Origin of the sequence: Luteimonas granuli, assembly GCF_007795095.1 — a bacterium.
GTDB lineage: Bacteria > Pseudomonadota > Gammaproteobacteria > Xanthomonadales > Xanthomonadaceae > Luteimonas > Luteimonas granuli.
The window spans coordinates 398,063-628,748 of record NZ_CP042218.1; the positions used below are offsets into that span (position 1 = coordinate 398,063).

The 230,686-nt window shown below is 70.0% G+C and carries 184 protein-coding genes, 9 tRNA genes and 12 pseudogenes (2 of these 205 cut by a window edge); 69 read left to right on the forward strand and 136 right to left on the reverse strand.

Annotated features, from left to right (window positions below; translation table 11 throughout):
* Both FPZ22_RS01795 and FPZ22_RS01800 read left to right on the forward strand, forming a co-directional pair.
* Positions 1-459, forward strand: the 3' portion of a protein-coding gene (locus tag FPZ22_RS01795; protein WP_168199012.1) for a M13 family metallopeptidase. Its footprint begins 1,614 nt before the window's first position; 459 of the gene's 2,073 nt are visible here — the last part of the coding sequence; its start codon lies beyond the left edge, outside the window; its stop codon occupies positions 457-459.
* Positions 460-642: 183 nt separating this feature from the next.
* Positions 643-2,652, forward strand: a complete 2,010-nt coding sequence (locus FPZ22_RS01800; protein WP_144889721.1) for a M13 family metallopeptidase — start codon at positions 643-645, stop codon at positions 2,650-2,652.
* 45 nt (positions 2,653-2,697) lie between these two features.
* On the opposite strand, the gene FPZ22_RS01805 is transcribed toward FPZ22_RS01800, so the two are convergent.
* Positions 2,698-3,366: a rhomboid family intramembrane serine protease gene (locus tag FPZ22_RS01805; RefSeq protein ID WP_144889723.1), complete on the reverse strand. Its 669-nt coding sequence runs from the start codon at positions 3,364-3,366 to the stop codon at positions 2,698-2,700.
* Positions 3,367-3,425: 59 nt separating this feature from the next.
* Entirely contained in the window at positions 3,426-3,758 is a 333-nt protein-coding gene (locus FPZ22_RS01810; protein WP_144889725.1) for an MGMT family protein, read from the reverse strand.
* A gap of 44 nt (positions 3,759-3,802) precedes the next feature.
* Here FPZ22_RS01810 and FPZ22_RS01815 point away from each other — a divergent pair, with 44 nt between their 5' ends.
* Positions 3,803-4,213 carry a hypothetical protein gene (locus FPZ22_RS01815; protein ID WP_144889727.1) on the forward strand — a complete coding sequence of 137 codons (411 nt, stop codon included), beginning with the start codon at positions 3,803-3,805 and terminating at the stop codon, positions 4,211-4,213.
* Positions 4,214-4,294: 81 nt separating this feature from the next.
* Here FPZ22_RS01815 and FPZ22_RS01820 read toward each other — a convergent pair whose 3' ends face one another.
* Both FPZ22_RS01820 and FPZ22_RS01825 read right to left on the reverse strand, forming a co-directional pair.
* Positions 4,295-5,422, reverse strand: a complete 1,128-nt coding sequence (locus tag FPZ22_RS01820) for an inorganic phosphate transporter (protein ID WP_144889729.1) — start codon at positions 5,420-5,422, stop codon at positions 4,295-4,297.
* A 10-nt stretch (positions 5,423-5,432) separates the two neighbouring features.
* Positions 5,433-6,059 (reverse strand): DUF47 domain-containing protein, encoded by a 627-nt coding sequence (locus FPZ22_RS01825; protein ID WP_144889731.1) that lies wholly within the window; start codon positions 6,057-6,059, stop codon positions 5,433-5,435.
* Between the two features lie 284 nt (positions 6,060-6,343).
* Between FPZ22_RS01825 and FPZ22_RS01830 the strand changes: the two genes are divergently transcribed.
* A complete protein-coding gene (locus FPZ22_RS01830) occupies positions 6,344-7,654 on the forward strand; it encodes a hemolysin family protein (protein WP_144889733.1) in 1,311 nt (436 codons plus the stop codon).
* The gene (locus FPZ22_RS01835) at positions 7,647-8,279 is read left to right on the forward strand and encodes an exopolysaccharide biosynthesis protein (protein WP_144889735.1); all 633 of its coding nucleotides are present in this window, start codon (positions 7,647-7,649) and stop codon (positions 8,277-8,279) included. Before FPZ22_RS01830 ends, FPZ22_RS01835 begins: the two co-directional genes overlap by 8 nt.
* A 17-nt stretch (positions 8,280-8,296) precedes the next feature.
* Here the strand turns inward: FPZ22_RS01835 and FPZ22_RS14355 are convergent.
* The 4 genes and pseudogenes from FPZ22_RS14355 to FPZ22_RS01850 form a co-directional block, all read right to left on the reverse strand.
* Positions 8,297-9,037: pseudogene (locus tag FPZ22_RS14355) on the reverse strand (putative bifunctional diguanylate cyclase/phosphodiesterase); the annotation flags it as partial.
* 123 nt (positions 9,038-9,160) lie between these two features.
* Positions 9,161-10,426, reverse strand: a pseudogene (locus FPZ22_RS14360) (diguanylate cyclase domain-containing protein); the annotation flags it as partial.
* Positions 10,423-11,340: a phosphate/phosphite/phosphonate ABC transporter substrate-binding protein gene (locus FPZ22_RS01845; RefSeq protein ID WP_144889740.1), complete on the reverse strand. Its 918-nt coding sequence runs from the start codon at positions 11,338-11,340 to the stop codon at positions 10,423-10,425. The pseudogene FPZ22_RS14360 and the gene FPZ22_RS01845, both read right to left, overlap by 4 nt.
* A 71-nt stretch (positions 11,341-11,411) precedes the next feature.
* Positions 11,412-12,203 (reverse strand): RNA methyltransferase, encoded by a 792-nt coding sequence (locus tag FPZ22_RS01850; protein WP_144889742.1) that lies wholly within the window; start codon positions 12,201-12,203, stop codon positions 11,412-11,414.
* An 87-nt stretch (positions 12,204-12,290) separates the two neighbouring features.
* Between FPZ22_RS01850 and FPZ22_RS01855 the strand changes: the two genes are divergently transcribed.
* A complete protein-coding gene (locus FPZ22_RS01855; RefSeq protein WP_144889744.1) occupies positions 12,291-13,115 on the forward strand; it encodes an inositol monophosphatase family protein in 825 nt (274 codons plus the stop codon).
* Positions 13,116-13,851: 736 nt separating this feature from the next.
* On the opposite strand, the pseudogene secF reads toward FPZ22_RS01855, so the two are convergent.
* The 9 genes and pseudogenes from secF to FPZ22_RS01900 all read right to left on the reverse strand — a co-directional run bounded on the left by secF (position 13,852) and on the right by FPZ22_RS01900 (position 23,788).
* Positions 13,852-14,816 (reverse strand): annotated as a pseudogene (gene secF, locus FPZ22_RS01860) (protein translocase subunit SecF).
* A gap of 16 nt (positions 14,817-14,832) precedes the next feature.
* Positions 14,833-16,698 (reverse strand): protein translocase subunit SecD, encoded by a 1,866-nt coding sequence (gene secD, locus FPZ22_RS01865; RefSeq protein WP_144889746.1) that lies wholly within the window; start codon positions 16,696-16,698, stop codon positions 14,833-14,835.
* A 103-nt stretch (positions 16,699-16,801) separates the two neighbouring features.
* Complete coding sequence (gene yajC / locus FPZ22_RS01870; RefSeq protein ID WP_144889749.1) at positions 16,802-17,140, reverse strand: preprotein translocase subunit YajC; 339 nt, start codon at positions 17,138-17,140, stop codon at positions 16,802-16,804.
* Positions 17,141-17,250: 110 nt separating this feature from the next.
* Positions 17,251-18,384: a tRNA guanosine(34) transglycosylase Tgt gene (gene tgt / locus FPZ22_RS01875; RefSeq protein WP_144889751.1), complete on the reverse strand. Its 1,134-nt coding sequence runs from the start codon at positions 18,382-18,384 to the stop codon at positions 17,251-17,253.
* A gap of 13 nt (positions 18,385-18,397) precedes the next feature.
* Positions 18,398-19,411 carry an ABC transporter ATP-binding protein gene (locus FPZ22_RS01880; RefSeq protein ID WP_210412688.1) on the reverse strand — a complete coding sequence of 338 codons (1,014 nt, stop codon included), beginning with the start codon at positions 19,409-19,411 and terminating at the stop codon, positions 18,398-18,400.
* Entirely contained in the window at positions 19,408-21,153 is a 1,746-nt protein-coding gene (locus FPZ22_RS01885) for an ABC transporter permease (protein WP_210412689.1), read from the reverse strand. Before FPZ22_RS01885 ends, FPZ22_RS01880 begins: the two co-directional genes overlap by 4 nt.
* A gap of 4 nt (positions 21,154-21,157) precedes the next feature.
* Positions 21,158-22,246, reverse strand: a complete 1,089-nt coding sequence (locus tag FPZ22_RS01890; RefSeq protein WP_210412690.1) for a Fe(3+) ABC transporter substrate-binding protein — start codon at positions 22,244-22,246, stop codon at positions 21,158-21,160.
* Positions 22,247-22,318: 72 nt separating this feature from the next.
* Positions 22,319-23,350, reverse strand: a complete 1,032-nt coding sequence (gene queA / locus FPZ22_RS01895) for a tRNA preQ1(34) S-adenosylmethionine ribosyltransferase-isomerase QueA (protein WP_144889753.1) — start codon at positions 23,348-23,350, stop codon at positions 22,319-22,321.
* Between the two features lie 6 nt (positions 23,351-23,356).
* Positions 23,357-23,788 (reverse strand): Lrp/AsnC family transcriptional regulator, encoded by a 432-nt coding sequence (locus tag FPZ22_RS01900; RefSeq protein WP_144889755.1) that lies wholly within the window; start codon positions 23,786-23,788, stop codon positions 23,357-23,359.
* 136 nt (positions 23,789-23,924) lie between these two features.
* Between FPZ22_RS01900 and FPZ22_RS01905 the strand changes: the two genes are divergently transcribed.
* Both FPZ22_RS01905 and upp read left to right on the forward strand, forming a co-directional pair.
* Positions 23,925-25,421 (forward strand): aminotransferase class III-fold pyridoxal phosphate-dependent enzyme, encoded by a 1,497-nt coding sequence (locus tag FPZ22_RS01905; RefSeq protein ID WP_144889757.1) that lies wholly within the window; start codon positions 23,925-23,927, stop codon positions 25,419-25,421.
* Between the two features lie 5 nt (positions 25,422-25,426).
* On the forward strand, positions 25,427-26,056 hold the full coding sequence (gene upp, locus FPZ22_RS01910) for a uracil phosphoribosyltransferase (RefSeq protein ID WP_144889759.1): 630 nt from the start codon (positions 25,427-25,429) through the stop codon (positions 26,054-26,056).
* A 79-nt stretch (positions 26,057-26,135) separates the two neighbouring features.
* On the opposite strand, the gene FPZ22_RS01915 is transcribed toward upp, so the two are convergent.
* From FPZ22_RS01915 to rsmD, 6 genes are all read right to left on the reverse strand, one after another.
* Positions 26,136-27,050 carry an MBL fold metallo-hydrolase gene (locus FPZ22_RS01915; RefSeq protein ID WP_144889761.1) on the reverse strand — a complete coding sequence of 305 codons (915 nt, stop codon included), beginning with the start codon at positions 27,048-27,050 and terminating at the stop codon, positions 26,136-26,138.
* Between the two features lie 14 nt (positions 27,051-27,064).
* Positions 27,065-28,834: a gamma-glutamyltransferase gene (ggt, locus tag FPZ22_RS01920; RefSeq protein WP_246120969.1), complete on the reverse strand. Its 1,770-nt coding sequence runs from the start codon at positions 28,832-28,834 to the stop codon at positions 27,065-27,067.
* A 2-nt stretch (positions 28,835-28,836) separates the two neighbouring features.
* Positions 28,837-29,091 carry a YfhL family 4Fe-4S dicluster ferredoxin gene (locus FPZ22_RS01925; RefSeq protein ID WP_144889765.1) on the reverse strand — a complete coding sequence of 85 codons (255 nt, stop codon included), beginning with the start codon at positions 29,089-29,091 and terminating at the stop codon, positions 28,837-28,839.
* A gap of 78 nt (positions 29,092-29,169) precedes the next feature.
* Complete coding sequence (locus FPZ22_RS01930; RefSeq protein WP_144889768.1) at positions 29,170-29,667, reverse strand: hypothetical protein; 498 nt, start codon at positions 29,665-29,667, stop codon at positions 29,170-29,172.
* A gap of 39 nt (positions 29,668-29,706) precedes the next feature.
* On the reverse strand, positions 29,707-30,210 hold the full coding sequence (gene coaD / locus FPZ22_RS01935) for a pantetheine-phosphate adenylyltransferase (RefSeq protein ID WP_144889770.1): 504 nt from the start codon (positions 30,208-30,210) through the stop codon (positions 29,707-29,709).
* A gap of 115 nt (positions 30,211-30,325) precedes the next feature.
* Complete coding sequence (gene rsmD / locus FPZ22_RS01940; RefSeq protein ID WP_144889772.1) at positions 30,326-30,916, reverse strand: 16S rRNA (guanine(966)-N(2))-methyltransferase RsmD; 591 nt, start codon at positions 30,914-30,916, stop codon at positions 30,326-30,328.
* A gap of 68 nt (positions 30,917-30,984) precedes the next feature.
* Here rsmD and ftsY point away from each other — a divergent pair, with 68 nt between their 5' ends.
* The 4 genes and pseudogenes from ftsY (at position 30,985) to FPZ22_RS01960 (ending at position 34,860) form a co-directional block, all read left to right on the forward strand.
* Positions 30,985-32,196, forward strand: a complete 1,212-nt coding sequence (gene ftsY / locus FPZ22_RS01945) for a signal recognition particle-docking protein FtsY (RefSeq protein WP_144889774.1) — start codon at positions 30,985-30,987, stop codon at positions 32,194-32,196.
* The gene (locus tag FPZ22_RS01950; RefSeq protein WP_144889775.1) at positions 32,193-33,473 is read left to right on the forward strand and encodes an AsmA family protein; all 1,281 of its coding nucleotides are present in this window, start codon (positions 32,193-32,195) and stop codon (positions 33,471-33,473) included. Before ftsY ends, FPZ22_RS01950 begins: the two co-directional genes overlap by 4 nt.
* A pseudogene (mutY, locus tag FPZ22_RS01955) lies at positions 33,470-34,513 on the forward strand (A/G-specific adenine glycosylase); the annotation flags it as partial. The gene FPZ22_RS01950 and the pseudogene mutY, both read left to right, overlap by 4 nt.
* 71 nt (positions 34,514-34,584) lie before the next feature.
* Positions 34,585-34,860 (forward strand): oxidative damage protection protein, encoded by a 276-nt coding sequence (locus FPZ22_RS01960; protein ID WP_144889779.1) that lies wholly within the window; start codon positions 34,585-34,587, stop codon positions 34,858-34,860.
* Here the strand turns inward: FPZ22_RS01960 and FPZ22_RS01965 are convergent.
* Positions 34,836-35,294, reverse strand: coding sequence for a DUF6491 family protein (locus tag FPZ22_RS01965; protein WP_144889781.1), 459 nt, complete (start codon positions 35,292-35,294; stop codon positions 34,836-34,838). The two genes, FPZ22_RS01960 and FPZ22_RS01965, sit on opposite strands and share 25 nt — an antisense overlap.
* 152 nt (positions 35,295-35,446) lie before the next feature.
* Here FPZ22_RS01965 and FPZ22_RS01970 point away from each other — a divergent pair.
* Together FPZ22_RS01970 and FPZ22_RS01975 are read left to right on the forward strand one after the other, a co-directional pair.
* Positions 35,447-35,522, forward strand: a tRNA-Phe gene (locus FPZ22_RS01970).
* A gap of 328 nt (positions 35,523-35,850) precedes the next feature.
* Positions 35,851-36,576, forward strand: coding sequence for a TIGR02391 family protein (locus tag FPZ22_RS01975; RefSeq protein ID WP_144889783.1), 726 nt, complete (start codon positions 35,851-35,853; stop codon positions 36,574-36,576).
* Here the strand turns inward: FPZ22_RS01975 and FPZ22_RS01980 are convergent.
* The 5 genes from FPZ22_RS01980 to FPZ22_RS02000 form a co-directional block, all read right to left on the reverse strand.
* Positions 36,573-36,767, reverse strand: a complete 195-nt coding sequence (locus FPZ22_RS01980) for a hypothetical protein (RefSeq protein ID WP_144889785.1) — start codon at positions 36,765-36,767, stop codon at positions 36,573-36,575. The genes FPZ22_RS01975 and FPZ22_RS01980 overlap by 4 nt on opposite strands.
* Before the next feature lie 138 nt (positions 36,768-36,905).
* The gene (locus FPZ22_RS01985; RefSeq protein WP_144889787.1) at positions 36,906-37,094 is read right to left on the reverse strand and encodes a hypothetical protein; all 189 of its coding nucleotides are present in this window, start codon (positions 37,092-37,094) and stop codon (positions 36,906-36,908) included.
* A 75-nt stretch (positions 37,095-37,169) separates the two neighbouring features.
* On the reverse strand, positions 37,170-37,919 hold the full coding sequence (locus FPZ22_RS01990) for a DUF1828 domain-containing protein (protein ID WP_144889789.1): 750 nt from the start codon (positions 37,917-37,919) through the stop codon (positions 37,170-37,172).
* A 5-nt stretch (positions 37,920-37,924) separates the two neighbouring features.
* A complete protein-coding gene (locus FPZ22_RS01995; RefSeq protein ID WP_144889791.1) occupies positions 37,925-38,410 on the reverse strand; it encodes a hypothetical protein in 486 nt (161 codons plus the stop codon).
* Between the two features lie 520 nt (positions 38,411-38,930).
* Positions 38,931-40,319, reverse strand: a complete 1,389-nt coding sequence (locus FPZ22_RS02000; RefSeq protein ID WP_144889793.1) for a S8 family serine peptidase — start codon at positions 40,317-40,319, stop codon at positions 38,931-38,933.
* 125 nt (positions 40,320-40,444) lie between these two features.
* Here FPZ22_RS02000 and FPZ22_RS02005 point away from each other — a divergent pair, with 125 nt between their 5' ends.
* Positions 40,445-41,728, forward strand: coding sequence for a DUF445 domain-containing protein (locus FPZ22_RS02005; protein ID WP_168198899.1), 1,284 nt, complete (start codon positions 40,445-40,447; stop codon positions 41,726-41,728).
* 4 nt (positions 41,729-41,732) lie between these two features.
* Here FPZ22_RS02005 and FPZ22_RS02010 read toward each other — a convergent pair whose 3' ends face one another.
* The 4 genes from FPZ22_RS02010 to ku form a co-directional block, all read right to left on the reverse strand.
* Positions 41,733-41,912 (reverse strand): hypothetical protein, encoded by a 180-nt coding sequence (locus FPZ22_RS02010; RefSeq protein WP_144889797.1) that lies wholly within the window; start codon positions 41,910-41,912, stop codon positions 41,733-41,735.
* Positions 41,913-41,937: 25 nt separating this feature from the next.
* A complete protein-coding gene (locus FPZ22_RS02015; RefSeq protein WP_144889800.1) occupies positions 41,938-43,008 on the reverse strand; it encodes an SDR family oxidoreductase in 1,071 nt (356 codons plus the stop codon).
* 81 nt (positions 43,009-43,089) lie between these two features.
* Positions 43,090-45,540, reverse strand: a complete 2,451-nt coding sequence (gene ligD, locus FPZ22_RS02020; protein ID WP_144889802.1) for a DNA ligase D — start codon at positions 45,538-45,540, stop codon at positions 43,090-43,092.
* 12 nt (positions 45,541-45,552) lie between these two features.
* Positions 45,553-46,554 (reverse strand): non-homologous end joining protein Ku, encoded by a 1,002-nt coding sequence (gene ku / locus FPZ22_RS02025; protein ID WP_144889804.1) that lies wholly within the window; start codon positions 46,552-46,554, stop codon positions 45,553-45,555.
* 154 nt (positions 46,555-46,708) lie between these two features.
* On the opposite strand from ku, the gene FPZ22_RS02030 reads away from it, so the two are divergent.
* Positions 46,709-46,783, forward strand: a tRNA-Val gene (locus FPZ22_RS02030).
* Between the two features lie 83 nt (positions 46,784-46,866).
* On the opposite strand, the gene FPZ22_RS02035 is transcribed toward FPZ22_RS02030, so the two are convergent.
* The 11 genes from FPZ22_RS02035 to FPZ22_RS02085 form a co-directional block, all read right to left on the reverse strand.
* Entirely contained in the window at positions 46,867-47,259 is a 393-nt protein-coding gene (locus tag FPZ22_RS02035; RefSeq protein WP_144889805.1) for a hypothetical protein, read from the reverse strand.
* A 73-nt stretch (positions 47,260-47,332) separates the two neighbouring features.
* A complete protein-coding gene (locus FPZ22_RS02040) occupies positions 47,333-50,476 on the reverse strand; it encodes an efflux RND transporter permease subunit (RefSeq protein ID WP_144889807.1) in 3,144 nt (1,047 codons plus the stop codon).
* A 22-nt stretch (positions 50,477-50,498) separates the two neighbouring features.
* Complete coding sequence (locus FPZ22_RS02045) at positions 50,499-51,662, reverse strand: efflux RND transporter periplasmic adaptor subunit (protein WP_144889810.1); 1,164 nt, start codon at positions 51,660-51,662, stop codon at positions 50,499-50,501.
* Positions 51,659-52,225, reverse strand: a complete 567-nt coding sequence (locus FPZ22_RS02050) for a hypothetical protein (protein ID WP_144889812.1) — start codon at positions 52,223-52,225, stop codon at positions 51,659-51,661. The genes FPZ22_RS02045 and FPZ22_RS02050 overlap by 4 nt, the downstream gene beginning before the upstream one ends.
* A complete protein-coding gene (locus tag FPZ22_RS02055; RefSeq protein WP_210412691.1) occupies positions 52,222-53,457 on the reverse strand; it encodes a TolC family protein in 1,236 nt (411 codons plus the stop codon). The genes FPZ22_RS02050 and FPZ22_RS02055 overlap by 4 nt, the downstream gene beginning before the upstream one ends.
* A gap of 203 nt (positions 53,458-53,660) precedes the next feature.
* Entirely contained in the window at positions 53,661-54,500 is an 840-nt protein-coding gene (locus FPZ22_RS02060; RefSeq protein ID WP_144889816.1) for a hypothetical protein, read from the reverse strand.
* Positions 54,501-54,672: 172 nt separating this feature from the next.
* Complete coding sequence (locus FPZ22_RS02065) at positions 54,673-55,353, reverse strand: cupin domain-containing protein (protein WP_168198900.1); 681 nt, start codon at positions 55,351-55,353, stop codon at positions 54,673-54,675.
* 170 nt (positions 55,354-55,523) lie between these two features.
* The gene (locus tag FPZ22_RS02070; RefSeq protein ID WP_210412692.1) at positions 55,524-58,307 is read right to left on the reverse strand and encodes a TonB-dependent receptor plug domain-containing protein; all 2,784 of its coding nucleotides are present in this window, start codon (positions 58,305-58,307) and stop codon (positions 55,524-55,526) included.
* A 256-nt stretch (positions 58,308-58,563) separates the two neighbouring features.
* Positions 58,564-59,235 carry a hypothetical protein gene (locus FPZ22_RS02075; protein ID WP_144889820.1) on the reverse strand — a complete coding sequence of 224 codons (672 nt, stop codon included), beginning with the start codon at positions 59,233-59,235 and terminating at the stop codon, positions 58,564-58,566.
* An 81-nt stretch (positions 59,236-59,316) separates the two neighbouring features.
* Positions 59,317-60,039, reverse strand: a complete 723-nt coding sequence (gene hutC / locus FPZ22_RS02080; RefSeq protein ID WP_210412693.1) for a histidine utilization transcriptional repressor HutC — start codon at positions 60,037-60,039, stop codon at positions 59,317-59,319.
* A 79-nt stretch (positions 60,040-60,118) separates the two neighbouring features.
* Entirely contained in the window at positions 60,119-61,492 is a 1,374-nt protein-coding gene (locus tag FPZ22_RS02085) for a formimidoylglutamate deiminase (protein WP_246120859.1), read from the reverse strand.
* Positions 61,493-61,596: 104 nt separating this feature from the next.
* Here FPZ22_RS02085 and hutH point away from each other — a divergent pair.
* The 3 genes and pseudogenes from hutH to FPZ22_RS13510 form a co-directional block, all read left to right on the forward strand.
* Positions 61,597-63,120 (forward strand): annotated as a pseudogene (hutH, locus tag FPZ22_RS02090) (histidine ammonia-lyase); the annotation flags it as partial.
* A gap of 106 nt (positions 63,121-63,226) precedes the next feature.
* Entirely contained in the window at positions 63,227-64,894 is a 1,668-nt protein-coding gene (hutU, locus tag FPZ22_RS02095; RefSeq protein WP_144889826.1) for a urocanate hydratase, read from the forward strand.
* A gap of 148 nt (positions 64,895-65,042) precedes the next feature.
* A complete protein-coding gene (locus FPZ22_RS13510) occupies positions 65,043-65,183 on the forward strand; it encodes a hypothetical protein (RefSeq protein WP_168198901.1) in 141 nt (46 codons plus the stop codon).
* Between the two features lie 45 nt (positions 65,184-65,228).
* Here FPZ22_RS13510 and FPZ22_RS02100 read toward each other — a convergent pair whose 3' ends face one another.
* The 6 genes from FPZ22_RS02100 to FPZ22_RS02120 form a co-directional block, all read right to left on the reverse strand.
* Positions 65,229-66,452 (reverse strand): EAL domain-containing response regulator, encoded by a 1,224-nt coding sequence (locus FPZ22_RS02100; protein WP_144889828.1) that lies wholly within the window; start codon positions 66,450-66,452, stop codon positions 65,229-65,231.
* Positions 66,449-66,850, reverse strand: a complete 402-nt coding sequence (locus FPZ22_RS02105) for an Hpt domain-containing protein (RefSeq protein WP_168198902.1) — start codon at positions 66,848-66,850, stop codon at positions 66,449-66,451. The genes FPZ22_RS02100 and FPZ22_RS02105 overlap by 4 nt, the downstream gene beginning before the upstream one ends.
* Before the next feature lie 128 nt (positions 66,851-66,978).
* Entirely contained in the window at positions 66,979-67,167 is a 189-nt protein-coding gene (locus tag FPZ22_RS13905; protein ID WP_246120861.1) for an FXYD domain-containing ion transport regulator, read from the reverse strand.
* 26 nt (positions 67,168-67,193) lie between these two features.
* Entirely contained in the window at positions 67,194-68,579 is a 1,386-nt protein-coding gene (locus FPZ22_RS02110; RefSeq protein WP_246120863.1) for a serine hydrolase domain-containing protein, read from the reverse strand.
* Between the two features lie 74 nt (positions 68,580-68,653).
* Positions 68,654-71,671 (reverse strand): TonB-dependent receptor, encoded by a 3,018-nt coding sequence (locus FPZ22_RS02115; RefSeq protein ID WP_144889832.1) that lies wholly within the window; start codon positions 71,669-71,671, stop codon positions 68,654-68,656.
* Between the two features lie 52 nt (positions 71,672-71,723).
* On the reverse strand, positions 71,724-73,220 hold the full coding sequence (locus FPZ22_RS02120; RefSeq protein WP_144889834.1) for a transglutaminase-like domain-containing protein: 1,497 nt from the start codon (positions 73,218-73,220) through the stop codon (positions 71,724-71,726).
* Between the two features lie 190 nt (positions 73,221-73,410).
* On the opposite strand from FPZ22_RS02120, the gene FPZ22_RS02125 reads away from it, so the two are divergent.
* The 4 genes from FPZ22_RS02125 (at position 73,411) to FPZ22_RS02140 (ending at position 78,129) form a co-directional block, all read left to right on the forward strand.
* A complete protein-coding gene (locus FPZ22_RS02125) occupies positions 73,411-74,802 on the forward strand; it encodes a C40 family peptidase (protein ID WP_144889836.1) in 1,392 nt (463 codons plus the stop codon).
* A 16-nt stretch (positions 74,803-74,818) separates the two neighbouring features.
* Positions 74,819-75,922, forward strand: a complete 1,104-nt coding sequence (locus FPZ22_RS02130) for a dipeptide epimerase (protein ID WP_144889838.1) — start codon at positions 74,819-74,821, stop codon at positions 75,920-75,922.
* 6 nt (positions 75,923-75,928) lie between these two features.
* Complete coding sequence (locus FPZ22_RS02135) at positions 75,929-76,768, forward strand: MurR/RpiR family transcriptional regulator (protein ID WP_144889840.1); 840 nt, start codon at positions 75,929-75,931, stop codon at positions 76,766-76,768.
* 137 nt (positions 76,769-76,905) lie between these two features.
* On the forward strand, positions 76,906-78,129 hold the full coding sequence (locus FPZ22_RS02140; protein ID WP_246120865.1) for a dicarboxylate/amino acid:cation symporter: 1,224 nt from the start codon (positions 76,906-76,908) through the stop codon (positions 78,127-78,129).
* A 9-nt stretch (positions 78,130-78,138) separates the two neighbouring features.
* Here FPZ22_RS02140 and FPZ22_RS02145 read toward each other — a convergent pair.
* The 3 genes from FPZ22_RS02145 to FPZ22_RS02155 all read right to left on the reverse strand — a co-directional run bounded on the left by FPZ22_RS02145 (position 78,139) and on the right by FPZ22_RS02155 (position 79,450).
* Positions 78,139-78,224, reverse strand: a tRNA-Leu gene (locus FPZ22_RS02145).
* Positions 78,225-78,319: 95 nt separating this feature from the next.
* Positions 78,320-78,406: transfer RNA gene (locus FPZ22_RS02150), tRNA-Leu, on the reverse strand.
* Between the two features lie 33 nt (positions 78,407-78,439).
* The gene (locus tag FPZ22_RS02155; protein WP_144889844.1) at positions 78,440-79,450 is read right to left on the reverse strand and encodes an NAD-dependent epimerase; all 1,011 of its coding nucleotides are present in this window, start codon (positions 79,448-79,450) and stop codon (positions 78,440-78,442) included.
* Positions 79,451-79,566: 116 nt separating this feature from the next.
* Between FPZ22_RS02155 and FPZ22_RS02160 the strand changes: the two genes are divergently transcribed.
* A complete protein-coding gene (locus FPZ22_RS02160; RefSeq protein WP_144889846.1) occupies positions 79,567-79,803 on the forward strand; it encodes a hypothetical protein in 237 nt (78 codons plus the stop codon).
* Positions 79,804-79,852: 49 nt separating this feature from the next.
* On the opposite strand, the gene FPZ22_RS02165 is transcribed toward FPZ22_RS02160, so the two are convergent.
* The 25 genes and pseudogenes from FPZ22_RS02165 to FPZ22_RS02280 all read right to left on the reverse strand — a co-directional run bounded on the left by FPZ22_RS02165 (position 79,853) and on the right by FPZ22_RS02280 (position 102,278).
* The gene (locus tag FPZ22_RS02165) at positions 79,853-80,467 is read right to left on the reverse strand and encodes a DNA-3-methyladenine glycosylase (protein ID WP_144889848.1); all 615 of its coding nucleotides are present in this window, start codon (positions 80,465-80,467) and stop codon (positions 79,853-79,855) included.
* A gap of 295 nt (positions 80,468-80,762) precedes the next feature.
* The gene (locus tag FPZ22_RS13515) at positions 80,763-81,296 is read right to left on the reverse strand and encodes an outer membrane beta-barrel protein (protein WP_168198903.1); all 534 of its coding nucleotides are present in this window, start codon (positions 81,294-81,296) and stop codon (positions 80,763-80,765) included.
* A gap of 658 nt (positions 81,297-81,954) precedes the next feature.
* Positions 81,955-82,536, reverse strand: coding sequence for a DUF488 domain-containing protein (locus FPZ22_RS02175; protein ID WP_144889852.1), 582 nt, complete (start codon positions 82,534-82,536; stop codon positions 81,955-81,957).
* A gap of 5 nt (positions 82,537-82,541) precedes the next feature.
* Positions 82,542-83,825, reverse strand: a complete 1,284-nt coding sequence (tviB, locus tag FPZ22_RS02180; RefSeq protein WP_144889854.1) for a Vi polysaccharide biosynthesis UDP-N-acetylglucosamine C-6 dehydrogenase TviB — start codon at positions 83,823-83,825, stop codon at positions 82,542-82,544.
* Positions 83,826-83,989: 164 nt separating this feature from the next.
* A tRNA-Cys gene (locus FPZ22_RS02185) sits at positions 83,990-84,063 on the reverse strand.
* A 47-nt stretch (positions 84,064-84,110) separates the two neighbouring features.
* Positions 84,111-84,186, reverse strand: a tRNA-Gly gene (locus FPZ22_RS02190).
* A 36-nt stretch (positions 84,187-84,222) separates the two neighbouring features.
* Positions 84,223-84,831 carry a CDP-diacylglycerol--glycerol-3-phosphate 3-phosphatidyltransferase gene (pgsA, locus tag FPZ22_RS02195; RefSeq protein WP_144889855.1) on the reverse strand — a complete coding sequence of 203 codons (609 nt, stop codon included), beginning with the start codon at positions 84,829-84,831 and terminating at the stop codon, positions 84,223-84,225.
* Positions 84,828-86,747 carry an excinuclease ABC subunit UvrC gene (gene uvrC / locus FPZ22_RS02200; RefSeq protein WP_144889857.1) on the reverse strand — a complete coding sequence of 640 codons (1,920 nt, stop codon included), beginning with the start codon at positions 86,745-86,747 and terminating at the stop codon, positions 84,828-84,830. Before uvrC ends, pgsA begins: the two co-directional genes overlap by 4 nt.
* Positions 86,744-88,174 (reverse strand): redoxin family protein, encoded by a 1,431-nt coding sequence (locus tag FPZ22_RS02205; RefSeq protein ID WP_144889859.1) that lies wholly within the window; start codon positions 88,172-88,174, stop codon positions 86,744-86,746. Before FPZ22_RS02205 ends, uvrC begins: the two co-directional genes overlap by 4 nt.
* Positions 88,175-88,211: 37 nt before the next feature.
* A complete protein-coding gene (kdsB, locus tag FPZ22_RS02210) occupies positions 88,212-88,991 on the reverse strand; it encodes a 3-deoxy-manno-octulosonate cytidylyltransferase (protein WP_144889861.1) in 780 nt (259 codons plus the stop codon).
* Between the two features lie 56 nt (positions 88,992-89,047).
* A complete protein-coding gene (gene lpxK / locus FPZ22_RS02215; protein ID WP_144889863.1) occupies positions 89,048-90,064 on the reverse strand; it encodes a tetraacyldisaccharide 4'-kinase in 1,017 nt (338 codons plus the stop codon).
* Positions 90,061-91,826: pseudogene (gene msbA / locus FPZ22_RS02220) on the reverse strand (lipid A export permease/ATP-binding protein MsbA). Before msbA ends, lpxK begins: the two are co-directional and overlap by 4 nt.
* Positions 91,823-92,269 (reverse strand): ExbD/TolR family protein, encoded by a 447-nt coding sequence (locus FPZ22_RS02225; protein ID WP_144889864.1) that lies wholly within the window; start codon positions 92,267-92,269, stop codon positions 91,823-91,825. The pseudogene msbA and the gene FPZ22_RS02225 overlap by 4 nt, the downstream one beginning before the upstream one ends.
* A gap of 7 nt (positions 92,270-92,276) precedes the next feature.
* A complete protein-coding gene (locus FPZ22_RS13910; protein WP_246120867.1) occupies positions 92,277-92,948 on the reverse strand; it encodes a MotA/TolQ/ExbB proton channel family protein in 672 nt (223 codons plus the stop codon).
* Positions 92,842-95,362: pseudogene (locus FPZ22_RS02230) on the reverse strand (DNA internalization-related competence protein ComEC/Rec2); the annotation flags it as partial. The pseudogene FPZ22_RS02230 and the gene FPZ22_RS13910, both read right to left, overlap by 107 nt.
* A gap of 111 nt (positions 95,363-95,473) precedes the next feature.
* Positions 95,474-96,241 (reverse strand): lipoprotein-releasing ABC transporter ATP-binding protein LolD, encoded by a 768-nt coding sequence (gene lolD / locus FPZ22_RS02235; RefSeq protein WP_144889868.1) that lies wholly within the window; start codon positions 96,239-96,241, stop codon positions 95,474-95,476.
* Positions 96,234-97,475: a lipoprotein-releasing ABC transporter permease subunit gene (locus FPZ22_RS02240; protein WP_144889870.1), complete on the reverse strand. Its 1,242-nt coding sequence runs from the start codon at positions 97,473-97,475 to the stop codon at positions 96,234-96,236. Before FPZ22_RS02240 ends, lolD begins: the two co-directional genes overlap by 8 nt.
* Positions 97,476-97,499: 24 nt before the next feature.
* Entirely contained in the window at positions 97,500-97,952 is a 453-nt protein-coding gene (locus FPZ22_RS02245) for a hypothetical protein (RefSeq protein ID WP_144889873.1), read from the reverse strand.
* A complete protein-coding gene (locus FPZ22_RS02250; RefSeq protein WP_144893852.1) occupies positions 97,900-98,097 on the reverse strand; it encodes an FAD assembly factor SdhE in 198 nt (65 codons plus the stop codon). The genes FPZ22_RS02245 and FPZ22_RS02250 overlap by 53 nt, the downstream gene beginning before the upstream one ends.
* A gap of 56 nt (positions 98,098-98,153) precedes the next feature.
* Positions 98,154-98,573 carry an MAPEG family protein gene (locus FPZ22_RS02255; RefSeq protein WP_144889875.1) on the reverse strand — a complete coding sequence of 140 codons (420 nt, stop codon included), beginning with the start codon at positions 98,571-98,573 and terminating at the stop codon, positions 98,154-98,156.
* Positions 98,574-98,622: 49 nt separating this feature from the next.
* Positions 98,623-99,414: a succinate dehydrogenase iron-sulfur subunit gene (locus tag FPZ22_RS02260; RefSeq protein ID WP_144889877.1), complete on the reverse strand. Its 792-nt coding sequence runs from the start codon at positions 99,412-99,414 to the stop codon at positions 98,623-98,625.
* Positions 99,415-99,426: 12 nt separating this feature from the next.
* Entirely contained in the window at positions 99,427-101,217 is a 1,791-nt protein-coding gene (gene sdhA / locus FPZ22_RS02265) for a succinate dehydrogenase flavoprotein subunit (protein ID WP_144889879.1), read from the reverse strand.
* Between the two features lie 13 nt (positions 101,218-101,230).
* Positions 101,231-101,638, reverse strand: a complete 408-nt coding sequence (gene sdhD / locus FPZ22_RS02270) for a succinate dehydrogenase, hydrophobic membrane anchor protein (RefSeq protein WP_246120869.1) — start codon at positions 101,636-101,638, stop codon at positions 101,231-101,233.
* Positions 101,635-102,024, reverse strand: a complete 390-nt coding sequence (gene sdhC / locus FPZ22_RS02275) for a succinate dehydrogenase, cytochrome b556 subunit (protein ID WP_144889881.1) — start codon at positions 102,022-102,024, stop codon at positions 101,635-101,637. The genes sdhD and sdhC overlap by 4 nt, the downstream gene beginning before the upstream one ends.
* Positions 102,025-102,110: 86 nt before the next feature.
* The gene (locus tag FPZ22_RS02280; RefSeq protein ID WP_246120878.1) at positions 102,111-102,278 is read right to left on the reverse strand and encodes a DUF1674 domain-containing protein; all 168 of its coding nucleotides are present in this window, start codon (positions 102,276-102,278) and stop codon (positions 102,111-102,113) included.
* 29 nt (positions 102,279-102,307) lie between these two features.
* On the opposite strand from FPZ22_RS02280, the gene ygfZ reads away from it, so the two are divergent.
* Positions 102,308-103,201, forward strand: coding sequence for a CAF17-like 4Fe-4S cluster assembly/insertion protein YgfZ (ygfZ, locus tag FPZ22_RS02285; protein WP_246120880.1), 894 nt, complete (start codon positions 102,308-102,310; stop codon positions 103,199-103,201).
* 81 nt (positions 103,202-103,282) lie between these two features.
* Here ygfZ and FPZ22_RS02290 read toward each other — a convergent pair whose 3' ends face one another.
* From FPZ22_RS02290 to FPZ22_RS02305, 4 genes are all read right to left on the reverse strand, one after another.
* Positions 103,283-105,553: a thiamine pyrophosphate-dependent enzyme gene (locus tag FPZ22_RS02290; RefSeq protein ID WP_144889883.1), complete on the reverse strand. Its 2,271-nt coding sequence runs from the start codon at positions 105,551-105,553 to the stop codon at positions 103,283-103,285.
* Between the two features lie 38 nt (positions 105,554-105,591).
* Complete coding sequence (locus FPZ22_RS02295; protein WP_144889885.1) at positions 105,592-106,143, reverse strand: GNAT family N-acetyltransferase; 552 nt, start codon at positions 106,141-106,143, stop codon at positions 105,592-105,594.
* Positions 106,144-106,202: 59 nt separating this feature from the next.
* A complete protein-coding gene (locus FPZ22_RS02300) occupies positions 106,203-107,372 on the reverse strand; it encodes an acyl-CoA dehydrogenase family protein (protein ID WP_144889887.1) in 1,170 nt (389 codons plus the stop codon).
* Positions 107,373-108,048: 676 nt separating this feature from the next.
* Positions 108,049-108,846, reverse strand: coding sequence for a glycine zipper 2TM domain-containing protein (locus FPZ22_RS02305; RefSeq protein WP_144889889.1), 798 nt, complete (start codon positions 108,844-108,846; stop codon positions 108,049-108,051).
* 179 nt (positions 108,847-109,025) lie between these two features.
* On the opposite strand from FPZ22_RS02305, the gene FPZ22_RS02310 reads away from it, so the two are divergent.
* Together FPZ22_RS02310 and FPZ22_RS02315 are read left to right on the forward strand one after the other, a co-directional pair.
* Complete coding sequence (locus FPZ22_RS02310; RefSeq protein ID WP_144889891.1) at positions 109,026-109,256, forward strand: DUF6116 family protein; 231 nt, start codon at positions 109,026-109,028, stop codon at positions 109,254-109,256.
* A gap of 4 nt (positions 109,257-109,260) precedes the next feature.
* Positions 109,261-110,073, forward strand: a complete 813-nt coding sequence (locus FPZ22_RS02315; RefSeq protein ID WP_210412694.1) for a TatD family hydrolase — start codon at positions 109,261-109,263, stop codon at positions 110,071-110,073.
* Between the two features lie 56 nt (positions 110,074-110,129).
* On the opposite strand, the gene FPZ22_RS02320 is transcribed toward FPZ22_RS02315, so the two are convergent.
* Positions 110,130-110,966: a tRNA threonylcarbamoyladenosine dehydratase gene (locus tag FPZ22_RS02320; RefSeq protein ID WP_144889893.1), complete on the reverse strand. Its 837-nt coding sequence runs from the start codon at positions 110,964-110,966 to the stop codon at positions 110,130-110,132.
* A 60-nt stretch (positions 110,967-111,026) separates the two neighbouring features.
* On the opposite strand from FPZ22_RS02320, the gene FPZ22_RS02325 reads away from it, so the two are divergent.
* The 5 genes from FPZ22_RS02325 (at position 111,027) to FPZ22_RS02345 (ending at position 115,286) form a co-directional block, all read left to right on the forward strand.
* On the forward strand, positions 111,027-111,515 hold the full coding sequence (locus FPZ22_RS02325; RefSeq protein ID WP_144889895.1) for a hypothetical protein: 489 nt from the start codon (positions 111,027-111,029) through the stop codon (positions 111,513-111,515).
* Between the two features lie 163 nt (positions 111,516-111,678).
* Entirely contained in the window at positions 111,679-112,167 is a 489-nt protein-coding gene (locus FPZ22_RS02330) for a glycine zipper 2TM domain-containing protein (protein WP_144889897.1), read from the forward strand.
* A gap of 77 nt (positions 112,168-112,244) precedes the next feature.
* Positions 112,245-112,730, forward strand: coding sequence for a DUF456 domain-containing protein (locus tag FPZ22_RS02335; RefSeq protein WP_144889899.1), 486 nt, complete (start codon positions 112,245-112,247; stop codon positions 112,728-112,730).
* Positions 112,731-112,785: 55 nt separating this feature from the next.
* Positions 112,786-113,895, forward strand: a complete 1,110-nt coding sequence (locus FPZ22_RS02340; RefSeq protein ID WP_144889901.1) for a phospholipase A — start codon at positions 112,786-112,788, stop codon at positions 113,893-113,895.
* A gap of 125 nt (positions 113,896-114,020) precedes the next feature.
* Positions 114,021-115,286: a phospholipase D-like domain-containing protein gene (locus tag FPZ22_RS02345; RefSeq protein WP_144893860.1), complete on the forward strand. Its 1,266-nt coding sequence runs from the start codon at positions 114,021-114,023 to the stop codon at positions 115,284-115,286.
* Positions 115,287-115,736: 450 nt separating this feature from the next.
* Here the strand turns inward: FPZ22_RS02345 and FPZ22_RS02350 are convergent, their stop codons facing one another.
* A complete protein-coding gene (locus tag FPZ22_RS02350; protein WP_168199014.1) occupies positions 115,737-117,263 on the reverse strand; it encodes a fumarate hydratase in 1,527 nt (508 codons plus the stop codon).
* Between the two features lie 93 nt (positions 117,264-117,356).
* Here FPZ22_RS02350 and FPZ22_RS02355 point away from each other — a divergent pair, with 93 nt between their 5' ends.
* The 7 genes from FPZ22_RS02355 to FPZ22_RS02385 all read left to right on the forward strand — a co-directional run bounded on the left by FPZ22_RS02355 (position 117,357) and on the right by FPZ22_RS02385 (position 125,094).
* A complete protein-coding gene (locus FPZ22_RS02355; protein ID WP_144889905.1) occupies positions 117,357-117,947 on the forward strand; it encodes an RNA polymerase sigma factor in 591 nt (196 codons plus the stop codon).
* Positions 117,944-118,540, forward strand: coding sequence for a hypothetical protein (locus FPZ22_RS02360; RefSeq protein WP_144889906.1), 597 nt, complete (start codon positions 117,944-117,946; stop codon positions 118,538-118,540). The genes FPZ22_RS02355 and FPZ22_RS02360 overlap by 4 nt, the downstream gene beginning before the upstream one ends.
* Before the next feature lie 16 nt (positions 118,541-118,556).
* Positions 118,557-119,438 (forward strand): DUF4097 family beta strand repeat-containing protein, encoded by an 882-nt coding sequence (locus tag FPZ22_RS02365; RefSeq protein ID WP_144889907.1) that lies wholly within the window; start codon positions 118,557-118,559, stop codon positions 119,436-119,438.
* 62 nt (positions 119,439-119,500) lie between these two features.
* Positions 119,501-121,393 carry an ABC transporter ATP-binding protein gene (locus FPZ22_RS02370; protein ID WP_144889908.1) on the forward strand — a complete coding sequence of 631 codons (1,893 nt, stop codon included), beginning with the start codon at positions 119,501-119,503 and terminating at the stop codon, positions 121,391-121,393.
* 64 nt (positions 121,394-121,457) lie between these two features.
* Positions 121,458-122,267, forward strand: a complete 810-nt coding sequence (locus tag FPZ22_RS02375) for a ferredoxin--NADP reductase (RefSeq protein WP_144889909.1) — start codon at positions 121,458-121,460, stop codon at positions 122,265-122,267.
* A gap of 74 nt (positions 122,268-122,341) precedes the next feature.
* Complete coding sequence (locus FPZ22_RS02380; RefSeq protein ID WP_144889910.1) at positions 122,342-122,764, forward strand: universal stress protein; 423 nt, start codon at positions 122,342-122,344, stop codon at positions 122,762-122,764.
* 110 nt (positions 122,765-122,874) lie between these two features.
* Positions 122,875-125,094, forward strand: coding sequence for a M3 family metallopeptidase (locus tag FPZ22_RS02385; RefSeq protein WP_144889911.1), 2,220 nt, complete (start codon positions 122,875-122,877; stop codon positions 125,092-125,094).
* Positions 125,095-125,154: 60 nt separating this feature from the next.
* On the opposite strand, the gene cfa is transcribed toward FPZ22_RS02385, so the two are convergent.
* The 6 genes from cfa to FPZ22_RS02415 all read right to left on the reverse strand — a co-directional run bounded on the left by cfa (position 125,155) and on the right by FPZ22_RS02415 (position 129,868).
* Positions 125,155-126,285, reverse strand: coding sequence for a cyclopropane fatty acyl phospholipid synthase (gene cfa, locus FPZ22_RS02390; protein ID WP_144889912.1), 1,131 nt, complete (start codon positions 126,283-126,285; stop codon positions 125,155-125,157).
* A 73-nt stretch (positions 126,286-126,358) separates the two neighbouring features.
* Positions 126,359-127,222 carry a DUF3298 and DUF4163 domain-containing protein gene (locus FPZ22_RS02395; protein WP_144889913.1) on the reverse strand — a complete coding sequence of 288 codons (864 nt, stop codon included), beginning with the start codon at positions 127,220-127,222 and terminating at the stop codon, positions 126,359-126,361.
* A gap of 317 nt (positions 127,223-127,539) precedes the next feature.
* On the reverse strand, positions 127,540-127,749 hold the full coding sequence (locus tag FPZ22_RS02400) for a cold-shock protein (protein ID WP_132999490.1): 210 nt from the start codon (positions 127,747-127,749) through the stop codon (positions 127,540-127,542).
* A gap of 264 nt (positions 127,750-128,013) precedes the next feature.
* Positions 128,014-128,727, reverse strand: coding sequence for a pseudouridine synthase (locus FPZ22_RS02405; RefSeq protein ID WP_144889914.1), 714 nt, complete (start codon positions 128,725-128,727; stop codon positions 128,014-128,016).
* Positions 128,728-128,797: 70 nt separating this feature from the next.
* Positions 128,798-129,076: a GNAT family N-acetyltransferase gene (locus FPZ22_RS02410; protein ID WP_144889915.1), complete on the reverse strand. Its 279-nt coding sequence runs from the start codon at positions 129,074-129,076 to the stop codon at positions 128,798-128,800.
* A 12-nt stretch (positions 129,077-129,088) separates the two neighbouring features.
* Positions 129,089-129,868, reverse strand: a complete 780-nt coding sequence (locus tag FPZ22_RS02415) for a hypothetical protein (RefSeq protein ID WP_144889917.1) — start codon at positions 129,866-129,868, stop codon at positions 129,089-129,091.
* Between the two features lie 219 nt (positions 129,869-130,087).
* Between FPZ22_RS02415 and FPZ22_RS02420 the strand changes: the two genes are divergently transcribed.
* Positions 130,088-130,270: a hypothetical protein gene (locus FPZ22_RS02420; protein ID WP_144889919.1), complete on the forward strand. Its 183-nt coding sequence runs from the start codon at positions 130,088-130,090 to the stop codon at positions 130,268-130,270.
* A 2-nt stretch (positions 130,271-130,272) separates the two neighbouring features.
* Here the strand turns inward: FPZ22_RS02420 and FPZ22_RS02425 are convergent, their stop codons facing one another.
* Both FPZ22_RS02425 and FPZ22_RS02430 read right to left on the reverse strand, forming a co-directional pair.
* Positions 130,273-130,875, reverse strand: a complete 603-nt coding sequence (locus FPZ22_RS02425) for a rhomboid family intramembrane serine protease (protein ID WP_210412695.1) — start codon at positions 130,873-130,875, stop codon at positions 130,273-130,275.
* Between the two features lie 11 nt (positions 130,876-130,886).
* Positions 130,887-132,527: a POT-type proton-dependent oligopeptide transporter gene (locus tag FPZ22_RS02430; protein WP_144889920.1), complete on the reverse strand. Its 1,641-nt coding sequence runs from the start codon at positions 132,525-132,527 to the stop codon at positions 130,887-130,889.
* A gap of 135 nt (positions 132,528-132,662) precedes the next feature.
* Here FPZ22_RS02430 and FPZ22_RS02435 point away from each other — a divergent pair, with 135 nt between their 5' ends.
* A complete protein-coding gene (locus FPZ22_RS02435; protein ID WP_144889922.1) occupies positions 132,663-134,507 on the forward strand; it encodes a M14 family metallopeptidase in 1,845 nt (614 codons plus the stop codon).
* Positions 134,508-134,528: 21 nt separating this feature from the next.
* On the opposite strand, the gene FPZ22_RS02440 is transcribed toward FPZ22_RS02435, so the two are convergent.
* From FPZ22_RS02440 to FPZ22_RS02455, 4 genes are read right to left on the reverse strand one after another with little or no spacing between them, the layout of a single operon-like run.
* Positions 134,529-135,626, reverse strand: a complete 1,098-nt coding sequence (locus FPZ22_RS02440; protein ID WP_144889924.1) for a diguanylate cyclase — start codon at positions 135,624-135,626, stop codon at positions 134,529-134,531.
* On the reverse strand, positions 135,617-137,653 hold the full coding sequence (locus tag FPZ22_RS02445) for an ATP-binding cassette domain-containing protein (RefSeq protein ID WP_425463011.1): 2,037 nt from the start codon (positions 137,651-137,653) through the stop codon (positions 135,617-135,619). Before FPZ22_RS02445 ends, FPZ22_RS02440 begins: the two co-directional genes overlap by 10 nt.
* A gap of 38 nt (positions 137,654-137,691) precedes the next feature.
* Positions 137,692-139,299: a protein adenylyltransferase SelO gene (locus FPZ22_RS02450; protein WP_144889926.1), complete on the reverse strand. Its 1,608-nt coding sequence runs from the start codon at positions 139,297-139,299 to the stop codon at positions 137,692-137,694.
* A gap of 40 nt (positions 139,300-139,339) precedes the next feature.
* Entirely contained in the window at positions 139,340-140,845 is a 1,506-nt protein-coding gene (locus FPZ22_RS02455) for a transglycosylase SLT domain-containing protein (protein WP_144889928.1), read from the reverse strand.
* A gap of 140 nt (positions 140,846-140,985) precedes the next feature.
* Here FPZ22_RS02455 and FPZ22_RS02460 point away from each other — a divergent pair, with 140 nt between their 5' ends.
* Together FPZ22_RS02460 and greB are read left to right on the forward strand one after the other, a co-directional pair.
* Complete coding sequence (locus FPZ22_RS02460; protein WP_144889930.1) at positions 140,986-142,512, forward strand: helicase HerA-like domain-containing protein; 1,527 nt, start codon at positions 140,986-140,988, stop codon at positions 142,510-142,512.
* Positions 142,513-142,524: 12 nt separating this feature from the next.
* Complete coding sequence (greB, locus tag FPZ22_RS02465) at positions 142,525-143,031, forward strand: transcription elongation factor GreB (protein ID WP_144889932.1); 507 nt, start codon at positions 142,525-142,527, stop codon at positions 143,029-143,031.
* Here the strand turns inward: greB and rimO are convergent.
* A pseudogene (gene rimO, locus FPZ22_RS02470) lies at positions 143,016-144,392 on the reverse strand (30S ribosomal protein S12 methylthiotransferase RimO); the annotation flags it as partial. The gene greB and the pseudogene rimO overlap by 16 nt on opposite strands.
* 162 nt (positions 144,393-144,554) lie before the next feature.
* Here rimO and FPZ22_RS02475 point away from each other — a divergent pair.
* A complete protein-coding gene (locus FPZ22_RS02475) occupies positions 144,555-145,262 on the forward strand; it encodes a dienelactone hydrolase family protein (protein WP_144889936.1) in 708 nt (235 codons plus the stop codon).
* A 13-nt stretch (positions 145,263-145,275) separates the two neighbouring features.
* Positions 145,276-145,710, forward strand: a complete 435-nt coding sequence (locus FPZ22_RS02480; RefSeq protein WP_144889938.1) for an HIT family protein — start codon at positions 145,276-145,278, stop codon at positions 145,708-145,710.
* Positions 145,711-145,758: 48 nt separating this feature from the next.
* On the opposite strand, the gene dcd is transcribed toward FPZ22_RS02480, so the two are convergent.
* A complete protein-coding gene (dcd, locus tag FPZ22_RS02485; RefSeq protein ID WP_144889940.1) occupies positions 145,759-146,346 on the reverse strand; it encodes a dCTP deaminase in 588 nt (195 codons plus the stop codon).
* Positions 146,347-146,446: 100 nt separating this feature from the next.
* Positions 146,447-147,325 (reverse strand): iron-sulfur cluster carrier protein ApbC, encoded by an 879-nt coding sequence (gene apbC, locus FPZ22_RS02490; protein ID WP_144889942.1) that lies wholly within the window; start codon positions 147,323-147,325, stop codon positions 146,447-146,449.
* Between the two features lie 215 nt (positions 147,326-147,540).
* Here apbC and FPZ22_RS02495 point away from each other — a divergent pair, with 215 nt between their 5' ends.
* The 4 genes from FPZ22_RS02495 to rnfB all read left to right on the forward strand — a co-directional run bounded on the left by FPZ22_RS02495 (position 147,541) and on the right by rnfB (position 154,196).
* Complete coding sequence (locus tag FPZ22_RS02495) at positions 147,541-150,390, forward strand: TonB-dependent receptor plug domain-containing protein (RefSeq protein WP_246120885.1); 2,850 nt, start codon at positions 147,541-147,543, stop codon at positions 150,388-150,390.
* 653 nt (positions 150,391-151,043) lie between these two features.
* Positions 151,044-151,469 carry a DUF2147 domain-containing protein gene (locus FPZ22_RS02500; protein ID WP_144889944.1) on the forward strand — a complete coding sequence of 142 codons (426 nt, stop codon included), beginning with the start codon at positions 151,044-151,046 and terminating at the stop codon, positions 151,467-151,469.
* Between the two features lie 155 nt (positions 151,470-151,624).
* Positions 151,625-153,721 carry a methionine--tRNA ligase gene (metG, locus tag FPZ22_RS02505; RefSeq protein ID WP_144889946.1) on the forward strand — a complete coding sequence of 699 codons (2,097 nt, stop codon included), beginning with the start codon at positions 151,625-151,627 and terminating at the stop codon, positions 153,719-153,721.
* A gap of 7 nt (positions 153,722-153,728) precedes the next feature.
* Entirely contained in the window at positions 153,729-154,196 is a 468-nt protein-coding gene (gene rnfB, locus FPZ22_RS02510; RefSeq protein ID WP_144889948.1) for an Rnf electron transport complex subunit RnfB, read from the forward strand.
* Here the strand turns inward: rnfB and FPZ22_RS02515 are convergent.
* The 6 genes and pseudogenes from FPZ22_RS02515 to FPZ22_RS02540 form a co-directional block, all read right to left on the reverse strand.
* Complete coding sequence (locus FPZ22_RS02515) at positions 154,154-155,170, reverse strand: TraB/GumN family protein (RefSeq protein WP_246120887.1); 1,017 nt, start codon at positions 155,168-155,170, stop codon at positions 154,154-154,156. The genes rnfB and FPZ22_RS02515 overlap by 43 nt on opposite strands.
* Positions 155,171-155,188: 18 nt before the next feature.
* Positions 155,189-156,139, reverse strand: coding sequence for a DUF1684 domain-containing protein (locus FPZ22_RS02520; protein ID WP_144889950.1), 951 nt, complete (start codon positions 156,137-156,139; stop codon positions 155,189-155,191).
* Positions 156,140-158,016 (reverse strand): annotated as a pseudogene (mutL, locus tag FPZ22_RS02525) (DNA mismatch repair endonuclease MutL). It lies immediately after the preceding gene.
* A 73-nt stretch (positions 158,017-158,089) separates the two neighbouring features.
* Positions 158,090-159,636 (reverse strand): annotated as a pseudogene (locus tag FPZ22_RS14210) (N-acetylmuramoyl-L-alanine amidase).
* An 88-nt stretch (positions 159,637-159,724) separates the two neighbouring features.
* A complete protein-coding gene (gene tsaE, locus FPZ22_RS02535; protein ID WP_144889952.1) occupies positions 159,725-160,243 on the reverse strand; it encodes a tRNA (adenosine(37)-N6)-threonylcarbamoyltransferase complex ATPase subunit type 1 TsaE in 519 nt (172 codons plus the stop codon).
* Positions 160,240-161,742: an NAD(P)H-hydrate dehydratase gene (locus FPZ22_RS02540; protein WP_144889955.1), complete on the reverse strand. Its 1,503-nt coding sequence runs from the start codon at positions 161,740-161,742 to the stop codon at positions 160,240-160,242. Before FPZ22_RS02540 ends, tsaE begins: the two co-directional genes overlap by 4 nt.
* Positions 161,743-161,768: 26 nt before the next feature.
* Between FPZ22_RS02540 and queG the strand changes: the two are divergent.
* Positions 161,769-162,879 (forward strand): annotated as a pseudogene (queG, locus tag FPZ22_RS02545) (tRNA epoxyqueuosine(34) reductase QueG).
* A 6-nt stretch (positions 162,880-162,885) separates the two neighbouring features.
* On the opposite strand, the gene pgi reads toward queG, so the two are convergent.
* The 6 genes from pgi to pcnB all read right to left on the reverse strand — a co-directional run bounded on the left by pgi (position 162,886) and on the right by pcnB (position 168,492).
* Positions 162,886-164,400 carry a glucose-6-phosphate isomerase gene (gene pgi, locus FPZ22_RS02550; RefSeq protein ID WP_144889957.1) on the reverse strand — a complete coding sequence of 505 codons (1,515 nt, stop codon included), beginning with the start codon at positions 164,398-164,400 and terminating at the stop codon, positions 162,886-162,888.
* Between the two features lie 4 nt (positions 164,401-164,404).
* Entirely contained in the window at positions 164,405-164,785 is a 381-nt protein-coding gene (gene panD / locus FPZ22_RS02555) for an aspartate 1-decarboxylase (RefSeq protein ID WP_144889959.1), read from the reverse strand.
* A 121-nt stretch (positions 164,786-164,906) separates the two neighbouring features.
* Positions 164,907-165,809, reverse strand: a complete 903-nt coding sequence (panC, locus tag FPZ22_RS02560; protein ID WP_144889961.1) for a pantoate--beta-alanine ligase — start codon at positions 165,807-165,809, stop codon at positions 164,907-164,909.
* A complete protein-coding gene (panB, locus tag FPZ22_RS02565) occupies positions 165,806-166,621 on the reverse strand; it encodes a 3-methyl-2-oxobutanoate hydroxymethyltransferase (protein WP_144889963.1) in 816 nt (271 codons plus the stop codon). Before panB ends, panC begins: the two co-directional genes overlap by 4 nt.
* Before the next feature lie 63 nt (positions 166,622-166,684).
* Positions 166,685-167,179, reverse strand: a complete 495-nt coding sequence (folK, locus tag FPZ22_RS02570; RefSeq protein ID WP_144889965.1) for a 2-amino-4-hydroxy-6-hydroxymethyldihydropteridine diphosphokinase — start codon at positions 167,177-167,179, stop codon at positions 166,685-166,687.
* A complete protein-coding gene (gene pcnB / locus FPZ22_RS02575; RefSeq protein WP_144889967.1) occupies positions 167,176-168,492 on the reverse strand; it encodes a polynucleotide adenylyltransferase PcnB in 1,317 nt (438 codons plus the stop codon). Before pcnB ends, folK begins: the two co-directional genes overlap by 4 nt.
* A gap of 135 nt (positions 168,493-168,627) precedes the next feature.
* Here pcnB and FPZ22_RS02580 point away from each other — a divergent pair.
* A tRNA-Glu gene (locus tag FPZ22_RS02580) sits at positions 168,628-168,703 on the forward strand.
* A gap of 117 nt (positions 168,704-168,820) precedes the next feature.
* Positions 168,821-169,144 carry a ferredoxin FdxA gene (gene fdxA / locus FPZ22_RS02585; protein WP_144889970.1) on the forward strand — a complete coding sequence of 108 codons (324 nt, stop codon included), beginning with the start codon at positions 168,821-168,823 and terminating at the stop codon, positions 169,142-169,144.
* Positions 169,145-169,495: 351 nt separating this feature from the next.
* Here fdxA and FPZ22_RS02590 read toward each other — a convergent pair whose 3' ends face one another.
* Together FPZ22_RS02590 and dapA are read right to left on the reverse strand one after the other, a co-directional pair.
* Complete coding sequence (locus FPZ22_RS02590) at positions 169,496-170,017, reverse strand: hypothetical protein (protein ID WP_168198906.1); 522 nt, start codon at positions 170,015-170,017, stop codon at positions 169,496-169,498.
* Positions 170,018-170,039: 22 nt separating this feature from the next.
* Complete coding sequence (dapA, locus tag FPZ22_RS02595) at positions 170,040-170,951, reverse strand: 4-hydroxy-tetrahydrodipicolinate synthase (RefSeq protein WP_144889972.1); 912 nt, start codon at positions 170,949-170,951, stop codon at positions 170,040-170,042.
* A 194-nt stretch (positions 170,952-171,145) separates the two neighbouring features.
* Between dapA and FPZ22_RS02600 the strand changes: the two genes are divergently transcribed.
* The 3 genes from FPZ22_RS02600 (at position 171,146) to FPZ22_RS02610 (ending at position 173,733) form a co-directional block, all read left to right on the forward strand.
* On the forward strand, positions 171,146-171,709 hold the full coding sequence (locus FPZ22_RS02600) for a glycine cleavage system transcriptional repressor (protein ID WP_144889974.1): 564 nt from the start codon (positions 171,146-171,148) through the stop codon (positions 171,707-171,709).
* Positions 171,710-171,725: 16 nt separating this feature from the next.
* Complete coding sequence (locus FPZ22_RS02605) at positions 171,726-172,205, forward strand: peroxiredoxin (RefSeq protein ID WP_144889976.1); 480 nt, start codon at positions 171,726-171,728, stop codon at positions 172,203-172,205.
* 121 nt (positions 172,206-172,326) lie between these two features.
* On the forward strand, positions 172,327-173,733 hold the full coding sequence (locus tag FPZ22_RS02610) for a PhoH family protein (RefSeq protein ID WP_144889978.1): 1,407 nt from the start codon (positions 172,327-172,329) through the stop codon (positions 173,731-173,733).
* A gap of 30 nt (positions 173,734-173,763) precedes the next feature.
* Here FPZ22_RS02610 and FPZ22_RS02615 read toward each other — a convergent pair whose 3' ends face one another.
* Complete coding sequence (locus FPZ22_RS02615) at positions 173,764-175,431, reverse strand: SulP family inorganic anion transporter (protein WP_144889980.1); 1,668 nt, start codon at positions 175,429-175,431, stop codon at positions 173,764-173,766.
* A gap of 69 nt (positions 175,432-175,500) precedes the next feature.
* Between FPZ22_RS02615 and thiD the strand changes: the two genes are divergently transcribed.
* Together thiD and FPZ22_RS02625 are read left to right on the forward strand one after the other, a co-directional pair.
* Entirely contained in the window at positions 175,501-176,304 is an 804-nt protein-coding gene (gene thiD / locus FPZ22_RS02620; RefSeq protein WP_144889982.1) for a bifunctional hydroxymethylpyrimidine kinase/phosphomethylpyrimidine kinase, read from the forward strand.
* Positions 176,301-177,158, forward strand: coding sequence for an alpha/beta hydrolase family protein (locus tag FPZ22_RS02625; protein ID WP_144889984.1), 858 nt, complete (start codon positions 176,301-176,303; stop codon positions 177,156-177,158). The genes thiD and FPZ22_RS02625 overlap by 4 nt, the downstream gene beginning before the upstream one ends.
* On the opposite strand, the gene galE is transcribed toward FPZ22_RS02625, so the two are convergent.
* Positions 177,148-178,173 (reverse strand): UDP-glucose 4-epimerase GalE, encoded by a 1,026-nt coding sequence (galE, locus tag FPZ22_RS02630; protein ID WP_144889986.1) that lies wholly within the window; start codon positions 178,171-178,173, stop codon positions 177,148-177,150. The two genes, FPZ22_RS02625 and galE, sit on opposite strands and share 11 nt — an antisense overlap.
* 99 nt (positions 178,174-178,272) lie before the next feature.
* On the opposite strand from galE, the gene FPZ22_RS02635 reads away from it, so the two are divergent.
* From FPZ22_RS02635 to FPZ22_RS02675, 9 genes are all read left to right on the forward strand, one after another.
* Positions 178,273-178,893 carry an XrtA/PEP-CTERM system exopolysaccharide export protein gene (locus tag FPZ22_RS02635; protein WP_144889988.1) on the forward strand — a complete coding sequence of 207 codons (621 nt, stop codon included), beginning with the start codon at positions 178,273-178,275 and terminating at the stop codon, positions 178,891-178,893.
* An 8-nt stretch (positions 178,894-178,901) separates the two neighbouring features.
* A complete protein-coding gene (locus FPZ22_RS02640; protein WP_144889990.1) occupies positions 178,902-180,434 on the forward strand; it encodes a hypothetical protein in 1,533 nt (510 codons plus the stop codon).
* Between the two features lie 8 nt (positions 180,435-180,442).
* On the forward strand, positions 180,443-181,207 hold the full coding sequence (locus FPZ22_RS02645) for a P-loop NTPase family protein (protein ID WP_144889992.1): 765 nt from the start codon (positions 180,443-180,445) through the stop codon (positions 181,205-181,207).
* Positions 181,204-182,538, forward strand: a complete 1,335-nt coding sequence (locus tag FPZ22_RS02650; RefSeq protein ID WP_144889994.1) for a porin family protein — start codon at positions 181,204-181,206, stop codon at positions 182,536-182,538. The genes FPZ22_RS02645 and FPZ22_RS02650 overlap by 4 nt, the downstream gene beginning before the upstream one ends.
* A gap of 60 nt (positions 182,539-182,598) precedes the next feature.
* A complete protein-coding gene (locus FPZ22_RS02655; RefSeq protein ID WP_144889996.1) occupies positions 182,599-183,924 on the forward strand; it encodes a glycosyltransferase family 4 protein in 1,326 nt (441 codons plus the stop codon).
* A complete protein-coding gene (locus tag FPZ22_RS02660) occupies positions 183,914-185,089 on the forward strand; it encodes a glycosyltransferase (RefSeq protein ID WP_144889998.1) in 1,176 nt (391 codons plus the stop codon). The genes FPZ22_RS02655 and FPZ22_RS02660 overlap by 11 nt, the downstream gene beginning before the upstream one ends.
* Positions 185,090-185,100: 11 nt before the next feature.
* Positions 185,101-186,423, forward strand: a complete 1,323-nt coding sequence (locus FPZ22_RS02665) for an O-antigen ligase family protein (protein WP_144890000.1) — start codon at positions 185,101-185,103, stop codon at positions 186,421-186,423.
* Positions 186,420-187,898: a hypothetical protein gene (locus tag FPZ22_RS02670; RefSeq protein ID WP_144890002.1), complete on the forward strand. Its 1,479-nt coding sequence runs from the start codon at positions 186,420-186,422 to the stop codon at positions 187,896-187,898. Before FPZ22_RS02665 ends, FPZ22_RS02670 begins: the two co-directional genes overlap by 4 nt.
* A gap of 142 nt (positions 187,899-188,040) precedes the next feature.
* Positions 188,041-188,553, forward strand: a complete 513-nt coding sequence (locus tag FPZ22_RS02675; RefSeq protein WP_210412696.1) for a serine O-acetyltransferase — start codon at positions 188,041-188,043, stop codon at positions 188,551-188,553.
* A gap of 24 nt (positions 188,554-188,577) precedes the next feature.
* Here FPZ22_RS02675 and FPZ22_RS02680 read toward each other — a convergent pair whose 3' ends face one another.
* Positions 188,578-189,957, reverse strand: a complete 1,380-nt coding sequence (locus FPZ22_RS02680; RefSeq protein WP_168198908.1) for a phenylacetate--CoA ligase family protein — start codon at positions 189,955-189,957, stop codon at positions 188,578-188,580.
* 53 nt (positions 189,958-190,010) lie between these two features.
* Complete coding sequence (locus tag FPZ22_RS02685) at positions 190,011-191,147, reverse strand: glycosyltransferase family 2 protein (RefSeq protein WP_246120975.1); 1,137 nt, start codon at positions 191,145-191,147, stop codon at positions 190,011-190,013.
* Between the two features lie 164 nt (positions 191,148-191,311).
* Between FPZ22_RS02685 and FPZ22_RS02690 the strand changes: the two genes are divergently transcribed.
* Positions 191,312-192,259, forward strand: coding sequence for a methyltransferase domain-containing protein (locus FPZ22_RS02690; RefSeq protein WP_144890008.1), 948 nt, complete (start codon positions 191,312-191,314; stop codon positions 192,257-192,259).
* Between the two features lie 454 nt (positions 192,260-192,713).
* Positions 192,714-194,492 carry a choice-of-anchor Q domain-containing protein gene (locus FPZ22_RS02695; protein WP_144890010.1) on the forward strand — a complete coding sequence of 593 codons (1,779 nt, stop codon included), beginning with the start codon at positions 192,714-192,716 and terminating at the stop codon, positions 194,490-194,492.
* 80 nt (positions 194,493-194,572) lie between these two features.
* On the opposite strand, the gene FPZ22_RS02700 is transcribed toward FPZ22_RS02695, so the two are convergent.
* From FPZ22_RS02700 to FPZ22_RS02785, 19 genes and pseudogenes are all read right to left on the reverse strand, one after another.
* Entirely contained in the window at positions 194,573-196,039 is a 1,467-nt protein-coding gene (locus tag FPZ22_RS02700) for an oligosaccharide flippase family protein (protein ID WP_168198910.1), read from the reverse strand.
* A 319-nt stretch (positions 196,040-196,358) separates the two neighbouring features.
* Positions 196,359-197,882, reverse strand: a pseudogene (locus FPZ22_RS14365) (glucosamine inositolphosphorylceramide transferase family protein); the annotation flags it as partial.
* Complete coding sequence (locus tag FPZ22_RS02705; protein WP_144890015.1) at positions 197,846-198,688, reverse strand: alpha/beta fold hydrolase; 843 nt, start codon at positions 198,686-198,688, stop codon at positions 197,846-197,848. The gene FPZ22_RS02705 and the pseudogene FPZ22_RS14365, both read right to left, overlap by 37 nt.
* Complete coding sequence (locus tag FPZ22_RS02710; protein WP_144890017.1) at positions 198,685-199,542, reverse strand: alpha/beta hydrolase family protein; 858 nt, start codon at positions 199,540-199,542, stop codon at positions 198,685-198,687. Before FPZ22_RS02710 ends, FPZ22_RS02705 begins: the two co-directional genes overlap by 4 nt.
* The gene (locus FPZ22_RS02715) at positions 199,539-203,009 is read right to left on the reverse strand and encodes a non-ribosomal peptide synthetase (RefSeq protein ID WP_246120977.1); all 3,471 of its coding nucleotides are present in this window, start codon (positions 203,007-203,009) and stop codon (positions 199,539-199,541) included. The genes FPZ22_RS02710 and FPZ22_RS02715 overlap by 4 nt, the downstream gene beginning before the upstream one ends.
* Positions 202,922-211,003 (reverse strand): non-ribosomal peptide synthetase/type I polyketide synthase, encoded by an 8,082-nt coding sequence (locus tag FPZ22_RS13915; protein WP_246120898.1) that lies wholly within the window; start codon positions 211,001-211,003, stop codon positions 202,922-202,924. The genes FPZ22_RS02715 and FPZ22_RS13915 overlap by 88 nt, the downstream gene beginning before the upstream one ends.
* Positions 211,000-216,510, reverse strand: coding sequence for a hybrid non-ribosomal peptide synthetase/type I polyketide synthase (locus FPZ22_RS02725; RefSeq protein WP_168198911.1), 5,511 nt, complete (start codon positions 216,508-216,510; stop codon positions 211,000-211,002). Before FPZ22_RS02725 ends, FPZ22_RS13915 begins: the two co-directional genes overlap by 4 nt.
* A 227-nt stretch (positions 216,511-216,737) precedes the next feature.
* Complete coding sequence (locus FPZ22_RS02730) at positions 216,738-217,616, reverse strand: TIGR03013 family XrtA/PEP-CTERM system glycosyltransferase (protein ID WP_281287424.1); 879 nt, start codon at positions 217,614-217,616, stop codon at positions 216,738-216,740.
* Between the two features lie 574 nt (positions 217,617-218,190).
* Positions 218,191-218,940, reverse strand: coding sequence for a 4'-phosphopantetheinyl transferase family protein (locus tag FPZ22_RS02735; protein WP_168198912.1), 750 nt, complete (start codon positions 218,938-218,940; stop codon positions 218,191-218,193).
* Between the two features lie 205 nt (positions 218,941-219,145).
* Positions 219,146-219,222, reverse strand: a tRNA-Arg gene (locus FPZ22_RS02740).
* Positions 219,223-219,286: 64 nt separating this feature from the next.
* Positions 219,287-219,379 (reverse strand) — tRNA-Ser (locus tag FPZ22_RS02745).
* 72 nt (positions 219,380-219,451) lie between these two features.
* Positions 219,452-219,664: a carbon storage regulator CsrA gene (gene csrA, locus FPZ22_RS02750; RefSeq protein ID WP_144893871.1), complete on the reverse strand. Its 213-nt coding sequence runs from the start codon at positions 219,662-219,664 to the stop codon at positions 219,452-219,454.
* A gap of 135 nt (positions 219,665-219,799) precedes the next feature.
* On the reverse strand, positions 219,800-222,499 hold the full coding sequence (alaS, locus tag FPZ22_RS02755; protein WP_144890029.1) for an alanine--tRNA ligase: 2,700 nt from the start codon (positions 222,497-222,499) through the stop codon (positions 219,800-219,802).
* 135 nt (positions 222,500-222,634) lie between these two features.
* Positions 222,635-223,069: a regulatory protein RecX gene (locus FPZ22_RS02760; RefSeq protein WP_246120900.1), complete on the reverse strand. Its 435-nt coding sequence runs from the start codon at positions 223,067-223,069 to the stop codon at positions 222,635-222,637.
* Positions 223,070-223,197: 128 nt separating this feature from the next.
* Positions 223,198-224,301, reverse strand: coding sequence for a recombinase RecA (recA, locus tag FPZ22_RS02765; RefSeq protein ID WP_144890033.1), 1,104 nt, complete (start codon positions 224,299-224,301; stop codon positions 223,198-223,200).
* Between the two features lie 217 nt (positions 224,302-224,518).
* Complete coding sequence (lexA, locus tag FPZ22_RS02770) at positions 224,519-225,163, reverse strand: transcriptional repressor LexA (RefSeq protein WP_144890036.1); 645 nt, start codon at positions 225,161-225,163, stop codon at positions 224,519-224,521.
* Positions 225,164-225,210: 47 nt separating this feature from the next.
* A complete protein-coding gene (locus tag FPZ22_RS02775; RefSeq protein ID WP_144893873.1) occupies positions 225,211-226,893 on the reverse strand; it encodes an ABC1 kinase family protein in 1,683 nt (560 codons plus the stop codon).
* Positions 226,894-226,909: 16 nt separating this feature from the next.
* Entirely contained in the window at positions 226,910-227,404 is a 495-nt protein-coding gene (locus FPZ22_RS02780) for a CinA family protein (protein WP_144890039.1), read from the reverse strand.
* 127 nt (positions 227,405-227,531) lie between these two features.
* Positions 227,532-230,126 (reverse strand): TonB-dependent receptor, encoded by a 2,595-nt coding sequence (locus tag FPZ22_RS02785; RefSeq protein ID WP_144890042.1) that lies wholly within the window; start codon positions 230,124-230,126, stop codon positions 227,532-227,534.
* A gap of 309 nt (positions 230,127-230,435) precedes the next feature.
* Here FPZ22_RS02785 and FPZ22_RS02790 point away from each other — a divergent pair, with 309 nt between their 5' ends.
* Positions 230,436-230,686 carry the start of a diguanylate cyclase gene (locus FPZ22_RS02790; RefSeq protein WP_425463030.1) on the forward strand. The gene runs 1,162 nt beyond the window's last position, so only the first 251 of its 1,413 coding nucleotides appear in the window; the start codon lies at positions 230,436-230,438; its stop codon lies beyond the right edge, outside the window.

A 230,686-nucleotide genomic window follows, 5' to 3' on the forward strand; every position in this document is an offset into this window, starting at 1 on the left:
CGTTTCGACGCCAGCGGCAAGTTCCAGAACTGGTGGACCGAGGCCGACGCCAAGGGCTTCATGGCGCGGACCGACAAGCTGGTGCAGCAGTTCAACGCCTACGAGGCGGCCCCCGGCCTGCACGTCAACGGCAAGCTGACGCTCGGCGAGAACATCGCCGACCTCGGCGGCCTGGCCACGGCCTACGACGCGATGAGGAAGGCGACCGAGGGCAGCGAGGATCCGATGATCGAGGGCCTGACCCGCGACCAGCGCTTCTTCGCCAACTGGGCCACGGTGTGGCGCCGCAATTTCACCGACGAGGAGCTGAAGGTGCGCATCGCCACCGACCCGCATGCGCCTGCCAACTTCCGGGCCATCGGTGCACCCTCGAACCTGCCGGCCTTCGCCGCGGCGTACCAGTGCACGCCGGGCGATGCGATGGTGCGCGATGCCGGGGCGCGGGTCGTCATCTGGTAGGCGACGCGCGGAACTGCCTGCGGAAGGCCCGGCACGCGCCGGGCCTTTCCGTTTCCGGGGCCGCATGCAGGTCCGATTGCGCGACCAGCGTCGCGGTTCACCGCGGACGTCTTCGGCGTCCACGGCCACGCGCCGCCCCCCTTGCTAGACTCGCCCGGCCGTTCCGCCCGGATCCCCCTGCGCATGTCCAAGCACGCCCCCCTCCTCCTCGCCCTCGCCGCCACCCTCGCCCTCGGTCTGGCATCCCCCGATGCCGACGCCCAGCGCCGCGCGCGCGCGCCGGCGAAGCCGCAAGGCCCGACCGCCTGCGGCGATTTCGACGCTTACGCCAACCGGGCCTGGTTCGCCGCCCACCCGGTGCCTGCGACCGGCGCGGTGTCCGCGCTGGGCCTGCTGCAGGCACGGGTCCTGGAACAGCAGCGCGAGCTGCTGTCCACCGCCATGGATGCACCGCAGAACGACATCCAGCGGCTGCTCGGCGACTTCTGGGCCAGCGGCCTGGACGAGGCCGCTGTCGAGGCCGACGGCGCCAGCCCGATCACGCCCCTGCTCGACCGCATCAACGGGATCAAGCGCGCCCGCGACATCCCGCCCGCCGTGGCGGCCCTGCACCAGGTGGGGATACCGGTGCTGTTCAACTTCAGCGCCGACCTCGATCTCGCCGACCTCGACCGCCACATCGGCTACTTCGCCCAGGGCGGCACCGGCCTGCCCGACCCGGCCTACTACACCCGCGAGGACGCCGACGCGCGCGCCCTGCTCGGCCTGTACAACGGCTACGTGCGCAGCATCCTGGCGCTGACCGGCACGGCCGAAGCCGACCTCGCCGCCGAGTCGCAGATGGTCATCGACCTGGAAACCCGCATCGCGCGCGCGTCTCGCCCGGTGGCCTCGCTGCGCGATCCACGCCAGAACTACGCCCTGGTGCCCACCGAGGGCCTGGGCAAGACGTACAAGCGCTTGCAGCTCACCGAATTCCTGGCCGCCCAGGGCGTGAAGGACAACAGCGTCTCGATCGCCAACCCGGAGCTGTTCGCCACCCTCGACGCCCTGGTCGGCAGCCTCAAGCCGGCGCAGTGGAAGACCTACCTGCGCTTCCACGTCGGCGACGCGATGGCGCCCTGGCTGTCCAGCGGCTTCCGCGACGCCGCCTTCGCCTTCCGCGGCCGCGTGCTCCGCGGCGAGTCCGAGCATCCCGCGCGCGAGCAGCTGGTGCTGCAGGCGATCAACCATGCCGCAGGCCAGATGGTCGCGCGCGAGTACGTGGCCCGCTACCTGCCAGCGGCCACCCGCAGCCGCGCCGAGGCCGTGGCCGACGAGGTCCGCGGCGCCCTGTTGCGCGCGGTGGAAGGCGCGCCGTGGATGGACGACGCCACACGGGCCGAGGCCGTGGCCAAGCTCGGGACCCTGGGGATCGAGATCGGGGCGCCGGCGCGAGAGATCGACTACAGCGTGCAGCCCATGGGTCGCGGCAGCTTCGGGGGCAACATGCTGATCGCCTCCACCTGGCACCACCGCGAGGAGATGCGGCGGATCGGCCGCGGCAACGCCCAGCGCCGCTGGCCGGTGCGGCCGCAGGACCCGGCGCTGGCCTACGATGCCGCCCACAACCGCCTGCTGGTGTCGGCCGCGGTGCTGCAACCGCCGGTGCTGGACATGGCACTCGACGGCGCAGCGCATTACGGCGCCTTCGGCGCCCTGGTCGCGCACGAGCTCGGCCATGCCGTGGATGCCAGGGGGCGCCATGTCGACGCCCGCGGCGAGATCCGCGACTGGTGGACCCCGGGAACCGCGGCTGCCTGGAGCGACCGGCTCGGTGCCCTGGCCGCGCAGTACGGCAGCTACGACTACCCGGGGCTCGCGGGGCGCAAGCTCGACGCCAGCCTGACCGGCGGCGAGAACGCCGCCGACGTCGCCGCGGTGGAGATCGCCTGGGATGCTTTCGGCCAGGCCATGCCCGAGGTCGGCGAGGACGGGCGCAAGGCCTTCTTCAACGCCTGGGCCGGCATCTGGGCGGAACAGGTGTCTCCAGCCACGGCCGAACTGCGCGCGGGCATCGCTCCGCAGGCGCCGGGCAAGTGGCGCATCAACGGCCCGCTGTCGAACCTTCCGGCCTTCGGCGAGACCTGGGGCTGCAAGGCCGGCAATGCCATGGTCCGCAAGGACGGCGAACGCGCCGCCATCTGGCGCTGAACCGGCCGGACTGCCGCAGCCCGGCCGACGCGGCGGGACGCCGCCTCAGAAGCGCCGCACCTGCGGCCCGCCTGGCCGCCGCCGCCCGCCGAAGGGCGGCTGGCCGCGCCAGTAGCGGATCAGCAACCAGCCGAACAGCATGCCGCCCAGGTGCGCGAAGTGGGCCACGCCGGACTGCGTGCCGGTGATGCCGAGGAACAGCTCGATCGCGCCGTAGACCACCACCAGGGTCCGCGCCTTCATCGGGATCGGCGGGATCAGCAGCATCACCCGCTGGTGCGGGAACAGCATGCCGTACGCCAGCAGGAGGCCGAACACGCCGCCCGAGGCCCCCACGGTGGGGTACGGCATGCCGCCCTGGGCCACGGTCCAGCTGACGACGCCGAGCTGGCACAGCCCGGCGCCCGCCACGCAGACCAGGAAATAGGTCAGGAAGCGCTTCTGGCCCCAGGTGTACTCGAGCTGCGCGCCGAACATCACCAGCGCCAGCATGTTGAACAGCAGATGCGCGAGGTTGCCGTGCAGGAAGCCGTAGGTGAGCAGCTGCCACGGCCAGAACCCGGGCACGCCGGCCGCCTTCATGTATGCGTCCACCCCGGGTGCCCACAGCATCAGCGGGGCGAAGGCCGCGCTTCCCAGCACGCTCTGGAGCAGGAAGACGACGGCGTTGGCGATCAGCAGCCCCTTGGTGACGGGCGGGAGGTTGTTGAACATTGCGGGTCCTTGCGCGTGCGACGCAATGATAGCGCCTGCGTCGTCGTCGCCCGTCGTCGTCAGCGCGGTCCCCAGACCTCCGCGTCCAGCGTGCGCGCGGCCCGCGCGGCCTGGACACGGCCGTCCACCAGTGCCACACCTTCGGCGCGCAGCCGCCGCGCCTGCTCCTCCCGGGACGCCGAGCCTGGTGGGAACGCGATCCGGCCATCGCTGCGCAGCACGCGGTGCCAGGGCAGCGCCGGATCCTCGCTGATGGCCAGCAGGCGAGCCACCCAGCGCGCCCTGCCGGGCAGGCCTGCGCGACGCGCGATCTCTCCGTAGCCGGCGACTTCGCCGCGCGGGATCGCGCGGACCGCTGCCAGGATGCGCGCTTGCGGGTCGGACTTCGCCATTGCGCTAGGATATCCGCCACCGTCCGCCTGCGCGGGAGGCCCCCATGCAGAATTTCGAACAGGTCCGCTGCCATCTCGCGAGCAACGGCTTCCGGACCACGGTCAACGAGGCCTTCGTGGTCGGGGTCGAACTGAGCCTCGACGGCGGGCGCCGCCACCAGTCGATCTTCCTGTCCGAACTCCACGACGACGACAGGCGCTGCTACCTGCGGGTGAGCACCGCGGTCGCCCCGATCACCGGCGTCGACGCGCGCCGCGCCCTGGCCTTCAACTGGAACAGCCGCGTGGGATATCTTGCCGTCGGCCTGCTCGACGACGTGCCCTACCTGCAGCTGTGCGAGAACCGTCCCTACGACAGCCTGGACGCGGCCGAGCTCGGTCGCCTGGTGCTGGAGATCGGCGGCATGGGCGACCGCCTGGAACGCATGCTCGGCGCGGAGGGCGACCTCCTCTGACCCCGATGCTGCAGCACCGGCCGCAGCCGCGATGCAATTGATGGAGGACCCGGTCTCGGCTTCGGCCGCTCCTGCGGGTTCTTACAGCCAGCCCAGCCAGCCGAACAGCCGATACAGGCCCCAGGCGATCATTCCGGACATCGGAATCGTCAGGATCCAGGCGCCGATCATCTTCTCCACCACGGTCCACTTGATGGCGTTGAGGCGCTTGGCCGTGCCCACGCCCATGATCGCCGACGAGATGTTGTGCGTCGTCGACACCGGGATGCCCAGCGACGACGCCGCCAGGATCACCGAGGCGGCGCTGGTCTCGGCCGCGAAGCCGTGGATGGGGTGCAGCTTCACCAGCTTGTGGCCCAGGGTCTTGATGATCCGCCAACCGCCGGCGGCGGTGCCCGCGGCCATGACCAGGGCGCAGGTGATCTTGATCCAGGTGTCGATGTCGCCGTCGGCCAGCGCGCCCTCGGACGGGTGCAGGAAGGCCAGCCAGCCCGGCAGCGCATCGAGCGTCCCGGCCGACTGCGCGCTCACCAGCGCCAGGGCGATGATGCCCATGGTCTTCTGCGCGTCGTTCATGCCGTGGGCGAAGCCCATGCCCGCGGCGCTGACGATCTGCGCCTTGCCGAAGAAGCCGTTGACCCAGCGCGGCCGCGCGATGCGCGCCAGCCGACCGCCGCTGCGCGCCATCATCGAGATCGCGAAGAACAGCACGCCCATCATCAGGAAGCCGGCGGCGAAGCCCAGGACGGGCGAACTGACCATCGGCACGATCACCTTCCACAGCACGCCGGCGCTGCGGTAGACCGGCTCCGCCGGCTGGGACCAGATGATCGAGTCCCAGTTGTTGCTGGTGGCGGCCAGCGCGGCGCCGATCAGGCCGCCGATCAACGCGTGCGAGGACGAGGACGGCAGGCCGAACCACCAGGTGATCAGGTTCCAGGTGATGCCGCCCAGCAGCGCGCAGAGGATCAGCTGCGAGCCGACCTCGACCACGCCGGCGTCGATCAGGCCCGAGGCGATGGTCTTCGCCACCGCCGTGCCCGCCAGCGCTCCGACAAGGTTCATGCCCGCGGCCAGGCCCACGGCCTGCATCGGCGACAGCACCTTGGTCGCCACCACCGTGGCGATGGAGTTCGCGGTGTCGTGGAAGCCGTTGATGTATTCGAAGGTCAGGGCCACCAGGATGACCACCAGCACCAGGGTGAGCATGGCGCCGGCCTCAGCTGTTCTTGAGCACGATTTCGTAGGCCACCACGCCGGCCTCGCGGCAGCGGTCGATGGCCTTCTCGAGGATCTCGAAGAATTCCTTGAGCAGGAACATCTGCTGGGCGTCCAGCCTGCCGGAATAGATGTCGCGATAGAGCTCCAGCATCAGCCGGTCGGCCTCGTTCTCGATGGTGCGCAGTTGGTCGTTGAGCGCCTTCATCGGCTCGAGCTTCAGATGGCGCAGCTGCTTCACCATCTTCACCACCACCCCGGCGGCCTGCTCGAGCATTGCCGCGCGCGGCGCGAAGTCGATGTGCTCCAGGTGGCGGGTGGCCAGTGCGTAGCGGTCGGCGAATTTCTCGATCTGCTTGGGGATCTTGTACAGCGCCGAGCCCAGGGCTTCGATGTCCTCGCGCTCGATCGGCGTGATGAAGCTGTCCACCAGCGCCTGGCTGATCTTGTTCGAGGCCTCGCGCTCGCGCAGGCGCGCCAGCTTGAAGGCGTCCAGCGCCGGCTGCCGGTCGGCCTCGCGCAGCATCTGGTGGAGCGCGGTGGCGGCATCCAGCGCCGCCTGCGCGGCTTCCTCCAGCAGCGTGTAGAACTGCTTGCCCTGGCCGAACATGGTCTGCAACGAGAACATCGGGTCACCCCGCCGTCTCGGAATGGACGGCCGAAGGCGCGGATTATGACTGGCTTGTGACAGTCTCCGCCATCCGCAGGAGCGCATGGTTCCCGCAACCAGGACCACTTCCGGTGCCGGGAGGCGCGATCCGGCGGTCGGAACGGACCTGCTATGATCTTTCGCCGCGCCCGACGCGCCGTTTCCCCCATGGACGACGACCCGAGTACCACCCCTCGCGCCATGCGAGGACATGACACCCGCTCCGACGCCCCCGGGAGCCTCCGGCCGGGAGGGCCGGGCCGATGATCGAACTGATCCTGATCGTGCTGGCGCTGATCGCGTGCAACGCCTTCTTCGCGCTGTCCGAGATGTCGGTCGTGACCTCGCGCAAGGGCAAGCTCAAGCAGATGGCCGACGGCCATCGCAGCGCGCGCAGGGCGCTGGAGCTGGCCGAGCACCCCGAACGCTTCCTGTCCACGGTCCAGGTGGGCATCACCCTGGTCGGCATCCTGACCGGCATGCTGGGCGGCGACGCCATCGGTTCCATGATCGAATCCTGGCTCGCGCCCCGGCTGCCCCTGCTCGGGGACTACGCCGGGCTGGTCGGAAAGACCGTCGCCGTCGGCCTGATCACCTACTTCACCATCGTGCTCGGCGAGCTGGTGCCGAAGCGCCTGGCCCTGCTGGCGCCCGAGCGCCTGGCGTCGCTGGTGGCGACACCGATGCACTGGCTGTCGCACATCGCGACCCCGGTGGTCTGGCTGCTCAGCGCCTCGGTGCGCGGACTGATGCGCCTGCTGCGACTGGACGGCACTCAGGCGGCGCAGGTGACCGAAGAGGAAATCCGACTGCTGGTGAGCGAAAGCCACGAGCAGGGCGTGATCGACGCCGACGAACGCAACATGATGAACCGGGTGCTGCATCTGGGCGACCGCGACGCGCACAGCCTGATGACGCCGCGCACCCGCATCGCCTGGCTGGACGCGGCCGAGACGCTGGAGGACAACCTCGCGACCATGCGCGAGACCCCGTTCTCGCGCTATCCGGTGTACCGCGGCAGCGACGACGAGGTGATCGGCATCCTCGAGGTGAAATCGCTGATCGATCGCTTCCAGGCCGGCGAGTTCGACCTGTTCGAGCATCTGCGCGAGCCGCTGTTCGTGTCCGAGTCGACGCCGGCGCTGAAGCTGGTCGAGATCCTGCGCGAGGAGCAGCAGTCGCTGGCCCTGGTGGTCGACGAGTACGGCGACGTCACCGGCATCATCAGCGTCAACGACGTCCTCGAGGCCGTGATCGGCCGCACCTCCAGCGGCGAAGGCGCCGACGCGCATCCGCTGGTGGTCGAGCGCGACGACGGCTCGCTGCTGGTCGACGGCGCCCTTGGCGTGGATTCGCTGCGCGAGCTGTTCAACGGCAGGCCCCTGCCCCATGCCGACGAACACGACTACAACACCGCCGCCGGCATGATCATCGCCCACTTCGGCCGCATCCCCGCCGTGGGCGAGCATTTCGAGTGGGCGGGGTGGCGCATCGAGGTGGTCGACCTCGATGGACCGCGCATCGACAAGCTGCTGCTGCAGCGCGTCGTCGGCGACCCGCCGGGCGATGGCTGAGCACGCTCGACGGCATCGCCCGCGGGCGAGCGCGCGCGCACTGCTGGCGGCGCTGGCGGCGGGCCCCGCGGACGACGTCGTCACCCTTCGCTCTGTGATGGAGGGCCTGGGCGGCAGCCTGTTCGGAATGCTGCTGTTCATCGCCACCCTGCCCGCCTTCCTGCCGATTCCCGGAGTGGCCGGCGCGCTCAGCGGTCCGCTGGTGAGCGTGATCGGCGTGCAGCTGCTGCTGTGCATGCGCAGACCCTGGCTGCCGCGCGTGATCGCCGACCGGGGTCCGAAGCGCGGTACTCTCGCGCGCTTCGAGCATCGGGTCTCGCCGTGGCTGAAGCGGCTGGAACGGGTGGTCCGCCCACGCCTCGGCGGACTGATCGACCATCCGGCCGCGACCATGGTCACCGGCCTGCTGCTGTTCCTGCTCGGCGTGCTGCTGGCGCTGCCCATCCCGTTCACCAACTACGTGTTCGGCCTGCTGCTGCTCGCATACGCCCTGGCGCTGCTGGAGCGCGACGGCGCGCTCATGCTCCTCGCCTGGGTGGCCGGCCTGGCTGCGATCGCCGCCTTCGGCACCGCCGGTGGCACTCTGGGGGCCCTGGCGCTGGACTGGTTCCTTCCCGGGCGCTGAGGACCGGACCTCCGTCCTCAGGCCAGCAGGCCGCGGAAGTCGTGCCCGTTCATGGGATAGCCCAGCCAATAGCCCTGGGCGAGGTCGCAGCCACGTTCGCGCAGCACGTCGTACTGGCCTTCCTTCTCCACGCCCTCGGCGACCACGGTGATGCCCAGCGAATGCGCCATGGCGATGATCGCCGTGGTCAGCGCCAGGTCGTCCGGGTCGCGCAGGACGTCGGCGATGAAGCTGCGGTCGATCTTGACGCCATCCACGGGCACCCTGCGGAGATGGCTGAGGCCCGAGAAGCCGGTGCCGAAATCGTCCAGCCAGACCTTGATGCCGGCGTCGCGCAGGCGCGCCAGCAGGCCGCTCACCCGCTGCTCGTCGCCGATCACCGCGGTCTCGGTCAGCTCGATGTGCAGCCCGTCGGCGGGGAGGCCGGTCTGCGCAAGCACCTGCTCCACCTGGATGGCGAGGTCGCCGCTGCGCAGCTGCCGCGGCGACACGTTCACCGAGACGAACAGGTCGTTGCCCGGGAAATCGCTCCTCCACTCCACCGCGTCCATGCAGGCCGCGCGCAGCACCTGCGGACCGATGGTCTCGATCAGGCCGCTCTGCTCCGCGACATCGATGAACACGGACGGCGCCACCGCCCCGTACTCCGGGTGGTGCCAGCGCAGCAGCGCCTCGGCGCCGACCAGGCGCCTGTCCTCCAGGCGGTATATCGGCTGGTAGGCGAGGCTGAGCTCGCCGCGCTCCCATGCGCCACGCAGGTCCTGTTCCATGCGCACCCGGCGCTCCACCGCCTGGTCCATCGCGCGGCTGTAGAAGCGGTGGCAGTTCTTGCCGGCCACCTTGGCCTGGTACATGGCGATGTCGCCGTTCTTCAGAAGCATCGTCGCGCCGGCGGCGTCGTCCGGAAACACGGTGATGCCGATCGAAGTGCCGAGGAAGACCTGGCGGCCGTCGATCACGATCGGCCGGCCGAGCTCGGCCACAAGGGTCTCGGCGAGGTGGGCCGCATCGTCTCGGATGCCTCCCTGACCGCCGGAGAAGGACTCCACCAGGATGACGAACTCGTCGCCGCCGAATCGTGCCAGCAGCGACCTTTCGCCCCCCAGGCGATCGACCGTCTCGCGGATGCGGCTCGCGAACTGCACCAGGACCTCATCACCGGCGTCATGGCCGAGGGTGTCGTTGACGCGCTTGAAGTCGTCGATGTCGGCGAACAGCAGCGCCAGCTGGCGGCCTGCGCCGTGCAGCTCCATCAGCCTGCGGTCGAGCTCCTCGCGGAACGCGAGCCGGTTCGCCAGCCCGGTGAGTGCGTCGGTATAGGCCATGCGCCGCATGTCGCGGTCCTGGCGGAGGATGCTTTCGCGCATCCGGCCGAAGGCACGCGTCAGGTCGCCGACCTCGTCGCGGCGGCCGGTGTCGGGCAGCGGGGCGGCGAAGTCGCCGGCCTCGATCGCGCGCGTGGCGTCGGCGAGCCGTCGCACGGGCCGTACGAGGCCCCGCTGGACCAGCACACCCAGTCCGATGGCCAGCAGCAACAGCCCGACCATGGCGGCCATGATCCAGCCGGCGTGGCGCCGGCCGGTGGCGCTCAGCCGCTCGTCCATCCCGGCGGCGGCGCGCTGCTCGTCGGCGGCGACTGCCGCCAGCGAATAGCCGAGCCGAAGGCCGCCCAGGCGCACGTCGCCGATGTACAGCGGCACCGCGACGTCGAGCAGGTCCTCGCTCACCTGGATGTGCGGCCCGCGGGCGGTGATCACTTCGAACGCCATCGGGTCATCCATCACCTGCCCGTAGCTGCGGATGTCGCGCGAACCGTCGTGGATCACCGCGCCGTCGTTGTCGAAGACCACGGCATAGACCACGTCGGGCTGCTTGAGCACGGCGCGCAGCAGGACCCCGATCTCGTCCAGGTCGAAGTAGTACAGCGGATTGACCAGGTCACTCGCGACCTGCACTGTCGCCGCCTCCGAGCGTTCGGCCATGCGATCGAAGGCCAGGGCGTGCATCGATTGCCTGCCCAGCACCAGCACGTCGTCGCGCATCGCCTCCTGACGGTGCAGGACCACCACCACCACCGCCACCACCGCGAGCAGGGCCAGCGCCAGGGCGATCAGGAATCGGCCGTACAGGCTCGTGCCCAGCTTCATTCGATCACCGCGCCGACGCGGGCGACGCCGGCCCTGAGCGTGTCCAGCGCGCCCGCGGTCTCCGCATCCACCGGAAGGAAGCGCGTGGTGCCGAAGAAGCGTTGCAGGGCCTCGCTGGCATCGGGATCGTTGTTGGCCTCGGCCAGCACTTCCCGCAGCCTGGTGGCGATCGCATCCGGCAGGTCGCCGCGCACCATCTCCAGCGCGCGCGGGTAGTCTCCGGTGGCATGGACGGCGACGAGGTCGCGGCGGTAGCTCTCGGGCATGCGCTGCACGCTGTCCCAGTCCAGGTTGCTGAGCGCACCGGCATCGACCAGCCCCTTGTGCACCCAGGTGGAGATGTTGAACTCGGAGCGCGCGAACAGGTAGCCCACCGAATCCCCCGCGGGGCGGTCGAACGGCGAGAGCAGGATCTCCATCTTCAGACCGCGTTCGATCAGCGTCATCGCCGGCACGAAGTAGGCGCTGGTGGATGTCGGATTCTGGAAGGCGATGCTGCGCCCGCGCAGATCGTCCAGGCCCTCGATGCCGCTGTCGCGGCGGGTGATGAAGACGGTGTGGTAGGAGCCTACGCCGCTGCGCTCCGTGAGCAGCAGCGGGCGGGCACCGGCGCGGGTCTGCAGGGCCATCGCGCTGCCGGCGGTCTCGGTCACCCAGTCGACCCGGCCGCGGCGCAGATAGCTCTCCATCTGCCTGAGGTCGCGGGCCATCAGCACCCTGCCCTCGCGGATTCCGACGTCGCCCATGCGCTGGACGACATAGTCCAGCAGGGGCTTGAGCTGGTCGTAGTGCGCGGCCGGGTCGTCGCTGATCCGGCCCAGCACCAGCACACCGGGCTCGGTGGCGGCGGCAGGCACGCAGAGGGCGAACGAGGCTGCCAACGCGACCAGCAGCTGGCGGAGGCGGCGGAGCATCTGAGGGTCGACCCGGTCTGCCGGCGGAAGATGGTGCAGCCTAGCGGAAAAACCCGCGTGTTGGCATCCATTCAGCCGGCGTGGCCGCCATCGCCGGGAACACCTCCCGGCTGCGCCAGGCGCGCCATGCGCTGCGCGTCGGCGAGCACCCCGCGCAGCAGCCGCACCTCCCGCTCGTCCAGACCGCAACGCAGGAAGATCCGACGCAGCTTGCGCAGCGCCGACTCGGGCGCGCGACCCTTGTGGAAGTCGATCGCGTCCAGGGTGTCGCCGAGCTGGGCGAAGAAGCCCTCGAGCTGGGCATGGCTGGCCGGTGGCTCGCGATGGCCGTCGCCGCCCCCGGTGGGCAGGCTGGCGCGCTCCAGCGCGGCGATCCGCAGTTCGTAGGCCAGGACCTGCACCGCCGCGGCCAGGTTCAACGAGCTGTAGACCGGATTGGCCGGGATGTGGACCGCCGCGTGGCAGAGCTGCAGCTCGTCGTTCTCGAGACCGGTACGCTCGCGCCCGAACACCAGCGCCACCGGTGCCGAGGGACCGGCCGCGTCCAGCAGCCGCGCGGCACCGGCGCGGGGCGCCAGCTCTTCCAGCTGCACGCGGCGGCTGCGGGCGGTGCACCCGAGCACCAGTGCGCAGTCGGCCACGGCCTCGGCGAGGGTTGCGGTGATGGTCGCGGCGGCGAGCACGTCGTCGGCTCCCGCCGCCATCGCCGCGGCGTCCGCATGCGGGAACCGTTCCGGTGCGACGAGCACGAGGCGCTCCAGCCCCATGGTCTTGAGCGCGCGCGCGGCCGCGCCGATGTTGCCCGGATGCTGGGTGCCGACGAGGACGATGCGGACTTCGCCCGCTGGCTGTGCGGTGTTCATGGGCGCGAATGGTAAACTGCGCGGCGGCCCCGAGCCGCCTGCTCTTTCTCCCTGCCGTCCCCCTCCCCACGCCGGAGCCCGCCTGCGATGCAACAACCTGCCGTCAACATCATGGTCAAGGCGGCCCGCGCCGGCGGCAACATCCTGCTGCGGCACATGCACAGGCTCGACGCGATCAACGTCGTCGAGAAGGACCGCATGGACTACGCCAGTGAAGTCGACCGGCTGGCCGAGGTGGCGGTGGTCAAGGAGCTGCGCCGCGCCTATCCGGAGTACGCCGTCCTCGGCGAGGAATATGGCGAGCAGAAGGGCAGCAAGGGCGCCAGCCGCTACACCTGGGTCATCGACCCGCTCGACGGCACCAGCAACTATCTGCGCGGCTTCCCGCACTGGTGCGTCTCGATCGCGCTGTGCGAAGGCCCGGAGCCGCTGCACGGCGTGATCTTCGACCCGCTGCGCAACGAGCTCTTCACCGCGAGCCGCGGCGCCGGCGCCCAGCTCAACGAGAAGCGCATCCGCGTGGCCGAGCGCAAGGACCTGGCCGGCGCCACCATCGCCACCGGCTTCCACCCGCGGGAGCGCGCCCGTACGGCGGCGCAGTTCGACTGCCTGCGCCAGGTGCTGTCGGTGGCCGAGGACATGCGCCGCAGCGGCTCGGCCGCCCTCGACCTGGCCTACGTCGCCGCCGGCCGCATCGACGGCTATTTCGAGGCCGGCGTGCAGGCCTGGGACATCGCCGCCGGCATGCTGATGGTGCGCGAGGCCGGCGGCAAGGTCAGCGACTACAAGGGCGCCGCCATCGGTCCGGTGCACGTGGCCATGCAGAGCCGGCAGATCGTGGCCGGCAACCTGCGCGTCTCGGAGGCGCTGCAGAAGAACATCGTCGCCTCGGGCTACGCCGCGGCGTACTGAGGTCCGCGACTGCCGGGTGAGCACACCCCCCTGTGCCCGGGGCGGCCAGCGAGAACCCCAACGGAGCGGCTCGGATGCGGCCCAACCACGATCCGCGTGCCGACCACCGTCCCTGAGCCCGAAAGAAACAAAAAAGTTCTTCTCCCGATCGAGGGGACGCTCCGTTCGAGTCCGGGTCGGCCGCCACTGGCGCTCCGGTGAAGTCCGGGCCGCCCGCCGCTCCGGTGAGGCCCGGGCCGCCCGCCACGGAAGCAGGGGGGATGCCCAGCCGGATTCTCCGCGTCCTGCTCCCAGATCCGGCCGCCGGCCATCCATGGCCGGCTCTGGGCATCCCCCCTGCATCCGCGGCGGGCACGACCTTTCGTGCGGTCTGGAAGAGGGCACGTCGACGTCCACGTCAAAACGGAGGGCGTCATGCCGGGAGCATCCCGCCCGGCTCCGCCGCTTTTGATCTTCCGTCCCGAAGCCGCAGAACGCCGGAGCCCGTCCCGCGTACAGGGGGTGTGCGGACAGCCGGCCATGGATGGCCGGCGGCCGGCCGATGGGAGCAGGACGCGGAGACGGCCGGGGAGCACACCCCCTGTGCGCGGGACGGGCGGCGCGGACCCCAACGAAGCGGCTTCAAGGCGTCAGTGCACCAAGAGGAACAGCGCTCCAAATGCACGCCATCGCCCCCGGAGTCTGGAGAAGAACAAAAAAAACCCCGCCGAAGCGGGGTTTTTCCGTATCCGCCAGCTCAGGGCCTGCGGGCGAGTTCGGCGTCGTCGCGGGCTCTCGGCAGCAGGTCCTGCTTGGTGACCTTGAGGAAGCCCATGGTCAGCAACGGGCAGGCCACGAAGATCGAAGACAGAGTGCCGATCACGATGCCGGCCATCATCGACAGCGACATGCCCTCCAGCGAGCCCCCCCGTAGAGGAACAGCGCCAGCACGGTCAGGAAGGCCACCACCGAGGTGATGATGGTGCGCGACAGGGTCTGGTTGATCGAGGCGTTGAGCACCTCCATCGGCGGCGCGCGCATGCTGCGGAAGTTCTCGCGGACACGATCGAAGACCACGATGGTGTCGTTGATCGAGAAGCCCATCACCGACAGCAGGCCGGCAAGTACGGTCAGGTCGAACTCCTGGCCGCTGATCGCGAACCAGCCGGCCACGATCAGCACATCGTTGAGCGTGGTGACGATTGCCGCGACCGCGAACTTCCATTCGAAGCGGAAGCCGATGTAGATCAGGAAGCCCACGACCACGAACAGGACCGCGTACAGGCCGTTCCAGGCCAGGTCGCGGCCGACCTGCGGGCCGACGAAGGCGCTGCTCTGGATGGTGGCGGCGTTGCCCTCCAGGGATGCCGCCGCCAGCACTTCCGCCGCGGTGCGCGCGGTGGCGTCGGCGCTGGTCTCGCCGTCGCGCGGCTGCAGCCGCACCAGCAGGTCGCTGCCGCTGCCGAAGGTCTGGACCTGGGCGCCGGGATAGCCGGCGTCGGCCAGGCGTTCGCGCACACCGTCGACGTCGGCCGGCTGCTCGAAACGCAGCTCGACCACAGTGCCGCCAGTGAAGTCCAGCGCGTAGTTGAAGCCCTTTCCGGCGATCGCGACGAGGGTGGCGACGGTCAGCAGCGCGAACACCGCCACCGAAACCCAGCGCAGGCGCATGAAGTCGATGTTCGGCGTCGCCGGGATCAGGCGCAGGGGAAAGATGTTCATGTGTCGTGTGCCCGCGTCAGATGGCCAGGGTCTTGAGCTTGCGCTTGCCGCCGTAGACCAGGGTGGCGATGCCGCGCGAGACGGTCACCGCGGTGAACACCGAAGTCATGATGCCGATCACCATGGTCACCGCGAAGCCCTTCAAGGGGCCGGTGCCGAAGGCGAACAGCGCGATGCCGGCCAGCAGCGCGGTCATGTTGGAGTCGAAGATCGTGCCCGAGGCCTTGTCGTAGCCGTTGGCGATCGCCCCCCGTGCCGGCATGCCATCGCGCAGCTCCTCGCGGATGCGTTCGTTGATCAGCACGTTGGCGTCCACCGACATGCCGATCGACAATGCGAGGCCCGCGAAGCCCGGCAGCGACATGGTGGCGCCGAACAGGCTCATGATCGCGACCACCATCAGCAGGTTGAGCAGCAGCGCCATGCAGGTGAACAGGCCGAACATGCGGTAGTAGATGCCGAAGAACATCAGGGTGAACACGAAGGCATAGAGCACCGCCGTGGTGCCACGCTCGACGTTCTCCTTGCCGAGGCTCGGTCCCACGATGCGCTCCTCGATGAAATCCATCGGCGCGGCCAGCGAACCCGAACGCAGCAGGCGTGCCAGGCCGTCGGCCTCGGACTTCTCCAAGCCGGTGGTCTGGAAGTTCTTTCCGAACACGCCGTTGATGTTGGCGACCGAGATCACCTCTTCCTTGATCCGGAAGCTGCGGACTTCCTCGCCCGCGGCGTTGGTGGTGACCTGCGGGATGCGCTCGATGTAGACCACGGCCATCGGCTTGCCGACGCTGACCGAAGTGAAGTCGAACATGCGCTGGCCGCCGACGTTGTTGAGCGTCACGCTGACCGCGGGCATGCCGTTCTCGTCGAGCGTGGACTGTGCGGCCACCATCTGCTCGCCCGAGGCGATCACCCGCTTGGAGAGCAGCACCGGGATCGGGCGGCCGTCGATGCCCGTGCGGCGCTGGTAGTACACGCGCGCCTCCGGCGGGACGTTGCCGGTGGCCGCCGCGTCATAGGGATCGCCGTCCACCACCGCGCGGTATTCCAGGGTGGCGGTGGCGCCGATCATGCGCTTGGCCTCGGCGGTGTCCTGGACGCCGGGGAGCTGCACCACCACGCGGTCGCTGCCCTGCCGGGTGATCACCGGTTCGCCGACGCCGACCTCGTCCACGCGGTTGCGCAGGGTGTTGATGTTCTGCTCGATGGCGTCCGCGGAGATCTGGTTGAGTTCGGCCTCGGGCACGCGGATGGTGATGCGGCTGCCCACGGCCTCGCGCAGCAGGGTCGGCTGGGCGACGGCCAGCAGCGACATCGCGCGGTCGGCGTCGGCCGCGTCGGCCAGCTGGGCCACGGTGGTGCCCACGGCGTTGCGCTCCACCGAGTCGTAGCGGATGCGGTTGTCGCGAAGCACCTGGCGGACTTCGTCGGCGTAGGCGTCCAGACGCTTGTCGAGCGCCGCCTTCTGGTCGACCTGGAGCACGAAATGCACGCCGCCCTGCAGGTCGAGGCCGAGCAGCATGGGCTTCGCCCCGAACCAGGACAGCCAGTCGGGCACGGTGGATGCGAGGTTGAGCGCGACCACGTAGTCCTCGCCCAGCGCCGGGCGCAGCGCGTCGGCGGCCCGGGTCTGGTCGTCGAGGTCGAGCAGGCGGACCATGCGCTCGCCGTCCTCGGAGGTGTCGATGGCCTTCGGGGTGACGCCGGCCTCGGCCAGCGCCGCTTCGATCCTGCCGTCGAGCTCCACGCCGGTGGCGGCGCCACGATTGGCGGTGATCTGCACCGAGGGGTCCTGTGGATAGATGTTGGGCAGCGCGTACAGCGCGCTCAACAGCACCACGATCAGGATGACGACGTACTTCCAGCGGGGAAATTCGAGCATGGTCGGTTCTTGCGCGAGGTCGTCCCGCGGGCGGGAGTGACAGGTTCGGAGGCGGCGCGGCGACCCGCCGGCGCGAACGCCGGTGGTGCGCGGGCAGCCGGCGTCAGGCGTTCTTCAGGGAGCCCTTGGGCAGCACGTTCCCCACCGCGTTCTTCTGCACCCGGATCTCGACGTTGTCCGCGATCTCGACGGTGACGAAGCTGTCTCCCACGCGGCGCACGACGCCGGCGATGCCGCCGCTGGTGATGACCTCGTCGCCGACGGCCAGCTTCTCGACCATGGCGCGATGGTCCTTGGCGCGCTTCATCTGCGGGCGGATCATCAGGAAATACATGATCAGCAGCAGGATCACGGGGAAGGCGAGCGTGGACAGCATGCTCGGGGCCTGCGGGGCGGCGGCCTGGGCGTAGGCGGGAGCGATGAGGAGGTCGAGCAGGCTCATTGACGGTCGTCCGGTGCGGAAATCAGCGGAACATTATGCCACGGCCCTGCAAGGGCCGGGATCCGGGCCGCAGGAGCGGCTGCAGCCGCTCCTGCGGGAATCCGCACGGGTCAGCCCTGCGGGCCTTGCCGTGCCTCCAGGAAGGACCGCCGGAAACCGTCAAAGGTTCCCGCGGCGATCGCGTCGCGCATCCCCGCCATGAGCGTCTGGTAGTACCAGAGGTTGTGCAGGGTGCCCAGGATCGGCCCCAGCATCTCGTTGCAGCGGTCGAGGTGGCGCAGGTAGGCGCGGCTGTAGCCACCGGCGCAGGCCGGACAGCCGCAGCCCTCCTCGATCGGCCGCAGGTCGCGCTCGTACTTCGCGTTGCGGATGCGCACCGTGCCGAAGGAGGTGAAGTAGTGGCCGTTGCGCGCGTTCCGGGTCGGCATCACGCAGTCGAACATGTCCACGCCGCGGGCGACGCCGTCGACCAGGTCCTCCGGCCGGCCCACGCCCATCAGGTAGCGCGGTCGGTCCGTGGGCAGCTGCGGGCACGTGTGTTCGAGCATGGCGTTGCGCTCGGCCTCGGTCTCGCCCACGGCCAGGCCGCCGATGGCGTAGCCGTCGAAGCCGATCGCCTGCAGGCCTTCGGCCGATCGCGTGCGCAGGTCGCGGTGCACCCCGCCCTGGACGATGCCGAACAGCGCCGCGTCGTTGCCCTCGTGCGCGCGCTTCGAGCGCTCGGCCCAGCGCAGCGACAGCTCCATCGAGCGCTCGATCTCCCGCGGATCGACCGGCTGGCCATCCTTCCGCACGGGCGGGCACTCGTCGAAGATCATCACGACGTCCGAGCCCAGCACCTTCTGGATGTGCATCGACTCTTCGGGGCCGAGGAAGACCTTCGAGCCGTCGGTGGGCGCGGCGAAGGTCACGCCGGCCTCGGTGATCTTCCGCCGGTGCGCCAGCGAGAACACCTGGAAGCCGCCGGAGTCGGTGAGGATCGGCCCGTCCCAGCGCGTGAAGCCGTGCAGGCCGCCATGGGCCTCGATGACCTCCAGCCCCGGACGCAGGTACAGATGGAAGGTGTTGCCGAGGATGATCTCGGCGCCCAGGTCGCGCACCTGTGCGGGCAGCACGCCCTTGACCGTGCCATAGGTGCCCACCGGCATGAATGCCGGCGTCTCCACCGTGCCGCGGGGAAAGGTCAGCCGGCCGCGGCGTGCGGCGCCGTCGGTGGCGGACAGTTCGAAGTGCATCCGGGACATCTGGGCGTTCCGTTCAGTCGAAGGCGACAAGGGCATCGTCGGCCAGGCGCAGGCGCAGGGGCGCGCCCGGCGCCAGGCCGCGCACCGCCGGAAGGTCGGCATCGTCGAGATCGATCTCGACCACCGCGCCTCCGCCCAGACGCAGGCCCAGCACGTGACCGGGGCCGCGGAACGCCAGCGCCACCAGCTCGGCCTCCACCGGCCCCAGGGGATCGGGGCGCAGCGCGTGCGGCCGCAGGAGCACGTCGCCCCCGCGCCCCAGGCCCACAGCGGCCGCCGTCACCAGGGTGCCGCGCCCGATGAAGCCGGCCACGAAGCGGTCCACCGGACGCCGGTACAGCGCTTCGGCGCAGTCCCACTGCAGGATGCGGCCGCCGTCCATCACGCCGATCCGGTCGGCCATGGTGAAGGCCTCGGCCTGGTCGTGGGTCACCATCAGCACGGTCGCGCCCGAGGCTTTCAGCAGCGCGCGCAGCTCGGCCGCCAGCTGCTGGCGGGTGTCGGTATCGAGGTTGGAAAAGGGCTCGTCGAGCAGCAGCAGGGCCGGGTCCGGTGCCAGTGCGCGCGCCAGCGCCACGCGCTGCTGCTGGCCGCCGGACAGTTCGTGCGGGTAGGCGCCGCCGCGCGCGCCCAACCCTACCAGGTCGAGCATTTCCGCCACTCGCGCCCGCCGCGCCTCGCGCGCCAGCCCGCGCAGTCCGAAACCGACGTTGTCCGCGGCATCCATGTGCGGGAACAGCGCGTAGTCCTGGAACATCATGCCCACGCTGCGCTTCTCGGGCGGCAGCGACAGGCCCGCCGCCGCCACGCGCCGGCCCTGCACGTCGATGCTGCCGGCCAGGACCGGTTCGAAGCCGGCGACCGCACGCAGCACCGTGGTCTTGCCGCAGCCCGAGGCACCGAGCAGGCAGCCGATCTCGCCCGCGGCCAGGGTCAGCGACAGATCGTCCACCACCACCAGGGTGCCGCCGCCAGGCGCGGGGTAGCCGACGCGGATGCCTGCGATATCCAGCAGCGCCTCGCTCACGCCATCTTCTCCCGTCCATAGCGCACGCCGGTGCGCGCCAGCAGCACCACCGGCAGCAGGCCGACGGCGACGATCAGCATCGCCGCCACCGCGCCTTCCTCATAGGTCCCGCGCGATGCCTCGGCATACAGCCAGGTCGCGAGGGTCTCGAAATTCAGCGGCCGCAGCAGCAGGGTCGCCGGCAGTTCCTTCATCGCGTCCACGAACACCAGCAGCGCGGCCGCGGCCAGCGCCGGCCGCAGCAGCGGGAGATGCACCCGTCGCAGCGCCGCGCCCGGCGCGTGACCCAGGCTGGACGCGGCCTGGTCGAGGCTCGGCGGGATGCGCGCGAGGCCGGCCTCGATGCCGCCGGCGGCGATGGCCAGGAAGCGCGCCGCATAGGCCAGCACCAGTGCGGCCGCCGAACCCATCAACAGCATCCGGGGCTCGAACCCGAAGCCGCGGAGCAGCGCGTTGCCGCCGTGGTCGAACCAGGCCAGCGGCAACAGCACGCCGATGGCCAGCACCGTGCCCGGCACCGCATAGCCGAGGCTGCCGGCGCGCAGGGCCAGCAGCGCGCCGCCGGTGCGCCGGCGCCCCTGCGCCAGGCGCATCGACCATCCCAGCACCAGGCCGGCGGCGAGCGTGACCACGGTGGCGGCCAGGGCGACGCCCACCGTGTTGCGTACGCTCGACAGCAGCTGCAGCGAAACACCGGACGAGCCGATGCGCCGCGCCGCCTCCCAAGCGAGGTAGCCGGCCGGGAGCACGAAGCCCACCAGCACCGGGAAGGCGCCCAGTGCGCATGCCAGCGCCGCCGCGCCGCCGCGCAGCCGTTGGGGACGCATCGGCCGCGGCCGTTCGCCCACCGCATAGCGCTGTCGCCGACGCGCGTGGCGTTCCAGCGCCAGCAGCAGGACCACGATCGCCAGCATCGCCAGCGCGATCTGCGCCGCGCCCGGCAGGTCCGAGCGCGTCACCCATGTGGTGTAGACGGCCACGGTCAGCGTCTGCACGCCGAGGAACTCGGAGGCGCCGATGTCGTTGAGCACTTCCATCAGGGCCAGCGCCGTGCCGACGGCGATCGCCGGCCGCGCCAGCGGCAGGGCCACGCGCCGGAACACCTGCACCGGCGGGGTGCCCAGCGTTCGCGCCGCCTCCAGCAGCCCTGCGGCCTGGGTCATGAACATCGCGCGGGTGGTCAGATAGACGTAGGGATAGAGCACGAAGCCCAGCAGCACGATGCAGCCGGCCAGGCCGCGGATGTCGGGCAGGCGGAAGTCGCGCGGGCTGTCGTAACCCAGCAGCGCCCGCACCACGCCCTGCACCGGCCCCAGCGGGTGGAGCAGGTCGAGGTAGGCGAAGGCGACGATGTAGGTCGGCACCGCCAGCGGCAACAGCAGCGCCCAGGCCAGGATGCGCCGGCCGGGGAAGTCGTACGCCGTCACCAGCCACGCCGCGCCGGTGCCGATCGACACCACCAGCGCGCCGACCCCGACCAGGAGCGCCAGGGTGTTGCGCGCGGCTCCGGGCAGGACGTAGCGGGCGACATGGCTCCAGAGTCCGTCCTGCCCACCCTGCAGGGCGGTCCAGGCCAGCGAGGCCAGCGGCAGCAGCACCAGCGCCGCGATCGCCGCCGCCGCCCATTGCCACGGGCCTTCGGGCAGCAGGCGGCGCAGGCCGCGGCCGGAAGCGCCGCGGACCACCGGGTGCATCACACCCGCGGAGATTCCAGCCGCCGCCATCGGTATGCCGTCGGTCACCGCGTCAGTTGTCGAAGCCGACCTTGTCGACCAGCTCGCTTGCCGTGCGGCGGTTCGCGACCACCTCGGTCAGCGGCAGCGGATCGACCTCGAGCGGACCGAAGCTCGCGACCACCGGATCGAGTTCGACGCCGGCCTTCACCGGATATTCGTAGTTGGCGCGCGCATACAGGCTCTGTGCCGCATCGGAGACCAGGTATTCCATCAGCGCCACGGCGTTGTCGCGGTTCGGCGCGTGGCGGGCCAGGGCGGCGGCGCTGATGTTGACGTGGGTCCCGCCGCCCTCGACGTCGAAGGTGGGCCGGATGACCTTGATCGCCTCGCCCCACCGGCGCTGCTCGGATCCCGGCTCGGCGTTCTTCATCTGGCCGACGTAGTAGGCGTTGGCGATGCCGATGTCGCAGATGCCGGCGAGGATGTCGCGGGCAACGTCGCGGTCGCCGCCGGCGGCCTTGCGCGCGAGGTTGGCCTTGACGCCGCGCAGCCAGGTTTCCGTGGCTTCGACGCCATGGTGGGCCACCATCGCCGCGAACAGGCTGGTGTTGTACGGGTGCTGTCCGGAGCGGATGCAGACCCTGCCCTTCCACTGCGGGTCGGCCAGGTCCTCATAGTGGAAGGACTCGAGGTCGAGGTCCTTGTCCGCGTACAGCACACGGTCGCGCAGCGACATCGCGAACCACTGGCCGTCGGCGCCGCGGAGGTGCGCCGGGATCGCCGCCTCCAGCACTTCGGATTTCAGCGGCCGGGTGTGCCCGGCCTCGACCAGGTCGAGCATGTTGCCGGTGTCGACCACCATCAGCACGTCCGCCACCGAACGCTCGCCCTCGGCGCCCAGGCGCTCGAGCAGGCCGTCCTTCAGCAGGACCGTATTGACCTTGATGCCCGAGCTGGCGGTGAAGGCGTCGAGCAGCGGCTGGACCAGGGCGGGCTCTCGTGTCGTGTAGAGGTTCACTTCGCCGCCGGCCGTGGGGGCAGCGGAGGAACCGCCGGAAGTCGCCGTCGGCGCCGGCGCGCTGCCGCCGCAGGCGACGAGCAGGATGCCTGCGCAGGCGGGAACGAGCATGGCGCGGATTGCGCGGAAACCGGTCTTCACGGGCATCTCCTGTGGCGTTCCACGGCCGGATGGCCCTGGCTTCAAATGAGAATGATACTCGACCACTTCGACTCACGGATGCGCGGTCAGCAACATCGCGTCCCCGTAGGAGAAGAACCGGTAGCGCTCGCGGACGGCGTGGGCATAGGCCGCCAGCACCCGTTCGCGCCCGGCGAAGGCCGAGACCAGCATCAGGAGGGTGGACTCGGGCAGGTGGAAGTTGGTGAGCAGCAGGTCGGCCGACGTGATCCGGTACCCCGGCACGATGAAGATCGAGGTCTCGCCCGCGAAGGGATGCAGCTCGCCCTCGACCGTCGCCGACTCCATCGCCCGCACCACGGTGGTGCCGACCGCGACCACCCTGCCCCCGGCCGCACGCGTGCGCCGCACCTTCTGCACCAGCGCCGTGCCGACGTCGATCCATTCGCTGTGCATGCGGTGCTCGCGGACATCGTCCACGCGCATCGGCTGGAAGGTGCCGGCACCCACGTGCAGGGTCACGTGCCCGAAGTCCACCCCCCGATCGCGCAGGGCATCCAGCAGCGGCTGGTCGAAGTGCAGGCCGGCGGTCGGCGCCGCCACCGCACCGGACGCGCGAGCGAACACGGTCTGATAGCGCTCGGCATCGTCGCTGCCAGGCTCGCGCTGGATGTAGGGCGGCAGCGGCATGCGCCCGGCCGTGGCGAGCCAGGATTCGAGCGGACCGCCGACGTGGAAGCGCAGATGATGGAAGCTGCCGTCGCGACCGATCACTTCGGCCACGCCGCCTGCGTCGAGCTCGATCACGGAGCCGGACTTCGGCGTCTTGCTCGCACCCACCTGCGCGCGCGCCTCCTCGCCGGGAAGCAAGCGCTCGATCAGGATCTCGACCCGTCCGCCGCTGCCCCGCTTCCGCCCGAACAGTCGCGCCGGGATCACCCGGGTGTCGTTGAACACCAGCAGGTCGCCGGGATCCAGGAACCCGGGCAGGTCGCGGACGTACCGGTCATCGAGGCTGGCGCCGCCCCGCGGCACGACCAGCATGCGGCTGGCCGAGCGCTCGGCCAGCGGCGCCTGGGCGATCAGTTCCCGCGGCAGGTCGAAACTGAAATCGGACTTCTTCAAGGAGCCTCAGCGCTGGAACTTGGTCGAGAGCAGCAGGGTCGAGGTGGTCCGCTCCACGCCGTCGAGCGCGCCGATGCGGTCGGTCAGCGCATCCATGTCTCCGATGGAGGGCACCACTGCCATCGCCACCAGGTCCCAGGAGCCGTTGACCGAATGCAGGGCGCGCACGCCCGGCATCTGCCGCAGGGCCTCGACCACGGCGGGCGACTGCTTCGGGAACACGGTGATCATGACCAGCGCGCGGATCCGCTCGCGCTCATGCTCGTCGTTGACGCGCACGGTGTAGCCGGCGATCACGCCGCTGCGCTCCAGTCGCTCGATCCGGCTCTGCACCGTGGTCCGCGACAGCTGCAGCCGGCGCGCGATGGACGCAGTGGGCGCCCGCGCGTCCTCGCGCAGCAGCGACAGCAGGGCTTCGTCGGCGGGGCTCAGCGTCATGCGCGGATTCTATCGTCGATCTGCCGAAATATGCAGGGTTTAAGTGCAAATCGTACCTACCAAGCGACGAACGCCTCCCGCTACGATAGGGAATCGCCCGGGCCATCCGGCCTGCAGACGCACAGGAGCAACCGCCATGACCACCAACCCGACCGCCGCCCTTGCCCCGCTCCGCGCCCGCAAGGGGCAGCGCCGGACCCCGGGCCTGGACGACGCCACCGTCGCCCGCTTCGCGGCCAGCCACCCGGAACTGGTCGAAGCGATCGCGGCCGCCGCCGCCGAGTTCGCGCGCATCGAATCCGGCGCCTCCGACCTGCTCGACCTCGACGAGGACGACCAGATCCGGGCCGTGCAGGCCGGCTACGTGAATTTCTACCCGCAGGACGGCGTCAATCCCTACGTCGCCCTCGCCGCCCGCGGTCCCTGGATCGTGACCCTCAAGGGCGCCGTGGTCTACGACACCGGCGGCTACGGCATGCTCGGCTTCGGCCACACGCCCGCCCCGGTCCTCGAGGCGATGGCGAAGCCGCAGGCGATGGCCAACGTCATGACCCCGAGTCTTTCGCAGCTGCGGCTCGATCGCGCCCTGCGCGCGGAGATCGGCCATACCCGCGGCGGCTGCCCCTACGCCGCCTTCATGTGCCTCAATTCCGGCTCGGAGTCGGTTTCGCTGGCCGCGCGCATCGCCGATACGAATGCCAAGACCATGACCGACGCCGGTGCGCGCCACGCGGGTCGCAGCGTCAAGCGCCTGGTGGTCAAGGGCGCCTTCCACGGCCGCACCGAAGCCCCGGCGCTGTATTCCAACTCCACCCGCAAGGCCTACGAGAACGCGCTGGCCAGCTACCGTCGCGAGGAAAGCGTGCTGGTGGTCGCTCCCTACGACCTCGACGCCCTCAAGCAGGCGTTCGCCGACGCCGACGCCAAGGGCTGGTTCATCGAGGCGATGTTCCTCGAGCCGGTCATGGGCGAAGGCGACCCCGGCCGCAGCGTCCCGCCGGAGTTCTATGCCGCCGCGCGTGAACTGACGAAGGCCCATGGCTCGCTGCTGCTCGTCGACTCCATCCAGGCCGGCCTGCGCGCCACCGGCAGCCTGTCGATCGTCGACTACCCGGGCTTCGAGGGGCAGGAGGCGCCGGACATGGAAACCTACTCCAAGGCGCTCAACGCCGGCCAGTACCCGCTGTCCGTGCTGGCGGTGAACGAACGCGCCGCCGGCATCTACAAGCGCGGCACCTATGGCAACACCATGACCGCGAACCCGCGCGCGGCCGACGTCGGTGTGGCGGTGCTGGGCATGGTCACGCCGGAAGTGCGCGCGAACATCCGCGGGCGCGGCCGGCAGGCGATCGAAAAGCTCGAGGCGCTCAGGGCGGAACTGGGCGGGCTGATCACGAAGGTCCAGGGCACGGGCCTGCTGTTCTCCTGCGAGCTGGCCCCGGGCTTCAAGGGCTACGGTGCGGGCTCGACCGAGGAGTGGCTGCGCGAGCGCGGCCTGGGCGTGATCCACGGCGGCGAAAACTCGCTGCGCTTCACCCCGCGCTTCGAGATGGACGAAGACGAGCTGGACCTGGTCGTATCGATGGTGAAGCGCGCGCTGCTGGAGGGGCCGCGGGTGAAGGCCGCGGCCTGAGACCCATGAATATCGTCGAAGTCCGCCACCCGCTGGTGCAGCACAAACTCGGCCTGATGCGCCGCGCCGACAACAGCACCAAGACCTTCCGCGAACTGGCCGCCGAGGTCGCGGCGCTGCTGACCTACGAGGCCACGGCCGACCTCGAGTGCGAGGACGCCGAGATCGAAGGCTGGGCCGGCCCCGTCCGGGTGCGCCGGATCAAGGGCCGCAAGATCACCCTGGTCCCGGTGCTGCGCGCCGGCCTGGGCATGCTCCCGGGAGTGCTGGACATGATCCCGGCGGCCAAGGTCGGCGTGGTCGGAATCCGCCGTGACGAGGCCACGCTCGAGGCGCTGACGTACTACGAGAACCTCGTCGACGACCTGGCCGACCGCACCGCCCTGGTGCTGGACCCGATGCTCGCCACCGGCGGGACCCTGATCGCCACGATCGACATGCTCAAGCGCGCCGGCTGCACGCGGATCAGGGGCCTGTTCCTGGTAGCGGCGCCCGAGGGGCTGCGGGCGCTGGAGGCGCGGCATCCGGACGTCGATGTCTACGTCGCGTCGATCGACGAACGCCTCAACGAGGTCGGCTACATCCTGCCCGGCCTGGGCGACGCCGGAGACAAGATCTTCGGTACCCGCGGCTGAGCATCCGCCGGCGCCGCCGGCCCAGTCCAGGAACTGCTGCGGCCTCGACAGACACGGGCGCGCGCAGCTGCAGCTGCTTCTACAGGTGTTCGCCGGGCGACAGGCCGGGGGCCAGCGGCCGGGCCTGCAGTCGGGCGACATGGTGCGTGCCGGTGAACCGCCCGCGGTCGTCGTGCTCGACCCTCGCCAGGGCGCAGTCCGGGTCATGCGTGAAGAAGAGATGCACCCCGCGCGCCAGCTTGTCCTCCAGGAACGCCTGCTTCTCGTCGATCAGGGTCTCCGCGCAACGGTCGTAGCCCATGGTGATCGGCACGTGCACCCAGGGCAGCCCCGGGACGAGGTCGGCGCAGAACACCACGCCGCCGTGGTGACCGTCATCGCGCAGCTCCGGCCCGAGGATCTCGGCCAGCATCATCCCCGGCGTGTGGCCGTGGCTCCAGTGGAAACGCACCGCGTCGCCCAGCGCCGGCGTGCGTTCGCCGTCGACCAGTTCCACGCGGCCGCTGGCCTCGAGCAGCGGCAGCAGCTCCGGGATGTAGCTGGCGCGGTCGCGCGGATGCGGGTCGCGCGCACGCTCCCACTGCTCGCGGCCGATCACGAAGGTGGCATTGGGGAACAGCAGCTCCGCCGCCTTGCCCTCCTCCCAGGCCGACAGCAGGCCGCCGGCGTGGTCGAAGTGGAGGTGGCTGAGCACCACCACGTCGATGTCCTCATGGCCGAAGCCGGCTTCCCGCAGCGAATCCAGCAGCACGTGGCCGTCCCCGCCGACGGCATAGCGTTCGCGCAGCTTCGGCTCGAAGAAGGCACCGATGCCGGTCTCGAACAGCACCGTGCGACCGTTCAGGGGAGTCGCCAGCAGCGCCCGCGTGGCCAGCGGAATGCGGTTGGCCTCGTCGGGCCGCATCCACTTCGACCACATCGCCCGCGGCGCGTTGCCGAACATCGAGCCGCCGTCGAGACGCTGGGTGTTGCCTTCGATCGACCAGAGCTTCATGTCCGGGACTCCTGCTATCTGCCGGCGCGGACTTCCGCGGTGCCGACCGGGTTGCGGGGGTCGGTGCCGCCCTCCAGCCGGTCGTTGGCGATGTCCCAGGCCACGGTCTGGAAGTTGCCCCAGGCATCGCTGGAGCGGCGGCCCTGGGCCGCCTCGTCCTCCGGCCGCACCACCGTGTGGCCCATCGCCCTCAGCGCCTGCGCGGTGGCGACGTCGAACGTGCCGGCCTCGGCCTCGATGACGTCGGGCATCCACTGGTGATGATAGCGCGGCAGCGCCGCCACGTCGGCCGCCGACAGCCCGGCGTCGTAGCCGAGCACGCCCAGCAGCACCATGGTGATGATGCGGCTGCCGCCGGGCGTCCCGAGCACGGCCACCTTCTCCGGCGAGACCATGAAGGTGGGCGTCATCGAGCTCAGCATGCGCTTGCCGGGCTCCGGCGCGTTGGCGTCGTAGCCCATCACGCCGAAGGCGTTGGGCGTGCCCGGCTTGAGCGCGAAGTCGTCCATTTCGTTGTTCAGCAGCACGCCGGTGCCCGGCGCCACCAGGCCCGAGCCGTAGAGCAGGTTCACCGTCTGCGTGCCGCCGACGCGGTTGCCTTCGGCGTCGATGATCGAGAAGTGCGTCGTCTCCTCGTCCTCCAGCGGCGTGGGCGCGCCGGACAGCAGTTCGCTGGGCGTGGCGCGCTGCGGATGGATCGTGGCCCGCAGCCCGGCCGCGTAGTCGGGGCTGGAGAGCAGGCGCTGCGGCACGTGCACGAAATCGGGGTCGCCGAGGTAGAAGGTGCGGTCGCGGTAGGCGCGCCGCATGGATTCCACCACGAGATGGGTGCGTTCGGCTTCGGACAGCGCGCCGAGGTCGTAGGGCGCCAGGATCTGCAGCATCTCCGCCAGCGCGAGCCCGCCGGAGGACGGCGGCGGCGCCGTCACGATCTCCCAGCCGTGGTAGCCGAAACGAACCGGCTCGCGCTCGCGCACCCGGTAGGCGGCCAGTTCGTCCGCGGTCCAGGCACCGCCCTCGGCGTTGACGCCGGCGACCAGCTTCGCACCCACGTCGCCGCGGTAGAAGCCGTCGAAGCCCTCGGCAGCGAGCTTCTCGAGCGTCCTTGCCAGGTCCGGCTGGCGGAAGATGTCGCCGATCTCGATCGGCCGGCCGCCGGCGAGGTACACCTCGCGCGTGCCCGGATAGCGCTCCATCACCACGCGCCGCGCCGCGTAACCGCGGGCCATGCGCCCGTACACCGGGAAGCCTTCGCGGGCGATGCGGATCGCCGGCGCCAGGGTGCGCGACAGCGGCAGCCTGCCGTACTTTTCCTGGATGTGGACGAAGGCCGCAGGCAGGCCCGGGAAGCCCGCCGACCAGGCGCCGTTGGTGGCACGGTCGCGGTCGAACTCGCCGTCCGCATCCAGGTAGCGCTCGGGCGTGGCCGCTGCCGGCGCGGTCTCGCGCGCATCGACGAACACGTCGCGCCCGCTCTTCGCCTCGTGCAGCAGGAAGAAGCCGCCACCGCCGATGCCGGAGCTGATCGGCTCGACCACCGACAGCACGGCCGAAACCGCGATCGCGGCGTCGAAGGCGTTGCCGCCGTCGGACAGCACCTGCATCCCGGCCTCGGTGGCCAGGGCGTGCGCCGATGCGATCGCCGCGCCGGGCGGCTTTACCGCCTGCACCTGCGGCGCGGCTTCGCGGCCCGCGACCTGCGCACCATCGGCGGCCGCGGCAAGGCCGGCCGGCGCCAGGGCGATCAGCAACAGCAGCGCCGCGCGCCGCAACAGGGTGTGGATGTTCAAGCAGCCTGCTCCTTCAGCCGCAGGAGCTTCGCCAGCAGCTGGTCGTGGGTTTCGGGGATATCGGGGTCGGGATCGATGCATTCGACCGGGCACACCACCACGCACTGCGGCTCGTCGAAATGCCCCACGCACTCGGTACAGCGCGCGGGATCGATCACGTAGATGGTTTCACCCTGGGAGATGGCGTCGTTCGGGCAGGCGGGCTCGCAGACGTCGCAGTTGATGCAGAGCTCGCTGATGCGCAGTGCCATGCGGGCATTGTAGACCCTGCGCGCGGTCCGCCGCCGTGCCGTGCGGCCGGCGGCGGACCCACGGGGCCGGAAAGGCCCTTACTTCGCTTCGACGAAGACGTACTCCACGCCTGCCGGCGCCACGGCCTCGGCGACGCGGGCCTGGTCGGCGGCGTCGCCGATGAACACCACGCGCACGCCCTGCATGGTGGATTCGGGCACGTCGGCGAACGCCGTGACCACGATGTCCGCCATCTTCGCCGAATCGGACGAGGCGTAGGCCAGCATGTTGCCGCGGACGATCCCGCGCGCGACGTCGGTCCTGGCCTTGTCCTGCAGGCGCTCGTAGTTCCCGGTGTCGGTGGCCTCGTCGCCGGTCGCGGCGGGCAGGTAGTAGACGTAGGGCTGGTTGGAAATGCCCGCCATGTTGCGGGTCACCACGTCGGAGACGTAGGTGCGCCAGGCGGCGTCGTCGGCGGTGGTCGGCGCGGCCAGCGGCGCGGCGACCTGGGCGACCGGGGCCTCCTCCTTCTTGCAGGCCGCGAGCAGCGGCAGCACCAGGCAGGCGGTCAGCATCAGGCGGGTGGTGGTCTTCATTTCGGGCTCCCCAGGTGTCGGTGGTTTTCTTGCGGTGGATCAGTCTAGCTCGCGCCGCCACTCGGCCTGCAGCGCTTCGGCCACGGCGGCCGGAACGAACGCCGAGACATCGCCGCCGAGGCGGGAGATCTCGCGCACCAGCGACGAGGAAATGAAGCCGTACTGCTCTGCCGGGGTCAGGAACAGGGTCTCGACCTCCGGGATCAGGTGCCGGTTCATGCTCGCCAGCTGGAATTCGTACTCGAAATCGGAGACTGCGCGCAGGCCGCGCAGCAGCACGCCGCCGCCGACTTCGGCGACGAAGTGGGCGAGCAGCGAATCGAAGCCCATGACTTCGACATTGTCGTACGCGGCCAGCGCCTGCCGCGCCAGGTCCACGCGCAGCTCCAGCGCCAGCGCCGGCCCCTTGGCCGGGCTTTCGGCCACTCCGACCACGAGCCGGTCGAACAGCGGCGCGGCGCGGCCGACCAGATCGACGTGGCCGTTGGTGATCGGGTCGAAAGTACCCGGATAGACCGCGATCCTGTTTCGGGCTGTGCTCATGCCTGGCTGCGCCGTGGTTGGGGTGCGTGTAGCCGGGGCGAGTGTATCAGCGCGGCATGGCGCGGTTGGGAGTTTCCGCACTGGGGGCAAGGAACGGACTCCCGCGCCCTGGACGTCATGGTTCGCGCCGGAACAGTGAGTGGCGCGCGTCGCGGCTCGCGGACTCGCGGTGCAGGCGCCAGCCCGGACCCGGTGCGGCGGAGCCGGTCGACGCGGACTCCATGTAGAGCCAGGCGTCGTCGGCCAGCCAGGGGGCCAGCCCTGCGAGCACGCCGTCCCAGAGACCGTCCGCGAACGGCGGGTCGACGAACACAAGATCGAAGCGTCCGTGCACCGGCGTGCGCAGCAGTTCGAGCGCGTCGGCGCGCAGCACGGTGGCCGCGTCGCCCGCGCCCAGGCGCCCGCAGGTCTCCCGCAGCGACTGCGCCAGTGCGGGATCGCGCTCGACCAGCAGGACTTCGCGCGCACCTCGCGACAGCGCCTCGAGCCCAAGCGCGCCGCTGCCCGCGAACAGGTCCAGCACGCGCGCGCCGGGAAGCACCGGCTGCAGCCAGTTGAAGAGGGTCTCGCGGGCGCGGTCGGAGGTCGGCCGCAGGCCCGGCGCCGCCGCGACCGGCAGCTTCGAACCGCGCCAGCGGCCGCCGATGATGCGCACGCTGCCGGGCGGTGCCGGGCGCGGGGGAGCACGAGGGGCCGGTGGTACCATGACGCGGCATTGTCCGCGCTTGTCCACTGGCGCGCACCTCCCCCCCTCTCCCGCCCGGTCCGTTCGCGATGGTCAGCCTCTTCCGCCGTTGGAAACCCGACGCCGACAAAGCCAAGCCGGCGAAGGACGACGCCTCGGCGTCCAGCGCCGCCGCGGAGGCGATCGAGGCCGCCCGGGCGATGGGTGCGGGGGCGGACGAAGCCGTGCAGGCGCCACCGAAGTCGCAGCCACTGCCGCCGAGCCCCATGCCGGAACCAGCTGCTCCAGCGGCGCTCGAGTCCGATCCCGCATCAGCGTCGATGCCTGCGCCGGGCACGGCTGGGGATGCATCCCGCACACGGGAAAAGCCCGCCGCAGCCCCCGGCAGGCCCGGCTGGCGCGAGCGCCTCATGGGCAGCGGCATCGCCCGCGGCCTTGGGGGCCTGTTCGCACGCAACCCGCGCCTGGACGACGACCTCCTCGACGCGATCGAGACCGCCCTGCTCACCGCCGACGTGGGCGTGACCGCCACCACCGGCCTGGTCGAGTCCCTGCGCAGGCGCATGAAGGCGCGCGAATTCGCCGATGCCGCCGCGCTGCGCACTGCCCTGCGCGGCGAACTCGTCGCCATTCTCGAACCGGTGGCCAGGCCGCTGGTCATCGATCCCGCCGCAAAGCCCTTCGTGATCCTGACCGTCGGCGTCAACGGCGTCGGCAAGACCACCACCATCGGAAAGCTGGCGCGGCGCTTCAAGGACGAGGGCAAGAGCCTGATGCTCGCCGCCGGCGACACCTTCCGCGCGGCCGCCGTGGCCCAGCTGCAGGCCTGGGGCGAGCGCAACGGCGTGGCCGTGGTCGCGCAGGGGCAGGACGCCGACGCCGCCTCGGTGGCCTTCGATGCCCTGCAGGCCGCGCGCGCGCGCGGCACCGACGTGCTGATCGCCGACACCGCCGGCCGCCTGCATACCCAGCAGGGCCTGATGGCGGAGCTGTCAAAGATCAAGCGCGTGCTGGGCAAGCTCGACGGCAGCGCGCCGCACGAGGTGCTCATGGTGATCGACGGCACCACCGGCCAGAACGCGTTGAGCCAGCTGCGCCACTTCCACCAGGCGGCCGACGTCACCGGCCTGGTGGTCACCAAGCTCGACGGCACCGCCAAGGGCGGCGTGGTGTTCGCGCTTGCGCGCGAGTTCGGCATCCCGATCCGCTTCGCCGGCATCGGTGAACGCCCCGAGGACCTGCGGGTGTTCGACGCCGAGGCCTTCGTCGACGCCCTGCTGCCGGAGGCGCTGGGGGCGTGAGGCCGCGCCGCGGGCTCGCGCTCGCCGCCGGCAGCTTCGCCGCCGTGCTGTTGCTCGCGGCGCTCGCGGCCGCGATGCTGATGCAGCCTGAGCGGCTGGCGCGCCTGGTGCTTGGCACCGTGGGCGACGGCCTGGGGCTGGAGATCGGCTTCGAAGGCCCGGCGCGCTACCGGCTGCGCGGCACGCCCATGCTGGAGGTGCGCGACCTGTCGGTGCGGGTGCCCGGCGACGGCGAACCCGTGCTGCGCGCGACGCGGGCTCTGGTCTCCTTGCCATGGTCGACAGTGCGCGACCGCCCTGCGCCGCTGGTGCTGGAGCGCATCGAACTCGATGCACCGACGATCGACCTGCCCCGGCTGCAGGCCTGGCTCGCCACGCGGCCTCCCGGGCCGGGCGCCCTGCCGACCCTGTCCCGCGGCGCCTCGGTGCGCGACGGGCGCGTCATCGCGCCGGGCTGGGAGCTGCGGGAGCTGGAGCTGGACCTGCCGCGCTTCGCCGCCGACCGCCCCCTGGCGGCGCATGCCCGCGGGCAGCTGGCGCTGACGCCGCCGCTGCGCATCGCCTTCGACCTGCGGCTCGCGGCCACGCGCCCGGCGGATGGTGCCGGCGCATCGGCGCGGGGGCGCCTGCGCGTCGAGCACGCCGGATGGGCGCTGCCCGCCTTCGTCACTGCGTCCGGACCCCTGCATTCCGGCGATGGCAGCCTGCGCATCGCGCCCCTGCGCTTCGGCGCCTCGGCCGAGTTCCAGGGCGAAGGAAGACCAATCCCCTTCGCGCTCGGCCTGCACGGTCCGCTGCGCCTGCGCGACGGCGTCTGGACGCTGGCGCCCGCAGGCGCCGCGCTGCGCGGCGACGGCCAGAGCAGCCGCCCTGCCGATGACGATGGCGATGACCTCGTCCCGGCCATCGACGCGCAGGGCCGCATCGCAGCCGGTCCTGCACTGCTGATCGAACTCGAAGGTGCGATGCGCCGCTGGCCGCAGGGCTGGCCGGCGCTGCCTCCGCCGCTGGACGATTCCGTATCGGCGGTCGACATCGCGCTGCGTTATGCCGGTGCCAGCGACCTCTCCGGTCCGCTGGTCCTGCGCATGGCGCGTGGCGAGGCCCATGCCGAAGGCGGAGGGCGCATCTTCGAGATCCTCGACTGGCTGGAGGCCGCGGCCGTCGACACACCCCTGCCGCCGCTGCGCGCGACCGCGCGCGCGCCGCGCATCGAGTTCCCCGGGGCCGTGCTGGAAGGCGTTGAAATCGAACTCGAACCGGACGACGGACAATGAGCCGGGCCGCCGACGCCTTCGCCGCCCCGCTGCTGGCCTGGTTCGACGCCCACGGCCGCCACGACCTGCCGTGGCAGCACCCGCGCTCGCCGTACCGCGTCTGGCTTTCCGAGGTCATGCTGCAGCAGACGCAGGTGCGCGTGGTCGTCCCCTACTTCGAGCGCTTCGTCGACGCGCTGCCCACGGTCGCGGCACTCGCCGCGGCGCCGCTGGACGACGTGCTCGCGCTCTGGTCCGGCCTGGGCTACTACGCCCGCGCCCGCAACCTGCATGCGGCGGCCCGGGCCTGCGTCACGCAGCATGGCGGCGATCTGCCGCGCGACTTCGACGCCCTCGTGGCGCTGCCTGGCGTCGGCCGCAGCACCGCCGGTGCGATCCTCGCGCAAGCCTGGGGCGACCGCTTCGCGATCCTCGACGGCAACGTCAAGCGCGTGCTGGCCCGTTACCACGGCGTCGACGGCTGGCCCGGCCAGTCGGCGGTCGAGAAGCGGCTGTGGCAACTGGCCCGGGAGCACCTGCCCCGGTCGCGCCTCGCCGATTACACCCAGGCGCAGATGGACCTCGGTGCCACGCTGTGCACCCGGCATTCTCCGGCCTGCGGCGACTGTCCGCTCCGCCCCGGCTGCGTAGCCCACGCACAGGGACGCAGCGACGAACTGCCCACGTCCAGGCCGGGCAAGACGCTGCCCACCCGCGAGGCGCTCCTGCTCCTGCTCCTGGATGCCGAAGGAAGGGTGCTGCTGCAGCGCCGTCCCCCCACCGGCGTGTGGGCGCAGCTGTGGTCGCTGCCCGAGGCCAGGGACGAGGCGGAAGCCCGGGACTGGTTCGCGCGCCACGCAGGCGCGGGCTTCGACGGCGGCGAGACGCTGCAGGCCATCCCCCATGTCTTCAGCCACTACCGCTTCGTCATGCACCCGCGCCGCTGGCAAGGCGTCGTGGCCACACCGTGCGTCCGCGACGATGATGATCTTCGCTGGGTGCCGCCGGCGGCCCTGCGAGAGCTTGGAATCCCCGCGCCCGTGCGCAGGTTCCTGGAGGCGTCCACGGCGATGCGCGACAATGGGCGGCATGCCTCGTGGGCCGCGCGCCCATCATCATCAGGAGACCCGCCGTGAGCCGCACCGTGTACTGCGAATACGAGAAGCGCGAGACCGAAGGCCTGGACTTCGTGCCCTGGCCGGGCGCGCTCGGCAAGCGTGTGTTCGCGGGCATCGGCAAGTCCGCCTGGGCGGCCTGGCTGGCGCACCAGACCATGCTGATCAACGAGAACCGGCTGTCGCCGATGGATCCGGGGCACCGCGCCTTCCTCGAAGGCGAGATGGAGAAGTTCCTGTTCGGCGGCGGCGCCGAGAAACCCGCCGGCTACGTGCCCGAGTCCGGCGCCTGATCCTCTTCGCGCGCCGCCTTTTCGGCGGCCTTGATGCGCGCTGTGTCGAGGGGGCGGATCTCGCGGATCCTGCACGGCATCTGGAGCGCATTGCGGTTGTGCACCATCACCTTGTCGAAGCCGGCATGGACGCGGCTGCCCTGGCTGGTGAGGCTGATCATCGGGGTGAAGTCGATGTCCTCGCAGCGCCCGTCGAACGTGAGCAGCCAGGCTTCGCGCGGACGGGTCCAGACCGCGATGTTGTTGTCGTCCACCGGCGTCCAGCCGTTGATGCGGCCGAGGTAGCTGAAGCTGTTGACCGGTTCGCCGGCGGCGGCCCTGTAGGTCGCCAGCTTTTCGGCGTCGCTCATCCTGCCGCTGCTCGCGCAGCCGGACACGAGGAGGAGCGCGGAGACCACGGAGAGCGCGGCGACAGTGGAAGCCCTGTTCTTCATGACGTCCTCCCGCCGCGGCGCGGCGCTGGTTGGCAGGCTTACGATCATCCTCCAGTCGCCGCGGGCCGCGGTCACGGTGCGCGCGCGCGTTCAGGAAGGAGACGGCCTTGCCTCGCCCGATCCGGCTCCCGTATCATTGCGGGCTCGCCAGTGGCCGGGTAGCTCAGTTGGTAGAGCAGGGGATTGAAAATCCCCGTGTCGGGGGTTCGATTCCCTCCCCGGCCACCATTTGGTGGATTCGCGTGAAGTAGATAGATCAAGGGCTGCGAGCAATTGCGGCCTTTTTTCTTGTCTGTCGTCCGCCTATCCCTCTCCGAACCATACCCTTCGGATATCCCTCAACGGGCCTGTGCGTGCCTCCGCACAGGACGCGCTCAGGACGAGGCATCCCCTCCCGGCGGGGGATGTTCCCCGAGACGGACAAACGGGTTCCTGGACAACTTGGGAGCGATTCCGGGCGCCTCCGGGGGACAGGAAGCGAGGGGGAGCTTCCGGCCCGGATGACAGCCCATAGCACCTCCGCCAAGCTAGCCTTCAGATGAAAGGGGGGACAGACATGCCGCAGTGGTACTTCACCCTCGTGAGCCTGCTTCGCGATCTGCGCAAGAAGGCATGGGACGCCAAGGCCGCACTAGCTAGCGGGGATGCCGCCGCCGCGAAGCTCGCCAACGGCTACATGAAGCAGGATTACCAGCGAATCTACGAATTGTGGGAAGCGCAAGGCTTCCCGCTGCCGGAGTTGGGAAACCTCTGGCGACATATCCGCTTCGGCGATGCGCAAGACTATGAGGACATGCTGAAGTTCGATATCGACTTCATAGCGGCCAACGCCGAGGGGCACGCCCGAGCTGGCCAGCTACAGGCTCCACAAGCCGGTTTTGAACACTTGCTCCATCCAATCGTGACTGCCGCATCCTTGCGCCATTACCACGAAGGCGACTACCGAAATGCGGTACTTGATGGAATGCTCGCCCTGTCCGACCTCATTCGCAAGCGAACAGGACTCAATGCTGACGGCAAGGCACTTGCAACGGAGGCGTTTTCACTAAATAGGCCCAAGCTGATTTTTAGCGAACTACAGAGCGAATCAGGCCAGAACGATCAGAAGGGTTTCATGGAAATGATCGGAGGCGCATACACCGGCATCCGCAATCCGAAGGCTCATTCGCTGATCCACGACTTGGACATGACAAAGGCGGCCCAGTACTTGGTCGCTATCAGTCTCTTCGTCAGGCGGGTCGCAGAAGCAAACGAGGTACCGCCTCTCCCGCCTAACAGTTAGGTCGGGAAGCCACTCTTGAGCTTCGCGTAGACGAAGGCGGCGATCAGCAATATCACGCCGAGTTGCATCACTTTTTCGATCCAAAGGCGCCGTTCGCGGCGCGTCATGCGTCCGCAGACTTCGCATTCCGTGTCGCGCTTGAGCGACATGTGGCCGCAATGGTCACAGGAGATGGTGCGGTATCTGGGCATTGCTCACCTCCGGGCTTGAGGGAGTCCAGCGTGGCTATGGCTCGTCGCAGGAGCTGAGACAAGAACAGCCCCGGTCAGTCCTGGGCGTTCTTTTGCCTGACCCCAGCGCGGGAAATTTTCTTACGCAACGATGCGTCTTCAGCCTAGGTTGCGCGGCTCAAGAGTCAAAAGAACGAACAGCCCGAAGAAGCCCGCCACCGCGGGCAACACGGCTAGGAACTCCACCCACTCCGGCAGGCCGTCACGCAATTGATTTGCATGCTCGTTATCGTCAGCCACCATACGAAAGCATTGACCAAGAAACTCACGACCACAGACGTAGCGCAAGCCACTTCCGCCCCCTCAAGAACGACCCGGAAACTGCTTCCGCGTTACCCATCTGTTCCATGAGCTAATCCCCCTTTAGTCTTGCAAGACGACATAGCGCTCCGCGAAGTCCGATAGCGTAGTCGTATCAGCAACTTGGCCCAGCACCGCCTGTTCGCGCTCAGCCTTTGCGCGGTCCTCGCGATCATCAATGATGAACAAGAGTCCCAAGTCGGCGTCGTCCTGGGCAGCGAGGATTGCCTTCCGCAAGCGCGAACTGACGGCTCTCGCAGTTGGGGGTAGCGCGTCAACGAGCAGCGTGCCCCAGCGGAAATCAAAGTCGAACGGCGCGCCCTTCAGGGTGACGTGCACGTTGCTGACCAGTTGCCGCGTCGGCGCCTTCTCACGAAGAAGGCGCTCAACTTCGTCAGTGAGCCAAAAATCGCTGTCACCTTGTTCCAACTTATCCGCCTGCCATCCGGCCACGGCGCTAAACATCCGCAGAATTCGATTGAAATGCCATGCAAGTTCATTCGCGGGGATTAGCGTTTCTATCGCCCCGCGCTCGGTCATGTAGAAATCGAACCTTTCCACAAGATTCTGCAAGCCGCGCCAATGATGACGCTTATCCAGCACGACACCTTCGCTGCCGAGCGCAAACATCGTCAAGCAATCGTCGGTGAACAGAAGATTCTGACCACGGGCGATTAGAAAGAAGTCGAGCGGCTTTCCGCCCTCGAGCACGATGGGCGTACAGACATAAAGGGTTTCCTCAACGCGATCAGGCAGCGGATGGCAGTGCCACCCGTTGTTCGCTCGCAGGAATTCGCAGTTGAGGCTATCCATGATCGCTACTTGCTGAAAATTCCGTCGTGGAACGGAGGAACCAGTGCGTGACGTGGGCTGTCCGAAATCTTGGCATGGCGCTTAAAGCGGTACGCCCATCGTTTGAGTTGGCCTGCGTCCAGATTCGCCAACACAGGGCGGACCATCGCGTCCGGGGGCTTATGGCCCAGGTGGATATGCGGCCCTAACACTTGCCGCCCCTTCTCCCGGTGGGAAATTTGGTATCGCGGATAGACTTCGATCTGGAACACTCGGTGGCGATCTCGGCCATGAGTGTCGAACAAGCCGTATCGGAAGACCTCTCCGCCAACGGACAGTGATTCATACACGCCCTCAAAATGGAGGCCCGGTATGGTCACAAAGCGATCATCGAGCAGCGTGCTGAAACCCTTGAGCCAGCCCGCGTGATTGGGCTTTTCAGCCCAAGCGATTTCCTCGCCTATGTACTTGACGCGCTGACACTTCGCCCGGCATTCCTCTCGCCATCCCATGCCCGAAACCTCCCCCTAAGCCAGCCTACCTTATAAGGCAGCCCGCTCAGGGTAAAGGAGACTACTTCTCGACCTATGGGTGGTCCGTCTCATGGGCCGCGATTAGACGACAGCCACCCCCGGCGCCCCCACCGGCCGAGGACGAGTCCGAGACGCCGGGGGTGCTGCCTAACGTGGGAAGAACTGGCGGTGCGAGTACTCCCGCAGCGACTCGGCCGTCGCGCAGGTCGATTCGGACAGGCCGAAGACGGCAATAGCGAGGGCCAGCACCAGGTCATCGTGCTCCCCTTCGCGGGCATTGAACGTGGGTTCCCCGCGTGTCCGTGTACTTGACCCGGAACTCCTGCAACTCGCGGGTCAGAACGGCTGCATTGGGCAGGGCGCGGGATGCGGAGGTCGCCCGAATGACATCTTACGAACATGCCTTGAACATGCGGAAGAATCAGGACGGCCGCTTGCGCGGCCGTCCTTTTTCTGCGGATGATCCGCCGGTTTTCTGCGGGTGATCCACCGGGCGCAATCAGTCGCGCACCGCCGCCGCGGCGTTCACCCGGCCGGCGCCGTAGAACGGGTCGTTGCCCGCCTCGCCCAGGTCCTCGGCGGACTTCCTCAGGATCGCTTCCACCTGCGCCGGCTTGATCCCGGGATGCTTGCCGTAGATCAGCGCGGCCACGCCGGCCACATGCGGTGCCGCCATGCTGGTTCCGGCCGCCCACGAATAGCTGGCGAACACCGAGGTTCCGGAGATGGAATAGCCTCCGGGCGCGAACACCCCGTCGAACACCCAGCAGGGCTGGATGACGCCCGCGACCACGCACAGGGTTTCGACCTCCGAGTCGAAGTCGCCACCCGGCGCGGCGAAGGCCACTTCGGACCGGCCATGGTTGGAGTAGCTCGCCGGCAGGTCGAGGTCGGCCCTCTCGGTGTTCATGCCCCAGGCATCGGGCGCCGTCGCCGAGATCGCCAGCACCCCCGGCAGCCCCCCGGGGAAGGCCATGACGTTGGCGTCGTAGTCCATGTTCCTCGCGTCGTTCCCGGTGGACGCCACCACGAGCGTGCCCTGGCTGCGGGCGTACTGGACCGCCCGCTTGGTGGCGTTGACCAGCTCGGCCACCTCCTTGCCGCCGACCGCCAGCCCGTCGCGCACGCCCAGGCTCATGTTGATCACGTTCGCGCCTGCGTCCGTGGCGTGCACAATGCCCTGGATGATCCCCGCGAACCCGCCGCTGCCCGTAACCTCCGACAGGACCTTGACCGCGATGATCCGGGCCTCGGGGGCCACGCCGATGGTCCCGATGCCGTTGTCGGCCGCGGCGGCGATGCCTGCGACATGGGTACCGTGGTTGAAACCGCTGACCAGCGCGCGGCACACGCCCTCCCCCGGCACGAACGAGGTCGAACGGTCCAGGTCGAGGTTGGGCGCGATATCCGGGTGCAGGCAGGCCACGCCCGAGTCGAGTACGGCGATGGTCGCACCCTGGCCGCGGTAGCCGGCGTTCCAGGCACCGGCCACGTCGATCGCCCCGGCGCCCCACTGCAGGTCGAAGCGGATGTCGTCCTCGCCGGAGGCTGGCGGGTTGGCGAAGTCCGGGCCGATCTCTTCGCCGACCAGCGAGAGATCCTGGGGGATGTCGAACTCGAGCTGGATGTCGCGGGTCGTCGTCAGCCCGGCGATCGCAGCCGCCGCGGTGGCGAAGTCCGGGTTGTCCGATTCGACGATGGCGATGCCCACCTGGGGCAGGTTGGCGGTGATCGTCCCGCCCGCCGCCTCGATGCTCGACTGCTGGTTCTTGTTCAGGCCGTTCCCGTTGGCGGAAACGACATAGGTCGCCGCGTGTGCACTGGCGGCGATCGCAAGGCCGGACACCACGACACCCACGGCAACGGACAGCTTCTTGCGCTGGTTCATCAGGGATCCCTCTCTCTCCGAAGTGGTACCGCATGGCAGGCGAACACACCGCCTGTCGTCTGGCTCACGTTGCCCGGACCCTCTTCCGGCCACACGCGGCTCGGGAGCCGGGCTACTCTTCGTCCATGGCCGCTTCCAGTGATCCCCGCGAGGCCGCGCTGCGGCGGCGCAAGGCCATCGCCCTGGGCCTGCTCGGCCTGGCCGGGGCGGGCCTGGCCGTGGTCTCGGTGCTCGAGCGCAGCCATCCGCACTGGATCCTCGGCTTCCTCGCCAGGGTGTTCGAGGCCGCGCTGGTGGGCGGGCTCGCGGACTGGTTCGCGGTGGTCGCGCTGTTCCGCCACCCGCTTGGCATGCGCTGGATCCCGCACACGGCCATCATTCCCTCGAAGAAGAACGCGTTGGGCGCAAGCCTCGCCGACTTCATCTGCGACCACTTCCTCGGCACCAGGCAGGTGGCCGACAAGTTGCGGTCGATGGACATCGCGGGTTCGGTCGCCGGCCGGCTCGCCGACGCGGGCTTCTCGCAGGCCATGGGTCGGGCGCTGGCCAGCGCCCTCCCCCGGATCCTCGACGCGCTGGAGAGCGAGGAACTGCACCGGTTCCTGCAGCGGATCGCGGAGGCGCGGCTGCGACAGGTCGATCTCTCGGGCGCGGTGGCGGTCGTCCTGCGCCAGCTCACCGCGGACGCCCGCCACCAGGCCCTTGTCGATGCCGGCCTGGCCTACGCCGGCGACGTCCTGGCCGCCCCCGGCACCCACGAACGGATCGCCGAGATGGCCACGCGCGAACTGTGGAAGGTGCTGCGCTACCTGAAGCTGGAAGGCGTGGTCGCCGACAAGGTCGCCGACAAGCTGGTGGCCGGCATGACCGCCATGGTCGACGACATGGCCGCCGACCGCGACCACGAGATGCGCCAGCGCATCGGCGCCGAGTTCGAGCGCCTGATCCTGCGCCTGGAGGACGACCCGGCGCTGCGCGAGCGGGTGAACCGGTTCCGCGACCAGCTGATCGAGGACTCCGACCTGTCACGTTACCTGCGGAGTCTGTGGCGCGACCTGGCGGCATGGATCCGCGACGACGCCGCGCGCGAGGACTCGATCATCGCCGACCGCATGGCCGGCGTCGGCGCCGAAGTAGGCGCCCGGCTGGCGGCCGACGATGCCATGCGCGCCTGGATCAATCGCGGCATCGTCGACCTGGTGCTGCCCGAGGTGGAGCGCTACCGCGAAGGCATCCGCGGCTTCATCATCGATCGTGTGCACCAGTGGAGCGCCGACGAGCTCACGCGCGAACTGGAGCTCGCGGTGGGCCCGGACCTGCAGTTCATCCGCTACAACGGGACGGCGGTCGGGGCACTGATCGGCGGCGTGCTGTACGTGCTGGTGCACGGGATCCAGCGGCTCGCGTGAGCGCTCAGGAAGACTTGCGGCCGGAACCGGATTTCTTGCCGCCGCCGTCCTGCTTGTTGACCGTGGCCCAGGCGATGCGCTCGGCATCCTCCTTCGAGCGCCCCTTCTCGCGTTCACTGTCCTCGATGTGCTCCGCCTTGCGCTTCTGCTTGTCGGTGTAGGCCGACTTGTCTCCGCGGCTCATGTCCAGGCTCCTCGCTTCTGCGGGGTCAGCCGCGCGGCCCGCCCATGACGGGCAGGATCACGCCGTTCACGTAGGACGACATCACCGGTGACGCCAGGAAGACGAACGCCGGCGAGATCTCCTCCGGCTGTGCCGGCCGCCCCATGTCGCTGTCCTTGCCGAAGGCGGCCACGTCCGGAGCGGCCTTGTCCGCCGGATTCAAGGGCGTCCATACCGGCCCTGGCGCCACACAGTTCACGCGGATGCCACGGTCGAGCAGGTTGCTCGCGAGCGACAGGGTGAAGGCGTGGATCGCGCCCTTGGTGGCGGAATAGTCCAGCAGTTTCGGGCTCCCGAAGATCCCCGTCTCGGAGCCCGTGTTGACGATGCTGGCGCCCTCCTCCATGTGCCACAAGGCCGCGCGCGCCATGTGGAAATAGCCGGCGATGTTGGTCTGCAGGGTTTCCTGCAGGTGCCTGTCGCTCAGATCCTCGAGCCGCTCGGCGTGCTGCTGGAAAGCGGCGTTGTTGACCAGCACGTCCAGCCGGCCGAAGGTCTTCACCACCCTGCGCACCGCGTCGTTGCAGAACCCGGGGTCGCGCACGTCGCCGGCGATCACCAGACAGCGGCGGCCCTCCGCCTCGACGTGGCGCCGGGTTTCCTCCGCGTCCTCGTCCTCGGCGAGGTGCAGCACGGCGACGTCGGCGCCCTCGCGCGCGAACAGCACCGCCACCGCGCGGCCGATGCCGGAGTCGCCGCCGGTGATGATCGCGGCCATGCCTTCCAGCTTGCCGCTGCCTTCATAGCCTGGCGCGAGGAAGCGCGGTTCGAGTTCCAGCGCGTGCTCGTTGCCGGGCTTGGCCAGATGCTGCGCGGGCATGGGGTTGGAGGGCTGACGGCGAGCACCGGCCTGCACCGGCTGCTTCTTCGCCGGGGCCTTCTTCTTCGCGCGCGTCGCGGCCTGTCCGGCTTTCTGCTGGATGTCCCGCTGCCGCTCGACGGTCCTCGCCGCTTCCGCGCGGCCGCCGACCTTTGGCGCCTTGCTGCCAGACGTCTTGCTGCTCGTACTGCGGCCGGCCTTGCCCGTCGTCCTGCCACCGGTTTTGCTGGTCGCCATCCCCGCGCCTCCGCCTCTGCCATCACCCGGACGCTAGCGTCGCGGCCGTTCGCGCGCCGTCGTCATGGCGTGCAGGCGATGTCATTCCAGCCTGGGCAACGCCTGCTCGAGACCGGCGAATCCTTCCCAGGGATCCTTGCGCAGTCGCGCCGCGCGCCGGCGCGCAGCGGCGAGATCGAAGGCGGCCGGGCCATCCACCCGCCCCAGCTCCTCCCAGCGGATCGGTACCGCCACCGGCGCGCCCCGGCGCGCGCGCAGCGACCACGAAGCCACGCTGGTGGCGCCGCGCGCATTCCGCAGCCAGTCGATGAAGATGCGCCCGGGTCGCTTGGCCTTCGACATCGTGGCGACGTAGCGCGTGGGCGACTGGGCCGCCATGGCTTCGGCGAATCCGCCGCAGAAGGCACGCACGTCGTCCCAGTCCGGTCCCTTGCCTATGGGCACCACCACATGGACGCCCTTGCCGCCCGACAGTCGCACGAAGCTGTCCAGCCCCGTCTTGCGCAGGTGGTCGCGCAGGTCGCGCGCGGCGCGCACCACGTCGGGCCACCCCGTCCCCTCCCCCGGGTCCAGGTCGAAGACCATGCGGTCGGGCCGCTCCGGGTCCTCGACGCGCGCGCCCCAGGGATGGAATTCGATGGTGTTCATCTGCACCAGGTCGATCACGCCTTCGATGTCGTCGACGTAGATGTACGGCTCCCTGCCGCTCTTCTGCTTCAGCACGATCGAACGCACGTCGTCGCCCAGGCTCTCGGCGTGATGCTTCTGGAAGAAGCACTGGCCTTTCGTGCCGTCCGGGCAGCGAAGCAGGGACAGCGGGCGCCCGGCCAGTTCCGGCAGCAGCCAGTCGGCCACGGCGCGGTAGTACTCGGCGACGTCCCGCTTCGTGTAGCCGGCGCCCTCGAACACCACCCGGTCCGGGTTGGTGATGCGGGTTTCCTCGCCCATGTCGACGGCCCTCCTGCCTGCCTTGCCGACGCGCTGCGGCACCTCCACGTCGGACGCGCGTTTGTCGATGCGCAGGCGCTTGAACGCGCCCTGCCGCAGCAGGCCTTCCTTGCCCCAGCCGCGGAAGGCGATCTCCGCCACCAGCGCCGGCTCGATCCAGTGCACCGAGCGCAGCGGCAGCGCGATATGCGGAGGCAGTTCGACGGTGGCGGCCTTGCGGTCGAGTCTGCGCATGCGCGCACCAAGGTCGCGCAGCATGGCATCGTCGAAGCCCGTGCCCACGCGCCCCACGTAGCGCAGCCCGCGCCCTTCGCGGGTGGCCAGCAACAGCGAGCCGAAACCGGTGCGGCTGCCCTTCGGATCGGTATAGCCCACGATGACGAACTCGTCGCTGGACTCGTGCTTGACCTTCAGCCAGTCGTTGCCGCGGCCGCCGCGGTATGCGCTGCCGGCGCGCTTGCAGATGATGCCCTCAATGCCCCGGCGGCCGGTCTCGGCGAAGACCTCGGGGCCATGCCCGGTCACGTGTTCGCTGTAGGCGAGCAGTCCGGGCTCCGTCGGCAGCAGCGCCTTGAGCAGCGCCTTGCGCTCCTCCAGCGGCGCCGCGCGCAGATCCGCGCCCGCCACGCCGGGCAGGTCGAACGCCAGATAGCGCAGAGGCGACTTCGAACTGCCGTCGATCACGCGCTGCAGTTCGGAAAAATCGCTATGGCCGTCGGCGCCCAGCACCACCAGCTCGCCGTCCAGAAAGGCGTCGGACACCGGCAAGGCCTCCACCGCGCGCGCGACCTCGGGGAAGGTCTCGTTCCAGTCCAGGCCTCCGCGCGAGCGCAGCCTGGCCGCGCCATCGACCATGTCGACCATCAGGCGGTAGCCATCCCACTTGATCTCGTGAAGCCAGCCGTCGCCGGTCGGCGCGGTGGCGCGCAGACTGCAGAGCTCGGGTTCGAACCCGACCGGCATGCCTTCGCGCGCCCCCTTGAGCTTCAGTGCGCGCCGCCGCCACGTGGCGTCCGCCTTTCGCCTGCGCGGTGCACGGCCCACCCCGGTCGCGATGCGCGCCGGGGTGGGCGCGTCCACCAGGTCGTCAGCCTCGACGTCGGCGGCATACGCGTCGCTGCGCTTCAGCAGCAGCCACTGCGGCTGGCGGCCCTGTTTTCCCGTGCGGACCAGGGTCCAGGCGCCCTGGAGCTTGTCTCCACTGAGCCGGAAGTCGAGCCGGCCGGCGGCGATCGCCTGCAGCGGCTCGCCGTCGCTGGCCCAGTGCCCGCGATCGAACAGTTGCACGCGGCCGGCACCGTAGTTGCCTTCCGGGATCTCGCCCTCGAAGCCCGCATAGGACAGCGGATGGTCCTCGACCTCCACCGCCAGGCGCTTCTCCCCGGCCCGCAGCGACGGTCCCTTGGGGACCGCCCAGCTCTTGAGCACGCCGTCGGCCTCGAGGCGGAAGTCATAGTGGCGGCTGCTCGCGTGGTGCAACTGGACGACGAAGATCGGCCGGTGGCCGATCCTGGTGGCGGGTCCAGCGCGCGGCTCGGGCGTGGCATCGAAGCGGCGCTTGCGGTCGTAGTCGCGCAGGCTCATCGGCCGCGCCCCTCAGCCCGCTTTCCGGCTCGTGCCCGCGGCCTTGCCCGTGGTCTTCGAGGTCTTCTTCGCCGCCTTCTTCGTCGATTTCGCGGAAGTCTTCTTCGCGGCCTTCCGGGTCGGCTTCGCCGGCGTCCTGGCCGCCTTCGCCCCCGCTCCGCCGCTCTCCTTCGACGGCTTCTTCGCCTGCGTGGGTTTCTTGGCCGGCGTGCGCCGGTTGCTGCTGATGCTCTTCTGGAGCAGGGCCATGAAATCGACCACGTTGGTGGTCGCGTCCGCATGCGCCTCGTGGTCTTCTTCATCGACCTTGCGCACCACACCCTGGGACTTCATGCGTTCGCGGATCACCTTCTCCAGGCGCTCGCGGAACTCGTCGCGGTAGCTGTCCGGATCCCACTCGCCGGCCATCGAGTCGATCAGCTGCCGGGCCATCTCGAACTCCTTGTCGGTGATCCGGTAGTCGCCCGTGGCGCCTTCCGGAAGCCGGTATTCGGCCGGATCGACCAGTTCCTGGGGGTAGCGGAGCAGCATCAGCACCAGTGCATCGCCCTGGGGGATCACCGCCGACAGATACTCCCGGGTGCGGATCACCACCCGCGCGATGCCCACCCTGCCGGTGTCGCGCAGCGTCTCGCGCAGCAGCACGTAGCCCTTCTCCGCCTTCTTGCCGGGCACAAGCACATAGGGCTTCTCGAAGAACGTGAGCGGAATCTCCGAGGCGTCGATGAAACTCTCCACCTCGACCGTCTCGTGGCTCTCGGGCGCGGCCGAGCGGATGTCCTCCTGCTCCAGCACCACGTAGCTTCCCTTGTCGTACTCGAAGGCCTTGACGATGTCCTTCCAGGGCACTTCCTCGCCGGTCTCGGCATTGACCCGCTCGTAGCGCACCGGGCTGTTGTCGCGGGAGTCGAGCATCCGGAAGCTGAGGTCGGTCCGGCGCTCCCCGGACATCAGCGACACGGGAACGTTGAGCAGGCCGAAGCTCAGGGTGCCGGTCCAGATCGGTCGCGCCATGGCGGGCCTCCGTGGGGAGGGTGGACTCCGGATGCTGGGTGCAGGGGGTGAGACGGCGGTGAAGCGCCGCCGAAGCTGGCCCTTCGGCCGCATCTGGGGGGTCCGAGGGCTTGCCGGATGCGGCCCCCGCTGCTGTATACTGCGCGGCCCATCGGGGCGGTTAGCTCAGCGGTAGAGCATTGCCTTCACACGGCAAGGGTCAGTGGTTCGATCCCACTACCGCCCACCATACATAAACCCCTGATTTTCAGGGGTTTTTCGTATGGGCCGGGAAGTGCGGATGGATCAGGGAAACGCCGCACCCGTCACCCGCTACGGAATGACGTAGCGCACCGAGATCGTCTTCCGGGACGGCAGGACAACGACAACGACGACGTTGTCCCCGGACTGTGGCCGGACACCGGCAGCCGCGAGCTTCTTGCCATCCGCCGTGAGTTCCACGTCCTTGCGGCCGCTCGTTCCGACGATGGTGAGCTTGCCGGTGATGCCCGTCGTGGACATCAGGTCACCATGGTCGTCCAGGTAGATCTGCGCCCCTCCCTCTGCCGCTGGAACCAGCTCGAACGAAACGTCCTGCGCGGCCTTGACAATGCCTCCGAAGCGAGGCTTCGCCTCACCGTGTGCCAGCGCAGCCGCAGACAGCGAAACCCCGAGTGCGATCGCGAGGATCCTCGCCAGAAGCGGACGGGTCGAAAAATACTGCATTGAAGAACCTCCATCGGTTCACTGGTGCGGCACGCTTGGCGGCGCCGCGTAGCCTGCCTCGACGGACGCGGAACTAGAACGCGTCCTGAAGCTCCTGCCTTCCCGCGGACAGCTCCCCTCCGGAGCGGGTTTCCGCCACCAGGCGAGTCGTCGCCTTCTCGCCATAGAGGTGGTACAGGACCGGCGTCAGCAAGGTGTCCAGCATGGTCGAACTCACCAGCCCGCCGAAGATGACGACGGCCACCGGATGCAGGATCTCCTTGCCGGGAGCGTCGCCGGCCAGCAGCAGCGGCGTCAGCGCGAGCGCTGCGGTGAGCGCCGTCATCAGTACCGGGGTGAGGCGCTCCAGGGAACCGCGCACGATCATCCTCTCGCCGAACGATTCACCTTCGAACCGGCACAGGTTGATGTAGTGACTGATCTTCAGGATGCCGTTGCGGGTGGAGATGCCTGCCAGCGTGATGAAGCCGACCATGGATGCCACGGACAGTTCGACTCCGGCGACCCACATGGCGATGACGCTGCCGATCAGGGCCAAGGGCACGTTCGCCATGATGATCGTGGTCAGTGCCAGCGAGCGGTAGCGGCTGTAGAGGAGCAGGAAGATCAGCGCAAGGGATACCAGGGCGAGGCCCGCGATCAGCCTGGTCGCCTGCTCCTGGGCCAGGAACTGGCCCTCGAGCGTGACGAAGTACCCGGTGGGTATCTCCATCCCATCGACCACCTTCCGCACCCTGGAGATGATCTCGCTCATGTCCGACCCGTCGGTATTGGCGTAGACCACGATCCTGCGGCGGCCATTCTCGCGCCCGATCTGGTTGGGGCCATCGGTCTCCGCGACCTCGGCGATGGAGGACACCGGAACCCGCCCCACAGGCGTGTCGATCAGCGTCCGCATCAGGCCCTGCGGGCTGCGGGCGTCGTCCGGAAGACGGACGACGAGTTCGTAACGGCGCGTGCCATCCACGATGTCGGCCCCGTGCGCGCCATCCGTCAGCACCTGCAGCAACCGGACCGCTTCGCCGGGAGCCAGCCCGGCCTGGGCCGCGCGCTGCTGGTCAATGCGGACGGTGATCTGCGGGATCAGCACCTGCTTCTCGATCGTCAGGTCGACGAGGCCGGGAACCGTTTCGAGGTGCTGCCGGAGCTGCTCGCCGACCCCCCGCAGTGTGTCCAGGTCATCGCCGAAGATCTTCAACGCGACCTGCGCGCGCACGCCCGACAGAAGGTGGTCAAGGCGGTGCGCGATGGGCGCGCCGATGGCGGTCTGGGCCGGCAACAAGGACAGCTTCTCGCGGAGGTCGGCCAGCACCTCCTCCCTCGTGCGGTCCGAGGGCCCGAGGTCCACGTCGATTTCAGAGGCATGCACGCCCTCCGCATGCTCGTCCAGTTCGGCCCTGCCGGTCCTGCGACCCACCTGCGTGACTTCGGGAACCTGCAGGATCAGCTCCTCGGCAGCGCTGCCTATGCGGTTCGCCTCTTCCAGTGATGTGCCGGGACTGAGCAGCATTCCCAGTACCAGCGATCCCTCGTTGAACTGGGGCAGGAACGAACGGGGGAAGAACGCCACGCTGCCCGCGGCGAGCAGGACCGCGATCGCCGCGCCGCCGAGCAGCACCCTGGCCCGCTGGAACGACCAGGACAAAAGGCGTTCGTCCCACTTCTTCAGCAGCCGGACGAGTGGACCGTCCCCGTGCTCGAGCCGCCTCATCTTCGGCAGCAGGTAGCTGGCCAGCGTCGGCGTCACGGTGATCGAAACCAGAAGGGAGGCCAGGATCGAGACGATGTAGGCAACGCCGAGCGGGGCGAACAGCCGCCCTTCGATCCCCGGCAGCGCGAACAGCGGCACGAAAACCAGGACCACGATCGCGGTCGCGTACACGATGCCCGACCTCACCTCCAGGCTGGCCTGGCGCACGACCTGGAGAACCGGCGTCGGACTGCCCGCCTCCCGGTTCAGCCTCAACCGGCGCTGGATGTTCTCGATGTCGACGACCGCGTCATCGACGAGCTCGCCTATGGCGATCGCAAGGCCGCCCATGGTCATGACATTGATCGACAGCCCCATCCACCGGAACACGAGCGCAGACATGGCCAGCGACAAGGGGATCGCCAGGAGCGAGATGATCGTCGTGCGTGCGGACAGCAGGAAGGCGAACAGCACGATCGCGACGATGATCGCGCCATCGCGCAGGGCTTCCGCGACGTTCCCGATCGACGCCTCGATGAAATCCGCCTGGCGGAACAGGACTTTCGGTTCGCCGACGCCCGGAGGCAGCGAGCGCGACAGCTCCGCCAAGGCCTGATCCACCCCGGCCATGACCTGCACGGTATCTGCACCGGGTTGCTTCTGGACGCTCGCGATCACCGCGGGGCTGCCACCGTAGCTTCCATCCCCACGCTTGTTCGCGGGCGCGAAGCGCACGTTCGCGATCTGGGAGAGGTGGATGGGCGCGCCGTCGCGGAAGCCCACGGGTATCCGTTTGAGGTCCTCGATTTCCAGGCTCCGGCCGATGTGGCGGATGAGGTACTCGCGGCTGTTGAGGTCGATGAAGCCACCACCCGCGTTGCTCGCGAAACCTCGCAAGGCCGCTTCCAGCTCCGTCAGAGACACCCCAGCCAATGCCATGCGGGCCGTGTCGGGCTCCACCCGCAGCGTGCGCACGTCGCCACCGATCGGAATGACCTGCGATACCCCGCTCACCGACAGCAACCTCGGGCGGACCACGTAATCGACGTACTCCCGCACCTGCATGGCGTTTCCGTCGGCGCCGGACGCGATCGGGAACGCAATCAGGGTGATTTCCCCCATGATCGAGGTGACCGGACCCATGGTGGGTGAGATTCCCTCCGGAAGCTCTTCGCGCACCAGCGACAGGCGCTCCGAAACCATCTGGCGATTCCGGTAGACGTCGGTGCCCCAATCGAACTCCGCGTAGACGATCGACAGGCCGACGCCGGAGGTCGACCTCACCCTGGTGACGCCCGGCATTCCGTTGAGGCTGGTCTCGATGGGGAAGGTGACGGTCAGCTCCACCTCCTCGGGTGCCATGCCCCCCGCTTCGGTAAGCACCGTGACGACCGGCTTGTCCAGGGATGGAAACACGTCCACCGGCGCGCGCACGGCGACGAGGCTGCCGTAGACCAGCAGCAGCGCCGCGGATGCCAGCACCATCAGGCGGTTGCGCAGGCTGAAACTCACGATTCTGTCGAACATCGACGCAGGCTCCGGACGCTGGTCAGCGAATCTGGGCAAGCAGGGCCGCGCCCTGGATCACCACACGGTTGTCGTCGCCCAGGCCCTGCACGACCACGACATGTCCGGCATCGAGTGACTGCGTCTGCACGGGCTGGGGAAGGTACCGTTCGGCTCCTGACTTGATCCAGACGATTGGCTCATTGGCCGCGTTGCGCACCACCGCCTGGCGCGGCAACACGACCCCGCGCACGCGCGTCCTCAGGCGCGCGACAACCGTCACCGGCTGTCCCAGCACCAGTGGCAGCGTGGTCTCCCCGCCCTCCGACCTCGCGAGCGTGACACTGAAACTGAGCGGGATCAGACCATCGCGCAGGCTGGCCGCCGCGCCCACCAGCCCCAGCGCCGCCTCATCGACTCCGGCGATGCTCGCGCCATCAATCTGTGCCGCCAACCCGGCGTCCGCGGTGACCGCCTCCACCTGGAGATGCGCCGGATCGACGATCTGGAAAAGCACATCGCCAGCACTCACGACCTTGCCGTTCATCGCGCTCGCCTGCGCGATGACACCCGATACGGGTGCAATGAGCGGCTCGCGACCATCGAGTCCAGCACCGATGCTCCTGCTGGCGGCCTCGAGGCTCGCCAGCTCGGCCCGTGCGGCCTCGACCTCCTTGGCCGGAACGGTATCCGGCAGCGATTGCAGGCGCTCCACGCGCTTGCCCGCGATTTCGAGTTCACTCCGCAGTCTCGCGAGCTGTGCCTGCTGGTTCGCGCGTGCATACGGGTCGGCGTTGTAGCGCACATAGCCAAGGACCTGCCCTTTGCGCACCGCCTGGCCGACCGTGGGAAGGCCGCCTCCATCCGGCTCGATCCGGCCTCCGCTCATCGGCTGGACAAGGCCGCCGGCATTCGGATCGTTGACGACCCGACCCAACAGTTCGACGCTCGCCGCCGCGTCCTCCGACTTCGAGAACATGGTGCGGACAGCCATCCGGCGCTGGGCCGCCATGGGAATGTTGACGCTGCCATCCGGCAGCCGCGACAGACCGGTCCCGGTTCCGGCCTCGGCCGGACCGTCGAGGTGCTCTCCGTTGGGACCGTGGGCCCCGGGGGCAGCCATGCTGTCGGTGGCGACGATCGCCAGGAACCCGAGCAGGGCGACCAACGCCCCCGCCCGAGCGCGGGGCATGGGGTTGCTGTTCATGAGCGGACTCCCGAGAAACGTGCCCTGGTCCGGCGGCGGCGATGGAACAGGAGGCCGGCGAGCGCCAGCGCTACGGCCGCCGCCGCAATCCAGAGTCCCGGCCTGGAGCGGTCGTGGTGTTCGTGTTCCGCGACATCCAGTGCGCCGGCGACGATATCGAACTGCTCTCCCGTGTCGATCGTGAACGCCAGCGAGTGCATGCCGGGGCCATTGAGCCGGTCTGCGAGCTCGCGGTCCATGAAGCTGTAGACGCCTGTGGAAGGATCGAACTCGGCCCTGACGGTCCTGCCGTCGCTGTCGAGATCGACCGTGGCGCCATCCACGGGCGCATTGGTCTCGTACACATTGATCATGACGGACACTCTGTCGTGCTCGACGTGCGCCACGAGTTCAAAGAGCTCGCTGTAGCCCTCCATCCGGGGCCTGCCATCGAGGGCCGCGATCGACCCGGCGCCGGGACTGTCCAGGTGTTCTCCATTCGGGCCATGCGCTCCCGGCGCGGCGATCGATCGCCCGGAAAGCAGCGGCACCAACAGGAGGAAGAGCAGGAAAACGCGGTTCATGGGAATGCTCCAATCGCATGCAGCAGGCTGGTATGAGCGAGGCCCCGCTCGGCTTTGCGGCGCGCAAGATCCGCGCTGGCCGCTCTCGAGTCGCGGTGGGCAAGAAGAAGTTCGGCGAGCGGGATCTCCCCGGCGGCGAAGGCCCGCTCCATCATCCGTTGGCGCCGGGACAGCAGTTCGGCCCGCTGCCGGGCCCCCTCGAGCTGGCGACCGGTGATCTCGAAGTCCGACCGGGCAGCAGCCAGGTCGGCGGCATGCTTGCTGCGCGCCAGCGACAACTCGGCCTGTGCCACGTCAAGGGCGGATTGGGCAGTGGCCTGGGCAAGCTCGCGCCTGGCGCCGAGGCCCAGCGGTATTCGCAGCGCGAGCACCAGACTGCGATCGCCCGTCGCGGCGGGACCGTCGGATTCTTCCTTGGCTCCCAGCGTCAGCTCCGGCGGTGCGCCGAGGGAGCGCCGCACTGCAGCCCTCTCGCCTTCGGCGCGACGGACCGACGCCTCCGCGGCCACCAGGGACGGCGGCGTACCCGCCCTGGAGAGCAGGCTTCTGCTGTCGATCCGCGCCTCGGCTTCCATCTCGCCGGCCTCGACCGTCTCCTCGTAGCCGGTCAGCACCGTCCAGCGCGCACGCGCGGCCTCGAGCCGACGCAGCGCGTCGTCCCTTGCCATCTCCGCGTCGAGCACCCCGGCACGGGAGGCAAGCAGGTCGCTCGTCGCCAGATCACCGAAGGCCACCCTGCGCTCGACCACGCCCGCCAGCTCCACCAGGGCGTCGACCGCAGATTGCGCGGCAACCAACTCGGCCTGGCGGGCAGCAATGTCCCACGCCGTTTCTCGGACGCGCGCCGCGACCTCGAGCTGCGCCTGCGCGAGGTTGGCGCTCGCCCATGCTGCATCCGCGCGCGACGCATCGACTGCCGCCCGGCGCTGCCCCGGCATCCACAAGGGCCAGCTGAGACCGATCTCCGTTTCCGTCGCACTGCCCGCTCTGGCGCCGCCATACCAGTCCCCCTCCTCGCGCGACCACGCCAGGGCGGGACTGTCGGCGGCGAAGCTGCGTGCGACCCGCATCCCGGCCTCTGCCCGGCGCGACTCCGAATCGGCATGTCGTGCCTCCACTGCAATGCGCCAGGCCGCATCGACCGCTTCAACAAGCGTCGGTCTCCCCGCGATGCCGGCGGCGGAAGCAGCCGGCGCGACGAGAAACAAGGAAGCCAACAGCAGGCCCGCCAACGGGCCTGGGCAGAAGCATCTCATGATCGATTCCTTGAGACCCGGGTGGATCCGTCTCGCCGAAGGCACGGCGAAGGCGGACCTCCGCGCGATTCCGGCGAAGCCGAGTGAAAGGGGGAGGCGTCATCCACGCGCACTCCGAAGTGGCCCCACCGGCCTCCCGCCGCAGCGGGAAGCCGGTAGCGGCCGGTCCAGTCAAGCAACTACCAGTTCGGGTTCATGATGGTCGCCCCGGGGAACTTCACGACCTTCTCCTCGTAGATCGGGTCGTAGTAGTGCCCGCTTTCCAGGTAGTCCCGGTTCCACTGTTTGGTGCCATCCGGCGACAGCCGATACACATACGGCGACATCAGCAGGCGCTCAAGGTGCCACCGTCCTTCCTCTCCCGAGGGAATGTCGGCGCCGTCGCCGTAGAGCATCAGGCCACCTTCGGCATACACCTCGTGCGCTGGGTTGGTGTCCTTGTACTCGTGGCTGACATTCATCACCTTGTGTCCGATCTCATGCGCGATCGTCCTGCTGAGGCGACTGGGCGTGGACAGGTTGCTGATCGTGATCACCCCGCGGTAAGGCCTCGGAATCGTGTCGACGTACGAGTACGAGGGGAACGACAGCCCCCCTGTCCTCACCATCTTCACCGTCCAGTTCCTTCCCTCCGAGATCTCCAGGAATGGGAAGACCACATCCTGGAACGCCAGCAGGTAGATGGTGTTCGGACTGTTGTCGTCCACCTCCACCATGCTCTGGAAGGCGCGCAGGGCCATCTCGGTCAGCTCGGCCGGGTGCCGCTTGCTCGACTCGTAGGAGTTGATGTACTCCGTGTCTGGCACCCGCGGGATCTCGTTCGCCTGGATCGACAGGAACTTCGGGTCGACCGCCCCCGTCTTGACCGACAGGAGATTGACCTGCAGCCCGGCCGGCCTGTAGATCTCCTTGGCGATCCTGAGCCCCTCGAGCATCCTGGAAACGGAGACCTTGTCGAACGAGGGGTCAAAGTTCGATGGAACGTAGATCGCCACGTCCACCGAGGGCTTGCCAGGCACGACATCGCTGTTGAAACTGGCCAGATCGACGGAAGCGACCGGAGTCCACTGCACTTTTTCCACCGCAGGGAGTCCGCGCGTTTCCGCGGACACAGCGCCTGAGCACATGAGCGCAAGTGCCCCATGCAGCGTCACAAGAGTTAGCAATCCACGCTTCATCGTTCGTCACCTGTCAGTACTTGATGTTGGCAAGCACGCTGTCGAAGTCCGGATTGACCGAACGTGCGAACACGATCGCGGGGTGGTCAGGCTTCAGGGCGTCGAAGTAGAACGCAGTGCCCGCCTGGCGCTCCACGTCCACTGCGGCCTGCATCGACCTGATGCCCCGGTTGAACGTCTCGTAGTTCTCTCCTTCCTGCTTGGTCTTGACGATCAGCAGGAGGGCGCCCTCGCCGAACGGTGCCTCCCATCCCGTTGGCATGTTGTCGCCGAAACGGAACAGGGAACCGGCCTCCATCACGTGACGCTTTCCTTCACTGGCAAGGACCCACCTGCCACGCACCGTGTAGATGACGCTTCCGGTGTCATGAGGATGCTCCTCCAGGAACATGCCGGGCTTGAGCTCGATGAAGAACGCGCGCTCACGCTCCGCGAAAAGCAGCGGCCCGAACAATCCCTCGTGCGTGAGGATCGACGACCTGGACTGCACCGCCTTCTCCAGGTTCTGGACGATCTCCACATTGGTCGCCAGCCGGATGTACTCCGGAGAGACGTCGGTCGCCGGAATGACCTTCTTCTCTTCGATGGCGGCGTGGCTGTGGGCCGGACCATCGCCATGCGAATGCGATTGGCCATGGCTGTGCCCGTGGTCCTGGGCACACGCCGCCGAGGAAAACAGCAGCGCGACGAGCATGCAACGGATCTTCATAGCAATCTCCTGTAACGTCGTTTTCGGGTTCGTGGTGGCCGAACGGTGGAGCCGCGCCTTCGGCGGCTTTCTAGAACTTCATGCAACTTCCGGTGCCCGCGTGGCTCCCTGGCGGACGGATGGATCAAAGCGGGGATGCCGCCCCCGCCACGGGGTTACCAGCGGTAACCGAATCGCACGTTCCACCTGCGACCAAGCAGGTCATAGGTCATCGTGTCGGTGTTGGCATCGGTGTAGCTCTGAACGAACGGCGCCTTCTTGTCGAAGACGTTGTCCACGCCCAACGAGACATCCATGTTCTTTCCGATGTCGTACTTTCCCTGCAGGTAGTGGTAGAAGATGCTGGGCGCGTGGTCGCCGATCGTTCCCCGCGCGGCGTTGATGTCGTCCACCTTGCCGATGTACTGGACGCTCCAGGATCCGGACCAGGGTCCCTTCGCCGCGCTCAGCGTGTTGAACGCACGCCACTCCGGATAACCGCCGCTTCCGCCGGTGGTGTATCCGGCGTACTCGATCAGGCTGCCACCCTGATAGGGAACGATGCTGTACTCCTTCAGGTAGGAGATCTCCGTCTGGAGCGAAGCCTGGAGGCCGGCCATCTGGAACTCGTAGATGACGCCGAGGTCGATGCCCGAAACCACTTCGCTGGCGGCGTTCACCGGCTGGCTGGAGAGAAAGTCGATTTCTCCGGTGATGCTGTTCCGGGTGAAGTTGCGTCCATCGCAGAATGGATGGGACATGCCTGCCGAGTTGTAGCAGAGGGCGAGCTTGGTCGAGCCGGCGACGCTCCGGATCGCATTCTCGATCTCGATCTTGTAGTAGTCGACTGTAGTGGTCAGGCCGTTGACGAAGCCCGGTGTCCAGACCAGGCCGGCGCTGAACGTATCGGCGTCCTCGGGCTTCAGGTTGATGTTGCCGCCCGTGGTCGTCAGCACCGAATTGCTGGGCTGCACGTACCCGACGGGAACTCCGGAGGATGCGCAGTTCTGGCGGACAACCGACGACGAGGGCAGTGACGACCAGCCACTGCAAGGATCGGATGTGGTCAGGTTGCCGGTGCTGATTCCGCCGAAGAGCTGCGAGATGCTCGGGATCCTGAATGCGGTCGATTTCGTCGCCCTGAACTTCAGCGACGGAACGACCGTCCAGTCGAGGCCTGCCTTGTAGTTCGTGTCGCTGCCGAACAGGTCGTAGTCCGAGTAGCGCGCCGCCACGTTGAACGCCAGTGACTCTGCGAACGCCGCATCGCTCAGGATGGGCACGGACAGCTCCGCGAACGCTTCCTTGGCCTGGTACTCGCCCCGGATGTTCTGGGCCCGGTTGCTGTTCGATACCCCGAGGACAGTCAGCGAGTCAGGATAGCTCCAGCCGTTCTCCTTCCGGACCTCGATCCCCGACGCGAACCCCATCGGACCCGCGGGGAGGTCGAAAAGCTGGCCGGAGACATCCGCGACGAAGGAAAGCATCCTGTTCCCGCCGGCGTCCCGGGTGGAAAACAGGATGTAGTCGACGACGTCCTGGGTGACGTCCCCGTATCCCAGGTAGTCCGCGCAAGGGATCGCTGCGCCCTGGACGGGACTGCAGCGCGAGGTATCGAGCGTGGCGTCGACCCGATCCAGGTTCGCGACGTTCGAGAACCCGCTGAGCGCGGTGCTTCGACCGTAGTTGACTGCCGCCGACCAGGACCAGTAATCGGCGAACGCCCCCTGGAGGCCGACGACGCCGCGTACGGTGTCGACGTCCTGGTACGCGATTCTCGGACCGCCCTCGTCCAACCTCCTGCGGACAAGGGTGAGTCTCTGCCCCGTCGGGTTGGTCGGATGGTCGGCCGCGATCACCATGGGCCTGAACTGGCCCAGCGATCCCGGGGTCGCAAGCTGGTTGGATTTCCGGTTCGAGTACAGGAACTCCGTGAACAGATCGACGTTGTCGGTGACGTCGTAGTTGCCCAGCGTGCTGACGCTGTACCGCTTGATGGGATTGACCGCGTTCAGCGCCGTGTTCACGTTGACGTTGTGGACTCGGCTCGAGTAGGGCTCGTAGAAATCCCCGTCGCGGCCTGGCACCTGGTTGAAGTTCACCATCGTTCCGTCCGCGAGGAGCGCACGGCCGCCCGGTGTGGAGGAGCTTCCGGTGCAGATCAACTCCCCGTTGACGACCCCCATGCCGCATGGCGCACGCGACGCCATCGGGACGTCTCCACCCTCGCTCCAGGACACGCCGAACATCATGGATCCCCGCTCGCCCCTGGTTCCGTAGGTGAAGTCGGCAGACATGTCCTCGCCGTCGCCCCTGGACGTTTCCCCATACTTGAGGCCGAGTTCGGAGCCTTCGAAACCCTTCTTCGTGATGATGTTGACAACGCCCGCGACCGCATCGGCGCCATAGAGCGCGGACGCACCGTCCTTCAGCACTTCGATCCGCTCGATCATCGAGATGGGGATCATGTTGAGGTCGACCGCATTGTTCGCGCCGGTTCCGCCATTCACGATCCGGCGACCGTTCATGAGCACGAGCGTACGGGTGACGCCGATTCCGCGAAGGTTGACTTGCGCGGTTCCCCAGCCATCGCTGGTCCAGTAGGAGTTCGTCTGGTTTCCGGCGAATCCCGCGGAAGCAGGCATGCGCTGCAGCAGCACCTCGACGGAAGCCGCGCCCGATGCCTTGATCTCTTCCGCGCTGATGACGCTGACGGGACCCACGCCGGACACCTGCGCGCCCTTGATGTGTGATCCGGTGACGGTCACGGCGTCCAGCGTCGCCGCATCCGCGCTGCCGGACGCAGTGTCCTGCGCGGACGCGACGCCCGCATAGAGCAGGGCATGGATCGCAATGACGATGGCCTTCTTGTTCAGAACCATTGGTTTCCCCTCAAGGAAGTTGTTTGTGGATCCGGTCCAATCGATCGCATCGATCGCCTGTTCCTTCCCCCCCACCACGTGCGGCGCTCCTGCCGCTTGCACTCCAACAACTCCTGCCGCTTGCCGGCCACAACGGGCAACTGCCGACCCAGCGTGATTAGATATATACATAATGATTCACCGACCTGCAACAGAGCGACCGTTCGACCTCGGGGGGCCACCGACTCTTCGCCGCACTGGTCCGCGGACATCAGCGGCCGCCCACGGGACTCGCCTGCGGGAACGCGATACTGGAATGCCGCAACGTTGCCTGAGCGGCCTTCAAGCCGGCCTTTCAAGCGGCGGCGATCAGACCCCGGGCAGGTGCCATGCCCTCACCGAAGTCGAGCGCGCGTGGCACGGATTCCGTCAGGCCGAACGGCATGGCCTGGTGCGCCAACGCCGATCCTGCAGCGGACGTGGCCCTGGTCTGAATCAGCCAATGCCCGTCTGCGCCGCCTGGCGAAAAGCCAGTGTCAGCCGATGAACGGATCCGGCCCTGCCTGGAACTCAGGCGATGGGCGGTCTGTGGGGCGCGCCCGGACGTACACAGGGCAGGCCCGAAGGACAGAAGGCCAACGGCGTCGCCGCGGGAAGGGGCTCGCCAAGGCGGGAAGGGATCCTCATCCTGGTCGAACAGGACAGGCGCTCCCGAGAAATGGAAAAAGCCGTGTTCGCCGCTCACATGGTTCGGATCGGCGCCATGCGAATGGCCGTCGAGCGTCAGCCGGGAGCCGGAGGATGCGTCGGAATCCGGATGGTGGATCCCGGGATGATGGTGACCATCCTCGCCGCCGTGGTGATGGTCGTGCGCGAAGGAATGAGCGTCGAACAGTTCCCCTGCATGCTCGACTTCATGCAGGGCGCTGAGGAACGACGAAAGCACGGTGCACTGGAGGCTGATCGCGAACATCACCACCATGCACACCAGGCCGATACGTGTCCTGTTGTGGATCGAGCGCTTCATGTTTATGTCTATACCATGGCGTTTCGGACGCTGCAAGCATCGGGATTCGCGTGATTCCGGCGTTCCCGCCCATGGGGCCGGCTAGCCGTGCCTGCCCGTGGTCCCGGGTGCGAACCTTGCGACCAGGTCGTAGGACTCCCCTACGAAGACCTGCCGCACGAAGGTGACCGGCCGCTCCCCGCGCCAGGTCTGGCGATCCAGCACCAGACAGGCGGTTCCCGGCGGGATCCGCAGGAGCCCCGCCTGCCTTTCGTCGGCCCCCGCAGCGCTGATGCGGTGCTGGGCACGGGTCCACGGAACGTGCTCCAGCAGCCAGCTTCCGGGCACGACTCCCTTGAAGTCCTGCTCCAGCGCCTGTGGTACGGCGAGCGGATTCACGACCCGCTCCTCCAGCGCAAACGGCATCTCGTCGGCCAGATGGAGGCTTTGCAGGGCCAGCAGCTGCCCCCCCTCGGCGATCTCCACTTCATGCGCCATTCGCTGGCGCGGCTTGCGCAGCCGTCGCCCCAACAACTGGAACCGGTAGGAATGCCCTCTTTTGGCGACCTCGACCGGGATATCGGGAATATCCAGGGCCACCTGCTCGATATACGGGTGCGGTCGCGACACGAACGACCCCGCGCGACGCCGGCGCTCGATCATTCCGGCTTCCGCCAGTGCAGTCAGCACCTTGTTCACCGTCATCCGCGAACAGCCGTACTGCACCATCAACTCGTGCTCGAACGGGATGCGGTAGCCCGGCGGCCACTTTCCGCTGCGGATCTTCCGCTCGATGTCGCCACGGATCCGCTGGTTGAGCGTCATGCTCTTTCGAGTCTTCACGATGTCTGCGAATCCATCGCGCACCTCCCGCGCCGTGTCCGAGCCCACCAATAGTGAACGGCTACCGGTCGAGCACGCGCCTCAACGCCGGGCCGTAGCGCTGCACGATCTCGTCGCGTCGGAAATGCCGGCCATCCTCGACCAACCGGCCACCCCTGCGCCACACCGATTCGACCGCGCCATTACGTGCGGCGAAAAGCCAACTGTCAAGCCATGCATCACCGGCGCCTCCCTGCAGGGCGGGATGCCCGCTGCGCAGCTCGACGAAGTCCGCGGACCCGCCGACCTCGAGACCGTGGGCGGCACCCAGTGCCTGCGAGCCTCCGGACACGGCCTGCTCGAACAGGAACCGGCCCGTGGAGCCGCCGCCCGGAGGGGCAAGGACATTGCGCCCGCGGAGACGGAGGCGCTGCCCGTATTCCAGCAACCGCAGTTCCTCGGCCGAGTCGATGAGCACATTGGAGTCCGAGCCGATGCCGAAACGCCCGCCCGCGCGGAGGAACTCCCGGACCGGGAACACTCCATCGCCAAGGTTCGCCTCCGTGATCGGACACAGGCCGACGACCGCGCCACTGGCGGCTATGCCTGCGATCTCCTCCGCGAGGACATGTGTCGCATGCACCAGGCACCAGCGGCCGTCGACGTCCACGTGCTCCAGCAGCCACTGGACCGGACGCTGGCCGCTCCAGCGCAGGCAGGCCTCGACTTCGGCCACCTGCTCGGCGACATGGATGTGGACGGGGCCAGGGGTGATGTGGAGGAGTGCTCGCAGCTCGTCCGGCGTCGTTGCGCGCAGGCTGTGCGGGGCAACCCCCAGAACGGCGTCCCCCAGGGGTGAGATGGCGGCCGCGGCCCCTTCCATGAGAGCCGCAAACCCCTCGAGGTCGTGCGTCAATCTGGCCTGGGCCGGGGTCGGTGGCGCTCCGCCGAAGTCCGAATGCGCATAGAAGACGGGCAGCAGGGTCAGGCCGATGCCCGTCGCCTGCGCCGCCGCCGCGACGCGCGCGCACATTTCCGCCCGCTCTGCGTAGGGGCGTCCGCCCGCTCCGTGATGCAGATAGTGGAACTCTCCGACGCGAGTGAATCCGGCCTCCAGCATCTCCATGTAGGCCAATTCCACGATCGCCTGGAAGCTGTCCGGATCCAGGTGGTCGAGGAAGCGGTACATCAGTTCGCGCCAGCTCCAGAAGCTGTCTGCCTGATCACCCCCCGCCTCGGCAAGACCGGCCATGCCTCGCTGGAACGCGTGGCTGTGCAGATTCCCCAGACCCGGCACGACAATACCCAGCCTCACGGTGCCGGCATCCGGGGGAACTCCCGTCTCTACCTGGGCGATCCGGCCTTGCTCGACACGCAGACATACGTCCCCGGCCCAGCCCGAGGGCAGCAGCGCGTGCTCGATCCAGAACGTCCTGCCACCCATCCCGCGCGCCATCCGGCTCTCCCCTTGGCACCGCTGGACACGTGCCCGACCGGTCATTATTGTATAGACAAATTGCCGGATGGCCATCCGGGGGCCGGGAACCGATTGGAGAATGCATGAACGAGATCCTCTTGAAGCCTGGCACCGTTACGCTGGGCGAGTGGCGCGCGGTCCATGCAGGCGCGGCGATACGGCTTGATCCCGGCTCCGACCAGAATGTCGAAGCCGCCGCGGACACCGTACGTACCATCGTGGCCAAGGGTGACCCCGTCTACGGAATCAATACCGGATTCGGCAAGCTGGCCAGCGTACGGATCGAGCCGGAAGACCTGGAAGCGCTCCAGCGCAACATCGTGCTTTCGCATGCCGCGGGCGTGGGCGAGCCCATGCCCATCCCGGTTGCCAGGCTGATGATGTCCTTGAAGATCGCAAGCCTCGCGCAAGGAGCTTCGGGAATTCGTTCCGAGACGCTCCGGCAGCTGACGGCGATGCTGGAGCATGGAGCCATCCCCGTAGTACCGGCACAAGGCTCCGTGGGCGCATCCGGGGACCTCGCCCCTTTGGCGCACATGGCCGCGGCCATGCTCGGCGTCGGCGAAGTATTCCTGCACGGCCATCGAATTCCCGCCGCGGCCGCGCTTTCAAGGATCGGCCTGGAGCCGATCACGCTCGGACCGAAGGAAGGATTGGCGCTGCTCAATGGCACCCAGTTCTCCACCGCAAATGCGCTGGCGGGCCTGTTCGGGATCGAACGGGCCTTCCGCGCCGGGCTGGTGTCCGGCGCCCTCTCCACGGAGGCGGCAAAGGGGTCTGACACGCCTTTCGACCCACGCATCCATGCGCTGCGGCGGCAGCCTGGCCAGATCGTGGTGGCCGAAGCGCTGCTCGCACTGATGGCCGGCTCCGGCATTCGCGAGTCGCATCGACACAACGACGCCCGCGTGCAGGACCCGTACTGCTTGCGATGCCAGCCCCAGGTCATGGGAGCCGCGCTCGACGTGCTGCGTGGCGCCGCGTCCACGCTTGAAGCAGAGGCCAACGGTGTCTCCGACAACCCGTTGGTGTTCACCGACACGGGCGAGGTCCTTTCGGGCGGGAATTTTCACGCCGAGCCCGTGGCGTTCGCCGCGGACATGCTTGCCATGGCCGCCTGCGAGATCGGATCGATCAGCGAGCGCCGTCTGGCCATGCTGATGGATCCGGCACTCTCCGGGCTGCCTGCGTTCCTGACGCCGGCACCCGGGCTCAATTCAGGTTTCATGATTCCCCAGGTCACCGCGGCTGCGCTCGTCTCGGAGAACAAGCAGAAGGCTTATCCGGCCAGCGTCGATTCGATTCCGACCTCCGCCAACCAGGAGGACCATGTCTCGATGGCCGCCCACGGAGCGCGCCGCCTGCTCGGGATGGCCGAGAACCTCACCAGCGTGATCGCGATCGAGCTGCTCGCTGCAGCCCAGGGGTGCGACTTCCATGCACCCCTATCATCCAGTGCCGCCCTCGAGGCCGCACGCGCAGCGCTGCGGGAGCGTGTACCCACGCTCCGGGATGACCGTTACTTCCATCCGGACATCTGCGCTGCGGCGGACATGGTGAGGTCCGGCGAGATCGCCGACAGCGTCGGGATGGACTTGCCAGGAGTGGCGGGGAGCATGCCGTGGCGACACGGATCGAACCCGTCCGCCACGCCGGTACGACTGCGCGATTCCATTGGAGCCCCGTCTCCAGCCACAGACTGACGAGCCCCGCATGACCCAGATCGACACTTCCCGAGTGATCCATGCTCCCACCGGCCCCACCTTGACCGCGAAGAGCTGGTTGACCGAGGCGCCGCTGCGGATGCTCATGAACAACCTCGATCCGGCTGTCGCCGAACGGCCCGAGGACCTGGTGGTGTACGGCGGCATCGGCCGCGCCGCGCGCGACTGGGAGAGCTATGACGCGATCCTCGGCGCGCTGCGCGCGCTGGGCGACGACGAGACCCTGCTGGTGCAGTCCGGCAAGCCGGTCGGCATCTTCCCGACCCACGCCGATGCGCCGCGGGTGCTGATCGCCAACTCCAACCTGGTGCCGGCCTGGGCGAACTGGGAGCACTTCAACGAGCTCGACCGCAAGGGCCTGATGATGTACGGCCAGATGACCGCGGGCTCGTGGATCTACATCGGCAGCCAGGGCATCGTCCAGGGCACCTACGAGACCTTCGTGGAGATGGGCCGGCAGCACTACGGCGGCAGCCTGGAGGGCCGCTGGATCCTGACCGCCGGCCTGGGCGGCATGGGCGGGGCGCAGCCGCTGGCGGCGAGCCTGGCCGGCGCCTGTTCGCTGACCGTCGAATGCCGCCAGGCGAGCATCGACTTCCGCCTGCGCACGCGGTATGTCGATGAACAGGCCACCGACCTCGACGACGCCCTGGCGCGGATCGCGAAGTACACCGCCGCCGGCGAGGCGAAGTCGATCGCGCTGCTGGGCAACGCCGCGGAGGTCCTTCCCGAGCTGGTGAGGCGCGGCGTGCGCCCGGACTGCGTCACCGACCAGACCAGCGCCCACGACCCCGTGCACGGCTACCTGCCGATCGGCTGGACGGTGGAGCAGTGGCTGGCGGAGCAGCAGGCGAACCCGGAAAAGGTCCGTGACGCCGCCAAGAAGTCGATGCGCGTGCACGTGGAAGCCATGCTCGCCTTCCACGCCCGGGGCATCCCGACCGTCGACTACGGCAACAACATCCGCCAGATGGCCAAGGACGAAGGCTGCGCCAACGCCTTCGACTTCCCGGGCTTCGTGCCGGCCTACGTGCGCCCGCTGTTCTGCCGCGGCGTCGGCCCGTTCCGCTGGGTGGCGCTGTCCGGCGATCCGGAGGACATCTACCGGACGGACGCGAAGGTGAAGGAGCTGATCCCCGACGATCCGCACCTGCACACCTGGCTGGACATGGCGCGTGAGCGCATCAGCTTCCAGGGCCTGCCGGCGCGGATCTGCTGGGTCGGCCTGGGCCAGCGCCATCGCCTGGGCCTGGCCTTCAACGAGATGGTCCGCACCGGTGAGCTGAAGGCGCCGGTGGTGATCGGCCGCGACCACCTCGACAGCGGCAGCGTGGCCAGCCCGAACCGCGAGACCGAGGCCATGAAGGACGGCAGCGACGCGGTCAGCGACTGGCCGCTGCTCAATGCCATGCTCAACGTCGCCGGCGGCGCGACCTGGGTCAGCCTGCACCACGGCGGCGGCGTCGGCATGGGCTACAGCCAGCACAGCGGCGTGGTGATCGTCTGCGACGGCAGCGAAGCCGCCGACCGGCGCCTCGCGCGGGTGCTGTGGAACGATCCCGCCACGGGCGTGATGCGCCATGCGGACGCCGGCTATGACCTCGCGAAGCAGTGCGCGAGGGAGCAGGGGCTCAAGCTGCCTGGCATCCTCGGCTGATGCCGGTGTCGTAGCTGAAGTCCGCGTCCGGATCGACCTTGGCCATCGCCAGGGTCGGGGCCGCGCCGCCAGGGCCGGCGGCAAAGTCGAGCCAGGCATCGGCATCCGCGCCCAGGCTGTCGAAGTCGAGCTGTACGTCTTCCTAGGCGTGACGCCGGAGGGCCAGGATCCGGCCACGGCGGCGCCCAACCACAATCCCGGCTTCTTCGTGGACGAGGCCGCGCCGGAAACCGGCACGCGCGCGCTGGCGATGGTGACGGTCGAGTTCCTTGCGGACGACGCCAGCTGAGTCACCGGGAGCGAACAGGCCACCCGCGCGGTGGCCTGTTCGTTGTCAGGCCGCGAGCAGCAGCCGGTCCCGCCGCGCAGGCCAGCCGCGGATCCAGGCGGCAAGCTCGGAGGCCGGCATCGGCCCCGCCACCAGTGCCCCCTGGCCCAGGTGGCAACCCAGCCCGCGTACGCAGGCAAGGTCGTCGACGTCGTCGAGCCCCTCGGCCACCGCGTGCGCGTCGAGCTCCCGCGCAAGGACCAGCGCGGCCTGGACGATGGCGCGCCGGGACGGATCCTTGGCCGCGCCGCGTACGACGCCGCGGTCGATCTTGAGCTCCGAGAACGGCATTTCGCGCAGCTGGGCCAGGTTGGAGAAGCCGGTGCCGAACTCATCGATCGCCAGGCGCACGCCCTTCAGCCGCAGCCGGGTCATGATGTCCAGCTGATCCTGCGGCCGGGTCGGCAGTCGGGTTTCCGAAAGCTCCAGCACCAGCCGTTCCAGCGGAAAACCCGCGGCCTCGGCCAGCCGGCTGATGCGCTCGGGGAGGTCGAGCGAAGCGAGGTTGGCCATCGACAGGTTGACCGCCACGTCGAGCTCCGGGCCGGTTCCGCTCCAGCAGCGGGCGTCGCGCAACGCATTGGTGAGCACGAGCCGCGCGAGCGGCCCGACAAGGCCCGCCTCCTCGGCCAGGGGCAGGAAATCCGCGGGCATCGCGATGTCGCCCCCGGGCCTGCGCCATCGCGCCTGCGCCTCGACTCCGACCACCTCTCCGCTGCCCAGCTCCACCTTGGGCTGGTAGAGATTGAACAGGTCTCCCGAAGCGATCGCCGCCTCGAGCGCGGTGGCATCGGAGGCCGGGGCGACCTGCGCGGACGCAGTCGCGGGCTCGACGGCATCGACGGCGCCCGCTTCGAGCAGCGCGCGCAGGGCGTCGGGCTGCACCGGTTTGGACAAGGTGCCCAGCACACGCAGTCCCTGCGAACGCGCCAGTTGCTCGGCCGCCTGGAGCACGCGCGACTCGGCACCGCTCATGAGCACCAGACCGCCCCGGAAGCCGCTTTCGGCGAGGTGGCGCACGAACTCGACGCCATCCATTCCGGGCATCCGCAGATCGCAGAATACGAGGCCGAAGCCCTCGGCACGGGCGCCGACACGCTGGAGCGCATCTTCGCCGCGCGCGCACAGTTCGATTCCGGTGTAGCCGCTGTTCCTCAACCCCATGGCCCGCAGCTGGATATGCAGCAGACGGGTGGTGAAATCATCATCGTCAACAACCAGGATCTTCAAAGCGCACACTCCCTGTCCCGCGCCGCTGCCCGTGCATCGCACCAGGCCTCCATCGCGGCGAGCGCCGCATCCAGCGCATCCACGACCTCACCCACCAGAGGCCCGATGCCGTCGCCGGGGCCCGCTTCCGCTTCCGCTTCCAGCCGGGCGCAGAGCGTGGCCAGGGGAAATGCACCGACGGCACGTGCCGAAGACTTCAGGCTGTGGCCGAGCAATCCCGCTTCGCCGGCGTCCCCGGCCCCGGCCGCGCGCAGCAGGCCCTCGCGGACGCCGGTGGCGACCTCGTCGAAGCAGACCAGGATCTGCAGCATCAGCGCCGGCTCGTCGCCCACGAGTCCACGCAGCGCCCCTGCATCGAACACCCCCGCCTGCCCGCCCTCGCCTCTGTCCTCACCCACACCGGTGTCCGGCATAGCGGTCCTGCCCCTCCCTGGCGCGGCGCAATCATTGCCCGTCGCACTGCGGGATGCTAGCCGCGCACGTCGCTATCCCGTGTGAGCCCGGTCACAGCCCGGCCCCGCGCCGCTCAGGGACAAGGACCGATGCGCCCGAAGGCCAGGTCCTCATAGTCGTAGCTGAAGTCCGCGTCCGGATCGACCTTGGCCATCGCCAGGGTCGGGGCCGCACCTCCGGAACCCGCGGCGAAGTCGAGCCAGGCATCGGCGTCCGCGCCCAGGCTGTCGAAGTCGACCAGCAACCGGTCCCCGGCCCTCATCACCGGGCCAGCCAGGCGCGGCGACTTCAACGACTCGAAGCGCACGCCCTCCCCGGCCGCGCAGACCTTCGCGTCGCCGAACCAGGGATCGCGAAAGAGGCCAAGCCACGGCGCCAGCTCGGCGGCCGTCGCGGGACGACGCGGAAGCCTGGCGGCCACGCTTTCTTCACCCGCGGCGCGCGCTGCTTCAGTCGCAGCCCTTTCCCCGGCGAGAAGCCCGGCGTAATGCGCCACCAGGTTTCCCCCGGGCCATGGCCGGTGGTGAACAGCTTCGACAAGGACTGTTCGAGCACGGTGCGGGCCTCGCCGGCTTCGGCATTGACGAGGATGACGAAGCCAGCGTCCAGCTCCGGCAGCAGGGTCACCGCGGAATACATGCCCGACAGCGTGCCGGTATGCGCCACCTTCTGCGTCCCGTCCACGTCGCTGAGCCGCCAGCCGTAGCCGTAGGCGGAGTAATGGCTGCGGTTCCAGTCGCGCATGCGACGGGTCAGCGGCATCGGCATGTGTGCCGTCCATGCCGCCTCGCGCTGTGCGCGCGACAGCCACGGCCGGCCGTCACGACCCGTGGTGTCCGGGTCCAGCCAGGCCTGTGTCCAGCGCAGCATGTCGTCCACGCCGCAGCGCACGCCCCCCGCCGCGGCCATCGGCATGTCGGCCACGATGTCGCCGTCGGGGCGCGCCACCCAGTCCCCGTCCCGGCGTCCGTGCGGCGCGGCGACGCTTCCGGCCTGGTCCAGGCGCCACTCGCCGATCCGGCAGCCGTCCATGCCCAGGGGTTCGAACACCTCGCGTCGCAGCAGCACGTCGAAAGGCGCACCGCCCGCGGCCGCCGCCACTTCCCCGGCAACGATGTAGAGCGTGTTGTCATAGGCATAGCGCGAACGGAAGCTCCAGCGCGGCTTCAGATGCGCCAGCCCGGCGATGACTTCGCCGCGGCTGAAGGAATTCGGCTCCGGCCACAGCATCAGGTCTCCGGCGCCCGGGCCCAGCCCGCTGTTGTGGATCAGGAGATCGCGCACCTGCATCTCGCGCGTCACCCAGTCTTCATGCATGCGGAAGCCCGGCAGATGCTTGACCACCGGGTCGTCCCAGGCCAGCAGGCCGGCATCGACCTGCCGCGCCAGGAGCGCAGCGGTCATCGCCTTGGTGTTGGAGGCGACCTTGAACAGGCTGTCGCGCGTGATCGCGGCGCCGCTGCCGGCGGCCGTTTCGCCGCGCAGCTCGACCTGACGCACCTTCCCGTCCACCACTACGCCGACCGCGATGCCGGGAAGCCCGTAGCGCGCCACAGCCTCGTCGACCGTCGCCGCGAGCGTCTCTGCCGCGGGCAGCGGCGGCCGCGCCTGCGCGGGTGCAACAAAAAACGCGGCCGTGAGGACGGCCGCGCAAAGGACATGCAGGGGATTCATCACCACCTCCGCTTCCCGCCAGGAAGCCGCCGCCGGGGTCGCCGGCGGCGGGTTGTCGATGCCGCAGGACGGCGTCAGAAGTTCCAGGTCACCACCAGCTGCGCGTAGCGCGGCGACTGCCAGCGGGTACCGGTACCGAAGGTCGAACGGCGCACACCGGGATTGCCCTCGTAGCGCGCACGGACGTTGATGACCTCCTGGTCGTTTAGCAGGTTGTACACCGACAGGCGGGCCTTCAGGTCGATGCCTTCGACCGGCAGGGTCCAGGTGATGTTCGCACCGACGTCGTAGATCCACGGCATGCGACCGAAGGCCCCGCGCTCGGACCGCTCGTACTCGCGGTCCTGCCACGGGCCGGCGCAGTTAGCCACGCACAGCCAACCGGTACCGCCGCCGCTGCCTTCGCTGGTATAGCTAGCCACCGCGAAGTTCTCGTCCGGCCAGGTCACGCCGAAGGCGGAAATCGGACCGCCGGACAGTGCAGTCACCGTGCCGCCGATGCTCCACATCTCGTTGAACCTGTAGCTGCCGCGCAGCTTGATCTGGTGGCGATGGTCGTTGAACAGGTCACCGTAACGGTCGTTGTTGGCCGGGTGGTCCCAGTGCTGGACCATGCCGGTGTCACCGTAGTTGGTATCCGAGTTCACCGGACCTTCGTGGTTGCCTTCCAGCTTGGACCAGAGATAGGACGCGTTGAACGCCCACTTGTCGTCCCAGGCGCGGTCGATCTGGAACTCGACCGCCTTGTAGGTGCGCTTGGGCTTGGAGTAGCCGATCACGCGATTGCTGCCGACGGTGATGTAGCCCTCCTTGGAGGTGTCGATCGTGACCCAGCCATCCTGGGCGCAGCCCATCGCCGTGGTGCCCCACAGGGTCAGGTCGTCCCCCGGGTTGGCGATCGGCCAGAGGGTGCCGTGGCGGACGCCGCACAGCGCGTTGATGCGCACGTCGTCGAGCGCGTTCGGCATCCGACGGTAGGTCGCGTTGACCCCCCACGACCAGGCCTGGCTGATCATGGTCTGGAAGCCGAGGATCGCCTCGTCCTGGTAGACCGCATCGACGTCGCGGTCCACGCTCTGGCGGTAGTCGCGGACACTGATGTTGAACTGGTCGTCCACGGGGCCGATCTGGTTGCCGATGATCGGAGCCATGTACTCGGCACCGGTCACCGGATTGGTCGCGCGATTCCATCCCTGCAGTTCGTAGAACGTGCGTTCGTCAAGCAGGCCACCTGCGAAGTTGTAGCTGATGATGCTGGTGACCGGCATGTAGTAGCGGCCCAGGCTGCCGAAGAGCTTGGTGGTGCCATCCCCCTTCATGTCCCAGGAGAAGCCCACGCGCGGCGACACCAGGTTGTCCATCTCGATGAAACTGTCGCCCGCTGCCGTCTTGTTGTCGAAGTTGTCCACGCGCAGGCCGAGGTTGAGCAGCAGGTTCGGCGTGAGGCTCCAGATGTCCTCGAGGTAAAAGGCGCTGGCCTCGATGTCGAAGACGCCGCCGTCGGCGCGCTCGCGCGCCATCAGGAACGCATTGACACCCGCGGGCAGAGGCGTGCCGTTGTCGAGGACCTGCGTCGCGCTGGTGCGACCGTAAGCGACGTACTGCTTGCCGTCGCCCGGGTAGGAGGTCACCCGGTCGGTGGTCATCAGCTCATGGTCCCACCCGAAGCGCAGCAGGTGGTCGCCCAGCGCCCACTCGAAGTCCAGCCGCTTGGCCTTGCGCTCGTCCTCGTGCGAGACCACGTTCGAGCCGGGATGACAGCCCAGCGTCGGGCTGCCCATGCCGCGATAAACCGCGCCATAGGAGGCGTTGTTGTAGCTGATCCAGCTGCACTGACTGTCCTGCGGGGAGCGCACGAAGCTGGTGCTGCGGTTGATGCCGTACATGGCCTTGGCAGTGAGGTTCTCGCCGAAATGGCCGGTGTAGGTGAGCGATCCGCTCTTGCCGCCGCTCGAGTTGTTGGACAGGGTCGGGGCGCCGCGCAACTCGCGGCTCTCGAAGTCGTAGCCGTAGAGCGCCGTGTCGGAATCACCCTCGTCGGAGAACGCGAGCAGTTCCAGCAGATGGTCGTCGGTCAGGTTCCAGTCGACCTTCGCGCCCCAGAAGCCATTGCTGCCCTCCCGTTCGCTCAAGCTGCTGCCGGCGGCGTTGGTAAAGCGCGATTCGCTCTCCCGCTGCTCGTACATGGCGAACATGAACAACCGGTCCTGCACGATCGGGCCGGAGGCCCAGACGTTGGTCTTGGTGAACGTGCTGCGGTCGTGGCTGGAGCGCACGTTGACGCTGCCGTCGTCGTAGAAGCGATCCTCGCCGCTGGCCTTCCACGCATTCGGCTCGAAAGTGAGCTCGACGCCGCCCTGGAATTCGTTTCCACCGGAACGCGTGACCGCGTTGATCACGCCGCCGGTGCTGCGTCCGAACTCCACCGAATAGCCGCCGGTCTTGACCTGGAACTCCCTGAAGAAGGCGAACGGAGCCGTGGAGAAACTGTGGCGCCGATAGAAGTCGGTGACGTTCAGGCCGTTGATGAAGATGGAGTTCTCGGCGATCGAGGAGCCGCCGAACGAGATGCCGCCGAAGCTGGAATTTCCACCGATCACGCCGGGTGCCAACAGGGCGACCGAGGAAAGGCTCTGTTCGACTGGCAGCCGGGAGATCTCCTCGCGGGTCACGTTGGTGGCGGTTTCCGTCGACCGGACATCCACTCGATTGACCACGCGGTCGCCGATGACGGTCACGCTTCCGAGGTTGGCGATGCCACCCTCGCTGCCCAGATTCACCGTGGTCGTGCCGCCCAGCGACACGCTGACGCGGACCCGCTCTCCCACGGCCTGGCCGCTGCGCATCACCTGCAGGTCGTAGTCGCCCACCTGCAGTTGGCCCAACCGGTAGCTGCCGTCGCCGCTGACGGTGACGCTGCGGGTCAGACCCGTGTTGACGTTCGTGATCGTGATCTGATCGCCGGCGGTCGCGAAGCCCGCCACCGAGCCAGTGGCGCTCTGCGCAAGCACCACCGGTGCCATGGTGGACAGGCACGCTCCCAGCGCGATGCTGAGTGCGGCACGACGAAGCTTGGTATGACTGGACTTCATTGCGTTTCTCTCCCCGAAACAGGAATCCGTGGTGGTTGGCGTTGCTCAGTGATCAGGTGCGTTCGTCCATGGCCGGTGGCAGCAGTTGCCACTGGAAGTCGTAGTTCCACTGGTCGAAGTACAGGTTTCCTCCGGCCCATTCCGCCTCCCCGCGCTGCAGGTCGACGGTTTCCGAACGTGGGTGGCGCTTGGCCGGAACGAACTCGCGCGACCAGTCATCGTTGAATGCGATGCGGTACGCGTCGAGGCCGCCCAGGTAGAAGCCGGCAAGTTCGGGGCCGGCGTCCGGCAGCCGGCCGAAGGTCACGTCCATCGGCACCCAGCCGTAGGGGGCCAGGTACATCCAGCCCCAGTCATGCATGTTGTTGTATTCGCCATCGGAGAAGATCCAGCCCGACTGCCAGCGCGCGGGAATGCCGTTCATGCGCAGCAGGGTGATCAGCAGCAGGGTCTGCTGGCCGCAGTCGGCGTGCCCCTGCTCCAGGGCGTGCTCGCCGATGTTGGTGATGGTGGAGTACTCGCGGGCGCCCGCCCAGGGAATGTCGTCGACCGCGGCGAAGAGCTTCTGCGCGATGCGCCAGGGGTTGGTCTCGTCGCCAACGATCTGCGCCGACTTCAGGCGCATGGCGTCGCTGAAGACGACGTGCGGCGCGCGCTCGGAGACGTAGGGCTCCAGCTCCGGGGTGATCTCGGCCGGCACCACCCGCGCCGGGTCGATGTCGGCGTACTGGGCGTGGACCGTCAGCTCGTAGGTCACCGAGAACGCGGCCGGCTCGCCGGCCACGGCCGTCGCCTCCATATAGACGGTGCGCTGCATCGCCGACTCGGGCGCGACCTGGTGCGTCGCCGGCACCGTTGCCTGCAGTGCGATGTCCTCCTGCTGGCCGGGGATCGCGCGCGGGAACGGCAGCCAGGCGCGCACGGTCTCGCCGGCGGGAACAGCGTCGGGCTTGACCGTCAGCGACTGCGTCACGCGGACGCGTCGCGGAGCGACCGCGCGCTCGCCCGTGGCCCGCGCCGCCTCGCGCACCTCGGCATGATGCGGGTGGACCGCGACTTCAAACGGGCTGTCGTAGAACTTCAGCGGCGTCGCACGGCGCCGGCGGGCCTCTTCGCTGAGGCGGAACAGATTGGACGGTCCGCGGTTGAACCAGCGGCGCTGGCCGTCGATCACGCGCGCCTCGATCAGCCCATCGGCATCCCAGCGCGCGAACTCGGCATCGCTCATGTCTGGGATGTCGCGGCGCAGGCGCGCCTTGGCGCCCGCTTCATCGAGGCGGAAATCCATCAGGATGCGGCGCATGCGCTCGCGCTGGAACTCCAGCGCCATGCGCTGGTCCGGTGTGAGCGACGCATCCTCCAGCGCGGTGGCGATCGCGGCCTCGGCGCCGCTGAAATCGCCGGCGTCGATCAGGTGGATGACCAGCGGCGGGGCGGCAAGGCGGGCGCCGATATCGTCGTTCGCGGTCATGCCGCTCGCAGGGACCACGATGGCCGCAGCGACCATCGCGACGCCCAGGGCGAAGGCATGCCGCCGGCGCGGACGCATGCCCGCACGCTCATGCATCCGCTCTGGACGATCGACTGCAGACATCTACGCAAGCCCCCTCTCCCGGCCCCCGGGCTGTGTAACATGGCCTTCATGAGGCGTCAATAATTTATTCTTTCTCATTGATTTTCTCGAATGATGTATTCCATGATGCGTTCCTGAACCAAGGCGTCGGGAAGGGGACGATCTCATGCGACTTGCGGCTCTGCTGCTCACCCTGTTGCTCGCACTCCCGACGGTGTCGGCCGCGCGCGAGCCCACACCGGCTCCGCCGTTCGCGGTGCCCGGGCTGGTCGAAGCCCACCTCACGCCCGCGCACTGGATCGACGCACTGGACGAACCGGACCGCGTGATCCTCACGCCGGCGCAGATCGCCGCGCAGAACGCACGCATGCGCGCCGAGGACGCGTCGATCCACAGGCTCGAGGCCCTGCCTGCGCGCATCGCCGGTACGCAGGTGCGCGCCTGGATCGAAGCGCTGTCGAAGCTTCCGGCGAATGAACTGTTCGACGTGCACGGCAAGCCCGTCAGCCGCCACGACCTTGGCCGTATCGAAGCCAACCTCGCGCTCGGCGCCCTGCCCGCCGACCAGGCCACCCGCTACGGCATGGTCGTGCGCCGCGCCGCGCTGCGCACCTTCCCCACCGGCCTGCGAGTGTTCAGCCGCGCCGGCGACACCGACATCGACCGCTTCCAGGAAAGCGCGCTGTTCCCGGGCGATCCGGTGGCGATCGTCCACGAGAGCCGCGACGGCGACTGGTACTTCGTCGTCAGCGAGCGCTACGCGGCGTGGATCGAGAAGCAGTACGTGGCGGAAGGCGACAGGGACGCGATCTTCGCGTGGGGCCAGCGAACGCCCTTCCTGGTCGTGACCGGCGCCACTGCGCGCACGGCCTACTCGCCGGAAAACCCGGCCGTCTCGGACGTGCAGCTGGAGATGGGCGTGCGCGTGCCGGTGGTGTCCGACTGGCCGTCGATGGACGAACTCAACGGCCAGCTTCCCGCGGCGGCGCACGTGATCGAGCTGCCGGTGCGCGGCGACGACGGCAGGCTGTCCTTCGCTCCCGCCCTGCTCCCGCGTTCGGCGGACGTCGCCAGCGACTACCTGCCGCTGACCGAAGCCAACATCCTGCGCCAGGCGTTCAAGTTCCTCGGCGAGCGCTACGGATGGGGCCATTCGTACAACGCCCGCGACTGCAGCGGCTTCGCCTCGGAAATCTACCGAAGCTTCGGCGTGCTGATCCCGCGCAACACGAGCGCGCAGGCGGTCAGCCCCGCGCTCAACCGCCTCCCCTTCGACAAGGGTGACCCCTACGCACAACGCCTGCAGGCGCTGCGCGAGGCGCGTCCGGGCGACCTGGTCTACATGCCCGGCCACGTGATGATGATGATCGGCCACGTCGACGGCGAGCCCTTCGTCATCCACGACACCAGTGGCATGAGCTGGAAGCCCGAGGGTTCGGACACGCTGGTGCGCCTGCACCTCAATGGCGTGGTGGTGACGCCCGTCGTGCCGATGATGACCAGCGCGACCACGCCCACGATCGACCGCCTCAGCAGCATCCAGCGCATCCGCCCCTGAGCGAGCCCGAAGGCCCATGAAGATCACCGATATCCGCCTCGGCATGCTGCGGGTGCCGCTGAAGACGCCGTTCAAGACCGCGCTGCGCACCGTAGACACCGTGGAAGACATCGTCGTCATGATCCACACCGACGACGGTCGCATCGGCTACGGCGAAGCCGCGCCCACCGCCGTGATCACCGGCGACACCCACGGCTCGATGATCGAAGCGATCCGCAAGGTGATCGGCCCGCGGCTCATCGGCCGCGACGTCGCCGACCTCAACCGCAACGTGCAGCTGGTGCAGTCCGCCATGGAGCGCAACACCAGCGCAAAGGCGGCGGTCGAGATCGCGCTCTACGACCTCTGGGCCCAGCTGTACGGCGCCCCGCTCTACCGCATGCTCGGCGGCGGCGGCGACCCGGTGGTCACCACCGACCTCACCATCAGCGTCGACTACATCGACAAGATGGTGGCTGATTCGCTGGCCGCGGTGGACCGCGGCTTCGAGTCGCTGAAGATCAAGGTCGGCAAGGACATCGGCCTGGACATCGAGCGGGTCAAGGCGATCCACGCCGCGGTCGACGGCCGCGCCCTGCTGCGCCTGGACGCCAACCAGGGCTGGACCGCCAAGCAGGCCGTGTTCGCGATCCACGCCCTCGAGGACGCCGGCGTGCACCTGGAGCTGCTCGAGCAGCCGGTGCCGGCGCGCGACATCGAGGGCCTGAAGTACGTCACCGAGCGTGTGCACACGCCGGTCATGGCCGACGAGAGCGTGTTCGGCCCGTCCGAGGTGATCGACCTGATCCAGCGGCGCGCCGCCGACATCATCAACATCAAGCTGATGAAGACCGGCGGCATCTCGAATGCCATCCGCATCGCCGACATCGCCGCGGTGCACGGCGTGGAGTGCATGATCGGCTGCATGATCGAGTCCGCGATCAGCGTCGCGGCCGCCGTGCACCTGGCGGTGGCCAAGGCCGGCGCGATCACGAAGATCGACCTCGACGGTCCCTCCCTGTGCACCTTCGACCCGGTGGAGGGCGGCGTCGAGTTCAACGAGGCCGAGATCGCGATCGGCGACGCGCCGGGCCTGGGCATCCGCTCGGTGCGCGGGCTGGAACCGTTGGCGGACCGCTGACGCCTCATGGCCCCGCTGGCGAAGATCCGCGGCGAGCGCGACCGGATGTCGGCCATCGAGCGCCGCATCGCCGACTTCATGCTGGAGAACGCGCACCTGCTGCGCGACTACTCCTCGCAGCAGCTGGCCAACGCACTGGGCATCAGCCAGTCGAGCGTGGTCAAGTTCAGCCAGAAGCTCGGCTTCAAGGGCTACCCGGACCTGAAGTTCTCGATCGGCGAATCGCTGGCGCGGCGCGAGTCGGGCGGTACGGGGCCGGGCATGGCCCCCTCCGCCAGGCGCCTGGGGAACCCCGGGATCCTGCTCGCGGAATCGCTGTGGCGCGCCAAGGGCGAAGCGGTGCAGGTCACGACCGCGCTCAACGCCCATGCCGACGTCGCCGCCGCGGCCGAAGCGATCCGCGGTGCGGGCAAGGTCTATGCCATCGGCGTCGGAAACGATGGCCTCTACGCACGCGCGATCGCGATCAAGCTGGCGCTGATCGGGCGCACCGCCATCCATCTTTTCGATACTGCGCTGATGGCCGTCGGCACCTCCTCGGCGACCGCGGGCGACGTGCTGCTGGTGCTCTGCGAACACGGCCAGGAAGCGGCGCTGTGCCAGACCGCGCGCCTGTTCCGGCAGCGTGGCGGCAAGGTGGTCACCATCACCCGCCACACTGCCAACGCATTGCGTGCGCACGCCGACATCGCCCTGCTGGTCAGCGCCCACGACCCACGGCCCCAGGTCGAGCTGCTGCTCTACCAGGCCGCCCTGCAGCACCTGCTCGACCTCGTGTTCCTGCTGCTGTGCGAGGACGAGGCCCACCTGCGCATGCTGGTGGAAAACGCGGCGCCGATTGAATGAAACCGTCCACCTGTAGGAGCGGCTACAGCCGCGATGGCGGAAATCGCTCACACAAGGGTGGGAAGCGTTCGCGGCTGTAGCCGCTCCTACAGGTCACCAGGGGAAAAGACTTGCCTCGACTTTCGAATGCTGCTCGGGTGCTGCTCGCGCTGGCGCTGGGCGCCGTCACCGGGCTGCTGCTGGCCTATGCCGATCCGGCGTTGGGCGCACGGGTGGCGGACGCGGTGCAGCCCGTCGGCCGGCTCTGGCTCAACGCGCTGCAGATGACCGTGGTGCCGCTGGTGGCGGCGCTGGTGGTCCTGGGCGTCAACGCCGCCGCGGACGCCGCGGCCTCGGGTCGCACGGCCCGCCGTGCGATGGCGGTGTTCGCGGTGCTGCTGCTCGCCTCGGGGATCTACACCGCGTTCATGGCGCCGGGCCTGCTGTCCCTGGTGCCGCGCGACCAGGCGCTGGTGGATGCGTTCCGGCTGGCGATCGGTGCCGACGACACCGTGATCGGGCGCGCGCCCTCGTTCGGCGAGTGGATCACCACCGTCATCCCCAGCAACGCACTGGCCGCGGCCGCGGCCAATGCCATGCTGCCCCTGGTGGTGTTCTCGCTGTTCTTCGGCTTCGCGGTCACGCGCATCGAGCCCGAGCGGCGCGCGCGGCTGCTGGAGCTGGTGCAGGCCATCTCCGACACCATGATCCAGGTCGTGCGCTGGGTGCTGTGGGCCGCCCCGATCGGCGTGTTCGCGCTGGTGCTGGCGGTCTGTGCGCGGGTGGGCCTGGCCGTGCTGGGCGCGCTGGGCTGGTACGTGCTGCTCCTCTGCACGCTGTACGTCAGCGTGACGGTGCTGCTCTATGGTGTGGCGCGGCTCGCCGCGGCCGAGCCGGTGCGGCGCTTCATGGTGGGCATCTTCCCGGCGCAGGTGATCGCCGCCAGCACGCAGTCGTCGCTGGCCTCGCTGCCGGCGATGATCGACTGCGCGCGCACGCGGCTGGGCTACCCGCTGCACGTCACCGCGCTGGTGCTGCCGATGGCGGTGTCGCTGTTCCGCATTACCAGCCCCATCCAGTACATCGGCGTGGTCTCCTTCATCGCGTGGATGTACGGCATGGACCTGGGCGGGCTGCAGATCGGCACCGCCATCGTGCTCTCGGCGCTGATCAGCATGGGTTCGGTCGGCCTGCCCGGGCAGGTGAGCTTCATGACCAACAACCTCCCGGTCACCCAGGCCATGGGCCTGCCGGTGGAGCCGCTGGGCCTGCTGCTGGCCGTGGACAACATTCCCGACGTGTTCTCGACCGTCGGCAACGTGACCGGGGACCTCACCGCCACCGGCATCGTCAACCGCCTGGACGCACGGAACGGGATCTAGCGGGGGCGCTGGTGCCCGGGGTGGGATTCGAACCCACATGGCCTCTCGGCCGGAAGGTTTTAAGTCTTCTGCGTATACCGTTCCGCCACCCGGGCGCGATGGCGCGCGCCGGGACCGGCGCGCATTTCCTCGAACGCGGGAATCCGGCGGGGGCGGCCGGCGCGCGGCGGCACCGGCTCTGGTTGCGGAGTGGTGCCCGGTGTGGGACTCGAACCCACAATAGCCATTGGCCCAGGGAGTTTAAGTCCCCTGCGTCTACCGATTCCGCCACCCGGGCAGGTGTCCTGCGCGGCCTCCCCGGCCGCGGATGTCAGACTCCGTAGTATTCCCGATACCAGCGCACGAAGCTGGCGATGCCCTCTTCGACGCCGACCGAAGGCCTGTAGCCCACGTCGGCCACCAGCGCCGAGACATCGGCTTCGGTGTCGGGCACGTCGCCGGCCTGCAGCGGCAGCATCTCCATCACGGCCCGGCGCCCGAGACACTGCTCGAGCACCTCGATGTAGCGCAGCAGTTCCACCGGCTCTTCGTTTCCGATGTTGTAGATCCTGTATGGCGCCACCCCGCTGCTCCCCGGATCCGGCGCAGTGCCGCTCCATTCCGGGTCGGCCGCGGGCACACGGTCGAGCACGCGCACCACACCCTCCACGATGTCGTCGACGTAGGTGAAGCTGCGGCGGTGGTGGCCGTGGTTGAAGACCCTGACCGGCTCGCCGGCCAGGATCGCCTTCGTGAACAGGAACAGCGCCATGTCGGGCCGGCCCCAGGGCCCGTAGACGGTGAAGAAGCGCAGGCCGGTGCAGGGGAGGCCGTACAGATGCGCATAGCTGTGCGCCATCATCTCGTTGGCCTTCTTGGTCGCCGCGTACAGGGTCAGCGGGTGTTCCGTGGGCTGGTGCTCGTTGAACGGCATGGCGCGGTTGGCGCCGTACACCGAGCTCGTGGACGCGAACACGAGGTGCTCGACCTGGTGGTGCCTGCAGCCTTCCAGCACGTGCAGGGTGCCGGTGACGTTGCTGGACACATAGACATGCGGGTTCTGCGCGGCGTAGCGCACGCCCGCCTGCGCCGCCAGGTGCACGACCCGGTCGGGCCGGTGGCGCGCGAAGGTCTCCTCCACCGCCGCGCGATCGGCCAGGTCGGCCTGCACATGGGTATAGCCCGCGTGGTCGCGGAAGCGTGCCAGCCGCGCCTGCTTCAGTCCGACGTCGTAGTAGTCGCTGAGGTTGTCGAAGCCGACCACCTCGTCACCGCGCGCCAGCAGCACCCGGGCGACGTGGCTGCCGATGAAGCCGGCGGTGCCGGTGACGAGGACTTTCATGCGGGGCGCTCCGGTCGGATCGTGGAATGATACCCACGCCGCGGCCCCATTCACGGCAGAATGACCGCGTCGCCGCCAGCATTGCGGCCCCGCCTCGACCATCGGAGCAGCGTCGGATGAGCACTGGACAGGGTTCCACCGGCAACGTCATCGCCGCGATCTGCAGCCTGATCGTGCCCGGCCTCGGCCAGTTGGTGCAGGGACGGGTGCTGTCGGCGATCCTGTGGTTCGTCGCCGGCTGCATCGCCGGCGCCCTGACCTGGGTGCTGACCCTGTCGCTGTTCCCGTTCGGCTGGTTCCTGGTCAGCCTGTTTTCCTGCATCGACGCGGCGCTCTACAGGCGCCGCGCCTGAGGCAGGGCGGCCATCGCCCGGAGCGTGCGGCCGCGCGCTCCTCGCCTACTCAGCCGATCCGCCGGCCCGACACGTACAGGCTTCCCGGCACATGGAAGCGCCATGGGAAGTCGACGGCCCTGCTGATGCCCACCCGCGGCCCGACGGCGGCGCGACGCGGCGGCGGCATGCCGTCGTCGACCAGTGCGATACCCTGCGCGCCCGATACCAGGTCCGCACCGTCCTGCTCGCGCGTCAGGCCCATGGCCTGCGACAGCCTGCCGGGACCGCTCGCCAGGTCGCGTTCGCGGCGCGCCGCCGGGCGCACCAGGCGCATCGCATCCTGGCCGCGCAGCGGCTCCATCGCCCGCAGCAGCACCCCCCAGCCCTGGCCCGGATCGCCACAGACGGCGTTCGAGCCCCAGTGCATGCCGTAGGTGAAATACACATACAGGTGGCCGGGCTCGCCGAACATGGTCGCATTGCGCGCTGTGGGGCCGCGGAAGGAGTGCGCCGCCGGATCCTCGCTGCCGGCGTAGGCCTCGACCTCGACGAGGCGCCCGGCGCGGCCGTCCGCGCGCACCAGGATCTTGTTCAGCAGTTCCGGGGCCACCTGCGCGGGGTGACGCCGGTAGAAATCGCGCGGCAGGGGTCGCCAGCCGGGGTCGAGCGGGGCCAGGTCCATGCCGGCAGTGTACGGGCCTGATCACGGGGACGTTCCCCGGAGTTGCCCGGCCATTCCCCGGACGTTGCCCGGAGTGCGCGCCGCCCGCCGCGGCTGCAGGGGGGATGCCCGGCCGGGACGGGCTGCGCGGGCTCCACAAGGAGCGTCTTGTGCGACCGCGCGACGGCGCGCCAGGAACGCGGGAACGCGGGAACGCGCCGATTGCACGCCATCGCCCCCCGGAGTCGGGAGATGAACCGAAAAAAGCCGCCGGCGCGATGCCGGCGGCTCCTTCCACTACCGAGAGATGCCGGACTCAGAAGTCGAAGCGCACCTGCAACTGCGCCACATCGACGTCGGCATCGTCCATTTCGAACCGGCTGTACTCGCCGCGCAGGGCCACGTTGTCGGTGAAACGGTACTGCAGACCCAGACCATAGGTCGGATCGGTGCCGTCGTCGTCGGCGCGCAGGCCGGCGGAGCGGGCCTCGGCGTCCCAGCTGTGGAAACCCGCCTTGGCATAGCCGGAGAAGCGCTCGGTGAACGGCAGGGTGCCGACCGCGACCAGCGACACCGTGTCCGCCTCGAGCGAACCCGGCGCCGTGTCGAAGTCGACCTCGCCGAAGTCCGTGTAGCCCAGCTCGACGCCGAAGTTCGGATGGAACTGGTAGCCACCGAACACCTGGAACGCGGTGTCCTCGTCGTCGATCAGGGGCTCGTCGATCATCGACTGGCCGACGCCGGCGCCGGCATACCAGCCCACCGGCTCGGCGGCCTGCGCGGACAGCGAGGTCGCGCCCAGGGCGAGGGCGAGGGTGGCGGCGGTCAGGAGGGAGGTCTTGTTGTTCATTCCGTGGGGATCCTTTTCTGGTTCACGTGCCTCCAATCTATGACCGCCAGCCTGGAAACAAAGTGAATGAAATCGCACTCGTCGTTCCACCCATGGAACGAATTCCGCGGAGTTTTCTGATCCTTCTCCAGACTCCGGGGCGATGGCGTGCAGTTGGCGCGCGTGTCGCACATCTGGCGCAGCGTTGCGCCTTGAAGTCGCCTCGTTGCGGTCCGCGCAGCCCGTCCCGCACACAGGGGGTGTGCTCCCCGGCCGTCTCCGCGTCCTGCTCCCATCGGCCGGCCGCCGGCCATCCATGGCCGGCTGTCCGCACACCCCCTGTGCGCGGGACGGGCTCCGGCGTTCTTGGCTTCGGGAGGGAAGATCAAAAGCGGCGGAGCCGGGCAGCTCCCGGCATGACGCCCTCCGTTTTGACGCGAACGTCGGCGTAGCCCTCGTCCCGACCGCGACCAAAGGTCGTGCCCGCCGCGGACGCAGGGGGGATGCCCAGAGCCGGCCATGGATGGCCGGCGGCCGGATCTGGGAGCAGGACGCGGAGAATCCGGCTGGGCATCCCCCCCTGCGTCCGTGGCGGGCGGCCAGGACTCGAACGCAGCGTCCGTGGCGGCCTGCCCGGACTCGAACGGAGCCTCGATCGGGAGAAGAACCAATTCTGCTCTCACTGGAAGAGTCCCGGCTGCGCGGGCGGATAGATCACGAGATCACCATTCGGCCGCGCGTCCGGGTGCAGCGGGTGCGGCTGCACGTGTGTGGCATCGATGATGTGCAACACCTCGATGCCACGCTGCCGCAGCACATCCGAGACCAGTCGCCGGTGACAGCGCCACCACACCGCCTCCGCGCACATCAGCGCCGTCCGCGCGCGCGCGGCCAGCCCCAGCGCCAGATGCAGCCCTTCGGCAAATTCGGCGCTGGCCATGTGGTCGGCGTAGCCCTGGAAGGCGGCGTTGCGCCATGCGCCGTTGGGCGACCCCGGTTGCACGCGGCGGCGGCCGCCGAGCTGCGGGAGCCACAGGTACTCGAGGCCGGCGGCGGGCAGGCCCTCCGCCATCGCCTCGCCGGCGAACCAGGAATGGCGGCGCGAAGCCGGGAACCGGCGCACGTCGGCGATCGCGCCGATCCGCTGCGAAGCCAGGACGGACAGGAACTCTTCCCACGAACGGGTGGAATGGCCGACGGTCCACACGGTGTCGACGTCGGCGCCGGCCGGCAGTGGAGGCCTGGCGGGTGGATCGGACATGGGCTCTAGAGTCTCCCGTCCACCGCCTCCCGCGGCAGCACGTACTTCACGTCATACAGCACCGCGCCCGGCTTGCCGTGCGCCCGGATGCCCGCGGCTCCGAGCCTGCGGAACTCCTCGTGCGCGACCGCCACCACGATCGCGTCGTACTCCCCTTCGCCCGGTCTGCACAGCGACAGGCCGTACTCGCGCCTCGCCTCGGCGGCATCGACCCAGGGATCGTGGACGTCGACCCGTGCGTTGTAGCTCTGGAGCGCCGAAACGATGTCGACCACCCGGGTGTTGCGCAGGTCCGGGCAGTTCTCCTTGAACGCCAGCCCCAGCACCAGGATCCGCGCACGCACCGGGTTGATGCCGTTGCGCACCATCAGCCGGATCACCTCGTGCGCGACATAGGCCCCCATGCCGTCGTTCGTCCGCCGCCCCGCCAGGATCACGTCCGGGTGGTGCCCCACCTCCTGCGCCTTGTGCGTCAGGTAGTAGGGGTCCACGCCGATGCAGTGTCCGCCCACCAGGCCCGGCCGGAATGGCAGGAAGTTCCACTTGGTGCCCGCCGCCTCCAGCACTTCCAGGGTGTCGATGCCCAGCTTGTTGAACAGGATCGCCAGGTCGTTGACCAGGGCGATGTTGAGATCGCGCTGCGTGTTCTCGATCACCTTGGCGGCCTCGGCCACCCGGATGCTGCTGGTCCTGTGCGTGCCGGCGGCGATGATGCTGGCATACAGCGCATCGACGAAGGCCGCCGCCGCGGGCGTCGAACCCGACGTCACCTTGAGGATGCCGGTCAGGCGATGGTTCTTGTCGCCGGGGTTGATGCGCTCCGGGCTGTAGCCGCAGAAGAAGTCCCGGTTGAACGTCAGCCCGCTCGTCCGCTCCAGGATCGGCACGCACACCTCCTCGGTGCAGCCGGGATAGACGGTGCTCTCGTAGACCACGGTGTCCCCGGGCGCGAGCACCCTGCCCAGCGCTTCGCTGGCCGCGCGCAGGGGGCCGAGGTCGGGGCGCCGCGCGCCGTCGATCGGCGTGGGCACGGTCACGATATAGACGTTGCAGGGGGCGATGTCGTCCAGGTCGCTGGTGAAAACCAGGCGCGTGGCCTGCGCCAACAGCCCGGGCTCGACCTCGAGGGTGCTGTCGCGGCCGGCCCTCAGCTCGCCGATCCGGGCGGCGTCGATGTCGAAGCCGACCGTGTCGTACTGCTTGCCGAGCTCGACCGCGAGCGGCAGGCCCACGTACCCCAGCCCCACCACGGCGATCCGGGTGGCCTCGGGCGAAGGAAACTCACTCATTGCACCCCCTTTTGCGTCACGGTCGTCCCCGCGCGCGCGGAATCTTCATCCATAACGTCCATTGTCGCCGTCCCCGGCCGCCCTCGCGATGTTGTCGTCACCAGCGTACCCGCGACCAGGGGGCCCGGAAACGGAAAAGCCGCCCACGGGGGGCGGCTTTCGTCTGGAGGCCTGAGTCGGAATCGAACCGGCGTACGCGGATTTGCAGTCCGCTGCATGACCACTCTGCCATCAGGCCGATGGGCTGATACGACAAGACCCCGTTTCCGGGGCCTTGTCAAATACTGGAGCGGGAAACGAGACTCGAACTCGCGACCCCGACCTTGGCAAGGTCGTGCTCTACCAACTGAGCTATTCCCGCGTTGAGCCCGCCATTTTACGGTTAAGCGTCAGGGTGTCAACTCCCCGCTTCCCGGCGTTCACCCTCCTTCAGCGCCGGCCAGGCCGCACGCAGGTACAGGAAGGCGGACCAGAGGGTCAGCAGCGCCGCTGCGGCGAGCAGCCAGTCGCCGATGTGGAAGATCGGCTCGCCCAGCCAGGGCTGGGGCCGCGGCGGATTCTTGTCCGGGGTCACGGCGTAGAGCAGGCACAGCAGCGCGACCATCTGCACCACGGTCTTGATCTTGCCGATGGTGGCCACTTTCACCGTGGCCCGCTGGCCGAGCTCGGCCATCCATTCGCGCAGCGCCGAGACCGCGATCTCGCGGCCCACGATCACCGCCGCCCAGAACGCCATCCACGGCGTCGGGTGGCCCTGGACGATCAGGAACAGCGCGGTGGCGACCATCAGCTTGTCGGCCACCGGGTCGAGGAAGGCACCGAAGGCCGAGTACAGGTGGTAGCGCCGGGCGATCCAGCCGTCGAGCCAGTCGGTGACGGCGGCCAGGCCGAACACCGCGGCGGTGGCGAAATTGCTCCACTGCCAGGGCATGTAGAAGGTCGCCACCATCACCGGGATCAGCACGATGCGCAGCAGGGTCAGCCAGGTGGGGACAGTGAGCTTCATGGGTCCTTTGCGAGTCGCACGGCGCCGGGCGCGGGGGCGTCCAGCCCGTGGAGTGTGGCGTAAATCCGTTCGGCGAGTGCGACATTGACACCCTCGACGCGCGCGATCTCTTCCACCCCCGCCGCGCGCAGGCCACCCAGCCCTCCGAAATGCTTGAGCAGGGCCGCGCGTCGGCGCGGACCGATGCCCGGGATGTCCTCGAGCCTGCTGGTGCTGCGCGCCTTCTGCCGCCGCCCGCGATGGCCGGTGATGGCGAAGCGGTGGGCTTCGTCGCGTACCTGCTGCACCAGCTGCAGGCCGGGCGACGCCGCACCGGGCTTCAGTTCCCGACCGTCCGGCAGCAGCAGGGTCTCGTCGCCGGCCTTGCGCGCCTCGCCCTTGGCCACGCCGACCACGGAGATACCGGGGATGCCCAGCTCGGCCAGCACCGCGTTGGCCTGGGACACCTGCCCTGCCCCGCCGTCGATCAGCAGCACGTCGGGCAACACGGCGTCGTCGTTGCCGGCCGCGCGCCTGAACCGGCGGCTCAGCGCCTGGTGCATCGCAGCGTAGTCGTCGCCGGGCTCGATGCCGGCGATGTTGTAGCGGCGGTACTGGCCGCGCACCGGGCCTTCGGCGTCGAACACCACCTGGGAGGCGACGGCGGCCTCGCCCATGGTGTGGCTGATGTCGAAGCACTCGATGCGCCTGGCCGGTTCGGCCAGGCCCAGCAGTTCGCGCAGGGATTCCGCGCGCGCGGCCTGGGCCGCCTGGCTTCCGAGCATCGTGGCCAGCGAGTTCTCCGCGTTGCGCCGGGCGAGATCCAGGTAGCCGGCGCGCTCCCCGCGGACGCTGGTCTTGATGGCGACGCGATGGCCGGCGGTGAGGGCGAAGGCCTCCTCCAGCACCGGCACATCCGCGATCGTGCGGTCGAGCACGATCTCGCGCGGCGGTGAATGCGCGGTGTAGTACTGGGCGACGAAGGCACCGAGCACTTCGGCCGGATCTTCGGCGCCGTTGGTCTTCGGGAAGAAGGCGCGGGTTCCGAAATTGCGGCCGTCCCGGAACGCCAGCAGCAGCACGCAGGCGCTGGCGCCCTGCATGGCGATGGCGAGCACGTCGAGGTCGGCGGCACGGCCGTCGACGTACTGGCGGGCCTGCATGCCGCGCAGACTGGCCAGCACGTCGCGCAGGCGCGCGGCCTCCTCGAAGGCCAGGCGCGCGCTCGCCGCCTCCATGGCGTCGCCCAGTTCCACCAGCAGCTCGTCGCTGTGGCCCTCCAGGAACAGGCGCACGCGGCGGACCGCGGCCGCGTAGTCGTCGGCGTCGACCCGACCCACGCAGGGCGCGCTGCAGCGACCGATCTGGTGCTGCAGGCAGGGCCGGGTGCGATTGCGGAAGACGCTGTCCTCGCAGCTGCGCAGCTTGAACAGCTTGTGCAGCATGTTGAGGGTCTCGCGCACCGCCACCACGCTGGGGTACGGCCCGTAGTAGCGCCCCGGCACGGACTGCGGGCCCCGGTGCAGCGCGATGCGCGGCCAGGCCTCGCGGGTCAGCAGCAGGTACGGGTAGCTCTTGTCGTCGCGCAGAAGCACGTTGTAGCGCGGCTTCAGCGACTTGATCAGCTGGTTCTCCAGCAGCAGGGCCTCGGCCTCGGTCCGGGTGACCGTGACCTCCATGCGCGCCACCTGCGACAGCATCGACAGGATCCGGGCGCTCTTCGGGCTGGCGCTGAAGTAGCTGGCCACGCGCTTCCTGAGCGCGCCTGCCTTGCCCACGTAGAGCACGCCGTCGCTGGCGTCATACATGCGGTACACGCCCGGGGCGGTGCTGAGTCCGCGGACGAAGGCCTTGCCGTCGAAGGCCTGCGCGCCGCCGGGGGCGCCATCCGCGCCGAGCGCGCCGCCGTCGACCGCGCGGTCGCCGGGCGCGGTCATTCGCCGATGGGAACGTGCTTCAGGCTGCCGTCCCGGGTGTCGTAGCGGAGCACAGCGTGGGCATCGGTGTCCGCGATCCAGACCACGCCGTCCGCCACCGCCATGCCGCCGGGCGCATGCAGGCGCTGGGGAAGCTCCACGGTGGTGAGTTCGCCGCCGCCCAGGCGCAGCGAACGCAGGCTGTCATTGCCGCTGTCCGCGATCCACAGCACGGGCGAGTCCGGGTCGAGCGCGATGGCCTGTGGATGCTGCAGCCGCGCGGCGGCACGGGCACCGTCGGCGTTGCCGTGACTCCAGGCGTCCTCGCCGACCAGGGTCGTGACCGCACCGGTTCGTGCGTTGGCCGAACGGATGGCGGAGCCGGCGGCATCGCAGACGTAGACCACCTGTTGGATCGAGGCCAGCGAGGAAGGCTCGGCGAAGGCCGCGGCCTCCCGCACGCCGTCGATCACCGCGACGCTGCCCGAACCGGCCAGCAGCGACAGCGCCGGCGCCCCGAGCAGGTCGAAGCGCCAGACGCGGTTGTCGCCGGCTGTGGCGATGTACAGGCCGCCCGCGGCGAGCGAGACCGCGCACGGCTGGTCGAAGGCGACGATGCGCGGATCGTCCACGGGCCCTTGCGCGGGCGTACCGGGGCGGCCGGCGCCGACCAGGGTGTCGATGTCGCCACTGCGCAGCTTCACGCGGCGCACCGCGTGGTTGCCCGTATCGGCGACGTACAGCGTGTCGCGCTCGATGGCCAGGCCATGCGGACGGTTGAACGCCGCCAGTTCCATCGGTCCGTCGATGAAACCCGCGCCGCCGCTGCCGAACTGGCGCAGCACGCGGCCGCTGAGGTCGCATTCGAGCACCCGGTGGTGGCCGCTGTCGGCCACGTAGAGGTAGTTGCCCGACAGGGCCAGCCCGATCGGGAAGCTCAGCGGCAGGATGGGCTCGCCTCCGCGCCGCATCTCGACGCGCTCGGCGTTGAGCGAGCGCGGCGCGACCTCGGCCTGCAGGCGGCTGACCGCGGCGTCGATCCCGCGCAGCTGGCCGTCGCCGACGAAGCGCTCCCGTATCCGGCCGGCGGCATCGATCAGCACCACGGTGGGCCAGGCCTCGATGCCGTGGTGCTGCCAGAGCGTCCAGTCCGCGTCATGGCCGACCGGGAAGTCCGGCCGGTTGCGGGCGAAGCGCTTGCCGATGCGTCGCGCATCGCGTTCGTGGTCGAAGCGCGGCACGTTCACCGCGACCACGTTCAGACGGTCGGGATGCCGGTTGCGCAGATGGCCCAGGTCGACCAGCGTCTGATTGCACCATGCCGATCCGGCATTGACGAAGGCAAGGGCGGTCACGCGGCCCCGCAGCTGCGCCATGCGCAGCGGCTCGGTGGTGTTCAGCCAGTCGATGCCGGGCGGGAACTCGGGGGCGAGCATTGCAGCATCCATGGGGCCATTATGCCGTGTCCCTGCCGCCCCCGCGCTGTCAGGCACCGCCGGCCGTCGCGATCCGGCGTTCGGCGCGCTCGAGGTCCTCCGGCGTGTCCACGCCTGGCGGGAACGGCTCCGGGGACAGCTCCACGGCGATACGATGGCCATGCTCCAGCGCCCGCAGCTGCTCCAGTGACTCGATGCGCTCGAGCACGGTGGGCGGCAACGCCGCAAACCGCTTCAGGAAGCCGACGCGATACGCGTAGATGCCGATGTGGCGCAACCAATGGCCTCCCGGCGGCAGCCGGGACCGGTCTTCGGGCGTGGCCCAGGCGTCGCGCGGCCAGGGTACTGGCGCGCGGCTGAAATAGAGGGCGTCGCCGTTCGCGGCGCGCACCAGCTTCACGGCGTTGGGATCGGCGAGCGTGGCCGCGTCCTCCACCGGCGTGGCCAGGGTGGCCATCCCGGCACCGGACCCGACCAGGGTGCGCGCCACGGTGCGGATTCCCGCGGCCGGCGCGAAAGGCTCGTCGCCCTGCAGGTTGACCACGACGGTATCGTCCGACCAGCCGGCGATCGCGGCGCATTCGGCCAGCCGGTCGCTGCCCGAGGCATGGGCGGGGGAGGTCATGGCGATCCGCACGCCGGTGCCCGCAAGGGCATCGGCGATGCGGGCGTCGTCGGCGGCGACCCAGACCTCGTCGGCTCCCGCCGCCAGGGCGCGCCGCGCCACGTGCAGCACCAGGGGTTCGCCCGCGAGCGGGCGCAGGGGCTTGCCGGGCAGGCGGGTGGCCGCGTAGCGGGCCGGGATCGCGACGACGAAGGGCTGGTCCATGCGCGGATTGTGCCAGTGTCCCTGCGGTGTCCCGCGAATCGCCGGAACAGGAGCAGCTACAGGGCGGCGGCGGACTGGCCGGAGCGGCCGGGGAGCTTTGCCAGCAACGCCACCCAGAAGGCCTCGGTGAGCTCGGCGCGCACCGGCACGGCGTAGTGCCGCTCGTCGACGAAAGCGGCGCACTTGACCGCATCCTTGGCCGTCATCAGCACCGGCAGGTCGCTGCCGAAACGCAGGTCGTCCGCCGTGTAGGCGTGGTGGTCGGCGAAGGCGTGCGGCACGACCGCGATGCCCAGCGCGCGCAGCATGGCGAAGAAGCGTTCCGGGTCGCCGATCCCGGCCACGGCATGCACACGACGGCCGGCGAAGGCCGACAGCGGCAGCGTGCGGCCGCCGACCAGGGGCACGGCGTCGCCCGGCACCAGCCACATCGGCCACTCGCCGAAGCCGGCCACGATGTCCGGATCGCTGCCGGCATTGAGCACGCGGAAGTCGCAGGCGGCGCCGCGCTCCGCCGGTTCGCGCAGGGGACCGGCCGGTATGGGCAGGCCGTTGCCGTGGCGGCGACGGCCGTCGATGACCTCGATCTCGATGTCGCGGGCCAGTGCGTAGTGCTGCAGACCGTCGTCGCAGACCACGATGTCGCAGCCCGCCGCGGCCAGCGCGCGCGCGGCGGCGACGCGGTTGCGGTCGACGCGCACCCTGGCTTCGGACTGGCGCGCGATCAGCACCGGTTCGTCGCCGCCCTCCGTGGCCGGGGTGGTTGGCTCGACCCACAGCGCCCTGGAGGCGTCGGCGCGGCCATGGCCGCGGCTGGCGACGCCCGGAGTCCAGCCCTCGGCGCGCAGGCGCTCGACGATGGCGATGGTCAGCGGGGTCTTGCCGCTGCCGCCGGCCACCAGGTTGCCGACCACCACCACCGGCACCGGCACCCGGTGCTTCCCCAGCAGCCCCGTGCGGTACAGCCATGCCCGCATCGCGACCGCCCCCGCGTAAGCGCGCGACACCGCGCGCGCCCACAGCGGCACCCGCGCACCGGGCGCGTACCACCATTCCGGTGCCTGTCGGCTCACGAGGAGCCGCCCTCGCGGAACTGCATGGCATGCAGGTGCGCGTAGAGACCGCCGCGCGCCAGCAGTCCGGCGTGGGTGCCCTGCTCCACCATCCGTCCCTGGTCGAACACCAGCACCTGGTCGGCGTGCTCGATGGTCGAGAGCCGATGCGCCACCACCAGCGTGGTGCGGTCGGGCATCAGCCGCTGCAGCGCGTCCTGCACCAGGCGCTCGGACTCGGTGTCGAGCGCGGCGGTGGCCTCGTCCAGGATCAGGACCGGGGCGTCGCGCAGGATCGCGCGGGCGATCGCCAGGCGCTGGCGCTGCCCCCCGACAGCAGCGCGCCGTTCTCGCCGATCGGCGTGTCCAGGCCCTGCGGCAGGCGCTCGATGAACTCCCAGGCGTTGGCGGCCTCGGCGGCGGCGCGGATCGATTCGCGGGGCGCATCGATGCCGTAGGCGATATTGGCGGCCACCGTGTCATCGAACAGCGCCACGCGCTGCCCGACGAGCGCGATCTGCCGGCGCAGGTCGGCGAGCGGATAGTCGGCCAGGGGCACGCCGTCGAGCGTGATGCGCCCGGAGCTGGGCTCGTAGAAGCGCGGTACCAGCCGCACCAGGCTGGTCTTTCCGCTGCCGGAGCGGCCGACGATGGCGGTGACGGTGCCGGGGGTGGCGCGGAAGCTGACGTCCTCGAGCGCGCTGCCTTCGCCGCGGGCGTAGCGCAGGCCGACGCGGTCGAACACCAGTTCGCCGCGCACGCGTTCGACCCTGTGGCGGCCACGGTCGTCCTCTTCCGCGTCGTCGAGGATCGCGAACAGACGTTCCGCCGCGGCCACGCCGCGTCCGAGCACGCTCTGCACGTTGGTGATGCGGCGCAGCGAGGGAATGATGCCCATCATCGCGGTCATCAGCTTGATGAACTCGCCCGGATTCAGGTGCCCGGCCAGCGACTCGTGGATCGCCACCCAGACGATCGCCGCCAGCGCCAGCGCGGCCAGGATCTGGACCAGGGCGGACGACATCGCGCGCGTCGCCTCGACCTTCATGTTCAGGCGCAGCACGCGGTTGGCCAGCGCGGAATAACGGCTCTGCTCGAAGCCCTGCGCACCGTGCACCTTGACGTCCTGCTGCGCCGCCAGCGATTGCTCGGCGCTCTGCGCGAGCTCGCCCATGCCGGTCTGGATGCCGCGGCTGATGCGCCGGTAGCGTCCGCCCACGTACCAGACCACCACACCGATCAGGGGCGCGATCAGGATCATCGCCAGCGTCACCTTGATGCTGGTGTACAGCATCATGCCCAGCAGGAAGACGATGGTGAGGCCGTCGGCGACGATCATCTTCAGCGCATCGGCGCTGGCCTGCGTGACCTGTTCGGTGTCGAAGTTCAGGCGGCTGACCATCTGCGGCACGGCTTCGGTGTCGAAGCGGCTGCTCGGCAGGCGCAGGTATTTCCCCAGCACCAGCTCGCGCAGGTCGCGCACCACGCTGCGCCCCACCCGCGCGATGCCGTAGTCGGTGCAGAAGGTGGCGGCACCGCGCAGCAGGAACAGGCCGATGATGGCCAGCGGCAGCACCAGCGCCATTTCCGGCTTCGGATCGACGAAGCCCTCGTTGGTCAGCGGCTCCATCAGCCAGACGAAGGCGGCACCGGCGGCGGCTTCCACCACCATGCCGATCATCGCCACGACCAGCAGCCCGCGGTAGTTGACCGTGTGGCCGAGCAGGCGGCGGTAGGTGGTCCACGCGCCGGGTGCCGGCTCCCGGTCGGCGGAGCTGGTCACTGCGCGCCGTCCCGCACGAGCGGTGCGCCGGCCTCGGGCGCGGTCGCGATCGACACGCGGCGGAAACCCAGCTGGCCGAGCGCGTCCATGGCCGTGACCACCGCCTGGTGCGGCGTGCGGGCATCGGCGCGCAGCAGCACCGGGCGCTCGCGATCATCGCCGGCGACCTCGAGGATGGTCGACTTGATCGCCTCCACGTCGGTGCGCAGGGCTTCGCGGTCGTCGATGAAGTAGCGCCCCTCGGCGTTGACCAGCACGCTCAGCGCGGGTTGCTCGCCGTCCCCCGGGCGGGCATCGGCGCGTGGCAGCTCGAGCTTCAGCATCGAGCGCGTGTCGAAGGTCGTGGTGACCACGAAGAAGATGATCAGCACCAGGATCACGTCGATCAGCGGCACGAGGTTGATCTCGGGCACGTCCTCGGCGCGGCGGTCGCGGATGCGCATGCGGGTCTCAGGCCTCCGCCGGCGCGAGGAAGGCGCCGCCCGCATGCACCGGGGCGGGCGCGGCGACGCGACGGTTGCGCGGGTCGAGGGCGTCCATCAGCGCGATCGCCTCGTGCTCCATCTCGACGATGTAGCCGTCGATGCGGCCGCGAAAGAAGCGGTGGAACATCAGCGCCGGCACCGCGACCACCATGCCCGCGGCGGCACAGACCAGGGCCTTGCCGATGCCGCCGGCGAGCTCGTTCACGTCGCCCACACCGACGTCCATGATCCCCAGGAACATCTGGATCATGCCGACGACGGTGCCGAACAGGCCCAGCAGCGGGCCGGCGCCGGCGATGGTGCCGAGCGCATTGAGGTAGCGCTCCATGCGGTGTGCGAGGTGGCGGCCGACGTCCTCGACCCGCTCGCGCATCTCGTCGCGCGGGTGGTTGCGCATGTCGAGCACGCTGGCCAGCAGTGCGCCCAGCGGGGAGTTGCCGCGCAGGGATTCGACGTGGGCCGGGTCGAGCTGCCCGCCCCGGCCGACCCAGTCGCGCACTTCGCGGCCGAGGCCGGGGGGCAGCACCTGGCCGCGTCGCAGGGTCCAGAAGCGTTCGACGATGATCGCCAGGGCCACCGCCGACAGCAGCAGCAGGGGCAGCATGGGCCAGCCGCCCGCCTTGACCAGTTCCAGCACGTATCGCTCCCGGGGCCGGCAAGGCCCGCCGTGGATTCCAGGGGGCCATAGGATACCGCCCCGAGGAAGGCTGCCACCCCGGCCGATCGCGTAGCCGCGCGCGTCGCGTCCCAGAACCGCCGCCTGCGTGCGCGCTCCTGTTCGACCACGATCCCCGCGGCGCCCATGCGGACGCGCAGCGCGCCCCCGCCGGCGGTGTCCAGCACCCGCGTCCCCGCCGCCCGCCAGCGCGCCACGACGGCCGGATCCGGGTGGCCGAAGCGGCTGCCATGGCCGGCCGACACCATGGCCAGCCGCGGCGCCGCGGCGGCGATGAAGCCGGGCGTGGAGGAGTGCCGGGACCCGTGGTGCGGAACCAGAACGACCTCCGCCGGCAGCTCCTCGGGAATCCGCCCGACCAGCCGCTCTTCGACGGCTTCGCCGATGTCGCCGGGCAGCAGGACCGCCCCGTGGGCGGTTTCGATGCGCAGCACGCAGCTGGCCTCGTTGCGGAGATAGGGGAAATGCAGCGGCGGATGCAGGAACCGGAAGCGCACGCCGTCGCGTTGCCACGCTTCGCCCGCCAGGCAGGCTGCGGCGCCGTCGATGCCGGCGCCCTCCGGTGCCAGCAGGCGAGGTGCCGGGAAGCGCCTGAGTACCGCGGCCAGGCCGCCCGCGTGGTCGGCGTCGCCGTGGCTGGCCACCATGGCATCGACGCGGCGCACACCCAGCGCATGCAGGGCAGGCACCACCGCGCGCTCGCCGGCGTCGTAGCCGTCGCGGACGGCGGGGCCCATGTCGTAGAGCAGCGCGTGCCCCGCCGTGCGCACGAGCACGGAAGTGCCCTGCCCCACGTCGAGGACCACCAGCTCGACTTCACCATGGCGCGGGAGCTGACGGTCGGGCCAGAGCAGTGGAAGCCAGAGCAGCAGCGCCAGCGGCCTGCCCGGGATCCCGCCTGGCAGCAGGAGCCAGAACGCGGCGAACAGCGCGAGCGGCAGCGCGAACCCGCGCGCCTCGGACAACCACCAGAGCGCCAGCGGACTGCTCCCCAGCTTGCCGAACAGGGGCCAGGAGAGGTCGAAGGCTGCGGCCGCCAGGCGCCAGGCGCCACCTCCCCAGCCGGCGTGCAGCCCTTCGAGCGCGGTACCTACGAGCGACAGGGGTACCACGACCAGGCTCCACCACGGGATCGCCACCAGATTGGCCACCGGCCCCGCCAGCGATGCCTGCCCGAACAGGATGGCGCTCAGCGGCAACAGGCCCAGTGTGGCCACCCATTGCGACGACAGGAAATCGCGCAGCGGCCGCCGGCCGGCCCGTGGCAGGCACCACAGCAGCCAGGCCACACCGGCGAAGCTGAGCCAGAAGCCGGCCGAAAGCAGCACCAGCGGATCGACCAGGACGATGGCGATGGCGGCCAGCGCCAGCGATTCCGGGATCCGCAGCCGCCGGCGGGACAGCCGGGCGGCCACGGCCACCGCGATCATCAGCACGGTACGCACCGTCGGCAGGGCGAAGCCGGCGACGGCGGCATAGCCGAGCGCGCCCAGGAAGGCCGCGGCCGCGGCGGCCTGCGGGCGCGGCACGAAGCTGCACAGCATCGGGAGTGCCCGCCACAGCCCGGCCCCGAGCATTGCGAGAAAGCCGGCGACCATGCCGACGTGGAAGCCGGAGATCGCGATCAGATGGGTGAGGCCGTTGGCACGGAGCAACTCCCAGTCCTGGTCCGCCAGCCCCCGCGTGTCGCCGAGCGCGAGGGCGCGCACATACCGCGAGGCTTCGCCGGGGACCGATGCGGTGATGCGCGCAGCGATCCGGTCCCGCCAGGCGTCGATGCCGCGCGCCGCCGCCAGCTGCCGGGCCTCGGCCTGCTCGCGCACGTAACCCGTCGCCGCGAGGCGTGCCGCCATGGCGTGGCGCTCGGCGTCGAAACCACCAGGGTTGCGCAGTCCTCGCGGCGCGCGCAGACGCACCTGCAGCTGCCAGTGCGCGCCGGGACGGAGTTCGTGACGGCGCGAAGGCTCCTTCGACCACTCGTTGTCATACCAGGACAGGCGCAGCCGCGCGCCGCGCAGGAACTCGGGCAGCGCCGGATCCCTGTCGACGCGGAACTGGAAGCGCGTGCGACGCGCCTCGTCCTCCGGCAGGCCGGTCACGCGTCCCGTGACGGTGAAGTCGCCGCGCTCATGGGCCGCCGGCAGTTGCCCCCCGAGCGACGCCATGGCGTGCAGCCCGCACAGCGCGAAGCCCGTCAGGGCTGCTCCCACCCAGCGCCAGCGGCCACGGATGCGCCACCATCCCGCCGCGCCGGCGGCAAGCAGCAGCGCGAGCAGTGCCGACGGCGGCAGCGCCGGAAGACGCAGACAGGCCAAGGCCCCGGCGACCAGCGTCGTGGCCGTCCCGACTCCAAGCGCCGCGCTCCCTCCGGTCATGCGGCAAGCCTGCGGGGGCGAGCCGCCCGCCGCTGCCGCGCCAGGCCCGAACCCGACGTCAGTCGAGCCTGCGCGCTCCTGTAGGTGCGATTGCGGCCGCTCGCGTTGGCGTCAGGCGCTGGCCGGAGCGATCTCGCGCAGCTTGCCGTCGTGGAGTTCCAGGACGCGGTCGAGACGGCGTGCCAGGCCGCGATCGTGGGTGACCAGCACCAGGCTGGTGCGTTCGGCGCGATTGAGTTCGAGCATCAGCTCGAACACCACTGTGGCGGTCTTCTCGTCGAGGTTGCCCGTGGGCTCGTCGCCGAGCACGCAGGACGGACGGTTGACCAGGGCGCGGGCCACGGCCGCGCGCTGGCGTTCGCCGCCGGAAAGTTCGCCGGGCTTGTGCTCCAGGCGGTGGCCCAGCCCGACCGCTTCCAGCAGGGCGCGCGCCCGGGCCGCGGCGTCAGGCGCGCCGGCGCCGGACAGCATCACCGGCAGCATCACGTTCTCCAGCGCGCTGAACTCCGGCAGCAGGTGGTGGAACTGGTAGACGAAGCCCAGCGCACGGTTGCGCAGCCGGCCGCGGTCGGCGTCCGACAGCGCGCCCATCCGCTGGCCGGCCACGTAGACCTCGCCCGCGGTGGCCGTGTCCAGGCCCCCCAGCAGGTGCAGCAGCGTGCTCTTGCCCGCTCCCGAGGCACCGAGGATGGCCACCGTCTCGCCCGCTGCGACGCTGAGGTCCAGGCCGTCGAAGACCGGCGTGCGCAGGCGCCCCTCGGCGTAGGTCTTGCCCAGACCCTGCGCGCCGACCACTTCCGCCGGATCGCGACCGGTCGCGCGCGCGTCGCGGCCAACCGTCGCGCGGGCCGCGTCGCCCCTGGCTGTCTGCTCACTCATAGCGCAGCGCCTCCGCCGGAGCCGTGCGCGCCGCGCGCCGCGCCGGATAGATGGTGGCCAGGAAGGCCATGGCCAGGGCGACCGCCGCGACGATGGCGATGTCCTGCCCGCTCAGTTCGGTCGGCAGCCCGGTGATGTAGTAGACGTCCGCCGGCATCAGCTCCGCACCGGTGATCTTCTCGATCAGGCGCAGGATGTGCTCGAGGTTGAGGGTCAGCGCGATGCCGCCGGCCACGCCCATCAGCGTGCCCATCACGCCGATCAGCGTGCCCTGCACCATGAACACCTGCATCACTCCCCGCGGCGTCAGGCCCAGCGTGCGCAGGATGGCGATGTCGGACTGCTTGTCGGTCACCAGCATCACCTGCGAGGACACCAGGTTGAAGGCACCCATGGCGATGATCAGCGACAGCAGGATCGCGATCATGGTCTTCTCGAGCTTCAGGGCGCGGAACAGGTGTGCGTTCTCCATGGTCCAGTCGCTCACCATGTACGGCCCCCCGAGTTCCAGCGCGAGGTCGCGGGCCACCGCATACGCCTGGTCCATGTCGTGCATCTGCAGGCGGACGCCGGTCACGCCGTCGCCCATGCGCAGCAGGCGCTGCAGGTCCTCGATGTGGACCACGGCCAGGCCGCGATCGAATTCCTGGTAGCCGGCTTCGAAGATGCCGCTCACGATGAAGCGCTTGAGCTGGGGTACCGCGCCCATCGGCGTGGCCTGGAAGTCGGTGGTCGCGACCACGCTGTCGCCCACGCGCACGCCCAGCCAGAGCGCGAGCTCGCGGCCCAGCACCACGTTGTAGCTGCGGGGGGTCAGCGTCTCGAGGCTGCCCTCGACCATGCGCTGGCCGAGGACCGAGACCTTCGCCTCATCGGCCGGCAGGATGCCGCGGACCATGGCCGGCTCGCGCCGCTTTCCGGACAGCAGGGCCTCGGTGGAGATGTAGGCCGCCGCGCCGGCGACGCGCGGGTCGCGACCGGCGGCGTCCATCGCCTCGCGCCAGTTGCGCATCGGCTCGCCGTGCGCGCTGACGGTCGCGTGCTGGGTCATCTGCAGCATGCGGTCGCGGATCTCGCGCTGGAAGCCGCTCATCACCGCCAGAGTGGTGATCAGCGCGGTCACGCCGATGGCGATGCCGAGGATGGAGGCCAGCGAGATGAAGGAGATGAAGCCGTTGCGGCGCTTGGCGCGCAGATAGCGCAGGCCGATGGCGACGGGCAGTGGTTTGAACATCGGGTCTCGCCGGCTCGAAGGCCGCTATGGTGCCACCGATGGCGCCCCGGGCGCAGCGGACAGCCGGCCCGCGGCCAGCCGCAATTCACGCCGCCGCTCCGACGGCAGGGTGTCGGGCCACCACGCCAGACGCTGGCGGCGACCGGTGGCGTCGCGCCAGGACAGGAAGGCCAGCGGGCCCCGCCAGTGCACCTGCACATGCATGGCTTCGGTCCCGTCGACCATCAGCCGGCCCTCGGCGGTGAACAGCAGCCTGCGTGGGCCACGCCGCCGCTCCCGCACGAAGGCGACCAGGCCATGGGCGGCCGCGGCCGCGGCCAGCGGCCAGGCCACGGCGCGCGGCAGGCCGCTGGCGAGCGTGGCGAAGGGCGCGGCGATGGCCAGGAAGAACAGCGCGGCCAGCAGCCAGCGCGAGGGGCGCCACTCAATGCGGCAGGGAACGTATCCGTTGCACCAGGGCGTCGACCTGCGGGTCATCGGAGCGCTCATGGCCGAGGAACCATTTCCAGAGCCTATCGTCCTCGCTGTCCAGCAGCCGCAGGAAGGCTTCGCGCTCGTCGGTGGGGGAAGCCCGCCATCCCTGTTCCAGCCAGCGCTCGAGCAGCCGGTCGAGCTCGCGCATGCCGCGCCGGCACCGCCAACGCAGGCGGCGGAGCTCGATCTCGTCGCCTCCCGCGCTCACGACTGGACCAGGACCCAGGCCAGGCGGATCCACAACAGTGCCAGCACCGCCATGCCGGCGATGAAGACCCGGAAACGGTGCATGACCTTGTTGTAGCTGCACTGGATGGCGCTGTGCGCGACCCGCAGGACCACGAAACCCCAGGCCAGTCCCAGCACGTAGGGGTCGCCAACGCCGGCAGCCGCCGACAGCGCGACACCGAAGTAGAACAGCACCGGCAGCTCGAACAGATTGCGGTAGTTGTCCGAGGCGCGGCTGTCGGACAACCGCTGCGCGACCTGCACCGACAGTGCCACCGACTGCGGATGGATGCGCTCGCGCATCATCTCGCCGATCCGGCGGCGGTACATCACCACGGCCACCGCGAAAGTCAGTGCGACCAGCGCCACGCCCGGCCACAGGATCGGATTCGTCATTCCTCTCTCCCCGGAACGATCGCGCCGGCGGATGCCGGCGCGATGTGGATCAGACCTGCCGCTCCAGCATCAGCTGCTTGATGGAGCCGATCGCCTTGGCCGGGTTCAACCCCTTCGGACAGGTCCGCGTGCAGTTCATGATGGTGTGACAGCGGTAGAGCTTGAACGGATCCTCGAGGTCGTCCAGGCGCGCGCCCGTGTCCTCGTCCCGCGAGTCGACGATCCAGCGGTAGGCCTGCAGCAGGATCGCCGGGCCGAGGTAGCGGTCGCCGTTCCACCAGTAGCTGGGGCAGGCGGTGCTGCAGCAGGCGCAGAGGATGCACTCGTAGAGGCCGTCGAGCTTGGCGCGGTCCTCCTTCGACTGCAGCCGCTCGCGATCGGGCGGCGGCGAACTCTGGGTGCGGATCCAGGGCTGGATGGAGGCGTACTGCGCGTAGAAATGGGTGAGGTCCGGGACCAGGTCCTTCACCACCTCCATGTGCGGCAGCGGGTAGACCGGAACCTCGCCCTTGCCCTTGCCGCAGTCCTCGATGGCCTTGGTGCAGGCCAGCGTGTTGGTGCCATCGATGTTCATCGCGCACGAACCGCAGATGCCTTCGCGGCAGGAGCGGCGGAAGGTCAGCGTGGGGTCGATCTCGTTCTTGATCTTGATCAGCGCGTCGAGAACCATCGGGCCGCACTTGTCGAGGTCGACCTCGTAGGTGTCGGTGCGCGGGTTCTCGCTGTCGTCGGGGCTCCAGCGGTAGACCTTGAACTGGCGCACGCGGGTCGAGCCCGAGGGCGCCGCGAAGTGCTTGCCCTTGTGGACCCTGGAGTTCCTGGGAAGAGAGAATTCGGCCATCTGCTTTCGATCCTAGTAGACGCGCGCAACGGGCGGGACGACTTCGACCTCATCGTCGAGCGTGTACATGTGCACCGGGCGGTAGTCGATGCGGGTATTGCCGGCCTCGTCCACCCAGGTCAGCGAGTGCTTCTGCCATTCCACGTCGTCGCGGTCCGGATAGTCCTCGCGGGCGTGGGCGCCGCGCGATTCCTTGCGGTTCTCCGCGGCAACGATGGTCGCCAGCGACAGGCCGAGCAGGTTCTGCAGCTCGAGGGTCTCGATCAGGTCGGAGTTCCAGACCAGCGAACGGTCGCTGACCTTGACGTCGGCGAACGAGGCGTTGATCTCGCGGATCTTCGCCACGCCCTCGGCCAGGGTCTCGCCGGTGCGGAACACCGCGGCGTCGGCCTGCATGGTGCGCTGCATGTTGTCGCGGATGACCGCCGTGGGCGTGCCGCCGTTGGCGTGGCGCAGGCGGTCGAGGTTGGCCAGCGCCTTGTCGCAGGCGTCGCCGGCGAGCTTCTTGTGCGCCTGGCCGGGCTTGATGGTCTCGGCGCAGCGGTTGGCGACCGCGCGGCCGAACACCACGAGGTCGAGCAGCGAGTTCGAGCCCAGGCGATTGGCACCGTGCACGGACACGCAGGCGGCCTCGCCGATGGCGTACAGGCCGGGCACGATCGCGTCCGGGTCGCCGTCCTTCAGCTGCACGACTTCGCCGTGGTAGTTGGTCGGCACGCCGCCCATGTTGTAGTGGACGGTGGGAATGACCGGGATCGGCTGCTTCTCGACGTCGACGCCGGCGAAGATCCGCGCGCTCTCGGCGATGCCGGGCAGCTTCTCGTGGATGTCCTTCGGGTCGAGGTGGGTCAGGTCGAGGTGGATGTGGTCCTTGTGCTCGCCGACGCCGCGTCCCTCGCGGATCTCGATGGTCATCGAACGGCTGACGACGTCGCGCGAGGCGAGGTCCTTGGCGTTGGGCGCGTAGCGCTCCATGAAGCGCTCGCCCTGCGCGTTGCGCAGGATGCCGCCTTCGCCGCGCACGCCCTCGGTGATCAGGCAGCCGGCGCCGTAGATGCCGGTCGGGTGGAACTGCACGAACTCCATGTCCTGAAGCCCCAGGCCGGCGCGCAGCGCCATGCCGCCGCCGTCGCCGGTGCAGGTGTGCGCCGAGGTCGCGCTGAAGTAGGCGCGGCCGTAGCCGCCGGTCGCCAGCACCGTGCCCTGGGCGCGGAACAGGTGGAGTGTGCCCTCGGCCATGTCGATGGCGAGCACGCCGCGGCAGACGCCCTCCTCGTCCATGATCAGGTCGAGCGCGAAGTACTCGATGAAGAACTCCGCCCGGTGCGCCAGCGACTGCTGGTACAGCGTGTGCAGCATGGCGTGGCCGGTGCGGTCGGCCGCGGCGCAGGTGCGCTGGGCGATGCCCTTGCCGTAGTGCGTGGTCATGCCGCCGAAGGGGCGCTGGTAGATCTTGCCTTCCTCGGTGCGCGAGAACGGCACGCCCTGGTGCTCGAGCTCGATGATCGCCGGGATGGCCTCGCGGCACATGTACTGGATGGCGTCCTGGTCGCCCAGCCAGTCGGAGCCCTTGATGGTGTCGTAGAAGTGGAAGCGCCAGTCGTCCTCGCCCATGTTGCCCAGCGCGGCCGAGATGCCGCCCTGCGCCGCGACGGTGTGCGAGCGGGTCGGGAAGACCTTGGTGATGCAGGCCGTGCGCAGGCCCTTCTGGGCCAGGCCGAAGGTGGCGCGGAGGCCGGCGCCGCCGGCTCCCACCACGATCATGTCGTAGGTGTGTTCGGTGATCTTGTAGGCGTTGGTCATTTCGGCTTCTTCGTCAGGCCAGCAGCGCGATGCGGAAGATCGCGTACAGCGACGCCAGCGCGCCGAGGCTGCAAAGGAGGATGTTGAGCACCAGCAGGGTCAGCTCGACGGCGCGGTTGTGGATGTAGTCCTCGATCACCACCTGCAGGCCCAGCTTGGCGTGCCAGAACAGCGCGACCACGAACAGCGCCATCAGGATGGCGTTGTAGGGCCGCGAGAAGACGTCGTGCACGTGGCCGAGGTCGGCGCCCACCAGGGAGACGAGGATGCCCACCAGCCACGGCACCAGCAGCGCCAGGACCACGGCGGTCACCCGCTGCCACCAGAAGTGGCCGGTGCCGGACTTCGCGGAACCCAGGGCACGCGCGCGCTTCAGCGGCGTGGGGTACTCGGGGATCGCCTTGGCGTCGACGTCGGTCATGCCGCACCTCCCATCGCGAAGAACCAGATCAGGGCGGTGAACACCAGGGTGAGCGCGGCAACGGTGTAGCCCGAGCGGTAGACCTCCGGGATCTCGAAGCCCCAGCCGGCGTCCCACAGCAGGTGGCGGATGCCGTTGAGCAGGTGGTAGACCAGCGAGGCGGAGAAGCCGAACAGGGCGACCTTGCCGAGCGGAGAGGCCAGGCAGGCGGCGGCGGACGCATAGGCCTCGCCACCCGCGGCAACGGCAAGCAGCCACCATGCGAGTCCGAACGCGCCGGCCACCAGGGCGATGCCCGTGGCGCGGTGCAGGATGGACATGGTCATGGTGATCTGCCACCGGTACACCTGGATGTGCGGCGACAGTGGACGGTTGGGATGGCTCATCGCGGCGGCATCTCTCGCTGGGCGGCACGTACGCCGCGTTGGCTCAATGAAAAGTCGTTCAGTGGCCGCGTCCTGCGGCCGGCGCATCAGAAATCGATGCAGCGTCCGTTTTTTTCCCAGTCGCCGTAGCGCGTCGGGTCGGGGCCATCCCGTCCGCCGGTTTCGGGCGCAGGCGTGGGCGCCGCGGGGCGCTCAGGAAGGGTCTCCGGAGCGGCTTCGGGCGGCGTTTCGCCTATGATTGCGGGGTCTGGCACGAGCCTGAGTTTACGTCCCGGAGCACAGTTTGGACAAGTCAGCGGCCATCAAGGCGCCTTTCACCGCCCTCCCCGAACATGCACTGCTCGAGCTCGAAGGCCGTGACGCGATCGCGTTCGCGCAGGCACAGTTCATGGGCGATCTCTCCGCTCTGGCCGACGGCCAGTGGCAGTGGAGCGGCTGGCTTTCGCCCAAGGGCCGCGTGCAGGCGCTGTTCGCGCTGCTGCGTTCGGGGCCGGAAACGCTGTGGCTGGTGCTTCCCGACGGCGACGCCGTCGCGCTCGCCGCGGCGCTGGGCCGCTTCGTGTTCCGCAGCAAGGTGACGCTGCGGATCCCCGAGGGGCGGTCGGTCTGCGGCATCCTCGGCCCGCCCGCGTCGGCTTCCGGCGCGGATTCCGCCACCGATGCCAGGGGTCGCATCGAACTCGACGTCGGCGACGGGACACGGCCGCGCACACTGCGCATCTGCAATGGCTGCGACAACCCTGTCGACGCCGACGTGCTGGCGCGCTGGCGCGCCTACGATCTGGCCCACGGGCTGCCCCGGCCCGGCGTTGCCGGGCTGGACGCCTGGACTCCGCAGCAGCTGTCGCTCGACCGGCTCAGGGCCTACAGCGTGCGCAAGGGCTGCTATCCGGGGCAGGAGATCGTGGCCCGCACCCATTACCTGGGCCAGGCCAAGCGTGGGCTGGCGCTCTTCGGCGCCGACGCTGCCCCCGCCCCCGGCGCTGCGGTGATGGAAGGCGACCGGAACATCGGCACCGTGACCTGCGCCACGCCGTCCGCCGGCGAGGTACCGGGCCACGCGGCCCTCGTCCTGGCGGTGATCCCGCTGGACCGCTCCAGCGACCCGACCGCGCCCTGGACCGCGGACGGCCAGCCCCTGGCGCCGCTCCCGCTCCTGGACGGGCTGGCGCGCTGAGTTCCGCAGGGCGGAGCACTCCTCCCGCCAGCCACCTCCCGCGGCGCGGACTCTCCCGGAGGGTGGCCCGCTTGAGATCGCCTAGGCGAAGCGTCCCACCGCTGCGACGATCTGCTCTTCGGACGGGATGACCAGGAAGGCCGCGCCTGCCAGCGGGGTGAAGGTGTCCGCCCCGACCACACGCTGCAGCGGGACAGCCGAGAGCCCACCCTCCACCAGCGCGGTGACGATGCCCTCGCCCACGCCGGCGCTGCGGCGGCCTTCGTCGACGATCAGGATGCGCTTCGCCGTGGCGGCCTGTTCGCGGATGAACGCTTCGTTGAGCGGCACCAGCCAGCGCAGGTCGACCACGCGCACCTTCCAGCCGTGCTTCGCCTCGATCGCGCGCGCGGCGCGCAGGCTCATCGGCACGCCGTTGCCGAAGCTGAAGATCACCAGGTCGTCGTTGCCTTCGCCGTAGACGCGGCCCTCGCCCGGCACCATCGCCTCGCCGGGTGCCGGGTACGCCGTCTGCCAGCCCCCGTCGCCGGCCTCGTACAGATCCTTGGTCATGTACAGCGCGATCGGCTCCAGGAAGGCGCAGACGCGGCCGTCGACCTTCGCCAGCGCCATCAGCGTCCGGAGCATGGTGACCGCGTCGTCACCGCGGCTGGGGCAGCCGACGACGAGCCCGGGGATGTCGCGCAGGGCGGTGATCGAGTTGTCGTTGTGGAAGTGCCCGCCGAAGCCGCGCTGGTAGCCCAGCGAAGCGATCCGCATCACCATCGGGTTGCGGTACTGGCCGTTGGAGAAGAACTGCAGGCTGGCCGCCTCGCCCCGGATCTGGTCGCAGGCGTTGTGGAAGTACGCCAGGTACTGGATCTCCGGCATCGGCAACAGGCCCATGTTGGCGTAGCCCTGGGCCAGGCCGAGGATCACGGTCTCGTCCAGCAGGGTGTTGAAGACGCGGCGCGGGCCGAAGGCTTTCTGCAGGCCCTTGGTGACGGTGTAGACGCCGCCCTTCTGGGCCACGTCCTCGCCGAACAGCAGCGTTTCCGGATACTTGGCGAACAGGTCGTGCAGGGCCTGGTTGATCTGGACCGCGAGGTGCCTGGGCGGCTGGTTCTCGGGCAGCTTCGCCTCGCCGCCGAAGACCTCGAGGCGACGGTCGGCGTAGTCGGCGCGCGCGGCCTCGGCGGCCACCGCGTCGGGCGTATACGGCGCCAGCGGTGCCATCACCTCCTCCAGCGACTCCAGCCGCGGCCGGCGGTCGGCCTCCTCGGCGGCGGCGAAACATTTCGCGCGCGTGGCTTCGTAGAGGTCGAGCACGTCGTCCTTCGACATCAGCCCGGACTGGAGCGCGATCGCGGCGGAACGCAGGAGCGGGTCGGTGGCCTCCACCGCGCAGAGCTCCTCGATCGAGCGCCATTCGATCTCGAAGTCGGTGCCGGCGTGGCCCATGATCCGGGTGGTGCGCAGGTGCAGGAAGGTCGGGCGACGCGTGCGGCGGCAGTGTTCGACCGCCCGCTGCACGTCGCCGTAGCCGGCGGCCAGGTCGAGGCCGTCGGCGAAGAAATAGTCCAGGTCCGGGCGCTGGCTGAAGTTGCGAGCGATCCAGCCGTCCGGGGTCTTCACCGAGATGCCGATGCCGTTGTCCTCGCAGACGAACAGCACCGGCGCCGGCAGCTTCTGGTACGCCGTCCAGGCGGCCACGTTGAACGCGGTCTGGGCTGTGGCGTGGTTGCTCGACGCGTCACCGAAGGAGCAGATGGCGATGCTGTCGTCGGGAACCGGCAGTGCGTGGCCGATGCGCCGCGCCTGCTCGATGGCGACCGCGGTGCCGAACGCCTTGGGCAGGTGCGAAGCGATGGTCGAGGTCTGCGGCAGCACCCACAGCGGCTTGCTGCCCCAGACCTTGTGGCGGCCTCCGCTGGCCGGGTCTTCCTTCGACGCCGCGAACGACAGCGCCGAATCCATCACCGGGTCCATGCCCGGCAGCTTGCGGAACCGCTCGGCCATGAAACCGCCGCTGCGGTAGTGCAGGAAGGCCGGATCGGTATGCCGTGTGAGCCGCGCGACCATCGCGTTGCCCTCGTGGCCACTGGAGCCGATGGTGTAGAAGACCTTGTTCTGCACCCGGAGCACGCGCGCCATCAGGTCGAGGTGGCGGCTGATCAGCTGCGATTCGAACAGCTCGCGGAAGCCGCGGGCATCGAGCGCGCTTCCGTCGAGGATCGCCTCGTCGTCGGCCGGCTTCGCATCGGCGCGACCGCTCCAGCCGCGCACGAACTCCTGGAAGTTGACGTCGCAGATCTCGGCGCGGTTGAGGCCCTTCATGCGGGCCGGAACGGGATTCGGAACGACTGCGAACATCGGTGAGGCCCTGTGTCGAATGGTGTGCGAAGCGCCCTTCAGGCGAAGCGCTTCCGGTTGTCCTGCCACTGCGCGGCGGTCTGGCCCCAGACCTCGCTGGGCAGGTCCTCGTACGGCGGCGGCAGCCGCCCGGGCCCCAGGAACGTCGACCCGAGGCGGGCGGCGACCTTCTTGGAAGCCGTGTTTTCGGGCGCGATGCAGTGGATGAAATCGTCCCAGCCGAGGCGCTCAAGCGCCCAGTCGATCGCCGCCACGGCAGCCTCGGTCGCATAGCCCCTGCCCCAGGCGTCGGGATGGAAGGAATAGCCGATCTCGTTGCCCGGCCAGCCTTCGGGCTTCCACGGCCCCAGCTGGCCCAGCCAGAGACCGCTGTCGCGGTCGGTGACCGAGAACATCCCGAAACCCTGCAGCAGCCAGGCACCCGGCTGCTGCAGGAACCTGCGCCAGGCCGCGGCCCGCGGCGCGTGGCCGCCGATGTGGCGCGCCGCGTCCTCGTCGGCAAGCAGCTCGGCGAAGCGGTCGAAGTCCCCGATCCGCGGCACGCGCAGCACCAGGCGTTCGGTTTCGATGCGGATCCCGTCCAGCGCCATGATCTCGTTCCCCGTTCCCCCGTGAGTGGCCGCGACGCCCGGCCGCGGCGTGGTGGCGGTCAGCCGCCGAACGCGTTGATGCCGGTCAGTTCGCGGCCCACCACCAGCTGGTGCACGGTTTCCGTGCCCTCGTAGGTGATGACCGACTCGAGGTTGAGCGCATGGCGGATCGGCGAGTGTTCGGTGGTGATGCCGGCGCCGCCGAGCAGGTCACGCGCCTCGCGGGCGATGTCGATGGCCATGCGGCAGTTGTTCCATTTCGCCAGACTGACCTGCGTCGGCTGCATGGTGCCGGCGTCCTTCAGGCGCCCAAGCTGCAGGCTCAGGAGCTGCGCCGAGGTGATGCGGCGCGCCCAGTCGGCCATCTTGATCTGCGCGCTCTGGGTCGCGGCGACCGGACGGCCGAACAGGATGCGCTCCTTCGAATAGCCCAGGGCCTCGTCGAGGCAAGCGATCGCCGCGCCGATCGGACCCCAGGTGATGCCGTAACGCGCCTGGGTCAGGCAGCCCAGCGGGCCCTTGAGACCCTTGACGTTGGGCAGGCGGTTGGCTTCGGGCACGCGTACGTTGTCGAAGAAGAGCGCGCTGGTCACCGAAGCGCGCAGGCTCATCTTGTGCTTGACCAGCTGGGCCTTGAAGCCGGCGAAGTCCTTCTCGACCACGAAGCCCTGGATCCCGTCGTCGGTCTGCGCCCAGACGATGGCGATGTCGGCGAGGTTGCCGTTGGTGATCCACATCTTGGAGCCGTTGATCACCCAGTCGCCGCCGTCCCGCTTCGCATGGGTCTTCATGTTGGCCGGGTCGGAGCCGCCGTGCGGCTCGGTCAGGCCGAAGCAGCCGATGACCTTGCCCGCGGCCATGTCCGGAAGCCAGCGCTTCTTCTGCTCCTCGGTGCCGTAGGCGAAGATCGGATACATGCACAGCGAGGACTGCACGCTGGCGAAGCTGCGCAGGCCGGAGTCGCCGCGCTCCAGCTCCTGGCAGATCAGGCCATAGCTGACGTAGTTGAGTTCCGCGCCGCCGTACTCGGCCGGGAGGGTCGCCCCCAGCAGGCCCAGGCCCGCGATCTCGGGGATCAGCTCCGTCGGGAAGCGGCCCTCGTCGAAGCATTCGCCGATGATCGGCAGCACGCGCTCGTCGGTGAAGCGGGCGACGGTGTCCTGGACCGCGCGCTCCTCTTCGCTGAGCAGGGAGCGGACGTCGTACAGGTCGTAGGGGTTCAGGGCCATGGGATCGCAACCGTCGGCTGGAAAGCCCAGCATTCTAGCCACTCTGCCGGCGCCGATGTCTGCCCGCGTCCATGCGTCCGGGGGAGAACAAGAAAAAGGTTCTTCTCCCAACTCCGGGAGTAGGCGTTGTCGCGCTTCTTGCGCACCGCCGCGCCTTGAAGTCGCCTCGTTGGGGTCCGCGCAGCCCGCCCCGCGCACAGGGGGTGTGCTCCCCGGCCGTCTCCGCGTCCTGCTCCCATCGGCCGGCCGCCGGCCATCCATGGCCGGCTGTCCGCACACCCCCTGTGCACGGGACGGGCTCCGGCGTTCTCCGGCTTCGGGAGGGAAGATCAAGAGCGGCGGAGCCGCGCTGCTCCCGGTCATGACGCTCTCCGCTTCGACGCGGACGTCGCTCTTGGAAAATCTTCCAGACCGCGACCAAAGGTCGTGCCCGCCGCGGATGCAGGGGGGATGCCCAGAGCCGGCCATGGATGGCCGGCGGCCGGATCTGGCAGCAGGACGCGGAGAATCCGGCGGGGCATTCCCCCCCTGCATCCGCGGCGGGCGGCCCGGACTTCACCGGATCGCCCCTGGCGGCCGACCCGGACTCGAACGGAGCGTCCCCTCACTCGGGAGAAGAACCAGAAAAAGACGCCCCCTGGGCGGGGGCGTCTCTTTCTTCGTGCCGGACCGGACTTCAGCTCCGGGCCGTGTCTTCATCCACGGCCGCGACCTGCGTCACCACCTGGCCATCGATCACGGGCAGGCGGTCGCCGGGACGCTCATCCATGCGGATGCTGCGTTCGACGCCGTCGTAGAGATAGGTCACGTCGTAGCCCACGGTGACCTCGGCATCGCCCAGGGCGATGCGGTTGCCCGGCTTGCTCTCGGTACGCATGTTGCCGATGGTGCCGTCAGGGTTGCGGAACGTCACGTTGTAGGCCACCACGCGCGACGACTCCGAACTGTCATGCACCGTGCGGCACTGGCGGTCGACGCGCTCGACGACGCGGCCGCCGACATGGCGGCGGTCGATCTCGCGGCCGGCGAAGCCGCCGCCGACCGCACCGGCCACCGTGGCCAGCTTGCGGCCGCTGCCGCCGCCGACCTGGTTGCCGACCAGGCCGCCGATGACCGCGCCAGCGACCGTGCCGCCGACGTTGCCGTCGCGCTCGGGCAGCCGATCCTGGACGACCACGTCTTCGCAGATCTCGCGCGGGGAGCTGGTGGTGGTGGTTTCGCGGATCGCCTCGGATCCGATCACCGTCGCGTACTGCGGTTCGCGGCTGGTGATCGGCTCGATGGCGACCACGCTCGCGTATTCGAGGCGGCCCTCGGTCGGGATGACGCTGTCATCGAACGCCCGCTCGCTGTCCACGGTGGGGCGGGCGACGTCACTGCGCGGGCCGTCGTTGCGGCTGCCCTGGAACGCGGCGACCGCGACGCCGCCGACCAGCAGCGAAGCAAGGGCGATGGCGAGCGTGTTGTTCTTCATGGCAGGCTCCTGGGGAAGATTGCGCCGGTTGCGGGTGAATGGACTGGACGTAACGGGATTCCAACACTTCGCAGCTGAACCGGTGCCGGCCGCAGCGTCCCGGCCTGACCAATGCGTGAATCCGGTCGCACCCGCTGCGTGCTAGCGTGCCGCCCGACACATCGAAGGAGTCGGGACCCATGCCCAATCCCATGCTCGCTCCGCTGATGCGCTGGCTCGGCGGACTGAGCCATCCCAAGCTGTTCGTGGTGGCGACGGCGCTGTTCGTGGTCAATCTGTTCGTTCCCGACCCCCTGCCCTTCGTCGACGAACTGCTGCTGGGCATCGGCGCACTGATGCTGGGGCGCCGCAGGCGCAGGCCCGGTCGGTCCGGAGGTCGCGTGATCGACGGCGGCGCCCGTCGCGGCTGAGCACATGCTGGTCGATTCGCACTGCCACCTCGACGCCCGAGAGTTCGACCGCGACCGCACGGAGGTCGTCGCCCGCGCGCGCGCCGCGGGCGTGCGCATGCAGGTGCTGCCGGCCACGCATGCCGACGCGTGGCCGCTGCTGCGCGACGCCGTGGCATGCGCCCCCGGGCTGTTCGCGGCCTACGGCCTGCACCCGACCTTCCTCGAGCACCATCGCGAGCCGCACCTGGATCGCCTGCGCGAGTGGATCGAGCGCGAGCGTCCGGTGGCGGTGGGAGAATGCGGCCTGGACTTCTTCGTCGAAGGGCTGGACGGCGACCGGCAGGCGCACTGGTTCGAGGCCCAGCTGCGGATCGCGCGCGACGTCGACCTGCCGGTGATCGTGCACGCACGGCGCGCGGTGGACCAGGTCACCGCCGCGATCCGCCGCGTCGGCGGCCTGCGCGGCGTGGTGCACAGCTTCTCCGGGAGCCTGCAGCAGGCGGAGAAGCTCCTGGAGCTCGGCTTCATGATCGGCCTCGGGGGGCCGGTGACCTACGAGCGCGCCCGTCGCCTGCACAGGCTGGCGGCGACCGTGCCGCTGGACCACCTGCTGCTCGAGACCGACGCGCCCGACCAGCCCGATTCGGGCATCCGGGGCCAACGCAACGAACCGGCGCGCCTGGCCGTGGTCTGCGAGACCATCGCCGCCCTGCGCCGGGTGCCCGCCGAGGAGGTGGCCGCGGCCACGACCGCCAACGCGCGCCGCCTGTTCGGACTGCCTGGAGGCGAGGTCCCGGACCCTGCGGCCGGCCCGTCACCCCTCGCGGTCGGCTGATCCCGCGCTGCCGGGCCGCCGTACAGGAGCCGCCTCGCCGCTTCCGCGGCCTGCCCTCACGCCGCCGTCCCCATGTCCGCGCCGGCCGGCGCCGCCTCGCGCGCCGGGGCGCGCGCGAGCAGCATCTCCAGCGCCTTGCCCGCGGCCGCGAACGCGAATGCGCCGGTGATGTGCGTGGCGGCGCCGAGGCCGCCGCCGCAGTCGAGCTTGAAGCCTTCCTCGCCACCCACCCGCGGGCGCAGGCCGCAGACGCTGCCGTCGGCCTGCGGATAGCGCACGTTCTCGAGCGAGTACACCGCCGGCACGCCGAAATAGCGCTTCGGTCCCTTCGGGAAACCGAACTCGGCGCGCAGCTTCTTGCGCACCAGCGCCAGCATGGCGTCGTGCTCGGTCTTCGACAGGTCGCGCACGCGCACCAGCGTGGGATCCACGCGGCCGCCTGCCGAACCCACCGCCACCAGCGGCAGCCTGCGGCGGCGGCACCAGGCGATCATCTCGACCTTGCTCCGGAAGCTGTCGCAGGCGTCGACCACCAGGTCGTAGCCGCGGTCCAGGAGCCCGCCGAGGTTGGACGGCGTGAGGAAGCTCGGCACCGCATGCACCACCATGGCCGGATTGATGGCGCGGCAGCGCTCGGCCATGGCCTCGACCTTGGCCCGGCCGTAATGGCCGTCGAGCGCCGGCAGCTGGCGGTTGGTGTTGGACAGGCAGAGGTCGTCGGCGTCGATCAGCGTGAGCGTCCCGACCGCGCTGCGCGCCAGGGCTTCGGCCACCCAGGAGCCAACGCCGCCAAGCCCGACCACGGCGACGTGGCAGGCGGCGAACCGCTCCACCGCGCCGCGGCCATAGAGGCGGTCGATACCGCCGAAGCGCTCGGTCCAGGCAGTCTCCATGCGCTCATTCTAGCGATCGCGCCGAATACAATCTCCGCTTTCGCCAACCCGGAGCCCCGTATGTCGACGCCGCAGCCGCAAGCCACGCCGTCCAACCCCGCCGCGCCGCGCCCGTCGCGCAAGCCACCCTCGACGGCAGGTCGGTACCTGTTCCTGTTCCTGCTGGGCCTGGTGATCGGAGTCGTATCGGTGGTCATGCTGCTGCGGGCATTCGACGGCAGGAAAACCTGGCAGGACCACTATCCGCGCGCGACCATGCACCTGATGTCCGCGCACAGCGCCCAGCTTCGGCAGAAGCTCGACGCCAACCGCTGCGCCGCCACGGACGTGCTGCCGCATCTGCAGGCTCTGCGCACACTGGGCAATGATCTCGACCCCGCCTTCCCGGACTTGCGCGAGAACAGCCGTTTCGCGACCCACACCGGCGGCTTCCGCGCCACCCTCGACGAGGCCCTGGCCTCGCCGCCGCTCAGCTGCCCCGGCGTCAGGACCACGCTCGACGCCATCGGCGCCGACTGCAAGGCCTGCCACACCGACTTCCGCGGCTGAGGAAGCGGCGGCCGGCGCGCCGACCAGGCGCGCCGGCATGAACGCCTCCTGCACACCGGTTCCGCGATCGTTGGACCGGCCGCATGGTTGATGGGCTGTTCACGGCCGCCGTCCTACCGTCGGCGCCGTGGCATCCCTTTTCCGATGCAGTGCAGGAGTCCCCATGAAGATCCGCCTGATGAGCGCCGCGATGATCACCGCCACCGCGCTGGTCGGCTGCGCAAGCACCTCCCCCGGCTACTCCGGCGGCGGCTACGGAAGCGGCTATGGCAGCGGTTACGGCGGCACGCGGTCCGGCTACTGCGACACCTGCGGCGTGGTCACCCGCATCGACCACCGGGCCCGCGCATCGAACACGCCCAACGCCACCGGCGCCGTGCTCGGCGGCATCGTCGGCGCGGTGGCCGCGCGCGAGATCGCCGAGCGCAACACCGACAGCGCCGGCCGCGCCAACACCGCCACCGTGGCGGGTGCCGTGGGCGGAGCGGTCGCCGGCAACGCCATCCAGAATCGCACGCAGGGACAGTCGGTCTACGACATCCACGTGCGCCTGGACAACGGTCGCATGACGGTCGTCACCCAGAACGACCTCGGCGGCATCCGCGAGGGTTCGTACGTCAGCGTCGCCAACGGCCGCGCCTTCGTCCGCTGACCCCGCGACCGATCCACGCTCTACTCTCTCCTTGACGGCCCGCCCTGCGGGCCGTCCTTCTTTGGCAGACTCCGCGGATGGACCTGCAGATCATCCTTTACGCCGTGGCGGCGATCCTGGTGCTCGTCGGCCTGGCCGGCACGATCCTGCCCGCGCTGCCGGGGCTCCCCCTGGTCTTCGCGGGCATGGTGCTGGGGGCCTGGGCCGGCGACTTCGAGTACATCGGCATACCGGTGCTGGTGGTGCTGGGCGTCCTGACCCTGTTCTCGCTGATGATCGATTTCTGGGCCACGGCGCTCGGGGCGCGGCGCGTCGGCGCCAGCGGCAAGGCGGTGGCCGGCGCGGTGATCGGCACGTTCGCCGGCCTGTTCTTCGGCATCGTGGGGTTGTTCGCCGGCCCGTTCCTGGGTGCGCTGGCCGGCGAGCTGCTGCACGGGCGCGATGTCGGACGGGCCACCCGGGTGGGATTCGGGACCTGGCTGGGTATCGTCTTCGGCACGGTGCTGAAGCTGGCACTGGCGTTCACGATGGTGGGGCTGTTCGTGCTCGCCTGGATCTTCTGACCGGCGGGCGGGGAGAACGATAGACTTTCCGGCCATCCCTTCGACCCGGACACCCATGGAACGACACGGGGCGGCCCTGCTCCTGCTGTGCATCATGCCCTTGGCCGCACATGCCCGGGATTCCGACCAGGACGCAACGCCCGCGCTCGAGGCCTGCGTGGCGATCGAGACCGCGGTCGAACGGTTGGCCTGCTACGACCGCGCCATGCGGCGCCCGCTGCCCAGCCCGCTGGACGCCGACGCCGCGGCGGCGCGGGCCGCGGCCATCGACCGGGCGCGCAGGCCAGCCGGCGACACCGGCAGCGACGTGTTCCCGCACGACGACGATCCGCGACGCGCGCTGGCCAACGCCGGTCGCGGCTCCCTGTTCGACAGCCGTTGGGAGCTGGCCCGCGATTCCAAGCTCGGCACCTTCAACATGCGCGCCTACAAGCCGGTGTACCTGCTGCCGGCGTTCTGGAGCAGCAGCCCCAACGTCAACCCGACCTCCTCGGCCGACGGCCAGGAGCTGCGGCTGGACGCCATCGACGACGTCGAGACCAAGTTCCAGATCAGCTTCAAGACCAAGGCAGTGGAGAACCTGTTCGGGGACAACGGCGACATCTGGATGGGCTACACCCAGAGCTCGCGCTGGCAGGTCTACAACAGCGACAGCTCGCGCCCCTTCCGGGAGACGAACCACGAACCCGAGGTGTTGCTCGTGTTCCGCAACCGCTACAGCCTCGGCGGCTGGAAGGGACGGATGGCCGCGGTCGGCATCAACCACCAGTCCAACGGCCGCAGCGACCCGCTCTCGCGCAGCTGGAACCGGATCATGTTCAACGTCGGCCTCGACCGCGAGGACTGGGCGGTGACCTTCCGCCCCTGGATCCGCATCTCCGATGGCAGCGACGACGACAACCCGGAGATCGAGGATTACATCGGCCGCGGCGACGTCACCCTCGTGCATACGCGCGGCGACCAGACCTTCTCGCTGATGGCGAGGCACTCCCTGCGCGGCGGCGAGCGCTCGCGCGGGGCCCTGCAGCTGGACTGGGGCTTCCCGCTCAGCAGCCATCTGCACGGACACCTGCAGCTGTTCAGCGGCTATGGCGAGAGCCTTCTCGACTACGACCACAGCGCGACCTACGTCGGCCTCGGGATCTCGGTGCTCGACTGGTTCTGAGCCGGCGGCGGCACCCCCGTCCCCGGACCCGCTTTCACGTTCCACTGAGCGGGCGCGTCGCAGAGTGCGCCTTCCGGCGCGCCCGTGCGATGTCGATGAGCCGCAGATCCTGGAGCCGCAAGCGCATGGCCTGGACCATCGCCCTGACAGCTGCTGTCACGGTGCTCGCCGTCGTGCTGGCGATGAACTTCATCACGCCAGAGAAGAAGATCGAACGAAGGATCGAACATCGGCATGCCATCGCCGATCCCCAGTTCCAGCGCGAGATGTCGGTCCTGCTCGGCCCCGCGATCCTGCCCGGCAACCAGGTCACCGCCTACCAGAACGGCGACGAGATCTTTCCCGCGATGCTCGACGCGATCGAGGCGGCGCGCGGGACGATCACCTTCGAGACCTACATCTACTGGTCCGGCGAGATCGGCCGGAAGTTCGCCGATGCGCTTTCGGAGCGCGCGCGCAACGGGGTCGCGGTGCACCTGCTGGTGGACTGGGTCGGCAGCATCAAGATGGACGAATCGATGCTGCGGCAGATGGAGGATGCCGGGGTGCTCCTGGAGCACTACCGCCCGCTGCACTGGTACAACCTCGGGCGCATGAACAACCGCACCCACCGCAAGCTGCTGGTGGTGGACGGCCGCGTGGGCTTCACCGGCGGCGTCGGCATCGCCGACCAGTGGACCGGCCATGCCCAGGACCCCGACCACTGGCGCGAGGCGCACTTCAGGATCGAGGGGCCCGCCGTGGCGCAGATACAGGCGGCTTTCAATGACAACTGGATCAAGACCACCGGCACCCTGCTCAACGGCCCGGCCTACTTCCCGCCGCTGGAGCCGGCCGGGGAGATGCCGGCCCACCTGTTCATCGCCTCGCCGGCGGGCGGCAGCGAAAGCATGCACCTGATGTACCTGACGTCGATCGCGGCGGCCGAGCATTCGATCGACCTGGCGGCGTCGTACTTCGTGCCCGACGAGCTGATCGTCAAGGCGCTGCTGGCCGCACGCAGGCGCGGGGTGCGGGTGCGGGTGCTGCTGCCCGGCGAGCACATCGATTCGGAGACGGTGCGGCTGTCGTCGAAATCGGGCTGGGGCGAGCTGCTGCAGGCGGGGATCGAGATCCACGAGTACGTCCCGACGATGCTGCACGTGAAGCTGCTGATCGTGGACCGGGAGCTGGTGTCGATGGGCTCGACCAACTTCGACATCCGTTCGTTCCGGCTGAACGACGAGGCCAGCCTCAACGTCTACCACCACGGCTTCGCCCAGGCGATGACCGCCGTGTTCGAGGACGACCTGGAACACGCGAAGCAGTATTCGTACGCGATGTGGGAACGGCGGCCGCTGCGGGAGAAGCTCGCCGAGAAGTTCGTGCGGCCGATCAGGTCGCAGCTGTAGGTTTGTCGTCCGGCCGGGCGCTCCGGGCTGCTTCGGCGAGCGGCGGGCTGTTCGGGTGCTCCGCAAACAGGTCCGCTGCGCCGCCCCTGAATGTTTGCTGCGCACCCGACCATCCCGCCGTGCCACCTCCTTCGCGGATCGGGGGCAAGGACTCGCGGCTGCAGCCACTCCCACAACAGCATCAGCCCGGCCACCACTTCCCCCGGGCTTTCCGGGAGGCGGCTACTTGCGGGAGCGGCTACAGCCGCGATTCGAACGACACTTTGTGGGAGCGGCTACAGCCGCGACTGAAGCTTGCCGCGAAAACGGGAGCGGAGGGTGCGTGGGGTATGGAGCAAACATTCAAGGGCGGCGCAGCCGACCTGTTTGCGCAATACCCCGCGCACCCTCCGCCCCGCGACACCGCGACAACGCAACGCGGCGACCGAAAAAACCGGCCGCCCCGCAGCATCAAACCGTCTCGACCACCTTCAGGGGGATCTTGCCGATACGCGACTGCCATTCGCGCGGGCCGGTCTCGTGGACGGATTCGCCGGTGGCGTCGACGGCCACGGTCACCGGCATGTCCTGCACGGTGAACTCGTAGATCGCCTCCATGCCCAGGTCCCCGAAGGCGACCACCTTCGCGGCCTTGATCGCCTTCGACACCAGGTAGGCCGAGCCGCCCACAGCCATCAGATAGGCGGAGCCGTGCCTGCGGATCGCGTCGATCGCCGCCGGGCCGCGCTCGGCCTTGCCCACCATGCCCAGGAGTCCGGTCTGCGACAGGATCTGGTCGGTGAACTTGTCCATGCGCGTGGCGGTGGTGGGGCCGGCGGGGCCGACGACTTCGCCTGCCACGGGATCGACCGGGCCGACGTAGTAGATGAAGCGGCCGGCCAGGTCGACCGGCAGCGTCTCGCCCCGGTTCAACATGTCCACCATGCGCTTGTGCGCGGCGTCGCGCCCGGTCAGCAGGCGGCCGTTGAGGAGCAGGGTCTCGCCCGGCTTCCAGGACGCCACGTCCTCGCGGGTCACGGTGTCGAGGTCGACGCGGCGGCCCTTGGAGGCGTCGTACGTGATCCGCGGCCAGTCCTCCAGCGACGGCGGGTCCAGCATCACCGGGCCGCTGCCGTCGAGGGTGAAGTGTGCGTGGCGGGTGGCGGCGCAGTTGGGGATCATCGCCACCGGCAGGTTCGCCGCGTGGGTCGGATAGTCCTTGATCTTGATGTCGAGCACGGTGGTCAGGCCGCCCAGGCCCTGGGCGCCTATCCCCAGCGCGTTGACGCCGTCGAAGATCTCCAGCCGCAGTTCCTCCAGACGGTTCGAGGGGCCGCGGGCCTTGAGGTCGACGATGTCGATCGGCTCCATCAGCGCTTCCTTGGCCAGCAGCATCGCCTTCTCGGCGGTGCCACCGATGCCGATGCCGAGCATGCCCGGCGGACACCAGCCGGCGCCCATGGTCGGCACGGTCTTCAACACCCAGTCGACGATCGAGTCGGAGGGGTTGAGCATGGCGAACTTCGACTTCGCCTCCGAGCCGCCGCCCTTGGCGGCCACGATCACCTCGACCTTGCCGCCCGGAACGACCTTGAAGTTGACGATGGCCGGGGTGTTGTCGCCGGTGTTGCGGCGCGCGCCGGCAGGGTCGGCCAATACGCTGGCGCGCAGTTTGTTCTCCGGCAGGCTGTAGGCGCGACGCACGCCCTCGTTGACCATGTCCTCCAGCCCCATGGTGGCGTCGGGCCAGGTCACGTCCATGCCGACTTCCAGGAACACGGTGACGATGCCGGTGTCCTGGCAGATCGGGCGATGGCCCTCGGCGCACATGCGCGAGTTGATCAGGATCTGTGCCATCGCATCCTTCGCCGCAGGGGATTCCTCGCGCTCGTACGCCGCCGCCAGGTTCCGGATGTAATCCACCGGGTGGTAGTAGCTGATGTACTGGAGGGCGTCGGCGACGCTCTGGATGAAGTCTTCCTGGCGGATCTCGGTCACGGCGGGCTCTGGTCTTGCGGGCACGGCGGACATTCTAAGCTGCCCGCCGTGCCCGGCTTGAACCCTTCGCCGCGACGCTGCATCCGACCCGGTATGCTCGACGCTGCCATGACCGACAGCCCGCCGGCCCAGGCCGCCCACGATGCCGTGGACGGCGACGATGCCCTGGCCCGGGCCGCGGCGGGTGGCGACACCGCGGCGTTCGAAGCCCTCTACCGGCGACACGCCCCGCGCGTCCACGGGGTGGTGCTGCGCCTGGCCGGCTGGCAGCGCGCCCGCGCCGAGGACCTGGTGCAGGAGGCCTTCCTGCAGGCCTGGCGGGCGCTGCCGCGATGGCGCGGCGAAGCGTCCTTCGGCACCTGGCTTTACCGGCTCGCGGTCAACGCGGCCCTGATGGACCTGCGGGCGCGCCGGGCGCGCCCCGGGCTCGACGGCGACGACGAGGCGGCGCTCGAGGCCTTGGCCTCCGGCGACTCCGCCCAGCGCACGGCGATGGCCATGGACCTCGGTCGCGCCGTGGCCACGCTGCCTCCGCGCGCGCGCGCCGTGCTGGTCCTGCACGACGTCGAGGGCTGGACCCACGACGAGATCGCCACCGCGCTGGAAATGGCGGTCGGCAGTTCCAAATCCCAGCTGCACCGCGCGCGGGGCCTGCTCCGCGCACGGCTTGGAGACACGCCATGACCCCGCACTCCCGACCTCCATGCGACCGCCGCGCCGCGCCCGACCAGCCGTGCGATGTCCTGCACGATGCGCTCGCCGCCCGCCTGCGCGGGCTGCGCGAGGAGGTCGCCCCGACGCGTGATCTCTGGCCTGGAATCGCCGCGCGGCTGGAGCCGAGGATCGCAGTCTCTGCCGGGGCCGGTCGCGACCGGCGCCGTCGCCTGCGCCGCCGCAATGCCGCCTATGCGACCGCGGCGACCGTGGTGTTCGCGGTGGCGGCCGGGTGGCAGTCGCTGCCGTTCCGCACCACGGCGGCGCCGCCGGTATCCGGCGACACCGCCACCACCGTCACCACCGGAGCCGCGGCCGACGCCGGCGCGCCCCTGCTGCAGGCGGCCGATGCACTGGCCCGCGAGTACCAGGGCGCCCTGCGCGAAGTCGAAACCACGACCGGCGCCGCCACAGCCGGCCCCGGCGACCTGGACGCCGAGCTTGAGCGCAGCGCCACCGAAGTCCGCGCCGCGCTCGCCCGCGATCCCGACGCCCGGCACCTGCTCCGCCATCTCCAGCGCATCTATGCCCACCGCCTGGCCCTGAGCCTGAGCCAGGCCTGACCCGAGGAGTTCCGCCATGTTCCGCCATGTCATCGTCCTTGCACTCGCCGGCCTCGCCGCCCCTGCACTGGCCGCCACCCCGATCGACGAGCGCCGACCGCTCGACGCCCGCGGCAAGGTGGAGGTGTCCAACCTCAAGGGCAGCATCGAAGTCCGCACCTGGGATCGGAACGAGGTCCACATCACCGGCAGCCTCGGCGAAGGCGTCGAGCGCCTCGAGATCGGCGATGGCGGCCGGATCCTGTCGGTGCGCGTGCGCTATCCCCGCAACAGCCGCGACAGCGAGCCGACCACCCTGGTGCTCCAGATCCCGCAGCAGGCCAGCCTCGAGGCCGAATCGGTCGCAGCCGCCATCGACGTCCAGGGCGTGGCCGGTGATTCCTTGAAGCTCGGAAGCGTCAGCGGGCGCGTGACCGCGGTCGGCGCGCCCGGCAAGGCCAGCGCCGAAAGCGTCAGCGGCGACCTGCGGCTCCACATCAACAGCCGCGAGATCTCCACCGAGAGCGTCAGCGGCAACATCCTGCTGCGCGGCCGCATCGCCGGCCGCGTCGACATCGAGACAGTCTCCGGCGACATCGAGGTCGACACCCGCGGTGAGCGCCTGGCGCGACTGCAGAGCAGCACCGTGTCCGGCGACGCCAGCGTCCGCGCCGGAATCGCGGATGACGGCCGCTTCAGCTTCGAGTCGGTCAGCGGCGACGTCCGCGTGATGCTGCCGCGGGATGCCTCGGCCCGCGTCGAAGCCGCCACCTTCAGCGGAGACATCGACGCCCCCGGCGCCGAGGTGGTGCGCAAGCGCTACGGCCCCGGCGCCAGCATGAAGCACGACTACGGCAGCGGTGGCGGCGCGATCGCGATCGAGACCTTCTCCGGCGACGTGCGCCTGCAGCTCGACTGATCGGGGGGCTGCCACGGCCCTGGGGCTCGCGCCATTCACGCCCTCCGAGGCAGGATGGCGCGATGTCGACCGTCGCCAGCGCCACCGCCCACAGCCCGAAGCCCCCTGATCCGCGCGCGGGCCGCCCCTCGTTCCGCGAGCGCATCGACGCGCTGCGCAACCTGCCACCGTTCCTGCGCGAGGTCTGGCGCACCAGCCGTCCGCTGACCCTCGCCACCCTCACCCTGCGCCTGGTGCGCGCACTGCTGCCGGTGGCGATGCTCTACATCGGCAAGCTGATCATCGACGAGGCGATCCGGCTGGTCGGTGCCGGCGCCGTCGACGGCGGCTTCGGCGAAGCCTGGCGCGGCGGCCAGCTCGACCCTCTCGCGCTGCTGCTGGCCGTGGAGTTCGGCCTGGCCATCCTGTCCGACCTGCTCGGCCGCCTGGTGGCGTACTGCGACCAGGTCCTCTCGGAGATGTTCACCAACGCCGCCAGCATGCGGCTGATGGAGCATGCGGCCACGCTGGACCTGGAGGACTTCGAGGACCCCGAACTGCAGGACAGGCTGGACCGCGCCCGGCGCCAGACCATGGGTCGGATGAATCTGATGGGCCAGCTGTTCGGCCAGGCCCAGGACGTCGTCACCATCGTCAGCTTCGCGGCCGGCCTGCTGGTCTACGCACCATGGCTGATCCTGCTGCTGGGAGTGGCCCTGGTCCCGGCCTTCGTCGGCGAGTCGCACTTCAACGCCCTCAACTATTCGCTCAACTTCCAGTGGACCGCCGAACGCCGCCAGCTCGAGTACCTGCGCCAGACCGGCGCCAGCGTCGACACCGCCAAGGAAGTGAAGATCTTCGGCCTGCACCGCTTCCTGGTGGAGCGCTTCCGCACGCTGTCGCAGGCCTTCCTCGCGGCCAACCGGCGGCTGGCGAAACGGCGGGCGTTCTGGGGCACCCTGCTCGCCGCGCTGGGCACGCTCGGCTACTACGTGGCCTATGCCTACATTGCCTGGCGCACCGTGCACGGCGATTTCAGCATCGGCGACCTGACGTTCCTCGCCGGCAGCTTCCGGCGTCTGCGCCAGCTGCTGGAAGGCCTGCTGGTCGGCCTCTCCCAGGTCGCCGGGCAGGCCATGTTCCTCGACGACCTGTACTCGTTCTTCGACATCGAGCCCGAGATCGTCTCCAGACCCGGCGCCGCGATGGTCCCGCGCCCGATCCGCACCGGCTTCGTGTTCGAGGACGTCGGCTTCCGCTATCCCGACGCCAGCCGCTGGGCGCTGCGCCACGTGGACCTCGAGCTGCGCGCGGGCGAAGTGCTGGCCCTGGTCGGCGAGAACGGCGCCGGCAAGACCACCCTGGTCAAGCTGCTGGCGCGGCTGTACGACCCCGACGAGGGCCGGATCCTGCTCGACGGCCGCGACCTGCGCGACTACGACCTGGACGACCTGCGCGCCAACATCGGCGTGATCTTCCAGGATTTCGTGCGCTTCCACATGACCGCGGCCGAGAACATCGGCGTCGGCCAGGTCGACGCCATGGGCGACCGCGGGCGGATCGAGGCCGCGGCGCGGCGCGCGATGGCCGACGAGGTCATCGCCGCACTGCCCGGCGGCTACGACCAGGTGATCGGGCGCCGCTTCCGGACCGGCGTCGACCTCTCCGGCGGCCAGTGGCAGAAGATCGCCATCGCCCGCGCCTACATGCGCGACGCCCAGGTGATGATCCTCGACGAGCCCACGGCCGCGCTGGATGCGCGCAGCGAATACGAGGTGTTCCAGCGCTTCCGGGAGCTGTCCGACCAGCGAACCACCATACTGATCTCCCATCGCTTCTCCAGCGTGCGCATGGCCGACCGGATCCTGGTCATGGCCGAGGGCCGGATCGAGGCCAGCGGCACCCACGACGAGCTGATGGCCGCGGGCGGGCGCTACGCCGAACTGTTCGAGCTGCAGGCTGCCGGATACCGTTGACCGGGAGGCCCGGGGCCGCTCCGGGCGCTACAATGGGTGGGTTTCCTCCCCGACCAAGACCCGCATGGCCTCCGCGTTTGGCACCGAAACGGTGCTGGACGTCCGTCACTGGACGGACGACTACTTCAGCTTCACCACGTCCCGCGACGACGGTTTCCGCTTCGACAACGGCCAGTTCGTGATGATCGGCCTGCCCGTGAAGCAGCCCGACGGCAGCACGAAGCCGTTGATGCGTGCGTACTCGATCGCCAGCGCCAATTGGGAGGAGCAGCTGGAGTTCTTCAGCATCAAGGTGCCGGACGGCCCGCTGACCTCGCGGCTGCAGCACATCCGGCCGGGAGATGAAGTGCTGATCGGCCGCAAGCCCACTGGCACGCTGCTCATCAGCGACCTGCATCCGGGCCGCAACCTCTACCTGCTGGGCACCGGCACGGGCCTGGCACCCTGGCTGTCGGTGATCAAGGACCCGGAGACCTACGAGCGCTTCGAGCGCGTGGTGCTATGCCACGGAGTGCGCCAGGAAGCCGACCTCTGCTACCGCGACTACATCGTCAACGAGCTGCCGCGGCATGAACTGCTCGGCGACATCATCGGCGAGCGCCTGGTCTACTACCCGGCGGTGAGCCGCGAGGACTTCGTGTACCGGGGACGACCGCAGCGCGGCCGCCTGACCGACCTGATGGCCAGCGGCCGGATGATGTCCGACCTTGGCCTGGATGCGCTGGATCCGGCCCACGACCGCGCCATGATCTGCGGCAGCCCGGGCATGCTGGCCGACTTCCGCGCCCTGCTCGACGGCCGCGGCTTCACCGCCTCGATGCGCATCGGGGTGATCGGCGACTACGTGTTCGAGCGGGCCTTCGTCGAGAAGTAGCGGCACGCCACCGTGCCGCGGCGCCCGCCACCGCGTAGAATCCCGCCATCACGCACGAGCCGAGGAAGTCCCGAATGAAGATCGTGGTCGCCGTCGACGGCAGCGAGATCAGCGTCCGCGCCGCCAGGCACGCCAACCTCCTCGCGAAGAGCCTGGCGAAGCCGGCGAGGATCTTCCTGGTCGCCGTGGACCCCGCGCCGTTCCCCGGCGTGGTGAGCCGCATCGGCCGGGAGTCGATGGACCGCATCCACGCCGAGAACCATGAGCGCATGCTGGCGCCGGCGCGCAAGGCACTCGCCCGCAGCAAGGCCGACGTGCGCGAGCTGGCCCTGGTCGGCGAACCGGCTGAAAGCCTGCTGGCCGCGGCCCGCGACAACAGGGCCGACATCCTGGTGATGGGCTCCCATGGCCGCGGCGCGGTCAAGGGCATCCTCCTGGGATCGGTGTCGAGCAAGGTCATCGCCCAGACCGACATCCCGGTCACCATCGTCCGCTGAAAAGCTCCGGCGATGCCCGCTGAACAGCCCCGGCCATGCCTTTCGTCACGGGCGCGTGCCGGTGCGCGGCGGAGTACCCTAGAGAATTCAGTCCCCGCAGGATCTCAAAGATGAAGCACCCGCTGTCGCTCGCCCTGGCCATCGCGCTTGCCGGCGCCATGTCGCCCGCCCTGGCCCAGTCCACCACCGACGCGGAGCCCATCATGTCCGCCAGCGCCGAGGCCCTCAAGGGCAATCCCTTCGCGGCGAAGAGCACGCTGCCGCTGCAGTACCCGCACTTCGACCGGATCCGCGACGAGCACTTCGCCCCCGCCTTCGACGCCGGCATGGCCGAGCAGCTGGCCGAGGTCCGCGCCGTGGTCGACAACCCGGAGCCGCCGACCTTCGAGAACACGATCCTGGCGCTGGAGACCAACGGCCGGACGCTCAGCCGCGCGATGCGCGTGTTCTTCAACCTCGTGGGCACCGACACCAACGACGCGCGCAAGAAGCTGCAGGCCGACTATTCGGCGAAGTTCGCCGCCCACCGCGACGCGATCGCGCTGGACCCGAAGCTGTTCGCACGCATCAAGACGCTGTACGACGCCCGCGCCACCCTGGGCCTGGACGCCGAGGCCCTGCGCCTGGTTGAGGAGTACTACAAGGACCTGGTGCGCGCCGGTGCGGCGCTCGACGACGCGCAGAAGGCGCGCCTGAAGGAGATCAACGGCGAGCTGGCCCGGCTGGGCACCACCTTCAGCCAGAACGTGCTGGCCGAGGTCAACGACTCCGCGGTGGTGGTCGACACCGCCGCCGAACTCGAGGGCCTGACCCCGGAACAGATCCAGACCGCGGCCAACGCGGCCAAGGCCCGCGGCCACGAGGGCAAGTACGTCATCACCCTTCTCAACACCACGGGCCAGCCGCCGCTGTCGCAGCTGACCAACCGCGCCCTGCGCGAGCGCATCCACAAGGCTTCCGTGGTCCGGGGCGCACGCGGCAACCAGTGGGACAACACCGCCCTGGTCGCCCGCGTGCTGGAACTGCGCGCCGAGCGCGCGAAGATGCTCGGCTTCGATACCTATGCCGCCTACGTGCTGGCCGACGAAACCGCCGGCACCGTCGAAGCCGTCAACGGCATGCTCGGCCAGCTGGCCCCGGCCGCCGTCGCCAACGCCCGCCGCGAGGCCGGCAAGCTGCAGGCCATGATCGACGCCGAGCAGAAGGCCAAGGGCGAGCCGACCTTCCAGCTCCAGCCCTGGGACTGGGCGTACTACACCGAGAAGGTGCGCAAGGCCGAGTACGACTTCGACGAGTCGCAGCTCAAGCCCTACCTCGAGATGAAGAACGTGCTGGAAAACGGCGTGTTCTTCGCCGCCACCCAGCTCTATGGCATCACCTTCAAGCCGCGCACCGACCTGCCGAAGTACCATCCCGACACCTGGGTCTACGAAGTCTCCAACGCCGACGGCAGCCAGCTGGCGTTCTTCATCTTCGACCCGTACGCGCGCGACTCCAAGCGCGGCGGCGCCTGGATGAACTCCTACGTCTCGCAGTCGGAGCTGGAGAACACGAAGCCGGTCGTCGCCAACCACCAGAACATCCCCAAGCCCGAGGCCGGCAAGCCGACGCTGCTGACCTGGGACGAGGTCACCACGATGTTCCACGAGTTCGGCCATGCGCTGCATGGCATGTTCTCGAACGTGAAATACCCCTACTTCTCCGGCACCAGCGTGCCGCGCGATTTCGTGGAGTTCCCCTCGCAGGTCAACGAGATGTGGGCGGACTGGCCCTCGATCCTGGCGAACTACGCCCGGCACCACGAGACCGGCGAGCCGATGCCTCAGGAACTGCTGGACAAGGTCGTCGCGACCGCCAAGTTCAACCAGGGCTTCGCCACCACCGAGTACCTGGGCGCGGCCATGCTCGACCAGTACCTGCACCAGTTGCCGGCAGACCGGCTGCCGGCCGCCGGCGAGGTCCTCGCCACCGAAGCCGCGGCGCTCAATGCCGCGGGCCTGCACTTCGCCGCAGTGCCGCCGCGTTACCGCACCACCTATTTCAGCCACATCATGGGCGGCTACGCGGCCGGCTACTACGCCTACATCTGGTCCGAGGTGCTGGACGCCAACACCGTGGCCTGGATCGAGGAGAACGGCGGCCTGACCCGCGCCAACGGCGACCGCTTCCGCGCCACCCTGCTCTCGCAGGGCGGGAGCAGGGATGCGCTGCAGCTGTTCAGGGATTTCTCCGGCAAGGAGCCGGACATCCGTCCGTTGCTGGTGAAGCGCGGCCTGGACGGCACCGTCCATGATGGTGCCCCGCCGGCCGAAACCACCCAGCAGGACTGACGCAGACCCGACTTCCCCCGCTCCGGCGGGGGAAGTCGCATCCGGGGAGAGGCGTTTCCGTCAGCGGGGCACGACGATGCCGCCCGGCACGCCGTCGGGCGAAAGCAGCAGCTGCCAGAGCTGGATCCGCCGCGTCCTGAAGCTGGCCATCGAGCCGGCGAGGTAGTAACGCCACATGCGCCGGAAGCGTTCGTCGTAGCGCTCGGGAAGGCTGCCCCAGGCCGCTTCGATGTTGTCGCGCCACGCCCGCAGGGTCAGGTCGTAGTCGGCACCGAAGTTGTGCCAGTCCTCGATGACGAACAGCCCTTCGCTCGCCTCGGCGACCTGCCGGGCCGAAGGCAGCATCGAGTTCGGGAAGATGTAGCGCGCGATCCAGGGATCGGTGCGCCGCCGCGACACGTTGCTGCCGATGCTATGCAGCAGGAACAGGCCGTCGGGCGGCAGCAGCGAACGCACCAGTTCGAAGTAGCCGCGGTAGTTGCGCACGCCCACGTGCTCGAACATCCCGATCGAGAAGATGCGGTCGAAGCGCTCGCCGCGCAGGTCGCGGTAGTCCTGCAGGCGGAACTCCACCGGCAGGCCCTCGCACAGGCCGGCGGCAAACGCCTGCTGTTCGCGCGAGACCGTCACTCCAACCCCGCTGATCCCGTAGCGCTCCGCGGCGAACTTCAGCGCCTCGCCCCAGCCGCAGCCGATGTCGAGCACATGCATGCCCGGACGCAGGCCGAGCTTGCGGCAGACCAGGTCGAGCTTGGCCTCCTGCGCGGCATCGAGCGATGCGGCGCACTTGCCGTCGCGGTCGCGCCAGTAGCCGCAGCTGTAGACCAGGCGACGGCCGAGCATGGCCTGGTAGAGGTCGTTGCCGAGGTCGTAGTGGCGCTCGCCCACGGCAAAGGCGCGGCGGCCGAACTGCAGATTGAGCAGACGCGCCGCGACCGCATCGCGCAGGTCGGCCAGGCCGGGAGAGCGCCGGTCGAGGCCGGAGGCGAGGAGCCGTTCCAGCAGGCCGTCCAGGGAGACGGCATCCCACCAGCCGTCCATGTACGACTCGCCCAGCGCCAGTGATCCGCCGGCCAGCAGCCGCGCCGGCAGCCTGCGGTCGTGAACCCGCATGTCCCAGGACCGGTCGCCGTCGACGCGGACGTCGGCCGAGGCGAGCAGGCCGTGGACACGTTCCCGGATCGGATGCATCGCCCGCTCCCGAGGTGGCCCAGTGGGCGATGCTAGCCCGGCGTGCAGGCGCCGGCCAAGGTCCGCTCCAACCTCAGCCGGCGGCGAACAGCCCGCGATACTCGGGGGACAGATGCGGCAGCAGAACCGCGGACGGCACCTCGACCGTCTGCACGCCGTCCGAGTACGGACCCACCTGGTAGGGCGGGAACACGAAGCGCAGCGCGCGCAGGCGACCGTCCACGCCGGGCACGGGTTCGAACTGAGCGAAGTTGCCGGCTTCCGGCGCCGTGCCTTCGTCGATCATTTCCCCGCCGCTGGCGAGCAGGCGGAAGCGGTCGGCAGGCGCCAGCGCGTCCGCCTCCAGGCGCTGGGACAGCGAGGTGTGCAGCGACTCGCGCACGAAGGCCGAGACCTCGTGCCAGCCCTCCCTGCCCTGGAACAGCGATGCGGCCGTCAGCATTTCGTCGCGCTGCGGCAGCCAGACGAACCGGGCCACCAGCGGAATGCCATGGGCGCCGCCGGTGTAGAGGCTGCCACCCGCCTGCACCGCAACGATCTCCGGCGTCTCCATCAGCAGATCGAACGACAGCGCCAGGTCGTAGGGTGCGCGCATACGGTCCTCGCTGGACGGACCCAGGTCCTCGACCGCCGCCATGAGCTCGGCCCGCGCGGCCTCGGCGTAGCGCCGCAGCTCCGCGGCCAGCCCCGGATAGCGCTCCATTCCCGGCGGGTAGCTGATGCCGATGAGGTAGCGCGGATCGAACTCCATCACGTCCTCGAGGGTGATCGGCGCGGATGCGGCGGCCGGATCCAGCGCTGTGCGGGTCGCGGGCGGATCGCCGTCGGTCGCGTCCAGGGCACCACCGGCCACCTCTGCCTCCGGGCGACAGCCGGCAAGCGCCACGGCGGCCATCAGCAGGACCAGCGCCGTCATGCGATGCGAATGCAGTTCCATCTCGACCCCCTGTCCCGTCAACGATCACGGCAGACTAGCGATCCATGCGTGATGCCGGCGGTGACGCCGGGCGCAGACGAAAAAGGTTCTTCTCCGCGTCCTGCTCCCATCGGCCGGCCGCCGGATCCGGCAGCAGGACGCGGAGAATCCGGCTGGGCATCCCCCCCTGCGTCCGTGGCGGGCGGCCCGGACTTCACCGGAGCGCCCGTGGCGGCCGACCCGGACTCGAACGGAGCGTCCCCTCGATCGGGAGAAGAACCACGAAAAAGGCCCCGGGCGTCGCCGCCCGGGGCCTTGGACTTCAGAGTGCGCGGGCCTTAGATGGCCTGCACCTCATCGGCCTGCAGGCCCTTCTGGCCCTGCACGACCTTGAACGAAACCTTCTGGCCTTCCTGCAGCGACTTGAAGCCGGTGCCCTGGATGGAACGGAAGTGCACGAACAGGTCCTGGCCACTCTCGGGGGTGATGAAGCCGAAGCCCTTGGCGTCGTTGAACCACTTGACGGTGCCGGTCTGACGATCGGACATGGTGTTACTCCTTGGAACAGTTTTTTTGGATTGGCACGGTCCGCGAACGGATCCGAGACTGCGAAGCAAGGGGTAACACAGGAACGATGGAGCGGATCGTCAGGACCCGGCCGTGACCGGCCTCGAAACCTTTGATCTACCGCACCGGAGCCACGATGTACCGTGATCCCGCTTTGAACAGTGGGCGCACCATACCGCACTTTCGATTGCAAGTGTGAATGGCGGATGCCGTTCGTCGCCGCCAGGGAGCCGGCGGGCCCCCGATCACCAGGCTTCCCGCCCCGGCAGCAGCGCGGCCAGCTCGGCGTCCGTGAGGTTGCGCCAGCGGCCCGGCTTGAGGTGGCCGAGCCGCACCGGCCCGATGCGCACCCGCACCAGCCGCTTCACCCGGTAGCCGAAATGGGCCGCCATCAGCCGGACCTGCCGGTTGAGCCCCTGCACCAGGGTGATCCGGAAGCCGAAGCGACCGAGCTTCCCGGTCCGGCACGGCAGCGTCATCTGCCCGTGCACCGGCACGCCGCGGGCCATGCCGCGGAGGAAATCGTCGGTGACCGGGTTGTTCACCGCCACCAGGTATTCCTTTTCCAGCCTGTTCTCGGCGCGCAGCACGGCGTTGACGATGTCCCCGTTGCTGGTCAGGAGGATCAGGCCTTCCGAGTCCTTGTCCAGGCGGCCGATCGGGAAGATCCGCTGCTGGTGGCCGACGAAGTCGACGATGTTCCCGGCCACCGCGGATTCGGTGGTGCTGGTGATCCCCACCGGTTTGTACAGCGCGATGTACACATGCCTGCGCTTGCCGGGCGCTGTGGCGCGCGGCCGCAGCGGCTGGCCGTCGAGCAGGACCTCGTCGCCCTCGCCGACCTCGGCTCCGACCCGGGCGCGCACGCCGTTGACCGTCACCCTGCCCTCGCCGACGAGACGGTCGGCCTCGCGGCGCGAGCAGGCGCCGGTCTCGCTGATGAGCTTGTTCAGGCGCATGGGCGGCGTCACGACCCTCGAAAAACGGGGCGCAAGTCTGGCAGATCGCGCGCGCCGGCGCGCGCCCGGCTCAGCCCAGCAGGTCGGCGTACTCGGGGTGGCGGCCCACCCAGGCCTCGGCGTACCCGCACAGTGGGCGGACCTTCCAGCCCTCGGTGCGGGCGTGGTGGAAGGCGGCCTCGACCAGCTTGCCCGCGATCCCGCGGCCTCCGATCGCCTCGGGCACGCGGGTATGGGTGATGTGCATCGTGCCCTCGGCCATCTCGTAGTCGAGATAGGCGAAATGGCCCTCGACCTCGGTCACGAACCTGCCGGGGATGCCGTGGTGGATGATGTCCAGCGCGCCCATCTGCGAGGCTCCTCAGTCATTGTCGCCGCGGCTGTCCCGCTTGCCCTGGTTGTGGCGGTCGTGGGTGGAGATGCTGCCATGGATCGGGGTCATCCTGGATTCGCCGGCGTGCAGCTCCTGCGCCTTGCTGGCGGCCTGCGGTGACTGGTAGCCCGGCTCCGGGACAGGGTCCGCGGCGTGGCCGAGCGAGTGCCAGGGTCGCGGCGAGCGATCGCGCTCCTGCTTCGCCTCCAGCAGCCGGCGCGTGCTCTCGAGGGCACCCTCGGGAGTCACGGTGCCCATGGCCTTTCCAGCCCGGCGGGTCTCCCGGCGGGCCGCTTTCTTCGCCGGGACGGCGGATCCGGCCGCGGTCCGCGCCGCCGTCTTCCTCGCCGGCGATTTCATGGTCGCGGCCTTCTTCGGCGTCGAGGCCTTCTTCACCGTTGGCCCGGAGACCTTCTTGGCCGTCGCCCCGGAGGCCTTCTTCGCCGCGGGCATCGTGGCCCTGGCCGCCTCCGCCGGGGCACGCCTGCGTGCGTCCACGAAACGTTCCAGTATCTCGACCAGCAGCCGCTCCTTGCGCGCGGTCCGGTCCGCGACGCCATCGCGGCCGGCCGGGCCACCCTTGCGTGCGGCGATGCGCTGGCGCTTCAACAGGTCCCGGGCGCGGTCCCGCGCCGCCCGGCTGCGCGTGATGCGGGCCATCAGCGCCGTGCGGTCCAGCCTGCGCAGGGCGTTGGCCCGACTGTCGTCGAACAGACGCATCTCGGTCTTGTTGAGCAGTCCGGTCGCCTGGGCGCGGGTAAAGGCCATTGCTGTCTCCTCGGATGGACTGCCCGCATGGGTATCACGCCACGTATCCACGCCCGGTGAGCGGCGCCGGCCCGGGTCACTGCCCGCCGGCGGGCGACGGTGATGGACCAGACGCGTCACCTGCGTGCCCCGCCGACGGGGTTCCGGGCGATTGGCACGCTTGATGCATGGTGCAGCGCGTCGCGTGCACCGGCACGCAAGCACGTGAGGAGATCCACCATGCCACCCATGATCGACGCACGCGCCCAGCAGGAAGCCGTCACCCGGCTTTTCGACCTCGCCCGCGCCGGCGACGTCGACAACGTCGAGTTCGACCAGCTCGACTCCCTGGTCTACTCGCGCCTGCTCGAGACCTACAACTGCGACCGCCGGGATGGCGGCGGCGGGACATCCGCTTCCTGACGTCAGGACATCGGCGACAGCAGGCGCGCGGCGAAGGTCCCGACCACGCGCGGCTCCATGATCACCGTGAACAGCACGCCGTAGCCCGCTCCCCAGAGATGGGCGCTGTGGTTGACGCTGTCGCCGCCGCGGCGGTCCATCCAGATCGAATAGCCGATGTAGAGCACGGCGTACACGATCGCGGGCACCGGGATGAAGAACACGAAGATGAGCGCCCAGGGCTGCACCAGGATGAAGGCGAACAGCACCGCCGACACCGCGCCCGAGGCACCCAGGCTGCGGTAGCCAGGATCGTTCCGATGCCGCAGCCAGGTCGGCAGGATCGCGACCAGGATCGCCGACAGGTAGAACAGCACGAAGCCCAGCGCGCCGATGTAGGGCACGAACATCCGTTCGACGTGGCGCCCGAAGAAGTACAGCGTGATCATGTTGAACAGCAGGTGCTGCCAGTCCGCATGCACGAAACCGTGGGTGAGCAGGCGCTCGTACTGCCGTTGGCGGTCGATCGCCGGCGGCCACAGCAGCAGCCGGTCGAGCAGGCGCCGGTCGCCGAAGGCGCGCCAGGACACCAGCACCGTCACCGCGAGGATCGCCAGGGTCGCCACGCCGCCCTCCATCACGCGGCCTGCCCGGCGAGCCGGTAGTTGTCCTGCATCGGATAGACCCGTGCATAGGCCGCGAACGCCAGCGCCGCGACGAAGGCGAAGCCCGCGAAGAAGAACATCAGGAAGGCGTTCTGGCTCATGCCGGTGGACGCGATGGCCGAGGTCACCGCATCGTTGCGCACGCCGGCGTTGGTCAGCAGCACCCAAAGGCTGCCGAAGGTGCTGGTGAGGTACCAGAAGGCCATGATGACGCCCTTCATGGCGTGCGGCGCCTGGCTGTAGGCGAACTCCAGGGCCGTGGCCGAGACGAGCACCTCGCCGAAGGTCAGCAGCAGGTAGGGCAGGCTCTGCCAGGCCAGCGAGACCTCGCTGCCGCCGTCGAGCCACAGCTGGAGCATGCCGGCGGCGATCCACGAAACACCGGAGATCGCGATGCCCCAGCCCATGCGGCGCAGCGCGGTGACGGCGAAGCCCATGCGGCGCAGCGCCGGGTACAACACCAGGTTGTTGAACGGGATCAGCAGCATCACCAGCAGCGGGTTCAGCGCCTGCATCTGCGCGGCTTCCTTCACCAGCCAGCTCGGCCACCACCACTGGTCGTGGGGGATGACCATGGCGTTGCCCTGGATGATCCAGGTCGAGGCCTTCTGGTCGAACAGCGACCAGAACGGCGTCACCAGGGCGAACACGATCAGGATGCGCAGCACCGCGCGCACGCCGTCGACGGCGGCATCGGGATGGTGGCCGCGGGCGCGGTCGATCTGCAGCGAGGCGCCCCAGCCGCCGGCGGCGATCAGCACGCCCAGCGCCAGGCAGGCGGTGATGACGAAGCCGAAGGAATCCGGCCACCAGGCCAGCGGCACGCCCACCGCCTTCAACGCCCACAGCGCCAGCATCAGCACCGCGATCGCGATACCGGCCCGGGCCACCATCGCGCCGGCGTTGCCGTGCCCCGGGCGGCGCTCCCGCAGCGCGGTGCGCACCACGTTGAGGAAGGAGTGGGGATCGTCGCCGGACGGCGGCACGTTGACGTACTGCCTGCGTCCCAGCCAGAACACGAAGGTGGCGATGAACATCAGCACGCCCGGCACGCCGAAGGCCACCGCGGGCCCGTAGCTGCGCAGCAGCAGCGGTGCCAGCAGCGAGGCGAAGAACGAACCGAAGTTGATGATCCAGTAGAAGGCGTCGAAGACCACCTTCGCTTTCGACTTGTTGCTCTGGTCGAACTGGTCGCCGCAGAACGAGACCACCAGCGGCTTGATGCCGCCCGAGCCCAGCGCGATCAGGAACAGGCCGGTGTAGAAGCCGGTGCGGCTGTCCTCGAACAGCGCCAGGCAGGCGTGGCCCGCGCAGTAGATGAGCGAGAACCAGAGGACGGTGTTGTACTTGCCGAAGTAGCGGTCCGACAGCCAGCCGCCGAGCAGCGGGAAGAAGTACACGCCAATGACGAAGGTATGGAAGATGTCCTTCGCTGCGCCTTCGCGCTCGGGACCGGCCGGAAGGTAGGCCAGCAGCATCGAACTGATCAGGAACGGGATGAGGATGTTCCTCATGCCGTAGAAGCTGAAGCGTTCGCAGGCCTCGTTGCCGATGATGTAGGGGATCTGGCGCGGCATCCTGCCGGCGTCGGCGGCAACGTTGGCGTGGCTCATGCGGTCGTGCTCATGCGGAATGGGGATCGTTCGGCGGTCGAAACTCCGGAGGCTAGCGCATCCCCGCACCCGGTGCCTTGGTCGAAAGACATGGGCGGTGCATCATGCGTGCCCGTGCCCGCCCGGATCGTCCGCATGCCCCGCACCGCCCTTGCCGCCCTGCCCCTGGCCCTGCTGATGGCCGCCCCGTCGTCACCGGCCTTCGCCCGGGATGCCGGCGCCCGCGCCGCCGCGGCCCAAGTCGCTCCGCTGTCCACCGTGGCCGAACGCTCCGGCTTCCTGCGCACCGGACGCTACGGGGAAGTGGTGGCGCTGTGCGATGCCTTCGCCGCCGCCCATCCCGGGACGGTGCGCTGCATCGACTTCGGCACCACGCCCGAGGGCCGGCCGATGAAGGCACTGGTGGCCTCTCGCAGCGGCGCGCTCACGCCGGAGGCGGCACGTGCGGCAGGGGTGCCGGTGCTGCTGGTCCAGGGCGGCATCCACGCGGGCGAGGTCGATGGCAAGGACGCAGGCTTCCTGGCACTGCGTCAGGCGCTGGACGGCAAGGCCGCGCCGGGAGCGCTGGAGCGGCTGGTGCTGGTCTTCGTGCCGGTGTTCAACGCCGACGGACACGAGCGCTTCGGGGCCTGGAACCGGCCCAACCAGCGCGGCCCCGAGGAGATGGGCTGGCGCACCACCGCCCGGAACCACAACCTCAACCGCGACTACATGAAGGCCGACGCGCCGGAGATGCGGGCGATGCTGGCCCTGGTGGAGGCATGGGACCCGATCGCCTACGTCGACCTGCATGCCACCAACGGCGCACAGTTCGAGCACGACATTTCGGTGCAGCTTGAACCGCTGCACTCGGGTGATCCCGGGCTGGGCCGTGCGGGACTGGCCCTGCGCGACGCCCTGCTCACCGACCTCGCCCGGCAAGGCTCCCTGCCCCTGCCCTTCTATCCCTCCTTCGAGACCCATGACGATCCGGCCTCCGGCATCGTCGACGGCGTCTCGCCGCCGCGCTTCTCGCACGGTTACTTCACGCTGCGCAACCGCTTCGGCGTCCTGGTCGAGACCCACTCCTGGAAGGAATACCCGGTGCGCGTGCGCATCACCCGCAACCTCGTGGTCGGCATGCTGGAGCAGACCGCGCGCCACGGCCGCGACTGGCTGCGGACCGCGGCCGCCGCGGATGCGCGCTCGTCCGGACTGGGCGGCCAGGACGTGCCGCTGGACTGGAAGGCCTCCGACCAGGTGCGCATCGTCGACTTCCGCGGCTACGCCTGGACGCGCACGCACTCGGACGTCTCCGGCGCCCTGGCCACGCGCTACGACGAATCCACCCCGCAGATCTGGAAGATGCCGCTGCGCGACGAGATCGTTCCCCGCGTCCTGGCCACCGCGCCGCGCGGCGGCTACATCGTCCCCGCGGCGTTCTCTGACTCCGTCGCGGGAAAGCTCGACGTGCACGGCATCCGCTACGAACGCCTTGGCTGCACTGACGTGCATCCCTCCGGGCAATGCGGACCGGACGACCCCACGCCCACCGACGTCGAGGCCTTCCGCGCCGACGGGATCGACTTCGCCGCGCAGCCGGTCGAAGGCCGCCAGCGCCTCGCGGTGGAAGGCGCATGGCGCCAGGAGCGGCAGGTCGTGACCTCCGGCTCCCTGTTCGTGCCGATCGCGCAGCCGAAGGCGCGGCTGGTCATGGCCCTGCTCGAACCGCAGGCACCCGATTCCCTGCTGCAGTGGGGGCTCTTCAACAACGCCTTCGAGCGCAAGGAATACATGGAGGCCTACGTGGCCGAGGCGGTCGCACGCGAGATGCTCGAGGACCCCGGGGTCCGGGCGGCCTTCGAGCGCCGCCTGGCGGAGGACGCGGAGTTCGCGGCCAGCCCCCGCGCGCGCCTGGACTGGTTCTACCGCCGTCACCCGAGCTGGGATGAACGCTACGGCCTGTATCCGGTGTTCCGGACGCAAACGGCTCCGCGCTGAGGTTCGCGGCTGGCGCTGCGCCTACGGGCCCGTCCTGGCGTGGGCCGTCCCCACGGGAGCGGAAACCGTGGTGCACGCGACCTCCACCCGGTTCCCGTCTTCTTTTGCCCGGTACATGGCCGCGTCGGCGCGCCGGAGCCACTCGTCGGCCGTGACCACGGAAAGGTCGGCCTCGGCCAGCCCGATGCTCAGCGTGCAGCGCTGTTTCGCCGCCTCGGCGGGTCGCTCGGCGAGGAACGCCGTGCGTATGCGCTCGGCCACCCGCAGCCCGCCGTTCAGATTGGTCTCGGCCAGCAGCACTCCGAATTCGTCGCCGCCGTAGCGCGCCGGAGTATCGATGTCGCGGGTGTATGCCTGCAGCACGCCTGCGACGCTGCGCAACACTTCGTCGCCGGCGAGGTGTCCATGGGTGTCATTGACCTCCTTGAGCCGGTCGACGTCGACCAGCATCAGCACCGCCGGCCGCCGCGTGCGCGCGTGCCGTGCCAGTTCCGCGGCCATGGCCTCGTTCCAGCCGCGCCGGTTGCGCAGGCCGGTCAGCACGTCGATGCGGTTCAGGCGCTGCAACTGGCGGTTCTTGCGCGCCACGCTGCGCCCCAGCTCGAAGGTGACCGTGGCCAGGGCGAGCGGATAGACCAGGAGGAAGGGCAGCGTGGCCAGGATCTCCTGGAGGCTGCTCTGCAGGCGGAGCGGGAAGCCCAGCAGCACCCAGCCGACGGCGCAGCTCAGCACCATCGCCGGCGCTGTGCGCGCGAGGAAGCGCCAGCCGTCCACCGCGATCTTGTCCATGCTGACCATCGACAGCAGTACCGCACCGGGCACAAGGCTGAAGCCCATGGCCGCGATCCAGAAGCCGGCCGCGGCCGAGTCGATGGCGAGGTTGCGGTATTCGGACAGCCTCGCGTCGGGCGCGCGCCGCGACAGCCACCACGCGAGGTGTGGCCAGGCGAAACCGTTGAGGGCCCAGGCGCCCCAGAGCCACGCCGGCGCCTGCTGGCCTGCGAGCGTCGAGCCCACCAGAACGGCGGACAGCGCGCCGCCCAGCGTCCGCATCCGGTGCATGCGCGAGGCAAAACGAAGGTCACGCCCGTGGATGGCGTCGGGGTCGGTCAGCTGCATGCCGGAAGGGTAAGCCGCCTGAAACCAGCGGCAAGCCCATCGCCGAAGCAGTGTTCGCAATCCGGCACTGCGTCACGCTTGCGCGCCTTGCCGATGCCGTGAAAGGTCAGCTGGGCGCCGCGAAAGGTCAGTCCGAGGTGGACTCCAGCGCCTCCCAGCGCGCGTAGGCGGCGTCGAGTTCGGCCTGGACTCCGGCCATCCCGGCGTTGTGCGCGGTGATCGCCGACGCATCCGCCCGGAAGAAGGCAGGATCGGACAGCAGGGCGGTCATCTCCGCGAGCCGCGCTTCCCAGGGCCTCGATGCGCGCTGGCAGCTGCTCGAGTTCGCGTGCGTCCCTGTAGGAGAGCTTCCGCCGCGGGGCCGCTCCCGACGCGACGTCCGCGGGCCGCGGATCATCCAGCGGACGCGGACGCGATGTCTCCGGTGCGGGCCGCTGCCCGGGATCCGGCTGCGCCTGGCGGATCCAGTCGCTGTAGCCGCCCACGTACTCGCCCACCCGGCCGTCGCCTTCCATCACCAGGGTCGAGGTCACCACGTTGTCGAGGAAGTCGCGGTCGTGGCTGACGAGGAGCAGGGTTCCCGGATAGTCGCCGAGCAGCTCCTCCAGCAGTTCCAGCGTTTCGACATCGAGATCGTTGGTGGGTTCGTCCATCACCAGCAGGTTCGACGGCTGCGCGAACAGCTTGGCCAGCAGCAGGCGGTTGCGTTCGCCGCCGGACAGGCGGGTGATCGGTGCCCGCGCCCGCTCGGGCGTGAACAGGAAGTCCTGCAGGTAGCCGATGACATGCTTGCGCTTGCCACCGACATCGACGAACTCCAGGCCTTCGGCTACGTTCTCCAGCGCGTTCCAGTCCTCGCGCAGGGTGGCGCGGTACTGGTCGAAGTAGGCGACCTGGAGCTGGGTGCCCACCCGGATCTCGCCCGACTGCGGCTGCAGCTGGCCCAGCAGCAGCTTGAGCAGGGTGGTCTTGCCGCTGCCGTTCGGCCCGATCAGCCCGATGCGGTCGCCGCGAAGGATGGTGGTGGAGAAGTCCCGCACCAGCGCGCGGCCGCCGTATCCGAAGGACACGTCCCTGGCCTCGACCACCTTCTTCCCGGAGGCGCCGGCCTGGGCGGTCTCCATGCGCACGTTGCCGGCCAGTTCGCGGCGCTGTCCGCGCTCGACGCGCATCGCCTTCAGCCGGCGCACGCGGCCCTCGTCGCGGGTGCGCCGGGCCTTGATGCCCTGGCGGATCCAGGCTTCTTCCTGCGCCAGCAGCCTGTCGAAGCGTGCGTTCTCCTGCGCCTCGGCGTTGAGCCGTTCCTCGCGGCGGCGCAGGTAGTTGTCCCAGTCGCCGGGCCAACTGGTGAGCTGGCCGCGATCGATCTCCACGATCCGCGTCGCCAGCGCGCGCAGGAAACGGCGGTCGTGGGTGATGAACACCAGCGCGCCCTGCCAGGCCTTGAGAAAGCCCTCCAGCCAGTCGATGGCGGCGATGTCGAGGTGGTTGGTGGGCTCGTCGAGCAGCAGGAGGTCGGGCGTGCCGGCAAGGGCGCGCGCCAGCAACACACGGCGCTTCATGCCGCCGGACAGGCGCGCGAAATCGGCGTCACCCTCCAGTTCAAGGCGCGCCAGCACCTCGGTCACGCGCTGGTCGATGGCCCAGCCGCCGCCGGCCTCGATCTCGCCCTGCACGCGCGCCAGGGCATCGGTATCGACGTCGTCCTGGTGGATCAGATGATGGTAGGCCGCGAGCGCCGCGCCCAGCCCACCCAGGCCACCGGCGACCACGTCGAAGACGCTGCCGCGGGCATCGGCCGGGACTTCCTGCTCCAGGCGCGCGATGCGCACCCCGCCCTCGCGGCGGATCTCGCCGTCGTCGGGCCTGAGCTCGCCGGAAAGCAGGCGCAGCAGGGTGGATTTGCCGGCGCCGTTGCGGCCGATCAGGGCGATGCGCTCGCCGGATTCGATCGCGAAATCGACGCCGTCGAGCAGCAGCGGGCCGCCGACGCTGTAGTCGACGGCATTCAGGGTGAGCAGGGGCATACGCGCATTCTACCGGTGCGCGGCGCCGCGCCCCGCGTTCAGGAGCTGCAGGAGAGCATCGAGCAGCCGGCGCGGTCGAGCGCCCAGTCGGGGCGCAGGGCCGCGTACGCTTCGCGGCCGGGCTGCTCGCCGTAGGGGTCGCGGAACACCTCGAGGAGTTCGGCGACACCGGTTTCGTCGCCGGATTCCGCGCGCTCGATGGCCTGCTGCGCCAGATAATTGCGGGGCACGTAGCGCGGGTTGGCGGCGTGCATGTGCGCCACCCGCGCCTCGCGCGGGAGGTCGTCGGCGCGGCAGCGGGCGGCATAGCGGGCCAGCCAGGCTTCGAGCGCGGGGGCATTGGCGGCGAGCCTCGCGGGGTCGTAGAAGGCCGCGCGCAGCGGGTCGAGCGAGGGAGCTTCCGCGTCCACGTCGACATCGGCCAGCGCGCGGAAGAAGCCGGTCATGTCCGCGCCGGCGCGCTGCATCAGCGCCTGCAGCTCGCGCATCAGCGCCAGGTCGTCGTCACCACAGTCCGCGAACCCCAGCTTGGCGCAGGCGTTGTCGCGCTCGCACTCGGCCCAGGTCGCGGCGTAGGCGTCGAGCCCGGCCTGCAGCGGCTCGGCGCCGGAGAACAGCGGCGACAGCGCCTGCGCCAGCCGGCCCAGGTTCCAGTGCGCGATCCGCGGCTGCCAGCCGAAGCGGTAGCGGCGCCCCTGGGCGTCCGTGGTGTTGGGCGTCCAGTCCGGGTCGTAGTCGTCGATCCAGCCGTACGGGCCGTAGTCGATGCTCAAACCGAGGATCGACATGTTGTCGGTATTGAGTACGCCATGGACGAAGCCGACCCGCATCCAGTGGCCGACGAGGACGGCGGTGCGCGTGCAGACCTCGTGGAACCAGGCGGCGAACAGCGCCTCGTCGAAGGCCGCCGCCCCCCGCAACGCCGCAAGGGGCTGCATTGCCCGCTCGCCCAGCAGCCAGGGAAAATCGCGCCAGATGCAGAATTCCGCCAGCGCACGGAGCAGGTCCAGGTCCCCGCGCGATGCCGGCAGTTCGAAGCTGCCGAAGCGGATGAACGACGGCGCCACCCGGCACACGATCGCGCCCGGTTCCGGCCGCGGGTGGCCGTCGTAGAACATGTCGCGTACCACCACTTCGCCGGTGGCCACCAGCGACAGCGCGCGCGTGGTCGGCACGCCGAGGTGGTGCATGGCTTCGCTGCACAGGAATTCGCGGATCGACGAGCGCAGCACCGCGCGGCCATCGGCGCCGCGCGAGTACGGCGTCCTGCCCGCCCCCTTGAGCTGCAGCTCGTGTCGGCTGCCGTCGGCGGCGAGCGCTTCGCCGAGGCTGATCGCCCGGCCGTCCCCCAACTGGCCGGCCCAGTGGCCGAACTGGTGGCCGCCGTAGTTCGCCGCCCAGGGATCCATGCCCGGCAGGAGCCGGTTGCCCCCGAAGACCGCCGCGAAGACGGGATCGGCGACCGCGTCGGCGTCGAAGCCGAGGCGCTCGGCCACCTCGGCCGAATGCACGACCAGGCGCGGCGCCGCCACGGGCGTCGGCATCACCCGCGACCAGGCGGCTCCCTGCACCTGGCGCAGTCCCGGTCCCGCCACCGGATCGCCCGGGAGTTCGCGCAGGAAGGCGTTGTCGAAGCGAAGACGCATGCGCACAGTGTGGCAGGCGGCGCGGGACGCCGCGGTCGCCTCAGCCGTGGCAGCCTTCCAGGCGCAGGCGCTGGCCGACCCGGATCGCGTACTGCGGCGCCTTCAGGCGGTTGGCCTGCGCCAGCTCGCGCACCCGGCAGCCGTACCTGCGCGCGACCGCGGCCAGGGTGTCTCCGCGCGCCACCCGATGCTCGCGCGCCGCGGACGCTGCGGCACCGGGGGCCGCGGTCCGGACCGGCGTGACCGGGCCGGTGCGGACGAGCGCGGTTTCGGCGCGGCTGCCCACCAGTTGCCGCGCCAGCTCCGCGCGCCGCCCCTGCGCGCACCAGCGCGAGTACAGCGCGGCCATGCGCGTGGTGCCCTGGAGCACGGCGCCGGCCGGGATCACCTGGTCGGCCTCGAAGCGCGGGTTGAGGTTGCGCAACTGGCGCATGTAGCCGTGGCGGCTGCCGCTGTCGCCCATGCAGACGGTGAGTTCGTAGATCGACGCCGGACGCGTGAGCACGAAGTGCGTCGGACGGACGTCGACCTTCGGGAAACTCAGGCCGTACTCCTTCGGATGCAGGTACAGCCAGGCCGCGGCGATCACCATCGGCACGTAGTCGCGGGTCTCGGCGGGAAACTGCGAATAGACGTCGGCGTCCCAGAACTGGCGGCCGCCGTTGGCCGCGTGGATGCGCCTGGCGCGGCCTTCGCCGCCGTTGTACGCGGCCAGCCACTTCTCCACCTCGTCGCCGAACTCGGCGAAGCGCTCGCTGAGGTACATCGCCGCGGCATCGGCCGACAGCGCCGGATCGTATCGGGTGTCGAAACCGCTGCCGTCGGGCCCGAGGCCGAAGCGCGTGCCGGTGGCCGGCATGAACTGCAGCGGCCCCACGGCACCGGCACGCGAGCCGGCATGCACGCGGCCGTTGGACTCCTTGGCCATGATTCCGAACAGCAGCGCTTCCGGCAGGCCGCGCTTCTCGAACGCCGGCGCCATCAGGTGGCGCATGTACTGGTAGTTCTCGTGGCTGGTGACGAGGGCCACCCGCATGTCGGTCAGCCAGCGGCGGATGCCCTCCTGCACCGCCGGGTTGAACTGCACCATGCGCACGAAGCGCTGGCCGTCCTCGCTGAGCAGGGCCGCGGCGCTCGCGGCTTCGGGGACGTTGCCGGTGGGCAGGCCGCCCTCGACGACGGACTCCGCGCCGAGGTCGTCATCCGTGTCGCCGACGGCATCGTCGGCCTGCTCCTTCAACAGCCGCTTCCATGCCGGCAGCAGCGAGGAAAGCGCGCAGCCTCGCTGCCGCTCGCACTCCAGCATCACGTCCTCCATGTCCTCGAGCGCGGCATCGCCTTCGGCCCTGGCCGCCGGATCGGCGTTGGCGGCGCCCACCAGGGCTTCGCGATAGCGGGTCTCGGCGGCGGCCATGCGCTCGCCCAGGCCGGCGGCGGCGGCGCGGTCGCGCCTGGACTGGGCGGCGGCATCGGCGGCGGGGAGGATGGACAGGGCAATGGCCGCGGCCAGGGCCACGCGGAACGCTGCGATGGAACGTAGGGGCATTTCACGACCGGTACTGCAAGGCGAGGTCGCAGGGTAGCGGCCGACGACGTCCAGCGACAAGGACTGCGGGCACGGAACGGAGGTGCGCCATCGCGCAGGATCCTCCCGCTAGAATCCGGTGAGCGCGCACAGGAGCCATCATGGACCCGATCCTCGTCGGCAAGGCCGTCACCCACCCGGATTCCCTGGCCGCAACCGGGGGCCTGGTCTTCCTGCGGCCGGAGTTCGGCAACCGTCACGGCCTGGTCGCCGGCGCCACCGGCACGGGCAAGACGGTGACGCTGATGACGCTGGCCGAGGGCTTTTCGCGCATCGGCGTGCCGGTGTTCATGGCCGACGTTAAGGGCGACGTCGCCGGCCTCGCCGTGCCGGGAGAGATCGGCGACAGGCTGCGCGAGCGCGTGGCCACGATCGGCATCGATGGCTACGGTCCCGAAGCCAGCCCCGTGGTGTTCTGGGACATCTACGGCCGGCTCGGCCATCCGGTGCGCACCACCATCAGCGAGATCGGACCCACCCTGCTCTCGCGCATGCTCGAACTCAACGACACCCAGTCGGGGGTGCTCGACATCGTGTTCAGGCTCGCCGACGACCGAGGCCTGCTGCTGCTCGACCTGGCCGACCTGCGCGCACTGCTGAACCTCGTGGCCGAGGAGCGCAAGGCCGTGTCGACCCGGTACGGACTGGTCGGCGCGCCGTCGATCGGTGCCATCCAGCGTGCGCTGCTGCGCCTGGAGCAGGAAGGCGGCGGATCCTTCTTCGGCGAACCGGCGCTGGAACTCCCGGACCTGATGCGGACGACGCCCGACGGCCGCGGCGTGATCGGCATCATGGCCGCGGACCAGCTGATCCTGAAGCCGCGGCTGTACTCCAGCTTCCTGCTGTGGCTGCTGTCGGAGCTGTTCGAGACCCTTCCCGAGGTCGGCGACCTCGACAGGCCGAAGCTGGTGTTCGTGTTCGACGAGGCCCACCTGCTGTTCGACGACGCCCCGCCGGCGCTGCGGCAGCGGATCGAGCAGGTCGTGCGCCTCATCCGCTCCAAGGGCGTGGGCGTGTACTTCTGCTCGCAGTTCCCGGACGACGTGCCGGACAACGTGCTCGGCCAGCTCGGAAACCGCGTGCAGCACGCGCTGCGCGCCTACACCCCGCGTGACCAGAAGGCGGTGCGCACCGCGGCCGAAACCTTCGTCGCCAACCCCGGCCTCGATGTCGCCAGCGCCATCGGCCAGCTCGGCACCGGCGAGGCGCTGGTGTCCACGCTGCAGGGCAAGGGCGCGCCGATGCCGGTGGAGCGGACCCTCGTCGCGCCGCCGCGCTGCCGGATGGGCGCGATCACCGGCGCCGAGCGCGCGCGCGTGCGCGCCGGCAGCCCGGTGGGCGCGAAGTACGACACCACCGTCGACCGCGAGTCGGCGTTCGAGATCCTGGCGAAGAAGGCCGAAGGGCTCGCCAGGCAGGCGGACGCACCGGCGGCCGTCACGGCGAAGCAGGACGCGGAGACCTCCGGCGGAGGCTTCGCGCAGGCGGTCAGGGACGCGGTGTTCGGCACGAAGCGCCGGCAGGGCATGGTCGAGGCCATGGCCAAGCAGACCGCGCGCACCGTGGGCAACCAGATCGGCCGGCAGATCCTGCGCGGAATCTTCGGCGGCATCACCGGCAGGAAGTGAGCCGCGGCCCCGATGTCACGCTGGCGTCCACCTCCGGAAAAGTCCACGGCCCTGGTCACGCCGGAGGGCCATGCCCGCCTCAAGTCGGAGCTCGACGGACTATGGCGCGTGCGCCGGCCCGAGGTCGTGCGTGCGCTGGCCGCCGCCGCGGCCGAAGGCGATCGCTCCGAAAACGCGGAATACACCTATCGCAAGAAGCAGCTCGGCGAGATCGACCGGCGCGTGCGCTACCTGTCGAAGCGGCTGCAGGAGCTGCGCGTGGTCGACACCCGCCCCAGCGACCCGGACGCCGTCTATTTCGGCGCGCGGGTCGAGCTCGAGGACGCGGACAGCGGCGAATGCGCCACCTACCGCATCGTCGGCCCTGACGAGACCGACGCCGCCCTGGGCTGGATCAGCATCGATTCGCCGCTGGCGCGGGCCCTGCTGGGGAAGCGGGCGGACGCCGAGGTCGACGTGGAGCTTCCGGGCGGACGGCGGCGGTTCGCGCTGGTCGCGGTGGACTATTCCCCAGACTGAAGCGCGTTGTACTCGACTTCGCCGTAGAGGTCGTGCTCGTCGCTGCCCATGATGCGGACATCGACGAACTCCCCCGGAACCAGGCCCGCCTCGCGGCCGTCCTGGACCTGCACCAGGCCGTCGATCTCGGGCGCGTCGGCCATCGAGCGCGCGATCGCCAGCTCGCCGTCGATCGTGTCGACGATGCACCGCTGCACGCTGCCGATCTTGGCGTCCAGGCGCTGCGCGGAGATCTCCGCCTGGCGTTCCATGAAGCGGGCCAGGCGCTCCTCCTTCACTTCTTCCGGCACCGGGTCGGGCAGCGCGTTCGCCGCCGCGCCCTCCACCGGTGAATAGGCGAAGGCGCCGACGCGGTCGAGCTGCGCCTCGTCCAGGAAATCGAGCAGCGCCTCGAACTCGGCGTCGGTCTCCCCGGGGAAGCCCACGATGAAGGTCGAGCGCACGGTCAGCTCCGGGCAGGCCGCGCGCCAGGACTGCACGCGCTCGAGCGTGCGCTCGACGGCGCCCGGGCGCTTCATCAGCTTCAGGATGCGCGGACTGGCGTGCTGGAACGGGATGTCGAGGTAGGGCAGCAGCCGCGGCTGGCCATCCGCCCGGCGCTGGACCATCAGCTCGATGATGTCGTCCACGTGCGGGTAGGGATAGACATAGTGCAGGCGCACCCAGGCATCGAGTTCCGACAGGCCTTCGCACAGCGCCTTCATGCGCGTGGCGTACTGGCGGCCCCGCCAGCTGCGTTCGGCGTAGCGCAGGTCGACGCCGTAGGCCGACGTGTCCTGCGACACCACCAGCAGCTCGCGCACGCCGCCGTGCACCAGGCGCTCGGCCTCGCGGAGCACCTCGTCCACCGGTCGCGACACCAGGTCGCCGCGCATCGAGGGGATGATGCAGAAGCTGCAGCGGTGGTTGCAGCCCTCGGAGATCTTCAGATAGGCGTAGTGCTTCGGCGTCAGCTTGATGCCGGAGGCGTAGTCCTCCGCGGACAGGCGCGGCGCCGGCATGAGGTCGACGAAGGGGTCGTGGCGTGGCGGCAGCGCCGCGTGCACGGCGTCCATCACGCTGGCGTAGTCCTGCGGGCCGCTGATCGACAGCACCCCCGGGTGGGCCTCGCGGATCACGTCGGCGCGCTTGCCCAGGCAACCGGTGACGATCACCTTGCCGTTCTCGGCCATGGCCTCGCCGATGGCGTCCAGCGACTCGGCCACGGCGGAATCGATGAAGCCGCAGGTGTTGACCACCACCACGTCGGCGTCGTCGTAGCTCGGCGACAGCGCGTAGCCCTCGACCCGGAGCTGGGTGAGGATGCGCTCGGAGTCCACGAGTGCCTTGGGACATCCGAGGCTGACGAGGCGCCACGCGGGGCGCGTTGGAAGATGCGGTGTCGGTCATGCGCTGGCGGCGGCTCGGCGTGGGGTCCGCGCGTCGGCGGAGGGTTCTGCGGGTCTTCGCGCCGCGATTATACCGGCGGGCTAGAATCGCTCCGGAGGGTCGGCTGCGGCCGGCGGACAGCCCGGAGGCAGGCGATGGGTACGCGGACAAGGCTGGAAGTTCCCGGCATCGGCGAAATCGGCGGCTGGCTGGCGCGCCCGGAAGCGGCGCCCCGCGGCGGGCTGGTGGTGGTGCAGGAGATCTTCGGCGTCAATGCCCACATGCGCGCGGTCACCGACCGCTATGCACGCGACGGCCTGCTGGCGCTGGCCCCGGCCCTCTTCGACCCCGTCGAACGCGACACGGAACTGGCCTACGACGAAGCCGGCTTCGAGGGCGGTCGCGCGCTGGCCGCGTCCCTGGGCTTCGACCGCGCCGTGGCCATCGTCGAGGCAGCGGCGGCACAGCTGCGCACGCTGCTGGCCGAGGAGGCGCCCGACCGCGACGCTGCGGTCGGCGTCGTCGGTTTCTGCTGGGGCGGGACCGTCGCCTATCTGGCCAATACCCGCCTCGGCCTGCCGGCGGTGAGCTACTACGGCGCGCGCACCGTGCCCTTCCTCGACGAGCCGCTGCGCGCGCCGATGCTGTTCCACTTCGGCGGCCGCGACCACAGCATCCCCGAAGCCGACATCGAGGCCCACCGCCGGGCGAAGCCGGAGGCGGAAGTCCACGTCTACGACGCCGGCCACGGCTTCAACCGCGACGTCGATCCGCGCCACCACGACGAGGCCAGCGCGCGCCAGGCGCACCGCCGCACCCTCGATTTCCTGCAGCGGTCGCTCGCGCCCGCCGCCCGCACCTGACCCGGAGACCGGCATGGCCAGGCCCAGGCGTCCGCAGCCCGAACCCTACGCCCTGCATCCCCAGCTGGCCGCCGACAGCCATCCCCTGGCCGCGTTCGCGCTGTGCGACCTGCAGCTGATGGACGACTGCAACTATCCCTGGCTGGTGCTGGTGCCGCGGGTGCCCGGCGCGCGTGAACTCCTCGACCTGGACGCGGCGCAGCGGGTGACCTTGGGCGAGGAGATCGCGCGCTGCGAGCGGCTGCTGCTCGACGTGTTCCAGCCGCACAAGCTCAACGTGGCCGCGCTGGGCAACCTCGTACCGCAGTTGCACGTGCACGTGATCGCCCGCTTCGAGCACGACCCCGCGTGGCCGGCGCCGGTCTGGGGCCGCGTCGCCTCGCGCCCCTACGCGCCCGAGGCCCTGGTCGAACGCGTGCGCGAGCTGCAGTCGGCGCTCCTCTCCTGAATCCCCGCGATCCGGGGGCGGCGCCGGGGCCGTCCGCGGGTGCAGCGCTCAGGTGCGCGGCAGCGTGACGCCGGTCTGGCCCTGGTACTTTCCGCCGCGGTCCCTGTACGAGGTCTCGCAGACGTCGTCGGCGTCGGACTGGAAGAACAGCATCTGTGCCACGCCCTCGTTGGCGTAGATGCGCGCGGGCAGCGGCGTGGTGTTGCTGAACTCCAGGGTCACGTGCCCCTCCCATTCGGGCTCCAGCGGCGTGACGTTGACGATGATCCCGCAGCGCGCGTAGGTGCTCTTGCCGAGGCACACCACCAGCGTGTCGCGCGGGATGCGGAAGTACTCCACCGTGCGTGCCAGCGCGAACGAGTTGGGCGGGATGATGCACACGTCCGACTCGACGTCGACGAAGCTCTTCGGATCGAAGTGCTTGGGATCGACGATGGTCGAGTTGATGTTGGTGAAGACCTTGAACTCGCGCGAACAGCGCACGTCGTAGCCATAGCTCGAGGTGCCGTAGCTGACGATGCGCTCGGCGCCCGCGCCGCCCTTGTCGGCGAATTTGACCTGACCGGGCTCGAAAGGCTCGATCATGCCCTGCTCGGCGACCATGCGCCGGATCCAGCGGTCTGACTTGATGCTCATGCGGCTCCAGGAATGCAGCGCCGCGGCGACTGCATGGCCGGGGCAGGAGGGCGATTGTAGGGAAAGGCGGCGGGCCCGGCATCCCGGGCCCGCCGACGCGCTACAGGAGCGAGGCGGAAATGCCGGCCGGGGCGCGCGGCCGCTTCGCCAGCTCCGCGGCCAGGTTGGCGGCGAGCTGGCGGTAAGCGGCGGCGGCAGGCGAATCCGGCGCCGCCAGCACCACTGGGACACCCGCGTCGCCCTGCTCGCGGATGCGACGCTCCAGCGGTAGCGACCCCAGCAACGGCACACCGTACTGCTCCGCCATGCGCGCACCGCCGCCTTCACCGAAGACGTGCTCCGCATGTCCGCACTGCGTGCAGACGTGCACGGCCATGTTCTCGACCAGGCCCAGCACCGCGACGTCGACCTTCTCGAACATCTTCAGACCCTTGCGCGCGTCCAGCGTCGCCACGTCCTGGGGCGTGGTGACGATGACCGCACCGGCGACCGGGATCTTCTGCGCCAGCGTCAGCTGGATGTCGCCGGTGCCCGGCGGCAGGTCCACGACCAGATAGTCCAGGCCTTCGTCCCCGCCCCACAGGGTGTCGTTGAGCAACTGGGTCAGCGCGGACGTGGCCATCGGACCACGCCAGATCATCGGGGTGTCCTGCTCCACCAGCAGGCCGATGGACATGGCCTCGATGCCATGCGCGCGCATCGGCAGGATCGACTTGTTGTCGGGACTCTCGGGACGTCCCGACAGGCCCAGCATCGTCGGGATGCTGGGGCCGTAGACGTCGGCGTCGAGGATGCCGACGCGGGCGCCGCCGGCGGCGAGCGCAAGCGCCAGATTCACCGTGGTGGTGGACTTGCCCACCCCGCCCTTGCCCGAGCCCACGGCGATGATGTTGCGGACCCTGGGAAGGGGCCTGAGGGTGCCCTGGACCGCGTGTGCCGGCACGCGTGCGCAGGTTCCGGACGAGCTGCTTGTGGACAACACCGGGGTCTCCAGCTGTGGATCGATCAGGCCCTAGCTTGCGACAACGCGCGCAGGAAACGCGAATCTCCTATTCATGTACTCGCCAGTATACAAATTGGGTTAACTGCGTGTTACGGTCCCTTGACCCGGTGTTCACACGGACGTCCCCGACCGGCCAAGGAAAGAATTACTTCCATGAAATCAACCACTTGAATATCGAAGGCTTTGGCAGAATGACTGAACAACTTCGCAACGGCTTCAAACCCAGCTCTTTGAGCCTCGCCCTCGCCGGGGCACTGATGATGTCGGGCGGCGCCGCCCTGGCGCAGGACGCCGAGGGGACGCAACCGGGTGCCACCACCCTCGATCACGTCACCGTCACGGGCTCGCTCATCCCCCAGACCCAGGTCGAGACCTTCACCCCGGTGACCGTCATCAGCGCCGAGGACATCCAGATGCGCGGCTTCGAGAGCGTCGCCGACGTCCTCCAGCAGTCCTCGTTCACCACCGGTGGCCTGCAGGGCGGGCAGACCTCGGCCTCGTTCACCCAGGGCGCCGAGGCCGCGGGGCTCTTCAGCCTCGATCCGGGCTATACCAAGTACCTGATCAACGGCCGCCCGATGGCCAACTATCCGGCCCTGTACAACGGATCGGACACCTTCAACAACATCAGCGGCATCCCGGTCGCGATGGTCGAGCGCATCGAGATCCTGCCCGGCGGGCAGTCCTCCCTGTACGGCTCGGACGCGATCGCCGGCGTGGTCAACATCATCCTGAAGAAGCGCCTGGACGGGGCCGAGATGTCGGTGCGCGGCGGCGCCTTCAGCGAGGGCGGCGGCTCCAGCGTGCGCTTCACCCTGGCCGACAGCTTCACCTCCGCCGATGATCGCCTGACCGTCCTCGCCGGCGTGCAGGCCGAGTCCCGCAAGCCGATCTGGGGCCACCAGCGCGACCTGACCAGCCAGTACAACACCAACGGCTACAGCACCCCCTTCGCCAGCCGCGACTTCCTCGTCAGCGACGCGATCGCCGGCACGTACCACTTCATGGACCCGAACAACTGCGCCAACACCGTGGGCCAGTTCGGAGGCACCACCGGGCTGCAGAACCGTCCGGGCTATGGCCAGTACTGCGGCTCGTTCGTCTCGCCGGGGCAGCGCACCATCCGCAACGGCAAGGACAGCGTGCAGGGCTACTCGTACGCCACCTTCGACCTCAACGGCACGACGAGCCTCTACGGCGAGCTGATGCTCAACTACGAGGAGACCGAGTACGCCACCGGCTCCAGCTACACCTGGTGGGGCACCGGTGCGAAGTACGGCGCGTTCTACGACCCCGACCTCGGCCGTCTGGTCAATCTGCAGCGCGCCTTCGCACCCGAGGACATCGGCGGCCAGGGTTACAAGGACATCCTGAACACCGACCGCAACAAGGCCTACTCGCTTGCATTCGGCATGCAGGGCATCCTCGGTGACAGCGCCTGGGACTACGACATCGGCGCGATGCGCACCGAGTACAAGCTGACCGAGCGCGGCTGGGCGCGCTGGGCCGATCCGATCGACGCCTATTTCCGCGAGAACGTGCTGGGGCCGCAGCTCGGGGTGGACCCCGACTACAACTTCTACCCCGTGTTCCGCCCGGACTACGCGAACTTCTACAGCCCGATCGCGCCGCAGGACTTCGCCGGCTTCACCGGGTACACCACGACCGAGTCGCGGACCTGGAACAACATGCTGCGCGCGCAGTTCACCAACGCGTCGCTGTTCGGTCTGCCGGGCGGCGACGCGGGGTTCGCGATCGTGGCCGAGGCCGGCAACGAAGGCTGGGAATACAACCCGGACCCGCGCCTGATCGAAGACCCCGACACGCTCGAATCCCAGGTCTGGGGCACGACCTCGGTCAGCGGCGGCGGCCACCGCAGCCGCTACGCGGTGACCAGCGAGCTGCGCCTGCCCCTGCTCGATCCGCTGACGGTGACGCTGTCGGGCCGTTACGACGCGTTCGACATCGCGGGCCAGACGGTCGACAAGCCGACCTACAGCCTCGGCGTCGAGTACCGCCCGGTTGAAAGCCTGCTGCTCCGCGGCAAGTACGGCACCGCATTCCGCGCGCCGACGCTGTCGGACACCTTCCAGGGCCTGAGTGGCTACTACGGGCGTCTCCCCGACTACTATCGCTGCTCGCTGGACGGTTACGACCCGGCGAACGTGGAAGGCTGCGCCTACGAGAATGCACAGTACTTCGGCCAGCAGTCGGGCAACCCCGACCTGGAGTCGATCGAGGCCGACGTCTGGAACGCCGGCGTCGTCTGGGCGCCCACCTCGAACTTCTCGCTGGCGGTGGACTACTACAGCTGGGACATCGAGAACGAGGTCGACCAGCTTTCCGGTGACCAGCTGCTCCGCACGGAGTACCTGTGCCGGACCGGGGCCGCGGGCAACCAGGTGACGTCCTGCGACAACGCCCTGGCCTGGGTGGGGCGTGGGCCCAACGGCGAACTGCAGAGCCTGTACACGCCGAAGGTGAACGTCGCCAAGCAGAAGCTGGAAGCCGTGACCGCCAGCCTGAACTACATGGTGGACGTGGGTGCCTGGGGCAGCCTGGCCTTTGCGGCCAACTACACCAACAACCTGGAGCACACGATCAGGCCGACCCCCGAGGACGCCGAGATCGACCTGCTGCGCGACCCGTACTACATGTGGATCTACGACGCCTACGCGAAGACGCGCACCGACGCGTCGGTGGCGTGGAGCAAGGATCGCTGGACGACCACGCTGTACGCCAACCGCATCGGCGAGACTCCGAACTACCTCGCGTACGCGGGCGGTTCGTACGACTACGTGCACAGCTCCGGCGCGCGCGCGGGCAAGTGGGACGCCTACACCACCTACAACGCCAGCGTGAACTACCGGGCCACGGACAACCTGCAGCTCTCGCTCATGGTCAACAACCTGAGCAACGAGATGCCGGACGACCAGTCGGCCGACTACCCGGGCACCAGCTCGACGCCGTACAACAACTACTACTACAACCCGTACGGGCGCGCGGTCTACATGGAAATGAAGTACAGCTTCGGCAAGTAGGACCCGCCGATGCGAGACCAGGACCCCGCCGCAAGGCGGGGTCTTTTTTTGGTTCTTCCCGATCGCGGGGACGCTCCGTTCGAGTCCGGGTCGGCCGCCAGGGGCGCTCCGGTGAAGTCCGGGCCGCCCGCCGCGGACACAGGGGGGGATGCCCAGCCGGATTCTCCGCGTCCTGCTCCCAGATCCGGCCGCCGGCCATCCACGGCCGGCTCTGGGCATCCCCCCTGCATCCGCGGCGGGCACGACCTTTGATCGGAGCTGCCCTGCTCGCGACCGCTCTTGCTCTTGATCTTCCCTCCCGAAGCCGCAGGACGCCGGAGCCCGTCCCGCGTACAGGGGGTGTGCGGACAGCCGGCCATGGATGGCCGGCGGCCGGCCGATGGGAGCAGGACGCGGAGACGGCCGGGGGAGCACACCCCCTGTGCGCGGGACGGGCTGCGCGGACCCCAACGAAGCGACTTCAAGGCGACAGTGCGCCAGAAGCGCGACAACGCGCCAACTGCACGCCGTCACCCCCGGAGTTTGCGCGATGTCCCGCGGTCCATCCGCGTCTGCTCGCGGGGCCGGCCGCCCGCCGCCCCGATCGGTGGAAGAGCCTCCGTTTTGTGTATAACTCTGCCTGCCGACACATGCCCCAGACCCGAGGAAGCCTTATGCGTGCCATCCAGACATTCGCCCTGCTTGCCGCGATCCTGCCGTCGCTCGCCCTTGCCCAGGCGTCACCGGTCGGACGCTGGAAGACCATCGACGACGAGACCGGCAAGGTGAAGTCGATCGTCGAGATCACCGAGTCCGGCGGCAAGCTCCGCGGCCAGGTGGTCGAGATCCTCCAGTCCGACCGTGGCCCGAACCCCACCTGCGACAAGTGCAAGGGCGCCAACAAGGACAAGCCGATCAAGGGCATGACCATCCTCTGGGACCTCGTGCAGGGCGGCGATGGCTGGGAGGGCGGCACCATCCTCGATCCCGCCAAGGGCAAGACCTACAGGTCCAAGGCCAAGCTGATCGACGCCAACCGCCTCGGCGTGTCCGGCTGCGTGGCCTTCATCTGCCGTGAACAGGTGTGGGTCCGCGAGTGAGTCCCGCGCTCCGCGACCGAGCGACACGAGGCCCGGCTCTGCCGGGCCTTTCGCTTCCAGCGTCGGGCCACGGTGGCCGGGCCGCGCCCGCCTGGGGCCGCCGCACGCGCATGCGATAATCCGCGGTCGCCCGACAGCCACAGAATCCGCCGCGCATGCACCGTCCCGCCCTCGTCACCAACGCCCTCCCCTACGCCAACGGTCCACTGCACATCGGTCACCTGGTCGGCTACGTGCAGGCCGACGTCTGGGTGCGCGCCCGGCGGATGGACGGCGGCACGGTGCACTACGTCTGCGCCGACGACACCCACGGCACGCCGATCATGCTCGCGGCCGAGAAGGCGGGGACCACGCCGGAGGACTTCGTCGCCGGGATCCAGGTCGGGCACGAGCGCGACTTCGCCGACTTCGGCGTGGCCTTCGACAACTACGACTCCACCCACTCGGAGCGCAACCGTGCGCTCACCGAAGAGATCTACCGGCGCCTGGACGCCGCCGGCCACATCAGCCGGAAGTCGGTGGCCCAGCTCTACGATCCGGTGAAGGGCATGTTCCTGCCCGACCGCTACGTCAAGGGCACCTGCCCGCGCTGCGGCACCGCCGACCAGTACGGCGACAACTGCGAGCACTGCGGCGCCACCTATTCGCCCACCGAACTGCTGCAGCCGCACTCGGTGGTCAGCGGCGCGACGCCCGAGCTGCGCGAGAGCGAGCACTTCTTCTTCGAGCTCGGCCACTTCGAGGCCTTCCTGCGCGAATGGCTGGGCGGGGACGTCGCGGTGCCGGGCGTGAAGGCCAAGTTGCTGGAATGGGTCGACGGCGAAGGCGGGCTGCGCGCCTGGGACATCTCCCGCGACGCGCCCTACTTCGGCTTCGAGATCCCCGGCCACCCGGGGAAATACCTCTACGTCTGGATCGACGCCCCGATCGGTTACCTGGCCAGCTTCCAGGCGCTGTGCGAGCGCGAGGGCCTGGACTATGCCGCGTTCACCGCGCCGGGCAGCCAGGCCGAGATGCACCACTTCATCGGCAAGGACATCATCAACTTCCACGGCCTGTTCTGGCCGGCCGTGCTGCACGGCAGCGGCCATCGCGCGCCCACGCGCCTGCACGTGAACGGCTACCTGACCGTCGATGGCGCCAAGATGTCGAAGTCGCGAGGCACCTTCGTGATGGCGCGCACCTGGCTCGACGCGGGCCTTCCGGCCGAGGCGCTGCGCTACTATTTCGCCGCGAAGTCCTCGGGCGGGGTCGACGATATCGACCTCAACCTGGCCGATTTCGTGGCCCGGGTGAACTCCGACATCGTCGGCAAGTTCGTCAACCTCGCCAGCCGCTGCGCCGGCTTCATCGGCAAGCGCTTCGACGGAATGCTCTCGGCCGCGCTGCCGGAGCCCGCGATGTACGCACGCTTCGTGGACGCACTGGCACCGATCCGCGAGGCCTACGAGCGCAACGAGCCGGCCAGCGTGCTGCGCCAGGCGATGGCGCTGGCCGACGAGGCCAACCGGTACATCGACGAGCGCAAGCCCTGGGTGATCGCGAAGCGGGACGGCGCCGAGGCCGAACTGCAGGCGGTGTGCACCCAGGGCCTGAACCTGTTCCGCGTGCTCGCCGGCGCGCTGCGCCCGGTGCTGCCGGCGATGGCCGCGCAGGTGGAGGCCTTCCTCGCCGCGCCCCTCGCCCGCTGGCAGGACCTCGAGGCCCCGCTGCTCGCGCACCGCATCGCCGACTACCAGCCGCTGTTCACCCGCATCGACCCGAAGCAGCTCAACGCCATGATCGACGCCAGCAAGGACGACCTGAAGCCCGCCGGGGCCGGGGCAGCGACGGCTGCGAGCCCCACACCCGCGACAGCGAAGGCTCCGGCGGCGACGGCGTCACCGGCTTCCGGGTCCGCCGCTGCCGGCACCACCGCTCCCACCATTTCCATCGACGACTTCGCGAAGCTCGACCTGCGCATCGGCAGGGTCCTCGCCTGCGACTTCGTCGAAGGCTCCGACAAGCTGCTCCGCTTCGAGCTCGACGCCGGCGAGCTGGGCACGCGCCAGATCTTCTCCGGCATCCGGGCCAGCTACGGCGATCCCGCGGCCCTGGTCGGCCGCAGCGTCGTCTTCATCGCCAACCTCGCGCCCCGGAAGATGCGCTTCGGCCTGAGTGAAGGCATGATCCTCTCGGCCGGCTTCGACGGCGGCGCGCTGGCCCTGCTGGGCGCCGACGACGGCGCCGCGCCCGGGATGCCGGTGCGCTGAGCCGGCGATGGGCGCGCGCGACGCCGACGCCCTGGTCGAACGTGTCGACCGCCTGCTGCCGCAGACCCAGTGCGGCCAGTGCGGGTACGCCGGCTGCCGCCCCTACGCCCAGGCGATGGCCGCCGGCGAAGCCGGCGTCGATCGCTGCCCCCCGGGCGGCGATGCAGGCGCGCGTGCGCTGGCGAAGCTGCTGGGCGTGCCGCCGCGAGCCTACGACCGCAGCCTCGGCGAGCACCATCCATCCGAGGTCGCGCTGGTGGTCGAAGCCGACTGCATCGGCTGCACCAAGTGCATCCAGGCCTGCCCGGTCGACGCGATCGTCGGCGGCAGCAAGCGCATGCACGTGGTGCTGGAACCGCTCTGTACCGGGTGCCGGCTGTGCGTGCCGGCCTGCCCGGTGGACTGCATCGTGATGCTGCCCGCGCCCGGGCCTCAGGGTGCCGTGCAGGCCGAGCAGACGCGCTCCACCTCGTAGCCCCTCGCGCGCAGCTTCTCGACCAGGCCATCCTCGCCCAGCAGATGCATGGCGCCGACGACGACCAGGGTGTCGTCGGTACCATCATCGCGCAGGCGCGCCTCCAGCTCCGGCAGCCAGGCATCGTTGCGCTCGACGTTGATCGCCCGGTACAGGGCCGGGAAGTCGCGCCGCATTTCGGCCACCGTGCCTTCGAGGATGGCCTCGACGTCGCCCGCCCGCCAGGCGGCATGCAGGGCCAGCATCGGTTCCGCGCCCGCCGCGGCCTGGTCCAGGGCCTGCTCGAGCATCTGCATCTGTTCGCCCGCCTCCATGCCGTCGAGGAAGGCGATCTGCTGGGTGCCGGTCTCCAGGCCGGCGGTCGGCTTCTGCGCGGCCTGTGCCAGTCCGCCCATGTGCGCGTCGAGCCCCAGTGCCGGCGTGAAGCCCAGGTCCATCATCTGCGTGATCGTGACCATCATGCCGACGAACCAGGGCTCGAAGCGCTGCAGCAGCTCCACGCTCATGCCGGTGGCGGCCAGCTGCGCGGCGTTGTCCCGTCCCCAGTCCGCGAGCTTGGCCGCGAGTTCCGGGCCCAGCTGCGCATCGAGCGCGCCGCCGTCGGCACGCATGGCGGCCTGTGCCATCTGCAGACCCAGCTGCGGCGAGGCGAGTTCCTCGGGCGCCATTTCGAACACCAGCTTCTCCGCGTCGGCGAAGGCCAGGTCCACGTCGCGCGACAGCGGATAGTCATCGGGCAGAAGCAGGTGGAAGGAGCCGAGCAGGTACAGCGAGTTGTCCTCGTCCGACACCTTCCAGAGCAGGGGCACCGGCGGCTCCTTTTCACCGGCCGTGGCGGCGGAGTGGGCGGCTGCACCGGACCCGGCTTGCATGATCGGTCGCGTCGCCTCGGCCGCGCCACCACCGAAGGCGAAGGTCGTGACGAGGGCGACGGCCAGCAACGGCCAGGCGATGATGCGACGGGCAGCGCTCATGGAAATCCTTTCTGGTGGTCAGGTGCCGGAGGGTTTCGCGTACGCCTTCTCGCCCGCGGTCACCGCCAGGTCCAGGCGGTTCTCGGGCGGCGGCAGCGGGCAGGTGGCGAAGGCGGTGAACGCGCAGGGCGGATTGTAGCTGCGGTTGAAATTGAGCATGACCCGGCCCTGGGCGTCCGGCAGGGGCGCGTCGAGGTAGCGCCCGGCGCCATAGCTGCCGTGGCCGTTGGTGCGGTCGGCGAAGACCAGGAACAGGCCGCCGCTGCCATCGTCCAGAGTCTCGAGCCGGTAGGCGGTGCCGCCGTGGCTGAAGTTCACCGCGCCGGGACTCGGCAGCTGCTCGACGCCGCCGATGATGTTCGCGATCCCGATCGTGCGCCCGGCGGGGTGCGCTTCGAACCGCGCCTCGATCATCCAGCGCGCGTCCGCCGGCCAGTAGTCGATGGTTCCGAAACCTGTGCGAGCGGGCGCGTCGGCGTGTTTGACGCGCAGCGCACGGCGTGCACCGCGCGTGATCAGCGACAGGCGGCCGCGGCCTTCGTCGAAGCGCAGCTCGACCGGTGCGGTGCCCTCGCCGGTCAGCTCGACGCGACCGCTCACCGGCGCTCCCTCGACCGCGACCTCGACTCCCTTCTCCGGCGTGAAGTACACCCGCTCGCGCTCCTGCTGCACCAGGCCGAGCTTCGGGGGACCCACGGCGAGGCGGATGCCGCTGGTGGGCTCGCTGCCGACGTAATGCGCGCGGAGCTCGAGCCAGTGCAGGCCGACCAGGCTGGTCCAGCCGTCCTCGGCCAGCAGGCGCTCGCGCCGTTCGCTGCGCCATTCGGCCTCGACGGTGGTCAGCGCCGGGCTGGTCCGCGGCACGTCGGCGCGATCGGTCTGCGGGGCATCCCCGCCGCAGCCGGCCAGCACGGCCGCCACCAGGAAGCAGGCCGCCACGCGGGCGGTGCGCGCATGGAACCGGATCATCTAGCGCCCCCTCATGAACCAGCGGTCCATGTCCGCCAGCGAAAAGCGCGTCCAGGTCGGACGCCCGTGGTTGCACTGCCCGGAGCGCTCGGTGGCCTCCATGTCGCGGAGCAGCGCGTTCATCTCCGCAATGGTCAACCGCCGGTTCGCGCGCACCGCGCCATGGCAGGCCATCGTCGACAGCAGTTCGTCGCGCGCCGCGCGGACGCGGCGACTCTCGCCGTGTTCGCGCAGGTCGGCGAGCACGTCGCGCAACAGCGCCTCGGTGTCGCCGTGGACGAGCAGGGCAGGCACCCCGCGCAGCAGCAGCGACTGCGGGCCGGTGCGCGAGACCTCGAAGCCGAGCTCCGCGAGCGTTCCCGCCTCGCGTTCGGCGATGTCGGCCTCGCGTTCGCTCACCGCCACGGTCCGGGGCACCAGCAGCGGCTGCACGCGCAGGCCGGCGCCGTCATGCGCGGCTTTCAGCTTCTCGTAGCCGATGCGCTCGTGCGCGGCGTGCATGTCGACCACCACCAGCCCGTCGGCGGCCTCGGCGAGGATGAAGATGCCGTGCAGCTGGGCGACCGCGAAGCCGAGCGGCGGGATGCCGTCCTCGCCGGTCGCGGGCAGGGGGCGTAACCGCCCTGCGCCCCGAACTGCACCGTGGCCGGGGCGAGGGGAGCATCGGGCTGCGATCCGTCGGCACGCGCGCCGTAGAGCAGCGCGTAGGCATCGCGCGCCTCGTCCACGCGCAGCGGAAGTCCGGACTGCTGCCGCCCGTCCACGCTCGCGGCGAGCTCGCGCGACACCTGGGCCTGGGTGCTCACCGCCGCCACCAGCGGCGCGTTGCCGGCACGCGTCCCGGCCAGCGCTTCGTGCAGCGTGCGATACACGAAATCGTGCACCAGGCGCGCGTCGCGGAAGCGCACCTCGTGCTTCGCGGGGTGCACGTTCACGTCCACGCGCGCGGGATCCAGTTCGAGGAACAGCACGTAGGCGGGCTGGCGGCCGTGGAAGAGCACGTCGGCATAGGCCTGCTTCACCGCGTGCGCCACGCTGCGGTCGCGGACCGCACGGCCGTTGACATAGAGGTACTGCTGGTCGGCGCTGGCGCGCGAGTAGGTCGGCTGCGCGATCCAGCCGTGCAGGCGAAGGCCCGGCGAGGCATCGCCCGCGCCGTCGAAGGCGCGTGGCGCCATGGCGTGCTCGACCCGCAGCGCCGCCTGCGCGAAGGCCTCCCCCAGGGTCTCCACCAGCCGCTCCGCGCCCTCATCCAGCGCCAGGCGCTCGCCCTCTCCGCCGCGGTAGCGCCGCGAGGCGCGGCCGTTGTGCGAGACCCGGAGTTCGACGTCGGGCCGCGCCAACGCGAGCGAGCGCAGCCATTCCTCGATATGCCCCAGCTCGGTGCGTTCGGCGCGCAGGAACTTGCGGCGCGCCGGAACGTTGTAGAACAGCTCGCGGACCTCGACCGTCGTGCCCCGCGGATGCGCCTTCGGCACGACCTCGCCGACGCGCCCGCCCTCGACCTGCAGCGCAGCGCCATGGTCCGCGTCCGCGAGGCGCGACGAGATGGCGAAGCGGCTGACCGAAGCGATCGACGGCAGCGCCTCGCCGCGGAAACCCAGCGTGGCCACCACTTCCAGGTCGTCGAGCGAGGCGATCTTGCTGGTGGCGTGTCGTGACACCGCCAGCGGGAGCTGCTCCGGCGCGATGCCGCCGCCGTCGTCGCGCACGCGCACCAGGCGCACGCCGCCTTCCTCCAGGTCGATGTCGACGCGCCGCGCGCCGGCGTCGAGCGCGTTCTCCACCAGTTCCTTGACCACCGACGCGGGGCGCTCGATGACTTCGCCGGCAGCGATCTGGTTGACGAGGGTGTCGGGAAGCTGGCGGATGCTCAAGGAGATCGGGGACGCCGGCGCTGTCGCCCGGCTCGTGGAAGGCCAGCGCCGATGATAAGCGAGCTTCCCGCCTTCAGCGGCTTCCGCCGCCGGCGACGCCTGCGGCGATGCTCCCGCCGGCCGCACCCGATGCCGCCCGCGCCGCGAACAGCGTGCCGGGCGGCGGCTGGCTGGTGAAGTAGGTATTGACCCCGTCGAGCACGGCGCGCGCGACACGGGACTGGAAGGCCGGATCGACCAGCCGCTTCTCTTCTTCCGGATTGGACAGAAAGGCGGTTTCGACCAGCATCGCCGGCATGTCCGACGTGCGCAGCACCGCGAAGTTGGCGCGCTCGATGTGCGGCTTGTGGTTGTTGCCGATGCGCTTGAGGCCCTGGAGGATGTGGTTTCCCGCGTCTTCGGACGCCTTCATCTGTCCGCTCTGGGTGAGGTCGAGCAGGACGTTGGTGAGCATGCTGTCGGTGGCCGCGGCCTTGCCGCCGCCGATCAGGTCGGCCGCGTTCTCCTTGTCCGCAAGCCAGCGCGCGCGCTGTGAGGACGCGCCCTTGAGCGAGAGGACGTACACCGAGGAGCCCTTGGCATTGCGGTTCTCGGCGGCATCGGCGTGGATCGAGATGAACATGTCCGCCCCGGCGGCACGCGCGAGCTGGGCGCGGCGATGGAGCGGAATGAAAACGTCGGCATCGCGCACGAGGTGGGCCCTGAGGCCGGGCGTGGCGTTGACCTGGCGCGCCAGCTCGCGCGCGATCGCGAGGGTGATGTCCTTCTCGCGCTTGCCGGTGGGCCCGACGGCCCCGGGATCCTGGCCGCCATGGCCGGCGTCGATGGCGATCACCAGCGGTCGGGTCGCGCCGCTGGCCGCCGACTGCGCCGCACTGGCCGGCGCGGGCCGCGAGGCGGGTTCACGCTGCACCTGCGGGGGGCGCCAGCGGCGAATGTGGTCGGCACCGCCTGCCGCGGCGACGGATCGCTCGATGGCTGCGGCCGCTGCGGCGATGCCGTGGACGGGGCCTCCGATGCAGTGCCGGCGGCGGAAAGACTTGCGATCAGGCGCGAAGTGGCTTCGGTCGAGGCGCGCGCATCGGGCGGGGTGCCGGCGGCCGCGGCGGCGCCGGACTGGGTCGCCGCGGCGATCCGCGCAATCGGATCCATGGTCTGGGAGGTGGCAGCCGACGCCGACGGCGTTGCGCGCGCAGGGACGCTTTCCGCGGCACCGTGTTCGCCGGGCCACTCCAGCACCAGACGGGTCCCTTCGGCGCCCGCCTCGAAGCGCGGTGCCAGCGCCACCACCGGCAGCGCGAGATCGAAAACCACGCGCGTGGTGCCGGCCGACGGCTGGCCGGTGCGCACCGCCCGGACCACGCCGACGCCCTCGGGTGCGGCCACGCGCGGCGCCAGCCTACTGCCCGGGAAGTCCACCACGAGGCGGGCGGGATCGGACAGCGCGATCACTCGATACTCGACCTCCGCGTCGAGCCCCAGTTCGGCGCGCGTGCCGGTCGGCCCCGCGGTCACCCGCAAGTGATTGATTTCTGAAGCGTTCGCCAGATTCCAGAGCAGCGCGGCCAGCAGGGCCGCGCCGAGCAGGATTTGCTGGAGATGGAGTCCCCGGAGGCGCATGGGCGCAAGTGAAGCATCCACGCGGCGACTTTGCAACCGCTTTTCCCTTAGAAATCCGTGACCTGCCCCGCATTCCTGCCGCTTCGGTTCAGCAAGCCCCTGCAAGCGGCCACTGGCGGACGAAAGCGGCTCGCCACGATTCGCCTGCGTTGCCGCGGAATGCCAGCCCGCAGCGCCGCCCCTCGCCCTCGATCCCCAGATGGACCTCGAGATCCGCCTTCGGCAGGCCACCGCGCCCGCGCTCCGGCCATTCCACCAGCCACAGCCTCGCGTCCGCATCGTCGAGGCCCAGGAATTCGAGTTCGCCGGCGTCGCCGATCCGATAGAGATCCAGGTGCAGGGCCTCGCCGCCGGATGCCAGGGGGTAACGTTCGACCAGGGTGTAGGTCGGGCTGCGCACCGGCCCCGTCACGCCCAGCGCGCGCAGCCAGGCCCGTGCCAGGGTCGATTTGCCGGCACCGAGATCACCGCGGAGATGGACCACGGCGCGCTCGGGCCGGGTCGCAGCCAGCGCTTCGGCAAGGGCGGCGGTGGCGTCCGCGTCGGGGAGGAAGAGGCTGTGCTCGACCGCCGCGCCCGCGCCCCCCGGGCTCCGCTCCCGGCTCACCCGTCCTCTCCGGGCATGCGCAGGGCGGCGATCAGGTCGCTCGGCAGCAGGCCGCGGGCGCCGCCGGCCGCCGCGGCGCGGTCGCCGGCCACCGCATGCTGCAGCGCGCCTGCGGCGGCCGCCTCCGCCGCTGGCAGGCCCTGCGCGCGCAGCGCGGCGACGACGCCGGTGAGCGCATCGCCCATGCCTCCGACCGCCATGCCGGGGTTGCCGGCATCGATGATCCAGACCCGGCCATCCGGCGCCGCCACGACCGTTCCCGCGCCTTTGAGCACCGTCACGCAGCCGTGGCGCGCACACAGTGCGTGGGCCGCCGCGACGCGGTCACGCTCCACCTCGCGCACGGTACAAGCGAGCAAGCGTGCGGCTTCGCCGGGGTGTGGGGTCAGCACGGTATCGGCCGGCAGCACACGGGGAGCGGCGGCGAGCAGGTTCAGCGCATCCGCGTCCAGCACCAGCGCGCGGCCGCCGTCCACGGCCGCGGCCAACATGCCTTCTCCCCAGCCGCCGCGTCCCAGGCCGGGACCGACCGCGCAGACGTCGGCCGCGGCGACCAGGGGCGCGACGTCCGCGGGATCGTCCACCGCGTGCGCCATGGCTTCGGGCGTGCGCGCCAGCAGCGCCGCCACATGTGCTCCGCGCGTGGCGACGCTGACCAGGCCGGCGCCCGCGCGCAGCGCCGCGGCGGCGGCCAGCAGGGCGGCGCCGCCGGTGCCGTGCTCGCCACCCGCCACCAGCACGTGGCCGGCGACACCCTTGTGCGCGGTGCGCGCGCGCCGCGGCAGCAGCCCGGCGAGCGCGGCCGCCGACAGGCGCCAGGCCACGGGTTGCACGCCTTCGGACGCCTGTTCCGGCACGTCCAGCGACGCCGTCTCCAGGCAGCCGACGTGATCGAGCGCAGCGCCCGTGGCCAGCCCGGCGTGGTCACCGAGGAACTGCAGCGTGCGCTCGGCGCGCACCGCGGTGCCGGGCACGTCGCCGCTGGAGGCGTCCACGCCGGACGGCACGTCGAGCGCGAAGACCGCGTCCTCGCACGCTGCCACCGCCGCCAGCAGCGCACCGCCCGCACTTTCGGCACCACCGTCGAAGCCGATGCCGAACAGCGCATCGACGACCAGGTCGCAGGCGGGCAGCACGGGGTCGGCGTCGGCCACGAGGACCCTGCCGCCGGCGGCCACGAAGGCTTCCGACGCCCGCCGCGCCAGCACGCTGCGCGGCTCCTGGCCCGGCGCGTGCAGCACGTGCACCGCCCGCCCCGCCTCGTGCGCGTGCCGGGCCAGCACGTAGCCGTCGCCGCCATTGTTTCCCGGGCCGGCGGCCACCACGATGCGCCGCGCCTCGGGCCAATGTTCAAGCAGGAACCGCCAGGCGGCGGCACCCGCGCGCTGCATCAGGATGAAACCGTCGCCGCCGAGCGCGGCGATCGCCTGCGCCTCCATCCGGCGGATCCCGGCGATGTCGTACAGCGGCGTGGCGGCGTCGGTTCGAGGGGCGTGCATCGGGCGGATTCTATACTTGCGGCGCCATGTCCCAGCCTCCCTCAGCCGTCGCGCCCCTCTCCCGCGCCACGCCTCCACCCGACCCTGCGGCGCTGGCCGCGCGGATCCGCACCCTGGTGCGCGAGGCCGGCTTCCAGCGCTGTGGCATCACCGGCATCGATCTCGGCGAGGACGAAGGCCACCTGCGCGACTGGCTGGCGCGCGGCTTCCACGGATCGATGGACTGGATGGCGCGCCATGGCGACAAACGCTCGCGTCCGCAGGAACTGGTGCCCGGGACGGTCAGCGTGCTTTCGGTGGGCCTGGACTATGGCCGCCGGGACGATGTCGAGGCCTGGGAAACCCTGGCCGACGGCAAACGCGCCTATGTCGCCCGGTATGCGCTGGGCCGCGACTACCACAAGCTGATGCGCAACCGGCTGCAGAAGCTGGCCGACCGCATCGCCGGCGAGGTGGGACCCTTCGGCCACCGCGTGTTCGTGGATTCCGCGCCGGTGCTGGAGCGGGCGCTGGCGCGCAACGCCGGGCTGGGCTGGATCGGCAAGCACACCTGCCTCATCGATCGCGACGGCGGCTCCTGGTTCTTCCTCGGTGAACTCTATCTCGACATCGCCCTGCCGCCCGATCCCCCGGCCACGTCGCATTGCGGAAGCTGCACGCGCTGCATCGACGTCTGCCCGACGCAGGCGATCGTCGGCCCCAACCGGCTCGACGCGCGACGCTGCATCAGCTACCTCACCATCGAGCACGAAGGGTCGATCGACGAAGAGCTGCGGCCGCTCATGGGAAACCGCATCTTCGGCTGCGACGACTGCCAGCTGGTCTGTCCCTGGAACAAGTTCGCGCGCCGCCACGACGAGCCGGACTTCCCGCGCCCGCAACGATCTCGACACCGCGAGCCTGGCCGACCTGTTCGCCTGGGAGGAGGACGAGTTCCTGCGCCGCACCGAAGGGACGGCCCTGCGCCGCAGCGGGCATGCGCGCTGGCTGCGCAACATCGCGGTCGCACTGGGGAACGCGCCGACGACGCCGGAAGTGTTGCAGGCGCTGGTTTCCCGCCGCGGGCACCCCGACCCGGTCATACGCGAACACGTGGCCTGGGCGCTGGCACGGCATGGTGCCCCTTCCGAGGCCTGAGCCTGATCAGCTGCGGGCGCGGATCTCGTCGATCAGCGTACGCGTGACCGGGTCGCCGGCCGCGCCCTCGCCCCGCAGCGACGGAAGCAGCTCGCCCGCGATGCGCTTGCCCAGCTCCACGCCCCACTGGTCGAAGGCGTTGATGCCCCACAGCACCGACTGCGCGTAGACGCTGTGCTCGTACATCGCAAGCAAGGCGCCCAGCGAGTGCGGCGTGAGCGCGTCGAGCAGGAACAGTGTCGACGGACGGTTGCCGGGATGGGCCTTCTGCGGATCTTCCGCGGCGTGGCCGTTGCCCAGCGCCTCGGCCTGCGCCAGCAGGTTGGCGAGCAGGGCGGCGTGGTTGCCGGCGTAGGCATGCGCCGGCCGCACCACCCCGATGAAGTCCGCCGGCACCGTGTCCGTGCCCTGGTGCAGGGCCTGGAAGAAGCTGTGCTGCGCGCAGGTTCCCGCACCGCCCCAGACCACCGGCACCGTCGCCAGGTCCGGCGCGCGAGCGTCGCTGCGCACGGACTTGCCCAGGCTCTCCATCACCAGTTGCTGCAGATAGGCCGGCAGCTGCGCCAGGCGCTGATCGTAGGGCAGCACCGCCTGGGTGGGGAGGCCGAGCGCGTTGCGGTTCCATACCGCCACCAGCGCGTGGCGGACCGGCAGATTGGCCTCGAGCGGCGCCTCGACCGCGTGGACGTCCATCTCCGCCGCCCCGGCCAGCAGCGCCTCGAAGCCCTGCATGCCCACCGCCAGCGCGATCGCGAAGCCCACCGCGGACCAGAGCGAGTAGCGGCCACCGACCCAGTCCCACATCGGCAGCACCCGTTCCGGAGCGACGCCGAACGCCTCCGCCGCCGGCACGTTCGCGCTCACCGCGTACAGTCGCTCCCCGCCGCCCAGCCAGTCGCGTACCAGCGCGCCGTTGAGCAATGTCTCCCAGGTGCCGAAGCTCTTCGACACCAGGATCGCCGCCGTGCGCGCCGGATCCAGCCCGCGCAGCACGTGCTGCACCTCGCTGCCGTCGACGTTGCTGATGAAGTGCAGCCGGAACCGTCCGTCTCCGAAATCCTTCAGCGCATCCACCACCAGCCGCGGTCCCAGGTCGGAGCCGCCGATGCCGACGTTGACGATGTCGCTCACGCCCGATCCACGAAGCGACGCGACGAGCTCCGCCATCCGCGTCCGCGCCGCCAGCGCCTGCGCGTGCGCATCGCGCGCGGCCCTGCCGCGGCCGATGCCCGAGCGCAGCGCCGTATGCAGCGCCGGCCGCCGCTCGGAGCCATTGACGTCCGCGCCGTCCACCAGCGCGCGCAGCGCGGACGCCAGTCCCGCCCGCGCGGCGAGCCCCTCCAGCATGGCGAGCGCGGGAGGATCGATGCGCTGGCGGGCGAAGCTCGCGTAAACGGGCCCCACGCGCAGCGCCATCGCCTGCGCGCGGCCGGGGTCGGCCGCCACCAGGTCGGGGATCCGCGTGCCCGAAAGGCGCGTCGCGTGGTCGAGGAGCTGCCGGGCGAACGCTTCGCCGGCCATGGCCTCAGGCCGCCTGGACCGGGATGGCGTCGTTGGTGTGCGTCATCCGGTTGTCCCGGTCCACGTACACCAGGGTCGGCTTGAACGTGGCCGCTTCGGCCTCGTCGCAGGCGCCGTAGGCGCAGATGATCACGAGGTCGCCGGGTTCGGCCTGGTGCGCGGCGGCGCCGTTCACCGAAATGATGCCGCTGCCCGCTTCGGCGCGGATCGCGTAGGTCGCGAAGCGCTTGCCGTTGTTGATGTTGTAGATCTCGATCCGCTCGTACTCGCGGATCCCCGAGAGATCGAGCAGGCGGCCGTCGATCGCGCAGGAGCCTTCGTAGTGCAGCTCGGCGTGGGTGACCGTGGCGCGGTGGATCTTGGCCTTGAGGAGGGTCAGGAGCATCGTGGGCTGATCGCGGCGGCCGCGGGCGCGGCCTGGGCCGCCCATTCTACAAGACCCCGTGGGGCGGGCCCTCCACCGGCCCTGAACATCCGTCGGTGAGCTTCCGGACCCCGATCCCTGATCAGGCGAACTCGAGGTTGTCGATCAGACGGGTAGCCCCCAGGCGGGCGGCGATCAGGGCGACGCGCCGGGCGTCGTCGGGGGCGGGGTCGGCACCGGTGCCGACGAGTCCCTGCGTGGCACCTGGCGTCGGGGCGGGTTCGACGAGGAGCGGCGTCCGGATGACCGCATAGTCGACCGCGAAGCCCGCGGTCTCCAGCCGCGCGACGGCGGCGGCCTCCGCCTGCCGCCGGTCGCCTCCGGCCTGCACCGCATCGCGCATCGACAGCAGGGTCCGGTGGATCTCGGGCGCCAGCGCGCGCTCGTCCCCCGACAGGTACTGGTTGCGGGAACTGCGCGCCAGGCCATCGGCCTCGCGCACGATGTCCGCGCCCAGCACCTCGATCGGGAATGCCAGGTCGCGCACCATGTGCCGGATCACCGCCAGCTGCTGGTAGTCCTTGCGCCCGAACACGGCCACGTCCGGGCGTACCTGGTTGAACAGCCGCGCCACCACCGTGCACACGCCGTCGAAATGTCCGGGGCGGTGGGCACCGTCCAGGACGTCGGTGATGCCCGGCACCTGCACCCTTACCGCGCGCGTCACGCCCAGCGGATACATGGTTTCAACCGAGGGCATCCAGGCCAGGTCGCAGCCGGCGGCATCGAGTCCGGCGGCGTCGGCTCCCGGCGTCCGCGGATAGCGGTCGAAATCCTCGTCCGGACCGAACTGGGTCGGGTTGACGAACACGCTCGCCACCACCCGGTCCGCGTTCTCGCGCGCCAGCCGCACCAGGCTGTAGTGGCCCTCGTGCAGGTTGCCCATGGTCGGCACGAAGCCCACGCGCAGGCCCGCACGTTTCCACGCGTCGATCCGCGCGCGCAGCGCGGCGAGCACGTGCGCGATCTCGATGCCTGCGCTCATGCGTAGGAGTGTTCTTCACCCGGGAAGCTGCCGTCGCGCACCGCCTCGACGAAGGCGCGCGCCGCGCCCGCGACCGATCCGCCCTCGCCCAGGAAGTCCTTCACGAACTTCGGCCGCCGATGGCCCGAGTCCAGGCCCAGCATGTCGTGCATCACCAGCACCTGGCCGTCGCAGCCGGCGCCGGCGCCGATGCCGATGGTCGGCACCGCGCTGTCGCGGGTGATGGCGGCGGCGAGTGCTGCCGGCACGCCCTCGAGCACGATCAGGGCCGCTCCGGCCTCGGCGACCTCGCGGGCCTCGGCGCGCAGCCGCTCCGCGGCCGCCTGCTCGCGGCCCTGGACCTTGAAGCCGCCGAAGCGCAGCACCGACTGCGGCGTCAGGCCGAGATGCGCGCAGACCGGGATCTCGCGCTCGACCAGGAAACGGATCACCTCCAGCTTCGGGCCGGCGCCCTCCAGCTTCACCATCTGCGCACCCGCCTGCAGGAAGCGCGTCGAGGCGTCGAGGGCGCGCCCGGGCGTGGCGTCGGCCTGGAACGGCAGATCGGCCACCAGCAGCGCACGGGACAGCGCGCGGGCCACGCAGGCCGTGTGATAGGCGATGTCGTCGATGGTGACGGGCAGCGTCGATGAACGCCCCTGCACCACCATGCCCAGCGAGTCGCCGATCAGGATCAGATCGACGCCGGCGGCGTCGAACACGCGCGCGAAGCCGGCGTCGTAGGCGGTCAGCATGGCCAGCCTGCGCCCTTCGACGCGCGCTTCGGCCAGGCCGGGCACGGTCATCGGCCGGCGTTCCTGGTGCTTGCTCATGGGTGTCGCGTCCGTGGTGTGGGGTGGACGACTGCATCTTACGCCGCGCGGCGGCGAAGGGTCTCAGGCGGGGCGGACGCCGGACGCGTCGACTGCCGCGAGCAGCGCGTCCACGCGCCCCTGCCCCGGCACCTCCGCCTCCGGCGCGACCTCGGCCAGCGGCACCAGGACGAAGGCGCGCAGGTGCATCCGCGGGTGCGGCACGACCAGGCCGGGCTCGTCGATGCGGGCGTCGCCGTACAGCAGCAGGTCGAGGTCGAGCGTGCGCGGCCCCCAGCGGCCGTCGTCGTCGGCGCGCTCGCGGCCGTGCTCGCGCTCGATCCGCAGCAGCTCGCCGAGCAGCGCGCGCGGCGCCAGCGTGGTCTCGAGCACCGCGGCGGCGTTGACGAACTCGGGCTGGTCCTCGACCCCCCAGGCGGGCGTGCGATGGAAGCGCGAGGCGCGCAGGACGCGCGTGTCCGACACCGCGTCGAGCGCGGCGAGCGCGCTGCGCAGGGTCATGGCGACGTCGCCGATGTTGCCGCCGAGACCGATGCAGGCCCGGACCGGCGCGCTCATCCGGCCGCCGCGGGTCTGCGCCGGCGCCGGCGCCGCGGCGCGTGCGCCACGTCGTCGCCCTCGCCCGCCGGGCTGTGGGCGATGGCCAGGTCGGGGTCGAGCTGGGCTTCGCGCCAGAATGCGATGTCGTCGGCGTGCTCGTCCGAACCCGCCTGGCGCACCTGCAGGAAGTCGAATGCGGCGCGGAAGCGCGGATGCGCGAGCATGCGCATCACCCGCTTGCGCTGGCGCAGGCCGAAGCGCGACTGCAACAGCCAGATCTCCTGCATCGGCAGCGAGAACCGCCGTGGCACCGCGATGGTCGCGAGCTCGTGCACGGTGACGCGGTCGGCCGCACGGCGCTGGGCCTCGGCCGGCTGCATGTCCTGCGCCTGCAGCGCCATCAGCGTGCGACAGTACGCCGGCCAGAGCAGCAGCGCGAACAGGAAGGCCGGCGACACCGGTTCATCCGCGGCCACCCGCGCGTCGGTACCGCGCAGGCCTTCGACCACGACCGCGCGCAGCGCGCCGCTGCGGTTGGCCTTCATCGCCGCCGCGGCCTCGGGCAGCAGCACCGGCAACAGTCCGTGGCGCTCCAGGCCCTCGAAGCTGGCCACGGCATGGCCGGAAAGGAACAGCTTCAGGGTTTCCTCGAACAGCCGCGCCGGCGCGGCTTCGGACAGCAGCGGCGCCAGGGCGCGGATCGGCACCGCGGTGGCCGGCTCGATGTCGAAGCCGAGCTTGGCGGCCAGGCGGACCGCGCGCAGCATGCGCACGGGATCCTCGCGGTAGCGGGTCTCCGGGTCGCCGATCAGCCGCAGGACCCGGTTCTGCACATCCTCGAAGCCGCCAACGTAATCGCGGACCGAGAAATCCTCGATGGTGTAGTACAGCGCATTGGCGGTGAAGTCGCGGCGCACCGCATCGTCCTCCACCGTGCCGTAGACGTTGTCGCGCAGCAGGCGGCCGCCTTCGTGGGTCTCGCGGTCGCCGCTGCCGTCGTCGACGTTGGCGCGGAAGGTCGCGACTTCGATGATCTCGCGGCCGAAGACCACGTGCGCCAGGCGGAACCTGCGGCCGATCAGCCGGCAGTTGCGGAACAGCGCCCTGACCTCCTCGGGGGTGGCGCTGGTCGCGACGTCGAAGTCCTTGGGGCTGCCGCCGACCAGCAGGTCGCGCACCGCGCCTCCTACCAGGTAGCCCTCGTGCCCGCCTTCGCGCAGGCGATAGAGCACCCGCAGCGCATTGGCGCTGATGTCCTTGCGGGAAATGCTGTGCTGGTCGCGCGGGATCGTCCGCAGGGCCGGGATGGCGGATGGGGTGTCGTTGGGCATCGGGAAGAAAGTACCTGCTCTGGTTGCCCAGCGGCAGCCTGTGGTTGCTATACTAGCAAGCCGCATCGCCACCCAGGCGCCGCGGAGCCGGTCGTCCAGCCGGCGCCATCCCTGCGGGGTGGCAATGCACCACCTGCTCCCTTCGTCTAGAGGCCTAGGACGTGGCCCTCTCAAGGCTAAAACACGGGTTCGAATCCCGTAGGGAGCGCCATTTCCAGGGCCCGCACCGGCAACGGCTGCGGGCCCTCTCCTTTCCGGAGACGGCAACGGCCGCGAGCGGTCCGCCGGGCGCTACAATGGAGCGGTCCAACCGCCCGCATCGCCAGCCATGCCCTTCGTCGTCACCGAGAACTGCATCAAGTGCAAGTACACCGACTGCGTCGAGGTGTGCCCGGTCGACTGTTTCCACGAGGGCCCGAACTTCCTGGTGATCGATCCGGACGAGTGCATCGACTGCACCCTGTGCGAACCGGAGTGCCCGATCGGCGCGATCTATGCCGAGGATGACGTCCCCGCCGGCCAGGAAGGCTTCGTGGCGCTCAACGCCGAGCTCTCGAAGGAGTGGCCGGTGATCACCACGCGCAAGGACCCGCCGGCCGACGCCGCCGAGTGGGAAGGCAAGCCGGACAAGCTCCCGCTGCTGGAGCGCTGAGCGCACAACGCGGGTTTCGCGCCTGCGGATTCCTGGAGCCGCTTCGTTGTGGTCCGCGCGGCCCGTCCCGCGCACAGGGGGCGTGCTCCCCCGACCGTCTCCGCGTCCTGCTCCCACGGCCGGCCGCCGGCCATCCATGGCCGGCTGTCCGCACACCCCCTGTGCGCGGAACGGGCTCCGGCCTTCTGCGGCTTCGGGATGGAAGATCAAGATCAAGAGCGGCCCTTCCCGAAGCCGGTGAGGATCGGGCGTGAGGCGGCTGGCGGGGGGACTCCCCTGCGGCAACCCGCCAGAACGATAAAGGCGCGACCCGTTGCCGGACCGCGCCTCCTGGAAACCGCCTGCGATCCGTTACTGCGACAGGCCCGCGCGCAGCGCCTCGATCACACGCACCGCGTCCGCGCCGGTGGCCGGCAGGCCGCGCGGGTCGACCGCCGAGACATGGGTGCCCGCGTCGACCCGGGTCACGCGGACCAGGAACTTGCTGTCGCCGGCATCGATGTCGTAGGTGCCCAGCAGCTGCGCCTTGCCGACCACGGTCACGCCTTCGGTCGCGGCCAGCAGCGCCTCGATGCGCTCGAAGACCTGGTCCCTGTCCGCGGCCACCGTGAAGCCGCTGCCGGCGCTCTGCTGCGCGGCCGGGGCTGCCATCCCGGAACGCGTCACGCTGGTGGCCCCGGACCGAGGCACCGCCATCGCGGAGCTGGTGTCGGGCAGGTCGAGGTCGGGCGGGACTTCGAGCGGGCGGTCCTGCGGAGCCTGCGCATAGAGTGCGTTGTCCTTGCGGAACCAGCTGCAGCCGGACGTGGCGACCAGGGCCGCGGCGATGGCGACCGCGATGGCCGGGCGGAGCATGGATCGGGAAGGCTGCATTGCTGTCTCCTGGGAAAACGGTTCAGGCCGCGAGCGCGTCGCGACAGGTCTGTTCAAGCGCTTCGAGGCCGGCGGCGATGCGGTCCGCGGCGCCGGCATGCACCGCCGACAGCGGCAGCAGCGGCAGGCGGATGCCCTCGGCATGGCCGAAGCCCAGCCGCGCCAGCAGCGCCTTGACCGGGATCGGATTCGGCTCGACGCCGCAGAAGTCGATCAGCGCCGCAAGCTGCGCGCCGAGCTCCGCGCAGCCCGGCGCATCACCGCGGCGGGCGAGGTCGCACAGGCGGCGGAAGGCCGCCGGCGCCACGTTCGACGCGACTGAAACCACGCCGTCGGCGCCGGCCAGCATCGCGCGCGCCGCGGTGCCGTCGTCTCCGCTCAGGACGGTGAAGCCGGGCCCGGCCAGCGGCAGCAGCGCGCGCATGCGCGCCTCGTCGGCCACCGCTTCCTTGATGCCGACGATGGCCTCGTGGCCGGCCAGTTCCGCCACCGTGTCCGGCTGCATGTCGCAACCGGTGCGCGGAGGCACGTTGTACAGGACCACCGGCAGCGCGCCGTCATCGGCCACCGCGCGGTAATGGGCGACCAGGCCGGCCGCGGTCGGGCGCACGTAGGGCGGCGCGACCACCAGCGCCGCGTCGGCGCCGCAGGCCGCGGCCAGGCGGGTGCGTTCGATCGTGTGCGCGGTGCCGGACTGTCCGGTGCCGGCAAGCACCGGCACGCGCCCGGCCACGCGCCCGACGGCGGCGCGCAGCAAGGTTTCGTATTCGGCCACGGTGAGCGCGGCGGCCTCGCCGGTCGAGCCGGCGACCACGAGCGCGGCGGTGCCGCCCGCAAGCTGGGCGTCGACCAGGCGCAGCCAGGCGTCGGTATCGGGTTCGCCAGCGGCCGTGAACGGCGTCGCCAGCGCGGTGATGCTGCCGGAAAGATGCAAGCTGGACCTGCGTGGGAAGCCGTGTGAGGGAGCCGCGCGACAGGGCGCGCAACGCCGTGATCTTACTTGCGGCTTCGAAGCACGGGCAAGTATGCTGGCCGCGGCCTCAGGGCCGCCCGCAGCGCCCGCGTCCCGGGCCGCACGGCAGCCGGCCACCCGGCGCCCCCGCCACCGCACCCTCCGTGGATCCTGCTTTGACCGACACCGAAACATCCCGGCCGACGCCGACCGAGAACCACCTGCTGATCAACGCCTATACGACGCATCCGCGTTCGCCCCTGCTGGCGGTGTCGCGGCGCATCGCCGACAGCGGCTGCAACCTCGTCGACACCCGCCTGTCCACGGTCGGCCGCGACGTCTCGGTCACCGCGCTCGCCACCGGCTCCTGGGACGCGGTCGCCAAGCTCGAGGCCATGCTGTCGCGCCTGGAACGCGAGGAAGGCCTGAAGCTGGTGTGGTACCGCACCGGGCCCAAGCCCGTGCAGTCCAACCTGCTGCCCTACATCGTCGAGGTGGTGGCGTCGGACAAGCCCGGCATCCTGTACCAGCTGGCGGACTTCTTCGATCGTCAGGGCATCACCATCGAGAGCCTGCACTGCTCGCGCTACCGCGCCATGCAGACCGGCGCCGACATGTTCTCGGCCCAGGTCACCATCGGCGTGCCGGCGGACATGCACATCGCCGCCCTGCGCGACGACTTCCTCGAGTTCTGCGACCACCTCAATCTCGACGCGATCATGGACCCGATGAAGTTCTGAGCGCGCAGGCGGACCGATGAACGAAGGCGACAGGCTCGACCGCGACACCCTCAGGCTCCCGCTGCAGCTCTCGGGCGGCGCGACCGCGAAGCTTTGCGATCATGCCGGCCGCTGGCTGGTGCTGTACTTCTATCCGAAGGACTCCACGCCCGGCTGCACCACCGAGGGCCTGGACTTCAATGCCCTGCTGCCGGAGTTCGCGGCGCTCGATGCCGACGTCCTCGGTGTTTCGCGCGACTCGGTGAAGTCGCACGACAATTTCTGCGCGAAGCAGGGCTTCGGCTTCCCCCTGGTCAGCGACGCGGACGAGGCCCTGTGCCGCGCCTTCGACGTGATCAGGGAAAAGAACATGTACGGCCGCAAGGTGCTGGGCATCGAACGCAGCACCTTCCTGATCGCCCCCGACGGCCGGATCGCACGCGCCTGGCGCAAGGTGCGCGTGCCCGGCCACGCCGACGCCGTGCTCGAAGCGCTGAAGGAAGCCGGCACCCGGTGATCCACAGCCCCGCCCATGCCACGTGCCGCCCCGCCACGCGGGCCGCGGCGGCCGTCGCGTGCGCAACAGGACATCCCGCCACACCCCCACGCCACGCGGCCCCGGACGGATCGACACCTTGATGAACCACGGCAAGCGGATCTACGTACTCGACACCAACGTGCTCATGCACGACCCCACGGCGCTGTTCAGGTTCGAGGAGCACGATGTCTACCTGCCGATGCAGGTGATCGAGGAGCTCGACAACGGCAAGAAGGGCACCTCTGAAGCGAGCCGCAACGCGCGCCAGGTCAGCCGCTTCATCAACGAGCTGATCGAGGCCCAGGGTGCGGACCGCATCGCCTCGGGCCTGAAGCTCGAGCGCCCCGGCGGCCTGCAGCTGCGCGGCGCTTCGAGCTCCGGCGTGCTGCGCTTCCAGACCACGGTGCCGAAGGAGGACAAGACCTCGTTCGGCGCGGTGGCGCCGGACAACCGCATCCTCGGCGCCATCCTCGCCCTGCGCGCCGAAGCCGACGCCGACCTGCCGGTGGTGTTCGTCTCCAAGGACATCAATCTCCGCATCAAGGCCGCGATCGCCGGCATCCCGAGCGAGGACTACGAGAACGACCGTGCCCTCGACGACTTCAGCCTGCTCTACACCGGCGCCACCGCCCTGCCGGAAGACTTCTGGCAACGCCACGGCAAGGGTCTCAGGTCCTGGACCGACAAGGGCCGCACGTACTACGAACTGCGGCGCGGGGAGGACGACGACTGGCATCCCAACCAGTTCCTGTACCTGCCGGGCGACGAGGAGTCCGAGTTCCGCGTGGCCTCGGTGGAGGGCGAACGCGCCGTTCTGCAGATCGTCGACGACTACCGCAGCCACCAGCATGCGGTCTGGGGCATCACCGCGCGCAACCGCGAGCAGAACTTCGCGCTCAATGCGCTGATGGACCCGGAGGTCGATTTCGTCACCCTGCTCGGCACCGCCGGCACAGGCAAGACCCTGCTGGCGCTGGCCGCGGGACTCGCGCAGACCATGGACGCGCAGCGCTACCGCGAGATCATCATGACCCGCGCCACCATCAGCGTCGGCGAGGACATCGGCTTCCTGCCCGGCACCGAGGAAGAGAAGATGACGCCCTGGATGGGCGCGCTGACCGACAACCTCGAGGTGCTGATGCCGAGCAACAAGGAAGGCGGCAGCTGGGGCCGGGCGGCCACCAACGACCTGCTGGCCTCACGCATCAAGATCCGCTCGATGAACTTCATGCGCGGCCGGACGTTGCTCGACCGCTGGCTGATCCTGGACGAGGCACAGAACCTGACGCCCAAGCAGATGAAGACCCTGATCACGCGCGCCGGCCCGGGCACCAAGATCGTCTGCCTGGGCAACGTCGAACAGATCGACACGCCCTACCTCACCGAGACCACCTCGGGCCTCACCTACGCCGTCGACCGCTTCAAGCACTGGGCCCACAGCGCGCACGTCACCCTGCGCCGCGGCGAGCGCTCGCGCCTTGCGGATTACGCGTCGGAGGTACTGTAGGGCCGGCGACCGTCGCGGCTGCAGCCACGCCTACGCCGAGGCGTCCTCGTCGGCGGTGCGCTTTGCCTCGATGTATCGCAGCGCTTCCGACAGGCTGGTGAAGTAGCTGCCCGGATCGTCGCGGCCGACGATGCCCGCGCGCGCCAGCTTGCGCAGCACCGCCATGTTGGCGCCGGTGAGCAGCAGATGCACCCCATGCTTCTTCAGGTGCGCGATCGTGGACTCCAGGCGCTTGAGGCCGGTGGCGTCGATGAACGGCACCCGTTCCAGGCGCAGCACGATGCGGCCCGGCGGTCCGCGCGACCAGGACAGCGCCCGCTCCAGGGAGTCGACCGAACCGAAGAAGAACGGCCCGTCGATCGAGTACACGAGCACGTCTCCGGGGAGCGACTCCAGGCCCGCCTCGGCCAGCTCCTGGCGCAGGCCGGACGGCGCCTGCTCGACCACCTCCACCGAAGCGCTCATCCGGCGCAGGAACTGCATCATCGCCAGGATCACGCCGATGTTCACCGCCACGACCAGGTCGGTGAGGATGGTGAGCGCGAAGGTGATCAGCAGGATCACCACGTCCGCCTTCGGTGCCTGCCGCACCATGCGCACGAAGCGCGGCGCCTCGCTCATGTTCCAGGCGACGACGAACAGGATCGCGGCCAGCGCCGCCAGCGGGACCTTGCCGGCCCAGGGCGCGATCACCAGCAGGATCAGGAGCAGCACCACCGCGTGCACCACGCCGGCGATCGGTGCATTGCCGCCGTTGCGGATGTTGGTCGCGGTGCGCGCGATCGCGCCGGTGGCCGCGATGCCGCCGAACAGCGGCGAGACGATGTTGGCGATGCCCTGCCCGATCAGTTCCTGGTTGGAGTCGTGCCTGGTGCCGGCCATGCCGTCGGCGACCACCGCCGAGAGCAGCGACTCGATCGCTCCCAGCATGGCGATGGTGAAGGCGGAGGGCAGCAGCAGCATTACCTCGTCGAAGCCGATCGACGGCACCGCGAACTCCGGCAGCGCGCGCGGGATCGCGCCGAAGGTCGATTCGATGGTCGCAACCCCGGGCAGGTCGAGGACCGCCACCACAACGGTGGCCGCGACCATCGCCATCAGCGGCCCGGGAACCTTGCCCAGGCCCCGGATGCGCGGGCCGTACAGCGCCAGCGCCAGGCTGCCCAGCCCGAGCAGCGCCGTGGGCCAGTGCATCCGCGGGAACGAACCCAGCAGGCGCCAGGTCTGGAGGTAGAACGGTCCGTCCCCGGTCTCCGGAAGACCGAAAAAATAGCGCCACTGTCCGACCCAGATGATCACCGCGATGCCGGCCGTGAAACCGACGATCACCGGGTCCGGGATGAAGCGGATCACCGCGCCCATGCGCGCGACGCCCATGCCGACAAGGATCACGCCGGCCATCAGCGTCGCCACCAGCAGGCCGCCGACGCCGAACTGCGCCACCACGCCGGCGAGGATCACGATGAAGGCGCCGGTCGGCCCGGCGATCTGCACCCGCGAGCCGCCGAACAGCGACACCGCGATACCGGCGATGATCGCCGTGTACAGGCCCTGTTCGGGCTTCACGCCCGAAGCGATCGCGAAGGCCATCGCCAACGGAAGCGCGACCACGCCGACGATCACGCCGGCGGTGACGTTGCGCATCCAGTTGCCGCGCCGGTAGAGCCCCGCGCGCCCTGCCTCGACCAGGGCAATCATGCCGACGCTCCCGCTGATGCACGAAAATCCACGATCCCGGTACAGTACTGCAATTTCGCAGGAATCCCCATGGCCAGGCCCGTTTCAGCACTCACCATCGCCGGCTCGGATTCCGGCGGCGGCGCCGGCATCCAGGCCGATCTCAGGACCTTCGCGGCGCATGGCGTGCACGGGCTGTCGGCGATCACCGCGCTGACCGCGCAGAACACACGCGGCGTGACCGCCGTGCACGTGCCCCCGGTGGAGTTCCTGCGTGCCCAGATCGATGCCTGCTTCGACGACTTCGACATCGGCGCGGTCAAGCTCGGCATGCTGGCCTCGGCTCCGGTGATCCACGCCGTGGCCGACGCGCTCGAGGCGCACCGGCCGCGCTGGCTGGTCCTCGACCCGGTGATGGTCGCGACCTCGGGCGCGCGCCTGCTCGAGCCCGAGGCACTGGATGCGCTGCGCACGCGACTGCTGCCGATGGCCGACCTGCTCACTCCCAACATCCCCGAGGCCGAGCTCCTGCTCGGCGCATCCATCGCCGACGGTGCGGACGCGGATGCCGCGCTCGCCGCGCTGCGCGCGCTGGGTCCCGGCGCGGTGCTGCTCAAGGGGGGCCACCTCGCCGAGGGGGCCACCGTCACCGACCGCTACGCCGACGACGAGGCGACCCGCCGCTTCCGGCAGCCGCGGATGGCGGTCGACGGCCACGGCACCGGCTGCACCCTCGCCTCGGCGATCGCGGCCAATCTCTGTCTTGGGCGCCCCCTGGCCGAAGCCGTGCGCCTCGCCATCGGGTACGTGCATGCCGCACTGCGCAGTGGCACGCGCCCGGGGCGCAGCGAGGTGCTGGTGCTTGGCCATTTCGCGGCGCGGCCGACGGCATGACGTCGGGGGCGGCCTTCCCCGCGGGCCCGGGTCCACGGACGGTCGCGGTCGAAGCCTCCGACGGCCACCGCTTCGAGCTGCTGGCCTGCATTCCGGAACGTCCGCGGCGCAGCCTGCTCTGGTTCCCCGCGCTGGGCGTGGCCGCACGCCACTACCTGTCCCTGGCCGAGGCCCTGGCGCGGCGTGACGTCGCCGTCTTCCTGCACGAATGGCGCGGCCACGGCAGCAGCAGCCTGCGCGCCGGCCGCGAACAGGACTGGGGCTACCGCGAGCTGCTCGCCATCGATCTTCCCGCCAGCGAAGCCGCGGTGGCCGCCGCCACACCCGGGCTGTCGCACGTGAGCGGCGGCCACAGCCTGGGCGGACAGCTCGCCGCCTGCCGCCTGGCGCTCGAGCCTTCGGCCAGCGCGGAACTGTGGCTCGCGGGTTCGGGCGCGCCCTGGTGGCGCGCGTACCCGCTTCGACACCGGCTGGCCCTGGTGGTCGCCGGCCGCGCCCTTCCCTGGCTGGCCGCACGCGCCGGCAGCCTGCCCGGGCGGCGGATCGGCTTCGGCGGCAACGAAGCGCGCGGCGTCATGCGCGACTGGGGCAGGACCGCCACCACCGGCCATTACGCGCCACCCGGGCTCGGAGACCTGGAGCCGGGCATGGCCGCTGCCGCGGTGCGGATACGCGCCGCGGTGTTCGCGGACGATTGGCTGGCGCCGGAGTCATCCCTGCGGCACCTGCTCTCGAAGTTCCCACGGGCGCCGGTGGACGTCGGAACCTTCGACGCCGCCGCACTCGGCGTTCGCCCCGACCATTTCGCGTGGATGCGGGCGCCGGACGCGGTCGCCGGGTGGTTCAGCCGCTGACGGCGTCGTCGTAGCCGCGGGGATTCCGCGACTGCCAGCGCCAGGCGTCGCGGCACATGGCGTCGATGTCGTGCTCCGCGCGCCAGCCCAGCAGCGCCTGCGCGAGCGAAGGGTCGGCATAGACCTCGGCCACGTCGCCGGCGCGGCGGGGAACGATGTCGTAGGGCACCGGCCGCCCCGACGCGCGCTCGAACGCCCGCACCAGCTCGAGCACGCTGGTGCCGCGGCCGGTGCCGAGGTTGAGGGTCGCGCTGCGCCCCTCCCGGACGATGAAGTCGAGCGCGTCTGCGTGCGCGCGCGCCAGGTCGACGACGTGGATGTAATCGCGGACGCCGGTGCCATCCACCGTCGGCCAGTCGCCGCCGAAGACCGAGAGCCGTTCGCGCAGGCCCACGGCGACCTGGGAGACATAGGGCATCAGGTTGTTGGGCACGCCGCCCGGCGCCTCGCCGATCAGTCCGGAAGGGTGCGCGCCTGCCGGATTGAAGTAACGCAGATTGACCGCGTGGAATCCCGGATCGCTCGTGCACAGGTCGCCGATCAGCTGCTCCATGACCAGCTTGGTCCGTCCGTAGGGATTGGTGACCCGCAGCGGCGCGTCCTCGCGCACGGGCACCGCGTCCGGATCGCCGTACACGGTGGCCGACGAGCTGAACACCAGGTGGCGCACGCCGTGGGACTGCATCGCCTGCAGCAGGTGGATGGTGCCGGCGATGTTGTTGTCGAAGTAGTCGAGCGGACGTTCGCAGGACTCGCCGACGGCCTTGAGCGCCGCGAAATGGATCACCGCGTCGAAGCGCCGGTCGTCGAACAGCGCCGCGGTCGCTTCCCGGTCGCGGAGGTCCACGCGGTGGCAGGCGACCGGCGCGCCGGTGAGCCGGTGCAGCCGCTCCATCACCCGTGGCGAACTGTTGGCGAAGTTGTCGGCGACCATGATCTCGTGGCCGCGCGCAGCGAGCGCAACGCAGGCATGGCTGCCGATATAGCCGGCTCCGCCGGTGACCAGGACGCGCATGGGGACCCCGTGTTCTTCTCCCGGCGAGCTTAACGTACCCGCCGTGGCCGGGCGGGCAGACCGGTTCCGTTCCATACAGGGAATCCGGAGGACCGCCCCATGAATCTCCCCCTGCGTGCACTGCTCATCGTATCGCTGACCTTCCTCATGGCCGCCTGTGCCACGTCCGGAGGCGGGCATGCGGGACCACCACCGCTCGAATCGAACCTGGCCGAGGCCTACAGGCTCGGTGTGGACGACGTGGTCCAGGTGTCGGTCTGGGGGAACCCGGATGCGGGAGTCACGGCCCCGGTCCGGCCGGATGGAATGATCTCCGTGCCGCTGCTGGGCGATGTCCCGGCCGGCGGCCGCACGCCGCCGGAGGTGGCCCAGGACATCCAGACGCGGCTGCAGGACTACGTGAAGGACGCGCGCGTGTCGGTGATCCTGACCGAGCTGCACAGCCACGAGTACCTCTCACGGATCCGCGTCACCGGAGCGGTGCGGCAGCCCGTCTCCATCCCCTACCGGCCCGGCATGACCGTGCTCGACGCGGTGCTGGCCGCCGGCGGCGTGACCGAGTTCGCAGCGCCCAACCGGTCCAGCCTGCACCGCAGGTCCGGCAACGGCACGGGCAGCTACCAGGTCCGGCTCGACAACGTGCTCACCGCCGGCGACCTGTCCACGAACTACACGGTGGCGCCAGGCGACGTGATCACGGTGCCCGAGCGCCTGCTGTGAGCGCCCCGATGAGCAGCCTCGTCGAGTGGAGGGCGCCGGACGGCCGCCCGACCATGTTCCAGCTCATGCCGGTCGCGGCCAGGGAGGCCCGCCGGCACCTCCTCCCGCTGGTGATCCTGTTCGCGGCGATCGCGATCATCGGCCTGGTCCTCGGGCTGCTCTCGCCGAAGACCTACACCTCCTCCACCACGCTGCTGGTCGAGGAGACCAACATCATCGAGCCCCTGCTGGAGGGCCGCACCGTTCCCACCGGCGTGGTCGACCGCGCCGCGGTGGCGCGCGAAGTGGCGTTCAGCCGCAGGGCCATGACCGGCATCCTGGAGGCAGGCGGCTGGCTCGAATCCACGCCCGACCCCAGGCAGCAGGAGCAGCTCTTCGACCAGATCGTCGGGCGGACCGAGATCACCAACCCGCGCGACAATCCCCAGCTGATCCGCATCAGCTACACCGACACCGATCCCCAGCGCGCGCAGGCGGTCACGGCGCGCTTCGGCGAGCTGATCATCCAGGAGAGCTTCCGGACCAAGGAGCGCGAAAGCCGCGCGGCCTTCGAGTTCATCGACTCGCAGGTGGACGGCTATCGACACAAGCTCAACGACGCCGAGGACAAGCTGGCCGCATACCGCAAGGAGCATCCCGAAGTCCTGCTCGGCGACCAGGAGAACGTCGCCCGGCGGATCAGCGAACTGCGGCTGGAGATCGACCGGTCGCTGATGGACCAGGCCGAGCAGCAGTCGCAGGCCGGCGCCTGGCAGTCCCACCTGTCGCGCGAACAGTCGATCGGCGTCGCGCAGACGCGGACCGGCCCGATCCAGCAGCGGCTCGCGGAACTGCAGGCCGAGCGGGTACGCCTCGCCGGAAGCTACACCGATCAGCATCCCGACATGGTCCGCATCCGGCGCCAGATCGGCGACCTGCAGGCGCAGCTGCAGCGCGGCGGCCTGCCCGCGATCGCGGGCGCGGCGGCCTTCGGCCCCGGCGCCAGCGCGGACCGTGGCAGGCTGACCGAAGCCCGGAGCCGCAGCATGGGATCGGCCTCGCGCATCGCCGCCGGCAACAGCCTCCTGCAGCAGGAAATGGAGCGACTGAACCGCGTCGCCGGCCTGGGAAGCGAGCTGGCGAACCTGACCCGCGACTTCGAGGTGAACCGCGCGCTGTACCAGGATCTTCTCGAACGCCGCGAGAACGCGCGGCTGGCGATGAACCTGGACATCCAGCGCGGCGGACTCAACTTCCGGGTGCAGGAACCGGCGGCTGTTCCGCTGCGGTCCAGCAGCATGAGCCTGTCCCAGGTCGCGATCGGCGTGCTGATCCTGGCGATCGCCGTTCCCGCCCTGCTGATGCTCGGCTGGCTGCGGAACGATCCGCGGGTCCGCATACCGTCCCAGATCGAGACCGCCTCCAGGCTTCCGGTCGTGGGCGTGATCCCGTCGGCCACGGATCGCCGCACCCGCATGCGCAGCCGCAACCGCTTCGCTCTGGCCACGGCGCTGATCTTCGTCGTACCGATCGTCTACGCCGTCGCACTGACGCTGAACTAGGAACGCAGATGACCACCAATCCCGACGCGCTCGTTCGCGCCGACCAGCGCCTTGCACAGCGCCTGGTCGAATACCGGACCCGGGCCCCGGCCGCGGCCACGACCGCGTTCAGCCCCGCGCAGATGCAGGAACGATCGACCATCTCGCCGCTGGGGATCGGACAGCCGCTCGTCGATGCGTTTCGCGAACTGCGCACGCGCCTTCTGGCGGCGGCCGGCAACGAGGGCAACATCACCGTCCTGGTGGCGCCAGTCAGCCGTGGCAGCGGCGGAAGCTTCGTGGCCCGCAACCTGGCGGCGGCGTTCGCGTTCGACGAATCCACGCATGCCGTGCTGATCGACTGCGACCTTTTCCACGCGAGCCAGGACTCCACCCTGCGCATCGACCCGACCAACGGCGGCCTGGTGAACTATCTCGAGGATCCGGCGGCCCTGGTCGGCGACATGCTCTACGACACCGGCATCCCGCGGCTGCAGCTGCTGCCGGCGGGCACCGCCTCCGAAGGCAATGCCGAATACCTGTCGTCGTTCCGGATGCGGCTGCTGCTGGAAGTGCTGCACGGCCGCGCCCCTCCCCGCCACGTGTTCCTGGACAGCCCGCCGGTCCGGGGAGCGCCGGACGCTCGCATCCTGGCCGACCTCGCCGACGTCGTCGTGCTGGTCGCCGGCTACGGACGCGACAACCCGGAACAGATCGCCCGGGCGGCGGCCGGATTCGACCCGGCCAAGTTCGCCGGCGTCGTCTTCAACGAAGGGCCCTGGGAGCGGCCATGAGCAGTGGACCGGGAGTCGCCCATCGCCTCCACGGTCCCGGCGGGCGCCGGGCCATCCTCTGCATGGCGCTGCTGGTCGCGCTGCCCGGAAGCGCCGGCGCGTTCGATGTCGACTACGAGATCGGCGTCGCGGCCATCCACAGCGACAACATCGCCCTCGACGACGAAGCCGGGACCAGCGATACCGTGCTGGCCCCGCGCCTTCGCTTCGCGCTGGAGCGGCAGGGGTCGGCCGCCACCCTGCAGGCACGCGGCCAGGTCGAGTACAGGGACTACCTCGACGACACGTTCGCCAGCGAGTGGCGCGGTGAGCTGGCCGGACAGTTCGACTGGTCGATCATTCCGCAGCGCGTGAGCCTGGTGCTCGAGGACTACCTGAGCCAGCAGCCGGTCGACCTCGGCGTCGGTCTTTCCCCGGGCAATCTGCAGCGCGTGAACGTGTTCGTCGGCGGCCCGAGCTTCCATGCACGCCTGGGCGACGCGACCCGTGCCCGGCTCGACCTCCGCGCGGCGAACAGCCACGCCGAGGAGTCGGAGGACTTCAACGGTGACCGCTACAGCGCCGCGCTCCGTGTGCAGCGCGAGCTGAGCCCCACGCAGCAGGCATCGCTGAACGCGGTGGCGACCCGGGCCGAGTTCGACGAGGCCGGCGAGGCCGCCGACTATTCGCGCGTGGATGCCTTCGTCAGCTACCGGCACGAGTACGCACGCGGCTACGCCGAGCTCGACCTGGGACGCTCCAGGCTGAGTCCGGAGACTGACGGAAGCAGGGTCACGGCGACCCTCGCGCGCGCGGACCTCGTGTGGACGCCGAGCGCGCGCAGCCGGCTGCATGCGAATGCCCGCTACCAGCTCGCCGACAGCACCCAGGACCTGATCCTCCGGCAGAGCGATCTGAGCGAGACCGGCATCCCCGAACTGGTTGCCTCGACCCTGCCGGTGAACCCGGACGTGTATCGCCAGCGACGTTTCAACCTCGACTACCGGTACCGCGGCGACCGCTTCGAACTGCGGCTGCGGCCGCGCTACCGCAGCCACCGCTACCTGCGGACGGCGCTCGACGATCACGAGGACTACAGCGGCTACGCCGAGTTCGCCTACCGCGCGCGTCCGCGTCTCACACTCTCGCTGCAGGCGACCGCACTCAACCGCGAATTCCTGGTCACGCAGCGGAAGGACCGTGATCGCGTCTACGGAATCCAGGCCGACTGGCTCTGGACGCGGCACCTGACTTCGCAGATCGGCTTCCACCGCAACACGCGCGACTCCACGGCACCGGGTGCCGACTATGCGGAGAACGCGATCAGCGTCGCGCTGATGTGGCGTCGGTGAGACCTGTCGCGACGCGGCACGCGATGGCCGAAAGAGCCGTACGACTGCGTTGTTCCATGCATGTCCGACGCCATCGTTCCCGACCCCGTCATCGAGGATTCTTCCGCGCATGGAGCGGAGGATCCGACCGGTTCCACCATGCATGCGGCAACGGCACACCTGCGCAGGCCGCGACGGGTGCTCTACGTGGTCTCGCTGTTCCCGAGCTGGTCGGAGACCTTCATCGTCCGCGAGATCAGGACCCTGGTGGAGAACGGCGTCGACGTGCGCATCGTTTCGCTCAGGCCGCCCGCCAGCGGCCCGGTGCATGCCGACGCCGCGTCGCTGATGCCCCGCGTCCACCAGCCGCGGCACCTGCCCGCCACCCTGTGGCACGCGGCGCGCGCACTGCTCATGCATCCGCGGCGGATCGCGTGCGACGCTGCGATCGTCGTCGCGGAGACCTGGCGCACGCCGACGGTGCTGCTCAAGTCCCTGCTGGCGATGGCCCGCGGGCTGGAGCACCTGCACTGGCTGCGCGGCTTCGACCCCGACTTCATCCACGCCCACTGGTCGACGTATCCGTCCACCGCCGCATGGGCGCTGTCGCGGGCGACCGGCCGGCCGTTCGGCTTCACCTGCCATGCCCACGACATCTTCGTGAACCGGCACATGCTGCCGCGCAAGATCGCCGATGCCGCGCTGGCGGTCACCATCTCGCGGCACAACGTCGACTGGCTCCAGGCGAACGTCTCGCCGCTCGCGCGACACAAGCTGAAGGTGGTTCACTGCGGCGTCGACCTGGAGCAGATCGCATGGTGGCCGGGGGACAGGAGCGGGTCGCGCATCCTGGGCGTGGGCCGCCTGGCCCCGGAGAAGGGGTTCGCCACCCTGGTCGACGCGCTGGCGCTGCTGCATCGGGAGGGCGTGGACTTCCACTGCACGCTGATCGGCGAGGGTCCGTTCCGAAGCGAGCTGCAGGCCCGGATCGACGGGCATGGACTCGGCGCGCGGATCGCCCTGCCCGGCGCACTGCCGCAGCACAGGGTGCAGGACGCGCTGCAGGAGGCCACGGTGTTCGCCCTCCCCTGCCAGATCGCGGCCAATGGCAGTCGCGACGGCATTCCGGTGGCGCTGATGGAAGCCATGGCTGCGGGCTGTGCCGTGGTCAGCTGTCCGGTGTCCGGCGTGCCCGAGCTGATCGGCAACGGCGTGCACGGGCTGCTGACACCGGCGGGCGACGCGCATGCGCTGGCTCATGCACTGAAACGCCTGCTGCAGGACCGGGATCTCCGCGATCGCCTGGCCTTCGCCGCGCGGCAGCGCGTCGAATCGGAGTTCGACGCGCGCAAGGAAGCGCTGAGACTGCACCGCCTGATGACGGAGGCCATCGCCGATGCCGCGTGAACGCCTGCTGCTCGTGATCGACGGCATGGAGGTCGGCGGCAGCCAGCGCCAGATCCAGCACCTGCTGGCGGGCCTGGACCGCACGCGCTGGGAGCCCGAGCTGGCCTTTTTCCGCTGCGAGTCGTTCATGGTCGAGGACATCCGCCGCAGCGGCGTCCCCGTCCATTACCTGCCCAAGCGGCGCCGCGTCGACCTGCGGTTCCTGGTCGCCTTCGCCCGCCTGCTGCGTCGCCGGGACTATGCGCTGATCCATGCCTACTCCCTCACCGCGGAACTCTGGTCGATGCTGGGCCGCGGGCTGTCCGGCCGCGGGCCGCTGCTGGTCGCGTCGGAGCGCAGCTTCGACCTCGACTCACGGGCGTGGTACTGGCTGCTCAAGCGCATCGTCATCGCACACAGTGCGGCCGTCATCGCCAACTCCCGCGCGGGAGCGCACTCGACGACGCGCCGCGCACACGCACGCGCGGACACGGTGGCGATCGTGGGCAACGCGGTCGCAGTCCCCGCGCCCCTGTCCCCGGACCGGCGCGCCGCCCTGCGTCGCAGCCTGGGCGCGCCCGAAGGTCGCGTGATCGGGCTTTTCGTGGGCCGGCTGGTGGAGGCGAAGAACCTGCCGCTCCTGATCGCCGCGCTCGCGACGCTGGGGCCGGGGGAGCGCCCGTGGATCGCGTTCGCCGGCGACGGGCCGCTGCACGCATCGATCGAGGGGCTGGCCGCCAAGGCCGGCGTCTCCGGCAGCATCCGCCTGCTCGGGGAGCGCCGGGACGCGATTCGACTGATGCAGGCCGCCGACTTCCTCGTGCTGCCCTCCAACTTCGAAGGACAGTCCAACGCCCTGCTCGAAGCGATGGCCGCGGGCTGCCCGGTCATCGCATCGGCAGCCGGCGGAACCCCCGAGCTGGTCGATGACGGTCGCACGGGGCTGCTCTTTCCCGTTGGCGACGCCTCCGCGCTCGCCGCCGGGATCAGGCGGCTGGTCGCGGATCCCGGGCTGCGTGATGGCCTCGGGCGCGCCGCCGCGGCGTGGGTGGCGCAACACCACAGCTCCGCGGCGCTCGCCGCCGCGACCTCCGCCGTCTACGAACGCTGTCTCGCCAGCCGCACCGGGCAGGAAACGGCTCCGCGCCGCGGCCGCCTCGTCCATGCACCACAGCCACCGGAATAGGGGTCGTTGCCATGTTCTGGGCCTATGCGCTGCCGATCGTCCTGCTTCCGAATACCCTGCATCTGCCTGCGGACGTCGGCATGGCGACGTCCCTCGCGCTGCTCGCATGCGCGACCATCTTCGGGTCGCGCGACCCGCCCGGGTTCCCACGCACCAGCTATCTGCTGCCGCCGCTGACCGGCCTGTTCCTGGCGCTGCTGCTCGGCTACGTCATCGCGCAGTGGCACGATGCGTCCACGGCCGGCGCGGACCTGGTCCAGGCGAAGTACGCGATCATCTATCCCCTGCTCTACCTCGCCTATCGCCACTGCGGGCTGGATCCCGGGGCCACCCGCAACCTGATCGTGCTGGCGCTGGTGGTGGCCGCGGCCGCCGGGCTCGAGGCGGTTTTCCAGGGTCTGCAGTTCGATCTCCGCGAGTTCAGCGACCAGCAGCGGGCAACGGGACCGTTCGGCGAAGTCACCGCGGCCAACCGTGCCGGCGTGTTCTTCGCCATCTTCCTGCCGATGCTCGCCGCACTGGCGTTGCAGCCGGGGTGTCGCCGGACGGTGCGGCTGCTGGCGCTGTCCGGCAGCCTGATCCTGGTCGCGGCGATCCTGTTCACGTTCTCGCGCCAGTCGTACCTGATCGCCGTCCTCGGCATCCTGCTCCTGCTCATCCATCGCGGCGTGCCCAAGGCCGTGCTGGCGCTGGTGCTGATCGCCGGCGCGGGTGCGATCCTGCTGCCGGAGAGCGCGCTCCAGCGGATGGAGGAAACGCGACAGGTCGGCATGGGCGGTGCACAGGCGTTCGACGGCAGCACCGCGAGCCGCCTGGAACTGTGGAGGGGCTCGCTGGCCATGCTCGCCGACCATCCGGCCGGCGTCGGTCTGGGGCGCTTCGGCGACCACATCGGCGAGTACACCGGCTTCCCCGGCAAGGATGCACACAACGGCTTCGTGCTCATGCTCGCCGAATGCGGGCCGTTCGGCCTCGCGATGATGCTCTGGCTGGTCTGGAGGCTCCTTGCATTGACCCACAGGCTGCGCGCGACCGCGCGGAGCCTGGCATGGCCCGAGGCGCACGCCCTCGCGGTCGGCTCGACCGTGGCGGTGGTCTGCATGGCGGCCGGAAACCTGTTTGGCAGCCCGTTCTTCTCCGCTCTGGTGATGAACAGCTTCTGGGTCCTGTGCGGCCTGGTCGAGCGCTACGGCACCGCCCTGGCCTGCGCGGCGAAGCCTCGGGCCCCCGATGCCCGGCCGGGGCACCTCACCGGAATCGAACCGAGATTCCCGCTCGCGGCACGTGCCTTGCCGGGATTCCGGGCCGCGCATCATGCGCGATCCCGCGAATGACCGGGTCATGCCCGCCGGGGAGGCTGGCGGCGGCCGGCGGTACGCTGGCCCTGCTCAGCCTGTGCGGGGCAGAGGCCGGGGTCTCTCCCGGCGCTACCTACTACGTCCGCACCGACGGTGGCAGCGCCACCCAGTGCAACGGCCGCAGCGATACGCGCTACCCCGGCAGCGGCTCCGCGCAGAACTGCGCATGGAACAGCCCGCTCGTCGCCCTCCCCAACTCCGGCACCGCCCGCATCGCCGGCGGCGACACCCTGATCATCGGCAGCGGCACCTACCGCATCGGCAGCCAGATGCAGCCCGTGCCCAGCGGCAGTTCGTCGGCCCGCACCCGCATCCTCGGCAAGACCGGCGGCAGCCTGCCCAAGCTGGCCGGCGCCAATGGCATCCACCGCGTCCTCAACCTCGAGGGCAGCTCCCACGTCGAGATCGGCCACCTCGACGTCACCGACCTCAGCGACTGCGTCTTCAACCATTCCAACACCACCGCCAAGTGCGACAGCGGCGACGCCTGGGCGCGTGTCGGCGTCTATGCCAGCAACTCCCGCAACGTCTGGCTGCACGATCTCGACGTCCACGGCCTCGGCGCCCGCGGCTTCCAGGCCGGCGCCCTCACCGACTGGACGCTGGAGCGCGTCAGGATCAACCGCAACGGCAGCGCCGGCTGGGACGGCAACGTCGGCACCAACGGCTCCAACGCCGGCAAGATCGTCATGCGCGACATCGAGATCGGCTGGAACGGCTGCGGCGAGCGCGTCGCCACCGGCGAGCCCTGGGCCTGCTGGGGCCAGAAGAGCGGCGGCTACGGCGATGGCCTGGGCACCACCTCCACCGGCGGCCAGTGGCTGATCGAGGACGCCTACATCCACCACAACACCTCCGACGGCCTCGACCTGCTCTACATGAACGGCGCCGACAGCACCAACGTCGCCCTGCGCCGGGTCCATGCCGTCGCCAACGCCGGCAACCAGGTCAAGGTCAGCGGCAACGCCCTGATCGAGAACTCCGTCATCGTCGGCCACTGCACCTTCTTCAAGGGCAAGTACTTCATGCAGGACGGCGACAGCTGCCGCGCCTACGGCGCCGCCCTGCTCCTGAACCTGACCGGCAACGACACCGTCACCGTGCGCCACAACACCATCGCGGGCGAGGGTGAAGCCCAGATCGTGCACAAGAACAGCCAGTCTTCCGATCGCGTCCACATCCTCAACAACGTGGCGGTCGGCTTCCCGTACTTTGTCGACGGCTCCAGGAGCGCGTTCAGCGCCGGCAAGGCCCCGGGCACCAGGACCGTTTCCGGCAACCTGGCCTGGAACGTGTCGTCGTGCCCGGAGGGCGTCACCTGCGACAGCCACGACCTGCCCGAGCTGACGCTGGCCGCGTTCGACAGCATGTGGTGCGCGGACGATTCCGCCCGCAGCGAAGACGCGGGCGCGCCATGCCTCGACCGGGCCAGGCCGGGACAGAGCCCATGAACATCCCCATCGATACCCCGCTTCCGGCCGGCGAACCGGCCGCCCCTCTTCCGGACGGCCAGCCGCCGGATTCCACCACTACAGGTTCCTGGTGCTTTCGGACCTGTACCGGATCACGGGCAAGGTCCGGATCTCCACCCTGGTGGGCAAGATCATCGCGGGCGATTCGTTCCGCTTCACCTTCTGGATGCGCACCTGCCACTATGCGAGATCGAAGCGGTGGCTGAGGTACACGCTGTTTCCGTTCGCCTGGGTCATGCACCACCATCTGACCTACCGGATGGGAATTTCCATTCCGCATTCGACGCGCATCGGCAGCGGGTTCTATATCGGGCACTTCGGCGGGATCGTCGTCAACCACCGTGCCGTCATCGGCAGGAACTGCAACATTTCCCAAGGCGTCACGATCGGGCAGGCCAACCGCGGCAGGAACAAGGGCTATCCCACCCTGGGTGACAATGTCTACATCGGCCCAGGGGCGGTGATCGTCGGCAACGTCAGGGTCGGCAACAACGTCGCGATAGGCGCCAACAGCGTGGTCACGCGGGACGTGCCCGATGATTCCGTCGTCGCCGGTGTGCCGGCCCGGGTGCTCTCGCAGGAGGGGTCGGCCGGCTACGTCAACCGCACGGACTACGACCACAGGATCCGCTAGCCGCGGCGTGCGACCGGCGCGGAGTCATGGCGACGCGCCAGCCGCCGCCCGCCGATCGATCTCGCTGACGACCGCACGGAACTTGCCGTTCGCCGTCCGTGGAATCCCGTCGACCTCGATCACCTTCACCGCCATCGGACCGACGCGGTCCCTGAGGCGCGCCGCGATCGCCTCGGCGTCGGCGGGCGACCAGCCTGCGGCCGGCACCACGCGCACGTGGATCTCGTCCGGCGCCACCTGGGCGATCTGCGCCTCGACCAGGTGCATGCCTCCCTTGAAGACAGGATCGAGGCGACCGACCTGGCGGCCGTCCGGGGTCACCAGCACGTCGTCCTGCCGCCCCTCGATGGCCGCGAGCGAAGGCGAGTGGCGGCCGCAGCTGCAGGGCGACTCGTCGGCGCGCAGGGCCCCGCGGTCCCCCATGCGATAGCGGATGAAGACCTGGTCGAAGTTCAGCAGGCCGGTGCATGCGAACTCGCCGACCTCCCCCGCGGGGCGCGGTCGACCGACGCGGTCGACCACCTCCACCGCGGCCACCTCCATGGACAGGTGCATGCGACGCGCCCCGCATTCGAAGGCGCCGATGGACAGTTCACTGTTGCCGTAGGTGTCGCGGACCGTACATGAGAACGCGGCGGCGATCCGTTCGCGCTGGTGGTCGTAGAGCGGCTCGGCGTTGGACGTGGCCAGCCTGAGCCGCACGTCCATCCGGCCGGTCCTCAGGGCATACGCGGCCAGTGCGTCCATCGCCGAGGCATAGCCGTACATGTGGACCACCTTCCGGCGGCGGATCTCGTCCAGGCAGGCATCCATGAACTGCGGGGCCAGGTGGTATACCGACATGTAGAGCTGCCTGGAGGCCGCGTTCCAGGTCCAGAAAGGAGGCCGGTCCGTTTCCACCGGCACCACCAGCTGTCCGCCGAGCAGCACGTAGGGATCCTTCCTCGACACGCCTTCCCACTCGCGCGCGCGCCGCTCGAAGCAGGCGTACCAGCCGCGGATGGTTTCCGTGGAGCGGTACAGCCTCAGCGGTGTCCCCGTGGTGCCACTGGTGTGCAGGACGTGCAGCGAACGCGGGTCCGTGGCGAGGAAATCCTCGGGATTCCGGCGGATCGCGTCCTTGTCGAGCAGGGGCAGCTTCGGAAGATCCTCGACCGTCCTGACCTCCTCGACCGGATAGTCGCCCTGCCGGTGCAGGCGACGGTAGTACGGGACGTTCGCGACCGCGTGCCGCAACAGCGCCAGCAGCCGCGCCTCCTGCCATGCGGCCAGGCGGTCGCGGGACCAGCCGTCGCGCTCGCGGTATCCGGCAAGCTGCCGCTGGAAGGAGCCACCGTAGCGCAGCCGGTCGTTTTTCAGGCCGTAGGCGCTCGCGAAGGCGTTCCTGACACCCGCGGGCGCCATGCCATAGATGCGGGCGAGCGGGCCTGCGGGAGAAAGAAGCGCCATGCGTCAGCTCATCGCAGCGGAGTCCAGACCACCACCCGCTCGCCGCGGACGAAGCGGACGAGGCTGATCGCCGAGGAGAGGTTGGTCAGGAGGAAGTAGTACGGCTGGGCAAGCAGCCTGGAACCGGCCACCGCCTGCTTCGAGCGGAAACCGAGGGCCCCGACCGCGATGCCCGCGGCCTGGGCGAGCAACAGCGACACGTACTGTCCCTGGATGGCGAGGGCGATGTTGGCCACGATCGCGACCAGCCAGAACACCGGCGACAGGTACCTGAGCAGCTTGTGCGATGCCAGCTGCCAGGCGAACGCGCCGTAGCGGAAGGGGTTCAGCAGGTGACGGTTCCTTGCGAGCGCGAGCAGGCTGCGCAGCGTCACCCGGATCCGCATCGACAGCTCCCGGTCGGAGCGGTCCAGCGTCTCCTCGTAGCAGACCGCCTCGGGCTCGAGCACGGTGCGCAGGCCCTGCTCGCGCATGTCCATGGCGATGACGAAGTCGCTGATCAGGTCCGGGGCGATCGGCCGGTACGAATTCGCGCGCACGCCGTACAGCAGGCCGCTGACGCCGATGAGCGAGCCCAGGGAACTCTCGGCGATCCTCAGCGCACATTCGTATTTCCAATAGGAAATGCCGCCCCTTCCGGTGGCGTCACCCTGCCGCGAGGTGTACACGAGCCGGCCGGCCACGCAGCCCACGTCCGGGTCGTGGAAATTCCTGACGATCGCGCGCAGGGCGTGGTTCTCGACCGTCGTGGTGGCGTCGGCGAACACCAGGATCTCGCCGTCGGCGAGCGCGGCCGCGGCATTCTGGCACGCCGTCTTGCCCTGCCGCCCTTCGACCCGGAGCAGCCGCACGCGCGGCTCGGCGCAGTCGAGGACGATGCGGTCGGTGCCGTCGTCGGACGCATCCGAGGCGACGATGATGTCCAGCTTCTCCTTCGGATAGTCGAGTGCCAGCGTGTTGCGGATCTTCGCGCCGATGCTCCTCTCCTCGTTGTATGCGGAGATGATCACGGTGACCGAGGGCTCGAAGTCGCCGCGCAGGACCGGGCGCGGAAACAGGCGGCCAAGTGCGATGGCCAACAGCGGATAGCCGGCGTAGATGTAGAAGAGCATCCCGATCGCGCCCCACAACAGGATCTCGAGCATCACCGGCGCTTCTCCACGGCAGCCACTGTCCAGGGGAATGGCACTCCCCGTGCACAGGAGCAACGGGCAAGCACCCATGCTCCGGCCATGCGGCCCCCGGTGTCCGCCTGCGCGACCGGCCTGCGTTCCCAGCGGTACCGCCGTCCACGCACCGGAGAGGGTCGATGTATTCGGAGAACCCCGCACGAGACGCGCTCCGCGTCACCAAGGCCGCACTGATGAACCAGGTGGCCCGGTTCACGCCTGGCCTCTACGTCGGGCTGACCGGGCAGACGGGACGGGGCAACGAAAAGGACCCACCGGCCCGGATCGCTGCCTACTTCAGGCGTTGCTTCAACGAATACATGGAACGGCTCGGCGTCGAGAGCGGGAAGGAGGCCCGGTTCCTCCGGGGCCGGTCGGTGCTTGAATACGGGCCCGGCGACGTGCTGGGTGTCGCGCTGCTGATGTATGCGCACGGCGCCAGCTCCGTGCAGTGCGTGGACCGCTTTCCGCTCAAGCGGGCCACGGACAACAACCTCCAGGCCTACCGGGAACTGATCGATACGCTCGGCCCGGAGCAACGTGAGCGGGCGTGCCGGGCCTTTGTGGAATACGGAGAGCCGGAGAGCGGCTTCGACCCGCGGGCCATCGCCTACGCCGTCACCCGCGACGGCCTCATCGGCAGGACGGCCGCCTACGATCTGATCATTTCCCGTGCGGTGCTCGAACATGTCGACCGGCTGGACATGACGATGGACGACATGGCGTCCGCGCTGAGCCGGGACGGAATCGCCATCCACAAGGTGGACCTGAAGAGCCACGGCATGGATCGCTACCACCCGTTCGATTTCCTCACCTGGCCGGAACCCGTCTACCGGCTGATGAACAGCCACAAGGGCAATCCGAACCGCTGGCGGGTGGACAAGTACAGGGAGCTCGTCGAGCGCAACCACCTGCGCTTCAAGGAGCTCGAACACACCGGAAGGCTGGAGCCGGAGCAGATCGAACGGATCCGGCCCAATCTCGCGGCCGGCTTCCGCGACATACCGACGGAAGAGCTCAGCTGGCTGGGCTTCTGGATGGTCCTCGAACACGCCCTTCCGGAGCCCGCTCCGGCGGTGCACGCCTGACGCCGAACCGCGGGGTGACTCGCCCCCGCCCGCAACGATGATCCAGAAGCCGGGCGCCGGCGGGCGCCCGGCGTCGCGGTGTTCCCGTTCCTTCCGCCCGGCGTGACCGCCAGGCATCTTTCCGGGCCAGTCCGACGCGGCCGGTCCGGCGCGCGTTGTTCACGGCTGTGAAGAAGGCCGCTTTCCGCTGCCCTTCCGCGAGCCCGTTGCGCCCTGCCTCGCAGGTTTGCCGCCCAGTGTCGGCAGTCCGCCGCGCAGGGCCTTTCACCTCGCTGAACGATAGCACCTTCCCCGGACGGTCCGATGCGCCGTTTCCGGAAGGCCGTCCGAAAAAGGTGGGACGCACTTCTCAGATCAGAAAAATCGCCGTTTCTCCAAGCCACTTCGATCCCTAGAGTCCGCTCCGGACCATGGATGGGCCTTCCCCCGAAACCCTTCCGGAGTTCCCATCAAAGTGACTCGACTCAGCACGTTCCAGTCCCACCCGCCTTTAGTCGCGAGCACCTTCAAGTCCCGTCCCCTCGCGTCCCTCCTCCTCACCGCTTCACTTGGCCTCGGCGCCATCGGTTCCGCCCAGGCCGCCACGTACTACGTCCGCACCGACGGTGGCAGCGCCACCCAGTGCAACGGCCGCAGCGATGCGCGCTACCCCGGCAGCGGCTCCGCGCAGAACTGCGCATGGAACAGCCCGCTCGTCGCCCTCCCCAACTCCGGCACCGCCCGCATCGCCGGCGGCGACACCCTGATCATCGGCAGCGGCACCTACCGCATCGGCAGCGTCATGCAGCCCGTCCCCAGCGGCAGCGCGTCGGCCCGCACCCGCATCCTCGGCAAGACCGGCGGCAGCCTGCCCAGGCTGGCCGGCGCCAATGGCATCCACCGCGTCCTCAACCTCGAGGGCAGCTCCCACGTCGAGATCGGCCACCTCGACGTCACCGACCTCAGCGACTGCGTCTTCAACCATTCCAACACCACCGCCAAGTGCGACAGCGGCGACGCCTGGGCGCGTGTCGGCGTCTATGCCAGCAACTCCCGCAACGTCTGGCTGCACGATCTCGACGTCCACGGCCTCGGCGCCCGCGGCTTCCAGGCCGGCGCCCTCACCGACTGGACGCTGGAGCGCGTCAGGATCAACCGCAACGGCAGCGCCGGCTGGGACGGCAACGTCGGCACCAACGGCTCCAACGCCGGCAAGATCGTCATGCGCGACATCGAGATCGGCTGGAACGGCTGCGGCGAGCGCGTCGCCACGGGCGAGCCCTGGGCCTGCTGGGGCCAGAAGAGCGGCGGCTACGGCGATGGCCTGGGCACCACCTCCACCGGCGGCCAGTGGCTGATCGAGGACGCCTACATCCACCACAACACCTCCGACGGCCTCGACCTGCTCTACATGAACGGCGCCGACAGCACCAACGTCACCCTGCGCCGGGTCTATGCCGTCGCCAACGCCGGCAACCAGGTCAAGGTCAGCGGCAACGCCCTGATCGAGAATTCCGTCATCGTCGGCCACTGCACCTTCTTCAAGGGCAAGTACTTCATGCAGGACGGCGACAACTGCCGCGCCTACGGGGCCGCCCTGCTGCTGTACCTGACCGGCAACGACACCGTCACCGTGCGCCACAACACCATCGCCGGCGAGGGTGAAACGCTGATCGGACACAGCGAGGGAAGCACCTCCGACCGCATCCGGATCCTCAACAACGTCGGAGTCGGGTTCCCGTACTTCGCCAGTGGCTCGAAGGTTCCGTTCAACGCCGGCAGGGCCCCGGGTGCCAAGACGCTTTCCGGCAACCTGGCCTGGAACGTGTCGTCGTGCCCCAGCGGCACCACCTGCGTGAACCCCAAGCTGGCCAACATGACGCTGGCGGGCTTCGACGCCGAGCCGCTCGCGGGCAGCCCCGTGATCGACACCGCGCCGCTGATCAGCGCGGTGACCACCGACTTCGTCCTCGGCAAGCGCCCGACGGGCAAGGCCAGCGACATCGGTGCCTACGAGTATGGCGCGACGAGCGCGGAGCCGACTCCGGCACCCACGCCGGAACCGACTCCCGAGCCGACCCCGGAACCCACCCCGGAGCCGACCCCGGAGCCGGATCCGATCTTCACCGGCGGCAACTCGCCTGCCTACGAAATCGACCCGGTCGACACTGCCAACGGCCTTCCGTCGAGCAGCGAGGAGACCGACAAGAAGACGAACAACGGCAAGGGCAAGGGCAAGGGCAGGATCAAATAAGTCCTCGGCGTTGAAGCCCGCAGTGCGGGAAATTGAGCGGGCGGGTCGAAAGACCCGCCCCTTTTTCTTCGCCTGGCACTTCACTTCCGCGCCCGGAGCGTCGCCACGCCACGGCGGAGCTCGGGATCCAGCGCCAGGACGGGCAGAACGTAGAGGACCGCAAGCAGCAGCCCCGCCACCGCCAGCCGGGGCCATGCGCCCTGCAGGCCGAACAGCCCCGTGCCCTCGGCCACGCCCACCAGCACGATCCCCCAGAACAGGGCGAGCGCCAGCGTGCGCGCGCCGGGCAGTTGCACCAGGCCTTTCGGACAGCCGATGAACTGCGCCGCGGCCATCGCCGCGTAGCTGATCGCCGCGGCCCATGCCGCGCCCATGTATCCGAGGCGCGGGATCAGGATGAAGTTCATCGCCACGTTCAACAACGTGGTCCCGACGGTGATCATCAGCACCAGCATCGTGCGCTTCTTCAACAGCATGCCGAAGCTGGAGATCCCGACCAGGGCCTGCAGCGAAACGGTGATGCCGAGGACCACGAACACTTCGCCCGACGCCGCCTTGCTTGCGCCGCTCAGCGCCACGATCAGGTCCTTTCCGGTGACCAGCACCATCGCGACGATCGCCACCACCGCATAGGTCATCGGGACCAGGATCCGCTTCTTCAGCGCCCGGACCCCCTCGCTGCCTCCGCTCTCGTACACCCGGTTGGCGACCGGAATGAAGGCTTCGGACAAGGTCGCGGAGATGAACAGGTTCACCTGCATGGCCAGCGACCAGCCGATGGTGTAGATGCCGGCCATGGCGAAGTCGCCGGTGATCTGCTTGATCAGCACGCGATCGATGTTGGACAGGACGGCATAGGTCAGTTCGTGGACCATCAGCGGCAGGCCGTAGATCAGCCCGGCGCGCAGCGCTCCGAAGTCGATCGCCTCGCGCGCGAAGCGGATGTTCCTGCGCAGCCAGTACATGAGCCAGACCAGCAGCAGGACGGCGGCGGCGATCTTTCCGCCATACACGGCCAGCGCACTCTGCTGCACCAGGATCACCGCGGCCAGCACCAGCGCCAGCTCCAGAAGGCGGCCCAGCATGCGCGACGCCATGACGATGTCCGACCGCTCGCTGGCGCGCATCACCGACTGCACGATCGCACTGGCGGCCAGCATCGGCGTGAGCAGCACCGCGCACCAGAAGATCGGATCGAAGCCTTCGGCACGCTGCTGGCTCCACGCCGCGAGACCGATCGCACCGAGCATCCACAGCATCGCGGAGAGCATCAGCGGCAGCATCACGCTGTTGGTGCCGAACGCCCTGATCTCCTTCGCATCGCCCTCGTAGGGATAGAGGCGGACGATCGCGTGGGGCGCCCCCAGCTTGATGATCGCAATCCCGAAGAGCATGAAGGATTCGTAGTATCTGAGGATGCCGAACTGGGTGTTGTCCAGGAGTCGGGTGAGGATCGGAAACGAGATGAAGCCGGCCAGCAGGGCCAGCGCGTTCGACGCCGAATAGCGCAGGTAATGCGTGGAAATGCTGGGGGGCTTGCGGGGCACTGCCACTGGATGCCGATCGACTGCAGTTCCCGAGTCGGGCAGGCTGTTCATTCCGCCCGGCCGCTTGGCCCGGTCCCCACCAGCGACATCCCGGCGACGTCCGCCCCCGCGGCGGCGCCAGGTCCGTCCGCGAGGGCGGCGCTCCCGCCGCCGCCCTGGGGCGGTCGCCGTCGAACAGCTCGAGGAACACCGCATCCCGCGGCGCCCGCCCGAAGATGTCGAGGGCCTCGACGCCACCGTCGATGCTGTAGCTGTGGCAACCCTCGGGTGTGCGGGCGAAATCCGCCGCCAGCTTCGACAGCACGCGCTCGCGGTAGACCCCGGGGCCAAGCTCGAGGATCTCGTTGAACACGACGGCGTTGCCATAGTTCGGACCGCAATCCTGGGAGGGCCGGATCAGGCGCCCCTGATGGCTGAAGATCCGGCCGGCCATCCGGGCGCGCCTCACATCGCACACGATGGGACTGGCCGGATGCGGGCGGAACGGACCCTCGGGGCCGTCGGCGATGAACAGGAACAGGTCGTCGCTGGTGCTGTTGCCGCTTTCGGCCACGTTGACGAACAGGTACCAGTCGCCCTGGTGACGGTGCAGCACAGGATCCACGCAGGCCCAGCCCGCGACGAGGTCCCGGACGCGCCTCCACTCCAGCGGGAAGCCACGGGCACGGTACAGGCTGCTCCGGCGGGCGTAGCCGGATTCCACGGTCATGTACCACTCGTCCTCCCAGCGGAACACCTGCGGAAAGGACAGGTGCCCCCGCTCCCTGAGCGCCGTTCCCAGCCTGCGGGCCCCGCCCCGGGCCAGTTCCACGCAGGCGATGGAGGCCTTGCCGGTCGCCAGGTCCATCTCCTCGACGAAGAGCAGCACCTGCTGCCCGGTGGAGACCACGCAGGGATCGGCCCACCATCCCTCCGATGCCTTCAGGAGAGTGTGCCGCCCCATCTCCGGCGCCGCGGGGTCCAGCGGCGCCGGACCATCGCGTACGACCAGCATCCACCCGCGGTCCTTGAACCGCCCCCGCAATGACCGCGCCTGCGCCCTCAGGGTCGACAGCAGCAGGCGCACACCCGCGGCATGCCCCTGCAGCGACTGCGGCCGCAGCCGCAGTTCCGCTGCAGAACCGCCCAGCGGGGGTCCCTGCCCGGCCGCGACCCGCAGCAGCGCGCGCAGCAGCAGCGCCGGCAGCTTGCAGAAGGCATCGTTGCGCGTCTTGAGGAAGGATGCGCGCGTCCGACCCCAGCTTCCCGCCACGAGCACGGGTTCCATGGTGGCCCCCTGCACCACCAGCTCCACATGTGTCGCCGGTTCACCACGCAGCATGAACGACAGCAGCGAAAGCCCCGCGTAGCGGGCGTCGACGAGGCTGGCGTCCAGGTGCCAGCAGCCCATGGCAACGCAGGGAGCCAACACGGAGGCCCATTCCTGCGGCCCGACCACGAGCGCGAGATCCGGACTCAGCGCTTCGACCTGCGCCAGCAGTGCGTCGGGCGTCGTGGCCCGGACGCCGGGGCCGGGCGGTGAAGCAAGCGCTTCCGGCGTCAGGCTTGTGTTGGCGCCGCGGTGGAGGAGCCGTTCCCAGGCGAGGAACAGGCGCACACCGACGCCGGTGTCCAGGACCCTGGGAAGCGGCGCTTCGGGACCGGACACCAGGACCAGCTCGAGCCATTCATGGCGCAGCGCCAGATCCCTGAACACCCTGAGCCATGCGGGCACCTGCGGCGGCACCACGAGCACGACCCGCAAGGGCCTTTCAATGCCGGACGGCACCGGGTACAGCGCGCTGGTCCTGCCCGAGGCGTCGCGGTTCATGGCTGTTCTCCAGCGGCCAGTCCGGTCATCCATTGCTCGACGGTCCCGATCAGTCGTTCGCGATGCACGCCTCCGAAATAGGTGTGATCGCAATCGGGCCAGTAGTACATCGTGACCCGCGGGTCGCGTGCGGCGGGACCGAACGTCCATCCGAACTGGCGTGGATGCAGGAAACGCTCCTCGTAGGCGCCGCTGAAGATGAAAAGCAGCCGAGCATCACGCTGCACCAGCCGGGCGAAGTCGCGCCGCGCCTGCGCGAGGTCCGGCCACGTGCGGAAGGCCGCGGAGTCGAGGCCGGTGCCGCCGCGGACGCGCGCCGGCAGCATGCGCGCGAAGCGTCGCCACTCCCGCGGCAGGCGGCGCAGCAGGCCAAGCACCCGTGCATAGTGGTACCAGGGCCCTGCGAAACAGATGCCGTCCGCCTGCAGGATCCCGACCACGCGCCGGTCGAGGCCCGCGACCTCCCACGCGGTGTCGGCCGCGCTGCAGATGCCGCCGATGACGAAGCTCCGGCAGCCGTGCTCTTCCTCGAGACGATCCATCGCGGCAAGCGTTGCCCGGGCGGCATCGCAACCGCTCAGGCGGGGCGCCTCCCCGACGCCCGGGATGTCGTAGCGGAAGCTGCGGATCCCGCGGGCGGACAGCCGCCCCGCGAGCTCGACATGCAGCCGGAACGGGCCAGCGCGGGGTTGCAGGCCGGCACTGGGCAGCAGCAGCACGGGCCCCGTTCCATGGACGCCCCCCAGCACGCCCGTCAGTCGATCGCCCGGACCGAAGCGCACGAAGGCATCGGGTCCCGCGTCGACCGCGGACGGAGCCGGGCGGCAGGCCAGGTTCATGTCCACGCCCCCGCGCAAAGGGCCGCACCCAGCTCGCGCACGAACCCGCGCATGGGCGGAGTGAGGAACAGCGTGGCATCCATCGATACGCCCCCGGCGAACTTCGGCGCGGATTCGGGCAGGGACCAGCTCCGCGTCGCAGCGATCGGCGCGTCGCCGCCGTCCGGGCGCAGGATCGCCCACACCGGCACGTCGCCGCCCGCCAGGTCCGGATCCAGCCGCGCGCGCGCGAGCTGCATGCGCAGGCGTGGTGACGCCCTGTAGCCCATCAGCTGGCCGTCGTCGGGGCCGCCGGTGCGCGGCACGCCCGGGCGCGGCGGCGGCAGGACCTTCCTGGCTTCCACATCCGCGTCCACGAGTTCGCGCAGCCAGGCGGCGCCATCGCACACCGGCTCCCACAGCACGACCAGATCGGCCATGCCGCCGCACGAGCGCCATGCGCCCACGGCGAGCGCGGCTCCGCGCCAGGCCAGCAGCACCAGCCTCGCCACTCCGGTGCGCGCGCGCAGTTCCGCGACCGCGAGATCGAGGTCGGCGCGCATGGAATCGAAATCGAACTCGTCGCCGCGGCCGGACGAGTCGCCCGTACCGTGGAAGTCGAAGCGCAGCGAAGGCAGGCCCATGCCCGCCAGCTCGCCGGCGACTTCAGTGATGAAGCGGCGGCTGCGCGGCAGCTCGTCCAGCAGCGGAGGCACCAGCACCACGCCCGTCGAATGGATGCCTGGCGCCGGATGCAGGGCCGCGTACAGGGTGCGCGGGGGCGAGCCGAGCCAGAAGGGTTCCCAGTCGCCGATCCCGGCCGCGACCACTCCCGGACGGTCCGCAGCGCGGGCGGCAAGTACGGACGTCGTCACGACGTGGATCCTGCGGCGCGCCCGAGGAGACGCCGGAAGCGATCGCCGAGCCGCATGCCCAGACCGGCGACCGGCGCCTGTCCGGTCACGGGAACGGGCAGTGCTTCCGCGACCTGGGCCAGGGTCTCCGCGCCGAGGCGGATGAGCTTGATCCGCACGCCGGTGTCGCGCTCGACGCGGTTCGCCATCTGCACCGCCAGCATCGAGTGCCCTCCAAGATCGAAGAAGTTGTCGTCCGGCCCCGCGGGCAGTCCCAGCAGGTCCGACCAGACGGAGGAGAGGTAGCGCACGCGCGGGTCGGTCGCTTCCTCCGCCCCGCGCGGCAGCTGCACCGCGGCCGCGACCGGCACCGGAAGCGCGCTGCGGTCGACCTTCCCGTTCGGGAGCAGCGGCATGGCGTCGAGCACGACGAAATGCTGCGGCACCATGTACGCGGGAAGCTGGCCGCGCAGTTGGCCGCGCAGCGCATCCTCTTCGATCCGTGCACCCGTGCCCGCGACAAGGTACGCCACCAGCCGTTCGTCGCCCGGCCGGTCCTCGCGCACCATCACCAGCGCGCGGGCGACCTCGCCTCGCCCCACGAGCAGGGTCTCGATCTCCCCCGGTTCGATCCGGTGCCCGCGCAGCTTGACCTGGAAGTCGAGCCGCCCTTCATGCCTGAGCACGCCGTCGTGGCGCCAGCGTCCGCGGTCGCCGGTGCGGTACAAACGTGCAGGAAGCGTGGATCCCTCGAAGCGCGCCACTCCCGGAAACGGGTCCGGAATGAACCGCTCGGCGGTGAGCTCCGGCCGGTCGTGGTAGCCCAGGCTCATGCCGGCGCCACCGATGTGGATCTCGCCGGGGACTCCGGGCGGACAGAGCTGCCGGCGCGCATCCAGCACCCACACCGTCGTGTTGTCGATCGGGCGCCCGATATGAATGTCCGGCGCCCCGCCATCCCCGGACGCGTGCACCCGGGCGCAGGTGGACCAGACCGTGGTTTCGGTCGGGCCGTACATGTTCCACAGCTCGATGCCCTGCGCGAGCAGCCGCCGCGCCAGGTCCACGGGCAAAGGCTCGCCGCCGCACAGGGCCTTGAAACCGGGGCGTGCCCGCCAGCCAGAATCCAGCAGCAGGCGCCAGACGGATGGCGTGGCCTGCAGGAGCGTGGCCTCGCTGGCGTGCAGCAGCCGCGCCAGCGCCGCGCCATCGAAGACCTGTTCGCGCGAGGCGAGAACGATGGTCGCACCGGCAGCCAGCGGCAGGAACAGTTCCAGCACCGCGATGTCGAACGACGTGGTCGTCACCGCCAGCAGGCGGTCGGACGGCGAGATTCCCGGTTCGCGGCGCATGCTGCGCAGGAAATTCACCACCGCCCCGTGGGGCACGCGCACGCCCTTCGGCTTTCCGGTCGATCCGGAGGTGTAGATGACGTAAGCCGGCGCGTCCGGGCCGACGTCGGGAAATCCGGCGGGCGGGGGCATGGAATCGATCTGCGCACCATCGGCATCCAGCAGCAGCAGCTGGTGCCGCGGCCACTGCAGCGGCGCCGCCAGTCCGCCTTTGCTGACCACCAGCTTCAGGCCGGCGTCCTCGGCCATGAAACGCAGGCGGTCCGGGGGATAGGCGGGGTCCAGCGGCACATAGGCGGCGCCAGCCAGCAGCACGCCGATCATGCTTGCGACGAGGTCGGTATCGCGGTCCAGGCAGACGCCCACCAGGTCGCCGCCGGCGACGCCCCGCGCGACCAGCGCGGACGCGATGCGTTCGCTGCGCGCCTGCAGCTGCGAACAGTTCGTCACCTGCCCGTCGAAATGGATCGCGGCGGCCGACGGCGTGGCCCGAAGCTGCGCCATGACCATCGCATGCACGCTGGCCGGCGCCTCGAGCGGCACGCTGGTGGCATTCCATTCCTGCAGCATCCTGCGATCCTCGGCACCCACGCAGTCGAGGTCGCCGACCGGAGTCCCGGGTGCCGTGTGCGCCGAAGCCAGCAGCGCCTCGAAACCCCGGCGCATGCGCGCGGCGGACTCCGGGAGGATGATGTCGGCGTTGTAGTTCAGCGTGGCCGCCAGTCCGCGCGCATCGGCCTGGCACCACAGCGCCAGGTCGTTGGTCGCGGTGGTCTGCGGCAGGTCCACGGGCTCGCAGGCCACGGCTCCCCAGGCGGGAGTGGAGCCGGCCTCCTGGAACGAGAACACGGCCTGGTAGATCGGATTGCGGCCGGGGTCGCGGCGCAGGCCCAGCGCCTGCACCAGGTCTTCCAGCGCGACATCGGGATGGGTGAAGCAGTCCAGCACCGCCCGGCGGACGCGCTCGACCAGCTGCAGGAACGAGAGGTCGGGATCCACCTGCACCCTGACCGGCAGGATGTTGACGAAGAATCCCAGGACGCGGTCCATCGCCTCGGAAAGGTGCTCGCGCACCGGGACTCCGACCACCAGGTCCTCCTGCCCGGTGATGCGGTGCAGCCAGGCGAAGTACGCCGCGAGCAGGGTCATGAACAGGCTGGCATCCACGCCTGCGCCGACCTGGCGGAGCCGGGCCAGCGCCCTGTCATCGAGGCGCACGGACTCCGAGCCGCCGCGCCCCGTCGGCACCGGCGGCCGCGGGAGATCCTCGGGAAGCTGCAGCGGTGCCAGATCGCCGGACAGGGACTCCGTCCAGTACGCCAGCTGCGTCCGCGCCTCCGGGCTGTCGGCCCGGGCCAGGTGCCAGTGGACGAAGTCCACGTAGCTGCGTTCGAGCTCCGCCGGTTCCGCGGACCGGCCTTCGCTGATGGCCGCGTACAGGGCCGCCAGTCCGGCGCAGAACCGGTCCTGCGAAACGCCGTCCCAGACGACGTGGTGCACCATGAAGAAGAAGACGTGGGTGTCCGCGGCAAGCCGGTACAGACAGGCGCGGAACAGGGGCGCCCTGTCCATCGCGATGGGCTGCGCGGACAGCTCGACCATCCGCCGCGTGGCCTCGGCGCCGGCGTCCTCCGGAGGCCGCATGGACAGGTCCTCCAGCGGCAGGGATACCGCGACGTGTCCGAGCACCCGCTGCACAGTCACATCGCCCCTCTGTCCCAGCTCCGTGCGCAGCGTCGGCTGGCGCCGCACGGCCTCGGCCAGCGCGGACTCCAGCGCCCGCACGTCCAGGGGGCCGGTCAGGCGGTAGGCGGAGGCGATGGTGTAGGCCGCTCCGCCCGGCTGGATCTGCTCCTGGATCCACACCCGCCGCTGCATCCGCGACAATGGGGCCAGCGACTGGTCCGGGTGGTGTGGGATGTCGCCGCCGCCTGCCTGCTGTCCCTGGCGGGCGGCCGTCGCCAGTTCCGCCAGACGCTCGACGGTGGACGCCTCGAACAGCGCGCGCAGCGGCAGCTGCACCCCGAGCGCCCGTCCGATGCGGCCCATCAGCCTGGCACCCAGCAGCGAATGTCCGCCGAGCGCGAAGAAGTCGGCCTCGACGTCCACGGCGGGCAGTCCGAGCACCTCCGCCATGATCGCGGCGATACGCTCCTCGGCCTCGCTGCGCGGCCCGCGCGACGGCATCCCGCCTGCCAGGGGGGCGACGGCGCGGGCAGCGAGCCGCGGTCGATCTTTCCGTTGGGAAGCAGCGGCATTGCGTCCAGGGCGACCAGGTGCTGAGGCACCATGTAGTCCGGCAGCTGGCGTCGCAGGTGCGCCATGCAGGCCGCCTCGTCGACCACCTCACCGGACTGCGCCACCACGTAAGCGACCAGCCGCACATCGCCCGGCCGATCCTCGCGCGCCACCGCCGTGACCCGGGCCACGCCCGGGCACTGCGCAAGGACGGCCTCCACTTCGCCCAGCTCGATCCGGTGGCCGCGGATCTTGACCTGGAAGTCGAGCCGGCCCTGGTGTTCCAGCCGCCCGTCGGCGCGCCAGCGACCCAGGTCTCCGGTGAGGTACAGCAGGGCCGGGCCGTCGCGCAGGTCGGTGCTGAACCGGTCGGGCAGGAAGCGCGCGGCGGTCAGCTCGGGGCGGTCCAGATAGCCCAGCGTCACCCCCTCGCCGCCGATGGCGATCTCGCCGGACACGCCGCAGGGGCAGAGTCCGCCGCGCGGGTCCAGGATCCAGACCCGCGTGTTCGCGATCGGGTGGCCGATGCCGATGTCCGGCGTGCCCTCCTCCACCGCCGCGGGAACGATGCGCGCGACGGTCGACCACACCGTGGTTTCGGTCGGTCCGTAGAGGTTCCACAGTGCATCGCAGCGGGGCAGCAGCTGCGCGGCGAGGTCGGGCGGCAGCGGCTCACCGCCGCACAGCGCCGTGAACCCCGGAACGCCGGTCCATCCTGCCTCCAGCAGCATCCGCCACGTGGAGGGCGTGCCCTGCATCACCGTCGCGCGGCTGTCGACGAGCAGCGCCGACAGCGCTGCACCGTCGGCCGCCGCCTCGCGGTCGGCAAGCACGACCATGGCGCCGACGCTCAGCGGCAGCAGCAGCTCCAGCACGGCGATGTCGAAGGACAGCGTGGTGACCGCGAGCAGGCGGTCGCCGGCACCGATCCCCGGCTCGTGGCGCATGCCCGTCAGGAAATTGGACACCGCGCGGTGCGGCACTTGCACGCCCTTGGGGCGACCCGTGGATCCCGAGGTGTAGATCACGTAGGCGACGCCTTCCGGCTCCGCGGCGCCCTCGTCGCGGCCGATGCGAGTGGAGGGCATGGCGGCGAGTCCGGCATCCAGCGCGTCCAGCGACAGCACCGCCCGACCCTGCGGATCGAAGACGGCCGCATGCGCGCGCGTGGTCAGGAGTGCCGCGAGACCGGCGTCGGCGGCCATGTAGGCAAGCCGCTCGTGCGGAAAACCGGGATCCAGCGGCACGTAGCCGGCACCCGCCTTGAGAACGCCCAGCACCGACGCCAGCATGTCGAATCCGCGATCCAGGGCCAGGCCCACCAGCGCGCCGCGACGCACCCCGTGCCTGCGCAGCAGGTGCGCGATGCGGTTGGCCCGTTCCTCGAGTGCGGCATAGCTGTACATCGAGGCGCCGAAGCGCACCGCGACGCGATCGGGCGCGCGGTCGCACTGCCGCTCGAAGTATTCGTGCATCCGGCACTCGCGGTCGAAGGCCACCGGCACCGGCTGCAGCGACGCAAGCTCCGCCTGCGCGACCGGGTCGACCAGCGGCAGGCTGCCCAACTCCGCCGACGGTTCACCGACCGCGGCCCGCAGCAGGGTTTCGTAGGCGCGCAGCCAACGGCGCACGGTTCCCGCGTCGTACAGGTCGCGGTTGTACTGGCATTCCAGGCGCAGCTCGCCGTGGACCTGTGCTGCGTTCACGAACAGCTCGAAGGTTTCGAAGCTGCGCGGCGCGCTGCCGGCCTCCATGGCCAGGCCCGGGAATGCGGCCCCTTCATCATCGAAGCCGCGCTCGAGGTTGAACATGACGCTGACCAGCGGAATGCGCGCCGGGTCACGCCCGATCCGCAGCCTCCTGAGCAGGGTGCCGAAGGTGCAGCCCTGGTGCTCCAGGGCATCGAGCAGGCTCGCCTGTGCGGCTTCGACCGCGTGCGCGAACGACTGCGAGGGATCGATCCCGAACCTCAGCGGCAGCGTGTTGACGCAGTGCCCGACCAGGTCGGCCTGCCCGACCGACGGCTGGCCGGCGGCGGGAATCCCCACCACCACGTCCGACTGTCGCGAAAGCCGCGAGAGCAGCGTCGAGAAAGCGGCCAGCAGGGTCGCGAACAGGCTGGCGCCCCGGCGGGCGCCCATGCTCCGCACGGCCGCCAGCAGCGCGGCGTCGAGCGTGTGATCCACGCGCGCCGACGCGAAGCTGCGCCGCTGCGGCCGCGGGCGATCGACGGGCAGGTCCAGCACCGGCACTTCGCCCGGGAAGCACGACAGCCAGTACGCCACGTCCGCCTCGGTGGCCTCCGCGTCCCGCTCCGCTTCGGCCTTCGCGAAGTCCGAGAAGAGCGCCGGCTCGGACAAGGGCGCGTCGGATACCCCCATGTGCCGGCCGTACAACGCGGCCAGTTCGCGCACGATCACCCCCCACGACCATCCGTCGCAGACGATGTGATGCGCGGTCATCAGCAAGAGGTGGTCGTTGTCCGACACGTGCAGCAGGCCGGCGCGGAACAGTGGTCCCGAAGCGAGGTCGAAGGGCGTTTCGACCGTATCGCGCAGATGTCCGTCGATCGCCAGCCTGCGGCCCTCGTCGTCCAGGCCCCTGAGGTCGTGGACCTGCAGGGGCAGCTCGCGATGCTCATGCACGTACAGCACCTGACCGTCCGGGCCCAGGTGGGAACGCAGCGCATCGTGCCTCGCGACCAGCTCCTGCAGCGCGGCGCGCAGCGCCTGCCTGTCCAGGGTGCCGCGCAGGCGCAGCGACACCGAAAGGTTGAAGGCCAGCGACGCTTCCCGGCCAAGCTGGTCGGCCAGCCAGATTTCCTGCTGCGATCCGGTGCTCGGTACGATCAGCGTCCCGCGTTCGCTTCCGGGGCGCTCGCCGGCCGCGGTCCCGGGCGACTCCGACGCTTCGGCCGGCAACTGCCGGTCGAGCCACCCTGCCAGCAGCTCCAGCGAGCCGCACTCGCCCATCAGCTGCCGGAACGTGATGCGGGCATCGAACCTGTCCTGCAGGATCCTCGCGGCCTGGGTCAGCATCAGACTGTCCAGGCCAAGCTCGACGAAACGGGTGGACACAGCATCGTCGGTGATCCCGATGCCGGTGAATTCGGTGAACAGGATCCCAAGCTGCGCCAGCAGGCGATCGTGCCGGCCGGGCCCGGTATCCGGCGACATGTCCGCTGCCGCCGCGTCCGCCGCGGCCGGCTCCGGATGGGGCTCCGTCGCCGACGCGTCCGCCGTGATCAGGGGTTCGGGAGCGGGCAGCCGCGTGGCAACCGTGTCGTCCACGGCGGGCGCCGCTTCCACCCAGTAGCGCTTGCGCTCGAACGGATAGGTCGGAAGTCGCACGCGCCTGCGCGTGCTGCGATGGTCGAAACCGGCCAGGTCGATCCCGGTTCCGCGCGACCACAGCTGGCCGGCGGCGAGGCGCAGCGCGGAGGCTTCGTTTCCGGGCGCATCGGCCAGCGACGCCACGGCGATCGTGTCATGCCGCTGCAGCGCCGGATGCTGGCGCGCCAGCGTCGCCAGCGTGGTGCGCGGTCCCACTTCGAGCAGCACGCGGGCCGGAGAATCGATCACTCGGCCGAGGGCCGCGGCGAAGCGCACGGGCTCGCGCAGATGACGGGCCCAGTACTGCGGCGACATCGCCTGCGCGACATCGAGCCAGTCGCCGGTCGCGGTCGAGACCAGGGGCAGCGTCGGGGCGGAACGTTCGACCGCCTCGACCTCGGCCTGGAACGGCGCGACGACCGGATCCATCATTGCGGAGTGGAACGCGTGCGAAGTCAGCAACACGCGGCAGGCGACCCCGGATTCGTCCAACTGCAGCTTGAACGCGGCGATGGCGTCCACCGGGCCGGCGACGACGCAGGCGCCAGGAGCGTTCTCCGCCGCCAGCGCGAGGGTCGGCGGCAGGCGGTCGAGCAGTGGCTCGAGGGCCATGCGCACCGACAGCATTCCGCCGGCGGGCTGCGCCTGCATCAGGGCGCCGCGCCGCGCGACCAGGCGCAGTGCGTCGGGCAGCGTGAACACACCCGCCAGCGTCGCCGCCACGAACTCCCCGACGCTGTGCCCGATCATGGCCACCGGAACGACGCCTCGCGCCATCCACAGCCGTGCCAGTGCGTATTCGATCGCGAAGATCGCAGGCTGCATCACCGCCGTCGGCAGCAGCGCCGCGGGATCATCGCCGAAGGCAAGCCCGTGCAGGTCCATGCCAGCCGCCGCGTCGAGGATGTCCGCGCAGGCGTCGAACGCTTCGGCGAATTCCGGTTCGCCCTCGTGCAGCGCGCGACCCATGCCGGCATAGTGCGATCCCTGGCCCGGGAACATGAAGACCGTTTCGCAGTTGCGCACCGGGCGACCACGCCCGATGGCGGCGGCCAGCTCGGCGCTGCGCAGCCGGGTGATGGCCTCTTCGACCTGCCCGGCGACGATCGTGACGCGGTGCGCGAAGGGCTTGCGCCCGACCGCCAGCGTCCAGGCCACATCCGCGAGATTCGGCGGTGTGGCGTTGCCGCCTCCGCTCCGATCGCTTTCCCGCTCGAGGAAGTCCGCCAGCCGACCCGCGGCGCCGAGCAGCGCGGCCGGCGTGCGCGCCGACAGGGCCAGCAGCTGGCTGCCGGCGGCAGGCTGGGACACGGGCAACACGGGTGCCTCTTCGAGCACCACGTGCGCGTTGGTCCCGCCGACGCCGAACGAACTGACGCCGGCCCGCAGCGGCGGCTCCGCATGGCTCCAGTCGCCGAGGACGGCATTGACCACGAAGGGCGAGGCGGAGAAATCGATGGCGGGATTGGGCCGCTCGAAGTTCAGGCTGGGCGGGATCTTCCGCTGTTCCAGCGCCAGCGCGGTCTTGATCACGCCCGCGGCGCCGGCCGCGATCACCAGGTGGCCGACGTTGCTCTTGACCGAACCGATCCGGCAGAAGCCGGAATCCGGCGTGCCCAGGCGGAACGCCTTCACCAGCCCCTCGATCTCGATCGGGTCGCCCATCGGGGTCGCGGTGCCATGCGCTTCCAGGTAGCCGATGCTGCGCGGGGACACTCCGGCCCTGGCCTGGGCCATCGCGATCACCGCCGCCTGGCCGTCGCTGCTGGGCGCGGTGAAGCTGGCCTTGGCGCCCCCGTCGTTGTTGACCGCGCCTCCACGGATCACCGCGTGCACGGGATTGCCGTCCCTGATCGCGTCCGGCAGCCGCTTCAGCAGCACGACCGCGGCGCCGTCGCTGAAGACGGTGCCATGGGCCGCGGCGTCGAAGGTGCGCGTGCGGCCGTCGGGGGAGAACATCGCCCCTTCCTGGTAGATGTGCCCGGTCCGCGGCGGACAGACGATGGAGCTTCCGCCGGCCAGCGCCATGTCGCACGCTCCCGCGCGCAGGCTGTCCACCGCCTGGCAGATCGCCACCAGCGAGGTCGAGCACGCCGTGTACAGGCTGATCGCCGGCCCGGTCAGATCGAGCTTGTGCGCGATGCGCGTGGCGATGTAGTCCTTCTCGTTCGCCAGGGTGACCTGGTAGGCCCCGACCTTGGCGACCAGGTCCGGGTGCGCCGCCACATGGCGCCGCAGGTAGGTGGAGTGGTAGGTGCCGGCGAACACCCCGACGGGGCCCGCGGTGGCACCCGGGACCTCGCCGCCGCGCTCCATGCACTCCCAGCACAGTTCGAGGAAGATCCGGTGCTGCGGGTCCATCAGCTCGGCTTCGCGCGGACTGATGCCGAAGAAGCCGGCATCGAACTCCTCCACGCCGTCGATCACGCCGCGCGCGGCCACGTAGCAGGGATGCATGCGGTCGGCGAGCGGGATGGACGGATCCAGCGTTTCGGGCGGGAACACGGTGATCGACTCGCGCCCGGCGCACAGGTTGTCCCAGAAGGCCTCGACATCGCCGGCGCCCGGGAAGCGGCCCGCCATCGCGATGATGGCCACGGGTTCGTGGGTGGGCGCCTGCCCGATCGATGCGCCGGAAGCGGCGGGGTGGCGGCTCGGGAAGCGCTGTCCTCCGATGGCCACGGCTTCACTCCGCGCGAGCCCCGCGGCCAGTGCGGCCGGCGTGGGAGCCGAGTAGACCAGGGTCGCGGGCAAGGGCCGCGCGCTGTCCTCCTGCAGTCGCGCCAGCAGCTGCAGGGCCAGCATCGAATTGCCGCCGAGGTCGAAGAAATTGTCGAGGCGTCCGACTCGTTCGATGCCGAGGATGCCTGCGAAGGCTTCGCACACGCGCGCCTCCCCGGCACTGGCCGGTCCGGCATAGGCGACGGCCAGGTCCGGGCGGCCGGTTCCCGGCGCCGGCAGCGCGGCGCGATCGATCTTGCCGTTCGCGGACAGGGGCAGACGGTCCAGCGGCAGGCAGAACGCCGGAACCATGTAGTCCGGCAGGCTGGCGGCGAGCCTGGCGCGCAGGTCGGGGGCCATGACCCCGCTTCCGTCGGGCACGTAGTAGGCCACCAGCCGCACGTCGCCGGGCCGGTCCTCGCGCGCCACCACCACCGCTTCGCGGACGCCCGGGCATTCGCGCAGCCGGGCCTCGATCTCGCCGGGTTCGATCCGGTTGCCCCGGATCTTCACCTGGAAGTCCTTCCTGCCGACGAAGCGGTAACTGCCATCGGGCAGCTGCTGGACAAGATCGCCGGTCCGGTAGACCAGGTCGCCGGGATCGGTGCCGCAGGGATTGGAGATGAAGGCCGCTGCGGTGAGCTCGGGGGCGTTGCAGTAGCCCAGCGTGCGATAGGGCGTCCTGATGAACAGTTCGCCGATTTCGCCGGGCGCGCAGGGCGCCAGCCCGGCGTCGAGCAGGATCGCCTCGGAGCCCGGCATCGGCTTGCCGATCGGCACGAAGTCGCCGCTCACCGCGGTGGCCGGCAGCCGGTGGAAGAACTTCGCCAACGTCGTCTCGGTCGGACCGTACAGGTTGACGAGCCGGGCGCGCGCGCCGAAGCGCCCGATCCACGCGTTGGCATCCGCCGGCGCCAGGCTCTCGCCCGCCAGCAGCACGAACCGGAGCGCGGGGAAACGGTCCGGAGCGGGATCGCTCGCCAGCAGGAGCCGGAAGACCGAGGGAACGCAGTGCACCAGGGTGATCCGCGCCTGCTCGATCCAGTCGGCCAGCGCGGGCCCCGGGAGTCCCGCCGCCGGCGGGATGCATACGGTGCCGCCGCTGCACAGCGCTGCGAACACGTCACGCAGGTAGACGTCGAACGCCGGCCCGGTCAGCTGGCTGATGCGCGACCCCGGCCCCAGGCCGAACTCGGCCATCTCCCACTGGATGAAATGGGCGAGCCCGCGGATCCGGCCGACGATGCCCTTGGGCCGGCCGGTCGAGCCGGAGGTGAAGTAGACGTAGCAGGGATCGTCGGGCAGCGTCGGCACGGACACCCTGTCCGTCCCGTATCCGGTCGCGTCGAGGACCTCCACCAACTGATCGGTGGAGCGATCGGCCAGAAGGGTCACTGCGCCCATCGAGACGACGGTGGCACCCTGGCGCCCTTGCAGCAGTACGGAGGCAAGGGTGGCGGTGGATGCATCCAGGATCATCCAGCGCGCCGCGCAGGTGTCCAGCATGTGCTGCAACCGACCTGCCGGATGAGTCGCATCCAGGGCGGCGAAGACGCAGCCGGCCTTCAGGCATCCCAGGATGGCGACGATCCTGTCGAGCGGATCGCCGAGCAGGATCGCAACGATGGTGCCCCTCTCCGCGCCACCGCATACCAGCGCAGCGGCCACCTGGCTGGAGCGCTCGTCGAGCTCCCGATAGCTGGTGTCGGCCGCGCCCCGGGACACGGCGGTCGCGGAAGGCGCGGATTCGACCCGCTCGCGGAACAGATCCAGCACGTCGACCGCGCGTTGCGGAACCTCCAGCCCGGTCGCGGCCAGGCCTCGCGGTCGATCATTCACGACGTGCTCCTTGAAAGTGCGTGCGCCCCGCGGGCGTCGGCGGGCAGCTGCGCGTCGAGCATCGCGGCAAGCCTGCCAAGGCTGGCGCAGCTGCCCATCAGCTCGCGGAACGTGATCTGCACCCTGAACGCCTTCTGCACCTGGCGCACCACCTGGGTCAGCATCAGACTGTCCAGGCCGAGCTCCATGAAATTCGCGTCGGGATCCGCTCCGGACAGGTCGAGGCCGGCGACGTCCGCGAACAGCGCGCGCAGTTCGTCGACCAGCGTGAGCTTGCGTTGTGCCGCAACGCATTGCGGGTCCGCGGAAACGGCTCCGTCCTGGACGGACCGTGGCACCGGGAGCGGTTCCGGCTCCGGCGGCGTGGTGATGGCAGCCTGGTGCACGACATCGTCCGTCGAGGGGGGATCTACCCAGTAACGGCATCTCCGGAACGGATAGGTCGGCAGGCACACGCGGCGGCGTATCCGCCGGTGGTCTAAGCCGGCCAGGTCGATGTCGGCGCCCAGGCTCCACAGCCGGCCCGCCGCTTCCAGCAGGCTGGCGGCTTCCGCCCCCGCGTCGGCGGCATCGGCCAGCGACATCACCGTCGCCAGCTGCGGCCGCCGCTGGGCCTCGGGATGCTGGCGCACGAACTGGCACAGGCCGGCGCGCGGCCCGACCTCGAGCAGGACACGCGGAGCGTCGCCTGCCAGCTGTGCAACGGCCCGCGCGAAACGCACCGGCGCCCGCAGGTGCGCGGCCCAGTAGTCCGCGGAGCCGGCAGTCGCCGCATCCAGCCACTGCCCGGTCGCGGTCGATACCAGGGGAATCGACGGAGCTCCGCGCGGCGTGGCCTCCACGTCCGCCCGGAACGGCTCCACCACCGGCTCCATCATGGTGGAGTGGAATGCGTGCGAGGTGCAGAGCAGCCGGCAGGCGACGCCATCGGCATCGAGCCTCGCCTGGAATGCGGCGACCGCCTCGTGCGGACCGGCCACCACGCAGGCGCCCGGCGCGTTCTCGACGGCCAGCGACAGACCGGGAGGCAGGCGCTCGAGCAGCGCCTCCAGTCCGAGGCGGACCGCGAGCATCCCGCCGCCGGGCTGCACCTGCATCAGCGCGCCTCGACGCGCCACCAGGCGCAGCGCGTCGGGCAGTTCGAACACCCCCGCCAGCGTCGCCGCGACGAACTCGCCGACGCTGTGGCCCACCATCGCCACCGGCCGCAGGCCGAGCGCGAGCCAGGTCCTGGCGAGCGCGTATTCGATCGTGAACGTCGCCGGCTGCATGATGCCCGTCGGCCGCAGCGCTTCGATCTCGTCCCCGAAGATCCGCGCCCCCAGGTCCGGCAGCAGCGACCGCAGATGCTCCATGCACTCGTCGAACGCCGCCCGGAACGCCGGCTCCCGTGCGTACAGTCCGCGACCCATGCCGGCCTGGACCGCGCCCTGCCCCGGGAACATGAAGACGACATCGGCCTCGCGCGCAGGACGGCTGCCCGCGGCCATTTCCATGACCGCGGGGCTGCGCAGCCGCGCGACTGCGGCCCCTGTGTCCTCCGCCGCCACGGCGAGCCGGTGGGGAAAGGCCTTGCGACCCCGCGCCAGCGTCCATGCCACGTCGGCGAGGGAGGCGTCGGGGTGGCGTTCCAGATGGTCGGCCAGGCGCAGGGTCGCCGCCGCCAGCGCATCGGGATCGCGCGCGGACAGCGCCAGCAGGTGCGGGGCCAGGCCCGGTTCGGAGGGCTCGTGCCGCGGCGCTTCCTCCAACACCACATGGGCATTGGTCCCGCCAACGCCGAAGCTGCTGACCCCTGCGCGCCGCGGCACGCCGGGAGGACTGTCCCAGGCAGACAGGCGGTCCACGACGCGGAACGGCGTGTTCGCGAAATCGATCGTCGGATTGGGCGTGGCGAAATGCACCGTGGGCGGCAGCCGTCGCGCGGACAGCGCCAGCGCCGTCTTCACCACGCCGGCGACGCCGGCGGCGGCCACCAGGTGCCCGATGTTGCTCTTGACCGAGCCGATCAGGCAGTAGCCGATGTCGTCGGTGGCGCCGCGGAAGGCGCGGGTCAGGCCCTCGATCTCGATCGGGTCGCCAACCGGTGTCGCGGTGCCGTGGGTTTCGACATAGCTGATGCTGCGCGGGTCGACGTCGGCGTCGGCCAGTGCCATCGCGATCACCGCGGCCTGGCCGGCGCTGCTGGGCGCCGTGAAGCTGGCCTTGTCGCCACCGTCGTTGTTGAGCCCGGCACCGCGGATCACCGCATAGATCGGATCGCCGTCGGCCTGCGCATCCTCCAGGCGCTTGAGCAGGAGCACGGCCGCGCCATCGCTGAATACCGTTCCCCGCGCGTTCGCATCGAAGCTCCGCGTATGCCCGTCCGGTGAGAGCATCGCGCCTTCCTGGTAGAGGTGGCCGCTGCGCACGGGACTGGTGATCGACACGCCCCCTGCGAGCGCCATGTCGCAGCGCCCGAGGCGCAGGCTGTCGACCGCGGCGCAGATGGCGACCAGCGAGGTCGAGCATCCGGTCTGCACGCTCATCGCCGGGCCGGTCAGGTCGAGCCGGTTCGCCACGCGCGTGGCGATGTAGTCCTTCTCGTTGGCCAGCATCGCCTGGAAGGCTCCGATGCGCTCGACGAGGTCGGGATTGGCCAGGACGTTGTTCCGGTAGTAGCTCGCGTTGTACGCGCCCGCGAACACGCCCACCGGCACGCCGACGGTTCCCGGCGCGTGTCCGCCCCGCTCCAGGCACTCCCAGCAGAGTTCCAGGAAGATGCGCTGCTGCGGATCCATCAGCTCCGCCTCGCGCGGGGCGATGCCGAAGAAGCCCGCGTCGAACAGCTCCACCCCGTCGATCACGCCGCGCGCGGGCACGTAGTCCGGATCGCTGCGCAGGCCGGCGGCCACGCTGCGGTCGAGCTCCTCGGGTGCGAAACGGGTGATGGAGTCGCGCCCCGCGCACAGGTTGTCCCAGAACGCCTCGATGTCGGCCGCCCCCGGGAAGCGTCCCGCCATGGCCACGATCGCGATCGCTTCATGCACGCCCGCGCTCCGGCGGGGCGTCGCCATCCGCCGCGCGTCGATGGCGCCGGCATCGGCGGTACCGCCGTCCAGCGTCCGCGCGAGTGCCGCCGGCGAAGGGTGTGCGAAGAGCGCGGTCACCGCGAGTTCCAGGCCCGCCTCGCGGCGCAGCCGTTCGACCATGCGTGCCGCGAGCAGCGAGCCGCCGCCCAGTTTGAAGAAGTCATCGTGGCGTCCGACCTCCTCCAGGTCGAGCACATGCGCCATCGCCCCGCACAGCGCCGCTTCGATGTCTCCGCGCGGCGCCTCGTACGGACCGGCGCAACGGGGACGCCCGCGGCCCGGCGGCGGCAGGGCCGCGCGGTCGAGCTTGCCGTTCGGAGTGAGCGGCAGCGCGTCCAGCGGAACATAGGCGACCGGCACCATGTACTCGGGCAGGACCCCAGCCAGGTGCCGGCGCAGCGTCTCGGCGGCGACGGGCCGCAGCGGGTCGACGGGCGTGTAGTAGGCGACGATCCGCTTGAACCCCGGCGTGTCCTCCCGCACGACCACGCCGGCCTCGCGTACGCCAGGGCAGGCCATCGCCTGCACCTCGATCTCGCCCGGCTCGACGCGGAAGCCCCGGACCTTGACCTGCAGGTCCCGCCGCCCGAGGTATTCCAGCGTGCCGTCGACGCACCAGCGCCCGAGGTCGCCGCTGCGGTACATGCGCGCGCCGGGCGTGGCCACGAAGGGATCGGGCAGGAAGCGCTCGGCGGTCAGGTCGTCGTGCCCGACATAGCCGCGCGCCACCACCGGGCCGGCCAGGTGGAGCTCACCGACGACGCCCGGCGGGACCGGTTCCAGCAGGTCGTCCAGCACGTACACGCGCGCGTTCGCGATCGGCCGGCCGATGGACGGCAGCAGCGGCCACTGCGCGGGGTCCTCCGGCAGCGTGAGCGCCGTGACCACATGGGTTTCCGTCGGGCCGTAATGGTTGTGCAGCCGGCAGCCGCGCAGGCGCTCGAACAGGCGCCGGATCTTCGGCTCGATCCGCAGCTGCTCGCCGGCGGTGATCACTTCGCGCAGCGCGCAGTCGAGCGCCGCGTCCTCGGGCATTCCGTCCAGCGCGGCTTCCACGCCTTCGGCGAGCATCTGCAGCGCGAAGTACGGAAGAAAGGCCCGTTCGATCCGCTGCGTCCGGATGAAATCGAACAGGCGGTGCGCGCTGACGCGGGTGTCCTGCTCGACCATGCAGAGGCAGCCGCCGGTGCAGAGCGTCGCGAAGATTTCCTGGAAGGCGACATCGAAGCCGAGTGCCGCGAACTGCAGCGTGCGCCGAGGCAGGTCCGAACCGGGCTGGCGCACCTGCCAGTGCACGAGGTTCACCAGCGGCGCGTGCGGCATCGCGACGGCCTTGGGCCGGCCGGTGGAACCGGAGGTGTAGAGCACATACGCCAGGTGGCCGGCCTCGAGGCCGACCGCGCGCGGATCCGGGTCGGTATCGGGCATCCCGGTCCATGGCGGCGTCGCCGCGGTCAGATCGAACAGCGGGACCGTGGGCACATGCTGCGCAAGCCCCGCTTCCCACGCCGACAACATGCGACCCTCGGTCAGCACCGCCGCGGGCCGGCTGTCGGCCAGCATGTAGCCGAGCCGTTCCAGCGGATACCTCGGGTCGAGCGGCACATAGGCCGCCCCGGCCTTCAGCACCGCCATCAGCGCGACCAGCAGGTCCACGCCACGGTCCATGTAGATCGCGACCCGGTCATCGGTTCCGACGCCGTGTGCACGCAGATGATGGGCAAGGCGGTTGGCTTCGGCGTTGAGGGCGGCATAGCCGAGCTGCCGGCGCGCGTCGACCGCTGCAATGGCCGAAGGTGTGCGCCGCACCTGGGCTTCGAACAGCGCGTGCACGCAGCTGTCGACGGGATGTCCGCTGGCGGCCGGATTGTGCGCCTCCAGCGCCTCCCGGCGCTGCCTGGTGTCCAGCATCGGCAATGCCGCGAGCGCGCAGGTTTCATCCTCGGCCATCGAACGCAGCAGCTGGCGGAGATATCCGAGGAAGCGCTCGATGCTCCGTGCGGTGTACAGGCCGGCGTCGTAGCCCAGCGCCAGTCGCCACCGGCCGGGCGTGCCCGACAGCCGGAGCGCGAGTTCGTACCCGTCGGTCACGGCGGAATCCGGTGCGTGGTCATCGTCGGAGGCATGGAACGCGATCTGTCGCGGGGATCCTCCGGCAACCGGGGGCCGGGCCGCGGGCAGCGCGGAGGCGACGGTCGCAAGCAGGCCGGACGTCGCAAGACCACCGAGGTCCAGTCGCAGCGCGACAGCGGGAACGATCGCCGGCCGGACGCCGCCGGTGCGGCCGTGCCGGACGGCGACATCGATCACGATCCCGTCCTGGCGGGACAGTCGCGACAGCAGCACGACCCAGGCCGCGAGCAGGACAGTATCGAACCGGACGCCGCACCGTTCCGCCAGCGCAGCGATCCGGTGCTCCAGCGGGGCGTCGATCATGCAGGCAACGCAGGCCGCTTCGCGGGCCGTCCCTCCCTCGCGGGAAAAATCGGTGGGCAAGTCCAACCGTGCCCCGCTGCTGCTTCCATTGCTTCCACTGCTTCCAGCCCACGCATCCATCTGTTGCCCTGCCGATACGCTCGGACCCCTGCTGTGGTGGAACGCCGATCGCCCGCTTCAGCGGCCAGTGACGTCCGTGGAAATGCGTGAATGCAGGCCGCGAGGCATCACCGCGCACCGCGCCGGAACAGCACGACCTCGACCGTCTGCAGCAGGATCATCAGGTCGAAAACGATCCCCTGGTTCTTGACGTAATACAGGTCGAACGTCAGCTTCTCCTCGGCGTCGCGCACCGACGCGCCATAGGGATAGCGCAGCTGTGCCCAACCGGTCAGGCCCGGCTTCACGCAGTGGCGGACGCTGTAGTAGCGGATCTCGCGGCTGAGCATGTCGACGAACTGCGGGCGCTCCGGCCTCGGCCCGACGAAGCTCATGTCCCCCCGCAGCACGTTGAACAGCTGCGGCAGCTCGTCGAGCCGCGTGGCGCGGATGAAGCGGCCCACGCGCGTGCTGCGGTCGTCGTCCCGCGACGCCCACCGGGCGACTCCGTCGCTCTCCGCGTCCAGGCGCATGCTGCGGAACTTCACCAGCTCAAAGCAGCGTCCGTTCTCACCCACCCGCGTCTGCCGGTACAGCACCGGCCCCCCGGACTCCAGCCAGACGCACAGCGCCACCAGCAGCATGACCGGCCAAGCCACCAGCAGCAGGACGCAGGCTGCTGCGAGATCGAAGAACCGCTTGTTGAGCCGGCGCGGGGCGGACTGGTCGAAACCGTCGGAGAACACGAACCAGGACGGATCGGCCACGTTGACGGTGACCATCCCCGCCTCGCGCTCGAACAGCGTCGACAGGTCCGACACCGCGATGCCACGCTGCGTGCAGCCCAGCAGTTCGTTCATGGGCAGTCCGCCCCGGCGTTCGTCCGGGGCCACCACCACCTCGTCCACCCGCAGCAGGCGCGCCAGCTCCGCGACGCCCGACGTGGTGTGAATCTGGAGTTCGGGCGGCACCACCGCCGGCTGGCCCGCCACGGGCACGAACCCCACTACGATGAAGGGACCTCCGGTCCGACATGCGGCGCAATCTTCGATTGATGAGGTCGGCGTTCCAGCCCGCGCCGTACACCAGGATCCGGCGCTTGAACGCGTTGCCGCGGAAGCAGCGCCGGGCCAGCGAACGCAGCCCCAGCACGCCGACCAGACCCGGCGGGAGCGAGAGCGCCAGGATGCCCGGTCCGATATGGGTCGCCGGCACGAGGTGGTAGACCACCAGCAGCGCCATCGCCGCGCAGGCGAAGGACAGCACCAGCCGCAGCACGAAGTCCATTCCGGTGTGCCTCGCATGCACCTGGTACAGCCCGAACGCCGACATCGCGCCGGTCACGAACGCGGAAACAAGCAACTCCCTCAGCGGGACCTGGCCGAAGAGGGCCGGATGACTCCCGGACGGGTCGAAGGATCCGAACCTCGCTGCCAGCACGACCGCCGCGGCGATCAGAAGCGTTTCCGCCAGCCACTGCGCACGGAGCGCGCGTACCTTGCGACTTGCTGCCGTCGCATTCATGAACTGCTTCCTTCCTGGGGAGCGTGTGCGTCCGCTCCTCATCGCGGCGCATGCCAGTCAACGCACCGCCCTTGCAAACACGGACACCTCCGCAGGCGGACGCAGCCGGATGCACTCCACCGGCGCACCCGGCGGTGCGGCCACCGCACCCACCCAGTCGTCGCCGATGTCGAGCATCTGCAGCCAGGTCTTTTCCGCTCCGACCGGAGCGAGCGGCAGCGGTCTGCCCGCGGGCGCGGCGAACGTGCTCATCTCGCGGGCCATGCCCACGCCTGCGGCCTTCAGCAGCGCTTCCTTACGCACCCAGATCTCCAGCAGGCGGCGATTGATCCCGTCGCTGGAAGCACCTGCAAGCGCCGCCATCTCCGCGGGATGCGCCACGTGCCGGGCGATCTCGGACATCACGCCGACACGGTCGGCGGGCTCGATGTCGACGCCCACCGGACCGGCTTCCGCCAGCGCCAGAGCCAGCGTGCCTGCCGAATGACTGAGACTGGTGGAAAGCGGCGTGCCGCGCAGCCTCGGGCAGCCAAGCGCATCGCGGACCAGCGGCACCGCGGCGGCATCGATGTCCATGCGTGCGGCGACCAGCAGCCGGTGCAGCGCGTAGGAGACGGTCAGCTCATCGCGATCACGGGCGTCTCGCCGTCGCCGCGCGCGCGCGCGATCGGCATCGTCCAGCAGCACCGACGCCTCGGCCAGCCATGGAAGCCAATCGCACGTTGCCAACAGCACCACCCGGACCTGCGCCCGCGAATCCCCGGGCCAGCCGGGCAGCGACGAGCGGAATGCCGTGCGCAGGTCCATCACGCGCGGTGCTGGAGGTGAACGTCCTCGGCTCCCGTCCATCGGGATGGTCCATGTTCTTCGTCGACGTGGGGGTCATTGGAGGAACGTCGACCGTCGCGGGCGGCGGACAGTGGTGCGCGATCGGCGGCGGGCAGCGCATCGGGGCCCTGAAAGGCAGAAGGGCCAACGGACGCGAATCCGTTGACCCTTGTGCGGTATGCGATGGCGCGCCCGGAAGGATTCGAACCTCCGACCCCCAAGTTCGTAGCCTGGTGCTCTATCCAGCTGAGCTACGGGCGCGTTGCGCAGAAGCGGAATTATGCAGAGGCTTGCGGCCCCGGTCAATCGGGTTCCGCCATGCAACTGGCGGAGAGTGAGGGATTCGAACCCTCGATGGAGCTTTTGACCCCATACTCCCTTAGCAGGGGAGCCCCTTCGGCCTCTCGGGCAACTCTCCGGGTGACGCATCGCGCGGGCCGTGGGCCGACGCGGGGCGTAAGGATACCGGGTCGGCCTTCAGCCGGCAAACCTAATCCGCGCCCTCCCCGTCATCCGGCGCAGCCGACGTAGCCGCCGGCTCGTTGCGCTGGATGCGCTGGTAGATCTCTTCGCGGTGGACGGAAACGTCCTTGGGCGCTGTGATGCCGACGCGCACCTGGTTGCCCTTGACGCCGAGCACGGTCACGGTGACCGAATCGCCGATCATGAGGGTCTCGCCCACACGCCTGGTCAGAATCAACATGTAGAACTCCATGGTCCGGGCTCCGCCCGACCTATCGTGGACGACCACGGTTCGCGGCCTTCCCTGATGCTTACGACATGATAGCGGCCGTTCCGTCCGCCATGTGTATGAAAAAAGTAACGGCGCCCCGCCGGGTCAGGCCAGGCGTTCCGCCACCCAGGCCGGCACGTCCGCAAGCGCGGCCTGCAGGGCGGGTCCGTCCTCGCCACCGCCCTGGGCCATGTCGGGCCGGCCACCACCCTTCCCTCCGACCCGCGCGGCCACCTGCGACAGCAGTTCGCCGGCCTTGACCCGGCCCAGGGCCGAGCCGCTGACCCCTGCCACGAGGGCGGCGCGGCCGTCCGTGGTGCCGGCCAGCACCACCACGGCATCGCCGAGCTGCTGCTTGAAGCGATCCAGGGCATCGCGCAGGGCGCGGGCGTCGAGCCCTTCGATGCGCGCCGCCAGCACCCTGATCCCGCCGACGTCGACCGCCGTCGCGGCGAGGTCCGCGGTTGCGCTGCTGGCGGCACGGGCCTTCAACAGCTCGACTTCGCGCTCCAGCTTCTTCTGCCGGTCGAGCAGCGCGCGCAGCCTGTCGCCCACTTCGGCGGTGGTACCGCCAAGCAGCCGCGCGGCCTCGGACAACCGGCCTTCCTCCTCCGCGACGCGGTCGAGCGCGGCGCGTCCGGTCAGGGCCTCGATGCGGCGCACGCCGGCGGAGACGCCGCCCTCGGACACCAGCTTGAACAGGCCGATCTCGCCGGTGCGGCCCACGTGGGTACCGCCGCAGAGTTCGACCGAACCGCCCATCTTCACCACCCGCACGCGCTCGCCGTACTTCTCGCCGAACAGGGCGATGGCGCCGGCGTCGATCGCCTCCTGCATCGCCATCTCGCGGAACTCGACGGCGTGGTCGGCGCGGACTTCGTCGTTCACGCGCTGCTCGATGTCGCGCAGCTCCTCCGCGGTGATCGGCTCGAAGTGCGAGAAGTCGAAGCGCAGGCGGTCCGGCGCGACCAGCGAGCCCTTCTGGGCGACATGCGTGCCGAGACGCTCGCGGAGCGCGCCGTGCAGCAGGTGGGTGGCGCTGTGATTGAGGATGGTGGCGCCGCGGCGACCGGCATCGACGCAGGCGCGGAGGCGGTCGCCCAGGGCGAGCGTGCCCGACGCGAGGCGTCCGACGTGGCCGTGGTACTGGCCGGCGAACTTGCGGGTGTCCTCGACGCTGAAGCCGGCGGCTCCGGGGGCGCCTGTCGCGGCTGTCGCCGTTCCCGCAGCCGCTCCCGCGGAAAGTGTGCCGGTGTCGCCGACCTGGCCGCCTGACTCGGCGTAGAAGGGGGTGCGGTCGAGGAAGACGATTGCCTCTTCACCGGCTTCGATGCGGTCGACGGGACGGCCGTCGCGCAGGAGTGCGATGACCTCGGTGCCGTCGGCCTGCAGCTGCTCGTAGCCGAGGAAGGCGGTCGGCGCCATGCGCGCCACCAGGTCGGCCGGCAGGGTCACGCCGCCGCCGAACTTGCCGGCCGCGCGCGCGGTTTCGCGCTGCTGCTCCATCGCTGCATCGAAACCGGCGACGTCGACCTCCAGCCCGCGCTCGCGCGCCATGTCGGCGGTGAGGTCCAGCGGGAAACCGTAGGTGTCGTAGAGGCGGAACGCATCGGCGCCGGGAATGGTCCCGGTGCTGCGCGCGGCGAGCTCGTCGAAGATGCGCATGCCGCTGTCGAGCGTCTCGGCGAAGCGCTCCTCCTCGGCCAGCAGGGCGCGCTCGACCAGGGCGCGCTTCGCGCGCAGCTCCGGGTAGGCCTCGCCCATCTGCGCGTCGAGGGTTTCGACGAGCCTGTGGAAGAACGGCTGGCGCACGCCCAGCATCCATCCGTGGCGCAACGCGCGGCGGATGATCCGGCGCAGCACGTAGCCGCGGCCTTCGTTCGACGGCAGCACGCCGTCGACGATCAGGAAACTGCAGGCGCGGATGTGGTCGGCGATCACGCGCAGCGACTTGTTGTCGAGGTCGGCGGTGCCGGTGAGCCGGGCCGCCTTGGCGACCAGCGCCTGGAACAGGTCGATTTCGTAGTTGCCGTGCACGCCCTGCAGCACCGCGGCCAGGCGCTCCAGGCCCATGCCGGTGTCGACGCAGGGTGCGGGCAGCGGCTCGAGCCGGCCGTCGGGCTGGCGGTCGAACTGCATGAACACCAGGTTCCAGATCTCGATGAAGCGGTCGCCGTCCTCGTCGGGCGAACCCGGAGGGCCGCCGGGGATGTGCGCGCCGTGGTCGTAGAAGATCTCGGTGCAGGGGCCGCAGGGGCCGGTGTCGGCCATCTGCCAGAAGTTGTCGGAGGCGAAGGGCGCGCCCTTGTTGTCGCCGATGCGGATGATGCGGTCTTCCGGCACGCCGACCACGTCGCGCCAGATCCCGTAGGCCTCGTCGTCGGTGTGGTAGACAGTGACCAGCAGGCGATCGGCCGGGATCTTCCAGACCCGGGTCAGCAGCTCCCAGGCCCAGGCGATCGCGTCGTGCTTGAAGTAGTCGCCGAACGACCAGTTGCCCAGCATCTCGAAGAAGGTGTGGTGGCGCGCCGTGTAGCCGACCTGGTCGAGGTCGTTGTGCTTGCCGCCGGCACGCAGGCAGCGCTGGACGTCGGCCGCGCGCATATAGCCGGGCTTCTCCGCGCCGAGGAACACGTCCTTGAACTGGACCATGCCCGAATTGGTGAACAGCAGGGTCGGATCGTTGGCCGGCACCAGGGATGCCGATGGCACGATGGTGTGTCCGCGACTGCTGAAGAAGTCGAGGAAGTCGCGGCGGATCTCGGCCGTCGTCGGGCGCGCGGGAATGATGTCGGAAGCGGGCATCTGGGGGCGTGATGAAAAGTTGGGGGCGCGTGCCCGCGGCGCCCGCAACCAGCGCGGATGCCGGGCGCATGCGCTCGGGTCCCCGCTAGGTTAGCAGGCCGCGGCCGCGCTCCGCAGCGCGGCGCGGCCCGCCCTTCACGCCTCGTCGAAGTCGAGCGCGGTGGCGGCGCGGACGGTGTCGCCCTCGAAGCCGCGCCGGAACAGGAAATCGGCGGCCTTGCGGCGCAGGGCCGGGTCCCCGGCGACCCCGGGGCCGTGCCGCCGCCGCACGAGGTCGAGGGCGCTGGCCAGCCAGTCGTCGTCCCCGGACTCGGCGAGGGCCTCGAAGGCGGCCCGGATCGCGTCATCGCCAAGGCCGTGGGTGGAGAGCTCGGCGCGGATGCGGAGCGGCCCGTAACCGGACAGCGCCCGCTGCCGTGCAAGCCCGGTGGCGAAGCGCTCGTCGTCCTGCCAGCCGGCCTCGGCCAGGCGCTCGACGGTGGCCGCGGCTTCGTCGCCCTCCACGCCACGCGCCTCCAGCTTGCGCGCGAGCTCCTTGCGGGAGTGCTCGCGCCGGACCAGCAGGCCCATCGCGCGCTGCGCGGGCGTCGGCTCGGGACGACGGCGGCGCGGGGTCCCGGTGCCGGATTCCGCGGCCCCGTCGGCGGGACCGCGCGGACGACGCTCGCGGCCCCTCCCTGCCCGGCCCATCACCATCGTCAGGCCCGGGCGCCCCTGCGGCGCGGCGCCGGAGCGTCGCCGCCGCCGTCGCCGTCCACGTCGGCATCCGCCTCCCCGCCGCCTTCGCCACCCTCGGTGACGGCGGTCGCCAGCGGCGCCATCTTCGCGCGCAGCTCCGCCTCCAGGCGCTCGGCCACCGCGACGTTCTCCTTGAGGTACTGGCGGGCATTCTCCTTGCCTTGGCCGATGCGTTCGTCGCCATAGCTGTACCAGGCGCCGGCCTTCTCCACGAGCCGGGCGTCGACGCCCATGTCGATCAGTTCGCCCTCGCGACTGATGCCCTCGCCATAGAGGATTTCGGTGATGACCTGTTTGAACGGCGGGGCCATCTTGTTCTTGACCACCTTGATGCGGGTCTGGTTGCCGATGATCTCGTCGCCCTTCTTGATGGCGCCGATGCGGCGGATGTCCAGGCGCACGGAGGCGTAGAACTTCAGCGCGTTGCCGCCGGTCGTGGTCTCGGGGCTCTGGCCCGGCATCATGATGCCGATCTTCATGCGCAGCTGGTTGATGAAGATCACCAGGCAGTTGGAGCGCTTGATGTTGCCGGTGAGCTTGCGCAGCGCCTGGCTCATCAGGCGCGCCTGCAGGCCGGGAAGCTGGTCGCCCATCTCGCCTTCGATCTCGGCCCTGGGCGTGAGCGCGGCGACCGAGTCGACCACCACCATGTCCACGGCATTGGAGCGCACCAGCATGTCGGCGATCTCCAGCGCCTGCTCGCCGGTGTCGGGCTGCGAGACCAGGAGGTCGTCGACGTTGACGCCCAGCTTCTGCGCATAGGTGGGATCGAGCGCGTGCTCGGCGTCGATGAAGGCCGCCGTGCCGCCCTGCTTCTGGCACTGGGCGATGGCCTGCAGCGTGAGCGTGGTCTTGCCCGAGGATTCCGGACCGTAGATCTCGACCACCCGTCCCTTGGGCAGGCCACCGATGCCGAGCGCCACGTCGAGCAGCAGGGAACCCGTCGGGATCACCGGGATGACCTCGGCGACGCGGTCGCCCATGCGCATCACCGAGCCCTTGCCGTACTGCTTCTCGATCTGGCCCAGGGCCGCGGAAAGCGCGCGCTTCTTGTTCTCGTCCATCGTGGTGGTCCTCAGCTCGTAGTGCGGAATTCGGGAATGGGTGCAGTGTGGAGGTGCGCGGTCGCAGGGGCTGCGACCTGCGGGCGCCGGTCCAAGTTATGGCCTGCACCGGAGTCCGGGCAGCGGGCCATGCCGCGCGCGCCGGTGAGGGAAAGGAGATCGCGGCCGTCGCCGCTCCCGCATGAGCCTCGGTGCGCAGTTCCCGGCAGGCCTGCGTTCACCGGTTCGGCCTCACCAGGCCGCAGTACAGGCCCTCGATGGCGAAGTCCTGACCGGGCGCGACCTCGATCGGCTCGTAGTCCGGATTGCGCGGCAGCAGGCGGATCCGGTCCCTGCCGACCTTGAGCAGCTTGACGGTGATCTCGTCGTCGATGCGGGCGATGACGATCTGGCCCGAGCGCGCGTCGGCGGTGCGGTGCACGCCGATCAGGTCGCCGTCGAAGATGCCCTCGTCGCGCATGGAATCGCCGCGCACGCGCAGCAGATAGTCCGGCGACGGCGAGAAGAACGCGCGATCCATCAGCACGACCTGGTCGCTGCCGATGTCGGCGCCGATGGGGACGCCGGCGGCGACCTGGCCCAGGACCGGGAGCTCCAGCACATCGGCGGCGGCAGGCACCGGAAGATCCATCGCCGCCTGCGGCGGCTCCGGTGCCCGCAGCACCCGGATCCCGCGTGCGCGTCCCGGCACCCGTTCGATTGCGCCCGCGGCTTCCAGCGCTTCCAGGTGGTACTGCGCGGCCCGCACGCCGCTGAAGCCGAATGCGCGCGCGATCTCGGCCTGCGACGGCGGCACGCCCTCGGCGGCGATGCGTTCGGCGATCAGGGCGAGGATGTCCCTCTGGGTGTCGGTGATCTCCATGGTTAGTAGTAATACTACCAAACAGTCCGAGGATCAACGCCCGCGGATCATCGCCGGTGGGCGCCCTTCCAGATCGAGTACACGATCCACATCCCAACGGCCGCCGCGCTGACGAAGCCGGCCACGCCCAGCGCCATCAGCCACTGGTTGCGCGCGCCGCCGCCGACGCTGTTCATCACGATCGAGGAGCCGATGATCAGCGCCGCCGTGATCACCCCCATGGTCAGCCGGCTGGCCGCGCGGTCGATGCGGTCGCCGAATGCTTCCAGCGTGGGGATGTCGATGCGCGCGCCCAGCCGCCCGCCGCGCGCGGCGCGCATCAACCGCCTCAGGTCGCGGGGCAGTTCGGCGCCGAGTTCGAGCATCCCGGCCAGGCCGCGACGCCCGCGCCGCGCCAGGGCCGACGGCGCGTAGCGGCGCCGCATCACCCTTTCGAGCCACGGCCGCGCCTCGCTGGCCATGTCGAAGTCCGGATCCAGCTGGCGACCGAACCCTTCCAGGGTGAGGAAGGTCTTGATCACCAGCGCCAGGTCGGGCGGCAGCACCAGGCCATGACTGCGCAGGAGGCCGGCGGCGTCGGACAGCATGGTGCCCATGCGCAGGTCCTTCAGCGCCACGCCGCGGTAGCGGTCGACGAGCACCGCGGTGTCCGCCTCCAGCCGCTCCTCGTCGGCGTCGCCGCCGATGCTCCAGTCCAGCAGGATGTCGGTCACCGCCTCGGCGTCCTGCACCACCATGCCGTGCAGCAGGCGCGCCAGCTCCATGCGTCGCCGCTCCCCCAGGTGGCCGACCATGCCGAAGTCGATGACCGCGATGCGCCCGTCGCGCAGGAAGAAGAGGTTGCCCGGATGCGGGTCGGCGTGGAACAGGCCGTCCTCGAGCACCATCTCGAGCACGATGCCGCTGCCGGTCCGGGCCAGCGCGGCGCGGTCCAGGCCGGCAGCGTCGACCGCGGCCAGGTCGCCCGCGGGGATGCCGTCGACGAAATCCTGGACGTTGATCCGCTCCGAGGTCCACTGCCAGTGCACCCGCGGCACCACGACGCACGGATCGTCGGCGAAGTTCGCGGCGATGCGCTCCGCGCTGCGGCACTCGGCGGCGAAGTCGAGCTCGCGGCGCAGGGAATCGCGGAACTGCCGCACCACCTCGACCGGGCGGTAGCGCCGCAGGTCGGGCAGCTGCGATTCGGCCGCCTCGGCCAGCCGCGCCATCAGCCGCAGGTCGGCCTCGACCACGCCGACGATGCCCGGGCGGCGCACCTTCAGGATCACCGCGGTGCCGTCGTGCAGCCAGGCACGGTGGGCCTGCGCCAGCGACGCCGCGGCGACCGGCACCGTTTCGACCCGGGCGAAGGCCACTTCGGGCTCGACGCCCAGGTCCTCCACCAGCTGCGGCCGCACCACGTCCCAGGGCAGGGCCGGGACCGCGTTCTGCAGCCGGCCCAGCTCCGCGATCCACTCCGGCGGCAGCAGGTCCACGCGCGTGCCCAGCACCTGCCCGAGCTTGACGAAGGTCGGGCCCAGTTCCTCCAGCGCACAGCGCAGGCGCTGCGGAGGCTTCATTTCCAGCCGCTCCTCGGCGTGCTCCCAGTGCAGCAGCCGTCCCGCCCGCTCCAGCACGCCGGCCATGCCGCTGCGCCGCACGAGATCGCCGAAGCCATGGCGCACGAAGACGCTGGCGATCTCCTGCAGCCGTCCCAGGTCGCGGACGCCGGCAAGGGTGTCGAACATGGTCACCGCGCGCGCCTCATCGCAGCCGCTCCAGGCCGCGCAGCGCTTCGGCCACGGTGCGCCTGCGCACCGCGTCGCGGTCGCCTTCGAAATGGAAGACCTCCGCCTGCGGATAGCCGCCGCGGCGCTTCCAGGCGATCCACACCGTGCCGACCGGCTTGTCCGCGGTGCCGCCGCCCGGGCCGGCGATGCCGGTCACCGCCACCGCCACCGTGGCGCCGGAGTGCACCAGCGCGCCCGACACCATTTCGATCGCGGTCTCGCGGCTGACCGCACCGTGTTCCTCCAGCGTCTGCGGGCGCACGCCCAGCAGCGCCTGCTTGGCCTCGTAGCTGTAGGCGGCCATGCCGCAGTCGAACCAGGCCGAGGAGCCGGCGACGTCGGTGACCGTCTTCGCGATCCAGCCGCCGGTGCAGCTCTCGGCAGTCACCAGCATGTCGCGGTTCGCCGCCAGCCGGGTGCCGGTGTCGTGGGCGAGCCGTGCCAGCTCCGCGTCGCCAGGTGCTTCCATCGCGTCGTTCCGGGTCGAAAGCGCCCAGTATCGACGCTGCGGCGGAGCTTGTCGCGTGATGAGGCCGCGGAAAGCCGACGGCCCGCGCGAGCGGGCCGTCGGGTGCCAGAGGCGTGGAGCGGGAAACTCAGTAGTAGTTGAACCGGAAGGTCACGCCGTAGGTGCGCGGCGCTCCGAGGAAGGCGTTCCACGAACCGGCCTGGATCGGCGCGTCGATGCCCACCTGCTTGTAGGTCTCGTCGGTGAGGTTCTGGCCCCAGAACTCGACCATCCAGCGGCGGTCCTGCCGGCCGAAGCCGATCCGTGCGTTGAGCAGGGTGAAGCTGTCCTGCGCCTTCTGCGGATCGAGGTCCGAGCCGGTGTTGTAGTCGGACATGTACTTGGCGCCGATGTTGAAGCGACCGAGGTAGTTGCCGCCGAAATCCCACTCGTAGCTGAGCGCGGCGTTGCCGGACCATTCCGGCGCGAAGCTCATCTGGTTGCCCGGCAGCAGGACGAGGTCGGCGTCGGGCAGCAGGTCGTCGCCGTACTCGGTCTGCGCGTACGTCAGGCCGCCCTGAAGCATCAGGCCGCGCACCGGCGTCTGCCACATCAGGTCGACCTCGAAGCCCTGCGAGACCACTTCCGGGATCGAGCGCACCACGAAGCTCGTGCCCAGGAAGCTGTTGAGCTGGAAGTCCTCGTAGTCCTGGTAGAACAGCGCGGCGTTGAACAGCATGTTGCCGTCGGCCCAGGTGGTCTTCAGGCCCAGCTCGAAGCTGTTGACGAACTCGCCCGGGAACGAGGTGTCGTCGACGGGGGTGATGCCCTGCACGCCGCTGGACAGCCCGTTGGAGGACTGCACGCGATCAAGGTTGAAGCCGCCGGCCTTGTAGCCGCGCGCCAGCGAAGCGTAGGTCATGACGTCGTCGGACCAGTCGTAGGCCACCTTGAACGTGCCCGACCATTCCTTCTCCGTGCGCGACTGGCGCACGTCGCGGCCGTGGTGGGCGATGTTGGCCCAGGGCAGGCACATGTACCCGGCCACCTGCGGGGCCACCGCGGGGACCAGCGCGCCCAGCAACTGCTGCTGCAGCGCCGCCGGCAGGCTGGTGAAGCCGTTGATGCGCTGCGCCAGCGCTCCGCCGACGCGCGCGGCCGGATTGGCCAGCGTCGAGCCACAGCCCACGCTCCCGTTGGGATTGCTGTAGACCGAATGCAGCTCCTTCTTCTCGTGGGTGTAGCGCAGGCCCACGGTGATGTCGAGGGCGTCGGTGGCGTGGAAGGTGTTGTTGGTGAAGATCGCGGCGCTGCGCGCGTTCTGCTCGTGCCGGTCGAGCGCGGCCAGCCCCATGTAGTTGCTGCCGAACGGCCTGCCGCTGACCTGGGACAGGAAGGTCGCCGGGTTGGCCTGGTTGACCGTCAGCCCCATGGGCGCGAGCTGCGCGGCGATGCCGGCGAGCACCTGGCTGCCCACCAGGGTCGACAGGTAGGGCTCGTAGGCCGCGCCGAAGCGGTAGGAATCGTTGCGGTCCAGGTCCTCGTCCGAATAGAAGACGCCCACCATCCAGTCCAGCCGCTCGGTGGAACCGGTGAGGCGCAGCTCCTGGCTGAAGGTCTCGAAGCGGGTCAGGGACTCGTCCTCGTCGGGCGCGCGGTAGAGGATGTCCGCGGCGCTGTAGTCGAAGTCCAGCCCGTTGATCGCCTGCCAGTCGCGGAAAGCGGTGATCGAGCTCAGGGTGGCATCGCCGAACCAGGGCGAATCCCAGTCGATCTGCATCGACACGCCCTTGTCCTTGAGGTCCTGGGAGGTGGAGCGGTTGGCATAGGCCAGGCGGCGCTCCGGGTCGGCCACCGGGATCACGCCCTCGCCGCCCGGCGTGAGCGCATTGATGATCGCCGCCGTCGGCCCGCGGTGGGTGGTGACGGTGACGCAGCAGTTCTCTTCGCGACTGGTGTAGTCGGCGGTCAGGTTGATGTCGAGCGTATCGCTGGGCTCGATCAGCAGCTGGCCGCGCACGGTGTGGTAGTTCTGGTCGCCGTCGTCGGTTTCCGTGCGCGGGCCGGCGCCGGTGCGCACATCGTCCACGCCGTCGCGCTTGCGCTTGCCGGCGTAGACGCGGAAGGCCGCGTTCTCGCCCAGGGCGTCGTTGTAGGCGCCGGAGACGCCCATCAGGCCGTAGTTGCCGGCGGTGATCTCGGCTTCGGCGGTCTGTGAGTAGCTGGGACGGCGGGTCACCACGTTGATCACGCCCGCCGATGTGTTCTTGCCGAACACCGTGCCCTGCGGACCCTTCAGCACCTCGATGCGCTCGACCTCGCCGAGGTCGCCGAAGCCGACGCTGTTGCGCGAACGGTAGACGCCGTCGATCACCACGCCCACCGAGGACTCGAGGCCGGCGTTGTCGCCCACCGTGCCGATGCCGCGGATGCGCGCGGTGGTCTGCGCCGCCGACTGCGTGCTGGTGACGGTCAGGCCGGGCACGAGCACCTGCATGTCCTTGATGTCGCGCACGCCGGTGTCCCTGAGCAGTTGTTCGTCAAGGACATTGACCACGATCGGCACGTCCTGCAGTGCCTCCTCGCGCTTCTGCGCGGTGACCGTGATCGCGGACAGCGTGGTCGGCTGGTCTTCGGTCCTGGGCGCATCCTGGGCATGCGCCGGGGAAACCAGGGCCGGTGTGGCAAGGATTGCGAGAAGCGCCGTGGCGAGCGCATGGCGTTGCGGATGGTCTGAGACCATGGTGTCCCCCCTACGTGACGAGTCGGTTTGAGTCATCGGCATCCGGCGCGACCGCCACCATGGCGACCATGGCGGGACGCACCGGGCCCGCGTGGGGGACTGGCCCGGTGCTGCGGTTCCGCAGCCTTGCGATGGACGCTAGCACAATTCCGGACGCATGCGTATGTGGCTGCGCGGGCGACGATCCGTCGCCTCTGCCCATCCCACTTGCGCGCTGGAAAGGGCGACAATGCAACGATGTCCCCGCCCCGCTCCCAGACCCAGACCCGGGCCGAAACCCAGGTCCAGACCCGACCCGCTCCCCGGCCCCTGCCCCCACCTGACGACCCGCGGCTGCTGGAGGACTGGCGCCGGCGGCTCGACGCCGTTCCGGAGGAGGTGCGGACCCTGCTCGCCGAGGTGGTCGCGGCCGGTGGTCCGGCGCTGGCCGACCATTTCTACGGGGACATGCTCGAGGACCCGCGGGCATCGCGCTACCTCAACGTCGACCAGGTGCGGGAGCGGCTCAAGCCCTCGCTGCAGCGCTGGCTGGCCGAGCTGCTGTCCGCCGGAGCGGACGG

Bases quoted from the DNA above. Each gene is read 5' to 3' on its own strand.
- FPZ22_RS01800 (WP_144889721.1), top strand. From the start codon at position 643: ATGTCCAAGCACGCCCCCCTCCTCCTCGCCCTCGCCGCCACCCTCGCC.
- FPZ22_RS01805 (WP_144889723.1), bottom strand. From the start codon at position 3,366: ATGTTCAACAACCTCCCGCCCGTCACCAAGGGGCTGCTGATCGCCAAC.
- FPZ22_RS01810 (WP_144889725.1), bottom strand. From the start codon at position 3,758: ATGGCGAAGTCCGACCCGCAAGCGCGCATCCTGGCAGCGGTCCGCGCG.
- FPZ22_RS01815 (WP_144889727.1), top strand. From the start codon at position 3,803: ATGCAGAATTTCGAACAGGTCCGCTGCCATCTCGCGAGCAACGGCTTC.
- FPZ22_RS01820 (WP_144889729.1), bottom strand. From the start codon at position 5,422: ATGCTCACCCTGGTGCTGGTGGTCATCCTGGTGGCCCTGACCTTCGAA.
- FPZ22_RS01825 (WP_144889731.1), bottom strand. From the start codon at position 6,059: ATGTTCTCGTTGCAGACCATGTTCGGCCAGGGCAAGCAGTTCTACACG.
- FPZ22_RS01830 (WP_144889733.1), top strand. From the start codon at position 6,344: ATGATCGAACTGATCCTGATCGTGCTGGCGCTGATCGCGTGCAACGCC.
- FPZ22_RS01835 (WP_144889735.1), top strand. From the start codon at position 7,647: ATGGCTGAGCACGCTCGACGGCATCGCCCGCGGGCGAGCGCGCGCGCA.
- FPZ22_RS01845 (WP_144889740.1), bottom strand. From the start codon at position 11,340: ATGCTCCGCCGCCTCCGCCAGCTGCTGGTCGCGTTGGCAGCCTCGTTC.
- FPZ22_RS01850 (WP_144889742.1), bottom strand. From the start codon at position 12,203: ATGAACACCGCACAGCCAGCGGGCGAAGTCCGCATCGTCCTCGTCGGC.
- FPZ22_RS01855 (WP_144889744.1), top strand. From the start codon at position 12,291: ATGCAACAACCTGCCGTCAACATCATGGTCAAGGCGGCCCGCGCCGGC.
- secD (WP_144889746.1), bottom strand. From the start codon at position 16,698: ATGCTCGAATTTCCCCGCTGGAAGTACGTCGTCATCCTGATCGTGGTG.
- yajC (WP_144889749.1), bottom strand. From the start codon at position 17,140: ATGAGCCTGCTCGACCTCCTCATCGCTCCCGCCTACGCCCAGGCCGCC.
- tgt (WP_144889751.1), bottom strand. From the start codon at position 18,384: ATGTCCCGGATGCACTTCGAACTGTCCGCCACCGACGGCGCCGCACGC.
- FPZ22_RS01900 (WP_144889755.1), bottom strand. From the start codon at position 23,788: ATGACGCTGAGCCCCGCCGACGAAGCCCTGCTGTCGCTGCTGCGCGAG.
- FPZ22_RS01905 (WP_144889757.1), top strand. From the start codon at position 23,925: ATGACCACCAACCCGACCGCCGCCCTTGCCCCGCTCCGCGCCCGCAAG.
- upp (WP_144889759.1), top strand. From the start codon at position 25,427: ATGAATATCGTCGAAGTCCGCCACCCGCTGGTGCAGCACAAACTCGGC.
- FPZ22_RS01915 (WP_144889761.1), bottom strand. From the start codon at position 27,050: ATGAAGCTCTGGTCGATCGAAGGCAACACCCAGCGTCTCGACGGCGGC.
- FPZ22_RS01925 (WP_144889765.1), bottom strand. From the start codon at position 29,091: ATGGCACTGCGCATCAGCGAGCTCTGCATCAACTGCGACGTCTGCGAG.
- FPZ22_RS01930 (WP_144889768.1), bottom strand. From the start codon at position 29,667: ATGAAGACCACCACCCGCCTGATGCTGACCGCCTGCCTGGTGCTGCCG.
- coaD (WP_144889770.1), bottom strand. From the start codon at position 30,210: ATGAGCACAGCCCGAAACAGGATCGCGGTCTATCCGGGTACTTTCGAC.
- rsmD (WP_144889772.1), bottom strand. From the start codon at position 30,916: ATGGTACCACCGGCCCCTCGTGCTCCCCCGCGCCCGGCACCGCCCGGC.
- ftsY (WP_144889774.1), top strand. From the start codon at position 30,985: ATGGTCAGCCTCTTCCGCCGTTGGAAACCCGACGCCGACAAAGCCAAG.
- FPZ22_RS01965 (WP_144889781.1), bottom strand. From the start codon at position 35,294: ATGAAGAACAGGGCTTCCACTGTCGCCGCGCTCTCCGTGGTCTCCGCG.
- FPZ22_RS01975 (WP_144889783.1), top strand. From the start codon at position 35,851: ATGCCGCAGTGGTACTTCACCCTCGTGAGCCTGCTTCGCGATCTGCGC.
- FPZ22_RS01980 (WP_144889785.1), bottom strand. From the start codon at position 36,767: ATGCCCAGATACCGCACCATCTCCTGTGACCATTGCGGCCACATGTCG.
- FPZ22_RS01990 (WP_144889789.1), bottom strand. From the start codon at position 37,919: ATGGATAGCCTCAACTGCGAATTCCTGCGAGCGAACAACGGGTGGCAC.
- FPZ22_RS01995 (WP_144889791.1), bottom strand. From the start codon at position 38,410: ATGGGATGGCGAGAGGAATGCCGGGCGAAGTGTCAGCGCGTCAAGTAC.
- FPZ22_RS02000 (WP_144889793.1), bottom strand. From the start codon at position 40,319: ATGAACCAGCGCAAGAAGCTGTCCGTTGCCGTGGGTGTCGTGGTGTCC.
- FPZ22_RS02005 (WP_168198899.1), top strand. From the start codon at position 40,445: ATGGCCGCTTCCAGTGATCCCCGCGAGGCCGCGCTGCGGCGGCGCAAG.
- FPZ22_RS02010 (WP_144889797.1), bottom strand. From the start codon at position 41,912: ATGAGCCGCGGAGACAAGTCGGCCTACACCGACAAGCAGAAGCGCAAG.
- FPZ22_RS02015 (WP_144889800.1), bottom strand. From the start codon at position 43,008: ATGGCGACCAGCAAAACCGGTGGCAGGACGACGGGCAAGGCCGGCCGC.
- ligD (WP_144889802.1), bottom strand. From the start codon at position 45,540: ATGAGCCTGCGCGACTACGACCGCAAGCGCCGCTTCGATGCCACGCCC.
- ku (WP_144889804.1), bottom strand. From the start codon at position 46,554: ATGGCGCGACCGATCTGGACCGGCACCCTGAGCTTCGGCCTGCTCAAC.
- FPZ22_RS02035 (WP_144889805.1), bottom strand. From the start codon at position 47,259: ATGCAGTATTTTTCGACCCGTCCGCTTCTGGCGAGGATCCTCGCGATC.
- FPZ22_RS02040 (WP_144889807.1), bottom strand. From the start codon at position 50,476: ATGTTCGACAGAATCGTGAGTTTCAGCCTGCGCAACCGCCTGATGGTG.
- FPZ22_RS02045 (WP_144889810.1), bottom strand. From the start codon at position 51,662: ATGAACAGCAACCCCATGCCCCGCGCTCGGGCGGGGGCGTTGGTCGCC.
- FPZ22_RS02050 (WP_144889812.1), bottom strand. From the start codon at position 52,225: ATGAACCGCGTTTTCCTGCTCTTCCTCCTGTTGGTGCCGCTGCTTTCC.
- FPZ22_RS02065 (WP_168198900.1), bottom strand. From the start codon at position 55,353: ATGCTCGTCGCGCTGCTGTTTTCCTCGGCGGCGTGTGCCCAGGACCAC.
- FPZ22_RS02075 (WP_144889820.1), bottom strand. From the start codon at position 59,235: ATGAAGCGCTCGATCCACAACAGGACACGTATCGGCCTGGTGTGCATG.
- hutC (WP_210412693.1), bottom strand. From the start codon at position 60,039: ATGACGCTCAACCAGCGGATCCGTGGCGACATCGAGCGGAAGATCCGC.
- FPZ22_RS02085 (WP_246120859.1), bottom strand. From the start codon at position 61,492: ATGGCGCGCGGGATGGGTGGCAGGACGTTCTGGATCGAGCACGCGCTG.
- hutU (WP_144889826.1), top strand. From the start codon at position 63,227: ATGACCCAGATCGACACTTCCCGAGTGATCCATGCTCCCACCGGCCCC.
- FPZ22_RS13905 (WP_246120861.1), bottom strand. From the start codon at position 67,167: ATGAGGGCCGGGGACCGGTTGCTGGTCGACTTCGACAGCCTGGGCGCG.
- FPZ22_RS02110 (WP_246120863.1), bottom strand. From the start codon at position 68,579: ATGAATCCCCTGCATGTCCTTTGCGCGGCCGTCCTCACGGCCGCGTTT.
- FPZ22_RS02115 (WP_144889832.1), bottom strand. From the start codon at position 71,671: ATGAAGTCCAGTCATACCAAGCTTCGTCGTGCCGCACTCAGCATCGCG.
- FPZ22_RS02120 (WP_144889834.1), bottom strand. From the start codon at position 73,220: ATGCGTCCGCGCCGGCGGCATGCCTTCGCCCTGGGCGTCGCGATGGTC.
- FPZ22_RS02125 (WP_144889836.1), top strand. From the start codon at position 73,411: ATGCGACTTGCGGCTCTGCTGCTCACCCTGTTGCTCGCACTCCCGACG.
- FPZ22_RS02130 (WP_144889838.1), top strand. From the start codon at position 74,819: ATGAAGATCACCGATATCCGCCTCGGCATGCTGCGGGTGCCGCTGAAG.
- FPZ22_RS02135 (WP_144889840.1), top strand. From the start codon at position 75,929: ATGGCCCCGCTGGCGAAGATCCGCGGCGAGCGCGACCGGATGTCGGCC.
- FPZ22_RS02155 (WP_144889844.1), bottom strand. From the start codon at position 79,450: ATGAAAGTCCTCGTCACCGGCACCGCCGGCTTCATCGGCAGCCACGTC.
- FPZ22_RS02160 (WP_144889846.1), top strand. From the start codon at position 79,567: ATGAGCACTGGACAGGGTTCCACCGGCAACGTCATCGCCGCGATCTGC.
- FPZ22_RS02165 (WP_144889848.1), bottom strand. From the start codon at position 80,467: ATGGACCTGGCCCCGCTCGACCCCGGCTGGCGACCCCTGCCGCGCGAT.
- FPZ22_RS13515 (WP_168198903.1), bottom strand. From the start codon at position 81,296: ATGAACAACAAGACCTCCCTCCTGACCGCCGCCACCCTCGCCCTCGCC.
- FPZ22_RS02175 (WP_144889852.1), bottom strand. From the start codon at position 82,536: ATGTCCGATCCACCCGCCAGGCCTCCACTGCCGGCCGGCGCCGACGTC.
- tviB (WP_144889854.1), bottom strand. From the start codon at position 83,825: ATGAGTGAGTTTCCTTCGCCCGAGGCCACCCGGATCGCCGTGGTGGGG.
- pgsA (WP_144889855.1), bottom strand. From the start codon at position 84,831: ATGAAGCTCACTGTCCCCACCTGGCTGACCCTGCTGCGCATCGTGCTG.
- uvrC (WP_144889857.1), bottom strand. From the start codon at position 86,747: ATGACCGCGCCCGGCGACCGCGCGGTCGACGGCGGCGCGCTCGGCGCG.
- FPZ22_RS02205 (WP_144889859.1), bottom strand. From the start codon at position 88,174: ATGGATGCTGCAATGCTCGCCCCCGAGTTCCCGCCCGGCATCGACTGG.
- kdsB (WP_144889861.1), bottom strand. From the start codon at position 88,991: ATGGACCAGCCCTTCGTCGTCGCGATCCCGGCCCGCTACGCGGCCACC.
- FPZ22_RS02225 (WP_144889864.1), bottom strand. From the start codon at position 92,269: ATGCGCATCCGCGACCGCCGCGCCGAGGACGTGCCCGAGATCAACCTC.
- lolD (WP_144889868.1), bottom strand. From the start codon at position 96,241: ATGAGTGAGCAGACAGCCAGGGGCGACGCGGCCCGCGCGACGGTTGGC.
- FPZ22_RS02240 (WP_144889870.1), bottom strand. From the start codon at position 97,475: ATGTTCAAACCACTGCCCGTCGCCATCGGCCTGCGCTATCTGCGCGCC.
- FPZ22_RS02245 (WP_144889873.1), bottom strand. From the start codon at position 97,952: ATGACCCGCAGGTCGACGCCCTGGTGCAACGGATACGTTCCCTGCCGC.
- FPZ22_RS02250 (WP_144893852.1), bottom strand. From the start codon at position 98,097: ATGCGCGAGCTCGACCGGCTGCTCGAGCGCTGGCTGGAACAGGGATGG.
- FPZ22_RS02255 (WP_144889875.1), bottom strand. From the start codon at position 98,573: ATGACGAATCCGATCCTGTGGCCGGGCGTGGCGCTGGTCGCACTGACT.
- FPZ22_RS02260 (WP_144889877.1), bottom strand. From the start codon at position 99,414: ATGGCCGAATTCTCTCTTCCCAGGAACTCCAGGGTCCACAAGGGCAAG.
- sdhA (WP_144889879.1), bottom strand. From the start codon at position 101,217: ATGACCAACGCCTACAAGATCACCGAACACACCTACGACATGATCGTG.
- sdhD (WP_246120869.1), bottom strand. From the start codon at position 101,638: ATGACCGACGTCGACGCCAAGGCGATCCCCGAGTACCCCACGCCGCTG.
- sdhC (WP_144889881.1), bottom strand. From the start codon at position 102,024: ATGAGCCATCCCAACCGTCCACTGTCGCCGCACATCCAGGTGTACCGG.
- FPZ22_RS02290 (WP_144889883.1), bottom strand. From the start codon at position 105,553: ATGTTCGCAGTCGTTCCGAATCCCGTTCCGGCCCGCATGAAGGGCCTC.
- FPZ22_RS02295 (WP_144889885.1), bottom strand. From the start codon at position 106,143: ATGGCGCTGGACGGGATCCGCATCGAAACCGAACGCCTGGTGCTGCGC.
- FPZ22_RS02300 (WP_144889887.1), bottom strand. From the start codon at position 107,372: ATGGCCCTGAACCCCTACGACCTGTACGACGTCCGCTCCCTGCTCAGC.
- FPZ22_RS02305 (WP_144889889.1), bottom strand. From the start codon at position 108,846: ATGAAGAACAACACGCTCGCCATCGCCCTTGCTTCGCTGCTGGTCGGC.
- FPZ22_RS02310 (WP_144889891.1), top strand. From the start codon at position 109,026: ATGCCCAATCCCATGCTCGCTCCGCTGATGCGCTGGCTCGGCGGACTG.
- FPZ22_RS02315 (WP_210412694.1), top strand. From the start codon at position 109,261: ATGCTGGTCGATTCGCACTGCCACCTCGACGCCCGAGAGTTCGACCGC.
- FPZ22_RS02320 (WP_144889893.1), bottom strand. From the start codon at position 110,966: ATGGAGACTGCCTGGACCGAGCGCTTCGGCGGTATCGACCGCCTCTAT.
- FPZ22_RS02325 (WP_144889895.1), top strand. From the start codon at position 111,027: ATGTCGACGCCGCAGCCGCAAGCCACGCCGTCCAACCCCGCCGCGCCG.
- FPZ22_RS02330 (WP_144889897.1), top strand. From the start codon at position 111,679: ATGAAGATCCGCCTGATGAGCGCCGCGATGATCACCGCCACCGCGCTG.
- FPZ22_RS02335 (WP_144889899.1), top strand. From the start codon at position 112,245: ATGGACCTGCAGATCATCCTTTACGCCGTGGCGGCGATCCTGGTGCTC.
- FPZ22_RS02340 (WP_144889901.1), top strand. From the start codon at position 112,786: ATGGAACGACACGGGGCGGCCCTGCTCCTGCTGTGCATCATGCCCTTG.
- FPZ22_RS02345 (WP_144893860.1), top strand. From the start codon at position 114,021: ATGGCCTGGACCATCGCCCTGACAGCTGCTGTCACGGTGCTCGCCGTC.
- FPZ22_RS02355 (WP_144889905.1), top strand. From the start codon at position 117,357: ATGCTCGACGCTGCCATGACCGACAGCCCGCCGGCCCAGGCCGCCCAC.
- FPZ22_RS02360 (WP_144889906.1), top strand. From the start codon at position 117,944: ATGACCCCGCACTCCCGACCTCCATGCGACCGCCGCGCCGCGCCCGAC.
- FPZ22_RS02365 (WP_144889907.1), top strand. From the start codon at position 118,557: ATGTTCCGCCATGTCATCGTCCTTGCACTCGCCGGCCTCGCCGCCCCT.
- FPZ22_RS02370 (WP_144889908.1), top strand. From the start codon at position 119,501: ATGTCGACCGTCGCCAGCGCCACCGCCCACAGCCCGAAGCCCCCTGAT.
- FPZ22_RS02375 (WP_144889909.1), top strand. From the start codon at position 121,458: ATGGCCTCCGCGTTTGGCACCGAAACGGTGCTGGACGTCCGTCACTGG.
- FPZ22_RS02380 (WP_144889910.1), top strand. From the start codon at position 122,342: ATGAAGATCGTGGTCGCCGTCGACGGCAGCGAGATCAGCGTCCGCGCC.
- FPZ22_RS02385 (WP_144889911.1), top strand. From the start codon at position 122,875: ATGAAGCACCCGCTGTCGCTCGCCCTGGCCATCGCGCTTGCCGGCGCC.
- cfa (WP_144889912.1), bottom strand. From the start codon at position 126,285: ATGCATCCGATCCGGGAACGTGTCCACGGCCTGCTCGCCTCGGCCGAC.
- FPZ22_RS02395 (WP_144889913.1), bottom strand. From the start codon at position 127,222: ATGGAACTGCATTCGCATCGCATGACGGCGCTGGTCCTGCTGATGGCC.
- FPZ22_RS02400 (WP_132999490.1), bottom strand. From the start codon at position 127,749: ATGTCCGATCGTCAGACCGGCACCGTCAAGTGGTTCAACGACGCCAAG.
- FPZ22_RS02405 (WP_144889914.1), bottom strand. From the start codon at position 128,727: ATGCGCCTGAACAAGCTCATCAGCGAGACCGGCGCCTGCTCGCGCCGC.
- FPZ22_RS02410 (WP_144889915.1), bottom strand. From the start codon at position 129,076: ATGGGCGCGCTGGACATCATCCACCACGGCATCCCCGGCAGGTTCGTG.
- FPZ22_RS02415 (WP_144889917.1), bottom strand. From the start codon at position 129,868: ATGGCCTTTACCCGCGCCCAGGCGACCGGACTGCTCAACAAGACCGAG.
- FPZ22_RS02420 (WP_144889919.1), top strand. From the start codon at position 130,088: ATGCCACCCATGATCGACGCACGCGCCCAGCAGGAAGCCGTCACCCGG.
- FPZ22_RS02430 (WP_144889920.1), bottom strand. From the start codon at position 132,527: ATGAGCCACGCCAACGTTGCCGCCGACGCCGGCAGGATGCCGCGCCAG.
- FPZ22_RS02435 (WP_144889922.1), top strand. From the start codon at position 132,663: ATGCCCCGCACCGCCCTTGCCGCCCTGCCCCTGGCCCTGCTGATGGCC.
- FPZ22_RS02440 (WP_144889924.1), bottom strand. From the start codon at position 135,626: ATGCAGCTGACCGACCCCGACGCCATCCACGGGCGTGACCTTCGTTTT.
- FPZ22_RS02445 (WP_425463011.1), bottom strand. From the start codon at position 137,653: ATGCCCCTGCTCACCCTGAATGCCGTCGACTACAGCGTCGGCGGCCCG.
- FPZ22_RS02450 (WP_144889926.1), bottom strand. From the start codon at position 139,299: ATGCGTCTTCGCTTCGACAACGCCTTCCTGCGCGAACTCCCGGGCGAT.
- FPZ22_RS02455 (WP_144889928.1), bottom strand. From the start codon at position 140,845: ATGCCCCTACGTTCCATCGCAGCGTTCCGCGTGGCCCTGGCCGCGGCC.
- FPZ22_RS02460 (WP_144889930.1), top strand. From the start codon at position 140,986: ATGGACCCGATCCTCGTCGGCAAGGCCGTCACCCACCCGGATTCCCTG.
- greB (WP_144889932.1), top strand. From the start codon at position 142,525: ATGTCACGCTGGCGTCCACCTCCGGAAAAGTCCACGGCCCTGGTCACG.
- FPZ22_RS02475 (WP_144889936.1), top strand. From the start codon at position 144,555: ATGGGTACGCGGACAAGGCTGGAAGTTCCCGGCATCGGCGAAATCGGC.
- FPZ22_RS02480 (WP_144889938.1), top strand. From the start codon at position 145,276: ATGGCCAGGCCCAGGCGTCCGCAGCCCGAACCCTACGCCCTGCATCCC.
- dcd (WP_144889940.1), bottom strand. From the start codon at position 146,346: ATGAGCATCAAGTCAGACCGCTGGATCCGGCGCATGGTCGCCGAGCAG.
- FPZ22_RS02495 (WP_246120885.1), top strand. From the start codon at position 147,541: ATGACTGAACAACTTCGCAACGGCTTCAAACCCAGCTCTTTGAGCCTC.
- FPZ22_RS02500 (WP_144889944.1), top strand. From the start codon at position 151,044: ATGCGTGCCATCCAGACATTCGCCCTGCTTGCCGCGATCCTGCCGTCG.
- metG (WP_144889946.1), top strand. From the start codon at position 151,625: ATGCACCGTCCCGCCCTCGTCACCAACGCCCTCCCCTACGCCAACGGT.
- rnfB (WP_144889948.1), top strand. From the start codon at position 153,729: ATGGGCGCGCGCGACGCCGACGCCCTGGTCGAACGTGTCGACCGCCTG.
- FPZ22_RS02515 (WP_246120887.1), bottom strand. From the start codon at position 155,170: ATGAGCGCTGCCCGTCGCATCATCGCCTGGCCGTTGCTGGCCGTCGCC.
- FPZ22_RS02520 (WP_144889950.1), bottom strand. From the start codon at position 156,139: ATGATCCGGTTCCATGCGCGCACCGCCCGCGTGGCGGCCTGCTTCCTG.
- FPZ22_RS02540 (WP_144889955.1), bottom strand. From the start codon at position 161,742: ATGCACGCCCCTCGAACCGACGCCGCCACGCCGCTGTACGACATCGCC.
- pgi (WP_144889957.1), bottom strand. From the start codon at position 164,400: ATGGCCGGCGAAGCGTTCGCCCGGCAGCTCCTCGACCACGCGACGCGC.
- panD (WP_144889959.1), bottom strand. From the start codon at position 164,785: ATGCTCCTGACCCTCCTCAAGGCCAAGATCCACCGCGCCACGGTCACC.
- panC (WP_144889961.1), bottom strand. From the start codon at position 165,809: ATGAGCGCAGGCATCGAGATCGCGCACGTGCTCGCCGCGCTGCGCGCG.
- panB (WP_144889963.1), bottom strand. From the start codon at position 166,621: ATGAGCAAGCACCAGGAACGCCGGCCGATGACCGTGCCCGGCCTGGCC.
- folK (WP_144889965.1), bottom strand. From the start codon at position 167,179: ATGAGCGCGCCGGTCCGGGCCTGCATCGGTCTCGGCGGCAACATCGGC.
- pcnB (WP_144889967.1), bottom strand. From the start codon at position 168,492: ATGCCCAACGACACCCCATCCGCCATCCCGGCCCTGCGGACGATCCCG.
- fdxA (WP_144889970.1), top strand. From the start codon at position 168,821: ATGCCCTTCGTCGTCACCGAGAACTGCATCAAGTGCAAGTACACCGAC.
- FPZ22_RS02590 (WP_168198906.1), bottom strand. From the start codon at position 170,017: ATGCAGCCTTCCCGATCCATGCTCCGCCCGGCCATCGCGGTCGCCATC.
- FPZ22_RS02605 (WP_144889976.1), top strand. From the start codon at position 171,726: ATGAACGAAGGCGACAGGCTCGACCGCGACACCCTCAGGCTCCCGCTG.
- FPZ22_RS02610 (WP_144889978.1), top strand. From the start codon at position 172,327: ATGAACCACGGCAAGCGGATCTACGTACTCGACACCAACGTGCTCATG.
- FPZ22_RS02615 (WP_144889980.1), bottom strand. From the start codon at position 175,431: ATGATTGCCCTGGTCGAGGCAGGGCGCGCGGGGCTCTACCGGCGCGGC.
- thiD (WP_144889982.1), top strand. From the start codon at position 175,501: ATGGCCAGGCCCGTTTCAGCACTCACCATCGCCGGCTCGGATTCCGGC.
- FPZ22_RS02625 (WP_144889984.1), top strand. From the start codon at position 176,301: ATGACGTCGGGGGCGGCCTTCCCCGCGGGCCCGGGTCCACGGACGGTC.
- galE (WP_144889986.1), bottom strand. From the start codon at position 178,173: ATGCGCGTCCTGGTCACCGGCGGAGCCGGCTATATCGGCAGCCATGCC.
- FPZ22_RS02635 (WP_144889988.1), top strand. From the start codon at position 178,273: ATGAATCTCCCCCTGCGTGCACTGCTCATCGTATCGCTGACCTTCCTC.
- FPZ22_RS02640 (WP_144889990.1), top strand. From the start codon at position 178,902: ATGAGCAGCCTCGTCGAGTGGAGGGCGCCGGACGGCCGCCCGACCATG.
- FPZ22_RS02645 (WP_144889992.1), top strand. From the start codon at position 180,443: ATGACCACCAATCCCGACGCGCTCGTTCGCGCCGACCAGCGCCTTGCA.
- FPZ22_RS02650 (WP_144889994.1), top strand. From the start codon at position 181,204: ATGAGCAGTGGACCGGGAGTCGCCCATCGCCTCCACGGTCCCGGCGGG.
- FPZ22_RS02655 (WP_144889996.1), top strand. From the start codon at position 182,599: ATGTCCGACGCCATCGTTCCCGACCCCGTCATCGAGGATTCTTCCGCG.
- FPZ22_RS02660 (WP_144889998.1), top strand. From the start codon at position 183,914: ATGCCGCGTGAACGCCTGCTGCTCGTGATCGACGGCATGGAGGTCGGC.
- FPZ22_RS02665 (WP_144890000.1), top strand. From the start codon at position 185,101: ATGTTCTGGGCCTATGCGCTGCCGATCGTCCTGCTTCCGAATACCCTG.
- FPZ22_RS02670 (WP_144890002.1), top strand. From the start codon at position 186,420: ATGACCGGGTCATGCCCGCCGGGGAGGCTGGCGGCGGCCGGCGGTACG.
- FPZ22_RS02680 (WP_168198908.1), bottom strand. From the start codon at position 189,957: ATGGCGCCCGCGGGTGTCAGGAACGCCTTCGCGAGCGCCTACGGCCTG.
- FPZ22_RS02685 (WP_246120975.1), bottom strand. From the start codon at position 191,147: ATGCTCGAGATCCTGTTGTGGGGCGCGATCGGGATGCTCTTCTACATC.
- FPZ22_RS02690 (WP_144890008.1), top strand. From the start codon at position 191,312: ATGTATTCGGAGAACCCCGCACGAGACGCGCTCCGCGTCACCAAGGCC.
- FPZ22_RS02705 (WP_144890015.1), bottom strand. From the start codon at position 198,688: ATGAACCTGGCCTGCCGCCCGGCTCCGTCCGCGGTCGACGCGGGACCC.
- FPZ22_RS02715 (WP_246120977.1), bottom strand. From the start codon at position 203,009: ATGGCGGAGGTGCTCGGACTGCCCGCCGTGGACGTCGAGGCCGACTTC.
- FPZ22_RS02725 (WP_168198911.1), bottom strand. From the start codon at position 216,510: ATGATCGACGCCCCGCTGGAGCACCGGATCGCTGCGCTGGCGGAACGG.
- FPZ22_RS02735 (WP_168198912.1), bottom strand. From the start codon at position 218,940: ATGGACCTGCGCACGGCATTCCGCTCGTCGCTGCCCGGCTGGCCCGGG.
- csrA (WP_144893871.1), bottom strand. From the start codon at position 219,664: ATGTTGATTCTGACCAGGCGTGTGGGCGAGACCCTCATGATCGGCGAT.
- alaS (WP_144890029.1), bottom strand. From the start codon at position 222,499: ATGCCCGCTTCCGACATCATTCCCGCGCGCCCGACGACGGCCGAGATC.
- FPZ22_RS02760 (WP_246120900.1), bottom strand. From the start codon at position 223,069: ATGGGCCTGCTGGTCCGGCGCGAGCACTCCCGCAAGGAGCTCGCGCGC.
- recA (WP_144890033.1), bottom strand. From the start codon at position 224,301: ATGGACGAGAACAAGAAGCGCGCGCTTTCCGCGGCCCTGGGCCAGATC.
- lexA (WP_144890036.1), bottom strand. From the start codon at position 225,163: ATGGAGATCACCGACACCCAGAGGGACATCCTCGCCCTGATCGCCGAA.
- FPZ22_RS02775 (WP_144893873.1), bottom strand. From the start codon at position 226,893: ATGTTCGACACCCTTGCCGGCGTCCGCGACCTGGGACGGCTGCAGGAG.
- FPZ22_RS02780 (WP_144890039.1), bottom strand. From the start codon at position 227,404: ATGGAAGCACCTGGCGACGCGGAGCTGGCACGGCTCGCCCACGACACC.
- FPZ22_RS02785 (WP_144890042.1), bottom strand. From the start codon at position 230,126: ATGGTCTCAGACCATCCGCAACGCCATGCGCTCGCCACGGCGCTTCTC.